Source organism: Leifsonia sp. Root112D2, from assembly GCF_001424905.1.
Classification (GTDB): Bacteria; Actinomycetota; Actinomycetes; order Actinomycetales; family Microbacteriaceae; genus Root112D2.
Window position 1 is genome coordinate 171,705 of the sequence record NZ_LMCU01000001.1, and the last position, 230,686, is coordinate 402,390.

201 protein-coding genes, 3 tRNA genes, 1 other RNA gene and 1 riboswitch (2 of these 206 only partly in view) are annotated in these 230,686 nt (G+C 66.0%); of the genes, 61 read left to right on the top strand and 144 right to left on the bottom strand.

The window, feature by feature from the left end:
• The 9 genes from ASC63_RS00765 to ASC63_RS00805 form a co-directional block, all read right to left on the bottom strand.
• Positions 1-352, bottom strand: partial view of a PTS sugar transporter subunit IIA gene (locus tag ASC63_RS00765; protein ID WP_055808805.1) — the 5' portion only. The gene continues 107 nt to the left of window position 1, outside the view; the window shows 352 of its 459 coding nt (coding positions 1-352); its start codon is at positions 350-352; its stop codon lies beyond the left edge, outside the window.
• A gap of 36 nt (positions 353-388) precedes the next feature.
• Entirely contained in the window at positions 389-1,510 is a 1,122-nt protein-coding gene (locus tag ASC63_RS00770; RefSeq protein ID WP_055808806.1) for an adenosine deaminase, read from the bottom strand.
• Positions 1,511-1,561: 51 nt separating this feature from the next.
• On the bottom strand, positions 1,562-2,878 hold the full coding sequence (locus ASC63_RS00775; RefSeq protein WP_055808808.1) for a thymidine phosphorylase: 1,317 nt from the start codon (positions 2,876-2,878) through the stop codon (positions 1,562-1,564).
• Positions 2,875-3,312: a cytidine deaminase gene (locus ASC63_RS00780; RefSeq protein WP_055808811.1), complete on the bottom strand. Its 438-nt coding sequence runs from the start codon at positions 3,310-3,312 to the stop codon at positions 2,875-2,877. The genes ASC63_RS00775 and ASC63_RS00780 overlap by 4 nt, the downstream gene beginning before the upstream one ends.
• Positions 3,309-4,598 (bottom strand): ABC transporter permease, encoded by a 1,290-nt coding sequence (locus tag ASC63_RS00785; protein ID WP_055808813.1) that lies wholly within the window; start codon positions 4,596-4,598, stop codon positions 3,309-3,311. Before ASC63_RS00785 ends, ASC63_RS00780 begins: the two co-directional genes overlap by 4 nt.
• On the bottom strand, positions 4,595-5,857 hold the full coding sequence (locus ASC63_RS00790; protein WP_055808815.1) for an ABC transporter permease: 1,263 nt from the start codon (positions 5,855-5,857) through the stop codon (positions 4,595-4,597). Before ASC63_RS00790 ends, ASC63_RS00785 begins: the two co-directional genes overlap by 4 nt.
• Entirely contained in the window at positions 5,854-7,374 is a 1,521-nt protein-coding gene (locus tag ASC63_RS00795; protein WP_055808817.1) for an ABC transporter ATP-binding protein, read from the bottom strand. Before ASC63_RS00795 ends, ASC63_RS00790 begins: the two co-directional genes overlap by 4 nt.
• A gap of 215 nt (positions 7,375-7,589) precedes the next feature.
• The gene (locus ASC63_RS00800; RefSeq protein WP_082487632.1) at positions 7,590-8,675 is read right to left on the bottom strand and encodes a BMP family lipoprotein; all 1,086 of its coding nucleotides are present in this window, start codon (positions 8,673-8,675) and stop codon (positions 7,590-7,592) included.
• Between the two features lie 239 nt (positions 8,676-8,914).
• Positions 8,915-10,033, bottom strand: a complete 1,119-nt coding sequence (locus ASC63_RS00805) for a mannose-1-phosphate guanylyltransferase (protein ID WP_055808820.1) — start codon at positions 10,031-10,033, stop codon at positions 8,915-8,917.
• A 75-nt stretch (positions 10,034-10,108) separates the two neighbouring features.
• Between ASC63_RS00805 and ASC63_RS00810 the strand changes: the two genes are divergently transcribed.
• The 6 genes from ASC63_RS00810 to ASC63_RS00835 all read left to right on the top strand — a co-directional run bounded on the left by ASC63_RS00810 (position 10,109) and on the right by ASC63_RS00835 (position 16,000).
• On the top strand, positions 10,109-11,251 hold the full coding sequence (locus ASC63_RS00810) for a glycosyltransferase family 4 protein (RefSeq protein WP_055808822.1): 1,143 nt from the start codon (positions 10,109-10,111) through the stop codon (positions 11,249-11,251).
• A gap of 5 nt (positions 11,252-11,256) precedes the next feature.
• Positions 11,257-12,384 carry a magnesium/cobalt transporter CorA gene (corA, locus tag ASC63_RS00815; protein ID WP_055808824.1) on the top strand — a complete coding sequence of 376 codons (1,128 nt, stop codon included), beginning with the start codon at positions 11,257-11,259 and terminating at the stop codon, positions 12,382-12,384.
• A gap of 147 nt (positions 12,385-12,531) precedes the next feature.
• Complete coding sequence (gene sdhC / locus ASC63_RS00820) at positions 12,532-12,954, top strand: succinate dehydrogenase, cytochrome b556 subunit (RefSeq protein ID WP_082487634.1); 423 nt, start codon at positions 12,532-12,534, stop codon at positions 12,952-12,954.
• Positions 12,951-13,397, top strand: a complete 447-nt coding sequence (locus ASC63_RS00825) for a succinate dehydrogenase hydrophobic membrane anchor subunit (protein WP_055808827.1) — start codon at positions 12,951-12,953, stop codon at positions 13,395-13,397. Before sdhC ends, ASC63_RS00825 begins: the two co-directional genes overlap by 4 nt.
• Before the next feature lie 39 nt (positions 13,398-13,436).
• Positions 13,437-15,239, top strand: coding sequence for a succinate dehydrogenase flavoprotein subunit (gene sdhA / locus ASC63_RS00830; protein ID WP_442915048.1), 1,803 nt, complete (start codon positions 13,437-13,439; stop codon positions 15,237-15,239).
• A complete protein-coding gene (locus ASC63_RS00835; protein WP_055808831.1) occupies positions 15,239-16,000 on the top strand; it encodes a succinate dehydrogenase iron-sulfur subunit in 762 nt (253 codons plus the stop codon). Before sdhA ends, ASC63_RS00835 begins: the two co-directional genes overlap by 1 nt.
• 42 nt (positions 16,001-16,042) lie before the next feature.
• Here the strand turns inward: ASC63_RS00835 and ASC63_RS00840 are convergent, their stop codons facing one another.
• From ASC63_RS00840 to ASC63_RS00855, 4 genes are all read right to left on the bottom strand, one after another.
• On the bottom strand, positions 16,043-16,993 hold the full coding sequence (locus ASC63_RS00840; protein ID WP_055808833.1) for a VOC family protein: 951 nt from the start codon (positions 16,991-16,993) through the stop codon (positions 16,043-16,045).
• Between the two features lie 72 nt (positions 16,994-17,065).
• A complete protein-coding gene (locus ASC63_RS00845; protein WP_055808838.1) occupies positions 17,066-18,145 on the bottom strand; it encodes a 4-oxalomesaconate tautomerase in 1,080 nt (359 codons plus the stop codon).
• Complete coding sequence (locus ASC63_RS00850) at positions 18,132-18,842, bottom strand: 4-carboxy-4-hydroxy-2-oxoadipate aldolase/oxaloacetate decarboxylase (RefSeq protein ID WP_055808840.1); 711 nt, start codon at positions 18,840-18,842, stop codon at positions 18,132-18,134. The genes ASC63_RS00845 and ASC63_RS00850 overlap by 14 nt, the downstream gene beginning before the upstream one ends.
• Complete coding sequence (locus ASC63_RS00855; protein WP_055808842.1) at positions 18,839-19,573, bottom strand: PIG-L deacetylase family protein; 735 nt, start codon at positions 19,571-19,573, stop codon at positions 18,839-18,841. The genes ASC63_RS00850 and ASC63_RS00855 overlap by 4 nt, the downstream gene beginning before the upstream one ends.
• 149 nt (positions 19,574-19,722) lie before the next feature.
• On the opposite strand from ASC63_RS00855, the gene ligM reads away from it, so the two are divergent.
• Positions 19,723-21,129: a vanillate/3-O-methylgallate O-demethylase gene (gene ligM, locus ASC63_RS00860; protein ID WP_200936705.1), complete on the top strand. Its 1,407-nt coding sequence runs from the start codon at positions 19,723-19,725 to the stop codon at positions 21,127-21,129.
• Positions 21,130-21,222: 93 nt separating this feature from the next.
• On the opposite strand, the gene ASC63_RS00865 is transcribed toward ligM, so the two are convergent.
• From ASC63_RS00865 to ASC63_RS00875, 3 genes are read right to left on the bottom strand one after another with little or no spacing between them, the layout of a single operon-like run.
• On the bottom strand, positions 21,223-22,833 hold the full coding sequence (locus ASC63_RS00865; RefSeq protein WP_055808844.1) for an AMP-binding protein: 1,611 nt from the start codon (positions 22,831-22,833) through the stop codon (positions 21,223-21,225).
• A gap of 8 nt (positions 22,834-22,841) precedes the next feature.
• Complete coding sequence (locus tag ASC63_RS00870) at positions 22,842-23,774, bottom strand: SDR family oxidoreductase (protein ID WP_055808846.1); 933 nt, start codon at positions 23,772-23,774, stop codon at positions 22,842-22,844.
• Entirely contained in the window at positions 23,771-24,235 is a 465-nt protein-coding gene (locus ASC63_RS00875; protein WP_055808847.1) for a MaoC family dehydratase, read from the bottom strand. The genes ASC63_RS00870 and ASC63_RS00875 overlap by 4 nt, the downstream gene beginning before the upstream one ends.
• Positions 24,236-24,359: 124 nt before the next feature.
• Between ASC63_RS00875 and ASC63_RS00880 the strand changes: the two genes are divergently transcribed.
• The 5 genes from ASC63_RS00880 to ASC63_RS00900 all read left to right on the top strand — a co-directional run bounded on the left by ASC63_RS00880 (position 24,360) and on the right by ASC63_RS00900 (position 28,520).
• Entirely contained in the window at positions 24,360-24,812 is a 453-nt protein-coding gene (locus ASC63_RS00880) for a MarR family winged helix-turn-helix transcriptional regulator (protein WP_055808850.1), read from the top strand.
• A gap of 73 nt (positions 24,813-24,885) precedes the next feature.
• Positions 24,886-26,040 (top strand): YihY/virulence factor BrkB family protein, encoded by a 1,155-nt coding sequence (locus ASC63_RS00885; protein ID WP_157487529.1) that lies wholly within the window; start codon positions 24,886-24,888, stop codon positions 26,038-26,040.
• A 9-nt stretch (positions 26,041-26,049) separates the two neighbouring features.
• A complete protein-coding gene (locus tag ASC63_RS00890; RefSeq protein WP_055808853.1) occupies positions 26,050-26,889 on the top strand; it encodes an exodeoxyribonuclease III in 840 nt (279 codons plus the stop codon).
• Positions 26,890-26,901: 12 nt separating this feature from the next.
• Positions 26,902-27,918: a tryptophan--tRNA ligase gene (trpS, locus tag ASC63_RS00895; RefSeq protein WP_082486970.1), complete on the top strand. Its 1,017-nt coding sequence runs from the start codon at positions 26,902-26,904 to the stop codon at positions 27,916-27,918.
• An 8-nt stretch (positions 27,919-27,926) separates the two neighbouring features.
• Complete coding sequence (locus ASC63_RS00900; RefSeq protein WP_157487530.1) at positions 27,927-28,520, top strand: GNAT family N-acetyltransferase; 594 nt, start codon at positions 27,927-27,929, stop codon at positions 28,518-28,520.
• A gap of 223 nt (positions 28,521-28,743) precedes the next feature.
• Here the strand turns inward: ASC63_RS00900 and ASC63_RS00905 are convergent, their stop codons facing one another.
• The 4 genes from ASC63_RS00905 to ASC63_RS00920 all read right to left on the bottom strand — a co-directional run bounded on the left by ASC63_RS00905 (position 28,744) and on the right by ASC63_RS00920 (position 34,263).
• Positions 28,744-29,664 carry a hypothetical protein gene (locus ASC63_RS00905; RefSeq protein ID WP_157487531.1) on the bottom strand — a complete coding sequence of 307 codons (921 nt, stop codon included), beginning with the start codon at positions 29,662-29,664 and terminating at the stop codon, positions 28,744-28,746.
• Between the two features lie 351 nt (positions 29,665-30,015).
• On the bottom strand, positions 30,016-31,530 hold the full coding sequence (gene glpK, locus ASC63_RS00910) for a glycerol kinase GlpK (protein WP_055808859.1): 1,515 nt from the start codon (positions 31,528-31,530) through the stop codon (positions 30,016-30,018).
• A gap of 44 nt (positions 31,531-31,574) precedes the next feature.
• A complete protein-coding gene (locus ASC63_RS00915) occupies positions 31,575-32,303 on the bottom strand; it encodes an MIP/aquaporin family protein (RefSeq protein ID WP_055814557.1) in 729 nt (242 codons plus the stop codon).
• Positions 32,304-32,484: 181 nt separating this feature from the next.
• The gene (locus ASC63_RS00920) at positions 32,485-34,263 is read right to left on the bottom strand and encodes a glycerol-3-phosphate dehydrogenase/oxidase (RefSeq protein ID WP_055814560.1); all 1,779 of its coding nucleotides are present in this window, start codon (positions 34,261-34,263) and stop codon (positions 32,485-32,487) included.
• 154 nt (positions 34,264-34,417) lie between these two features.
• Between ASC63_RS00920 and ASC63_RS00925 the strand changes: the two genes are divergently transcribed.
• The 7 genes from ASC63_RS00925 to ribH all read left to right on the top strand — a co-directional run bounded on the left by ASC63_RS00925 (position 34,418) and on the right by ribH (position 40,700).
• Positions 34,418-35,404: a sugar-binding transcriptional regulator gene (locus tag ASC63_RS00925; RefSeq protein ID WP_055808860.1), complete on the top strand. Its 987-nt coding sequence runs from the start codon at positions 34,418-34,420 to the stop codon at positions 35,402-35,404.
• Positions 35,405-35,512: 108 nt separating this feature from the next.
• The gene (locus ASC63_RS00930) at positions 35,513-35,770 is read left to right on the top strand and encodes a hypothetical protein (RefSeq protein WP_157487532.1); all 258 of its coding nucleotides are present in this window, start codon (positions 35,513-35,515) and stop codon (positions 35,768-35,770) included.
• 105 nt (positions 35,771-35,875) lie between these two features.
• The gene (locus ASC63_RS00935) at positions 35,876-36,877 is read left to right on the top strand and encodes an MIP/aquaporin family protein (RefSeq protein ID WP_235491692.1); all 1,002 of its coding nucleotides are present in this window, start codon (positions 35,876-35,878) and stop codon (positions 36,875-36,877) included.
• A 75-nt stretch (positions 36,878-36,952) separates the two neighbouring features.
• A riboswitch (FMN riboswitch) is annotated at positions 36,953-37,123 on the top strand.
• Between the two features lie 85 nt (positions 37,124-37,208).
• On the top strand, positions 37,209-38,267 hold the full coding sequence (gene ribD / locus ASC63_RS00940) for a bifunctional diaminohydroxyphosphoribosylaminopyrimidine deaminase/5-amino-6-(5-phosphoribosylamino)uracil reductase RibD (protein ID WP_055808864.1): 1,059 nt from the start codon (positions 37,209-37,211) through the stop codon (positions 38,265-38,267).
• Positions 38,267-38,959 (top strand): riboflavin synthase, encoded by a 693-nt coding sequence (locus ASC63_RS00945; protein WP_055808866.1) that lies wholly within the window; start codon positions 38,267-38,269, stop codon positions 38,957-38,959. Before ribD ends, ASC63_RS00945 begins: the two co-directional genes overlap by 1 nt.
• Entirely contained in the window at positions 38,956-40,227 is a 1,272-nt protein-coding gene (locus tag ASC63_RS00950; protein ID WP_055808868.1) for a bifunctional 3,4-dihydroxy-2-butanone-4-phosphate synthase/GTP cyclohydrolase II, read from the top strand. The genes ASC63_RS00945 and ASC63_RS00950 overlap by 4 nt, the downstream gene beginning before the upstream one ends.
• On the top strand, positions 40,224-40,700 hold the full coding sequence (ribH, locus tag ASC63_RS00955) for a 6,7-dimethyl-8-ribityllumazine synthase (protein WP_055808869.1): 477 nt from the start codon (positions 40,224-40,226) through the stop codon (positions 40,698-40,700). The genes ASC63_RS00950 and ribH overlap by 4 nt, the downstream gene beginning before the upstream one ends.
• 12 nt (positions 40,701-40,712) lie before the next feature.
• Here the strand turns inward: ribH and ASC63_RS00960 are convergent, their stop codons facing one another.
• Complete coding sequence (locus ASC63_RS00960) at positions 40,713-41,147, bottom strand: DUF2269 family protein (RefSeq protein ID WP_055808871.1); 435 nt, start codon at positions 41,145-41,147, stop codon at positions 40,713-40,715.
• 78 nt (positions 41,148-41,225) lie between these two features.
• Between ASC63_RS00960 and ASC63_RS00965 the strand changes: the two genes are divergently transcribed.
• Positions 41,226-43,133: an ABC transporter ATP-binding protein gene (locus tag ASC63_RS00965; protein ID WP_055808873.1), complete on the top strand. Its 1,908-nt coding sequence runs from the start codon at positions 41,226-41,228 to the stop codon at positions 43,131-43,133.
• Between the two features lie 115 nt (positions 43,134-43,248).
• On the opposite strand, the gene ASC63_RS00970 is transcribed toward ASC63_RS00965, so the two are convergent.
• On the bottom strand, positions 43,249-45,090 hold the full coding sequence (locus tag ASC63_RS00970; protein ID WP_235492260.1) for a phosphoenolpyruvate carboxykinase (GTP): 1,842 nt from the start codon (positions 45,088-45,090) through the stop codon (positions 43,249-43,251).
• A gap of 128 nt (positions 45,091-45,218) precedes the next feature.
• On the opposite strand from ASC63_RS00970, the gene ASC63_RS00975 reads away from it, so the two are divergent.
• Complete coding sequence (locus ASC63_RS00975; protein ID WP_055808875.1) at positions 45,219-46,661, top strand: helix-turn-helix transcriptional regulator; 1,443 nt, start codon at positions 45,219-45,221, stop codon at positions 46,659-46,661.
• Positions 46,662-46,688: 27 nt separating this feature from the next.
• On the opposite strand, the gene ASC63_RS00980 is transcribed toward ASC63_RS00975, so the two are convergent.
• From ASC63_RS00980 to topA, 14 genes are all read right to left on the bottom strand, one after another.
• A complete protein-coding gene (locus ASC63_RS00980; protein ID WP_055808876.1) occupies positions 46,689-47,471 on the bottom strand; it encodes an SDR family NAD(P)-dependent oxidoreductase in 783 nt (260 codons plus the stop codon).
• Between the two features lie 9 nt (positions 47,472-47,480).
• The gene (locus ASC63_RS00985; protein WP_055808878.1) at positions 47,481-48,662 is read right to left on the bottom strand and encodes a thiolase family protein; all 1,182 of its coding nucleotides are present in this window, start codon (positions 48,660-48,662) and stop codon (positions 47,481-47,483) included.
• Positions 48,663-48,689: 27 nt separating this feature from the next.
• Entirely contained in the window at positions 48,690-49,418 is a 729-nt protein-coding gene (locus ASC63_RS00990; RefSeq protein ID WP_055808880.1) for an amino acid ABC transporter ATP-binding protein, read from the bottom strand.
• Positions 49,415-50,911 carry an amino acid ABC transporter substrate-binding protein/permease gene (locus tag ASC63_RS00995; RefSeq protein ID WP_235491693.1) on the bottom strand — a complete coding sequence of 499 codons (1,497 nt, stop codon included), beginning with the start codon at positions 50,909-50,911 and terminating at the stop codon, positions 49,415-49,417. Before ASC63_RS00995 ends, ASC63_RS00990 begins: the two co-directional genes overlap by 4 nt.
• A gap of 178 nt (positions 50,912-51,089) precedes the next feature.
• The gene (locus ASC63_RS01000; protein WP_055808882.1) at positions 51,090-51,755 is read right to left on the bottom strand and encodes a pentapeptide repeat-containing protein; all 666 of its coding nucleotides are present in this window, start codon (positions 51,753-51,755) and stop codon (positions 51,090-51,092) included.
• A 158-nt stretch (positions 51,756-51,913) separates the two neighbouring features.
• Complete coding sequence (locus ASC63_RS01005; RefSeq protein WP_055808884.1) at positions 51,914-52,498, bottom strand: isochorismatase family protein; 585 nt, start codon at positions 52,496-52,498, stop codon at positions 51,914-51,916.
• 86 nt (positions 52,499-52,584) lie between these two features.
• Complete coding sequence (locus ASC63_RS01010; RefSeq protein WP_082486982.1) at positions 52,585-54,078, bottom strand: D-alanyl-D-alanine carboxypeptidase/D-alanyl-D-alanine-endopeptidase; 1,494 nt, start codon at positions 54,076-54,078, stop codon at positions 52,585-52,587.
• A 15-nt stretch (positions 54,079-54,093) separates the two neighbouring features.
• Positions 54,094-55,089 (bottom strand): Gfo/Idh/MocA family protein, encoded by a 996-nt coding sequence (locus tag ASC63_RS01015; protein ID WP_055808886.1) that lies wholly within the window; start codon positions 55,087-55,089, stop codon positions 54,094-54,096.
• A gap of 44 nt (positions 55,090-55,133) precedes the next feature.
• Positions 55,134-55,209, bottom strand: a tRNA-Thr gene (locus ASC63_RS01020).
• A gap of 53 nt (positions 55,210-55,262) precedes the next feature.
• Positions 55,263-55,985, bottom strand: a complete 723-nt coding sequence (locus ASC63_RS01025) for a TetR family transcriptional regulator (protein ID WP_055808887.1) — start codon at positions 55,983-55,985, stop codon at positions 55,263-55,265.
• Positions 55,986-56,051: 66 nt separating this feature from the next.
• Positions 56,052-57,590, bottom strand: coding sequence for an alpha/beta hydrolase (locus tag ASC63_RS01030; protein ID WP_055808889.1), 1,539 nt, complete (start codon positions 57,588-57,590; stop codon positions 56,052-56,054).
• Positions 57,587-58,777, bottom strand: a complete 1,191-nt coding sequence (locus ASC63_RS01035) for a DNA polymerase III subunit delta' (RefSeq protein ID WP_055808891.1) — start codon at positions 58,775-58,777, stop codon at positions 57,587-57,589. The genes ASC63_RS01030 and ASC63_RS01035 overlap by 4 nt, the downstream gene beginning before the upstream one ends.
• Before the next feature lie 148 nt (positions 58,778-58,925).
• Positions 58,926-59,591: a dTMP kinase gene (gene tmk / locus ASC63_RS01040; RefSeq protein ID WP_235491695.1), complete on the bottom strand. Its 666-nt coding sequence runs from the start codon at positions 59,589-59,591 to the stop codon at positions 58,926-58,928.
• Entirely contained in the window at positions 59,588-62,527 is a 2,940-nt protein-coding gene (topA, locus tag ASC63_RS01045; protein ID WP_055808893.1) for a type I DNA topoisomerase, read from the bottom strand. Before topA ends, tmk begins: the two co-directional genes overlap by 4 nt.
• Before the next feature lie 222 nt (positions 62,528-62,749).
• Here topA and ASC63_RS01050 point away from each other — a divergent pair, with 222 nt between their 5' ends.
• Complete coding sequence (locus ASC63_RS01050) at positions 62,750-62,992, top strand: hypothetical protein (protein ID WP_055808895.1); 243 nt, start codon at positions 62,750-62,752, stop codon at positions 62,990-62,992.
• Positions 62,993-63,098: 106 nt separating this feature from the next.
• On the opposite strand, the gene ASC63_RS15945 is transcribed toward ASC63_RS01050, so the two are convergent.
• The 7 genes from ASC63_RS15945 to ASC63_RS16425 form a co-directional block, all read right to left on the bottom strand.
• Positions 63,099-63,536 carry an Rv3654c family TadE-like protein gene (locus ASC63_RS15945; RefSeq protein WP_082486984.1) on the bottom strand — a complete coding sequence of 146 codons (438 nt, stop codon included), beginning with the start codon at positions 63,534-63,536 and terminating at the stop codon, positions 63,099-63,101.
• Positions 63,536-63,988, bottom strand: coding sequence for a TadE family type IV pilus minor pilin (locus ASC63_RS01060; protein WP_235491698.1), 453 nt, complete (start codon positions 63,986-63,988; stop codon positions 63,536-63,538). The genes ASC63_RS15945 and ASC63_RS01060 overlap by 1 nt, the downstream gene beginning before the upstream one ends.
• On the bottom strand, positions 63,966-64,154 hold the full coding sequence (locus ASC63_RS01065) for a DUF4244 domain-containing protein (RefSeq protein WP_055808897.1): 189 nt from the start codon (positions 64,152-64,154) through the stop codon (positions 63,966-63,968). Before ASC63_RS01065 ends, ASC63_RS01060 begins: the two co-directional genes overlap by 23 nt.
• Positions 64,155-64,505: 351 nt before the next feature.
• A complete protein-coding gene (locus ASC63_RS01070; RefSeq protein ID WP_055808899.1) occupies positions 64,506-65,441 on the bottom strand; it encodes a type II secretion system F family protein in 936 nt (311 codons plus the stop codon).
• Complete coding sequence (locus ASC63_RS01075) at positions 65,438-66,688, bottom strand: CpaF family protein (RefSeq protein WP_055808901.1); 1,251 nt, start codon at positions 66,686-66,688, stop codon at positions 65,438-65,440. The genes ASC63_RS01070 and ASC63_RS01075 overlap by 4 nt, the downstream gene beginning before the upstream one ends.
• Before the next feature lie 571 nt (positions 66,689-67,259).
• A complete protein-coding gene (locus tag ASC63_RS01080; protein WP_055808903.1) occupies positions 67,260-67,763 on the bottom strand; it encodes a RidA family protein in 504 nt (167 codons plus the stop codon).
• Positions 67,763-67,930, bottom strand: a complete 168-nt coding sequence (locus tag ASC63_RS16425; RefSeq protein ID WP_200936711.1) for a hypothetical protein — start codon at positions 67,928-67,930, stop codon at positions 67,763-67,765. The genes ASC63_RS01080 and ASC63_RS16425 overlap by 1 nt, the downstream gene beginning before the upstream one ends.
• Positions 67,931-68,027: 97 nt before the next feature.
• On the opposite strand from ASC63_RS16425, the gene ASC63_RS01085 reads away from it, so the two are divergent.
• From ASC63_RS01085 to ASC63_RS01100, 4 genes are all read left to right on the top strand, one after another.
• Positions 68,028-70,658 (top strand): transglycosylase domain-containing protein, encoded by a 2,631-nt coding sequence (locus tag ASC63_RS01085; protein ID WP_055808905.1) that lies wholly within the window; start codon positions 68,028-68,030, stop codon positions 70,656-70,658.
• A 1-nt stretch (position 70,659) separates the two neighbouring features.
• Positions 70,660-71,670, top strand: a complete 1,011-nt coding sequence (locus ASC63_RS01090; RefSeq protein ID WP_200936933.1) for a metallophosphoesterase — start codon at positions 70,660-70,662, stop codon at positions 71,668-71,670.
• Positions 71,671-71,727: 57 nt separating this feature from the next.
• The gene (locus tag ASC63_RS01095) at positions 71,728-74,052 is read left to right on the top strand and encodes a transglycosylase domain-containing protein (protein WP_055808907.1); all 2,325 of its coding nucleotides are present in this window, start codon (positions 71,728-71,730) and stop codon (positions 74,050-74,052) included.
• A gap of 65 nt (positions 74,053-74,117) precedes the next feature.
• Positions 74,118-74,191, top strand: a tRNA-Pro gene (locus ASC63_RS01100).
• Positions 74,192-74,492: 301 nt separating this feature from the next.
• Here ASC63_RS01100 and ASC63_RS01105 read toward each other — a convergent pair.
• The 8 genes from ASC63_RS01105 to ASC63_RS01140 all read right to left on the bottom strand — a co-directional run bounded on the left by ASC63_RS01105 (position 74,493) and on the right by ASC63_RS01140 (position 85,989).
• Positions 74,493-77,150, bottom strand: a complete 2,658-nt coding sequence (locus tag ASC63_RS01105) for a LamG-like jellyroll fold domain-containing protein (RefSeq protein WP_235491699.1) — start codon at positions 77,148-77,150, stop codon at positions 74,493-74,495.
• A gap of 274 nt (positions 77,151-77,424) precedes the next feature.
• Positions 77,425-78,429: an LLM class flavin-dependent oxidoreductase gene (locus ASC63_RS01110; RefSeq protein WP_055808911.1), complete on the bottom strand. Its 1,005-nt coding sequence runs from the start codon at positions 78,427-78,429 to the stop codon at positions 77,425-77,427.
• 220 nt (positions 78,430-78,649) lie between these two features.
• Complete coding sequence (locus ASC63_RS01115) at positions 78,650-79,249, bottom strand: LPXTG cell wall anchor domain-containing protein (RefSeq protein ID WP_055808913.1); 600 nt, start codon at positions 79,247-79,249, stop codon at positions 78,650-78,652.
• A gap of 78 nt (positions 79,250-79,327) precedes the next feature.
• A complete protein-coding gene (locus ASC63_RS01120) occupies positions 79,328-81,214 on the bottom strand; it encodes a DUF4012 domain-containing protein (protein WP_055808914.1) in 1,887 nt (628 codons plus the stop codon).
• A gap of 345 nt (positions 81,215-81,559) precedes the next feature.
• On the bottom strand, positions 81,560-81,907 hold the full coding sequence (locus ASC63_RS01125) for a GIY-YIG nuclease family protein (RefSeq protein ID WP_235491700.1): 348 nt from the start codon (positions 81,905-81,907) through the stop codon (positions 81,560-81,562).
• Positions 81,908-82,156: 249 nt separating this feature from the next.
• A complete protein-coding gene (locus ASC63_RS01130) occupies positions 82,157-83,584 on the bottom strand; it encodes a UDP-glucose dehydrogenase family protein (RefSeq protein WP_055808916.1) in 1,428 nt (475 codons plus the stop codon).
• 24 nt (positions 83,585-83,608) lie between these two features.
• A complete protein-coding gene (locus ASC63_RS01135; RefSeq protein ID WP_055808919.1) occupies positions 83,609-85,216 on the bottom strand; it encodes a glycosyltransferase 87 family protein in 1,608 nt (535 codons plus the stop codon).
• Positions 85,213-85,989, bottom strand: a complete 777-nt coding sequence (locus ASC63_RS01140) for a glycosyltransferase family 2 protein (protein ID WP_055808921.1) — start codon at positions 85,987-85,989, stop codon at positions 85,213-85,215. Before ASC63_RS01140 ends, ASC63_RS01135 begins: the two co-directional genes overlap by 4 nt.
• Positions 85,990-86,067: 78 nt before the next feature.
• Here ASC63_RS01140 and ASC63_RS01145 point away from each other — a divergent pair, with 78 nt between their 5' ends.
• Positions 86,068-86,499, top strand: a complete 432-nt coding sequence (locus ASC63_RS01145) for a GtrA family protein (RefSeq protein WP_055808922.1) — start codon at positions 86,068-86,070, stop codon at positions 86,497-86,499.
• A gap of 46 nt (positions 86,500-86,545) precedes the next feature.
• Here the strand turns inward: ASC63_RS01145 and ASC63_RS01150 are convergent, their stop codons facing one another.
• The gene (locus ASC63_RS01150; protein WP_055808924.1) at positions 86,546-88,390 is read right to left on the bottom strand and encodes a DUF4012 domain-containing protein; all 1,845 of its coding nucleotides are present in this window, start codon (positions 88,388-88,390) and stop codon (positions 86,546-86,548) included.
• Positions 88,391-88,495: 105 nt separating this feature from the next.
• On the bottom strand, positions 88,496-89,701 hold the full coding sequence (locus ASC63_RS01155) for an acyltransferase family protein (RefSeq protein WP_055808926.1): 1,206 nt from the start codon (positions 89,699-89,701) through the stop codon (positions 88,496-88,498).
• A gap of 188 nt (positions 89,702-89,889) precedes the next feature.
• Between ASC63_RS01155 and ASC63_RS01160 the strand changes: the two genes are divergently transcribed.
• Positions 89,890-91,179 (top strand): right-handed parallel beta-helix repeat-containing protein, encoded by a 1,290-nt coding sequence (locus tag ASC63_RS01160; protein WP_157487534.1) that lies wholly within the window; start codon positions 89,890-89,892, stop codon positions 91,177-91,179.
• A 142-nt stretch (positions 91,180-91,321) separates the two neighbouring features.
• On the opposite strand, the gene ASC63_RS01165 is transcribed toward ASC63_RS01160, so the two are convergent.
• A complete protein-coding gene (locus tag ASC63_RS01165) occupies positions 91,322-92,644 on the bottom strand; it encodes a hypothetical protein (RefSeq protein ID WP_157487535.1) in 1,323 nt (440 codons plus the stop codon).
• Between the two features lie 174 nt (positions 92,645-92,818).
• Between ASC63_RS01165 and ASC63_RS01170 the strand changes: the two genes are divergently transcribed.
• A complete protein-coding gene (locus ASC63_RS01170) occupies positions 92,819-94,087 on the top strand; it encodes a nucleotide sugar dehydrogenase (protein WP_055808932.1) in 1,269 nt (422 codons plus the stop codon).
• Complete coding sequence (locus ASC63_RS01175) at positions 94,071-95,276, top strand: hypothetical protein (RefSeq protein WP_055808934.1); 1,206 nt, start codon at positions 94,071-94,073, stop codon at positions 95,274-95,276. Before ASC63_RS01170 ends, ASC63_RS01175 begins: the two co-directional genes overlap by 17 nt.
• Here ASC63_RS01175 and ASC63_RS01180 read toward each other — a convergent pair.
• The 8 genes from ASC63_RS01180 to ASC63_RS01215 are packed head-to-tail and all read right to left on the bottom strand — an operon-like array spanning position 95,245 to position 104,205.
• Positions 95,245-96,318 carry a glycosyltransferase gene (locus ASC63_RS01180; RefSeq protein ID WP_055808935.1) on the bottom strand — a complete coding sequence of 358 codons (1,074 nt, stop codon included), beginning with the start codon at positions 96,316-96,318 and terminating at the stop codon, positions 95,245-95,247. The two genes, ASC63_RS01175 and ASC63_RS01180, sit on opposite strands and share 32 nt — an antisense overlap.
• Positions 96,311-97,795 (bottom strand): O-antigen polymerase, encoded by a 1,485-nt coding sequence (locus tag ASC63_RS01185; RefSeq protein ID WP_055808937.1) that lies wholly within the window; start codon positions 97,793-97,795, stop codon positions 96,311-96,313. The genes ASC63_RS01180 and ASC63_RS01185 overlap by 8 nt, the downstream gene beginning before the upstream one ends.
• Positions 97,796-97,797: 2 nt before the next feature.
• A complete protein-coding gene (locus ASC63_RS01190) occupies positions 97,798-98,982 on the bottom strand; it encodes a glycosyltransferase family 4 protein (RefSeq protein WP_055808939.1) in 1,185 nt (394 codons plus the stop codon).
• Complete coding sequence (locus tag ASC63_RS01195; protein WP_055808941.1) at positions 98,982-99,920, bottom strand: NAD-dependent epimerase/dehydratase family protein; 939 nt, start codon at positions 99,918-99,920, stop codon at positions 98,982-98,984. The genes ASC63_RS01190 and ASC63_RS01195 overlap by 1 nt, the downstream gene beginning before the upstream one ends.
• Before the next feature lie 13 nt (positions 99,921-99,933).
• The gene (locus ASC63_RS01200) at positions 99,934-100,578 is read right to left on the bottom strand and encodes an acetyltransferase (RefSeq protein ID WP_055808943.1); all 645 of its coding nucleotides are present in this window, start codon (positions 100,576-100,578) and stop codon (positions 99,934-99,936) included.
• Positions 100,575-101,216, bottom strand: coding sequence for a sugar transferase (locus tag ASC63_RS01205; protein ID WP_055808945.1), 642 nt, complete (start codon positions 101,214-101,216; stop codon positions 100,575-100,577). The genes ASC63_RS01200 and ASC63_RS01205 overlap by 4 nt, the downstream gene beginning before the upstream one ends.
• Positions 101,213-102,349 carry a DegT/DnrJ/EryC1/StrS family aminotransferase gene (locus tag ASC63_RS01210; RefSeq protein WP_055808947.1) on the bottom strand — a complete coding sequence of 379 codons (1,137 nt, stop codon included), beginning with the start codon at positions 102,347-102,349 and terminating at the stop codon, positions 101,213-101,215. Before ASC63_RS01210 ends, ASC63_RS01205 begins: the two co-directional genes overlap by 4 nt.
• Positions 102,346-104,205, bottom strand: a complete 1,860-nt coding sequence (locus ASC63_RS01215; protein WP_082487000.1) for a polysaccharide biosynthesis protein — start codon at positions 104,203-104,205, stop codon at positions 102,346-102,348. The genes ASC63_RS01210 and ASC63_RS01215 overlap by 4 nt, the downstream gene beginning before the upstream one ends.
• A 530-nt stretch (positions 104,206-104,735) precedes the next feature.
• On the opposite strand from ASC63_RS01215, the gene ASC63_RS01220 reads away from it, so the two are divergent.
• A complete protein-coding gene (locus ASC63_RS01220) occupies positions 104,736-106,196 on the top strand; it encodes an HNH endonuclease signature motif containing protein (RefSeq protein ID WP_055808949.1) in 1,461 nt (486 codons plus the stop codon).
• 129 nt (positions 106,197-106,325) lie between these two features.
• Here the strand turns inward: ASC63_RS01220 and ASC63_RS01225 are convergent, their stop codons facing one another.
• The 13 genes from ASC63_RS01225 to ASC63_RS01285 all read right to left on the bottom strand — a co-directional run bounded on the left by ASC63_RS01225 (position 106,326) and on the right by ASC63_RS01285 (position 123,994).
• On the bottom strand, positions 106,326-107,036 hold the full coding sequence (locus ASC63_RS01225) for a thymidine kinase (RefSeq protein WP_055808951.1): 711 nt from the start codon (positions 107,034-107,036) through the stop codon (positions 106,326-106,328).
• A 77-nt stretch (positions 107,037-107,113) separates the two neighbouring features.
• Positions 107,114-107,785, bottom strand: a complete 672-nt coding sequence (locus ASC63_RS01230; protein WP_055808953.1) for a response regulator transcription factor — start codon at positions 107,783-107,785, stop codon at positions 107,114-107,116.
• Entirely contained in the window at positions 107,772-108,980 is a 1,209-nt protein-coding gene (locus ASC63_RS01235; protein ID WP_055808955.1) for a hypothetical protein, read from the bottom strand. The genes ASC63_RS01230 and ASC63_RS01235 overlap by 14 nt, the downstream gene beginning before the upstream one ends.
• Positions 108,977-110,218 (bottom strand): sensor histidine kinase, encoded by a 1,242-nt coding sequence (locus tag ASC63_RS01240; protein WP_055808957.1) that lies wholly within the window; start codon positions 110,216-110,218, stop codon positions 108,977-108,979. The genes ASC63_RS01235 and ASC63_RS01240 overlap by 4 nt, the downstream gene beginning before the upstream one ends.
• 182 nt (positions 110,219-110,400) lie before the next feature.
• Positions 110,401-112,536, bottom strand: a complete 2,136-nt coding sequence (locus tag ASC63_RS16430; RefSeq protein ID WP_055808959.1) for an intein-containing Rv2578c family radical SAM protein — start codon at positions 112,534-112,536, stop codon at positions 110,401-110,403.
• A 105-nt stretch (positions 112,537-112,641) separates the two neighbouring features.
• Entirely contained in the window at positions 112,642-114,741 is a 2,100-nt protein-coding gene (locus tag ASC63_RS16570) for an ABC-F family ATP-binding cassette domain-containing protein (RefSeq protein WP_082487002.1), read from the bottom strand.
• Positions 114,742-115,261: 520 nt separating this feature from the next.
• The gene (locus ASC63_RS01255; protein WP_055808961.1) at positions 115,262-116,017 is read right to left on the bottom strand and encodes a L,D-transpeptidase; all 756 of its coding nucleotides are present in this window, start codon (positions 116,015-116,017) and stop codon (positions 115,262-115,264) included.
• A 14-nt stretch (positions 116,018-116,031) separates the two neighbouring features.
• The gene (locus tag ASC63_RS01260; RefSeq protein WP_055808963.1) at positions 116,032-116,865 is read right to left on the bottom strand and encodes a hypothetical protein; all 834 of its coding nucleotides are present in this window, start codon (positions 116,863-116,865) and stop codon (positions 116,032-116,034) included.
• Between the two features lie 178 nt (positions 116,866-117,043).
• Positions 117,044-118,519 carry a malate:quinone oxidoreductase gene (locus ASC63_RS01265; protein ID WP_082487005.1) on the bottom strand — a complete coding sequence of 492 codons (1,476 nt, stop codon included), beginning with the start codon at positions 118,517-118,519 and terminating at the stop codon, positions 117,044-117,046.
• 231 nt (positions 118,520-118,750) lie between these two features.
• Entirely contained in the window at positions 118,751-119,812 is a 1,062-nt protein-coding gene (locus tag ASC63_RS01270) for an aspartate-semialdehyde dehydrogenase (protein ID WP_055808965.1), read from the bottom strand.
• A 30-nt stretch (positions 119,813-119,842) separates the two neighbouring features.
• Positions 119,843-121,132 (bottom strand): aspartate kinase, encoded by a 1,290-nt coding sequence (locus tag ASC63_RS01275; protein ID WP_055808967.1) that lies wholly within the window; start codon positions 121,130-121,132, stop codon positions 119,843-119,845.
• 121 nt (positions 121,133-121,253) lie between these two features.
• Positions 121,254-121,847, bottom strand: a complete 594-nt coding sequence (recR, locus tag ASC63_RS01280) for a recombination mediator RecR (protein ID WP_055808969.1) — start codon at positions 121,845-121,847, stop codon at positions 121,254-121,256.
• 5 nt (positions 121,848-121,852) lie between these two features.
• Entirely contained in the window at positions 121,853-123,994 is a 2,142-nt protein-coding gene (locus ASC63_RS01285) for a DNA polymerase III subunit gamma and tau (protein WP_055808971.1), read from the bottom strand.
• Positions 123,995-124,275: 281 nt separating this feature from the next.
• Between ASC63_RS01285 and ASC63_RS01290 the strand changes: the two genes are divergently transcribed.
• A complete protein-coding gene (locus ASC63_RS01290; RefSeq protein WP_157487536.1) occupies positions 124,276-125,262 on the top strand; it encodes a hypothetical protein in 987 nt (328 codons plus the stop codon).
• A gap of 271 nt (positions 125,263-125,533) precedes the next feature.
• Here the strand turns inward: ASC63_RS01290 and ASC63_RS01295 are convergent, their stop codons facing one another.
• The 4 genes from ASC63_RS01295 to ffs all read right to left on the bottom strand — a co-directional run bounded on the left by ASC63_RS01295 (position 125,534) and on the right by ffs (position 131,713).
• Entirely contained in the window at positions 125,534-126,727 is a 1,194-nt protein-coding gene (locus ASC63_RS01295) for an acetate/propionate family kinase (RefSeq protein WP_055808975.1), read from the bottom strand.
• Positions 126,724-128,928: a phosphate acetyltransferase gene (pta, locus tag ASC63_RS01300; protein ID WP_055808977.1), complete on the bottom strand. Its 2,205-nt coding sequence runs from the start codon at positions 128,926-128,928 to the stop codon at positions 126,724-126,726. Before pta ends, ASC63_RS01295 begins: the two co-directional genes overlap by 4 nt.
• An 80-nt stretch (positions 128,929-129,008) precedes the next feature.
• Positions 129,009-131,465, bottom strand: a complete 2,457-nt coding sequence (locus ASC63_RS01305) for a phosphoketolase family protein (protein ID WP_055814598.1) — start codon at positions 131,463-131,465, stop codon at positions 129,009-129,011.
• A gap of 151 nt (positions 131,466-131,616) precedes the next feature.
• An RNA gene (gene ffs, locus ASC63_RS15955) (signal recognition particle sRNA small type) lies at positions 131,617-131,713 on the bottom strand.
• A gap of 84 nt (positions 131,714-131,797) precedes the next feature.
• On the opposite strand from ffs, the gene mobA reads away from it, so the two are divergent.
• The gene (gene mobA / locus ASC63_RS01310; protein WP_082487011.1) at positions 131,798-132,490 is read left to right on the top strand and encodes a molybdenum cofactor guanylyltransferase; all 693 of its coding nucleotides are present in this window, start codon (positions 131,798-131,800) and stop codon (positions 132,488-132,490) included.
• Positions 132,487-132,783: a DUF6457 domain-containing protein gene (locus tag ASC63_RS01315; RefSeq protein WP_055808979.1), complete on the top strand. Its 297-nt coding sequence runs from the start codon at positions 132,487-132,489 to the stop codon at positions 132,781-132,783. Before mobA ends, ASC63_RS01315 begins: the two co-directional genes overlap by 4 nt.
• Positions 132,784-132,864: 81 nt before the next feature.
• Here the strand turns inward: ASC63_RS01315 and ASC63_RS01320 are convergent, their stop codons facing one another.
• Both ASC63_RS01320 and fdhD read right to left on the bottom strand, forming a co-directional pair.
• A complete protein-coding gene (locus ASC63_RS01320; protein ID WP_055808981.1) occupies positions 132,865-135,165 on the bottom strand; it encodes an FdhF/YdeP family oxidoreductase in 2,301 nt (766 codons plus the stop codon).
• Entirely contained in the window at positions 135,162-136,061 is a 900-nt protein-coding gene (fdhD, locus tag ASC63_RS01325; RefSeq protein ID WP_055808983.1) for a formate dehydrogenase accessory sulfurtransferase FdhD, read from the bottom strand. Before fdhD ends, ASC63_RS01320 begins: the two co-directional genes overlap by 4 nt.
• Before the next feature lie 100 nt (positions 136,062-136,161).
• On the opposite strand from fdhD, the gene ASC63_RS01330 reads away from it, so the two are divergent.
• Positions 136,162-137,364 carry a ThiF family adenylyltransferase gene (locus tag ASC63_RS01330; RefSeq protein ID WP_055808985.1) on the top strand — a complete coding sequence of 401 codons (1,203 nt, stop codon included), beginning with the start codon at positions 136,162-136,164 and terminating at the stop codon, positions 137,362-137,364.
• Between the two features lie 47 nt (positions 137,365-137,411).
• The gene (locus ASC63_RS01335; protein ID WP_055808987.1) at positions 137,412-137,825 is read left to right on the top strand and encodes a molybdenum cofactor biosynthesis protein MoaE; all 414 of its coding nucleotides are present in this window, start codon (positions 137,412-137,414) and stop codon (positions 137,823-137,825) included.
• Positions 137,826-137,942: 117 nt separating this feature from the next.
• Here ASC63_RS01335 and crcB read toward each other — a convergent pair whose 3' ends face one another.
• The 9 genes from crcB to ASC63_RS01380 all read right to left on the bottom strand — a co-directional run bounded on the left by crcB (position 137,943) and on the right by ASC63_RS01380 (position 143,876).
• Complete coding sequence (crcB, locus tag ASC63_RS01340) at positions 137,943-138,323, bottom strand: fluoride efflux transporter CrcB (protein WP_055808989.1); 381 nt, start codon at positions 138,321-138,323, stop codon at positions 137,943-137,945.
• Positions 138,320-138,763: a fluoride efflux transporter FluC gene (locus ASC63_RS01345; RefSeq protein ID WP_235491703.1), complete on the bottom strand. Its 444-nt coding sequence runs from the start codon at positions 138,761-138,763 to the stop codon at positions 138,320-138,322. The genes crcB and ASC63_RS01345 overlap by 4 nt, the downstream gene beginning before the upstream one ends.
• Positions 138,760-139,353, bottom strand: a complete 594-nt coding sequence (locus tag ASC63_RS01350) for a universal stress protein (protein WP_055808993.1) — start codon at positions 139,351-139,353, stop codon at positions 138,760-138,762. The genes ASC63_RS01345 and ASC63_RS01350 overlap by 4 nt, the downstream gene beginning before the upstream one ends.
• A 130-nt stretch (positions 139,354-139,483) precedes the next feature.
• The gene (locus ASC63_RS01355; RefSeq protein ID WP_327063319.1) at positions 139,484-139,747 is read right to left on the bottom strand and encodes a MoaD/ThiS family protein; all 264 of its coding nucleotides are present in this window, start codon (positions 139,745-139,747) and stop codon (positions 139,484-139,486) included.
• 9 nt (positions 139,748-139,756) lie between these two features.
• Positions 139,757-140,914, bottom strand: a complete 1,158-nt coding sequence (gene moaA, locus ASC63_RS01360; RefSeq protein ID WP_082487014.1) for a GTP 3',8-cyclase MoaA — start codon at positions 140,912-140,914, stop codon at positions 139,757-139,759.
• 46 nt (positions 140,915-140,960) lie between these two features.
• The gene (locus tag ASC63_RS01365) at positions 140,961-141,854 is read right to left on the bottom strand and encodes an ABC transporter ATP-binding protein (protein WP_055808995.1); all 894 of its coding nucleotides are present in this window, start codon (positions 141,852-141,854) and stop codon (positions 140,961-140,963) included.
• A complete protein-coding gene (locus tag ASC63_RS16180) occupies positions 141,851-142,642 on the bottom strand; it encodes an ABC transporter permease (protein ID WP_235491705.1) in 792 nt (263 codons plus the stop codon). The genes ASC63_RS01365 and ASC63_RS16180 overlap by 4 nt, the downstream gene beginning before the upstream one ends.
• Positions 142,639-143,445, bottom strand: coding sequence for a molybdate ABC transporter substrate-binding protein (gene modA / locus ASC63_RS16185; RefSeq protein WP_055808997.1), 807 nt, complete (start codon positions 143,443-143,445; stop codon positions 142,639-142,641). The genes ASC63_RS16180 and modA overlap by 4 nt, the downstream gene beginning before the upstream one ends.
• 26 nt (positions 143,446-143,471) lie before the next feature.
• Positions 143,472-143,876 carry a TOBE domain-containing protein gene (locus tag ASC63_RS01380; RefSeq protein WP_055808999.1) on the bottom strand — a complete coding sequence of 135 codons (405 nt, stop codon included), beginning with the start codon at positions 143,874-143,876 and terminating at the stop codon, positions 143,472-143,474.
• 150 nt (positions 143,877-144,026) lie between these two features.
• Between ASC63_RS01380 and ASC63_RS01385 the strand changes: the two genes are divergently transcribed.
• Both ASC63_RS01385 and moaC read left to right on the top strand, forming a co-directional pair.
• Positions 144,027-145,268 carry a molybdopterin molybdotransferase MoeA gene (locus tag ASC63_RS01385; protein ID WP_055809001.1) on the top strand — a complete coding sequence of 414 codons (1,242 nt, stop codon included), beginning with the start codon at positions 144,027-144,029 and terminating at the stop codon, positions 145,266-145,268.
• Complete coding sequence (gene moaC / locus ASC63_RS01390; protein WP_055809003.1) at positions 145,265-145,759, top strand: cyclic pyranopterin monophosphate synthase MoaC; 495 nt, start codon at positions 145,265-145,267, stop codon at positions 145,757-145,759. The genes ASC63_RS01385 and moaC overlap by 4 nt, the downstream gene beginning before the upstream one ends.
• A gap of 94 nt (positions 145,760-145,853) precedes the next feature.
• Here moaC and ASC63_RS01395 read toward each other — a convergent pair whose 3' ends face one another.
• Positions 145,854-146,396, bottom strand: a complete 543-nt coding sequence (locus ASC63_RS01395) for a MogA/MoaB family molybdenum cofactor biosynthesis protein (RefSeq protein ID WP_235491706.1) — start codon at positions 146,394-146,396, stop codon at positions 145,854-145,856.
• A gap of 96 nt (positions 146,397-146,492) precedes the next feature.
• On the opposite strand from ASC63_RS01395, the gene ASC63_RS01400 reads away from it, so the two are divergent.
• A tRNA-Ser gene (locus tag ASC63_RS01400) sits at positions 146,493-146,580 on the top strand.
• 124 nt (positions 146,581-146,704) lie between these two features.
• Here ASC63_RS01400 and ASC63_RS01405 read toward each other — a convergent pair.
• Entirely contained in the window at positions 146,705-147,649 is a 945-nt protein-coding gene (locus ASC63_RS01405) for a LysR family transcriptional regulator (RefSeq protein ID WP_055809005.1), read from the bottom strand.
• A gap of 148 nt (positions 147,650-147,797) precedes the next feature.
• Between ASC63_RS01405 and ASC63_RS01410 the strand changes: the two genes are divergently transcribed.
• The gene (locus ASC63_RS01410) at positions 147,798-149,162 is read left to right on the top strand and encodes an aminomethyltransferase family protein (protein WP_055814613.1); all 1,365 of its coding nucleotides are present in this window, start codon (positions 147,798-147,800) and stop codon (positions 149,160-149,162) included.
• Positions 149,163-149,199: 37 nt separating this feature from the next.
• Here the strand turns inward: ASC63_RS01410 and ASC63_RS16445 are convergent, their stop codons facing one another.
• Positions 149,200-149,487 (bottom strand): hypothetical protein, encoded by a 288-nt coding sequence (locus tag ASC63_RS16445; RefSeq protein ID WP_055809007.1) that lies wholly within the window; start codon positions 149,485-149,487, stop codon positions 149,200-149,202.
• Here ASC63_RS16445 and ASC63_RS01420 point away from each other — a divergent pair.
• From ASC63_RS01420 to ASC63_RS01430, 3 genes are read left to right on the top strand one after another with little or no spacing between them, the layout of a single operon-like run.
• Positions 149,486-150,088 (top strand): dihydrofolate reductase family protein, encoded by a 603-nt coding sequence (locus ASC63_RS01420; RefSeq protein WP_055809008.1) that lies wholly within the window; start codon positions 149,486-149,488, stop codon positions 150,086-150,088. The two genes, ASC63_RS16445 and ASC63_RS01420, sit on opposite strands and share 2 nt — an antisense overlap.
• A gap of 2 nt (positions 150,089-150,090) precedes the next feature.
• Complete coding sequence (locus ASC63_RS01425) at positions 150,091-150,429, top strand: YciI family protein (RefSeq protein WP_055809010.1); 339 nt, start codon at positions 150,091-150,093, stop codon at positions 150,427-150,429.
• Entirely contained in the window at positions 150,378-151,634 is a 1,257-nt protein-coding gene (locus ASC63_RS01430) for an RNA polymerase sigma factor (RefSeq protein ID WP_442915049.1), read from the top strand. Before ASC63_RS01425 ends, ASC63_RS01430 begins: the two co-directional genes overlap by 52 nt.
• Position 151,635: 1 nt before the next feature.
• Here the strand turns inward: ASC63_RS01430 and ASC63_RS01435 are convergent, their stop codons facing one another.
• On the bottom strand, positions 151,636-151,932 hold the full coding sequence (locus ASC63_RS01435; RefSeq protein ID WP_055809012.1) for a DUF2277 domain-containing protein: 297 nt from the start codon (positions 151,930-151,932) through the stop codon (positions 151,636-151,638).
• Positions 151,933-151,936: 4 nt separating this feature from the next.
• Positions 151,937-152,560: a TetR/AcrR family transcriptional regulator gene (locus ASC63_RS01440; RefSeq protein WP_055814618.1), complete on the bottom strand. Its 624-nt coding sequence runs from the start codon at positions 152,558-152,560 to the stop codon at positions 151,937-151,939.
• 91 nt (positions 152,561-152,651) lie between these two features.
• Between ASC63_RS01440 and ASC63_RS01445 the strand changes: the two genes are divergently transcribed.
• Together ASC63_RS01445 and ASC63_RS01450 are read left to right on the top strand one after the other, a co-directional pair.
• On the top strand, positions 152,652-154,199 hold the full coding sequence (locus ASC63_RS01445) for an FAD-dependent oxidoreductase (protein WP_055809014.1): 1,548 nt from the start codon (positions 152,652-152,654) through the stop codon (positions 154,197-154,199).
• Positions 154,200-154,393: 194 nt separating this feature from the next.
• Positions 154,394-154,978: a hypothetical protein gene (locus ASC63_RS01450; RefSeq protein ID WP_055809017.1), complete on the top strand. Its 585-nt coding sequence runs from the start codon at positions 154,394-154,396 to the stop codon at positions 154,976-154,978.
• Between the two features lie 51 nt (positions 154,979-155,029).
• Here ASC63_RS01450 and ASC63_RS01455 read toward each other — a convergent pair whose 3' ends face one another.
• The gene (locus ASC63_RS01455) at positions 155,030-155,638 is read right to left on the bottom strand and encodes a GNAT family N-acetyltransferase (RefSeq protein WP_055814621.1); all 609 of its coding nucleotides are present in this window, start codon (positions 155,636-155,638) and stop codon (positions 155,030-155,032) included.
• Between the two features lie 85 nt (positions 155,639-155,723).
• Here ASC63_RS01455 and ASC63_RS01460 point away from each other — a divergent pair, with 85 nt between their 5' ends.
• Positions 155,724-156,554, top strand: a complete 831-nt coding sequence (locus tag ASC63_RS01460; RefSeq protein ID WP_055809019.1) for an aminoglycoside phosphotransferase family protein — start codon at positions 155,724-155,726, stop codon at positions 156,552-156,554.
• Positions 156,555-156,569: 15 nt separating this feature from the next.
• Here the strand turns inward: ASC63_RS01460 and ASC63_RS01465 are convergent, their stop codons facing one another.
• The 8 genes from ASC63_RS01465 to ASC63_RS01505 form a co-directional block, all read right to left on the bottom strand.
• Positions 156,570-158,318, bottom strand: coding sequence for a helicase HerA-like domain-containing protein (locus tag ASC63_RS01465; protein WP_055809020.1), 1,749 nt, complete (start codon positions 158,316-158,318; stop codon positions 156,570-156,572).
• A 124-nt stretch (positions 158,319-158,442) separates the two neighbouring features.
• Positions 158,443-158,943 (bottom strand): HtaA domain-containing protein, encoded by a 501-nt coding sequence (locus ASC63_RS01470; protein WP_055809022.1) that lies wholly within the window; start codon positions 158,941-158,943, stop codon positions 158,443-158,445.
• A gap of 15 nt (positions 158,944-158,958) precedes the next feature.
• Positions 158,959-159,840, bottom strand: coding sequence for an ABC transporter ATP-binding protein (locus ASC63_RS01475; protein WP_055809024.1), 882 nt, complete (start codon positions 159,838-159,840; stop codon positions 158,959-158,961).
• Positions 159,837-160,634 (bottom strand): ABC transporter ATP-binding protein, encoded by a 798-nt coding sequence (locus ASC63_RS01480; protein WP_055809026.1) that lies wholly within the window; start codon positions 160,632-160,634, stop codon positions 159,837-159,839. The genes ASC63_RS01475 and ASC63_RS01480 overlap by 4 nt, the downstream gene beginning before the upstream one ends.
• Positions 160,631-161,488: an ABC transporter permease gene (locus ASC63_RS01485; protein WP_082487025.1), complete on the bottom strand. Its 858-nt coding sequence runs from the start codon at positions 161,486-161,488 to the stop codon at positions 160,631-160,633. The genes ASC63_RS01480 and ASC63_RS01485 overlap by 4 nt, the downstream gene beginning before the upstream one ends.
• On the bottom strand, positions 161,485-162,429 hold the full coding sequence (locus ASC63_RS01490) for an ABC transporter permease (protein ID WP_055809028.1): 945 nt from the start codon (positions 162,427-162,429) through the stop codon (positions 161,485-161,487). The genes ASC63_RS01485 and ASC63_RS01490 overlap by 4 nt, the downstream gene beginning before the upstream one ends.
• A gap of 37 nt (positions 162,430-162,466) precedes the next feature.
• Positions 162,467-164,092 (bottom strand): ABC transporter substrate-binding protein, encoded by a 1,626-nt coding sequence (locus ASC63_RS01495; protein WP_162242860.1) that lies wholly within the window; start codon positions 164,090-164,092, stop codon positions 162,467-162,469.
• Positions 164,093-164,195: 103 nt separating this feature from the next.
• Positions 164,196-165,134 carry a PaaX family transcriptional regulator gene (locus tag ASC63_RS01505; protein ID WP_162242861.1) on the bottom strand — a complete coding sequence of 313 codons (939 nt, stop codon included), beginning with the start codon at positions 165,132-165,134 and terminating at the stop codon, positions 164,196-164,198.
• Positions 165,135-165,254: 120 nt separating this feature from the next.
• Between ASC63_RS01505 and ASC63_RS01510 the strand changes: the two genes are divergently transcribed.
• The 3 genes from ASC63_RS01510 to ASC63_RS01520 are packed head-to-tail and all read left to right on the top strand — an operon-like array spanning position 165,255 to position 169,122.
• Entirely contained in the window at positions 165,255-166,466 is a 1,212-nt protein-coding gene (locus ASC63_RS01510; RefSeq protein ID WP_055809036.1) for a cytochrome P450, read from the top strand.
• 17 nt (positions 166,467-166,483) lie between these two features.
• The gene (locus tag ASC63_RS01515; protein WP_055809038.1) at positions 166,484-167,818 is read left to right on the top strand and encodes a hypothetical protein; all 1,335 of its coding nucleotides are present in this window, start codon (positions 166,484-166,486) and stop codon (positions 167,816-167,818) included.
• Positions 167,819-167,826: 8 nt separating this feature from the next.
• The gene (locus ASC63_RS01520; protein WP_055809039.1) at positions 167,827-169,122 is read left to right on the top strand and encodes a hypothetical protein; all 1,296 of its coding nucleotides are present in this window, start codon (positions 167,827-167,829) and stop codon (positions 169,120-169,122) included.
• 18 nt (positions 169,123-169,140) lie between these two features.
• Here the strand turns inward: ASC63_RS01520 and arfA are convergent, their stop codons facing one another.
• The 15 genes from arfA to ASC63_RS01595 form a co-directional block, all read right to left on the bottom strand.
• Complete coding sequence (gene arfA / locus ASC63_RS01525) at positions 169,141-170,652, bottom strand: arabinosylfuranosidase ArfA (protein WP_055809041.1); 1,512 nt, start codon at positions 170,650-170,652, stop codon at positions 169,141-169,143.
• Positions 170,653-170,752: 100 nt separating this feature from the next.
• Positions 170,753-171,775: a LacI family DNA-binding transcriptional regulator gene (locus ASC63_RS01530; protein ID WP_055809043.1), complete on the bottom strand. Its 1,023-nt coding sequence runs from the start codon at positions 171,773-171,775 to the stop codon at positions 170,753-170,755.
• A gap of 109 nt (positions 171,776-171,884) precedes the next feature.
• Positions 171,885-173,114 (bottom strand): multidrug effflux MFS transporter, encoded by a 1,230-nt coding sequence (locus ASC63_RS01535; RefSeq protein WP_055809044.1) that lies wholly within the window; start codon positions 173,112-173,114, stop codon positions 171,885-171,887.
• Positions 173,115-173,272: 158 nt separating this feature from the next.
• A complete protein-coding gene (locus ASC63_RS01540) occupies positions 173,273-174,508 on the bottom strand; it encodes an ROK family transcriptional regulator (protein WP_055809046.1) in 1,236 nt (411 codons plus the stop codon).
• Between the two features lies 1 nt (position 174,509).
• Positions 174,510-175,979, bottom strand: coding sequence for a GH1 family beta-glucosidase (locus ASC63_RS01545; protein ID WP_055809047.1), 1,470 nt, complete (start codon positions 175,977-175,979; stop codon positions 174,510-174,512).
• Positions 175,976-178,333, bottom strand: coding sequence for an alpha-xylosidase (yicI, locus tag ASC63_RS01550; protein WP_055809049.1), 2,358 nt, complete (start codon positions 178,331-178,333; stop codon positions 175,976-175,978). The genes ASC63_RS01545 and yicI overlap by 4 nt, the downstream gene beginning before the upstream one ends.
• A gap of 48 nt (positions 178,334-178,381) precedes the next feature.
• On the bottom strand, positions 178,382-179,311 hold the full coding sequence (locus ASC63_RS01555; protein WP_082487034.1) for a carbohydrate ABC transporter permease: 930 nt from the start codon (positions 179,309-179,311) through the stop codon (positions 178,382-178,384).
• Entirely contained in the window at positions 179,311-180,216 is a 906-nt protein-coding gene (locus ASC63_RS01560) for a carbohydrate ABC transporter permease (RefSeq protein WP_442915060.1), read from the bottom strand. Before ASC63_RS01560 ends, ASC63_RS01555 begins: the two co-directional genes overlap by 1 nt.
• A gap of 163 nt (positions 180,217-180,379) precedes the next feature.
• Positions 180,380-181,711, bottom strand: a complete 1,332-nt coding sequence (locus ASC63_RS01565; protein WP_055809053.1) for an ABC transporter substrate-binding protein — start codon at positions 181,709-181,711, stop codon at positions 180,380-180,382.
• A gap of 297 nt (positions 181,712-182,008) precedes the next feature.
• Positions 182,009-183,214, bottom strand: coding sequence for an ROK family transcriptional regulator (locus ASC63_RS01570; protein WP_055809055.1), 1,206 nt, complete (start codon positions 183,212-183,214; stop codon positions 182,009-182,011).
• 69 nt (positions 183,215-183,283) lie between these two features.
• Positions 183,284-184,381, bottom strand: coding sequence for a Gfo/Idh/MocA family protein (locus tag ASC63_RS01575; RefSeq protein WP_055809057.1), 1,098 nt, complete (start codon positions 184,379-184,381; stop codon positions 183,284-183,286).
• Positions 184,366-185,073 carry a ThuA domain-containing protein gene (locus ASC63_RS01580; RefSeq protein WP_055809060.1) on the bottom strand — a complete coding sequence of 236 codons (708 nt, stop codon included), beginning with the start codon at positions 185,071-185,073 and terminating at the stop codon, positions 184,366-184,368. Before ASC63_RS01580 ends, ASC63_RS01575 begins: the two co-directional genes overlap by 16 nt.
• Before the next feature lie 40 nt (positions 185,074-185,113).
• The gene (locus tag ASC63_RS01585) at positions 185,114-186,115 is read right to left on the bottom strand and encodes a sugar phosphate isomerase/epimerase family protein (RefSeq protein ID WP_055809062.1); all 1,002 of its coding nucleotides are present in this window, start codon (positions 186,113-186,115) and stop codon (positions 185,114-185,116) included.
• A 10-nt stretch (positions 186,116-186,125) separates the two neighbouring features.
• Positions 186,126-187,283 carry a Gfo/Idh/MocA family protein gene (locus ASC63_RS01590; protein WP_055814628.1) on the bottom strand — a complete coding sequence of 386 codons (1,158 nt, stop codon included), beginning with the start codon at positions 187,281-187,283 and terminating at the stop codon, positions 186,126-186,128.
• A 142-nt stretch (positions 187,284-187,425) separates the two neighbouring features.
• The gene (locus tag ASC63_RS01595) at positions 187,426-188,463 is read right to left on the bottom strand and encodes a LacI family DNA-binding transcriptional regulator (RefSeq protein WP_055809063.1); all 1,038 of its coding nucleotides are present in this window, start codon (positions 188,461-188,463) and stop codon (positions 187,426-187,428) included.
• A gap of 256 nt (positions 188,464-188,719) precedes the next feature.
• On the opposite strand from ASC63_RS01595, the gene ASC63_RS01600 reads away from it, so the two are divergent.
• The 4 genes from ASC63_RS01600 (at position 188,720) to ASC63_RS01615 (ending at position 194,070) form a co-directional block, all read left to right on the top strand.
• Complete coding sequence (locus tag ASC63_RS01600; RefSeq protein ID WP_055809065.1) at positions 188,720-190,045, top strand: ABC transporter substrate-binding protein; 1,326 nt, start codon at positions 188,720-188,722, stop codon at positions 190,043-190,045.
• An 80-nt stretch (positions 190,046-190,125) separates the two neighbouring features.
• The gene (locus ASC63_RS01605) at positions 190,126-191,088 is read left to right on the top strand and encodes a carbohydrate ABC transporter permease (RefSeq protein WP_055809067.1); all 963 of its coding nucleotides are present in this window, start codon (positions 190,126-190,128) and stop codon (positions 191,086-191,088) included.
• Positions 191,085-191,975, top strand: coding sequence for a carbohydrate ABC transporter permease (locus tag ASC63_RS01610; protein ID WP_055809069.1), 891 nt, complete (start codon positions 191,085-191,087; stop codon positions 191,973-191,975). Before ASC63_RS01605 ends, ASC63_RS01610 begins: the two co-directional genes overlap by 4 nt.
• Complete coding sequence (locus ASC63_RS01615; protein ID WP_082487036.1) at positions 191,962-194,070, top strand: GMC oxidoreductase; 2,109 nt, start codon at positions 191,962-191,964, stop codon at positions 194,068-194,070. Before ASC63_RS01610 ends, ASC63_RS01615 begins: the two co-directional genes overlap by 14 nt.
• 37 nt (positions 194,071-194,107) lie before the next feature.
• Here ASC63_RS01615 and ASC63_RS01620 read toward each other — a convergent pair whose 3' ends face one another.
• The 6 genes from ASC63_RS01620 to ASC63_RS01645 form a co-directional block, all read right to left on the bottom strand.
• On the bottom strand, positions 194,108-194,743 hold the full coding sequence (locus ASC63_RS01620) for a hypothetical protein (protein WP_157487537.1): 636 nt from the start codon (positions 194,741-194,743) through the stop codon (positions 194,108-194,110).
• A complete protein-coding gene (locus ASC63_RS01625) occupies positions 194,743-195,810 on the bottom strand; it encodes an OmpA family protein (protein WP_157487538.1) in 1,068 nt (355 codons plus the stop codon). The genes ASC63_RS01620 and ASC63_RS01625 overlap by 1 nt, the downstream gene beginning before the upstream one ends.
• Positions 195,811-195,925: 115 nt before the next feature.
• Complete coding sequence (locus ASC63_RS01630) at positions 195,926-198,343, bottom strand: beta-glucosidase family protein (protein WP_055814631.1); 2,418 nt, start codon at positions 198,341-198,343, stop codon at positions 195,926-195,928.
• A gap of 109 nt (positions 198,344-198,452) precedes the next feature.
• Positions 198,453-199,331: a carbohydrate ABC transporter permease gene (locus ASC63_RS01635; protein ID WP_055809075.1), complete on the bottom strand. Its 879-nt coding sequence runs from the start codon at positions 199,329-199,331 to the stop codon at positions 198,453-198,455.
• Complete coding sequence (locus ASC63_RS01640; RefSeq protein ID WP_055809077.1) at positions 199,331-200,356, bottom strand: carbohydrate ABC transporter permease; 1,026 nt, start codon at positions 200,354-200,356, stop codon at positions 199,331-199,333. Before ASC63_RS01640 ends, ASC63_RS01635 begins: the two co-directional genes overlap by 1 nt.
• Positions 200,357-200,365: 9 nt before the next feature.
• Positions 200,366-201,670 (bottom strand): ABC transporter substrate-binding protein, encoded by a 1,305-nt coding sequence (locus ASC63_RS01645; RefSeq protein WP_055809084.1) that lies wholly within the window; start codon positions 201,668-201,670, stop codon positions 200,366-200,368.
• 164 nt (positions 201,671-201,834) lie between these two features.
• On the opposite strand from ASC63_RS01645, the gene ASC63_RS01650 reads away from it, so the two are divergent.
• From ASC63_RS01650 to xylB, 4 genes are all read left to right on the top strand, one after another.
• Positions 201,835-202,866 carry a LacI family DNA-binding transcriptional regulator gene (locus ASC63_RS01650; RefSeq protein WP_055809085.1) on the top strand — a complete coding sequence of 344 codons (1,032 nt, stop codon included), beginning with the start codon at positions 201,835-201,837 and terminating at the stop codon, positions 202,864-202,866.
• Positions 202,867-202,958: 92 nt separating this feature from the next.
• Complete coding sequence (locus ASC63_RS01655; protein ID WP_235491709.1) at positions 202,959-204,218, top strand: endo-1,4-beta-xylanase; 1,260 nt, start codon at positions 202,959-202,961, stop codon at positions 204,216-204,218.
• Positions 204,215-205,408, top strand: a complete 1,194-nt coding sequence (gene xylA / locus ASC63_RS01660) for a xylose isomerase (RefSeq protein WP_055809089.1) — start codon at positions 204,215-204,217, stop codon at positions 205,406-205,408. The genes ASC63_RS01655 and xylA overlap by 4 nt, the downstream gene beginning before the upstream one ends.
• 136 nt (positions 205,409-205,544) lie before the next feature.
• Entirely contained in the window at positions 205,545-206,951 is a 1,407-nt protein-coding gene (gene xylB / locus ASC63_RS01665) for a xylulokinase (protein ID WP_055809091.1), read from the top strand.
• Here the strand turns inward: xylB and ASC63_RS01670 are convergent.
• The 15 genes from ASC63_RS01670 to ASC63_RS01740 all read right to left on the bottom strand — a co-directional run bounded on the left by ASC63_RS01670 (position 206,908) and on the right by ASC63_RS01740 (position 222,627).
• Positions 206,908-208,038: a glycerate kinase gene (locus tag ASC63_RS01670; RefSeq protein ID WP_055809097.1), complete on the bottom strand. Its 1,131-nt coding sequence runs from the start codon at positions 208,036-208,038 to the stop codon at positions 206,908-206,910. The two genes, xylB and ASC63_RS01670, sit on opposite strands and share 44 nt — an antisense overlap.
• Before the next feature lie 91 nt (positions 208,039-208,129).
• Complete coding sequence (locus tag ASC63_RS01675) at positions 208,130-208,648, bottom strand: mycothiol transferase (RefSeq protein WP_055809099.1); 519 nt, start codon at positions 208,646-208,648, stop codon at positions 208,130-208,132.
• Between the two features lie 252 nt (positions 208,649-208,900).
• Positions 208,901-210,088: a multiple monosaccharide ABC transporter permease gene (mmsB, locus tag ASC63_RS01680; protein ID WP_055809101.1), complete on the bottom strand. Its 1,188-nt coding sequence runs from the start codon at positions 210,086-210,088 to the stop codon at positions 208,901-208,903.
• Complete coding sequence (gene mmsA / locus ASC63_RS01685) at positions 210,085-211,605, bottom strand: multiple monosaccharide ABC transporter ATP-binding protein (RefSeq protein ID WP_442915061.1); 1,521 nt, start codon at positions 211,603-211,605, stop codon at positions 210,085-210,087. Before mmsA ends, mmsB begins: the two co-directional genes overlap by 4 nt.
• A gap of 111 nt (positions 211,606-211,716) precedes the next feature.
• Positions 211,717-212,850: a multiple monosaccharide ABC transporter substrate-binding protein gene (chvE, locus tag ASC63_RS01690; RefSeq protein WP_055809104.1), complete on the bottom strand. Its 1,134-nt coding sequence runs from the start codon at positions 212,848-212,850 to the stop codon at positions 211,717-211,719.
• A gap of 127 nt (positions 212,851-212,977) precedes the next feature.
• Positions 212,978-214,495, bottom strand: coding sequence for an L-arabinose isomerase (gene araA, locus ASC63_RS01695; RefSeq protein ID WP_055809108.1), 1,518 nt, complete (start codon positions 214,493-214,495; stop codon positions 212,978-212,980).
• Positions 214,492-215,211, bottom strand: a complete 720-nt coding sequence (locus ASC63_RS01700; RefSeq protein WP_055809110.1) for an L-ribulose-5-phosphate 4-epimerase — start codon at positions 215,209-215,211, stop codon at positions 214,492-214,494. The genes araA and ASC63_RS01700 overlap by 4 nt, the downstream gene beginning before the upstream one ends.
• A complete protein-coding gene (gene araB / locus ASC63_RS01705; protein WP_235491711.1) occupies positions 215,208-217,061 on the bottom strand; it encodes a ribulokinase in 1,854 nt (617 codons plus the stop codon). The genes ASC63_RS01700 and araB overlap by 4 nt, the downstream gene beginning before the upstream one ends.
• 84 nt (positions 217,062-217,145) lie before the next feature.
• Positions 217,146-218,171 (bottom strand): LacI family DNA-binding transcriptional regulator, encoded by a 1,026-nt coding sequence (locus tag ASC63_RS01710; RefSeq protein ID WP_055809112.1) that lies wholly within the window; start codon positions 218,169-218,171, stop codon positions 217,146-217,148.
• Positions 218,172-218,317: 146 nt separating this feature from the next.
• The gene (locus tag ASC63_RS01715) at positions 218,318-219,694 is read right to left on the bottom strand and encodes an MFS transporter (RefSeq protein WP_055809113.1); all 1,377 of its coding nucleotides are present in this window, start codon (positions 219,692-219,694) and stop codon (positions 218,318-218,320) included.
• Between the two features lie 103 nt (positions 219,695-219,797).
• Entirely contained in the window at positions 219,798-220,145 is a 348-nt protein-coding gene (locus ASC63_RS01720; protein ID WP_055809115.1) for a J domain-containing protein, read from the bottom strand.
• Between the two features lie 14 nt (positions 220,146-220,159).
• Positions 220,160-220,861, bottom strand: coding sequence for an alpha/beta hydrolase (locus tag ASC63_RS01725; RefSeq protein WP_055814638.1), 702 nt, complete (start codon positions 220,859-220,861; stop codon positions 220,160-220,162).
• Positions 220,862-221,076: 215 nt separating this feature from the next.
• Complete coding sequence (locus ASC63_RS01730) at positions 221,077-221,703, bottom strand: HAAS signaling domain-containing protein (RefSeq protein ID WP_157487539.1); 627 nt, start codon at positions 221,701-221,703, stop codon at positions 221,077-221,079.
• The gene (locus ASC63_RS01735; protein ID WP_055809119.1) at positions 221,696-222,034 is read right to left on the bottom strand and encodes a PadR family transcriptional regulator; all 339 of its coding nucleotides are present in this window, start codon (positions 222,032-222,034) and stop codon (positions 221,696-221,698) included. Before ASC63_RS01735 ends, ASC63_RS01730 begins: the two co-directional genes overlap by 8 nt.
• Positions 222,035-222,141: 107 nt before the next feature.
• Positions 222,142-222,627 (bottom strand): MarR family winged helix-turn-helix transcriptional regulator, encoded by a 486-nt coding sequence (locus ASC63_RS01740; RefSeq protein WP_055809121.1) that lies wholly within the window; start codon positions 222,625-222,627, stop codon positions 222,142-222,144.
• A gap of 112 nt (positions 222,628-222,739) precedes the next feature.
• Between ASC63_RS01740 and ASC63_RS01745 the strand changes: the two genes are divergently transcribed.
• Genes ASC63_RS01745 through ASC63_RS16720 form a run of 3 tightly spaced genes read left to right on the top strand, consistent with a single transcriptional unit; the run spans position 222,740 to position 223,946 of the window.
• Positions 222,740-223,378 carry an NAD(P)-dependent oxidoreductase gene (locus ASC63_RS01745; RefSeq protein ID WP_055809123.1) on the top strand — a complete coding sequence of 213 codons (639 nt, stop codon included), beginning with the start codon at positions 222,740-222,742 and terminating at the stop codon, positions 223,376-223,378.
• A gap of 2 nt (positions 223,379-223,380) precedes the next feature.
• Positions 223,381-223,740: a DoxX family protein gene (locus ASC63_RS01750; protein ID WP_055809125.1), complete on the top strand. Its 360-nt coding sequence runs from the start codon at positions 223,381-223,383 to the stop codon at positions 223,738-223,740.
• A complete protein-coding gene (locus tag ASC63_RS16720; protein ID WP_082487039.1) occupies positions 223,683-223,946 on the top strand; it encodes a GNAT family N-acetyltransferase in 264 nt (87 codons plus the stop codon). Before ASC63_RS01750 ends, ASC63_RS16720 begins: the two co-directional genes overlap by 58 nt.
• 102 nt (positions 223,947-224,048) lie before the next feature.
• On the opposite strand, the gene ASC63_RS01755 is transcribed toward ASC63_RS16720, so the two are convergent.
• The 3 genes from ASC63_RS01755 to ASC63_RS01765 form a co-directional block, all read right to left on the bottom strand.
• Positions 224,049-225,215, bottom strand: coding sequence for a cystathionine gamma-synthase (locus tag ASC63_RS01755; RefSeq protein WP_055809127.1), 1,167 nt, complete (start codon positions 225,213-225,215; stop codon positions 224,049-224,051).
• Between the two features lie 46 nt (positions 225,216-225,261).
• Positions 225,262-226,626, bottom strand: coding sequence for a cystathionine beta-synthase (locus tag ASC63_RS01760; protein WP_055809128.1), 1,365 nt, complete (start codon positions 226,624-226,626; stop codon positions 225,262-225,264).
• A 146-nt stretch (positions 226,627-226,772) separates the two neighbouring features.
• Positions 226,773-228,683 (bottom strand): FUSC family protein, encoded by a 1,911-nt coding sequence (locus ASC63_RS01765; protein ID WP_082487042.1) that lies wholly within the window; start codon positions 228,681-228,683, stop codon positions 226,773-226,775.
• 69 nt (positions 228,684-228,752) lie between these two features.
• On the opposite strand from ASC63_RS01765, the gene ASC63_RS01770 reads away from it, so the two are divergent.
• The gene (locus tag ASC63_RS01770) at positions 228,753-229,433 is read left to right on the top strand and encodes a metal-dependent transcriptional regulator (protein WP_055809132.1); all 681 of its coding nucleotides are present in this window, start codon (positions 228,753-228,755) and stop codon (positions 229,431-229,433) included.
• 108 nt (positions 229,434-229,541) lie between these two features.
• Here ASC63_RS01770 and ASC63_RS01775 read toward each other — a convergent pair whose 3' ends face one another.
• A protein-coding gene (locus ASC63_RS01775) for an Nramp family divalent metal transporter (RefSeq protein WP_268765127.1) crosses the window boundary here: on the bottom strand, positions 229,542-230,686 show its 3' portion. It continues 142 nt past the right edge of the window; only the last 1,145 of its 1,287 coding nucleotides appear in the window; its start codon lies off the right edge, out of view — the gene reads right to left on this strand; its stop codon occupies positions 229,542-229,544.

Genomic DNA, 230,686 nt, shown 5'->3' on the forward strand with positions numbered 1-230,686 from the left:
GACCGGCCACGCTCGTGACGTGTGCATCCGGATCGCTGACGGCGAGCCCTATCACCACGCCGACCGGGTCGTTGTGCGGATGCCCGAAGGTCACCGCATTCGCGAGCGTCACGACCGCGAGACCATCGGCGAGCACATCGGGGCCGGGCCGCGCGTGCACGAGCGCGAGCCCCGGGGCGATGACGACATAGGCACCGAACTCGTCAATGACCTCGGCCATGCGGTTGCTGTATTCGGGTGTCGTCGCACCCGAACGCTCAAGCGCCTGCCCGGCCAGGGCCACGGCGGCGCGCCAATCGGAAGCGGTTGCCCCGAGCGTGACGGCCGTGTCGGGCAGAGGCGGCAAGTGCATGTTTTTCAGCGTAGTGCGACTGGCTGGGAATCCGGCTCAGACGTCGGCGAATCCCGCCGAGATGTCCTCGGCCAATTCCTCGCGATCTTCCAGTGGCAGGAACGCGGCCGCCGCGGCGTTCAACTGGAAGACCTCGAGATCGGTGAGGTCGTAGTCGAAGGCCTCAGCCAGGAGCGCGAGTTCCTTCGTGAGGGAGGTGCCGCTCATGAGCCGGTTGTCGGTGTTGACCGTCACCCGGAAGCCGAGCTGGTAGAGCAGATCGAAGGGATGGTCGACGAGCTCGGTGCCCCACTGGGCGATGGCGCCCGTCTGCAGATTGGACGACGGGCTCGTCTCGAGCGCTATCTCACGATCCTTCACCCACTGCGAGAGTTCACCGAGCGAAACATAGGTGTTCTCGTCGTCCTGGCGCTCGATCGTGAGGTCTTCTGCCAGTCGCACGCCATGGCCGAGACGCAGCGCACGCCCGTCGAGAATGGCCCCGCGGATGCTCTCCAGCCCGTCCGCCTCGCCCGCGTGCACCGTCGCCGGAAAGAAGTTGGCTGCGAGGTAGTCGAATGCCGCGCGCAGATTGCCTGCCGGGAAACCCGCCTCGGGGCCGGCGATATCGAAGCCGACGACGCCACGATCGCGGTGCCGCACCGCCAGCTTGGCGATCTCGAGACCGTCTCCCGTGTGCCGCATGGCCGAGACGAGCTGGCCGACGCGAATGTCACGGCCCGTGTGCCGCACATCGTCGATGCCCTCCTCGATTCCTTCCTGCACGGCCTCGACCACCTGATCGAGGGTGAGACCGCGACCGAGGTGCTGCTCGGGAGCCCAGCGCACCTCACCGCAGATCACGCCGTCGGCGCCGAGATCCTGCACGAACTCGCGCGCCACGCGCGCCAAACCCTCGTGGGTCTGCATGACGGCGGTGGTCACGTCGAACGTCTTGAGGTACTCGACCAGGCTGCCCGAATTTGACTGGCTCGCGAACCAGGCGCCCAACTCGTGGGCGTCGGTTTCGGGAACGTCGAGGCCTATGGCATCCGCCAGTTCGATGATGGTCTGCGGGCGCAACCCGCCGTCGAGATGGTCATGCAGCGACACCTTCGGCAGTGCACGGATGTCGACGCCACCGTCGGCGAGCAGGAATTCCTCGTGGGGGGTGTTCATCCCTCTAATCTACCGGGCGGATGCCCCGACACGCCCGGCGCGCACGCCGCGCTACGCGCTTGTGATGCGGTCGGCGATGAGGGGGCCGCCGTCGAGCACGGGTTCGTCGGCTGAACCGATGCGCCAGGCGCCCTCGAGGGCCGCGAGCGCGCGCTCGAAGCGAGCCGGCTCATCCGCCGACAGGGTGAACAGCGGCTCGCCGGCACGCACCGTATCGCCCGGTTTGGCGTGCAGGTCGATGCCCGCCGCGTGCTGCACCGGATCCTGCTTGCGGGCGCGACCCGCGCCCAGCCTCCACGCACCGATCCCGAACGGCAGCGCCTGCTGCTCGACGAGCACGCCGTCGCGGTCCGCGAGAACCGTGTGCGTCTCCCGGGCCACCGGCAGCGCCCCGTCGGGATCGCCGCCCTGCGCCGAGATCATGGCGCGCCAGGTGTCCATGGCACGGCCGTCGGCCAGCGCGGCCTCGACATCCGCATCGGGCTGCCCGGCCAGGGCGAGCATCTCGCGAGCCAGCGCGATGGTGAGCTCCACGACATCCGCGGGTCCACCCCCGGCGAGAACCTCAACAGACTCACGCACCTCGTTGGCGTTGCCAATTGCACGGCCCAACGGCACATTCATGTTGGTGAGCAGGGCGGATGTCGCGACACCGGCATCCGTGCCCAGCTCCACCATCGTGCGTGCCAACTCCCGCGAGCGCTCGATGTCTTTGAGGAAGGCTCCCGAGCCGAACTTCACGTCGAGCACAAGAGCCCCGGTGCCCTCGGCGATCTTCTTGGACATGATCGAGGAGGCAATGAGCGGGATCGCCTCGACGGTTCCCGTGATGTCGCGCAGGGCATAGAGCTTCTTGTCGGCGGGAGCGAGACCGCTGCCGGCCGCGCAGATGACGGCGCCGACGTCGCCGAGCTGGGCGAACATCTCCTCGTTGCTGATCTCGGCTCGCCAGCCGGGAATCGACTCGAGCTTGTCGAGGGTGCCGCCGGTGTGGCCGAGGCCGCGCCCGGAGAGTTGCGGCACGGCAACCCCGAATACCGCAACGAGCGGCGCCAGCGGCAGGGTGATCTTGTCGCCGACCCCGCCGGTGGAGTGCTTGTCGCTCGTGGGCTTGCCGAGCGCGCCGAAGCTCATGCGTTCACCGCTGGCGATCATGGCCATCGTGAGGTCTTTGATCTCGCGACGGCCCATGCCGTTGAGGAATATCGCCATGGTCATGGCGGCCATCTGCTCGTCACCGACGTAGCCGCGCGTGTACGCGTCGACGAGCCAGTTGATCTCCTCGGTGGAGAGCTCGCCGCTGTCACGCTTGGCGTGAATCAGGTCGACGGCGTCGAACGCCTCGATCGCGGGCGTCGGCTGAGTCATGCGCGTTCCGTTCCGTATTCGTTGAGTTGACGAGGGCCGAACGCATCCGGCAACACCTCGTCGATGGTGCGGATGCCCGACACCGTTTCCAGCAGCATTCCCGGCAGCGCGTGCTCGAAGAGCAACTGCCGACAGCGGCCGCACGGCATCAGCACGTTGCCGTTGCCATCCACACAGGTGAAGGCCACGAGGTGACCGCCGCCGGTGGCATGCAGCGTGGAGACGAGGCCGCACTCGGCACACAGGGTGAGCCCGTAGCTGGCATTCTCCACGTTGCATCCGGAGATCACTCGACCGTCGCTGACCAGCGCAGCCGCCCCGACAGGAAACGTCGAGTACGGCACGTAGGCGTGAGACATGGCCTCGGCCGCGGCCGAGCGCAACGCCCCCCAGTCGATATCGCCGTTGGAGGGAACGCTGTCGAATGAACTCATGATTTGATGTACGGCTTTCCGTCTGCGGCAGGCGCCCTGGAGAGGCCGACGAGCCCGGCCACGGCGAAGATCGTGACCACGTAGGGCAGCATCAGCATGAACTCGCTCGGCACGGGCGATCCGATGACGCCGAGCGTGGTCTGCAGGTACGAGGCGAAGCCGAACAACAGCGCGGCGAGCGTGGCCCTCACCGGATGCCATCGACCGAATATCACGGCCGCCAGGGCGATGAACCCCGCGCCCGCCGTCATCTCCTTGCCGAAGGCCGGCGCCGAGACCAGGGTGAAGTACGCACCGCCGAGACCCGCGACAGCGCCGGCAAGCGCCACGTTCCAGAATCGAGTCCCGGTCACGTTGATGCCGACGGTATCGGCCGCGGTCGGATGCTCACCAACGGCTCGCATCCGCAGCCCCCAGCGGGTGCGAAACAGGCCGAACCACACCAGGAAAACGGCGAGGTACATGAGATAGACGATCAATGACTGGTTGAAGAGCACCTGCCCGACAACAGGAATGTCGCTGAGCAGCGGGATCGGCAGCCGGCTGAGTCGGGGCGGGTCGTTCAGCAGCGGCGTATTCGCCGACAGCACCTGCGAGAACAGGAAGCTGGTGAGTCCCGTCACGAGCACGTTCAACACGACGCCGACAATCACCTGGTCCACGAGGTACTTGATGGCGAACGCACCCAGCACGAAGGAGACGAGCACGCCCGCCACCATGGCGCCGACAAGTCCGGCGAACACGTTGTGGGTGACGGATGCGACAACGGCCGAGACAAAAGCCCCCGCGAGCAACTGGCCCTCGATGGCAATGTTGACGACACCGGCCCGTTCGGAGATGACACCGCCGAGCGCGCCGAAGACGAGTGGCACCGACAGGCTCACACTGCCCAGCAGCAACCCGGTGAATGGCACGGTGTGGTTGGCCGCAGCCCAACTCAGGAACCCGAACATGAACACCACGGCGAACACGATCACGAGCCAGAGGCTCGAGGCGCCGCGCTTCCAGATCAGCCAGACGCTGAGCGCCGCCAGAATCACGAGCAGGATGGCGACGATGACGCCGGTGGCGTGCGTCGGCACGACGAGGTTGGGCAGCGCTATGGCGTCACCGGGTTCGGTGAAACGAAAGCTGCTCTGTCCCTCGCGTGGGATGCCGATGAAGAGCACCACGGCGATGACCGCGAACACCCCCAGCGCGATGGGAGCCTTCCAGCTCTTGATCTGGGTTCTCTCGAGAGCGATCGGCCCGGCGTTCTGCTCCGAGGTGGATGCTGCTGTGCTCATTTGGCCACCACCTCCTTCGTCACGATGGGTCGTTGTCTCTTCGGTGCGGCTCCCGGCGTGGGCAGCCTGAAGATCGCACGGATGAGTGGTGGGGCGGCAATGAACAGCACAATCAGTGACTGCACAACGAGCACGATGTCGATCGGAATGTTGTTCGCCGCCTGCATCGTGAAACTTCCGGCCTTGAGGGCGCCGAAAAGCAACCCGGCCACGAACGTGCCCCACGGGCGCGATCGCCCGAGCAGAGCTACCGTGATGGCATCGAAGCCAATGCTTGCATCCAGGTCGGCGGTGATGCCCTGCGGGAACGTGCCCAGGGCCTGGTTCACTCCGGCGAAACCGAGAAGCGCACCAGAGATCAGCATGGCCACGAAATACACGTTCTTGACGTCAATGCCCGCGACTCGCGCCGCATTCGGGTTCTCACCGACCGCGCGAAAACGAAAGCCGAGCGACGAACGGTTGAGTAGCCACCAGACGAACACGGTGGCAGCTATGACTATGACGAACGCCCAGGTGAGGTTGTACTGACTGCCGAACAGCGACGGCATGATCGCGTTGGAGTGCATGGCTGGCGACTTGGGGTTGTTCGAACCCGGCGCCTGAAACAGGCCGGGGGTGCGCAGAAAGAACGAGAGCAGGTAGAAGGCAACGTAGTTGAGCATGATGGTCACGATGACCTCGTGTGCTCCGGTGCGCGCCTTGAGCAGTCCGGCGATGCCGCCCCAGAGCGCGCCGCCGATGAGACCGGCCGCTATCGCGACCACCAGGTGCAGAACCGGAGGAAGCGAGAATGACCAGCCGACCCAGCCCGCGCATCCGGCGGCGATGAGAATCTGGCCGCGACCGCCGATGTTGAACATGCCCACGCGGAACGCGAGGCCCACGCCGAGGCCGCCGGCGATGAGCGGCGTCGCGAAGGTGAGGGTCTCCATGAGAGGCCGGATGCCCGCGGCGAATCCCGGACGCCGGAAGTTGTAGATCGAGCCCTGGAAGAGCGAGATATACGCGCTCGAGACCGAGTTCCAGATGGCCTGGAAGGTGTCAGACGGCCGTGAGGTGAAGTATCCTGCCGCCTTCTGCACGGTCGGGTCGGTGAACGCAATGAGGATCGCGCCTATCACCAGGGCGATGACCACGGCGAGTATCGAGATGATCACGCTGCCGCCAAGGATGTCGCGCATTGCCGTGTTCCAGCGCGACGGCGCTTCGGGGGTGGGTGTGGCGCCGGTCTTCAGCGCCGTTTCGCTCTGGCTCATGCCGCGACTCCTGCGTTCATCGGACGTTCTCCGGCCATCATGAGACCGAGCACGTCACGGGGGGTGTCTCCCGGCACGATTCCGACGATGCCGCCGCGATACATGACGGCGATGCGATCGGCCAGCGCTGCAACCTCGTCGAGTTCCGTCGAGACCACTATCACCGGCAGCCCGGCATCCCGCGTCGCGACAATGCGCTTGTGCACGAATTCGATCGAACCGACATCGAGGCCGCGCGTCGGCTGCGCGGCCACGAAGAGGCGCAGATCGCGGCTCAGCTCGCGGGCAAGCACCACCTTTTGCGCGTTGCCACCGGAGAGGCGACCGACCTTGGTCTCGATTCCCTGGGCGCGCACATCGAACTCGCGAACCTTCGCTTCGGCGAACTCGGCCAGGTAGCCGAGCTGCAGGTTTCCGGCCTTGACGAACGGCTCTCCCGTGGACCGGTCCAGCATGAGATTCTCAGAGATGGTGAACTCCTCGACGAGCCCGTCTTCGTTGCGGTCCTCGGGAATGAACCCGACCCCCGCATCGAGCACACGTCGCACGCTGAGCCCCACCAAGGGCTTTCCATCAAGCGAAATGCTGCCGGTGACGCGCGGCTGCAGGCCGAGCAGCGCCTCGGTGAGCTCGGTCTGGCCGTTGCCCTGCACCCCCGCGATCGCGAGTATCTCGCCGGCTTTCACGTCGAACGAGACGCGATTGACGACCAGCTGACCGAGCGGGTCGATAACAGAAAGGTTCTCGACCACGAGTGCGGCTGCGCCCGGATGCGCCGGCTCTTTGTGCACGGTCAGCTCGACCGCGCGACCGACCATCATGGAGGCCATCTCGGTGTTCGTCGCGGTCGGCTCGACCTCTCCGACGACCTTTCCGAGCCGGATGACCGTGATGCGGTCGGCAACCTCACGCACCTCCCGCAATTTGTGCGTGATGAAGACAATGGCTGTGCCCGACTCCTTGAGCTGGCGCATGATCTCCATGAGCTCGTCGGTCTCCTTCGGCGTGAGCACGGCCGTGGGTTCGTCGAACACGAGTACTTTCGCGTCACGCGAGAGCGCCTTGATGATCTCGACGCGCTGCTGCACGCCGACGGGAAGATCTTCGACGAGAGCATCCGGATCGACATCGAAACCGAAGCGGGCGGAAATCTCGCGCACCCTCTCTCGCGCTGCATTGAGATCGAGGCGACCGCCGAACGTGGTCTGCTCGTTGCCCAGCATCACGTTCTCGGCCACCGTGAATACGGGGATCAGCATGAAGTGCTGGTGCACCATGCCGATGCCGGCCGCCATCGCGTCACCGGGGCCGCTGAAGTGCTGCACCGCATCATCCAGCAGGATCTCGCCGTCATCGGCCTGGTACAGGCCGTACAACACGTTCATGAGGGTGGACTTGCCTGCACCGTTCTCGCCGAGCAGACAATGGATCTCTCCCGGTTCGACCGTCAGGTCAATGTGGTCGTTGGCGACCAGGGCACCGAATCTCTTCGTGATGCCGCGAAGCTCGAGCTTCATGCTGTTTCCTTCTCTGCTGCCCGTGCGGGTGGGCGTTGGAGGGGCCGCACAGGGCGGTCGTGGCGCGGCGTTGCGCCTACTCACCCTACCTTCGTGCGCATATGTCAGTGTGTGCTCAGATGAGCACGATGGCCATCACGTCCGCGCCAAATGGTGCGGGGAGGCCAGCATTCGCTGGCCTCCCCGCATGAGCAGTGCCGTGATCGACGCGCCCGCTACTGCTTGGGCGACGACGGCGAGGTGACCGTGATCGACCCGTCGATGATGCCGGCCTTGATCTTGTCGAGTTCGCCCTGCAGGCCGGGGTCAACCTTCGACGCGAAGTCGTGGAACGAGGCGAGCCCCACGCCGTCGTTCTTCAGCGTGCCGACGTACGGCGTGTTGCTGAACTTGCCGTTGGCGGCATCCTTGACGACGGCTGCTGTCGCGGAGTTCAGACCCTTCATGACCGAGGTGAGCAGGAGCGCCTTCACCGTGGGGTCGGAGACGTAGACGTCGGAGTCGACGCCCATGAGCGCGATGTCCTTGCCGGAGTCCTTGATGGCCTGGGCTGCGCTCTGGTAGATCGGGCCGCCGACGGGCATCAGCACATCGACGTTCTGGTCGATGATCGCCTTGGCCGCCTGCTTGGCCGTGTCGTTGGCGTCGAAGCCACCGGTGAAGGAACCGGTCTGCTTGTCGACGTTCCAGCCGATGACCTTGACGTCCTTCTTCTTCTGTTCGTTGAAGTACTTCACACCATCGGCGAAGCCGTCCATGAAGATGGTGACGGTCGGGAACTGCATGCCGCCGAAGGTTCCGACGACGCCGGTCTTCGAGTAGCTCGCCGCCGCATAGCCGCCGAGGAACGCCGCCTGGGCGGTGTCGAAGATAATCGGGCGAACGTTGTCTGCCTTGATCTCGTTGTCATCCACGGTGGCGAAATCGATGTCGGGGTTGGCCTTCGCCGCCTTCTCAGTCGCATCCTTCAGGTTGAAGCCGACGGAGATGATCAGGCTGCAGTTCTGGTCGACCATGCTCTGAATGTTGGGGCCGTAGTCGTTGGCGTTCTTCGACTCGGCCTTCTTGAAGCTGATGCCGAGGTCCTTAGCCGCGCTGGTCAGTCCTTCGTAGCTGGACTGGTTGAACGAGTGGTCGTCGAACCCACCGGCGTCCGAAACCATGCAGGGAAGAAAGTCGCTCTTCTTCGGGCCGCTCGACTCGTTGTTCGACGTCGGTGCGGGTGCGCAGGCCGCGAACAGCGCGATAACGCCGGCAGCGGCCAGGCCGGCGAGGCCGACCTTTCGGGCTGTGATTGTCAAGGTGTCCTCCAGGGTGCTGGCGCGCATCCACGCGCCGATGTGTGCATAACGTTACCGAGTGTTACGCAATGTTCAGGCGAGTCACTCGGCATCTTCACGTAAGCGTTACAAACGCGACGCCCTTTTGCACTGCTCATTTGAGCACGGCGCGCTCTCGCTGTTTGACTGGCATCCGCGGGCCACCCGCGAATGGGGGATGCTCAAAAGTCGGATGCGACGGGGCTCGACGCGAGGTCGCCTCAGAGCACGTCGCTGGAGCCCGAGAGCCGCAGCGCGTCGACAACGGCCTTGACCCGTTGTGCATTCTCGCTTGTTGTGACGAGCAGCGCGTCGGGCGTATCGACGACGACGATGTCTCGCACGCCGATGAGACTGATCACCCGCTTGGTCTGGCTGACCACGATGCCGCTGGAGGCATCCGCCAGCACGCGCGCATCGGCGCCGAGAATGGCCAGGTCACTCTTGCGACCGCCCGAGTTGAGACGAGAGAGCGAGGCGAAGTCGCCCACGTCGTCCCAGTCGAAGTGACCGGGAACCACCACGAGTCGGCCCGCCGCCGCCGCGGGTTCTGCGACGGCGTAGTCGATGGCGATCTTCTTCAGGGCGGGCCAGACCCGGTCGACGACGGGGCCTCGTGCGGCGGGGTCGTCCCAGACTTCCGCGAGCTCCAGCAGACCCGCGAGCATCTCCGGCTCGGAGCGGCCGATCTCTTCGAGCAGCCGATCGGCCCGGCTGATGAACATGCTGGCGTTCCAGAGGTAGTCGCCGCCTGCGACGTAGCGCACGGCGGTCTTCAGGTCGGGCTTCTCCACAAAGGAGTCCACGGCGAGCGCGCTCGGCGCCCCCGCGATGTCGGTGGCGCCACCGGTGTGGATGTAGCCGAAGCCGATGGCCGGTTCGGTGGGCTGGATGCCGACCAGGGCGATGTAGCCGGCGTCAGCCGCCGCAGCGGCCTCCACCACCGCCTGACGGAACAGCCGCTGGTTGTTGATCACGTGGTCCGCCGCGAATGAGCCGATGATCACACCGGGCTCGCGGCGCTCGAGGATCGCCGCGGCCAGCCCGATGGCGGCGGTCGAATCCCGAGGCTCGCTCTCGAGTACGACATTGGGGTCGGCGAGCGTCGGCAACTGCTCCTCGACGGCCGCGCGGTGCGCGCGCCCGGTGACCACCATGATGCGCTGCTCGCCGGCAAGCGGGGCAAGCCGATCCCAGGTGTCGCGCAAGATGGTCTGGCCGCTGCCGGTGAGGTCGTGCAGAAACTTGGGCGCATCCGCCCGGGAGAGAGGCCACAGGCGCGAGCCGATGCCGCCGGCCGGAATCACACTGTAGAAGCGGTCCATCGCGGTGTGGGTCATGCCGTATACGATACCCGTGCCCCCGGTTCATTCGGCGTTCACGGGGGCGCAACCGGCGGCCCATAGCCTCGCATCATGCGGGTAGCCGTGATGAGCGAAAGTTTCCTTCCCACCGTCAACGGAGTGACCACGAGCGTCGTCAAGGTGCTCGATCACCTGGCCGCCACGGGGCATGATGCCATGGTCATCTGCCCCCATGCGGGCGCGCCGCGCGAATACGCCGGCTTCCCGGTGCATTCCGTGCCCGCCGTGGCCTACCGCCAGTTTCCCGTCGGCCTGCCCAGCCCGCAGGTCTCGCAACTGCTCGCCCGGTTCCGCCCCGACGTGCTGCACGCCGCCTCGCCGTTTCTGCTCGGGGCGCAGGGCATCGCCGCCGCCAATCGCCTGGGCGTGCCCTCCGTCGCCATTTTCCAGACGGATGTCGCCGGTTACGCCAGGCGCAACCGGCTCGGCATCGCCACCACCATGGCCAGGCGGCTGGTGCGCTGGATACATGAGGGTGCGGATCTCACGCTCGCACCGTCATCCGCCTCGATGGCCGATCTCGCCGCGAACGGCATACACAACACCGCGCTCTGGGGGCGCGGCGTCGATCTCGAGCGCTACCACCCCAACAACCGTCGGCTGCCCGCCACCCGCGAGTTGCGCGAGCTGCTCTCCCCCGATGGTGAGGTCGTCGTCGGCTATGTGGGGCGGCTGGCGCCCGAGAAGCAGGTGGAACGGTTCCGCGCGCTGCGCGGCGTGCGCGGCATCCGCGTCGCAATCGTGGGTGACGGTCCCTCCTACCCGATGCTGCAGAAGGAACTGCGCGGCGTACCGGTGAGCTGGCTCGGTCGCCTGAGCGGCACCGAGCTTGCCACGGCATATTCCGCATTCGACATATTTACGCACACCGGCACCGAGGAGACGTTCGGGCAGACCGTGCAGGAGGCTCACGCGAGCGGCATTGCCGTGATAGCGCCGCGGGCGGGCGGGCCCATCGACCTGGTGCGCCACGGCGAGACCGGCTACCTCTTTGCACCCGACGACGAGGCCGATCTACGCCGTCACGTGCACACACTTGTGACGGATGCCCCGCTGCGTCGACGCATGGGCGAGGCGGGCCGACGGGCGGTGCTCGGTCGATCGTGGAACACGATCTGCGACGAACTGCTGGGGCACTACCGGCACGTGGTCGAGGCGCGGTCTAAGGTGGGGGTGCTTGACGCAGGGAGGTGAGTCGAATGGCCACACGCAGACGCGGCATTTCGCTGCCCACCTTCGGGCAGCGTTCCAAGCGCACCGGGCAGGCGGATGCTCCCGAGCCGGTCATCGCAACCACCTCGTCACGCCCCAGCATGGTCGACAGTGCCATCTACGCAGACGGCCAGCGAGTCGCCTCACCGCTCACCCTCGCCGAGACCTATCGCGCCCTCGATGAGACGCCGGGCGGCGTGGCCTGGATCGGCTTGTACCGGCCAACCGAGACCGAACTGCTTTCCCTCGCCGACGAGTTCGGGCTGCACGAACTCGCCATCGAAGACGCGATCATCGCCCACCAGCGGCCCAAGTTCGAGCGCTACGACGACGTGCTCTTCGTGGTGTTGCGCGCCGCCAGCTACCTCGACGCCACCGAGGAGGTGGACTTCGGCGAGCTGCACCTCTTCATCGGGCACAACTTCGTGATCACGGTGCGCCACAGCGAGTCGCCCGACCTCTCCCGGGTGCGCCGACGCATGGAAAGCGACCCCGAGTTGCTCGCGCTCGGTCCCCAGGCGATTCTCTACGCGATCATCGACACCGTCGTCGATGACTACGGCCCGGTCGTCGCCGGTCTCGCCAACGACGTCGACGAGATCGAGAGCGAGGTCTTCGCCAGCGACGCGCTCGTTTCACGCCGCATCTACAAGCTCTCCCGCGAGGTCATCGATTTTCAGCGTGCGCTGCACCCGTTGATGCGAATCATGGATGCGCTGGAGCACGGCTCCGAAAAATACGGCGTCACCCAGGAACTGCAGCGCAATCTGCGCGATGTGGCCGACCACCTCATCCAGTTCACCGAGCGCGTCGACGGCTTCAGGCAGCTGTTGCGCGACATCCTCACCGTGAATTCGACGCTCGTTGCCGAGCGCCAGAACGAGGACATGACCAGACTGGCGCACTCGAGCAACAGGCAGGGCGAGGAGGTCAAGAAGATCTCATCGTGGGCCGCGATTCTCTTCGCCCCGTCGCTCATCGCCGGCATCTACGGAATGAACTTTCACGGCATGCCTGAGCTCAAGTGGCCGCTCGGGTATCCCATGGCGATAGCTCTCATGCTGGCGCTGAGCGGCACCCTCTACCTCATCTTCAAGAAGCGCAATTGGCTCTGACGCCGAGCGGTGATTATCTTGACGTCGAGACAGTTAGGCTGGCCTTAGAAGCAGGTGCGCGGCCTGAGGCCATACAATCGAGGTGCGCATCTCGCGTGTCTGCGTGCCTCGTGACGGGGCCGCGATCACAGCCAGGGAGGGTTGTTCGTGCCAAATCAAGCGGCAGGGACCCTGCAGCCGACGAAACATCGGCCAGGGGGAACGCTGTATCGAGGTCGCGAGGGTATGTGGTCGTGGGTTCTGCACCGCATCACGGGTGTGGCCATCTTCTTCTTCCTTCTCGTACACGTGCTCGATACCTCGCTGGTGAGAATCAGCCCCGAGGCGTACAACGCCGTGATCGGCACCTACAAGAACCCCATCATGGGTCTGGGCGAGCTTGCCCTTGTGGGAGCTATCACGTTCCACGCCTTCAACGGCCTGCGCATCATCCTCATCGACTTCTGGAGCAAAGGCCCCAAGTACCAGAAGGTCATGTTCTGGATAGTCATCGTGCTCTGGGTCGTGGTCATGGCCGGTTTCACTCCCACGCAGCTGATCCACGTCTTCAGCGAGGGGAGCGGCGCATGACCACTATCGAGGCACCCCGCAGCCCGATTCGCCCCGCTCGCAAGCGTGGCGTGAACTGGGAGAAGATCGGCTGGATCTACATGCGCGCGTCGGGCCTGCTGCTCGTCGTGCTCATCTTCGGACACTTGATCGTCAACCTGGTGCTCGGCGACGGGGTCAAGCAGATCGACTTCGCCTTCATCGCCGGCAAGTACGCCACGCCGTTCTGGCAGATCTGGGATCTGCTGATGCTGTGGCTGGCGCTCATCCACGGCGGCAACGGCATGCGCACGCTCGTGAACGACTACGCCGGCAACCGCATGGTGAACCGCGTTCTGAAGCTGGCGATCCTCGCGGCCGTCGTTGTGCTCATCGTGCTCGGCACGCTCGTCATCTTCACCTTCGACCCGTGCCCGGCGGGCGCCCCGGCCGACCTGGTCGGCTCCTTCTGCCCGGTCAAGTAAGTAACCCCAAGTAACGGCAAGAAAGCTACGGATATCTCAGTGACTGAAACAGCCGAATCCACCATCATCGACGGCGTTCATTACCACCAGCACGATGTCGTCATCGTGGGGGCAGGCGGCGCCGGCATGCGCGCGGCCATCGAGGCCGGGCCGCAGGCGAATGTCGCCGTGATCTCCAAGCTGTACCCCACCCGTTCGCACACCGGTGCGGCGCAGGGAGGCATGGCGGCCGCCCTGGCCAATGTCGAGGAAGACAACTGGGAGTGGCACACCTTCGACACCGTCAAGGGAGGCGACTACCTGGTAGACCAGGATGCCGCCGAGATTCTGGCGAAGGAGGCCATCGACGCGGTCATCGACCTCGAGAACATGGGCCTGCCGTTCAACCGCACGCCCGAGGGCAAGATCGACCAGCGCCGATTCGGCGGGCACACCCGCGATCACGGCAAGGCTGCGGTTCGCCGCTCCTGTTACGCCGCCGACCGCACGGGCCACATGATTCTGCAGACGCTGTTCCAGAATTGCGTGCGGCTCGGCATCAACTTTTTCAACGAGTTCTACGTGCTCGACCTGATCATGGTCGAAGAAGACGGTGAGAAGAAGCCCGCGGGCGTTGTCGCCTACGAGCTCGCCACCGGCGAGCTGCACGTTTTCCATGGCAAGGCCTTCATCTTCGCCACCGGCGGATTCGGCAAGATGTTCAAGACCACCTCGAACGCCCACACGCTCACGGGCGACGGGGTCGGCATCATCTGGCGCAAGGGGCTGCCACTGGAGGACATGGAGTTCTTCCAGTTCCACCCGACCGGACTGGCCGGGCTCGGCATCCTGCTCACCGAAGGGGCCCGCGGCGAGGGCGCCATTCTGCGCAACGGCAACGGCGAGCGCTTCATGGAGCGCTACGCCCCCACCATCAAAGACCTGGCCCCGCGTGACATCGTGGCCCGCTGCATGGTCAAGGAGGTGCAGGAGGGCCGCGGCGCCGGACCACACAAGGACTACGTCTACCTCGACTGCACCCACCTCGGCGCCGAGGTGCTCGAGACCAAGCTGCCCGACATCACCGAGTTCGCGCGCACCTACCTGGGCGTCGACCCGGTGACCGAGCCCGTTCCCGTGATGCCGACCGCGCACTACGCCATGGGCGGCATTCCCACGAACAACGACGCCCAGGTGCTCTCGTCGAACACCCACACCGTGCCCGGCCTCTACGCCGCCGGCGAGTGCGCGTGCGTCTCGGTGCACGGCTCCAACCGCCTCGGCACCAACTCGCTGCTCGACATCAACGTGTTCGGTAAGCGTGCGGGCAATAACGCCGTCGCGTATGTGCAGACCGTTGCCGAGTTCCCCGCGCTTCCCGAGGATCCGGCCGCGGGCGTGCGAGACATGCTGGCCGGTCTGCGTGCCGGTACCGGAACGGAGCGCATCGCCGCGCTGCGCAAGGAACTGCAGGAACAAATGGACATGAACGCGCAGGTGTTCCGCACCGATGAGACGCTGGCGAACGTCACCACGACCATCCACACCCTGCGTGAGCGCTTCAAGAACATCGCCGTGCAAGACAAGGGCAAGCGGTTCAACACCGACCTGCTCGAGGCCGTCGAGCTGGGCTTTCTGCTCGACCTGGCCGAGGTGGTCGTGTTCTCCGCCCGCAACCGCAAGGAGAGCCGTGGCGGCCACATGCGCGACGACTACCCGAACCGTGACGACGAGAACTACATGAAACACACGATGGCGTATCTCACCGGCGACCCGCACTCCGCGGATGCCGGCGACCACATCGCACTGGAATGGAAGCCGGTCGTCATCACGCGTTACCAGCCCATGGAGAGGAAGTACTGATGTCTGCAGCCGTGCTCGAGGAACCTCCCGTGGCGGAAACGCCCATCCTCCCGTTCACCGTCACGGTGATTGTGCGACGCTTTGATCCGGATGTGGACGCAGAGCCGCACTGGCAGGACTTCGACGTCGAGATGTACTCGACCGACCGCGTGCTCGACGCGCTGCACAAGATCAAGTGGGAGCAGGACGGCTCGCTGACCTTCCGCCGTTCGTGTGCGCACGGCGTGTGCGGATCGGATGCGATGCGTATCAACGGCCGCAACCGGCTTGCCTGCAAGACCCTCATCAAGGATCTCGACATCTCGAAGCCCATCTACGTGGAGGCCATCAAGGGCCTGCCGCTGGAGAAGGATCTCGTTGTCGACATGGAGCCGTTCTTCGCCTCGTACCGCGAGGTGCAGCCGTTCCTTCAGTCGAATGTTGCGCCGGTCAAGGGCAAGGAGCGCCTGCAGTCCGCCGAGGAGCGTGCGCGCTTCGACGACACGACCAAGTGCATCCTCTGCGCCGCGTGCACCTCGTCGTGCCCCGTGTTCTGGACCGACGGGCAGTACTTCGGCCCGGCCGCGATAGTGAACGCGCACCGCTTCATCTTCGACTCGCGCGACGACGCATCCGACGTGCGCCTCGACATCCTGAACGACAAGGAGGGCGTGTGGCGCTGCCGCACGACCTTCAACTGCACCGAGGCGTGCCCCCGTGGCATCCAGGTGACCCAGGCGATAGCCGAGGTCAAGCAGGCCATTATGCGCGGTAAACGCTAAAGACCAAGCGCTGCGCGCTTCGTCTTTAGCGTTTACGTTTGACTACTCCACCAGCGGCGTGCCGTGGGTGTGAAACGACTCGATCGTCTTCATGCCCCAGGCCTGGCCCTTCTTGCGCTCTTCCTCGCTCCACTCCACAACGGGCTGGTCCGGGTCGAGCAGCAGGCGTGAACCGGCGTTCGCGAACTCGATGCGGTTGCCGCCGGGCTCCCAGACGTACAGGAAGAATGTCTGGTTGATCGTGTGCTTGTGCGGGCCTGACTCGATGTAGATGCCGTTCTCGAGAAAGATGTCGGCGGCCTTGAGAATGTCCTCACGGGTGTCGGGCGCGAACGCGATGTGGTGCAGGCGCTTCGAGTGGCCTGTCCAGTCATCCGAGTAGACGATGTCGTATGACTTGTTCTGGAAGTGGAACCACCAGGCGGCGTACTTGCCGGTGTCCTGGCGGATGCGCTCGCTCTCGCGCCCGACCAGCACGTCGCGCACGAACTCGCCGTTGTCCTCGACGCTGGTGGCAAGGTAGTTGATGTGGTCCAGGCGCCGGGCGTTGACCCCGCGACCCGGAAACGCCGAGGCCTGGTTCTTCAGCGCCGGCTTGTCGTCGGTGGCGACGTAGCGCTCGGTCTCGTAGTAGATCTCCATCGGGTGACCGTCGGGGTCGGTGAACGCGAAGCTCGGGCCGACGCCCTGCTCGCCGTCGCGCCATCCGAGACCCCGACCACTTGCCTCGATCGCCGCGACCCGGCGCTCGAGCGCCTCCTGGCTCGAGGCGCGGAACGTGACGCGCCCGACCCCGGCCTGATCTGAGGCGGTGAGCTTGATGGTGTAGCGCTGGTACTCGTCCCAGCAGCGCAGAAACACCGAGTCGCCGTCTTCGGCTACAACGCGCATCGCGAGCAGGTCGCGGAAGAACCAGAGGCTCTCGTCGAACTTCGGGGTGAAGAGCTCGACGTTGCCCAGGTGGGCGATGTCGAACGAGGTGTAGTCGGTCATTGTGCTGTCCTCTCTGACGGGCGAATGCGTGGCGGTCGTGCCCGGGTGTGGGCGTCGACTCGCTCGCGGGTACTACAGTCGGGGTCGCGGGTAGACGCGGCCATCGAAGATCTTGCGGGCGGTGCGCAACGCGGCGGACCGTGTCACGGTGAAGTCATGTGCGGATGCCTCGACCGCCACGTCGACGTCGAAGTGACCGGTCGGATGCTCCAGCCGGAACGGCTGCCCCGGCTCGGGCAGAACGGCAAGCTCGTGCCCCACCGTTCCTGCCGTGATCACGCCGGCCGCAACGGTGAGCGCACCGAGTACGCCGATCGAAGTGTGCGCACGCACCGGGAGAAAGCTGCGCGTCGAGATCGCACCGCCGGAACGCGGCGCAGACAGCAGCACCAGCTTGGGAACGGTTGCCGTTATCACGTCTCCCATTCCCATCAGTTCGGCCGCGATGAGGCGCAGCTGCGCGAGCCGGGCCGCGAGGGCTTCGTTCGCCTCGAGCTCTTCGGGTGATTCGGTTCCCGCGACCCCGAGATCGGCAGCGGCCATGAGCACGCTCGGCATGCCGTTGTCGATGCACGTTGCGGCTATGCCGTCGAGGTCATCGACGAGCCGACCGCTGGGAAAGAGAGAGCCTGTCGATGATCCGGCCGTGCCCTCGAAGTCAAGCGAGATAGCACCCGCCGTGCCAGGCACGCCGTCGATGGCGAGTTCTCCGTCGTAGTCGACGCCTCCATCGACGGTGGCGAATGTCGCGGTGGCGAAGCTGTCGGAGTTCACCATGCGAATGCGCACGCTGGTGCGCCCGGCGCCGGCTGAGACCATTCCGCGCTCGACGGCGAACGGCCCGACCCCCGCGAGCAAGTTGCCGCAGTTCTGCCTGTCAGTCACGAACGCCTCGTCGACGCCGAGCTGCAGAAAGAGATAGTCCACATCGGCGTCATCATCGGCAGAGGGCGAAATGACGGCAACCTTGCTGGTGAGCGGATGCGCCCCACCGAGCCCGTCGATCTGACGCGGGTCGGGCGTGCCCATGATGCGCAACAACAACTCGTCGCGCTCGTCCGTGTCGGCGGGCAGATCGGCGGCGAGAAAATACGCGCCCTTCGATGTGCCGCCCCGCATGAGCATGCAGGCAATGCCGTCAGCTTTGGCCATGCCCCGCCTCGTACTCATCGGCACGAACGTAGCGTACGCCGAGGTCGGCGAGCACATCGCGCAGTTTGTTGCGATCCAGGCTCAACTCTCCGCCCTGGTACGCCGCGCGCGATCCGGCCTCTTTGGCGACGCGTTCATCGGATGCCACAAGAGCGGCCTCTGCCGCCTCCCGTGGAACGCACAGCACGCCGTCGTCGTCTGCGACTATCACGTCGCCCGGGTGCACGATGGCGCCGCCCACGACGATCGGCACGTTCACCGATCCTGCGGTGGCCTTCACGGTGCCCTGGGCATTGACCGCTGCAGACCAGACCGAGAAGCCCATGGCCCGCAGGTCTACGACGTCGCGCACACCGCCGGTCGTGACCAGCGCCTGCACGCCTCGATGCTGCAGCGCCGTGGCGAAAAGCTCACCGAAGGCGCCGTCAAGCGACGGCGACGTCGTGGTGACCACCAGCACGTCACCGGCCTGGCACTGCTCGACCGCGGCATGGATCATGAGATTGTCACCCGGCCACGACAACACGGTGACAGCCGAGCCCGCCAGGCGCGAGCCGTCCTGAATCGGGCGGATCCCCGCGCCCACGAGACCCGTGCGACCCATGGCCTCGTGCACGGTCGCCGTGCCGTGCTCTCCGAGCCGGGCGATGGTTGCGGCATCCGCTCGCGTGATGTCGGTGACGATGACCTTGCTCATTCGAGTACGTCCGTCACCTGCGGGTAGTACCGCATATACGCCTCGCCCTTGGTGTCGACGGGCAGGCCGAGGTTGGGGCCCGCGTTGCGCTTGACCTGCACGCCGCGGCGCACGGCGAGGTCGGTGTAGTACTCCCACATGTGCTTCTGTGCGGGCAGGCATTGCATCGCCTTCTGCTTCAGCTCGAATGCCGCGGTGATGTCCAGCAGCACATTCGGCTTGAAGTCGCACTGCTCAGGCTGGTGCGGCTCGAAGAAGAACACGGGCGGGGCGCCGAGCACCTCACCGGGCGCCTCGTAGCCGATGGCCTGCGCAAGAATGCGCGCCTCGATGGCCAGGCGCGCCGCGGCCGGGTGATCGCCGTTGTACGGGTCGATGAGCGGATGCGTGAGCACGACCGTGGGCTGCACGCGACGGTAAACGTGCACGAGCTTATTGAGCAGCTCTGGAGTCTCGACCAGCGGGTAGTCGCCGCCGTCGAGAAACTCGATCTCGGCTCCCAGGGCGGATGCCGCGGCCTCGGCCTCGGCACGACGGATCGCCTTGATCTCATCCAGCGACTTGCCTGCCAGCCACTGGCTGGCCGATTCACCGCGCTCCCCATAGGAGAGGCAGACGACAACGGCACGTTCTCCGCGCAGGGTGGCCGCCGCAATCGCGCCGGCGGCACGCCACACGAAGTCTCCAGCGTGGGCGCTGACAACCAAAAGGGTGGGGGCGGACTCGGCCATAGAACTCCTGTCGTTGCCCTCAGCGAACCACATCAATGGTTTTTGGTCAAGATTCTGGTTACAATCTTGTTGACGAACATCACAACTCGTCGCATGCGCCCGTATCGCTCGTCGCATACGCCTACTGGACGAAGGAGTCACAAAGAATCATGGCCAACAATCTGCAAGAGCTCTTGGACGAGAAAGGCAACATCGTCGAGATGCTGCGCGACTCACAGTTGGGCGCGTACATCTACCCGGTGGTTCCCGCCGAATTCACCAACTGGCGCCGAGAGCAGATCGCATGGCGTGAAGCCGCGGTGCTCTTCGACCAGACCCACCACATGAACAATGTGTTCATCACCGGCAAGGACGCGCTGCGTCTCATCTCCGAGGTCGGCATCAACTCGGTCGCGAACTTCGCCGTCAACACCGCCAAGCAGTTCGTTCCTGTCACCCCTGCCGGCTACGTGATCGGTGACGGCATCATCTTCCGCGAGGCCGAGGAGAAGTTCGTCTTCGTCGGCCGTGCCCCTGTGGCCAACTGGTTGGTGTACCAGGCCGAGATCAGCGGCTATGACGTGGAGGTCGTCAACGACGACCGCTCTCCCTCGCGCCCCTACGGCAAGGCCGTCTCGCGCAAATACTGGCGCTTCCAGATTCAGGGTCCCAACGCCTGGCCGATCATCGAGAAGCTCAACGGCGGCGCCCTGGAGAAGGTCAAGTTCTTCCACATGGGCGAGATGAAGATCGGTGGCGAGACCGTCAGCACCCTCCGCCACGGCATGGCCGGTGCTCCCGGCCTGGAGATCTGGGGTCCGTACGACTCCTACGAGAGGGTGCGCACCATCATCCTCGAGGCGGGGCGCGAGTTCGGCCTCGAGCCCGTCGGTTCACGCGCATACTCGTCGAACACCCTCGAATCCGGCTGGATCCCCTCGCCTCTTCCCGCGATCTACACGGGCGAGGAGCTGCGCGGCTACCGTGAGTGGCTCGGCGTCGACAGCTACGAGGCGGTCAACGCCGTCGCGGGCTCCTTCGTCTCCGACAACATCGAGGACTACTACCTCACGCCGTGGGACCTCGGCTACGGCTCGTTCGTGAAGTTCGACCGTGACCACTTCATCGGCAAGGAAGCCTTGCAGGCGATGGATGCCGAGCAGCAGCGCAAGAAGGTCACGCTGGCGTGGAACGATGAGGACCTCGCCAAACTGCTCACCTCGCCCATCGACCGCGACGGCGTCGGCTACCAGTTCTTCGACCTGCCGAACGCCAACTACGGTTCGTCAAACTACGACTCCGTGATCGATGCGGATGGCAAAGTCGTCGGCCTCTCGATGTTCACCGGCGTCACGGCCAACGAGAAGCGCGGCCTGTCCCTGGCCACCGTCGATCGTGACGTTCCGCTGGGCTCCGAGGTGCGCGTCGTGTGGGGCGAGCCCAACGGCGGCTCCAAAAAGACCACGGTTCAGCCGCACAAGCAGCTCGAGGTGCGCGCCATCGTGAGCCCCGTGCCGTATGCCGAGACGGCACGCGGCGAGTACCACGGCGGCTGGCGCTCGACGGGTGCGCTCTGATCTCGCACTGATCGCATAAAGAAGGGACCGGATGCCTTGGGCATCCGGTCCCTTCTTTCGTGTCACATCTTTCGTGTCACATCGCCGATGTGCCTATCCGGAGGCCCCGGCCGCCAACTCGTCGGCGACATCGTTCTTCAGTCGCGTCATGTCGACCTTGCCATGCGGGCTGCGATCGAGCGAGGGGCGCACCAGAATGTGCTTCGGCTTCTTGTAGCCGGCCAGCAGGGCGTCGAGGTGCGCGCGCAACTCGGACTCGACCACCCTCTGCCCTTCTGCAGCAACCACCACAGCCGTGACGAGCTCGCCGTATCGGGGCTCCGGCATGCCAAACACGACGGCGTCCGCCACAGCGGGGTGCGAGAGCAGGGCCTCCTCGACCTCCATCGGGTAGACCTTCTCGCCGCCGGTGTTGACGACGGAGCTTCCGCGCCCGAGCAGCTCGACGCATCCGTCATCGAGAACGCGCGCCCAGTCTCCTGGCACGACGTGACGAACCCCGCCGATCTCGGGGAATGTCGCACGAGTCTTCTCTTCGTCGCCGTAGTAGCCCTTCGGCAGCGTCCCGCGAAAGCCGAGAATTCCGCTGGCGCCCACGGTGCCCTGCACCTCCTGCTCGTTCTCATCGAGCACGACCGCCCCGGGCAGCAGGTGCAGACGACCGGGCAGATCGGCGACGCTCGTGGTCACGTTGACCGCGAAAGGGCCGCCCTCGGTCGACGCCAGAAGATCCATGATCGCGATGTCGCCGAGGGCGTGCAGCCGCGCCTTCGTGGTGTCGCTGAAGCGCATGCCGGAACTGATGATCGAGTTCACGATGCCGAGCCGGTCGATTCCGGCTCGCTCGGCAGCCTCCGCGATCGGCAGCGCAACCGCGTCGCCCGCCACTATCACCCGCGTCGCGCGTTCGTCGATGGCGAGGCGCACCGCTTCGTCGGCGTCGAGACGGGGCGAGGCGTGAATAATCACGGTTCCGCCGAGCACCAGGGTGTTCAGTGAGGTGAACAGCGCCGTGCCGTGCATGAAGGGAGCCAGCGGCAGCGTCGCGGTACGCGGCGTCTCGGGGTCGGCGGCGATACGCACGGCGTCGGCCATCGTCTCGGGATACGCCAGCCCGGCCGAACCGTAGATCGAATACATCTGCACGTCGAGAATGTCTTCGGCACCCCACACGACCGCCTTGGGCCGCCCGGTGGTGCCGCCGGTATACAGGCGCAGCTCCCCTCCTTCCGGCGGGGTCTGCGGCAGCACCCCGCCGCCGGCGATGATGTCGGCGTAGTTCGTAGCCGCCGCAAGCGGCACTCCCCCGTCGTCAACCTGAACGAGGGCCGGATGCGTCTGCGCCTGTTCCACAGCCGCGGTGGCCACCTCGCTCAGCGACGTCGGGAACAGCAGCACCGCGGCATCCGAATCGCACAGCAGCTCGGCAACCTCGCCCGCACGGTAGCGGTAGTTGATGGGCACGGGCGCGATGCCGGTGGCCAGACACGCGAAGAGGGCGACGAGGTACTCGGGGCGGTTGTACAGCAGGATCGCCACGGCGTCACCGGGGCGCACGCCCGATTGCTGCAGGTGCCGGGCGAACGCGCCGGCCTCCTTCGCAAAGCGGCGGTAGCTGATGGTCTCGTCGCGGGTGACTATTGCCGGCCGATCCGGGAGCGATGCAGCGACCGCCTGCCACACGTCGCTGTAGTGACCCTTCATCGCCGGCCTCAGTGCCGCTTGGTCGGACCGGAGGGCTGCGCGAGCTCGGCGAGTTCGCTGTGCCACGCCGCATCGATTCCTTCTGCGCTCCAGCCACCGTCGTGATCCACGGTGCGCAGCGCGCTCGGGTGCGAATACAGCGTCACGCGGTCCCCGCCGATTCCGATCGCCTGCCCCGTCACATCGGCGGCGCGCTCGGAGGCGAGCCAGACGATGAGAGGCGCCACATCGTCGGGAGTGCCCAGCGCATGATCGCGGCGGAACTCGGTGGGAATCTCGCCGCCCGCCACGTAATCCTCGTACACCTGCGTGTATGCGGGGATCGTCGCGGTCATCGGTGAGAGCGCCGTGGGAATGACCGCGTTGGCGGTGATGCCGGCCCGTGCGAGCTCGAGCGACCAGGTGCGCGCCATCGCAACGAGGCCCGCCTTCACGGCGGCGTAGTTCGTCTGGCCGAAGCTGCCGAACTGGCCGGCGGGAGAGCCGATGACGATGATGCGTCCGCCTTCGCCCTGCTCACGCATCGCTATGGCCGCCGCGCGTCCGCACGTGAACGTGCCGCGCAGATGCGTGTCAACGACGGCGTCGAAATCATCATCGCCCATCTTCCACAACACGCGATCACGCAGCACACCGGCGTTCGCGACCAGAATGTCGAGCCGACCGAACTGGGTCATCGCGGCCTCGACGAGCTTGTCGGCGGTGGATGCCGGGCCTACCGGAGCCACCACCGCCACGGCGCGGCCGCCCGCTTCGGTGATGGATGCCACGGTGTCGGCCGCGGTGGCCGGATCGACATCGTTCACGACGACCGCGGCCCCTGCCGCGGCGAGAGCCAGCGCATAGGCGCGGCCGAGGCTACGACCGCTTCCTGTGACTATCGCAACGCGTCCATCGAGGCGAACATCCGCAGGCGCACCGGCCTGGGCCTCGGCGCTCATCGGTAGTACCTCAGAACGAACTCGGCGACGCACGCAGGCTTGACGCCACCCTCGATTTCGAACGTGACGGCGACCTCGAGCTGCCACCCTCCGGTCACCTCGGTGACACTCGCGACCTCGCCGTGCACACGGATGCGCGATCCCACCGGCACAGGCGCCGGAAAGCGCACCTTGTTGAGGCCGTAGTTGATGCCCATCCCCACCTCGGTGACCTCGAAGACCTCCGCCATGAGCGGAACCACAAGGCTCAGCGTCAGCAGTCCATGGGCTATCCGTGTTCCGAACGGGGTGGCCGCCGCGAAGTCCGCATCGACGTGAATCGGGTTGCCGTCGCCGGTCACACGGGCGAACAGGTCAACGTCGTCCTGGCTAATCTCGCGCCACGATGAGGGGCCGAATTGAGCCCCCTGCAGTGTGGCGAGATCCTCGACTGCGGTCGAGAGCGCGACGGCCTCGGGCATAGTGGTTCTCCTTTGAGCACATGGACAGATCATGCGATCTGCTTGATTCAGGCTAACTGAAATAGGATGTCTTGTCACGTCAGCGCACGCCTGCGCTAGCCTGAACCGCAGAGATGGAGAGAGCATGGAGCCCTACGGCAGTTTTGTGTACGTGGTCAAGCAGCTTGAGCTGGGCCTGCGTCCGCGTTTTTTCGAGGCCTGTGCGGCCGCAGGAATGACCGCGGCGCAGTACACCGCTCTCACGGTGCTGCAGCGCCGGCCGGGAATCACCAGCTCTGAACTGGCACGCCGCTCGTTCGTGCGCGCCCAGACGATGGCCGCGACCGTCGATCCGCTCGTGGAGGCCGGACACGTGCGACGCGAGCGCGATCCGGAACACGGCAGGCGCATCCTTCTGTACCTCACCGAGAGCGGTTCGAATGCGATCTCCACGCTCAACCCGCAGATCGATGCGCTCGAAGAGCTGCTGGTCTCGGAGTTGTCAGCGAAGGAACGCGCCCAGTTCGCCGACTATCTGCGCCGCTGCCGCCATGCGCTCGGCCAGGCCGGGCATCGGGTGCCGACACGTTCCTCCTGAGCCGCGGCACGGCGTTCCGGTACGAGGACCCATGCCCCTCCCCGCTCTGTGACGCCCCGGTTACGCTGGACGAGTGAGCAGGGGGAAGAACGAGCAAGTGAGGGCTGCGGCATCCACCGATGAGCAGAGCCCGATCAAGCGGGTGGGCGCGTTGGTGGCCTGGGTGCAGGGCCTGCGACCGGTGCGCGTTCTCACGCATCTCTCCGACCGTGACGGCAATCTGCTCGCCGCCGGAATGTCGTATCTCTCGGTCTTCGCTGTGTTCGCCGCGATCTGGGTGTTCTTCTCCGTCGCCGGGCTGCTGCTGAAATCGAATCCGCAGCTTACCGATTCGCTGATCGGCACCATCAACCAGGCGGTTCCCGGCCTCATCGGCGCGGGCGGCGCCATCGACCCCACCCTGCTGCTGAACGGCACCACGCTCTCCTGGACTGGAGCGATAGCCCTGGCAGGGCTGCTCTGGACCGCGATCGGCTGGATGGCCTCGATTCGCCAGGCCGTGCGCGCCATCTTCGACCTGACGCGCGACAACCGCGGATTCATCGTGCAGAAATCGATGGATCTGGCCCTGGCGCTCGGTTTCGGTGTGCTGCTGATCCTCGCATCCGTTCTCACCATGGCCGCGGGTACAGCGCTCGACTTCGTGTTCTCCCTGGTGGGGTTCGGTGGCCACTCCTTCGTCTCGGATGCCACGGCGCGGCTCGTCGGGTTCGCCCTCGCGGTCGCGCTCAACGCGGTAGTTCTCGGCTCCATGTATCGCGTGCTCTCGCGCGTGCGCATTCCGGTGCGCAATCTCGCGGTCGGCTCGCTGCTTGGGGCCGTGGCCCTCGTGGTCATGAGCGGCCTCAGCGGGCTGCTGCTCGGCGGCGCGGGCAAGAACCCGTTGTTGGCTTCCTTCGTGGTCTTCATCGGCCTGATGATCTGGTTCAACCTGGTCTGCCAGGTGATCCTGCTCGCGGCATCGTGGATCGCGGTAGGCATGGCCGACCGCGGCATCTCGCCGCGAGCGCCCGAGGAGGCGCAGGCGTATCGCCAGTCGCAGCAGCGCGAGGCGCGCATCATCGTCGCCGAGGCGAACATCGCGGATGCCCGCCAGGCGCTGGCCAGGGCGCGTTGGCCTCGCACGGGCGCGGCCCGGCGACGGCTGCGGGAGGCGATCGAGGCGCGCGCAGCGCTGGATGCACCTGCGCACGAGGCGACAGATTCCCATGTCGGTGCCGCTCACTAAGCTGGTCGCATGCCTTCGTCGAAACCGCTCCGCGTCGCCACCGTCAACACCAATGGCATTCGCGCCGCCTACCGTAACGGCATGGCCGATTGGCTCGACAACCGCGACGTCGACATCCTCGCCATTCAGGAGGTGCGCGCGGCCACGGAAGACGTGGAGCGCCTGCTCGGACCGGAGTGGAGCATCCTGCATGACGCGGCGACGGCCAAGGGTCGCGCCGGGGTCGCGCTCGCGAGCCGCAACGCGGCATCCATTCATCGCGTCACGCTCGGAGACGACGACTTCGACAGCGCGGGGCGCTGGCTCGAGGCCGACTTCGAGGTCGACGGCACCGTCATCACGGTGGTCAGCACCTATGTGAACTCGGGCGAGGCCGACACCCCGAAACAGGTGGAGAAGTACAAGTTTCTCGATGCCATGGTGAAGCGCCTGCCCGAGCTTGTCGAGCACAACCCACTCACGCTCATCGTGGGCGACCTTAATGTGGGGCACCGCAAGCTCGACATCAAGAACTGGCGCGGCAACGTGAAACGAGCCGGATTCCTGCCCGAGGAACGCGCATACTTCGACCGCTTCTTCGGTGCAGAAGACGACCCCCAGTACAACGCCGGAGCAGGGATGGGCTGGATCGATATCGGCCGCAAGTGGGCCGGCGAGGTAGAGGGGCCGTACACCTGGTGGTCGCAGCGCGGCCAGGCCTTCGACAATGACACCGGATGGCGCCTCGACTACCACATGGCCACTCCCGCGCTGGCACAGAAGGTCACGAGCTATGCCATCGATCGGGCGGCATCGTACGCAGAGCGATGGTCGGACCACGCTCCCGTCGTTGTCGAATACTCCATCTAAAGGACTCACCCCATGAACAACCCCGAGCGACCGCGCCTGTATTCAGGCATGCAGCCCTCCGCCGAATCTCTTCAGGCGGGCAACTACATCGGCGCGCTGCTGCAGTGGAAACACCTGCAGAAAGACCACGACGCCTTCTTCTCGGTCGTGGACATGCATGCCATCACCGCCGAGCAGGACCCGGCGGCCCTGCGAGCACAGACGCGCCGCACCGCCGCGCAGTACATTGCCGCGGGCATCGACCCCTCGCAGTCGACGCTGTATGTGCAGTCGCACGTGCCCGCGCACGCGCAGCTGGCCTGGGTGATGAACACCATCACGGGCTTCGGCGAGGCCAGCCGCATGACGCAGTTCAAAGACAAGTCGCAGCGCTTCGGCGCCGAGGGCACCACGGTAGGCCTGTTCGCGTACCCGATGCTCATGGCCGCCGACATTCTGCTCTACGACACCGATGTGGTGCCGGTCGGCGACGACCAGCGCCAGCATGTCGAGCTCACCCGCGACCTCGCCGCCCGGTTCAACACACGCTTCGGTGAGACATTCGTGGTGCCCGAGGCGATCATCCTCACAGAGACCGCGCGCATCTACGACCTGCAGAACCCCACGTCCAAGATGTCGAAGTCGGCCGAGTCGCACGCCGGCGTGCTGTGGGTGCTCGACGAACCAGCGGTAACGGCTAAAAAGGTCATCCGCGCGGTGACGGATGCCGACGGCCGGGTCGCGTACGACCGGGAGAACAAGCCGGGCGTCTCCAATCTGCTCACGATCTTCTCGGTACTCGCCGAGCGCTCGATCGACTCGCTCGAGAACGACTACGCGGGTAAGGGCTACGGCGACTTCAAGAAAGATCTCGCCGAGGTCGTCACCGGCACGTTCGGCCCGATCCGCGAGCGGGTGCTCGAGTTGCTCGACGACCCGGCCGAGCTCGACCGCATCCTGGCGCGCAACGCCGACCACGCCAGCGAGGTCGCCGAGGTCACCCTCGCCAAGGTCTACGACCGCATCGGCTTCCTGCCGCGGGGCCGCTGAGGCACGCTGTGGTCGCGACCGTTTCTCTCGAGGGCGAACGGGTGCTGCTCAGTGCGCCGACGATCGACGACGCGGACGTCGATGCCATCACGTCCTGCTGCCAACAGCATTCGGTGCAGCGCTGGACGACCGTGCCGAGCCCGTACAGCCGGGCGGATGCTCTCGGCTTCGTCTCCGCGTTCGTGCCGGCCGGCTGGGAGGCGGGCACAACTCGCACCTGGGCCATCCGGGTGGGAGAGCCTCGCACCCTGGTGGGCATGATCGGGCTTGACCGCATTGCCGGCGGGTGCGCGGAGATCGGCTTCTGGCTCTCGGAGCAGCATCGGGGTCTCGGCCTCATGACCGAGGCGGTTCGTCTCGTCTGTGACCACTCCTTCTCGGTCGACGGTCTCGGCCTGCAGCGGGTCGAATGGCGGGGGTTCGTCGGCAACACCGCCTCGGCATCCGTCGCTCGTCGTGCGGGGTTCCGCTTCGAGGGCACGCAGCGCCTGGGCGCCGTGCAGCGCGGCACCCGTCTCGACGTCTGGTCGGCGGCACTCCTTTCCACCGACACCCGCAACCCGGCCGCCGACTGGCCGCCGCAGACCGCCACCCCGGCCTGACCCGCGCTGGCGCACCCTGCACTCGCGCCCTATGCGCACAACTCATGCAGAATTTGTGCGCCGTCAAGCCGATCCCCGTCGTTACGGGGGTGTTACGGGGGTTTAGCCTGAGCGCCGGCCATTCTGCATGAGTTATGCGCACGAAATGGGGCCCATGGGGCGACGCGCTTGCGCGGCTGAGCGCGCGGTGATGGCCTACCCCGCCACGGCCCCGTCGCCCGTCTCAGGTGCGAATGGGCTCCAGCCGACCAACGAGACCCAGCATTGCGTCACGCACCAGGTCCGCATGGTGCATCGTGTGCTGGTACGCGGGCCGCAGGGAGGGATAGCCTAGCTTTGCAAATTCAAGGTCACGCCCGCGATCGCGCACGTGGGCCTCCCAGCCATTGTGATGGGCGCGGCTGTCGGCTTCAAGGATGGCGCAACCCTCGACAACTATGTCAACCCTGCCAACGGTAGCGAACCACAGCTGCAACTCGCATTCCAGCCCGGCCTCACGAGCGATCATTCGCAGCACCGTCTCCTGACCCGCCTCGGCTCGCCCGTCCACAGACTCCTGAAGGGGCAGATATCGCTGGGGAACACGACCAAAGATCTCGGCGACATCCGCTTCACCGATCAACCCCTGAAACAGCGCGTTGTCAATCGAAGCGATGGCGTGCCACGGATGCTGGCACCTTATTGACTGAGCCAGAGCATCGATCAGGCCAACTCGATATTCATCGCCGGCCGTCGTGTCGCCCAGTGGCCACCAGTGCAGTTGCGCGCCTGAGCGATTCTGCAGCGTCAGCCGATGCAACCCAGCCTGCGGCGATCTCAGCCGGGTGGCCGCGCGATCGAGATGCACGTGTATACACGATGCGTCATAGACGAAGACCCCGTAACTCTTGAGCGCCGCGATGCAGCCGAGCCGCCCACCCACGCGTACCGCCTGAACAACGTCCTGACTCACGTCGGCCAGGCAGTAGTGATCTCGACGCGAACGGACGAGATAGCCGTATCGCACGGCGGCCGTGAGCTCGCGGGCAGTAGCCCCGCACGCCAGCAGGTCCGCGCGCGACATCACGATCTGCCCGTTCGCTTCAAACAACTCACGCCATGGATGCACATGCTCACGCTGCTCTATCCGAGCGGCGGGGATCACCGAACGACGCCAATTGTGGACAGTGCCGAGTCGGGCATGAATGTGCAGGAGCAGGCGTGCCCGCCATGTGCGCAGGGCCCGAGCCGACCATCTCGTGTGCATAACTCATGCAGAACGTGTGCGCCGGTACAGCGATCCCCGGTGCGGCGGGGTGTGGCGGGGATCGAGCGTGAACACCCGCCGTTCTGCATGAGTTATGCGCACCGGACGGGTTCGAGGTCGGACAATTGCCCGGTGCCGAGATCTCCGTCGTTGTGGACGGGATGCTCGGCAGTGGGACAGCGGCGAGACGAAGAGGGCGGGGTGGCCCGGCATGCGCCCGGTCTCCCCGCCCTGTGCGGATGCGTTGAGTTACTGCACGTCGTCGTCGACCCAGTCGAAGGTCTTCGTGACGGCCTTCTTCCAGTTGCGCAGCAGGCGCTCACTCTCGGCGTCGTCCATCGACGGCGTCCAGCGGCTGTCTTCCTGCCAGTTCTTGCGCAGGTCGTCGAGGTCGCTCCAGAAGCCGACCGCGAGGCCGGCAGCGTAAGCGGCACCGAGCGCCGTGGTCTCCGCGACCACCGGGCGAACCACCGGCACGCCGAGGATGTCCGCCTGGAACTGCATGAGCAGGTTGTTGGCGATCATGCCGCCGTCCACCTTCAGCTCCGTGAGCGGCACGCCCGAGTCGGCGTTGACGGCATCCAGCACCTCGCGGGTCTGGAATGCCGTCGCCTCGAGCACGGCGCGGGCGATGTGGCCCTTGTTCACGTAGCGGGTGAGACCCACCAGCGCACCGCGGGCATCCGAGCGCCAGTACGGCGCGAACAGTCCCGAGAACGCCGGGACGAAGTACGCCCCGCCGTTGTCGTCGACGGATGCCGCGAGCGCCTCGATCTCCTCGGCCGACTTGATGAGCCCCAGGTTGTCACGCAACCACTGCACGAGTGAACCCGTGACGGCGATCGAGCCTTCCAGCGCATAGTGCGGCTTGGCGTCGCCCAGCTTGTAGCCGAGCGTGGTCAGCAGACCGTTCTTCGAGTGGATGATCTCCTCGCCCGTGTTGAAGATGAGGAAGTTACCTGTGCCGTAGGTGTTCTTCGCCTCCCCCTGGTCGAACGCCGCCTGGCCGAAGGTGGCGGCCTGCTGGTCGCCGAGGATGCCGGCGATCGGCACCTCGCGCAGCAGGCTGTTGTCTTCGGCGACGCCGTAGACCTCGGACGAACTGCGAATCTCGGGCAGCATTGAGGCGGGAACACCGAAGACCTCGAGAATGTCCTCACGCCACGACAGCGTCTCCAGGTCCATGAACAGCGTGCGGCTGGCGTTGGTGACGTCGGTGGCGTGCACGCCGCCATTGACCCCGCCGGTCAGGTTCCACAGCACCCAGGTGTCTGTGGTGCCGAAGAGCAGGTCTCCGGCATCCGCCTTCTCGCGTGCACCCTCCACATTCTCGAGGATCCACATGATCTTGGTTCCGGCGAAATAGGTGGCCAGCGGCAGGCCGACGATCGACTTGAATCGCTCGACACCGCCGTCAGCCGCGAGCTTGTCGACGATGCTCTGCGTGCGAGTGTCCTGCCAGACGATGGCGTTGTACACCGGCTCGCCCGTGTTCTTGTCCCAGACCACGGCAGTCTCGCGCTGGTTCGTGATGCCTATCGCGGCGATGTCGTGACGGGTCAGGTTGGCCTTGGAGAGCGCCTGGCCTATCACCTCACGGGTGTTGTTCCAGATCTCCTTCGGGTTGTGTTCGACCCAGCCGGCCTTCGGGAAGATCTGCTCGTGCTCAAGCTGACCGCTGGAGACGATGGATCCCGACTTGTCGAAAATGATGGCACGGCTCGAGGTCGTACCCTGATCGATGGCGATGACGTAATCATTCATTTCGTTTCGAACTCCGTTGTTTCTTTACTGCCTGAACGTCCCGGCTACGCGCCGGTGGCGACTTTGATGACGGGGAGCAGAATAAGCGATGCCCATCCCGCGAGAACCCCGCCCACGATGGGTCCGGCCACGGGAACCCATGAATATGCCCAGTCGCTTGAGCCCTTGCCCTTGATGGGCAGGAAAGCGTGAGCGATGCGTGGCCCGAGGTCACGAGCGGGGTTGATGGCGTACCCCGTCGGACCACCGAGTGATGTGCCGATAACGATAACGAGCAGGGCAACAGGAAGCGCACCGAGCGCCGCGAGACCCCCGTCTCCCTGACGTCCGCCGCCGAACCCGATCACCACGAAAACGAGAACAAAGGTACCGATGACCTCGGTGATGAAGTTCCACGCGTAGCTGCGGATCGCCGGCCCGGTCGAGAAGACGCCCAGCTTGTTGGCCGGGTCAGGCTCCTCATCGAAGTGCTGCTTGTACGCCAGCCAGCAGAAGACCGCGCCGATGATGGCCCCGATCAGCTCGGCCGCGATGTACACGACGATCGAGATGAAGTTGACGGGAACGCCGGAGCCGAACTCCTTTGCACCACTGGCAACGAGACCGAGCGTCACGGCCGGGTTCAGATGTGCACCCGAGTTATACGCGACGATCACACCGCAGAAGACCGCGAGGCCCCAGCCGATGTTCACCATCAGGAATCCGCCATTGAAGCCCTTGTTCTTGGCAAGGGCGACGTTGGCCACGACTCCGGTTCCGAGCAGAACCAGCATTGCTGTTCCCACTACCTCCGAGAGAAATACCACACCGAGATTGTCCACATTGACCTTCCAATATTGCGTCTTCGGATGCCCGTGAGAGCGACCGGATCGTTGCATTGATTTGCGTAATCGTGAAGAAAACTATCGGCAATCATGCGATGCCGACAAGAGAGTCGGCGTGCACGTTCGTGCATTATCCGCCGTGTTTGACGCTCCTCTCCTCGACCGATTCGAACAGGATGCCGTGCGACTGCGCGAGCACCGCGCGCGCCTGTATGACCTCATCCTGCCTCGTTTGCTCGCTCCAGCCGAGGGGGGAGGCCAAAACTCGGCTCACCTCTTCCACGACCGCCGCGGTCACGTTGCCGTCGAAAGCGACGCTCGTGCGCCTCAGCAGCACATCCGCGACGTGCACCACGAACTCGTTCTCCGCGATGAACACGAGCTCGCCCGTGCTGAATTCGTTCGTGCTGGCGAGGGGCTCATCGTCGTACTCCTCGAGAAAATCGATCACGGCGCGTGCCCGCGTTCCATAACGCGCGAGCAGTTGATCGGCGCGCTCACGCCCCACGGAACCACCGTACGCGGCGATCCAGCTCGCACGCGCAGCATCCGTCATGGGATAGTTTCGGCCGCCGCCGATGGCGAGGCCGCGCGTCGACACGGTACGACGCCGCCCCAGCAGTTCCATCGCCTCGCCCGAGAGGTGCTCGGCGACCGCGCGGAAGGTTGTCCACTTTCCGCCCACGAGGCTGAGCACGGTTCCTCCACCGAGACCGGCCGGCTTGGTCGGCACGATGCGATAGTCGCGCGAGACGAATCCGGGTTGGGTGTCGTCGTGCTTCGGCAGCGGGCGGATGCCCGAGAACCGGAACACGATCTGCGAACGATCGATCGTCACAGTCGGGAAAACGTGCGCGACGAGATCGATGAAGTAGTCGATCTCCTCATCGGTGCACACCGCCGGCTCATGAATGTTGGCATCGAGATCGGTCGTGCCGACCATGACGCGCCCCCTCAGCGGGTAGATGAGCACGATGCGACCGTCGCCATTCTCGAAGAACATCTCGCGCCCTGCGCAGGCGGCAAGCAGCTGCGGGTTATCGAGAACGATATGAGAGCCCTTGGTGCCCCCCATGTAGGCGGTCTCGCTTGCGAGCGCCGCATTCGTCAGGTCGGTCCAGGGCCCCGAGGCGTTGATGACGACGTCTGCCGTGATGGTGAACTCGCCGCCGCCGACCAGGTCGCGCACGCGCACTCCCCCGTCGGTCACGCCGATGGCCTCGACATAGTTGGCGGCACGCGCGCTGCCACCGGCGTCGCCACCCGTAGCCGCACTCGTGCCCGCACCGGTGGCACCTGCGGCCAGGCCGTCGAGCAGCACATCGAGGGCGAGGCGCTCCGGCTCGTGTACGGAGGCGTCGAAATAGGTTGCAGTGTATTTGGCATCCCGATTCAGCAACGGCAGCTCCTGCCTGGATCGCGCACGACCGTGGAACACGTGCCGTGGAACGGTGCCGCCGTCGCGTGAGAACGAGTCGTAGAGCGAGAGCCCCAACTTGATGAGAAAGGCGCCACGCTCGACGATCCTGCCCTGCTTGTGGGTGAGAAAGCGCAGGGGTGCGGCCAGAATGCCCGAGAAGGTGGAGAAGATCGGGATCGTCGTGCGCAACGGCTTCACGTAGTGCGGCGCGGTCGTCAGCAGCCCGTTGCGTTCGGCGACCGACTCGCGCACGAGGCGGAATTCGCCGTTCTCCAGGTACCGGATGCCCCCGTGGATCATGTGCGATGACGCCGATGACGCCCCGGAGGCATAGTCGCCCCGCTCAACCAGGACCACGTCGACGCCCTGCAGCGCCAGGTCTCGGAACGTGCCGAGTCCGTTGATGCCGCCCCCGATGATCACCACCTGGGCGCGGGGCTTCTGCTGTATGGCCCGCACCTCGGCCCGAACCTCCCTGGCCGATGCCACTGCCTGCTTCGACTGCTTCGTCACGTTGATCTCGCCTCGCGTCTTTCGTCTTCGCGCACCGTCGGCGGCGCACGCGTGTGTGCGCCCTTCCTCATTGTGGGAAGCTGAGAGAATATCGGTCAAGTAGTATGCACATACGTGCAAGGAGGATTTGATGCCGCAGACAGAGGAGGCCACGCACCCCGAAAAGGTTCGGGACGCGCTGACAGCCGCACATTTGTACTATCTGCAAGACCTGACGATGGATGCGATAGCTCACGAGATGCACACCTCGCGTTCCTCGGTCTCCCGGCTCCTGAGCTTTGCCCGCACGACCGGGCTGGTCGACATCCAGATTCGCTCACCGCTGGATCGCACCTCCCGGCTGCAACGCGACATCGAGGAGAGATTCGGCGTCGCCGTGAACATCGTTCCCATTCCCGACCACACGAGCGACATCGATCGACTGGAACGCGTCTGCCTGTCCGCTGCACGAATTCTCGACGGCTTCTTCGACTCGAACATGGTCATCGGGCTGGCCTGGGGGTCGACGCTCACCGCCATCAGCCGACACCTCGTTCCCAAGCAGCTGCACGATGTCGAATTCGTGCAGCTCAATGGCGCCGGCAACAACCACACCACGGGAATCGTCTACGCGAGCGAACTCCTGCGTCGCTTCGGTGACGCGTATGCGGCCACCGGCCAGCAGTTTCCCGTGCCCGCCTTCTTCGACGACCCGAAGACCAAGGAAGCGCTGTGGCGCGAGCGCAGCACGAAACGGGTTCTCGACATCCAGAGCCGCATGGACATCGCGCTCTTCGGGCTCGGTTCGCCCTTTGCAGATGTGCCGAGCCACGTATACATCGGCGGCTACCTCGACCCCGAAGACTACGATTCGCTGGGCACCGCCGGAGTGGTTGGCGACGTCGCCACCGTCTTCTATCGGGCGGATGGCAGCTACCAGGATGTGCCCCTCAACGCGAGGGCCAGCGGCCCCGATCTGGATCAGCTGCGGCGCACCGCGCGGCGCATCTGCGTGGTGGCCGGTGTCTCCAAGGTGCCGAGCCTGCGCGGCGCCCTCGCGGCGCGGCTCATCACCGACCTGATTCTCGACGAGGGCACGGCCCGCGCGCTCATGGACGATGAAGCGGCAAAACCGTAGCGCCGGAGACACGCCCGGGAGTAGCATCACAATCGTCGGCCGCAGTACACGGCCCCACTCCGCAAGCCCGCGATGCGAATCGCCGGCGGAGCGATGGAGGGAGCGATTATGACAGCAGGAAACGACAGCGACTCCGGTCGCCGCCCGGGTGGCGAGAGTGCCCCAAGCGACGATCTCGAGGGCAGATATACCGAGGTAGACGGCCAGTCACCGTCACCGCACGCCGTTCACGGCCGCTACACCGCTGAAGACGACGACCCCCGTGAGCAGTCCGATCTTGAGGGCGGCTACACCAACACCGAGGATGATCCTCACGCGCACGACCGCAACGGTCACGCCGGCCACTACACCGACTCAAACGAGTAGCCCGGAGCTCCCTCACGTGGCTGCAGCACCACTGCCGCTCACGAGAGGGACGCACACACAAACATCAACAGGATGCGTCAAACACCGGATCGAAGGAGATTCACCGTGAGCGACATCACACCGCTTCGAAATGCACTGCGTAACGGAAGCCCACTCAAGCGCCTCGGAGGAACCTGGGGCGAGGTACTGGCCGAGTTTCTCGGCACCTTCGTTCTGATCGCCTTCGGCGATGGCGTCGTAGCCATGGCGGTCGCCGCCCTCCCCGGATCGGGTCGCACCGCCGGGCCCACCATCTTCTTCCAGGGCGTCGGCGACTGGCTGCTCATCGCCTGGGGCTGGGCCTTCGCCGTCGCCTTCGGCGTGTACATTGCCGGCGGCGTGAGCGGCGCTCATCTCAACCCCGCTGTCACTCTGGCCCTCGCTGTGCGGCGCAGATTCGCCTGGCGCAAGGTGCTTCCGTACTGGGCCGCCCAGGTCGTTGGCGCTTTCGCGGGCGCCGCGCTCGTCTACCTCGTCTACCACGATGCGATCGACGCTTTCAACAAGGCCTCTAAGACGACACGGGATGCCGCGGGCGGGCTCGCGACGTATTCCATCTTCGCCACATTCCCCGCCCCGTATTACCACGGAAACAATCTCGGCCCGCTGATCGACCAGATTGTCGGAACGATGTTCCTGGTCATGATCATCGTGGCAGTGATCGACCTGCGCAATACCGCGGTGAAGGCCAACCTGGGGCCCCTGGTGATCGGCTTCGCGGTGGCAGCGATAGGCCTGTCGTTCGGTGCGAACGCCGGATACGCCATCAACCCCGCCCGTGACTTCGGCCCGCGCCTCTTCGCGTGGATGGCAGGCTGGGGCCAGACCGCATTACCCGGCACCATCGACGGCTCATTCAGTTGGTACTTCTGGGTGCCGATCATCGGGCCTCTCATCGGTGGCATCATCGGCGTCATCCTGTACGACCTGTTCATCGGCGACATCCTGCATTCACGCGGGGCCGACATGGAGCCGGTCGGACGCACTCGTGAGAGTGCGACGGAGATCCCCGCCGGCGAATACCGCGCGCCCGCCGCTCGGCCCGCCAGCACCGCAGACGAGGAATAGACGCGTAACGACTCGTCACACCGTTCGCGGGAATATTCCGCCGGTTCGGACACTTGCCATACACTGAAGACACGTAACGTGCTCCGGGGTCGGTGAAAGTCCGAACCGGCGGTGATAGTCCGCGAGCGGTGCATGCGCCTTGACGGGTGCGTGTTCTGCTGAACCGGTGGAATTCCGGTACCGACGGTAATGGGTAGAAGCGCCAGTGGCGCATCCGCCCTCAGTCCGGATGGGAGGCAGCACGCGGATTCGGCGGCTCACGTCGCCGTCATCCGAGTCGGCGCCAGCCGTCAGAGCCCCGGGTACGTCTTGAGAGAGACGGAACAACCGGATGGCACAGGCAGCAGCGCACGAGGCGTTGATGCGCCGTGCGCTCGAGCTCGCCGCGAACGGGCCGGCCACCGGGGTGAACCCGCGGGTCGGGTGCGTGATTCTGGATGCCACAGGCACGATTGTCGCGGAAGGCTGGCATCGCGGGGCAGGTACGTCCCATGCCGAGGTCGACGCCCTCTCCCAGCTCCCGGTCGGTGCCGCCCGCGGCGCGACCGTCGTGGTCACCCTTGAGCCGTGCAATCACACGGGCCGCACTCCCCCGTGCGCCGAGGCACTCATCGAGGCCGGCGTTGCGCACGTCGTGTACGGGGTCGATGACCCCGGGCCGGTCTCGGGCGGCGGCGCCGAGCGACTGCGTGCCGCCGGCATCGTGGTGAGCGCCGGCGTGCTCGTCGATGAGGTGAGCGCATTCCTCGGCGACTGGCTCGTTGCGGCCAGGCTCGGCCGTCCCTTCGTGACGCTCAAGTGGGCCAGCAGTCTCGACGGGCGGGTCACGGCAGCCGACGGCACCAGCCAGTGGATCACCGGAGCCGCGGCACGCCAGCGCGTGCATGAGCAGCGTGAGGCATCCGACGCCATCATCGTGGGCACCGGCACGGTGCTCGCCGACGACCCCAGCCTGACCGCTCGTGGTGACGCGGGCGAGCTGATGCCGCGCCAGCCGATCCCCGTCGTGATAGGAACCCGGTCGATACCGCAGGATGCTGCCGTGTACCGGCATCCGCATGCCCCCTTCATCGCCGCGACCCACGACTTGCCCGCCGTGCTCGACCAGCTCTCCCGGCTCGGGGTGCGCCGCGCGTACGTCGAGGGCGGGCCTACTCTGGCGAGCGCCTTCGTGGCCGCCGGACTCGTCGACGAGTACCTCGTGTACCTCGCTCCGACCCTTCTGGGCGGGCCGCGCCCCGCGGTCGGCGACATCGGCGTCGGCACCATCGGCGAGCAGCGCAGGCTCGAATTCACGGCCGTCGAGGCGCTGGGCAACGACATTCTTCTCGTGGCCCGGCCGCTGAACGACGAGGCCGACCACACGCATCCGAACAGGGGAAAGTACTGATGTTCACAGGAATCATCGAGCAGATCGGCGAGATCACCGCCGTCGAGCGGGGCGAAGACGCGGCGCGCATCACGGTGCGCGGGCCGCTCGTCGTAGCCGACGCCTCTCACGGCGACTCGATCTCGGTCAGCGGGGTCTGCCTCACCATCGTCGAGCAGACGAGCGATTCGTTCACGGCCGACGTGATGGCGCAGACGCTGGCCATGAGCACCCTCGACGGCGTGCAGAGCGGCCGACTCGTCAACCTGGAGCGTGCCGCGCAGGTGGGCGACCGCCTCGGCGGCCACATCGTGCAGGGGCACATCGACGGCACCGCGCGGCTGACTGCCGTGACAGAAGGCAGCGCCTGGCGAGTGCTGCGCTTCGCGCTCTCGGCCGAACTCGCTCCTCTCGTCGCCCGCAAGGGGTCGATAGCCGTCGACGGCGTCTCGCTGACGGTCAGCGAGGTGGGCGGCGGGCTTCACGACGGCTGGTTCGAGGTGTCGCTGATTCCCGAAACCCTCGTCGCCACCACGCTCGGCGCCCGGGAGGTGGGAGATCTCGTGAACATCGAGACCGACATCCTGGCCCGTCATGTCGAGCGGATGCTGTCACTCGGCATCCGATCCGAACCGGGCCAGACCGCGGCGCAGACAGCCGCCCACACACTCGCACCGAACGCAGCAACAGAATCCGCAAGGAGTAAGTCATGAGTCTCGCCAGCATCCCGGATGCCCTCGCCGCCCTGCGCGAGGGGCGCCCCATCATCGTCGCCGACAACGAGAGTCGCGAGAACGAGGGCGACGTCATCATCGCCGCGGAACTCGCCTCACAGGAGTGGATCGCGTGGACGGTGAAACACTCCTCGGGCTTCATCTGCGCGCCCATGACGAACGAGATCGCCGACAGGCTCGAACTGCCCGTGATGGTGGCCAACAACGAAGATGATCGCGGCACCAACTACACGGTGAGCGTGGACGCAGCAGACCGGCTGAGCACCGGCATCAGCGCCGCCGACCGTGCTCATACCCTGCGCGTGCTGGCAAACCCCGACTCTGTGCCGTCGAGCGTGCACCGACCCGGCCACATCATGCCGCTGCGGGCCGTTGACGGCGGCGTTCGCGAACGCGATGGCCACACGGAGGCCGCCGTGGACCTGCTGAAGCTCGCCGGCCTCACCCCCGTCGGGGCGATCTCCGAGATCGTCGCCGACGACGGCGAGATGATGCGGTTGCCCGGACTGATCGAACTCGGCGAACGCGAGGGCGTGCTCGTCACCACCATCGAGGCACTCATCGCCTACCTGCAGCAATTTCATTCCGACGCACCGCTGGCTGCGGTTGCCCCCGTCGCCGAGACATCCCGGGTGATCTTCGAGGTCGAGACCGTCGTGCCCACCTCACACGGGCCCTTCACAATGCGCGCCTACCGCGACCGCATGACGGGCGCAGACCATGTCGCCGTCATCGCCGGCGCCCCCGGCGCGACCGGCGCCCTCGTGCGCGTGCACTCGGAGTGCCTCACGGGCGAGGCGTTCGGCTCCCTCAAGTGCGAGTGCGGGCCGCAGCTGGATGCCGCCCTCGACACCATCCAGCGCGACGGCGGCGTCGTCGTCTATCTGCGCGGTCACGAGGGGCGCGGCATCGGGCTCATCAACAAGCTGCGTGCGTACAAGCTGCAGGAAGAGGGGCTCGACACCCTCGACGCCAATCTGGCCCTCGGCCTGCCCGTCGACGCCCGCGACTACGGGGCGGCCTCGGCGATTCTCGAGGACCTGGGGGTGACATCCATTCGGTTGCTCACCAACAACCCTGAGAAGGAACGCCAGCTCGAGCAGCACGGCATTCGCGTGACGGAGCGCGTGCCGCTCGTGGTGGGCGCGGGCCCGTACAACGCGGCATATCTGGACACCAAGCGGGAGAGGATGGGGCACAGCCTGCCCGGTTCCGCCGCCCTGATCGAAGAAGAGGAAAGCGCATGAGCGGAGCGGGAGCACCCCAGAGCCCGGAGTTCGTCGACGGAAAAGGACTGAGGGTCGTGATCATCGCTGGCACGTGGCACGAGCAGATCTCGAACGGGCTGATCGCGGGCGCCGAGCGCACGCTGGCGGCCTCGGGCGCCGACTACTCGCTCGTGCGCGTGCCGGGCAGCTTCGAGCTGCCTGTGGCGAGCAAGGTCGCGCTTGAGAGCGGGGCGGATGCCGTGGTCGCGCTTGGCGTGATCATTCGCGGGGGCACGCCCCACTTCGAATATGTCTCGGCCGCAGCCACGGACGGGCTCACGCGTGTCGCGCTCGACACGGGCAAGCCGGTCGGCTTCGGCGTGCTCACCCTTGACGACGAGCAGCAGGGTCTGGACCGCGCCGGGCTGCCCGGCTCCAAAGAAGACAAGGGTGCCGAGGCAGCGCACGCGGCGCTCGCCACCGCGCGCGTGCTGCAGTCGCTACGACAGTAAGGGTTGTGGCGGCTACGGCTTCCAGACCATAAGCACGACGACCGCGATGAGCAGCAGTGTCGCGATGCCGGCACCCCCGGAGATGGCGCCGACGCTGAACTTCGCGGAAGCATCCGCTTCGACCGCCCGGCCGGCACGAGTCATGCCCGGCGTGACAAGTACTCGAATGAGCACCAGGGCAATGACGTAGAGCACGACCGACAGCCAGATCCAGGTGTCGGTGAACGACACGTGATACTTGGGGTCGCTCATGCCCATGACGCCGAACCCGAAGATGATCACGAGCAGCGACAGCCAGCTGAACAGGTTGACGGTCTTCGCCAGCTTCACGACCGATGCGCCGTTGCCCGAGCGCAGCAGCGCCGGTGCCGAGTGCGGCAGAATCGCCAGCGGCCCAACGATGAAGACAGCGGCGGCCACGTGCAAAATGCTGAACAGGGTATCCATGCCCTCAGCCTAGCCTCGCCCCGTACTGCCCACTTCTCTGCGGCATTTGCACAGCACGAACAAGGCGAGAATAGAACAATGAGCACTACCAGCACCGCCCCCCGAAGCCGCTTCGGTCGCCCGGCCAAAGACGACGGCCCGCGCGCGAAGTTCAGCCAACTGCTGCCGTACATCTTCGAGCACAAACCCGTCATGAGCCTCGTGGTGGTGCTCAGCGTGCTCGGCGCCCTCGCCAGCCTCGCCCAGCCGCTGCTGGTGAGCCAGGTGATCTCCGTCGTGCAAAAATCGCAGCCGCTCGGCGGCCTGGTCTGGGCTCTCGTGGCACTCGTCGTGGTATCCGGCCTCATCACGGGCTACCAGCACTATCTGCTGCAGCGCACCGGTGAGGGCGTTGTGCTTTCCTCGCGGCGCCGCCTCGTTCAGCGGATGCTGCGCCTGCCGATCAGCGAATACGACACGCGCCGCACCGGCGACCTCGTCTCCCGCGTCGGCAGCGACACGACGCTGCTGCGCGCGGTGCTCACCCAGGGACTCGTCGAGGCAATCGGTGGAACTCTCACCTTCATCGGCGCGCTCATCGCCATGCTCATCATCGACCCGGTGCTGTTGGCTCTGACGGTGCTCGTGATTGCCGTGTCGGTCGTGGCCGTCACGCTGCTGTCCGGGCGCATCCGCGTGGCGAGCCGCAAGGCACAGGAACGCGTGGGTGACCTGGCGGCATCCGTGGAGCGCGCGATCAGCTCGATTCGCACGATTCGGGCATCGAATGCGACAGATCGCGAGATTGCCGCCGTCGAAGAAGATGCGCAGCACGCCTGGAGGATGGGCATCTCCGTCGCCAAGATCTCGGCCCTCGTCGTGCCCATCGCCGGCATCGCCATGCAGGTGTCGTTCCTGGTCGTGCTCGGCGTCGGCGGGTTTCGCGTGGCGAGCGGGGCCATCACCGTGGCGAGCCTCGTGGCGTTCATCCTGTTCCTGTTTCTCATGATCATGCCGCTCGGCCAGGCGTTCGGCGCCGTCACCTCGGTGAACGCCGCGCTCGGCGCGCTCGGGCGCATCGAAGAGATCATCGCGCTGCCGGCCGAGGGCCAGTTCGACCGCGACATCGCTCCGCTGGCCACGACGGTGGGTGCGGCGAACGCCTCGGCGAATCCGGATGCCGCCGCCGTGACCTTCGAGAACGTGCGGTTCGCATACCCGGACACCTCCGTTGGCCGAGTAGCGCGGTGGAGCTCAGAGGATCGCGCCAGCGATCCTGCGACCCCAGCGCCGAGCGAGCTTGCGAGCGAGGGAAACCTCCGAAACTCCGGCGTCCTCCACGGCATCTCGTTCTCCGCGCCGCGCGGCAAGCGCACGGCGTTGGTGGGGCCATCCGGTGCGGGTAAGAGCACGATTCTCGCGCTCATCGAGCGCTTCTACGACCCGACAGCCGGCATTGTGCGGTTGGGCGGCATCGACATTCGCGCGATGGAACGCCACGCGTTACGCGCGCAGATCGGCTACGTCGAGCAGGATGCGCCCGTGCTCGCCGGTTCGCTGCGCGACAACCTGAAGCTGGCCGCACCGGATGCCACCGACACGCAGTGCATCGACGTGCTGCACGCGGTGAACCTCACCGAGGTGCTCGAGCGCAACCCGCTTGGGCTGGCTGCACCGGTCGGCGAAGACGGCATCATGCTCTCCGGCGGCGAGCGTCAGCGGCTCGCCATCGCGCGGGCCCTACTGGCAGCGCCGCCCATTCTGCTGCTGGACGAATCGACCTCGAGTCTCGACGGGCGCAACGAGCAGCTCATGCGCGAGGCCATCGACGCCGTCGCAGAGAACCGCACCATGATTGTGATAGCGCACCGGCTGTCGACGGTGGTCGACAGCGACCAGATCGTCGTGGTCGACCACGGCGGGGTGGTGGGCGTCGGTACGCACTCCGAACTGGTCGTCTCCACCCCGCTCTACCGCGACCTCGCGAAGCACCAGCTGCTGGTGTAACTCTTCCGCTGGTTGAGGAAAGGCCGAGGAACGAGGCCTTGTCTCGAAACCAGTGCCGCGCGGGCAGGTTTCGAGACGCTCGTTCCTCGCTCCTCAACCAGCGTATGGGTGAGCGTCAGTGGGTGAGGTGGTAACGCAGGCTTGCGAGTTCGGCGTGGAGCGCCGCGGGCACGCGGGCGCCGAACTGCTCGAAGTACTCTTCCGTGAGGTCGCACTCGGCCAGCCATGACTCGGGATCGACCGCGAAGAGCGCGTCGAGCTGGTGCTCGGACATCTCCAGCCCGTCGGTCTCGAGTGCGCCGTCAACCGGAACCTGCCCGACCGGCGTCGACATCGCATCCGCCGTGCCCTCAAGCCGTGCCACCATCCAGGCGAGCACCCGCGAGTTCTCGCCGAAGCCGGGCCACAGGTAGCTTCCGTCTTCGTCCTTGCGGAACCAGTTGACGCGGAACATCGCCGGCGCGTTGGCGCCGAGCTTCTCTCCCATCTTCAGCCAGTGGCTCCAGTAGTCGGCCATGTTGTAGCCGCAGAACGGCAGCATTGCGAAGGGGTCGCGGCGCAGTTCGCCGACCGGACCCTCGGCCGCCGCGGTCTGCTCCGACGCGATGGTCGCCCCCATGAACACACCCTGCGCCCATGACGCGGCCTGCGTCACGAGCGGCACATTCGTGGCCCGACGGCCGCCGAAGACGATGGCGTCGAGCGGCACGCCCTCGGGGGCGTCCCAGTCGTCGGCGATCTGCGGGCACTGTGCGGCGGCCACGGTGAACCGCGAGTTCGGATGCGCCGCCGGGCGCCCCGATTCCGGCGTCCAGTCTTCGCCGCGCCAGTCGATCAGATGCGCCGGCGGGGTGTCCGTCAGCCCTTCCCACCACACGTCGCCGTCGTCGCGCAGGGCGACGTTGGTGAAGATCGTGTTGCCCCACAACGTCTCGACCGCCGTCGGATTCGTCGTGATTCCGGTGCCGGGGGCCACTCCGAAGAAGCCGTTCTCGGGATTGATCGCCCAGAGTCGGCCGTCGGGGCCGGGGCGCAGCCAGGCGATGTCGTCTCCGATGGTCTCCACGTGCCATCCGGGAAGCGTCGGGCGCATCATGGCCAGGTTGGTCTTGCCGCATGCCGACGGGAATGCCGCAGCCACATGGTAGGCATTGCCCTCGGGTGAGGTGATGCGAATGAGCAGCATGTGCTCGGCGAGCCAACCCTCATCGCGTGCCATCACGCTGGCGATGCGCAGCGCGAAGGCCTTCTTGGCCAGCAGCGAGTTGCCGCCGTAGCCCGATCCGTAGGAGAAGATCTCGCGCGTCTCGGGAAAGTGCACGATGTACTTCGTGTCGTTGCACGGCCACACCACGTCGTCGGTGCGGGCGCCGTCGTGCTCGAGGAGCGGCATGCCCACGCTGTGCACGGCGGGCACCCATTCGGCTCCCGCCTCGATGAGTTCGAGTGCGGCGCGGCCCATGCGGGTCATGGCCTGCATGCTCACGACGACATAGGCGGAGTCGGTGAGCTGCACGCCGAGCTGGGAGATGGAGCCGCCGAGCGGCCCCATGGAGAAGGGCACGACGTACATCGTGCGACCGCGCATCGAGCCTTCGAATACCCGGTCGAGTTCGGCACGCATGGCCGCGGGCTCACTCCAGTTGTTCGTGGGGCCCGCGTCATCCGGATCGGTGCTGCAGATGAAGGTGCGATCCTCGACCCGGGCGACGTCGCGCGGATCGGTGCGGGCAAGAAAGCTGTTGGGGCGCCATTCCGGGTTGAGGCGGATGAGCTTGCCCTCGGCCACGAGCTGGCGGGTGAGGCCGTCGTGTTCGGCGAGCGAGCCGTCGCACCAGACGATGGAATCGGGCTGGGTGAGCGCGGCGACCTGGTCCACCCAGGCCAGCAGCCGAGCGCTACTCGTGGTGCGTTCGGACTCGTCTCCCCCGGTGGCTCCGCTGCGCGTCGACTGCATGATAGTCATCCCGATGCCTCGTTCCCTTGCGTAATTTCTTTCGGTAGTTCCAGTGTTTACCTCCAACGGACGAGTTTCACGGGTGAAGTCTTGTCAAAAAATGCGATTCTTTCGGTATTGTGAAACGCATGACCTCAGCAAGCGGCGATCTGACCACCCTGGGCCATCGCATCCGGCACTTCCGAACGCGCAGCGGCCTCACCCTCGATCAGTTGGGTGAGACCGTGGATGCCGCAGCGAGCCTGCTCTCGCTCATCGAGAACGGAAAACGGGAACCGCGTCTCTCGATGCTGCAACGCATCGCGGATGCGCTGGGTGTGCAACTCGCCGAGCTGCTGAGCGCCGAGCCGCCGAACTCGCGCGCGGCCATCGAGATCGAGCTGGCGCGCACGCAGCGGGGCAGCCTTTACCGCAGCCTCGGACTGCCCGAGGTGAAGCCCACGCGGGCAACGCCAACGGCGACGCTGGAAGTGCTGGTGGGTTTGCACCGGGAACTCGCGCGACGCGCATCCGAGGCCATTGCCACCCCCGAGGAGGCTCGCCGCGCCAACACCGAGCTGCGCGAGCACATGCGCACCCTCGACAACTACCGGCCCGACATCGAAGAGCTCGCCGAGGAACGCGTGAAGGCGGCCGGACACGAGGTGGGCGCGCTGACACACCGCGAGGTGAGCGTGATGGCCGAGCAGCTCGGCTTCAAGCTGATCTACGTGAGCGATCTGCCGCACTCGGCACGCTCGGTGACCGACCTGGAGAACAGGCGCATCTACCTCCCGCCCGCGTCCATTCCCGGCGGTCATGGGCTGCGTTCCATGGCGCTGCAGGCGATGGCGCACCGACTGCTCGGCCACGAGCGGCCGGCCAGCTACGCCGAATTTCTCCAGCAGCGACTGGAGATCAACTACTTTGCCGCGTCGTGCCTGATGCCGCGCAATGCTGCCGTCACCTTTCTCCAGGGCGCCAAACGCGATCGCGACCTGGCCGTTGAGGACTTTCGCGACGCCTTCGGCACCACGCACGAGTCGGCGGCGCTGCGCCTGACGAACCTGGCGACCTCACACCTCGACATGCCGCTGCACTTTCTGCGCGTCGGCGGCGACGGAGCGCTGCACAAGGGCTACGAGAACGACGGACTCACGCTGCCGACGGATGTGACGGGTGCCATCGAGGGACAGTACGTGTGTCGACACTGGCTGGCCCGCAGCGCCTTCACGCACACGAATCGCACGACCGAGCTGTATCAGTACACCGATACCCCGGCAGGCACATACTGGTGCGCGACGCAGACCGGCACCATGGCCGACGGCGAGTTCTCCATCACGGTCGGCGTTCCCTTCGCCCAGGCCAAGTGGTTTCGCGGGCGGGAGACGACGACGCGCGCGGTGTCGACCTGCCCCGACGAGTCATGCTGCCGCCGGCCGGTGTCATCGCTCGCGGAGCGCTGGTCGGCGAAGGCATGGCCTAGCGCGCGGCTGCACGCGCACATCCTCTCCCCGCTCCCGTCGGGCACCTTCCCCGGCGTCGACGACTCCGAGGTCTACGAGTTCCTGGAGGAACACGCCGCCGAGTGACGTTCCGGTGGTCGAGTAGCGAAGGCGCTATTTGGGCCCCATGCGAATGGCGCCGTCGAGGCGGATCGTCTCGCCGTTGAGCATCGGGTTCTCGACGATGTGCCTCACGAGCGCCGCGTACTCCTCCGGCCTGCCCAGGCGAGACGGATGCGGCACCTGGGCGCCCAGCGAGGCTCGCGCCTCCTCGGGCAGCGATGCCATCATGGGCGTGTCGAAGATGCCCGGGGCGATGGTCATGACACGAACGAGGCTCCGTGCCAGCTCGCGCGCGATGGGCAGGGTCATCGCGGCGACCGCTCCCTTGGAGGCGGCATAGGCGGGCTGCCCGATCTGGCCGTCGAACGCTGCAACGGATGCCGTGTTCACCACCACGCCACGCTCCGGCGTGCGCTCGTCTTCTTCGCCGCCGAGCGGCTCCGCCGCGACGATGGCCGCCGCGGCAAGCCGCAACACGTTGAAGGTGCCGATCAGGTTGATGCGCACGACGCGTTCGAACTCGGCAAGCGGCAGCACGCCGTCGCGTCCGAGCACCTTGCCCGGGGTGCCGACCCCGGCGCAGTTGACGGTGATGCGAAACGGGCCGCGCGCAACAGCCGCGTCGACAGCAGCCTGAACCTCTGGCTCGTTTGTGACGTCGGCGGCGACGAAGTGCGCGTTCTCGCCGAGCCGCGCCGCGGCATCCGCCCCCTTCGAGGAGGGCAGATCGACGAGCACGACGCGCGCGCCCGCCTGTGTGAGCATGGAGGCGGTGGCGAATCCGAGGCCCGAGGCCGCGCCGGTAACCAGGGCTGAGCATCCGTGAATCTGCATGAGAAGCCCCTACAGCCGTTCGATGATCGTGGCGTTGGCCATGCCGCCGCCCTCGCACATGGTCTGCAGGCCGTAGCGGCCGCCGGTGGCCTCCAGCGTGTTCAGCAGGGTGCCGAGCAGGCGCGTTCCGGAAGAACCGAGCGCGTGGCCGAGCGCGATGGCTCCCCCACGCGGGTTGAGTCTGGCGGGGTCGGCGTCGAACTCCCGCTGCCAGATGATCGGCACGGGCGCGAATGCCTCGTTCACCTCGTAGCTGTCGATGTCGCCGATCGAGAGCCCCGAACGATCCAGGATGCGCCGGGTCGCGGGAATCACGCCGGTGAGCATGAGCAGGGGGTCGCTGCCTGTCACGACAAAACTGTGAAAGCGCGCGCGCGGCGTGAGCCCGAGCTGTGCCGCGCGCTCGGCGCTCATGATGAGGGCGGCGGATGCGCCATCCGTGAGCGGGGAGGAGTTGCCGGGCGTGATCTGCCAGGTGGCCTCGGGAAAACGCGCCGCGCGCTCCTCACTGTAGAAGGCGGGCTTGAGACCGGCCAGCGCCTCGACGCTCGTACCAGCGCGGATGGTCTCGTCGACGGTGACGGGGCCGTTTTCGGTGTCAACCGCGACGATCTCGTTCGCGAAGTCACCGGCTGCCGCCGTGGCCGCGGCACGCTCGTGCGAGAGCGCCGAGAACGCGTCGAGCTCCTCGCGATTCAGGCCCCAGCGCGCGATGATGAGTTCGGCGGAGATGCCCTGGTCGACGAGGCCGTCAGGGTAACGCTCGTCGAGCATGCGACCGCCCGTCTTCTTGCCGGCCGCGTTGGAGAGAATCGGAACCCGGCTCATCGATTCGACACCACCGGCAATCACGATGTCATATGCGCCGGCCATCACGCCCTGCGCGGCGAAGGAGGCGGCCTGCTGGCTGGAGCCGCACTGCCGGTCGATCGTGACGGCGGGCACCGAGTCGGGGAATCCGGCGGAGAGCAGGGCCGTGCGCGTGATGTTGGTGGACTGCTCACCGATCTGGGTGACGCATCCGCCTATCACGTCGTCAACCTGGCCCGGGTCGATGCCGTTGCGCTCGACGAGCTGCTTCAGCACGCCCGCGAACAGGTCGGCCGGATGCACGCCCGAGAGCGCACCGCCCTGCTTGCCGCGCCCGCTCGGGGTGCGCACGATGTCGACGATGACAGCTTCGGTGCTCATACCTCCACGCTACCTCGCTGCGTCGATTCAGAGCACCTTGGCCAGGAAGTCCTGCAGGCGGGGCTGCTGCGAGTGGTTGAATATCTCGTCGGGCGTGCCTTGCTCGCAGATCACCCCGTCGGCCATGAAGATCACTCGGTCGGAGACCTCGCGCGCGAAACCCATCTCGTGCGTGACCACCACCATGGTCATGCCCTCCTGCGCCAGATCCTTGATGACCTGCAGAACCTCGCCGACCATCTCCGGGTCGAGTGCGCTGGTGGCCTCGTCGAAGAGCATGATGCTGGGGTTCATCGCCAGGGAGCGCGCGATGGCGACCCGCTGTTTCTGGCCGCCGGAGAGCGACGCGGGTCGCGCATCCGCCTTCTCCTCCAGGCCCACGCGCTTGAGCAGATCCATAGCCGTCTGGCGGGCCTGCGCCTTGCTCTGCTTCTTCGACTCGACCGGCGCGAGCATGATGTTCTCGATGGCGGTCATGTGCGGAAACAGGTTGAAGTGCTGAAAGACCATGCCGATGTGCTGCCGCACCTGGTTGAGGTCTACCTTGGGGTCGGTCAGGTCGAAGCCGTCGATCGTGACCTGGCCCTCGGTGATGTCTTCGAGCTTATTGAGACAGCGCAGAAAGGTTGACTTGCCCGATCCGGATGGCCCGATGACGCACACCACCTCACCCTCGGCAACCTCAACGTCGATGCCCTTCAGCACCTCATTGCCCGCGAAGGACTTCTTCAGGCCCGTGACGGCGATCTTGCTCATTTGTTGAACTTCCTGTCGAGAAGATTGGACAGCTGGGTCAGCAGCATGATGACGATGAAGTACAGCGCGGCCACGATCAGCAACGTCTCACCGGTACGGAAGTTGGATGCGTAGATCTGCTGGCCCTGATAGGTGAGCTCCGCGAAGCCGATGACGGCCAAAAGCGAGGTGTCCTTGAGGGTGATCACGAACTGGTTGATGAAGGTCGGCGTCATGATCTTGACGGCCTGCGGTATGACCACCCGCCGCATCGAGGTGGCGTAGCTGAGCCCCAGACTGCGGCTCGCCTCCAACTGGCCGGGGTCGACCGACTGGATGCCGCCGCGAATGATCTCGGTCATGTATGCGCCGGCGTTCAGGCTCAGCGTGAGCACGCCGGCCGTGAGCACATCGATGGGGATGCCGGTCATCTGCGGCAGGCCGAAGTAGAAGAAGAAGGCCTGCACCAGCAGCGGCGTTCCGCGGAAGATCGCCACGTAGGTGGTGGCGATGCCGCGCAGCACGATGTTCTTGCTGATCTTGAAGAAGGCGAAGATCACACCCAGAATCAGGGCGAAGATCAGCGAGAGCACCGTGGCGAACAGGGTGAGCCCGAGGCCCTTCATGAGGGCGGGGAAGCTGTTGGCCAGCAGCGTGAAGAAGCTGGAGTTGGCGGTGGTCTCGCCAGGAGCCTTGAGGTACTTGTCGAGAATCTTCTGGTACTGGCCGTTGCTCTTCAGGTCGGAGAGGCCGGTGTTGAATGCGGCGAGCAGCTCGGCGTTCTGCCCCTTATTCACGGCGAAGCCGTACGAGCTGCCTTGCTCCTTCTTGGTGACGATCTTCAGCCCGTTGTTCTGGCTGACTCCGTAGGCGAGCACGGGATAATCGTCGAAGACCGCCACCGAGTTGCCGGCCTTCACGTCGTCGTACATGGTGGCCGAGTCTGCGAGCGCCTTCACGGTGAAGCCGTATTTGCCCTTGATCGAGTTGGCGAAGGTTTCGCCCTCGGTGCCGCGCTTGACCGCGACGGTCTTACCCTTGAGGTCGGCATAGCTCTTGACGTCGTTGTTGCTCTTGGCCACCGCCATTTGCACGCCGGAGTCGAAGTACGGGTCGCTGAAGTCGAAGATCTTCTTGCGCTCGTCGGTGATGGACATGCCGGCTATCACACCGTCGACCTGGTTCGACTGCAGCGCCTGCAGGGCCGCATCGAATCCGAGCGACTTGATCGACACCGAGAAGCCCTGTTCTTTGGCGATGGCACGAATGAGATCCATGTCGATGCCGACCAGGTTGCCGCTGCCGTCGTGGAATTCGAAGGGCGCGAACGTCGTGTCGGTGCCGATCGTGAACGTCTTGCCCTTGACATCCGCTGCAGCCAGTTGCTGCGCACCGGATGCCTGCTGCGTTCCGGATGCCGCTGCCGCCCCCGCCGGCGCGACGGCCGCCGAAGCTGCGCTGACGCCGCCGAACAACGAGAGTGCGGTCATCAGGGCGATGGCTGCGGGAACCATCCTTCGTCTTCTCGAACGATGATTCGTATGCACGGTGAAAACCATTCCTGTTGGGACGGCAGCTATGCCGGCCGGTGCCTTGCGACCTGTTGGACCTGTTGGACCTATTGCGATAAACATCTACACGGTACACACCCCTCGCCGATCGTGTCTGCTTTTGCCCCGGCAGGTTTGCAGCTCACGGCTGCACCTCGATGCCGAGCTGGGCGGCGAGCAGGGTGGCGAGCTCGGCCAGTTGCAGCTCGGTGACGGTGGCCCCGCGCAGGCTGTCCACGCCGCGCACGCCGCGCAGATCTGCCCCGCGCAGGTCGGCATGCTCGAGGGTCGCACGGGTGACGTCGAGCATGCGCACGCTCGTGTCGGCGAAGGCGAGCCGGGTGATCGTGGCGCCGCCGACATCCAGCTCGTCGATGGCGCAATCGGTGAACAGGATGTCGCTCAGCACGGCCCCGCGCAGATTGAGGTAGCCGATCTTGCAGTGGCTGAAGTGCACCGACTGCAGGCTGGCGTCGTAGAGTTCGCCCGAGCCGATGCGGGAGCGTTCGATGACGACATCGCGCCAGCTGGAGCGTGAGGCGCGCAGCACGGGCGCGTTCATGCCGCTCAGCGTTGAGTCGAAGAAGCGCGCGCCGCGCAGACTCGCATCGTCAAGACTGACGTCCACGAACTCGCATTCGCCGAACTTGGCGCCGGAGAGATCGCGGTCGCTCGCGTCAATGCCGGTGAAGCGCTCGCCGACGACATCCGCATCGACGGCGAGTGCTGCCGCATCACCGTCGCCCAGACCTGCGAGCCGCGGTCGTTCGATGCGAGGTGCCTGGAGCCTTGTTGTCTTCGATGCCACACCCCATCCTCGCAGCCCCCACCGACACCGCCACGTGTGAACCCACAACGACGGAGAATGTGCCCCTGCGGTGAGATTTCAGTACCGGATGCGACGCTCAGCCCGATTTCTCCGTCGTTGTGGGTCAAACCGAGGGGTGTCTGGGGTGGCGGAGCGGATCAGCGGGGCGCTGTGAGAAGGGTGGCGCCCGCGTGGCCGAGTTCCAGAAGCGCGGCCGCGCTCGATTCCGGCGCAACACCGGCGACGAGATCGGTGAGCACACGCACACGCAGCCCGTGGTTGAGCGCATCGAGAGCGGATGCCCGCACACAGTAATCCGTGGCGATACCGACCACGTCGACGTCGGTCACGCCGTGCTCGTCGAGCAGATTGTGTAGCGAGGAACCCGACGGGGTGTGCCCCTCGAAAATGGAATACGCCGGAACGCCCTGGCCCTTACGCAGGTGGAAGCCGACCGCGGAGGTGTCGAAGGCCGGATGGTATTCGGCGCCGTGGGTGCCGGCCACGCAGTGAACCGGCCAGGTGCTGACGAAGTCGGGGGCGGCATCCGTCGCGAAGTGACCGCCGTTGTCGGTGTCGGCGTCATGCCAGTCCCGCGAGGCGAAGATCGTGTCGTAGTCGCTGCGGTGCTGGCGCAGAAGATGCGTGATGCCCTCGGCGACGGATGCTCCGCCCTGCACCCCGAGAGCACCGCCCTCGGTGAAGTCGTTCTGCACGTCGATGATGAACAGTGCCCGTGTCATGCATCCATCATCGCGCGATTGCGTCGTTGCCGCTGGTGCCGATCGCGCTAGAGCCGTCGGGCCATCACCAAGGCGCTGCGCGGGCGTCAGTTGTTGGAGAGGTTGTCACCGCAGCTGTAGATGCCCGTCGTCAGCGTGTCTATCGCGGTTCTGGCGCTGTCGTTGACCGGGCCGAAGGCATAGATGGCGAAGGTGAGCGGCGTGCCGTCCTTGGCGTGCACGATGCCGGCCAGCGAGTATCCGGTGTCGACGGACCCGGTCTTGGCATGAACCGCACCGCGCGCTATCGCGTTCGCCCCCGTGAACCGGCCGTATCCGGATGCGAGAGTGCCCGTCTCGCCCGAGATCGGCAGCCCGTCGTAGACGACACCGAGCCCGCTCTCGCCGTTGAGTACCTTGATGAACAACTGCGTGAGGAAGGAGGGCGGCACCATGTTCTGGTCGCTGAGGCCGGAGCCATCGGCGACGTGCAGGCCGGTGGTGGGGATGCCGTACCCGGCCAGCGCCGTCAGCACCCCCTGATTCTCGGCCGCGAAGGTGTTGCCTGCACCCTCCTTGATGGCCACGAGACGCGTGAGCATCTCCATGATCGTGTTGTCTGAGTCGGTGACCGCCAGCTTGACCAGCGAGGAGACCGGCTGCGATTGCACGGCCGCAAGTTGCGTGGCACCCGCCGGCGTCTTCAACTCGCCCTCGTACGTGGCGCCCCCCAGCGCATCCACGAAGGCATTGGCCGCCACCTTCACCGGGTCGCTGCCGCGCTCGGAGTCCATCGCCCGCGGGTTCGCTCGGTCGCCATCGACCTGCAGCGCCGTCACGTACGAGCTGCTGCCGTCGACGAAGCGCTCCTCGTTCTCGTTCCAGGTGGGGTGCCAGTACGGCGCACCGAAGAGCGAGGTGTCGACATACACCTTCGTGATCGGCGTGTCCGGGTAGAGCGACTTCCACTTGGCCGCGGCTGCGTTCGCCAGCGTGCCGATGTGCGCCGCGCCCCTGTAGAACGGTTCCTGCCCCTCGGGCAGCCGTGACAGGGTCGAGTCGCCACCGCCGACGAGGATGACCGCGCTCGGGTCGGCGGGATCCGTCACCACCGTCGTCGACACACGATAATCGGGGCCGAGCGCCTTCAGCGCCGCCGCCGAGGTGACCACCTTCATGACGCTGGCCGTCGTGTTGGGCTTGCTGCCGTTGCGGTCGAAGAGCACCTCGCCGGTCTTGGCGTTGCGCACCTGCGCCTCCATGTTGCCCAGACGCGAGTCCGCGGCGAGCGAGGCGACCGAGCAGGTGCGCAGTCGACTCGCGGCGGCGACAGGCGCCGGCGTCGGGCGCGGCGTGGCGGTCGGGGTCGGCGTTGCACTCGGCGTCGGCGATGTCGTGCCACGCGTCACGGCGGATGCCTCGGCCGGCCCGCCGACGGACGCCCCCACCGCAACCGCTCCCGAGCCGAGAATCACAAAGCCTGCACATGCCGCGGCGATCAGCCACGCGGTCTTGTGTCGACGCAGCGAAACGAGAACACCGGGCGCGGCGGCGCGTGAACGCGCAGCGCGCCTGCTCTCGGGCTCGTCGGGGGTGTGCATCAGGGCATTTTAGCCTCAGGAAGCTGAAGGTTCCCCGGGGTAGACCAGCCCGATCTGGCGCCGTACCTCATCGAGCGTCTCCATGATGGAGACCGATTCGGCCGGGGAGAGGATCTCGCTGGCAGTGCTTCCCGCCGCTATGAGACGCTCCGCCTCCTCGGCCTGAAACTGCATTCCGCGGCCCGTGATCTGGCTTTCGAAGCTCTCGGTCACCTCGCCGGCGCTGTTCAGCACGCGAAAACTCGTCGGCGAATACCAGACGGCGTCGATGTCGATGCGGCCCTCGGTGCCCAGGATGCTGGCCACGTTCGGCCCCTTGGTGTTGCTGGCGCTGAGGGTCGTCGCGAGCTGCCCATCGGCGTAGCGGAAGAGCGTGGCAACCTGCGCATCCGCCCCGGTTTCGCGAAACGTCGCCGAGGCCTGCACCGATTGCGGCGTGCCGAAGAGATGCGCCGCGAACGACACGGGATAGATGCCCAGGTCGAGCAGGGCTCCCCCGCCGAGCTCGAGCGCGTTCAGGCGGTGCGTGGGGTCATCGGTGATCTTCTGGGTGTGGTCGGCCATGAAGGAACGCACCTGGCCGAGCGTGCCCGCCTCGATGATCTCCCGGATGCGCACAACATGCGGCAGAAAGCGGGTCCACATCGCCTCGAGCAGAAGAAGATTCTTCTCGGCGGCGAGTTCGACAATGCGGCGAGCCTCATCGGCGTTCAGCGTGATCGGCTTCTCGATGAGCACGTGCTTGCCGGCGTTCAGGGCGAGTTCGGCATTCTCCGCGTGGAAGGGGTGCGGAGTGGAGATGTAGACGATGTCGACATCGTCGTCGGCGACAAGACCCTCGTAGCTGGAATGGGCCGTGGGGATGCCGAATTCGGCCGCGAAGGCATCCGCGCTCTGCTGTGAGCGCGAGCCGACGGCCTGCACCGTGTGGCCGTGCTGCACGAGGTCTTTGGTGAAGGCGTGGGCGATGCCCCCTGTTGCGAGAATTCCCCAGCGAATCGTCTCGGACATGCGTCTCTCCTGACATCGTCGTGGTCGCGAATCATGGAAATTTGTGGAGCCGCCTGTCAGAATCGAACTGACGACCTTCTCATTACGAGTGAGATGCTCTACCAACTGAGCTAAGGCGGCGTGGGCCGTTCTCGAACGAATCGAGTCGACGCACAGCTAGATAGCTTAGCCGATCATTTGCGCGCGGCCGAGCGCACGAAGGATTGCAGCTGGTCGAAGGATTCGTGCAGGCGCGCGACGAGGGAGTCGCGGCCACCGTGGTCGGCCCAGCACGACCAGGCGTGGCGCATTCCGGCGAACGCGACGAAGGTGACCAGACGGGCGCGCTGATACAGGGCATCCGCATCATCGGCCAGCGCGGGGTCGTCGATTGCGAGCCGCCGCTGCAGCACCCCGGAAAGCTGCTCCTCGAACTCGCGCATGCTCGCCATCTTGAGGGCGACGAGTTGCGGGTGATTCTTGAGCAGGGCACGACGACGATCATGAATGTCGGAATCGAGCGCAGGGCCATGCGCGGCAGCATCGCCGTCGGCCGGGCCATCCGCGTCGAAGCCGCCGACCTCGTCTGCGCCTCCCACTTCGTCGGCCAGCAGGCTCGAGGCGAGAAGTTCAGCCACTCCGTCGAGAACGCTCTGCCGATCGCCGGCATTCACGAACCGTTCCACGGCGTCGTCGTCGGGCAGTTGCGGCATCTCTCCGACAATCGCCGCGTCTTTGGTGGGGAAGTAATTGAAGAAGGTGCGAGGCGACACGTTCGCCGCGTGGCTGATCTCCTCGATCGTGACGCCCTCGATGCCACGTTCGGTGGCCAGATCGATCGCGGCCTTCTGAATGGCCATACGGGTGGCACGGCGCTTGCGCTCGCGCAGTCCCAGTTCCTGGTCGATCACGGTCATGATTCAATTATTGCGGAGACTGCACAAAGCTGCACTCTCACTTCGATGAGTGGCAGCCCAGCGGCCTCAACACATCGGGTCGGATGCCGGAACCGTGCCCGAGACCAGATAGTGATCGACCGCGTCGTTCACACAGGAGTTCGACTTGTTGTATGCCGTGTGGCCCTCACCCTTGTAGGTGACCAGGTGACCCTTGGAGAGCTCCTTCGCCAGGTTCTTCGCCCACACATACGGGGTGGCTGGGTCGTTCGTGGTGCCGACCACCAGAATCGGGGGCGTTCCGGGCGCCGTGATGGGGCCGCGCGTTGCAGTGGTCTTGTCGGGCCAGTTCGCGCATCCGATGTCGCCGTAGCCCATGTACGGGCCGATCACGGGCGCGTCCTTCGACAGTTCGGCGGCCTGGGCGCGCATGGTCGCGGGGTTGGCATCGTATGCGTAGTCGAGGCAGTTGATGGCCATGAACGCCTCGGTCGAGTTGTCGCCATAGGTTCCGCTGCTGTCGCGGTTGTTGTATGCGTCGGCGAGGGTGAACGCAAACGCCGCCTTGCCCTTCATCACGTCGCCGAACATCTGGCTCAGGTACGACCAGGCGGTCGAGTCATAGAGGGGATAGATGATGGCCGTGACCAGGGTGTTGGCCCCGAGCTCGCGACCGTCGGCGTTGCGGATGGGGCTGGCGTCGACGGTCTTCAGCAGCCGACCGATCGTCGCCATGCCTTGATCGACAGAACCGCTGAAGGGGCAGTCCTTGCCCGCCAGGCAGGCTTTCATATAGGCGCGCAGCGCACTTTCGAAGCCCTCGGACTGCACCTTCGTCACGTCGAAGTTGCTCGCGGCCGGGTCTATCGCGCCGTCGAGCACCATGCGACCGACCTTGCCCGGATACAGCGAGGCGTACGTCGCCCCGAGGTAGGTACCGTAGGAATAACCGAGGTAGCTCAGCTTCGTGTCGCCGAGAACGGCGCGCAGCAGGTCGAGGTCACGTGCGGCGCTCACGGTGTCCACGTGCTTCAGCAGGGCGCCGGTGTTCTTCTCGCACGCCAGGCCGAAATCGACGGATGCCTGCTTCTGCTCGGCGATCCAGGCATCCGACCCCCGATCCCCCGGCGTGATCGCGTACAGGTAGGTGTCCATCTGCGCCGGCGAGTAACACTTCACCGCCGTCGACGCTCCGACGCCGCGGGGGTCGAAGCCGACGATGTCGTAGCTGGACTGCAGGGTCTTGTCTGTGGCGTAATCGAGATTGTTCTTGACGAACTCGACGCCCGACCCGCCCGGGCCACCCGGATTCACCAGCAGGGAGCCGAGCCGCTTGCCCGTCGCCACGTGACGCACGAGTGCGAGGGAGATCTCGCCGCCGCTGGGGTTCTTCCAGTCCAGTGGCGCCTTCGCCTTCGTGCACTGCATGCCGCTGCCGCAGGAGGTCCAGCTGAGGATCTGGCCGTAGTACGGCTTCAGGTCGGCCGTCACAGTCTCACCGGTCGGAGCGGAGGTGGCGGAGGTCTTGGGCGGCATGAACCAGGTGACGCAACCGCTGAGAGTGACGCTGAGTGCGGCGACGAGGGCAACGGCTGCGAGGCGGCCGGCACGGCGACGGCGGCTCACGCAATCTCCCGTCGCGCGAGAGGCTGGCTCACGCCGCCACGCCCGGCGCTGCCGGCACGAACGACACCCACGAGCATCGCCTCGAGGGCGAGGGCCGGGGCCACATTCGAGCCGATGCGGGCGCGGGCTGTGGCGATGGCATCCATGACCGCAAGCGTAGAAGCGGCACTGGTGTGCCGGCTGAGAGCCTCGAGTTGCTCTGCGAGTTCGAGGTTGACCAGTTCGCTGCCGCTGCCAAGCTGCAGCATGACGACGTCGCGATAGAGCGAGAGCAGGTCGACGAGAATACGGTCGATGCCGTCGCGCAGGCTGCGGGTGGCTCGCCGTTTCTGGTCTTCCTCGAGCTGGCGCAGCTGGGAGCGCAGGGCCGGCGGCAGTGTCGCGCCGGGCTCCACGCCGAGGGATCGCAGCGTGCTCTCGCGCTCCTCGGCATCGAGCTGTTCTGTGATGGCCTTGCCGTCTGCTCCGGCGATCTCCACGAGCCGCGCCGCTCCCATGACGGCGCCCGAGACCCCGCGGATGTCGAGGGCCAGTTGCAGCGTCTCCTGCCGTCGTTCACGTGCCTCGGCGTTCGTGGCCAGTCGGCGGGCCATGCCCACGTGGCTCTGCGCGTGCCTGGCCGCCCGCTCGGCGAGCGCGGCATCCACCCCGTCGCGGCGCTCGATGAGGCCGGCGACCTCGGCGACGCTGGGCACGCGCAGGCGCACGGTGCGCACGCGCGAACGGATGGTGGGCAGCATGTCGGCCTCGCTGGGAGCGCACAGGATCCAGACGGTGCGCTCGGGCGGTTCTTCGAGCTCTTTCAATAGAAAGTTGGATGTCTGCTCGGTCATGCGATCGGCGTCTTCGACGACAATCACCCGGTAGCGGCCGACGGAGGGCGAATAGTGCGAGCGCTGCACCATCTGGCGCACGTCGTCGCGCTTGATGATCACGCCGGTGGTGGTGAGAACGTTGAGATCGGGGTGGGTGCGCGCCTCGACCTGGCGGTAGGCGGCCTCGTCGCCTTGCGGAGTGCCGGGGGCCAGCAGCGCCGTCGCGAAGGCGAAGGCGAGATTGGAGCGGCCCGAGCCCGGCGGGCCGGTGATGAGCCAGGAATGCGTCATGGCACCCGGGTGGTCTGCGGCGGCCGACTGGAACAGCGCAATCGCCTCAGACTGGCCGGTGAGGTCGTCCCAGATCGCCATGAGATAAGGGTACCGTGCGGTGGAGACAGCGGATGCCGTCGTACGCAGGTTGAGGAGCCTCGCGAAGCCGGCGTCTCGAAACCAGCCGCGCGACGCTGGGTTCGAGACGAGGCCTCCTTCGTTGACCTCTCCTCAACCAGCGGGAGGGCTAGAGCAGGGGCTCGATGCGGGCGCGGATGGCCGCGGCGATCTCGGCGACCGGCGCCGCGGCATCCAGCACGAGAAAGCGCTCGGGCTCGGCCGCGGCCAGGTCGAGATACGCGGCTCGAACACGTGCGTGAAACTCGCTCTTCTCGGCCTCGAGCCGGTCGTATCGGGTGCGCGCGGCATCCAGTCGGGCGCGCGCGACGGTCTCGTCGAGGTCGAGCAGAATCGTCACATCGGGCAGCAGCCCTTCGGCGGCCCACAATGACAGATTGCGAATCTCGTCGGCGTCAAGCACACGGCCGACGCCCTGATACGCCACAGACGAGTCGAGGTAGCGATCCTGGATCACGACCTCGCCGCGCTCGAGGGCCGGTCGCACCGCCGTGGCGATGTGGTGCGCGCGATCGGCGGCGTAGAGCAGCGCCTCGGCACGCGGTGCGATGTGCCCGCGGTGGTGCAGCACTATCTCGCGAACCGCGTCGCCGACATCGGTGCCACCGGGTTCGCGGGTACGCATCACGGTGCGTGCACGTTCGCGCAACCACTCGGCGAGCAGCTCGGCCTGGGTCGACTTGCCCGACCCGTCGCCGCCCTCGAGCGTGATGAAGATGCCGGATGTCGCGGCGCGAGCCCCCGGGGCGCTCACCACGCCCGTGCTCTCGCTCACTTCTTCGGTGCTGCCGTGCGCGCCGTGGCCTTCGCCGCGGGCTTCTTCGCTGCCGGTTTCTTTGCTGCCGGTTTCTTCGCGGCGGCCTTCTTGGCCGGGGCCTTCTTCGCTGGGGCCTTCTTCTTGGGCGCAGGGCCCTTGGCGCGCTTGTCGGCCAGCAGCTGCACGGCGCGATCGAAGTCGACTTCCTCCACCGATTCGCTCTTGGGGATCGTCGCGTTCGTGACACCATCGGTCACGTACGGGCCGAATCGGCCGTCTTTGACCCGAATCGGCTTGCCGCTTTCCGGATCCTCCGCGAATTCCTTGAGGGCACTCGAGGCACGGCGTGCACCGTATTTCGGCTGCGCATACAGCTCGAGTGCGCCGGCGAGATCGATGCCGAAGATGTCATCTTCGCTCGTGAGCGAACGCGTGTCCGCACCCTTCTTCAGGTACGGCCCGTAACGCCCGTTCTGCGCGAGAATCTCCTCACCGGACTCGGGGTCGGCCCCGACCACGCGGGGCAGGTCGAGCAGCCTGAGCGCGGTGTCGAGATCGATGGCGGCGAGATCCATCGACTTGAAGAGCGACGCGGTGCGCGGCTTGACCGCGGCGGCCTTTTTGGCGGCGGTCTTCTTCGCGGGTTTCTTCGCCGTCGTCGGGGCGGATGCCTCGGCGGCGGTTTCGAGGAGCTCGCCGGTTTTCGGGTCGGCGGGTGGAGTGTCGTCTGCTGGTTTCGAGACGGCGGCTCCGCGCGCCTCCTCAACCAGCGGTTCGGGCTCGGGGTCGAGCTCGGTCACGTAGGGGCCGAAGCGGCCGTCTTTGGCGACGATGTTCTTGCCGTTCGCCGGGTTCACCCCGATGATGCGGTCGGTGACCACAGGAGCATCGATGAGCTCGTGTGCCTTCGCGGCGGTGAGCTCATCGGGGGCGAGTCCCTCGGGAATGTTGACGCGGCGAGGCGTCGCATCCGGATTCTCGGCGCCGGGGTCTGCCGAAGCGGCAACCTCGAGGTAGGGCCCGTATTTGCCGATGCGCAGGGTGATCTCGTCGTCGATGCGAATGGAGTTGATGATGCGCGCGTCGATGTCGCCGAGATTGTCGACCACCTGGCGCAGCCCGCGATGCTTGTCGCTGCCGAAGTAGAAGCTGTTCAGCCAGTCGATGCGGGCGGCCTCACCGCCGGCGATGCGGTCGAGGTCGTTCTCCATCTCTGCCGTGAAGTCGTATTCGACGAGGTCGCCGAAGTAGTCCTCGAGCAGGCGTACCACCGAGAAGGCGATCCAGTTCGGTACGAGGGCCTGACCACGAGGCGTCACGTAACCGCGGTCGACGATGGTGGAAAGAATGGAGGCATAGGTCGACGGGCGGCCGACCCCCAGCTCTTCGAGCGTCTTGACGAGGCTGGCCTCCGTGTAGCGCGGCGGCGGCGTGGTCTCGTGGCCCTTGGCCTCGATCTCGTCGACGGCGAGCGCCTGCCCTTCCTTCAGCGGCGGCAGCTTGGCCTCGCTCGGCTCGGCCTGACCGTTGCGCTCCTCGTCGCGGCCCTCTTCATAGGCGTGCAGAAAGCCGCGGAACGTGATGACCGTGCCGCTGGCGGAGAATTCGGCGACCCGGCCGGCCACCTCGCCCTCGGTCACGCGGGCTTCGATGGTGACGGATGCCGTCTGCCCCTTCGCGTCCGCCATCTGCGAGGCGACGGTGCGCTTCCAGATCAGTTCGTACAGCTTGAAGTCGTTGCCGTGCAGGCGGGATGCCAGCTCAGCAGGGGTGCGGAACGTCTCACCGGACGGGCGGATTGCCTCGTGCGCCTCCTGCGCGCTCTTGCTCTTGCCGGTGTAGACACGCGGCTTCTCGGGCACCGTGTCTGCGCCGTAGAGAGTGGCGGCCTGCGAACGCGCCGCGTTCGTGGCCTGCTGCGACAGCGACGGCGAGTCGGTACGCATATAGGTGATGTAGCCGTTTTCATACAGCGACTGCGCAACGCTCATGGTCTGCCTGGCTGAGAAACGCAGCTTGCGCGCGGCCTCCTGCTGCAGCGTGGATGTCGTGAACGGCGCCGCCGGACGGCGGGAATACGGCTTCGACTCCACCTTGGAGACGGCGATCGTCGAACTCGACTGCTCGATGCCGGCGGCGAGTGCCCGCACGGTGGGCTCGTCGAGGGTGACGGCGTCGCTCTTGAGCGCGCCGCGGTCGTCGAAGTCACGCCCGCTGGCGACGCGCTTGCCGTCGAGACGCACGAGGCGGGACTCGAAGACGGATGCGTCGGCGCTGGCCGCGGAGGCGGCATCCGGCGCGGTGGTGTCGCTTCGCGTGGCGAGTCGGGCGGTCAGGTCCCAGTACCCGGCCGCGATGAAGGCGAGCCGCTCGCGTTCACGGTCGACGACGAGTCGGGTGGCGGCGGACTGCACGCGGCCGGCGGAGAGGCCGGGGCCGACCTTGCGCCACAGCACGGGCGAGACCTCGAAGCCGTAAAGGCGGTCGAGGATGCGACGCGTCTCCTGCGCGTCGACGAGTGCGGTGTCGATGTCGCGGGTGCTCTCGCGGGCCGCCTGGATGGCCTCGCGGGTGATCTCGTGGAAGACCATGCGCTTGACGGGAACGGTGGGCTTGAGAACCTCGATGAGGTGCCAGGCGATGGCCTCGCCTTCGCGGTCCTCATCAGTGGCGAGCAGGAGTTCGTCGGCGTTCTTGAGCGCCCTCTTGAGGTCGGCGACCGTCTTCTTTTTCTGGTCGGAGACGACGTAGTAGGGCTCGAAGTCATTGTCGACGTCGACAGAGAACTTGCCCAGGCCGCCCTTTTTGAGCTCGGGCGGCAGGTTTTTGGGTTCGATGAGGTCACGAATGTGTCCAACGGAGGCCATGACTTCATAGCCGTCGCCGAGATACTGCGCGATGGATTTGACCTTCGTCGGCGACTCGACGATGACCAGTTTTTTCGTGTCTGGCACCTGACTCCTTGACTCGTACAGATTTGCGGATGCCGCCGCCTATGGATTCCGGCGTGCCCCCGACGCCTCATCCCGACTCTGCGGATAGGGCGACGCCGCCCATCAGGCACACCATACACACCAATACCGGCACTGTGCCTAATTAAGGAGTCGAGCCGTTCGTCGCCAATGCTTCGCGCGACACCCCTTGAACTCTCGGCCGCGATGAGGAGAATGAGCCTTATGGACACTTCAACTGCGAGCTACACGGCGAAACTGACCGACGGACCGCTGGAGGGCAAGACGATCAGAACAGAGTTCCTGGATTCCGGCGACCCCCGCCCACGTATTGAGATTCCTGCGGAGGGCGGCGGCAAGCGCTATCTCTATGCCCGTGCCGGTGGGGTGGAGTACGCGTCGGAGGATTCCCGCAGCGACCGGCCGAGCGCCGTCGACTACCGGTACCTCGAGGCGCTGTTCGACTGAGTCAACCTCCGGCCGTTCCATTCAGCGCTGGGCTCCGTTCAGTGCTGGGCTCCGTTCAGTGCTGGGCTCCCGTGGGCCCTGTACTCCGTTCAGCTCTGGGCTCCTTTCAGCCTTGGGCGCTGCCCGGCGGCCCCGCTCGCGCGAAGACGACGATGTCGAAGCCGAGATAGCGGGCGCCCGCCGAGACCGTCGCCACAGAACCGTCGAGCTCGCAGCGCCGCAGGGCTGCGCCGTTGAGTTGTGCGGCGACATCCGCTGATTCGCAGGGAAACCCGGCGATCGCCCCGGACACCGTGTTCGCGGCCGCGAGCGCCGCCGCGTCGGCCGCGCCCGTCACCCGTTGCTTCACCGTGAGCGCCTGCGAAAGGGGCACAAGCATCATCGTCAGTGCGAAGACGGATGCGATGACCCCGACCGCGAGCAACGACCCGGAGCCCGATTCCCCGGCCCGAGCCTGCGCTTCCCAGGCCTGCGTTCCCCGGCGACGCGATCCCCGAGCCTCCGCTCCCTGAGCGTGCCAAAGGGAGCGCCGCCACCTCGCCATCACCGACCTCCCTCGAGTGCGCATCCGCGAGCCGCCACCGTGAACCCCACAGAGGCCGCGGGGCCGAACGCCGCGGCTGATGTCAGCCGCACGCACACGAATTCCCCACTGTTCTCGGTGCTCATGCGCGCCGTGCCCACGCCCTGATGCACCCGGGCGGCGGCCACCACCGTACTGTCTCCGCGCGCAAGGGACCGGGCGGCGTCCGCGGCGGCATCCGTCAGTCGCAGCTGCTGCCCCACGATCTGCACGCCGCCGAGGCACACGGCGAGCACGAGAAGCACGGCCGGCACGACCGCGGCGAACTCCGCCGTGACGCTGCCGTGGTCCGCCGAATTGCCCGGCCGCCATCGTGCCGACGATCGGCCGTGCCGCAGTCGCTGCTGCGGTCGCGGCTGCGACTGCAGCAGCGACTGCGGCACGGGCAGCTCAGCCTGCCGTCGTGAGCGCACGGCGGATCAGATCGGTCAGGATGCCGCGCACCTCGTCGCCGCGCAGGATGACGACGAGCAGGCCAGCAAAGCCGACGGCGGCCATGGTGGCCACCGCATATTCGGCGGTTGCCGCTCCCTCCTCATCGCCCAGGCGCGATCGGGTGCGCTCCGCAAGCGCCGTCACGGAGCGTCGCCACCGCGGTGTGCCGTGTGGAGCAGCGGCCGAGCAAGCACCTGAAGTGTGCGTGCCGCCAGAATTCGTGAGTGTGTGCATGACCTGCCTTCTCTCGGGAAGCCCTCGGCGGGATCCCTGTCTGTGTGTCTTTCGAGCCCGACATCCGGGTTTCGGTTTGTGGTTCAATCGTGGGCGGTGGAGAGCACGGGTGGGCGGCCATTACCCTGATCGGTGGACTTCTTCGACGTCGGGCCGTCGGTGCAGGAGTGGCGCCTCGCCGAGCGGCTATTGACTGACACCCCTCACCCGCAGCCCGCCTCCCGCAGCCCGCAGCGCGTCTCCCGCAGCCCGGCGCCGCGCTCAGGTCAGCGTCGAGAACGTGGAGGTGACGATGGCCAGCAGCAAGGGGGCCACGCCGACGAGCATGAACGCGGGCAGCACGCAGATGCCCAGCGGGATCATGAGGCGCACGGCGAGCGACGCAGCACTGCGCTGGCCCTCGGAGCGGGCGTTCCTGCGTCGTGCCGCTGCCTCGCTGCGCAGCAGTTGCGCCGCCGGCACGCCCGCTCGCTGAGCGAGCCGCAGCACGTCGTCGACCATGCGCGACTCCGCCGCGGTGCCGGTGAGAAAACGCCCACGCGCCTTCGCGAGCAGCATTCTGGCTCGTTCGATGGATCCCCCGCCCGACATCGCCACAGCCATGAGGTCGATCGCGAGTCCTGGCGTGCGATCCTTCGGTGTCGCGGCGCGAATCATGCGTCGATTCCAGCGGATGCCTGCCACCATCAGCAGCGCACCCGCTCCCAGGCACGCCAGCCCGGGCAACGTCGTGAAGAGCGTTCGCAGGGTGTTGAAGCCCAGGCCCATGCCGAACAGCACCCCCACGACGGGCAGCGCCATCACCATGCGAGCGGTCGCGGCCGGCCCCGCGAGCGCGACGGCCAGATCGCGTTGTGTCTGGCCCAGCGACCGGAAGGAACCGGCGAGAGCCCGCAGGCTCTGCGCCAGCGGCGCACCCGACTCCGTTGCGACGAACCAGGCTGCAGCCAGGCCGCGCCACGCGTCGGCAACATCGGGAGGGCTGGCCGCCGCGGCCGCCGCGAGTGCGCGAGGCACAGCCTCGCCACGGGCGGCAGCATCCGCCACCTGCCTGACGACGCCGGAACTCGCCGTCTCGCCCAGGTAACCCCACGCCGAGACCGGCGGCACGCCCGCAGCCAGCAGCACGGCCAGCCGCTCGGTCACGGCTGCAACAGCCTCGATCTCAGGAGGGGCCTTGCCTTTCGATGCCTTCATTCGTCGATCACCTGCAGGCGACCGCGCGCATCGAGGGCGAAGCCTCCGATCCCGGCCAGGCGGCGGATGCCCGCAGTGCGTTCCAGGTGCACAATCACGCCGATCGCGCTCACGGTCTGTCGCGCCACCGCCTCCTGGCTCATCTGCGCCAATGCGCCGAGCGCTTCCACGCGCGCAGGAACATCCGCAAGAGAATTGGCGTGCAGGGTTCCGGCTCCCCCGTCGTGCCCGGTATTGAGCGCGGCAAGCAGCTCGCGAATCTCGGCGCCGCGGCATTCGCCGAGCACCAGCCGGTCGGGTCGCATGCGCAACGCCTCGCGCACGAGTCGTTCCATGCCTATCGCGCCGGCGCCCTCCAGATTGGCCTGCCGCGACTCCAGCGACACGAAATGAGGATGATCCACCCGCAGCTCCGCGACATCTTCGATGGCCACAATGCGCTCGCCGGGCGGCGCCTCGGCGAGCAGCGCGGCCAGAAGAGTGGTCTTACCGGTGCCAGCCGCGCCCGTCACGAGAATGTTCTCGCGCCGACGTATGGCCAGCCGCAGGCGGTCGGCCTGGGCCGTGCTCACCATTCCGGATGCCGCGAGATCACCCAACCGAAACCGCTCACGGCGCGGAATGCGAATGGACAGCAGCGTTCCGGTCGTGGAGATCGGCGGCAGCACCGCGTGAACCCGGATGCCGTCGCGCAGCCGCACGTCGACGCAGGGGGAGGTCTCATCGATGTGCCGCCCGCCGAGAGCAATCAGACGCACCGCGAGCGCACGCAGTGCGCGCTCGTCGCCGAGCTCGTCACCGCCGGCCTCATCGTCGATGCCATCGCTGTCAGCCTCGAAACCGCCAGCGCCCGGCACGCTGACGCCGGTGCCGGTGCCAGTGCCAGCGCCAGCGCCAGCGCCAGTGCCAGCGCCAGCAGCGATCGGAGAGAGAACCGCATCGAACCCGTACTCGTCCTCGAACACCTCAGCGAGATTGCCGTCGACCTCTTCGTCGACGTGCCTCTCCGGATCGCGGGCGCGCCTCAGTCCGGTGCCGTCGTCGATCCACAAGCCGTCGACCCCGTTCACAAAGAGATCCGTCACCGCGGGGTCGGCGAGGTACGGCGCGAGCACTCCGAAGTCGCGCCAGTCCGCGGGGTCACCGGCAGTGCTGGCCTCATCCTGAGCGGCGTTGAACGGCGAATCTTCATCGTCGCCCACGACGAGTTGCGTGCGACGCTGTGGCACGAAGGGGGTGGAAGCCATACATCTGACGCTATGCGCCAGGCCAGGCCGGGCGCGGCCGAGGAGCGGCATCCGTGGAGAACGGACATTCCGTGCGGTCTGTGCAGGAAGCGGGCCGACCGCGAGCGAAGCCGCGCCTTAAAGAAAGGGGGGCGGCATCCATTGGGGGGAACGGATGCCGCCTCGGCGACGTAAGGATTGGGGGGAATCCCGAAAACATCGCAGTCAAAGTATGATTCGACCGAGATCAGTGTATGCCATTTCACCCCCTAAGCAAGCAATATGTCATAGCTCACTCAGCAAACGGTGCAAGTTCCACTTGTGATGACAGCTGACGTCGCGAACGCTACGCACAGACGCCACCAATGATGTGCGCGAGCGTGTCTTCGACAGGCTCAAGCGCGAGCGTCGCATCCGGCCTGGTTGGCGACCTGTTCCAATGAACGACCACCTTGCGTGAGCCTTCGCCGAGATGCAATCGACTTGCGGTGGGCGCGAAACCTCCTGCAAAGAGGCAAATCTCCTGTAACCATCCAGAGACGGCCAGGGGGAACGCCTTACCTTCCTGACGTTCCCCTCGCTCGCATGCTCGCTACGCGAACTCGAGAATAAGCTCCACCTCGACGGGCGAATCCAGCGGCAGAACGGCCACACCCACGGCCGAGCGCGCGTGGGCGCCCGCCTCGCCGAAGATCTCCCCGAGCACATTCGAGGCGCCGTTGATCACCCCGGGCTGCCCCGTGAAATCGGGGGCGGATGCGACGAAGCCGGTCACCTTGACCACGCGCGTCACCCGATCGAGCGATCCGATCACGCTGCGCGCTGCCGCGAGCGCGTTGAGCGCCGCCGTGCGCGCGTAGTCCTGTGCGTCGGCTGCGGGAACGAGCCCGTGGCCCTCGCCCACCTTGCCAGAAGCGGGCAGCGCACCGGAGACAAACGGCAGCTGGCCGGAGGTGTACACGAAGGAACCGCTGACGACGGCCGGAACGTAGGCGGCGACGGGAGCCGCGACATCCGGCAACACGATGCCCAGCTCGGCCAGGCGACCCTCGACACCACCGGCAGCAGATCCACCAGACCCACCAACTCCAGCCATCAGTTCTCGCCCTCCGCCTCGACGGGCCGCTTCAGGTACGCGACGAGGCCGCCCTCGGGGCCCGTCACGACCTGCACCAGCTCCCATCCTTCCGAGCCCCAATTGTTCAGAATCGCTGCCGTGTTGTGCACGATCAGCGGCGTTGTCAGGTATTCCCAGCGGCGCATTTCACTCTCTATTCTTTGGTTACGACTCGGCAACAGCGCGAACTCATACGCGCCGCGTTGAGGTGGTTTGCCAGCTTTCTCACCTAACCTTTAGTCTATGTCTGCCCAAAAACGATCCGCCAAGCGGTCTGCCCACGGCGCGCTCGGTGCATTCGCCGGCTTCGTCGGCATGAGCGTCGTCGCCGGCCTGCTGGTGACCGCCGCCGTGACTCCCGCCATCGCCGTGACAGGCATCGCCGCATCCGATTCGCTCGGCATGTTCGAGAATCTTCCCGAGTACCTCAAGCTCGACCAGCTGCCGCAGGTCTCCACGGTGTATGCCAAGAAGGGCAACGCCGAGGTTCAGATCGCGTCGTTCTGGGCGCAGAACCGCGTGGTGGCCAAGTGGGGCGACATCTCGCAGTTCGCGAAGGATGCCGCGACCTCCGGTGAAGATCCGCGCTTCTACGAACACGGCGGCATCGACATCAAGGGCACCGTTCGCGGCGCCCTCTCCACGTGGCTGAAGAAGGACACGCAGGGCGGCTCGACCATCACCCAGCAGTACGTGAAGAACGTCAAGATTCAGATGTGCGAGAAGTACAACGTGAACAATGGCGATGAGAAGCTTCACCAGAAGTGGATCGCCTGCTACAACGACGCCACCGAGACCACGCCCGACCGCAAGCTCAAGGAGATGAAGCAGGCCATCGGCCTGGAGAAGAAGTACGGCAAGAACACCATTCTGCTGAACTACCTCAACATCGCCGGTTTCGGCGGCCAGGTCTACGGCATCCAGTCGGCTTCGCTCTACTACTACGGCGTCTCTGCCAAAGACCTCACCGTGGCTCAGGCCGCCAGCCTGCTGGCCATCGTGAACAACCCCGACAACCTCCGGCTCGACGTGCCGGACAGCAAGACCAACGGCGCCAAGAACGGCTACGCGGCCAACAAAAGCCGCCGCGACTACATCATCGACAAGATGCTGCAGTACAAGAAGATCACCCAGAAGCAGCGCGACGAGGCCATCGCCACCAAGATCACACCCAAGATCACGCCGCAGTCCAACGGATGCATGACCGCCGCAGCCTACGACGCCGACATCTTCTGTTCCTACGTTCAGAACTCGATCCTGAACGATCCGGCGTTCGGTGCGACAGCAGACGATCGCTGGGCCGCCCTGACCGGCGGCGGTTTCAAGATCTACACGACGCTCGACCTCGACCTGCAGAAGACCACGCAGGATTCGCTGCGCGACTACGTTCCGGCCACCGCAGAGGGCATGGACATCGGCGGTGCCACCGTTGCCCTGCAGCAGAACACCGGTCGCATCCTCACGATGGCGCAGAACAGACCGTACAACAACACGGCGAAGGCGCCGGCGGGAACGACGTCTCTCAACTACACCGCAGACGCCGCCTATGGCGATTCGGGCGGCTTCGCCGTCGGTTCGACGTACAAGGCCTTCTCGCTTGTGGCCTGGCTGCAGGAGGGCCACGCGCTGCGTGACATCATCAACGCCGACAGGCACACCTACCCCACCTCCCTGTTCCACAACAGTTGCGCCGGACCCGACGCGACGTGGAACGTCTCCAACGACGAGGGCGGCGAGGGCGGCAACATGAGCGTTCTCGATGCCACCAAGTACTCGGTGAACACGGCCTTCGCCACGATGGGCACCAAGGTCGATCTCTGCACCATCCAGAAAGCTGCAACGGCTCTCGGTATGCACGAGAGCAATGGCGACCCGATGCCTTCGAACGCCTCCTCCATCCTCGGCAGTGGCATGGATATCTCACCGCTCACGCTCGCGACCGCCTATGCCGGCTTCGCGAATGGCGGCAAGATCTGCACGCCCGTTGCCATCGACAAGGTCACGAATGCGGATGGCACGGACCGCCCCGTTACCCCCACCAGCTGCAAGCAGGCGATCGACCCCAAGATCGCGGCCGGCGTCGCCTATGCGCTGCAGACGCCGTTCCAGGGCGGTGGCACGGCCCAGAGCGCCAACCCTCGTGATGGTGTGCCGCTGCTGGGCAAGACGGGTACGACAGACGGCGCCTACGACAACTGGCTCGCCACGGCCACCACCAAGGTCGCCACCGCCACCTGGATCGGCAACGTGCAAGGTGTCAAGCAGGCCAACGGCAAGTACGAGAAGACTGATATGCACTACAAGTACTTCCAGCCGAAGAGCGGTGGCTACTACCGCCAGGGCAACAACCTGAAATTCCCGGTGGTGAAGACGATTCTCGAGGCCACCAACGCCAAATTCGGCGGCTCCGCGTTCCCGACCGTCGACAGTCTCGTGCTCAACGGCATCCAGGTCGACGTGCCCGACGTCGCAGGCAAGTCGCTGAGCGACGCCAAGAGCCTGCTCACCGGAGTCGGTTTCAACGTGCAGGAGGGCGGCCGCATTGCCGGCAGCCAGCCGAGCGGCACGATGGAACGCAGCGACCCGGCCGGCGGCACGAAGGCCAGCAAGGGTGCCACGATCCTGCTCTACGCGAGCGACGGAACGCTGGTGACCGTGCCGGGGCTCTCGGGCACGAAGGCCGACATTCAGGCCACACTGAATGGCGCGGGCTTCAACAGTGTGAAGTTCACGGGCTCGAATGATCCGGATGCAACGTTCAAGTCGAGCAGTCCGGCTCCCGGTTCGCAAGCCTCCACGAAGTCGACCATCACGGTCACGCTCCAGGCACCGGCGAAGACGGGGCCGAATCCGCCCAATCCAGGGAACGGCTAGCGTGCCGCGCGGCGGCAGCAACGTGGGAACCGGCTCCGGAGCCGGCGCGGTCGGCGTGACGCTGGCCGCGCTGGGCGCCGCGGCCGCGGCATCCTTTGCGTGGGGCTCGCTCGTGGAGCGCAAGCTCTACACGCTGCGACGCGTGAGCGTTCCGGTGCTCGCGCCGGGCGCCGCCCCGATTCGTGTGCTGCACCTCTCCGATTTGCACATGGCACCGTGGCAGCACGACAAGCAGCGCTGGGTGAGCGAGCTCGCGCGGCTGAAGCCCGACCTCATTGTCAATACCGGGGACAATCTCGGTCATGCCGACGGCCTCGAGGGCATCAGGCGCGCCTTCGACGCGTTCGCGGGCATCCCGGGCGTGTACGTGCACGGTTCCAACGACTATTTCGGGCCGACCCCGAAGAACCCGCTGCGGTATTTCACCGGGCCCTCACAGCATCACACCGGTGTGGCCTCGAACCGGCTCGACACCGAGGCCCTGGAAGCTTACTTCGCCGAGCTCGGCTGGCTCGGGCTCAACAACGCGGCCGGCGCCCTCGACATCAATGGCACCCACCTCGAGTTCTTCGGTGTAAACGACCCGCATCGCAACTTCGACAAGCTCGAGCTGATCGCCGGCGCGCTCGACGAGCTGCGCGAGAACGATCCGTTCGCCGAGGATGCCACGTGGCCCGAGGGTGCGCCCGCTGCAGCCCGCTCCACGGTCACCATCGGGGTGGCGCACGCGCCCTACCAGCGCGTGCTGAACTCGTTCGTCACGCACGGGGCATCCGTGATCTTCGCCGGCCACACGCATGGCGGCCAGGTGTGCGTGCCGGGCTTCGGGGCGCTTGTGACGAACTGTGACATTCCTCGGCGCCAGGTGAAGGGGCTGAGCCTGTGGCGGCACGCGCTGCGCTCGGCGTGGCTGAACGTCTCGGCGGGGATCGGCACCTCGATCTACGCGCCCGTGCGCTTCGCGTGCCGCCCCGAGGCGACGCTGCTCACGCTGACGCCCTCGGCCGGTTGAAGCATCCTGCAATCGAGCTCCAAGGCGACGTGAAGTTTTGCGGGGTACGGTGACACCGTGCCTGTCTCTTACGAAAAAGCCAGACGTGTTCTCGGGGGGTTCCTGGGTTTCGTCGCGCTGAGCGTCGTCGCGGCCGTGGTTCTCACGGTCGGCGTGATGCCCGCGATAGCAGTGACGGCGAAGGCCGCTGACACCGGCGTTTCCGCGTTCAATGGGCTGCCCGAGTTTCTCAAGATTCCCGAACTCGATCAGACCAGTACCTTCTACGCGACACAGGGCAGCACCGAGGTACCCATTGCCACCTTCTACGCACAGAATCGCGTCGACGTGGCATGGGGCGACGTTGCACCGGTCGTGAAGGATGCCGCGGTGGCCACCGAAGATCCGCGCTTTTACGAGGAGGGCGGCATCGACATCCTCGGCACGATTCGCGGTGCGCTTTCCAGCGCGAGCGGTTCGGTGCAGGGCGGGTCGTCCATCACCCAGCAGTATGTGAAGAACGTGCTGCTGCAGCAGTGCAACAACGACATCGTGAACGCGGATGCATCCCAGACCGTGCAAGACGCCCAGGAGCAGAAGTATCAACAGTGCGTTCAGGATGCGGCGGGCATCACGGTCTCGCGCAAGTTGCGCGAGATGCGTTATGCGGTAGGGCTCGAGAAGAAGTACAGCAAAGACCAGATCTTGATGGGCTACCTGAATATCGCCGGCTTCGGCGGGCGAATCTACGGCATCCAGGCCGCAGCCGAATACTACTTCGGTGTCTCCGCGAAGCAGCTCTCACTGCCCCAGGCAGCCACCCTGGTCGGCATGCTCAACAATCCGTCCAATCTGCGCATCGATCAGGACGAGAAGACCAACCCGGGCAGTAATGCGAAGAACAAATACCAGGCGACGCTCGATCGTCGCAACTACGTGCTGAGCCGCATGCTCGCCAACGGCAAGATCACGCACGCCCAGTATTCCGAGGCGCAGAAGACCCCTATCACGCCGAAGATCACTCCCGTGGAGTCGGGGTGTATGAGCGCAACGGCCTACGACGCCGGCTTCTTCTGTAACTACGTGCAGACAATCATGCTCAGCGACAAAGCGTTCGGCGCGACATCCGCCGATCGGGCCGCACTGTTTCATCGAGGCGGCCTGAAGGTTTACACGACGCTCAATCTCGGTCTGCAGAAGACCGCGCAGGCCTCACTCAGTTCCTACATTCCTCCGACCAGGCAGGGCATGGATCTGGGCGGCACGAACGTGTCGATGCAGGTGGGCACCGGACGCATCGTGAATATGGTGGAGAATCGCAAATACAACGACTCCGGTACTCCCCCGGCCGGCACATCGGCCGTGAACTTTGCAACCGATCTCGGCTACGGCGGTTCTGCCGGCTTCCAAACGGGATCATCGTTCAAGGCCTTCGACCTGGTGGCCTGGCTGGAGAGTGGGCACACGCTCTATGAGCGGGTGAACGCGAACCAGCACAACTTCAACGAATCGGAATTTCCGCAGTCGGGCTGCACCCCCGGTTACGACGGCATCCCCTGGCAGGTCTTCAACGACGAGTCGTCCGAGGGCGGCTACCTCTCCGTGATGCAGGCCACAGAGGATTCGGTGAACACCGCGTTCGCGCAGATGGGCACCGAGATGGATCTCTGCTCGGTCTCGAACGCGGCCAAGGCCCTCGGCGTGCACTCCGCCTCGCCGGGCACCAACCCGTGGACCATCAACCCGACGATGCTCATTGGCACCAACTACATCTCGCCGCTGACCATGGCCACGGCCTACGCGGCGTTCGCCAACAAGGGCGTGGTGTGCACGCCCATCGCCATCGACAAGGTGATCGGCAACGATGGAACCGAGCTGCCGGTACCGAAGACCACGTGTTCGCAGGCGATTCCTGCGAACATCGCGGCGACGGTCGGATTCGCGCTGCAGCACGTCATGACGAACGGAACCGCATACACGGCAAACCCGTTCGACGGGGTGCCGATTCTCGGCAAGACCGGCACGACCGACGGCGCATACGACAACTGGCTGGTCACGTCGACCACGAAGGTGGCGAGCGCAATCTGGATCGGCAATATCCAGGGTGTTCGGGATGCGAATGGCGTGCCTCAGAAGACGGATATGCACTACCAATATTTCCAGCCCAAGGGCGGCGGTTACGCCGTGCAGGGCAACGATGTGAAGTTCAGCGTGATGAAGCCCATCATCGCCGCCCTCGATCAGGCCTATCCCGGTGGCGCCCTGGCCCAGCCGGATAATTCGCTGCTGTACCCCAAGTACTACTTCCAGCCGTCGCCGCCCAAGGCAAGCACTCCGCCGAAGGCACCGCCGAGCACGCCCGGAAAGCCGGGTAAGGGCAAACCCGGCAAGGGCAACGGCTAGCCCCGGTCTGTCAGCAACCACCTCGGGCAGCGTGTATCCTGATGGAGGCCTTTTTACAGGCCGTTCGGGGTGTGGCGCAGCTTGGTAGCGCGCGTCGTTCGGGACGACGAGGTCGCAGGTTCAAATCCTGTCACCCCGACATATACGCCAAATGCCCGGTCCGATGGACCGGGCATTTGGCGTATTCGCTTCGGGCCTGACGCGCAACCCGACGCCGAGCAGCCCTGCACAAGATCTCCGCCGCAGCACGAGCAACAAGCGCGTGCGTGGCGTCAGACACGCCGCAAGATCACCCCGACATGAGCCGCGCGCTCTAACCAGCCACGGGTGTGGCGCCGTGGTTTCGAGGCGCTCGTACCTCGCTCCTCAACCAGCGGAAGTGTTCGCTGGTTGAGGAGCAGTCGAGGTACGAGGCTGCGTCTCGAAACCTCCCCGCGCCCTTACCCCTGCGGCCCTGCCGCGTACAACGCCGCCACCTCGTCGGCCGAGAGCGCTCGGTCGAAGACGCGCGCGCCGTCGACCGTGCCCGCCAGGTAATCCACCGGGTTGCCGCCGAACTTGCCACGGCCCACCACGAGGCTGCCCGTGCCGGTGTCTCCGTTGCCGAGCACGCTGACCGATCCCGAGAGTTTGCCGTCCACGTAGATCTTCAGCGTGGATGCGCCGAGGTCGCGCACTCCCACCATGTGGTACCACTGGCCGGCCTTGGGCGATCCGACAGTGTTCGCGAGCGCCCGGGCGTTGGCAAAGCTGAACGCCAGCCGGTCATCCGCTCCCGAGTACTGCAGGAAGAAGGCGCTGTTCGCGTCGCCATCCTCACTCATGACCGTCTGGAACACCTTTCCGGTCTTATCGAATTTCACCCACGCCGAGACGCTGTAGTTCACGCCGTCGGTCTTCAGCACGGTTTTCGCGGCATCCGCTGACTGGTTGGTGCCGTTCAGCTTCAGCGCCGTGCCCGAGTCGCCGTTGGCGCCCGGGGCGAAGCTCGCCCCGTTCTTCAGCGTCAGATCGTTTTTACCGACGGCGTCGTGCGCGAGCGTTCCGGATGCTTCGTCGAAGTTCCATGCACCAACACCCTTCGGCCCCGGCGTGCCAGCCGGCGGCGTCGGCGCCGGCTTGGTGCCCGCCGCGATGACCGCCAGGTTGATGGCCCGCACTCGCTTTTCGTTCACCTTCTCGACCTGCCGGTCGTAGGTGAAGAAGCCGTTGAGCTCGTTCTCCACGTCGGTGATCTGCGTGTAGACGGCGCCGGAGAGACCATACGGTGCTCCCTGGTCACGCAGCACGGCCGTGTTGGCCACGTACTTGTCGTTCAGCTCTGCCTCGTCTTTGACGGCGCCATACGGGTCGAGCGATGCGCCGGGCCACGTGTGTCCCTCGATGGGCAGCGTGAGCCCACCGTGTTCGCCGTCGATGGATGCCCGTTTGGCATCCGGAGCGGGAAGCGCGGGCCCCTGATATTGGTGCCAGTCGATGATGTCGCCCGTTCCCGGATCCCCGGGGGTGTCGCAGCAGTTGAAGCCGCTGCGGTCATTGACCAGACGGGTCGGGTCGAGCGCCTTCACCTGTGCACCGACGTCGCTGGCCGCCTGCACGCTCCACTGGCCCCAGCCTTCGTTGAACGGAATCCAGCCGATGATCGATGTCACGTCCTTCAGCTGGGTGACCATGCTGGAGACCTCGCTGCGAAAGTTGGCCTTGTCGCCAACGCTGAGGCTGCCGTTGCGCCCGGTGGGCAGCGCCGGAGCATCCTGCCACACCATCAGCCCGAGCTTGTCGGCCCAGTAATACCAGCGCGCCGGCTCCACCTTGATGTGCTTGCGAATCGTGTTGAAGCCCAGGTCTTTGGTCTTCTGAATGTCGAACTTGAGCGCATCATCCGTCGGCGCCGTGTAGATGCCGTCTGGCCAGTAGCCCTGGTCGAGCGTGGAGAGCAGGAAGGTGGGCTTACCGTTCAGCACGATGCGCTGCTTGCCCTCGACGTTCGCAATCGCTATCGAACGCAGGCCCGCGTAGCTCTCCACCGTGTCGGTGCTGCCGTGGGCCTTCAGCTCGGCCTTGAACGTGTAGAGAAACGGGTCACTCGGGCTCCACAGCCGCGGCTTCGGAATGTTCAGCTTCATGCTTCCGGATGCAGCGCCGCTGGCACTGGCGACCTTCTTGTTGCCCGCGTATGCGGTCACCTCGAGCCGGGCATTGCTCGGGTCACCATTGAGCGTGGTGCTGATAGTGAAGGAGGAATTCTTCACATCGGGGGTGGCCGTCAGCGTGGCGATGCTCGTGGCAGCGACGGGCTCGAGCCAGACGGTCTGCCAGATTCCGGATGCAGCGGTGTAGAAGATGCCGCTGGGATCCAGTCGCTGCTTGCCGACAGGGATGGTTGCGCTGTCGACCGGCGAGTGCACGGCGACGACGATCTCCTGGCTGCCCTTGCTGTGCAGTGCCGAGGTGATGTCGACGCTGAACGCGTCGTATCCGCCGGTGTGGCGCGCCACCTGCTGGCCGTTGACGTACACCGTCGCGTCGTAGTTGACGGCGCCGAAGTTGAGGCGCACGTGCTGGCCGGCGTTGGTATACGACTTGGGCACATCAACGGTGCGCCGGTAGAACATGTAGTCGGAGTGCTTCTGCACGCCGGAGAGCGCGGACTCGGCCGGGTATGGCACGAGTATCTTGCCCTCGAGGTTGGTGCCGAATGGCGGCGGACTGTATCCGTCGGTCTCGGCGTATTGCCAGAGGCCGTTGAGGTTCATCCAGGTGGACTTCTTGACGGATGGCCGGGCCAGCTGCGGCCGCGGGTAGTCGGGCAGCGCGTTGCTCGGGGACACCTTGGCCGTCCAGGGCGTCGAGAGCGGTGCAACCTTGCCGCTCCAGGTGGAGGTCTTCGTCGTCGCCTTCTTCACCGTGGCCATATTAGCCGGGGCGATGCCGGCCGCTGTGCCTGCCGCTGTGCCTGCCGCGGCAGCGGTCGTCGCGGCCGTGGTCGCTCCTGTAGCCGCCGCTGTAGCCGCCGTCGCCGGGGCCGACGTGAGCCCCACCGTGCACAGTACGGCGAGGGCCGCACAGAGCATCTGAACCATTGTCTTTCGTTTCACGAACAGACCAACTTCCTTGTTGATGATGATCGAGCGCGGGCGTCGGGTACTGAAACGCTCAAAACACGGCAAGAAACGCCAAAAGACAAACCGTGCTGAATCGATTGTTCCTAAAACGTGTTCAAAAGTCCAGAGAATACACACATGTCACCCAAATGGGTTCCACTCCACGCCGGTTGAGGAGCGAGGAACGAGCGTCTCGAAACCCGGTTGGCGCCACGCAGGTTTCGAGACGTGCTCGTACCTCGCACTCCTCAACCAGCGGAGCTCGGGGCTACGCGAGAATGTCGGCGACGATCTGCAGGGAGCGGATGCGGGCATCCGGTGTGGCGGCGGCGGATGCGATCATGAGCTCATCGACGCCGGTCGACTTCAGCAGCGACTCGAGCCGCTCGGCAACGTGTTCGGGCGAGCCGACCGCCTGTCGCGCATTGCGGGCGGCGATGAACTCTTCCTCCACCGGGGAGAACTCGTAGGCGAGAGCCTCCTCGATCGAGACCGGCTGCGGCTTCTGCCCCTGGCGCATGCGCAGAAAGGAAAGCAGCCCGGGAAGCGATTCGGCGCGCACGACGGCGGGGTCGGCATCCGCTATGACGTTGACCGCGATCATGCTGTGCGGGGCGTCCAGCTGCTCACTGGGCTGGAACTTATCGCGATACAGGTCGAGCGCTGCCTCGGTGTTCTCGCCCGCGAAATGGTGGGCGAAGGTGAACGGCAGGCCGAGGGCCGCCGCAACCTGAGCGCTGTATCCGCTGGATCCAAGCAGCCAGACCTGCGGGGCGTCTCCGAGACCCGGCACGGCCGTGATGCTGTGCAACGGGTTGTTCTCGCTCATGGTGCCGTAGAAGAAGCCGAACAGGTCGAACAGCTGCTGCGGAAAGTCCTCGACGCCGAGCCCCTCGGCGCTGCGGCGCAGGGCCATGGCCGTGGCACCGTCGGTGCCGGGCGCGCGGCCGATGCCCAGATCGATGCGGTCGCCGTAGAGGGCGCGCAGCGTGCCGAATTGTTCGGCGACGACAAGCGGGGCGTGGTTGGGCAGCATGACGCCCCCACTTCCCACACGGATGCGCGTGGTCGCCCCCGCGATTCCGGCGATCAGCACCGCGGGCGCGCTCGAGGCGATGCCCGGCATGCCGTGATGCTCGGCGACCCAGAAGCGGTCGTAGCCGAGGCGCTCCGCGGCCTGCGCGAGGCGGATGCTGCCGGCCACCGCATCCGCGTTGCTTGCGCCGTGTGGGCGGCTGGCCAGGTCGAGCACGTTCAGGGGAATACGGGGCATGTCAGGGGCAACGCCGCGCGGTCACCACGCATTCCGCGCGGCAACCTCTGCTGGTTGAGGAGGCCGCCCGCGGCCGTCTCGAAACCTGCGTGGTGCGGCCCTGGTTTCGAGACGCTCGTTCCTCGCTCCTCAACCAGCGGGGCCGCGGCAGCACACAAAAGGGCCCGGCGACGGGGCGGCAGTGCCGCTCGATCGCCGGGCCGTAGTCGCCCGAACGCGACTAGCTGTGTGCCTGGTGGCGGCGGCGATAGAGCAGGAAGAACAGCAGCGCCAGACCGAGCAGCACGATGAGTCCGCCGATCCATGCAACGGTGAACACGAAGTCAGAACCCGTCTTGGCCAGCCCTGAATCGCCATTCGCCGTGGTCGACGTGTCGCCCTTGGTGGTGGTCGTCGTCGCGGTGTCGGTCGGAATGACCGAGATGCTCGAGCTGACCGTGCGCGTGGCGCTGACGGCGGTGAGCGTGTAGGTACCCGAAGCATTCGCTGGCACCTGAATCGTGAGAACCGAGCCACCATTGGCTGCCGCGGCTTTCACCGTCTTCGCACTGCTCACGCTGGAGTGCGCTACCCCGGAGGTGCGGTACGAGGCCAGCGAAGCGGTTGAGCCGCTCTCACCGGAGATCGTGTACGTCACCGGCGTGTTGCCGACCCAGGTGGTGGCGCTGCACGTGAACGTGCCGCTCTGCCCCGCCTCGACCGTCGACGGCGACATGGTGCAGCCACCGGTCGGCACATAGTTTTCGGCGTTTGCCGCTGCCGGTGCGGCGAACGCAACCAGAACGGCGAGTACAACGCCTGCGAGAAGGTTCTTGCGCATGATTGACCTCTGAGATTCGGGTTTGACTGAGGTTACTTATTAGTGACTGAGCAGCAGTTACCGCTTAGTGATTATTCCTCAGTTTACGCTGCCGGAGCACTTGGGGGCAACCATCTGTTTGACGGAGGTCGACAGCGCCGGGGTGACCACGGCATCCGCTCGTGTGGCCGTCGACTTCGTCTCGAGAAGGTTCATGGTGACGGTCTTCGACGCGCCGGGCGCAAGTTCCACCTCGAACTGGCCAACGGTGTGCCCCTCGTCGACGGCGGCATTAGCGGGGAATTCCGCTCCCCCGCTGGTGGTGGACAGTACGAGTGAGCCGGCCGGCGCATAGATCGCCACCTTGTTTCGAATGTGCCCGGGCGTCACGGTGTCGGGAACCGGGCCCGCGACATACGCCGGCAACGCGGTGCCGGCATCCGTCGGTGCGGTGTTCGTGAGCGTGACGCTGACCCTCGTATTGGGGTGGCCGTCGGCGCGGCAGACGCGCGAGGCGACGCCCACCGACACCTTCAGGTAGTAGTCCATCTTGGAGCCAGTGCTGTCGTTCAGGTACACGCCGTACTGCGAGGTGCTCGACGTGGAGACCGGCAGCCCGCCCGCCAGCGTGGTGCCAGCCAGCACCTTCTGCTCAGCCGGATGCCCGCTCCACAGCAGAATGCGCCCCTCACCGCCCGCCTTCGCCAGCGCCGCGACCAGGGCGGAGGCATCCGCATGGCCTGCGGTGATCTTCTGGAAGACCGTGGAGGCGACCGAGGCGAAGAAGGCGTCTTGCATGCGCGGATCCGGATAGCGCTGGTAGACCTCGCTGAGCAGCAGCGGCACGGCGTTGTCGGAGCTCAGCGTGTCACCGGTGGCAAGCTTGACCGGGCCGGTGGCCTTGAGCAGGTAGCTCAGCGCAACGGGGTCGATCTTGAAGACGCCGTCGATGGTGATGCCGAACTTCTTCTTCCACATCGTGGCGGCGAGCTCGCCGGAGAGCGAATACCGCGGCGTGAGGTTGATGTTCTGAATGAACTGCGCCACGCGCGGCCCGTAGAGCGCGGCCGTGTCGGTGGGCAGCGGCATCACCTCGCTGGGGAACTTGCGAAAGTCCATGGTGGAGGCCTGCTTGCCGAGCGCGATGTGCCCCTTGTCGGTGTGCAGCACCGCCATGGCGCCCGAGACGCCGCCGGTGGACCGCAGTTCGGACGGGTTCTGAATGAGCAGCAGGTAGTTGCGCGGCCCGTCGGCGCCGAGCATGCTCGGCAGCAGTTGGGTGGCGTTGGCGGCGGCATCAACCACGTCGGATGCCGTGTCGACCCCCTTCACCAGCTGCGAAACGGCGGATGCGACGGCGCCGATTGTTCCGCCCGTCTTGATGGCGTGTGCCTGCGTCTTCGCGTCGGCGAGGGCCAGCTGCGCGGCGTGCAGGGTGGGGGCGGCTTCGGCGAGCGGGCCGAGGTCGACGGTGCCGTTCTTCGGCTTGAGCGAGGCTACGGTGAAGTTGCCGGCCACGCCGGTGAGCGGGGCGACCGCGTGCTCGGCGACGGCATCCGTCACAGCGGCAGCCTGACGCACGGCGGTGAGATTGCCGCCCAGCCAGGGCACGATCTCGGCTACGCGCCAGATGGGGTCGCTCGTGAGTTCGGCCGCCTTGCCGGCATGTTTCGTGAGAGCCGCGGATGCCCGCTTCGCGGCAGCCGAATCGCCGCTGGCAAGGTTCTGTTCGACCTTCGTGGCCAGCGGGATGGCCTTCTCCAGTTCGCCCTTGGCCAGCAGCGCGCGGATGCCGACCCAGGCGACGGCCGCGACCAGTAGCACGACAACGCCGAGCACGCTGAAGAGCACGATGCGTTTGCGGCGTCGAGGGTGGCGGGGTTGGCTCCCGCCAGGCTCGCGCGGGACGAGGCCGGCGTTGGGCTCGTATGGCGCGGCAGGTTCGTCGGCGGGCGTGGCGGAGTCTGCGCCGGGTCGGGTGGGCATGAAGCCAATCTAAGCATTTCTCACTTTATTTTGCTGGTCTTCTGCACCCCGCATACGGGGGGCTTCGCTGGTTGAGGAGGTTCTGCCGGTTGAGGAGCGAGGAACGAGCGTCTCGAAACCAGAGCCGCGCCACGCAGGTTTCGAGACGGCCGCGGGCGGCCTCCTCAACCAGCGAAAAGGTTCCGCTGGTTGAGGAGAGGTCGAGGAACGAGGCCTCGTCTCGAAACCAGAACCGCGCCACGCAGGTTTCGAGACGGCCGCGGGCGGCCTCCTCAACCAGCGAAAAGGTTCTGCCGGTTGAGGGCGAGGAACGAGCGTCTCGAAACCAGCCACGCAGCCTCCCCGTCAGCCGCCCTCTTCTCGGGGCTTGGCCCCGCGCGCGCTCATCCCGGGCAACCCCTCGTACTCGCCGCGGATCAGCGCCTCACGCTTTCGCCTCGACCAACCCTGAATCTGTTTCTCGCGCGCGTATGCCTCATCGACACGCTCATACTCCTGCGCGAAGACCAACTCGATGGGAAGACGGCTACTCGTGTATTTCGCCCCCTCGCCGGACGCGTGCTCGGCGATACGACGTTCGAGCTGACGGGTGCTTCCGACGTAGTAGCTTCCGTCAGCGCAATGCAAGATGTAGACGTGTGCCATGCCAGCCAGTGTGTCGGATGCCACGGCTTCGGCGCTGCAGTTATCCACAGGGTGCGAGTCTGCGCGGGTTTCGAGACGGCCGCGGGCGGCCTCCTCAACCAGCGGAGAGGTTCAACTGGTTGAGGAGAGGTCGAGGAACGAGGCCTCGTCTCGAAACCAGCGGAGAGGTTCAGCTGGTTGAGGAGCTGCGCGGGTTTCGAGACGGCCGCGGGCGGCCTCCTCAACCAGCGGAGAGGTTCAGCTGGTTGAGGAGAGGTCGAGGAACGAGGCCTCGTCTCGAAACCAGCGGGGCGAGCACTACGGCCGCCCGAGCCCCTTATACGTCCAGCCGGCAGCGCGCCATGCCACCGCGTCGAGCCGGTTGCGGCCGTCTATCACCACGCGGCCACGCACGATCGACGCTGCCCACACCGGGTCTATCGCGGCGAACTCGGGCCACTCGGTGACCAGCACCACGGCATCCGCCCCCTCGAGCGCCGCCTCGAGCGACGAGGTATACGTCAGCTGCGGATGCCTCCCCCGCGCATTCGCAATGGCCTGCGGGTCGGTCGCCACCACGTTCACACCCAGCCCGCGCAACTGCACCGCCACATCGAGCGCCGGCGAGTCTCGCACGTCGTCGGAGTGCGGCTTGAACGCGAGCCCGAGCACCGCCACCTTCTTGTCCCACACCGTGTCGCCGAGCGCCTCCACGGTGAGGTCGACGACACGCTGGCGGCGGCGCAGGTTGATCGCATCCACCTCTTTGAGAAACGCGACAGACTGTCCGCGGCCGAGCTCTTCTGCACGCGCCGTGAATGCGCGGATGTCCTTGGGAAGGCATCCGCCCCCGAAGCCCACGCCGGCGTTCAGGAACCGCCGGCCGATGCGTGTGTCGAAGCCGATCGCATCCGCCAGCTGCGTCACATCCGCCCCGGTCACCTCGGCGATCTCGGCCATCGCATTGATGAACGAGATCTTGGTGGCGAGAAACGCGTTGGCCGACACCTTCACCAGCTCGGCGGTGGCGTAGTCGGTGATCACGAGCGGGGTTCCGGATGCGACGGCCGCCGCGTACACCTCGTTCAGCGTGTCGACGTCTGGGTGGTTGCCGCTGGTTGAGGAGGCGCGCGAAGCCGCCGTCTCGAAACCGGCCGCGCCGAGCTGGTTTCGAGACGGGGCCTCCTTCGTCGACCCCTCCTCAACCAGCGGAACCTCCTCAGCCAGCGGAAGCGCACGCACGCCGTAGACGAGCCGATCGGGCTTCACCGTGTCTTGCACCGCGAAGCCCTCCCGCAGAAACTCGGGGTTCCAGGCCAGCGACGCCCCGCTGCCGCTCGCGTCGATCAGCGCGGCCAGCCGCCCCGCCGTTCCCACGGGAACCGTGCTCTTGCCTACGACAAGATCCCCCGCCGACAGGTGCGGCGCGAGCGCGGTGACCGCGGCATCCACATAGCTCACGTCTGCCGCATTGCTGCCCTGCTGCTGGGGCGTGCCGACGGCGACGAAGTGCACCCGCGAGCCGCGCGCATCCGCCATATCGGTGCTGAAGCGCAGCCGTCCGCTGCCTATTGCCGAGGCGAGAATCTCGGGCAACCCGGGCTCATAGAACGGCGGATGCCCCTGCGAGAGCTGCTCGATCTTGGCCGCGTCAACGTCGATTCCCACCACGTCGTGCCCGAGTTCTGCCATGGCAGCCGCATGCACCGCGCCCAGGTATCCGCAGCCGATGACCGAAATCTTCATGAGAGCCTCTCGATGTGCCGAACTTCAACCTACCGGCTGGCACACCACGTATGGGCCGGTGCGCACGAGAACACGTGAACATGCGGTGTCTATTGTGCGGTCGAACGCCGCCTGCTGGGCAGCGGTGAGCTGGTAGGTGAAATACACCATCGGCAGCCCTGCGGCACTCGGCGCATCCCTCAGCACGCTGCGCGACCCGGCCAGCACCACCAGGCTCACCCCGGGCCCCCAGTAGCTCTGCAGCGCGGGCTCGCCCAACTCCGAAACCGCGGATGCCGCTGCCCGCTGCTGCGTCAGCGTCTCGTTCCAGAACGGCGTCCACCCCCAGAAGCCGTGCAGCACCGCCTGCGCGCCGATGAGCACCACGAGCAGACCCGTTGTCACCCCGGCCAGAACGCGGCCGCCTGTGCGCGCACGGTCGGATGCGGGGCTGCGCCACAGCATCCGGATGCCCGCCACAAGCCCCGCTGCCAACACCGGCACGAAGGCGATGAGCGCCGGGCCCGGGTAGCGAATCCACGCGGGAGTGTGCGCGGAGGCCAGCCACCACGCCATCCACACGAGGAGGGTGATTACCGCGATGCCAAGCGTGAACACCGCTTCTGCCGCCGCGGGTTTCGAGACGCGCTCGTTCCTCGCGCTCCTCAACCAGCGAAGAGGTTCCGCTGGTTGAGGAGTGAGGAACGAGCGTCTCGAAACCCGCCCGCGCCACACCACGACCACGACGGCAACGGCGAGCACCACGAGCGCCAGCACGGCCCACGCGGGCACGAACCACGAATTGGCCAGGTACCCCACCTTGGCACCGGGCGAGGTCACCACGTCGGCCTGCCCGCCCGTGCGCACAAAGCGCACGAACTCGTGCGTCTCGGCGAGGTAGCCGCCCCAACCGAGAGTGATCAGCTTCCACAGCTCCACGAGCACCGTGGGCACGGCCACCGCCACTCCGAACCACACCGCCCGCAGCACGCGCGCACCCCAGTTCCAGCGACCATCAACCCGGGGCTCGCTGAGCAGCACCGCAACCAGCAGCGCCGGCACCGCCAGCAGTGCGATGAACTTGGTCTGCACGGCCAGGCCGGCCATCAGCCCCGCCCACAGCGGATGCCGCCGCCACAGATACAACGCGAACACCAGGAACATGGCCGCCGGCAGCTCTCCGAGTATGTCGGTGGGACCTTGCACGGGCGAGGGCATCTGCTTGAGGTTGAGCGCCAGCGGCAGCGTCATGGCGACCAGCCCGCCCCAGCGCCCCGCGGATGCTCCCGCCAGACCACCCGCAACGCGCCGCCCGAGCAACCACAACCCCACGAGCAGCGCCGCGTAGAAGAGCAGCATCACGATGCGCCCACCCAGCACCAGGTCGATTCCCGTGGAAAGCATCGCGGTCACCGGCAGCAGCACCGTGGGCCCGGTGGAGATGCGCGGGTCGAAGAGCAGCTTGTGCCCGCCCGAGAGTATGCCGTCACTGGCATATCCGTGCCCGGCGAGCAGGTTGAGGGCCACCGTGAGGTTGTACGCCTCGTCTTCCCACAGCCGCGTGTGGAACAGCCCGGGCACCACTATCACCAGCTGGGCTATCACGATCAGCGCCAGTGCGGTGGGAAACAGGGCGCGGCGCACGAACGTCATGTCGATCGGTTGTGCCGCGCATGCCCCGGGCGAAGGCTGTATGTCCACACCTCGGCGGCGGCACGCTTCGAGAAGTCGCGCAGCTTCTTGGGGGGCAGCCGCGGCGTGCGCGGCGTCTCGCCCCACATGGTTCCGGTGGCGCTGCCACCGCGCCGTTCGATGCTCTCCACCGCCACGTAGCGCACCCGCAGCCCGAGCCGGCGTTCGGCGAGCGAGAAGTGCACATGCGGCACGAGCGCGTCGGCCGGGCACACCGTGAGCAGCTCGGTGAGCGCCGAGGGCCGGTACGCGCGCAGCGGCGTGTTCACATCGGGTATTCGGTGGCCGAGTGCCACGGCAACCCCTGCCCCGACGGTGGCGGTGAGCGCCTTGCGAAACCAGGGGTCCGTACGATGCTGGCGCACCCCGTGCACCACGTCTGCCACCTCGAGCGCACGCACCATGCGCACAAAGTCGCGCCCCAGAAATTGGCCGTCGCCGTCGACGTGCACGATGGCATCCGGCGCCAGCTCAAGGCCGGCGCGATAGGCGGCGAGCGCTGTGGGCCCGTGGCTGCGATTCACGGCGCTGTTCACGACGTGAAGCTGGGGCATTGATGTCTGCAGCTCGGCGAGCACCGCCGCCGTGGCATCCGTGGATTTGTCGTTCACGACCACAATGCTGACCCGATCCGCGAGCGGAGCGACGTACTCAAGAATCTCGCGCAGAAAGGAGGGAAGCCCTTCGGCTTCGTTGTAGGCAGGCATCACCACGGCAAGGTGCTGCAACTGCAAAGTCTCTCCTGAGGGTTGGCCACGGGTGGGCAGGGTTCCGTTGTATCGTAATGCAGTTACCCCTTGAGAAGGCCGCACGTGAAAAAACTGCTGACAGTGGGTGCGAGATTCCTCGTCGTCGGGGGGCTCAGCACGCTCATCGAGATCGGCGTCTTCAACCTCTGCTACCTCGTCTTCGGCTGGGACGTCGTTGTGGCCAAGGTCGTGGCCTCGCTGGTGGCCCTCGTGAACGCCTACTTCGGCAACCGCGAGTGGGCCTTTCGCGATCGCAACCGCCACCGCCGCTGGCTCGAGTTGCTGCTGTTCCTGGCCGTGAACGGGGTGTGCACCGTGCTCGGCGCCCTCATTCTGTGGGGCGGCACTGAGCTGCTCGGCGAGCCGGGCCCCTTCGTGGTGAACATCATCAACCTCTTCAGCATCGGCGTCGTGGTGCTGGTGCGCTTCGTCTTCTACCACTTCGTCGTATTCCGGATGCCCCGCGCCACTCCCGACGCCCCGCCCGTCGAGTAGCGAGGAACGAGGAACGAGCGTATCGAGACCTCGAAACCCGCAGCCCCTACTTCTTCGCCACCGCACATCCCGGCGAACTCACCGTCGTCGGCGTCGGCCACACCATCGGCGTCGTGCGCATCTCGAGCGGCCCGAACTTACCCTTGGGCGCGGTCATCGTGTAGGTGAGGGTAATGTTCTCCCCCGGCTTCAACGTGGTCAGAATGCGATACACCGGCCGGCCGTTGATTGCCCCGCTCGTCTTGAACGTGGCCTCCCCGCCCGTCGACTTCCAGCCCGTGATGGTGCCGCCGTAAGGTCCATAGACAACGACGTCGGTCGCCACCGTTCCCGGCGTGTAATACGGCCCGGTGATGTAGAGCGGCAGCGTGGGGATGATCTTCGGATCGATCACATTCGAGAGGGTGACCGTCTCGGTGAACGCCGGCTTGTCCGGGGCCGAACATTGGGTCGAGGTCGCCGACGCCTTGCCCTTGATGTAATAGTCCATCTTCGACCCGGTCACATCATTCACGTAGGCGCCGATCACTGTGGCATCGGCATTGCTGGTCGGCAAGGTACCCGCCAGGCGCGTATCTTTCAGCACCCTCGCTTGACCCGGATCGGGACTCCAGTACAGCAGGCGCCCCTCGTTCGTCGAACGAACCAGGGCCTTGAGCAACTCGGCCGGGTCGCCCTTGCCCGAGGTCAGCACCTTAAAGGCGGAGACCGCAGCCTCGGCGAAGAACACATTGGAGTCGGCCCCGACCGGGTATTTGAAGTACGCCTCATTAAGCAAAAGCGACACTGCGTTGTCAGCCGTGAGGGTGTCACCGGTCGCCATCTTCGCTGGCCCCGTCACCTTCAGCAGGTAGCTCAGCGCTACCGGGTCCATAGAGATAACCCCGTCGAGTTTGGTGCTGTCTTCTTCGGCGAAATACGCACGCATCAGGCTCACTGCCGTCGGGTAGTCGGGCGTGGAGGTGATGTTCGGAATCCAGCGCCCGATGATGTCGCTGTAGATGTGCTCGACGGCCGGGTTCAGCGGCTCCACGGGGTACGGGCGCGCATTGTAGAAATTCGAGCTGCTGTACTGCTTCGTGATCGTGATGACCCCGTCGTTCATCTCAATCACCGCCATGGCGGCGGGGTTACCCCCGAGCGCGCGTACCTCTGAGTTGCCTTGAAACAACATCAGGTAGTGGCGCGGACCAGCGGCGCCCAGTGCCGGCGCCACGAGCGGCAGAATCTTGGCTGCCTCCTGCACCGGCGGGTCAGCCTTGGCGAGCAGCTGACGCAATTCCGTCACCTTGCTGGAAAGGATGCCGATGGTCGAGCTTGTGTCGATCGCTTTGGCGGCTTTGTTCGCCTGGCTTACCGCGACCGCAGCCTTCACGACGGCGGGGCTCAGCTTCTCGATCGGCTTCAGGTCGATCTTTCCGTTGACGGGCTTCAGCGAGGCAATGCTCACGCCCGTCGCGGCCTTGGCCACCGGCTGCAGCCCGTCTTCAACTAGGTTGTTCACCACCACCGCAGTCTGCCGAAAGGCCAACAGGTTGGGGCCGATGCCGGGTATCTTCTCTGCGGCACCCCACACCCAGTCGGAGGTCATGTCTTCGGCCTTCGACGTGTTCTTGTGCAGCCCGTCGTAGGTCTTGCCCAGAGTGCTGGTATCGAAGGAACTCAGGCTGCCCGAAACCGTCTTCACCTGCGCGACCGCATCTTCGAGCGCGGACTTCGCGATCAGGGCACGTGCGCCGATCCACACCCCGGCGACGACAACAATGATGAGAACGCCAAGCAGCGAGAAGAGAATCGATCGACGCAGCGTGTGCTTCTTCTTTGGCGTCGAGTGTCGGCTATCGCGCCTGGAATGCGCGCGCGGCCGCTCTTCAGCGCGTTTTGAGGCCATAGGGGCGAACTCCCGAACAAGATCAACTGCCGCGAGCGCTCGCCCCGGCACGCGCTCATCTTAGGATGACGCCCTGAGCGCTCCCCGCAAGCGCCTCGGGATGGCTCAAGACAGCATTAGTTCTTCTCGCTTCTCGTGATATGAATTCCAGCGCTCTGTGGCGAATGCACCGACCCGACGGGCTAAAAGATGACAACGCGACTCGACCAGCCAGTAATACGCTGACCCGACCGTGAGAGCCAAACAAGCTCCCACCGCCATCGTAACGAAGAGCGAGCTTCCTTTGAGTAGATAACTCGTGAAGATCAGCACGGGCACGTGCGTTAGATAGAGACTGAACGATATCTTCCCAGCGAATTGTAGAGGTCGGATCGTCAGCACACGCTCGAAGACCCTCCACCCAATTGCAGCGAGCACAATCATGCCGGCCGCAACTGGACAGAGCGCATTGAGGAGCTGCGTCACGAGTGCATATTCTCGCGAGAGCGGACCCGTTAGCCATGAGGCGATGAGTAACAGCGCGGCGATGATCGTGAACGTCAGCCAAACCACATGGCGCAGCCTTCGCGCGTTCACCACCGCGACAAACCGGCGGAGGTCGGCGAACTTCACGGCCATCACTGAACCGACGAAGAACGAGGGAAGAAAATCCCAGGGTTCCGAGCCTTGCCAACGCCCGAACGCAGTAAGAAGCGTGGCTGCGACAAGTGCGAGAATCCACCAACGCTTCGCGACAATGGCGAGGAGAATAAATACCGGCAGCGCCAGAGAGAACGCCAACTCCCAACTCAGGGACCACAAGGGATTGTTAACATGAAACGCCTCCGCACCGTGGGCGAACATGTTCGCCGCAGCAACGAACTGCGAGAGATGGGGTTGCGGCGTGCTGTACGAGGTCAACCAGGTGACCGCTGGCTGGAACGGCCTTTGCGGAATGAGCAGGATGAGAACGGCCGCGAGCAGTACAGAACCCAGCACTGGCAGCGCCAACCTGAGCACGCGTTGTGGGTAGTAGCCGATCCAGTTGAAATTTCTTCGCCGTAGCACCGGAAGGGTGAGGACGAGCCCGCTGAGCACGAAGAAGACGATGACGGCTTCGCCCCCTGCCGTCAACAACTTCAGTGGCGTATAGCTGATCCACCAGACTCCAGATCCGACAGCCGGTGGCATTCCCCCTCGATATGTCGCAGAAAATGCCGGCACCAGAAGGAACGTGTGGTGCACCAGCACGATGAGGGCAGCCACACCCCTCAGGCCATCAAGGGAACGGAGCCGGTTGGCGGGTTGAGGTAGCGCTTCGGAGTCTGCCATCGCGCGATTATCGTATCGCTGCCGAGCGGATCGCCCCGCGAAGGCCAAGGCTAATGTCGTAGGATCCGACACGTGCCCCGTTCTGAATTCAAGCCACGCCGCGCGCGTTAGCCGCCGTGACCCCCTCCGAAAACGGGTCGCCAATTCCTCGTCGAAGTGTGTTGTTGGTCGGCATAGGCGGAATCGCCGTGACTCTGCTCTCCGCATGCGCACCGGAAAAGAATCGCGGCAGCAAGGCAACGGTCACACCGACACCTCGCCCTTCTGCCACACCTACACCGGACTCGGCGCCAGTCATGCTCGCGTCGCAACACGGAGTTATCGGAAATGGGATCGTTGACGACTCCCATGCACTCCAGTCGGTGCTCAATACTGCGGCAAAGCTCGGCGCGACGGTCGTGATCGACGGGGGGCTAAGGGTACGCATCGGCAAGACGATCGCAGTGCCCTCGAACACAAAACTTAACGGTGGCGGATCAACCCTTCTGAACGCCACTCCGGGAACCGGTGGGCGAATTCTCACCCTCACCAAGGTTCACGACGTCACCATCGATTACATTAATTTCGACGGTGAGAAGGACACACACGTCACTGCCACCGAACAGCGGCACAACCTTGTTGTGGCGGGCTCTCGAAACATCACCCTCGACCGAATGCATTCATACAACGCTAAAGGTGATGGTCTCTACATCGGGGATCAAATCAGCGGCGCGAGCGTGAACGTGAACGTAAGCAATTCTCTCTTTGACGAGAACCATCGTCAGGGCATGTCTGTGACCGGCGTCTCCGGTCTCAGCGTCACCGACTGCCACTTCGGAACCACAGCTGGAACCGCACCTCAGTCGGGAGCCGACATAGAACCTAATTCTGATGACTCGGTCATGGAAGACATCGTCTTCCGGAATTGCTCCTTTATGGGCAACCTCGGGTCTGGACTTTTGATCAGCCTTCGCAAGACCCCAACAGCAAAACAAAGCGCCGGTACGTACATCGGCTGCCAGTTTTCCCAAAACAAGGGTTCGAGCGGCATTGTTTTGGTGAACTCCCGCGATCTGAAGATCCTTGGTGGAGAGATACGGCGCAATGATCGTGACGGAGTGGCGATTTTCTCGGCGGAGAACACCAGTCTTTCTGACGTTTCGGTAGCTGGAAACGGTCGAGCCGGGGTCTCGACAACCTGGACTTTCTCTGATCTCACGCTGAAGGGCTGCTCATTCGACGGGAATGGCACTGCTGAGAAGAAGACCTACTTCGCTATCGACTGCGCCCCCGTGAAGGGTAATAAAGCGTCGGGGTTGCTTGTACAGAATTGCAAATTCAAGGACATGTATGGGGGAATTAGGACCAACGCGGTCACTTCACGCGTGACGCTGACAAACAACGGGTTCTCAGATCTCAAGATCAACAAGCAACTCGGGGATGACAAGGCCACTCGCGTAGACGTCGGCGGGACTGCCATTCCCGAGCCGAGAGGCTAACGATATTGTCGGGGCCAGCGCATTCCGCCAACCACTCAGTGGCGCGCGATATCTGAACCTGCCAGATCTGGGCGTTTGGTTTCGCAAGCAATTCTTGATCGCTCGCTAAGGCTGCCCGACCGCCCGAGCACGCGGTTGAAGCCTAGTCAGACTGTTCGTGGGAGCCCACGACTTCGACATCGCTATGAGTTTGTTCGTACTTGCGCACGAGCCCGACGTTGATGGCCATGAGGGCAAGGTAAACGGGCCACATGTTCCCTGGGGCTTGAAGATAGGGATTAATAGAATTCGCAATGAGGAGCGCGGCTGCACCTGAAGCTGTCACGAGAAGAACCGGGAGCAGATCAGGTCTCCGCCGGATAACTCGAGTGAGGCCGTAAACAGCTATACCGAGCGCCGCAACCATCAAGAGTGCACCGATGAGCCCCGTCTGAAAGAGAATCAGATGATACTGAAGCTCAAAGTTCCACGGGCGCTCATGGTTTCGTGAATAGCCCGGGATCGTGGCCCCGAGACCATGGCCGAAGATCGGTGAATTGGTCCAGGCTCCGAGAAGTTTGACTGCCTCGATGCTTCGAATTCGATCGTCAAGCGACTGGCCTTGGCCGCTGAAGACGGTGATGACACGATCAATTGACCTCTGAATACTCGTGTTCCCGGCTAGGTCCAAGAGCACAACCGCGGCAACCGCGGCAACCGCGGCAACCAACGGGGCCCATGCTCTCCACAAAGAACGCCTTTCTCGCCTGGTGACGATTCGCCAGATAATCCACGTGACGAGCGGTACTGATATCAGCAGGATCGTGATTGCGGCCCGCCCTGCGAGAAGTGTCGCGCCGGCAGCGAACACGGCCGCTATCACTGACAATGCTTTGTGAGGGAGTAGGGGTGAATGAGGAAGGATCGCCGCCGTCAACCACAGAGGTGCGGCAGCCACCAACGTTGAGAGTCCGTAGAAAGTGATATTTGTGGTGCCGCCCGCGTCGCTGTCGAAGCCAGCGCCGACCTGTTGCTGGACAAAATGTGGAATTAGCTGGGGCGTGAATCCCACGGCTCCCGCTACATAGAGAATGATTCCGGCCGAGACCACAATCGTCACGTAGACGGATACTCGAAGGATCAGTTGTACGAGGCGCTCGTCACCCGCGAGCACCAAAAGCCCATAAATGATTGGCGCAATGATCCAGACAAGCATCCCGTTGAACAGTCCCGGATTTCCGATGCCAATCACCGTGCCGTACAAGCCCGTAATAAGAGTCAAGGCCAGCACGAGAAGCACGGTTTTTGAGAACCGGCCCCGTACCGACCAAGCCAAGAGTCCCGACGTGATCGCGAGCACGCCGATCACGGGAATCAGGATCGAATTAAATCCGACCGGACGAATCATGATGTATGCAAGGCAGACACAGATGATCGCTCGACCAATGGCTTTCCACGAAAGGCCCCAGGGCAGAGAGATACGCACTCACTGATGATACGGGGCGATGGCACGTTATCGTCGGTGGCACAGCGCACGCTCGCGAGTAATGACGATTCGCTTCGTGCAGACCGATGGTTTTGTCTGAGTCTGATAATTTTGCAGAGGCTTCGACCAATTGCGTCGAGCAAACTGGTAGCGAAATGAAATAGTCGAGGACTGATGATATCCCAGCAGCGAACCGCAGTAATCGTCGGACAGGGTTACGTCGGCTTGCCTGTGGCCATGCGCGCAGTCGAGGTCGGATACAACGTGGTCGGTATCGACCTCGATGAACGGCGCACGCAGAGCCTTCGCGATGGAGAGTCCTATGTCGACGACATCCCCGTGGAGAGGCTGCGTTCGGCCCTCTCCAGCGGGCGCTACCTGCCGACAACCGACTACGACGACACTGTCGGATTCGACATTGCAGTGATCACCGTTCCGACGCCGCTGCGCGAAAGTCTGCCCGACTTGTCGTTCATTGAAGAGTCATCAAAATCGCTTTCGACCCGGCTGAAGGCCGGAGCAACGGTCATTCTGGAATCCACGACCTACCCGGGCACCACCGAAGAGCTTGTCGTGCCAATTCTTGAAGCCGGATCTGGCCTCACCGCCGGCGTGGACTTCTTCGTGGGTTACAGCCCGGAACGGATCGACCCGGGCAACAAGACGTGGGGCTTTGTTGAGACGCCCAAAGTAGTGTCGGGCCTCAACCCCGCGTCGCTTGATCGGGTGCAAGGCTTCTATAACGAACTTGTCAACACGACCGTGCCGGTCAGTTCGCCTAAAGAGGCAGAGCTGACGAAACTGCTTGAGAACACGTTCCGACACGTGAATATCGCTTTGGTCAACGAGTTGGCCATCTTCGGAAACCAACTCGGCGTCAATGTATGGGAGTCGATCGAAGCGGCCAGCACCAAACCGTTCGGCTTCATGAAATTCACGCCTGGCCCTGGCGTGGGTGGCCACTGCCTGCCCGTCGACCCGAGCTACCTTTCCTGGCAGGTTCGCCGCAAATTGGGTCAGAACTTCCGCTTCGTGGAACTGGCGAACGACATCAATGACCACATGCCCGACTACGTCATTCAGCGGCTGATGTTACTGCTCAACAACGACGGCAAGGCCATCAAGGGATCTCGTGTCGCACTCGTGGGACTCTCCTACAAGAAGAACACCGGAGACATTCGGGAATCTCCTTCGCTTCGCTTGATCGAGTTGCTCACCGAATACGGCGCGAACGTAGTCGGAATCGACGAGCACGTCGAGGATCACCGCTGGCCGAGAGGCCTTGAGCGGGCATCGTTGACTGCCGAGACCGTCGAGAACGCGGACGCGATGATCCTCGTCACTGACCATGACGACTTCGAGCTCTCCATTTTGGAGGCTGGCACCACCCCGATTCTGGACGCAAAGAACCGACTCGTCGGCGCGCATGTCGAGCGACTCTAACGACGAACTCGCTGATCCCTCTCCCGAGAGGGCCAGCCGCTACACGATTGTTGGGGCAACGGCGATCAACGCGGTCTTCGTGCTCTCGGTGCAATTGCTCGGCCTCGTCGCGCTGGCACCGGTAGAGTTCGGCTTCTTCTCGATCCAATACTTGTTCTTTGCCCTCGCCAGCTCCGTCTGCCTTTCCGTCGTCTGCGAGCCGTGGCTGCGTACCGACCTGCACGAGAAGCACCGATCGTCGTGGCGCGATTACTCAAGCGCGCTGTTCTACCTCTCTCTGTTAGCCGGCATTGTGACTGCCATCGTCTCCATCGCAATTGTCGACCTGCGGGTCGTGGCCGCGACCGGCGCAGTCGCTGTTATTGCGGCTACGTATCGTTCAGGTGCGCGGTATCACGAGGTCAGAATGGGCAGGTGGCGGCGAGTTCTCCGTGCCGACACGGCCGGGCTCGTCGTGACAGTTGCTGTGTGGGCAGTGCTCTACGGTCTCGGTGAACGCGGACTTCTGGGACTCTCCCTCGCCTGGGCTGTTGGCGCCCTCGTCTCCGCCGTGCTCTCGCCCTTGCCTTTCCCGCAGAGACCTCTCTCAATTCGAACTTGGGTCGCAACGCACAAACGACAGATAGCACCGCTGCTCCGAGATTCCACATTGATGGATTTGGGCGCGATCGGCACCCCCTTCGCCGTGGCTCCGCTCATGGGAATCGCCAATTTTGGTGTATACCGAGCGGTTTCGAACGTCGCTGCCCCTGTTCGCCTTGTTCTCAACCCGCTGCGACCGACGCTCGCCGGAGCGCCCCTTACGACGCATCGCCATGCAAAGCGGGTGTGGGCCTCAGCCGTTGTCAGCGTGGCGTTCGGTCTTGCCGCTTATGGGGCCCTGCTCGTCATTGGCAGCACCGGCCTTAACCTCGGCTCACTTTCGGCGGTCGTGACGTACGCCGCGCCCACTGCCCTCTTCGTTACAGCCAACTTCTTAGGGCACTACTACTACATCATTGCGCGCACCCACATGCGGGGCGGCCCGCTTCTTGTTGGCCGCGTTGTGCAGACCGTTCTCGCGATCGTTTTTCCGCTGGCCGGCGCGGCATTCTTTGGGCTCTCAGTGGCGATCTGGGCGTATGCCATAGCCACCCTGACATCCGGGCTGACGTGGTTCATTCTGGTCGCGAGGCCTGCACGCCGTTAGGTGTCGGCAGGCCTACCGTTTCGCGCCAAGTATCGGCCCACGCGGAGAAGCTGTAGTGCTGGATAATAGCCGCTCGAGAAGATCGTGCGCGTTCAGCACGACGCGTCGCTGGCTCGTCTATTAATGTCTCCAAGCCATCTCTCCACTCGGCAGATGTGGACGCAGCCAGACCATCTGCCAGTTGGAGAACCTTGCGGTTGGTGCCGACGTCGCTGCCAATCATGGGCAATGCGCTCGCGCCATATTGCAACAGTTTGTATGCACATTTGCCACGGCTCCAAGCCGAATCCTGCAATGGCATGATCCCGAAATCGGCGCGCGCAAGGTGCTCCTGATATCCGTCAAGCGTCCACTGCACTCGATCAACCATGCGATCGAGTTCTGCCAGTGACGCATCGCCTGCGCTGATCACGGTGAGTCTGAGCCCACGCGATTCGTGAAGCGCGAGGAGAGGCTCGGCGATCTCAGAGAGATATTGCTCGGTGCTCGGAGAACCAAGCCACACAGCGGAAGGCACGTCTGAAATCTCAAAGGCCTGCTTAGCGACGTAATCGTTCGGCTCAACGCAACTGGGGATCACCACGACGTTCTCGTGCTGGCGCCCGGCGGCTTCGGCGAGATAGTCATTGCCCGCGATCACGACATCGGCGGCCTGCACCGACTGACGCCAGATTCGTCGCTTCGACCAGACGCGCTCGACCGCGCTCGAGGGGGTGTACATGAGGGCGTCATCGAAGTCATAAACTCCATGGTTCGCGCGGCTCAAGATCTTTCGTTCTATCGTGCCATTACTGAACGGGCTCGCCTGGCGAGAGATGAATGCGGTGGCTTCGCCGACGCTGCGGGCGCGCTGACGGAGTTGCCGCTCCGCCTTGACCACCTTGAGCGGTTGACGTGCGACCGTGCTGATCGAATTCGATGATTGCCCCAAATAGGACGAGACATTGTCTCCTGCCCCAAGGTGCTCAAGCCACTCAAACACGCGCACTCGCGCGCTTCCAGCTTGCCGTCCGTAGCTGGTGAAGAATGCCGCTTCAGTCATCTGTGCCCTTCGATGGTTGGCTCGAAGCGACCACATCCCTCGAAGCTTTGTTGTCGGTGCGCCGTCGCCCCCAGCGTTCAGAAAGATGGTTGCCCGGCCGCACGAATGCCAGAAAGAATACGAAGATCAGCTCGCTGAGGAACAGCGTGTTGTTAATCTTGGTGAGAAACGTTGCCAAAAAAATTGTCGAGATGAAGGCACTCTGCATCCAAAAGAGACGAGCAGACTCGAATCGTCGCGAGTACATCCGAGCGACGAGGAGTCCCATCAGAAACATCGCCAGAATCACTCCTGGAGTCCTGAAGTCTCGGTAATAGGGCTCAAGCCAGGTGTACACATTCGTCAGTACGGCTGTGTCGATGAACGGTTGGATGGTGTTCAATGCCGAAGCACCAGGGATGGCCTTGAGGATCGGACCGAAGGTACTCGCTCCCCACGTCTGTGGGTTGTAGTTTCCGATCACCATCGAACCTTGGGCCCGGGGTGGAGGCCAATCGTAATTCGGCGAATCGACCAGTTGCAAGAACGCGACAGTGCCCGCCGTGTAGTACGTGAAGGGCGATGTCAGCCCAGAAGACTCAAGGGGGGCGGAGACGGCACCCGTCGAGAGAGCCTGCTGCCCGTTCTTGTGTAGTGCACCACCGATCACTTGGAATGCGACGAAGGCGACGACGACGAAAGCCACGATCGCGATCGCGATGCGCCCACGACCTCCCAGCAGCCTGAACCTGCCTGCGCCTCGCTTCTCGCGGCCGGTTGCCGTCTCCGAAATAGTCTCTGATTTACTCGACGGTTGAGTTATCAGAACGGCGATAAGCCAGAGCACAGCCATGAAAAGGTTCGTTCGCTGGAGGAGCGCGAGCATGCTGCCCGTCAATAGCACCAACGCTGCTAAGCGAATCCAGATTGAAAATGGACGATCAACCGATGCCTTGTACCCGAACGCCACGAACAGCAACGGGCCGAGATAAAGAAATACCCTGATCAGGAATGGCACCGATTCGAGATACGACTCACCTCGATATCCACGGATGGTTGCCGGGCTCGTAAGAAGCGTTACAAGCCCGAATCTCGACGCGATATTCACTAGATAGAACCCGAAAGCAACGGCATATATCGCGCATGCCACAATCACGCTGAACCGCGTGAATAGCGCAGTACTGGCTCCCGAATTCAAGGGCTCCAGAGCCGTCTTCGTTCGCCTCAGGCGATTGAACGGCCACCACGAACGCACCGGCCATTTGGCTACCCAGGCACCCACATTGAAGAAGAGGATGCCGCTGCCAAGCGTGAGCCATGCGATTGCGCTGGATTCCTTATATGCAATCAGGTTGGTACCAATAAGGATGAGTGCGCCAGCCCACACTGCGTTGTGGCACGCGACGACGAGAAATCGAGGCCGATTGCCGCGCCAGGCAAAATAGGTGAGGCCCGCCAACACGACGACGAGAATCGCCACCCATGCGGTATTCGACATAGTTACACAACTCCCCGCGAGTGCTGGTCAGGCCGGGCGATCAGGCTCGAATAGTACGCCTCGGTGTGAGCCCATACTGTGCCGCGACTATAGCTTTCGCGCGTGCGAGTCTGAGCTGCGTTACCCATGCTCGACCGCTTAGCAACGTCGAGCACCAACGTTGAGAGCGCTTCAGCAAGCGTCTTGGCCGAACCTACATCGACAAGCAAGCCGGTCTCCCCATCGACCACCGAATCAATCGCTCCCGTGGCGGTTGTCGTCACGGTGGGAATGCCGGATGCTCCTGCTTCGAGCACAACATTCGGGAAGCCCTCGCGGTAGGTCGGCAAACACAGCAGGTCCATGACCTGATAGTAAGTTTCGGGGTCAGAAACGTGGCCCGTGATCACGGCAGGTCGCAACGATTCGTCATCGCCGTCGAGTGCCACTCGACCACTTTCATCGTCAAGCCCTCCGACGACGAGAAGCTGATGGTCGACATCCGCTCGCGCCAGAATCTCACGGGCCTCGGCCAGTACTCTCAAGCCCTTGTCTTCGGTGAGGCGACCCACGAACCCCACGACAGGAACGCCGTCGACGAGGCCGAGCCTGCGTCTGAGTGCCACGCGATCGGCCTCGGCAAAGTTGGCGCGATCGAACATGTCGACATCAACCCCGTTCGAACTCCCTGCTCCAAGCACTGAAATCTTCTGAGCCGTGACCAGGCCGAGCTCTATCGCGCGGGTACGCAGGCTCGGGCTGACCGCCACGACGTGGTGCGCCGATGCGATGGCAATGCGCTCCACGGCAGAGAAGATCTTGCGTCGCACTCCCGTCGATGTCTCCAGTCGAAGTCCGCGCAGAAGGTAGATTCGCTGCGGAACCGATGCGAGGCGAGCGGCAAGACCACCGAGTAATCCGGCCTTCGGTGTGCCGACCGAAATTACATCTGGTCGCACGTGCCGGAGCAGCTTTGTCCATTGCGCTAGCGAAACGAGATCACGAAACGGCGAGGGCTCGCGAGCCATCATGATCGCATGGGTCGTGATGCCCGTGCTCCCTTTCAAGGCGTCGATCCCCGCACCAGCTGAACTCACGACATGCACGTCCCAGCCGTGCTCGACGAGGTACTCGGGAAAGCCCTGCATGAGCCGAAGGGACATGTCTGCGGTGACGCCGAGCAGGATGCTCGGCTTACCGTTGCCCACTATCCAGGCTGCTTCGACTGGAACCAGGAGATGGTCTGAGCGAGACCTTCCTCCAATGGCACGGGCTGCAGCTCGGGGAACAGTTCGCGAATGCGCACGCCGTCGCTCTGCGAAGCGCGAACGTCGCCGACGCGCGGGTCGACGTGCTCGACGGCGATGTCTTTGTTCAGCTGCTGCTTCATCAGCTCGACGAGTTCCATGAGCGTGGTGTTGGTGCCGAAGGCGAGGTTCACCGGGTCGGCCGAGTGAATCTTCTTGGTGGCCGCCTCGAAGATGGCCGTGCAGACGGTCTGCACGAAGGTAAAGTCGCGCGACTGCAGGCCATCGCCATGCACGGTGAGGGCACGATCGTTGAGCGCGGCATCCAGGAATTTCGGAATGACGGCGGCGTAGTCGTGATCGGCCGGCTGGCCCGGGCCGAACACGTTGAAAAAACGGCACGCGAGCGTCTTCATGCCGTAGGAGAAGCCGTAGGCGATGGCGTAGCCCTCCGTGGCCTGCTTGCTGACGGCGTACGGGCTCATCGGGCGGGTCCAGTCGAACTCCGACTTGGGCAGTGACGGGTTGCTGCCGTAGACGGAGCTGGAGGATGCCACCACAACATGGTCGACGCCGAGCTCACGGGCCGCCTCGAGCACGTTCAGCGTGCCGGTGCTGTTCGCATCGTGGGTCGGTCGCGGGGCGGCGACGGAACGGGGAACGCTGCCGATTGCGGCGAGATGCACGACAGAATCTACACCGGCCGTCACTGTCTTCAGCAGCTCGTAATCGAGGATCGAGCCGACCACCAGTTGCGCGTCGACACCGTCGAGGTTCTCACGTCGCCCGGTGCTGAGGTCGTCGATGATGCGCACCTCGCCCTGAGGATCGTGCTGCTTGAAAAAACGGGCCAGATTGGAGCCGATGAAGCCTGCTCCGCCGGTGATCAATACCTTCATGTGTGCCTCACATCTATCGGGCGGGAACGCCCATGACCGTTCGGTTCTCCTCGACATCGCGGGTCACGCAGGCGCTGGCGCCCACGATGCAGCGCGCGCCGACGGCGAGCCCCTGCAGAATGACCGCACCAGCACCGACGAGTGTCTCGGTGCCGATCGAAACGTCTCCCGACACGATTGCCCCCGGGTTGATGGAGACGTAGTCAGCCAGGATCGTGTCGTGGCCGATGGTCGCGTTGGGGTTCACGTGTGCATGACGCCCCAGGGTGACATTCGTTGAGATCTCGCCACCGGAGCACACCACTGTGCCCGGGCCGATGGTTGCCATGGAACCGATTGTGGCGTGAGGATGCACAACGGTTGCGGCCTCAAGCCCCGCCGCGCGAAACCGCTGGTCTATTGCTGCGCGACGCTGGGGGTTGCCAACGCAAATGAGGTAATGAGCCTGCGGCTTCTGTGACAGCCACGGCTCGATGGCCCCGAGGCAGCTGACCCCTCGCGCCGCGAGCCGCTCGAGCGCTTGAGCTGACGGGGCGTCGTCGAGAACACCGATAACGTCGATCGACGGCTCCCCGGCGAGTTCATTGATCGCCGCGATCACATCAAGCGTTTCGCGGCAGAAGCCACCCGCCCCCACGATGACCAGCTTGAAAGTCATATCTGACCGCCGTCGTCGGTACTTCCGCCGAATTCGCGCATCGTCGCGTGTCCCTCGGCCGAAATTCCCTCACGTTTGAACACTGACGTAATGGTACGTACAAGAATCTTCGCGTCGAGCGAGAAACTCCGCGAATCGACGTACTGCACGTCGAGGGCGAAGCGGTCATCCCAGTCGACGGCATTTCGACCGCTCACCTGCGCGAGACCCGTGATGCCGGGTCGCACCTCGTGTCGGCGTGCCTGCTCTGGTGTGTAGCGGTCGAGGTAGGAGACCAGAAGGGGCCTCGGGCCCACAACACTCATATTGCCCTTGATCACATTCGCGAGGGTGGGCAACTCGTCGAGACTGGTGGAGCGGAGAATGGCGCCGAAGCGGGTGAGACGCTGGGCATCCGTCACCAGACCGCGCTCAGGGTCGAGGTCTTTCATGGAGCGGAACTTCACCAGAGTGAAGACGGTGCCGTTGCGACCCGGGCGCTGCTGACGGAACAACACCGGGCGACCGAGCTTGGCCGCGACCATGACGGCGACGACCGCCTGAATCGGCAGGGAGACAACGAAGCCTACCGATGCCCCGACCAGGTCAAGGCCTCGTTTGACGCGGTCATAACCGGTTGTTCGAGGCGATGCGCTCAACGGACCGCCCCGAGGAACGTCGTGATCGCGTGCGTGACGCGTTCGACCTGTGGCGCGGTGAGCGCCGAACCGCTGGGCAGGGTGATTCCGGTCTCGAAGAGCTCCTGCGCGTTGCCATTGACGGCGGCGGGAGCGGCCGCGAAGACGGGCTGCAGGTGCATCGGCTTCCACAGCGGGCGGCTCTCGATGTCATCACGCGCGAGGGCCTCGCTGAGCTGCACCGCGCGCCACCCGGCGACGGCGGGGTCGACAAGAATCGAGGTGAGCCACATGTTGTCGCTCTCGTCATCGGCGCCGCCGAAAAGCGTGACCCCATCGATATCGGCGAAGAGTTCGCGATACCGCTGCCGTACTGCACGCCGGCGGCCGATCATCTCGTCAAGACGCGACAGCTGGGCACGCCCGAGCGCGGCGAGCAGATTACTCATGCGGTAGTTGTAGCCGATCTCGGTGTGCTCGTAGTGCGCCGCCGGCTGCCTGGCCTGGGTGGCCAGATAGCGCGCGCGAGCCGCGAGGTCTCCGTCGTCGGTGAGTAGCATGCCGCCACCCGAGGTTGTCATGATCTTGTTGCCGTTGAAGGAGACGGCGGATGCGCGACCGAACGACCCGGCCGCCTTGCCCCGGTGCGTGGCGCCGAGCGATTCGGCTGCATCCGAGAGAACCGGGATGCCGAACTCGTCGGCAATCTCAAGAATGCGCGTGTAGTTCACGGCCTTGCCGAGCAGATCGACCGGAACAATTGCGGAGGCGGGAGTGCCGGCATCCGCGAGCTCACGCAGGGTCTGCGCCAGCAGTTCAGGATCGATGTTGCCCGTCTCGAGTTCGCAGTCGATGAAGTAGGGCTGGGCACCCACATAAGTGATGGCGTTCGCCGTGGCGGCGAAGGTCATGGAGGAGGTGACCACGATGTCGCCGGCCTGCACGCCGAGACTCAGCAGGCCCAGGTGCAGTGCGGCCGTGCCCGAACTCAGTGCGGCAGCGTGTGCGACCCCGACACGGGCTGCCAGCTCGTTTTCGAATGCGTCGACGTCAGGGCCCAGCGGGGCGATCCAGCCTGAACGCATTGCCGCGACGACGTACTGCTCTTCGAGCTCGCCCACATCGGGCGACGACATGTAGATCTTCTGCGTCACTGGGCGGATCTCTGCTTGGTCAGCGGAATGATCACGGCGGTCTCGTTCTGGTTCTCGCTCCAGCGCTTCGTCCACTCTGAGCGGTCGAGACGCGATGGCTCGATCGGGGGAATGAGGGCGTGGGAGATCTTGGGATGCAGGGGGCGATCGTCCGTCTCGCCGATGCCGATGAGTTCTTCGTTGAGCTTCTCGCCCTCGCGCAGACCCGTGAAGACGATCTCGATCTTCTTGCCCGACTGCGCGATCATGCGCTCGGCCACATCCAGAATGCGCACCGGCTCGCCCATGTCGAGAATAAGCACCTCGCCGACGCGGCCGATGCCGCCGGCCTGCACGACCAGCTGGCAGGCCTCGGGGATGGTCATGAAGAACCGCGTCACATCCGGATGCGTCACCGTGACCGGGCCGCCCGAGGCAATCAGCGAGGCAAACGTGGGAAGCATCGATCCACGACTGCCGATGACGTTGCCGAAGCGCACCGAAAGATAGGTGGCGCCCGTCTGCTGCGCGGCCCATGCAGTGATGCGCTCACCGGCGCGCTTGGAGTGACCCAGAATGCTCGTGGGGTTGGCCGCCTTGTCGGTGGAGATGTTCACAAAGGTGCTCACCCCCACATTCATGGCGGCCTGCAGCACATTGAGCGTGCCGAGCACGTTGGTCTTCCACGCTTCGTCGGGGTATTGCTCCAGCATGGGCAGGTGCTTGAGCGCTGCGGCGTGGAAGACGACCTCGGGACGGCGCTCAGTGAAGATCTTCTGCAGGGCCTCAGCGTCGCGGATGTCTGCCAGCACCACGTCTTTGGTGTCCAGCAAGCCGCGGCCCAGAATCGAGATCTGCGCCTGCTGCAGTCCCGTCTCGTCGCGGTCGAGCATCATCAGTTCGGCGGGGCCGAACTTGACGATCTGGCGGCACAGCTCGCTGCCAATGGAGCCGCCGGCACCCGTGACGAGCACGCGCTTGCCCGCCAGGTATCCCGCAATCGACTCAATCTGGGTGTCCACGGGGTGCCGACCGATGAGGTCCTCGATGGAGAGGTCACGCACATCCGAGAGACGCGTCTTGCCCTCCAGTATTTCGTCGAGCACAGGCAGAACCTTCACGGCGAGACCGACGCGATCAGCGGCATCCGAAATCTCACGCAACAGCTCGGCATCGGCACGGGCGATGCTGATGATGAGCGTGGTGGCGCCGGTCTTCTGCGCGGCACGCCCCAGATCGGCCATGCCGCCGAGAACCGGAACACCCATCATCTGCAGGTTGCGCTTGGAGCGGTCATCGTCGATGAGACCAACGGGGAGGTACATGGAGAATCGGTCGGTCATCATGCGCCGCACAAGCACGCTGCCCATGTAGCCGGCGCCGTAGACGAGCACGCGTACTGAATCGTTACCGGGGCGCGATGCGCGGGCCACGTAGATGCGCTTGATGTAACGGGCGGCCCCCATGAGAATGAACGCGATAGGCGCGGCGATGAGCACGGCGCTGCGGGGAATGCTCAAGGCCGGGCCGAAGATGAGGAGCGGCACAGAGAGCACGAGCGCGCTCACCAGCACCGTGTACAGAAGGGAACGGGCCTCTTCGAAGCTGCCGTAATCGTGACGGCCGCGATACAGCCAGAACGTCCAGCCCAACGCCAGCTGCAGAATGATGGCCGCAATGCACACCGCCACGAGAGGCCACCACGTTATGCGGTCTTCGATGAAGTCGTAGCGAAAGAACACGGCGACCACCAGGGCGAAGGCCCAGGCGACGGCGTCGAGCACGAACTGGGTGCCAAAGCGAAGGTAAAGGGACTCGTGTCGTCGGTTGGCCTCAACCTGCAGCCGCGCGCCCCAGAGCTTTGCTTTAACCGTCATGCCGTGACACTTCCCAAAACAGCTTCGATAAATGCCACGAATCGGGGCGGATGCTCTCTGCCGTGATCGTGGCGCTGGACCTCACGCTTCGAGATGCTTCAGGCTGATACCGGGTGTTCACGGCATCCCCTCATTCACTCTCAAAGCTCGTGTGCTAGTAGATTCTGCGTTCTGTCCCCGATCCATAATGACACACGGGCGGTGCTGGGCGGTCGCAAACATGGCACCCCATTGGGGGGTTAGCAGAAGTGATACATGGGTGACGGGCGGCGGCGCGACCGGCAGGCTACTCGCTCGAGTTCGCAATTCTTGCGGGTGTTCATCGCGGTGAAGCCGTATATATCCCGAACTCGGCGACAGAGGAGGGGGCAGGGCTGGGGCAGGGCTGGGGCAGGGCTGGGGCGGGGCTGGGGCGGCCTCGCGCCTCTTCCTCCACAGGCTGCACCTCTTGGAAGTTATACACAGAAAAATAGCCTTTGATCTGGGTTTTTAACCTTTCAGAATGGTTGGTTTTGTGGGATAATTGACTCATGAACGCCCCTTCTGCGCTGACGGAGATCACCGGCATGGTCGGTGGCTCGCATGGTGGTGCAGACGTGCGCGGCATGGCCGATGATGAACTGTTGGTGCACGCCGCCGAGGTCGAACACCAGGGCCGCCTGATCGATGCCCAACGAGTGGCCATCGCAGCAGAGATCGCCGAACGTTCACGCAGTCAGCTGGGCGTCGAGAGTCTGGCCACCCGCAAAGGGTGCCGCAATCCGGTAGAACTGTTGGAGCGAGTCACCCGGGTCTCGGCGGCAACGGCCGGGCGACGCATGCGACTCGGCGCCGCGGTGCGCTGCCACCCAACCTTGTGCGGCTTCGATCTGCCGGCGAGGTACCCCGAGGTCGCTTCTGCACTGGCCGCGGGCGAGCTGGGAGTAGATGCCGCGTCGGCCATCGTCGACGGGCTCAACCCGGCGCTGGGGCACTCGAGTCTCGACGTCTTTGCTGCGGCCGAGGCGTCGCTGGTTGCCGGCGCCGTGGGTGGAACGGCGGGAGCTGACGACGCGGATGACGGCGCCGCAGAAGACAATGTCGCCGAAGACAGCGCGGCAGAAGCCAGTGACGCGACCGGCGGTGCGCTGGCACTGTCGGCGGACGAGGTGCGCGTTCAGGCGCACGTGTGGCGCGCCTGGCTCGACCCCGACGGCGTGCGACCAGACGAAGACCGGGCCATGCACGCGCGAGGCTTGAGGCTGGGTGCGGCACGAGGCGGCATCATCCCCATCAGTGGAAGCCTGCTGCCCGAAGTCGCCGGCAAGCTGCGGCGCCTCTTCGACGCCTATCTCTCTCCGAAGACCGCGCCGGTCGCATTCCTCGACGCTGAGCTCGCCGCTGAGAGTTCAGAGAGTTCCACGGATGACCGCACCACAGATCAGAAGCGTCACGACATTCTCGGCGCCGTGCTCGACACCGCCGCGCGCGTGGCCGAGACTCCGACCATTGGCGGTGCGGCGCCGACCGTGCTCGTCACGGTGCGGGAGCAGGACCTCGCCCAGCGCAGCGGCGCCGGATTCATCGACGGGCTCGCCGAACCCGTCTCCATCGAAAGCGTGGAGCAGTTCGCCTGCACCGGCGGTATTCAGAAGGTAACTGTCGATGAGCACGGGGCCATTACCGCTCTGGGTTCAAAGGAGCGGTGCTTCACGCCGAAGCAGCGCCGAGCAATCATGGCCAGGGACGGCGGATGTCTGATACCCGGGTGCAGCATTCCGGCCGGGTGGACGGAGATTCACCATGTGATTCCCGACCGCCACGGAGGGCCTACCCATACGGATAATGGGGTTTGTCTGTGCTGGTTCCATCATCGAACGATTGAGACGTCGGGGTGGCTGATTCGAATGATCGAGGGAGCGCCACAAGTCAAGGCACCACCCTGGGTCAGTCTGGCCGCGAACTGGAGACCGGCGAGTAAGGCGCGCACTCGCATCCCGGCGGCAGCATGACGTGGGGCGGGCGGGGTCTCGATACGCTCGCTGCGCGAGCTACTCGACCAGCAGAAGTTGGCGACCGGGCGGTTTCGAGACGGCCGCGGGCGGCCTCCTCAACCAGCGGAAGTTGGCGGGCGACCGGTGTTAGGTGAAGTCGGGGTCGGGGCCGTCGGTGTAGGCGGGGGTCGAGTCGACCGGCCAGCGGCGGCGGCCGTTGTTGAGCACGCCGTGGCTCTCCTGTAAGTAGCAGGCGCCGCACAGCGACTCGTAGCTCACCTCGCGGTATCCGCCCAGGCCGGCCTCGTCTTCTTCACTCGAGGCGTCGATGGCCACCTGGTCGCCGTCGAACACGAACTCGCCGTCGATCTTGCGCGCGTTGAACACGGCCTTGCGACCGCAGCGGCAGATGGTCTTCAGCTCCTCGAGGCTGTGCGCCGTCTCGAGCAGTCGGCGGCTGCCGGGAAAGGCCACCGTCTGAAAATCGGTGCGGATGCCGTAAGCCAGCACCGGGATGTTCTCCAGAATCGCAATGCGCAGCAGGTCGTCGACCTGCGCCTCGGTGAGAAACTGCGCCTCGTCGACGAGCAACGCGCTTACGTCGCGTGAATGCCGCTTGATGGTGCGCTCGCGGTGCTTCTGGAACGCGCCGTAGGCATCCGAATCGGGGGTGAGCAGAAAGTCGACCGCGCGGGTGACGCCGAGCCGCGAGAGGATGCCCATGTCGCCCTTGGTGTCGACGGCCGGCTTGGTGAGCAAGACACGGTGACCGCGTTCCTCATAGTTGTACGCCGCCTGCAGCATCGCCGTGCTCTTGCCACTGTTCATCGCGCCATAGCGAAAATAGAGTTTTGCCACGGGTGTAATCCTATGCGGTGGGGCGGTTTCGAGATGTCGCCTCGTTCCTCGACGACTCCTCAACCTGCGTAGTGAGGCTAGACGAGGTAGCCGTCTTCGGCGGCGCGGCGGGTGAGGTCGGATCGACTGCTGGTGGGGCGGCCCGCCTTGCCGTACTTCTCGCGCACGCGGCGCAGATACGTCTTCGCCGTCTCGTACTTCACGTTCATCATGGCGGCAACCTCGGCGGTGGTCCAACCATCGGCATAGAGTTTGAGCGCGTCGCGCTCCCCCTCGCTCAGCGACGGGCGAGTCACCGCGGTGGCACCCGTGGGCAGGGGCCGCCAATCCGTCGATGGCTCCGCTCCCCCGTCGATTCCACTCACCGAGCGCACCACGGCGAACACCTCGTGCATGGGTTGCGACTTCGTGAGATAGGCGGATGCGCCCGCGTCGATTGCGCGCTGCCGGTCAAGGCGGGTGTCCATCGCGCTCAGCACAATCACCTTCGCGCCGGCCGCCCGGCACGTGCGCACGCGTGCCTCGATCGAGACGTGCTCGGCCAGCTGCAGATCCATGATCACCAGATCGGTGGGAAACGCCGGGCTGTGCACGAGTTGCAGCCATGAACTGGCGCGCAGCACCAGGTCGAATTCGGGGGCATTCCCGGCAATCCAACTGCCGAGGCTGTCAAGCAGAAGCTCGTGATCGTCGAGCAGGGCCAGCCTCACACGCTCCCCCTCGTACGACGACGAATCAGGAACGGTCATGGGAGAACTTTAGCGTGAGCGCGCCGGGCGCACAGCGGAGAACGGAATCGTCGGTGAGCATGCGCACCGCCGCCAGATACGGCACAAACGTCGAGCGCAGCTGCAGTGCTGGAGCATCGATGCGCGCGTCGAAGCGCATCTTCCAGCCGGGCCCTGCACGTCTCAATGCCACATTCAACGACGCGCCATCGAAACCCGGATGCCGCGCGACGGCCGTGATGAACGCAGACAGCACCGCGCGCAGCTGGTCTCCGACAAGCTCGGCCACGCGGCCGGGATCGTCGACTCCCGGGGGGCTGCCGGCAGGCATCCGGCTGTATTCGCGCGCCGAAATGCGTGCGGCCACGCTGGAAACCTTCGCGGGTGCCGCCAGCGCGATGAACACCACCTCGTCGAGCCAGCTGCGTTCGACCGCGGCAACCGCTCGCACGCGCAGCCCCGCACCGATTTCACGCGCGCGCTCGATGTCGTCTGCGGTGAGCTCGTCACGCTCGAGAATGCTCGTGAACAGCGGAACCGCTACGGCGTTCAACTGCGTCACCTGCTCCTGGTAGACCACGCGGGCCGTCACCTCGCGCACCGCCGGTTCCATGCGCGCGATGGCGGCACGCGCAGACTGCTGCCACACCCGAATGCTGCGGGTCATGGTGTGCGAATAGCCCGCGGATGCGCACGTGAATGCCGCCACCGGGGTGAGCGCGACCACCACATAGATGCTCGTGGGCACGGTGATGTAGAGAAAGCTCGCCTGCGCCGCAGCGAGCGCGCCGATCACGACGGATGCGACGAGACCCGTCGCGATAATCTCCACGGCCGGTCGGGTGAGGGCGATGGCGGTGATCAGAAGCGCCACCGCGTACTGGCCCCAGTCATCCTGAATCAGGAGGTTCGCGCCCCACGTGGAGACGGTCGAAAGCGCGCTGGCAGACAGTGCGAGCGCGATCACGGCGAGAGAGACCATGCGCGTCACCGGCGCGTGGGCCACCGCGGAGGCGACCATGATGATGCCGCACGCGCACCCGAGCATGATGAGGGCGGCCGCCGCGAACATCGGATTCGTCAACTGGTTCGCGTGCTGCATCGTGGAGATGACGGCGTAGACCATGATGAGCGCGCAGAGGATCACGACGGCGCGACCGACGGCGAGAGTGCCGAGCGGGTCGAGCTGCTGGGGGGTCTGCTCGGCCGTTCTCATGCGGCGGGCCCGTCGGATTGCGTCGGTGCGGCGACGGGCACAGGGATCGGGAGCGTGAGCATCACGGTGGTGCCGACCTCCCTGCTCGACCAGATCGTGACCGTGCCTCCCACATGCTCGATGCGCTCGTGCACCGAGGTTCGCAGGCCCATGCGGTCGGCGGCGGTCTCGGCCGGCACGAAACCGCGACCTGCGTCTATCACCATCACCGACAGTTCATCATCGGAGGCCGAGATCGCCACATCGGCCTCGGCCGTTCCCGCGTGCCGCAGCACGTTCACCAGACACTGGCGCACGGCGAGGCCGAGGGCCCTGTCTTGCGCGGGTGAGAGCGTTGCGACCAGTTCACGATCGCCCGAGACCGCTATCACCAGGCCGTCGTCGCGGCTCTGCTCGATGGCCTTGACGAGCCCGCTTTCGTGCCAGGCGCTGGCATCCGGATCGTCGACGGTGCCGTGCCGCTCGCTGAGCGTGGCGGCATCGCGCCCGAGCTCGACAAGGTCTCGCTCGATGAGGGTTCGCAGTCGCGGTGACAACTCACCGGGCACGGATGCCGCCACCGTCACCAACTCGCTCAGCACGGCGTCGTGCAGCTCGGCGGCGAACTCGACCGCGAGCTCGTGACGCACACTGGATGCGTGCACATCGCGCACCGCCCGGTGGATCAGCGTTTGGGGGGTATGTCGGCCGACGCTCACATAGGCGTCGAGAATCATGACGCTCACGAGCACGAGGTAGGCGAGCAGCGAGGTGACGTCGGGAAGAAACGCGCGGTCGGCAAGGTGTGCGGCGATCAATACCGCCACCTCGGCGAGCGCATAGCCGAGCGTGCTCCACAACACCCCGACAAGCGCGCCGGAGCCCGCACCGCCTATCGCGAGCATGGCGATCACCGGCAGGGCGAAGACGAACAGGCTGGTCTCGCGATAGCTGGGCGTCTGCGTGAGCAGGGTGAGCGCGTAGAGAAAGGTGCCGAAGGTGCCGACGACGAGGTAGGCGATGGTCATGATGACGGTGCGCACGCGGCGCAGCACGGCAAGCATGCCGATCATGGGTACGAGCGCGATGACGGTGGGCCACACTCCGGCGCCGCCCTGGGAGGCCATGCCGTTGGCTGCAGTCAGCAGCACGGTGGCGAGCGCCGCGGCCAGACAGGCGATCCCGCCCCATTGGGACGCGTTGGCGAGGGCGCGACTGTGAACGGTGCGCACCAGATGGTTGGGCAGGCCGAACGACATGTCGACGCCTCCTCCCCGATGAGTGCGTGGCGTTGCGCTTCGCAGTTGCGCAGTCGACTACGCGGTCGGCTACGCAGAGAATTTCTTATCCCCCGCTTGGATTATCGCACCAAGATGGGCGTCTTTGTACCCCGGCGCTGTACCCCATTCGGTGGGGGGCGGGGCGGCTTGCGGGTGCGCGACTAGAACAGGGTCGGGGCGATCTCGAGGGTGCCCGCGGAGTCGGGTACGGGCGCCGTGAAGCGGGGTCGACCGGCACGCACGGTGCGCACACCGCCCGTGACCGGGTCCTCCTGTCCACGGGTCAGCCCGTGCCGGGCTATCAGAGGCCGGATGCGCGCCGACAGCCACGCGCGGTACTCCTTCGGCGGGTAGGCGCCGGCCCCGTACATCTCGCTGTATCGCGCGACCAGCTCCGGGTGCTCGCGCTCGAGCCAGAGCATGAACCACTCCTTCACGCCGGGCCGCAGGTGCATCGCCGTGTACAGCACGGATGTCGCGCCCGCCTCCTCGATGCGACGCAGCGCCTCATCGAGGTGCGCCTTCGAGTCGGTGAGATACGGGATGATCGGCATCAGAAAGACGGAGCAGTTGAGCCCGTGCTCGCGCACCGCTGTCACGGTGGCCAGTCGCGCCGAGGTGGACGGCGTGCCCGGCTCGATCGAGTGCTGCAGCTCGTCGTCGTAAATGGCGATGGACATGGCGAGGTCGACGGGAACGCGCGTGGCGGCATCCGCTATTCGATCGAGGTCGCGGCGCAGCAGCGAACCCTTGGTGAGAATGCTGAACGGTGTGCCCGAGTCGGCGAGCGCATCGATGATGCCGGGCATGAGCGCGTAGCGGCCCTCGGCGCGCTGGTACGGGTCGGTGTTGGTGCCCAGCGCCACCGGATGCCTGCCCCAGCTCGGCTTCGCCAGCTCGCGTTGCAGCACCTCGGCGACGTTCACCTTGACGATGATCTCGTTGTCGAAATCTTTGCCGGCGTCGAGATCGAGGTAGGTGTGGGTGGGGCGGGCGAAGCAATTGTGGCTGATGACGCCGTTGGCGATGAAGTCACCGGTGCCCGTGGTGATGTCCATCATGTCGATGGTCTCGCCGAGATCTTCAATCGAGACGATCTGCAGCTTCGCCTCCGACTTGACGGCGGCGCCCTCGATATCGAGCTTGCGGGTGATGGCCGGGCCAACGAGCGTGAAAAAGCGGGTGCGCATAGGGAGACCGCCAGAAACACGCACATTGCGCACGCCATTCGGATGCGCTGGCTCAAGAACGTGGTCGATTCCCAAGGCCGTCATGGCGGATTGAATCTGCTCGAGCACATCCGCAGCCTTGTTCGAAATGCGGAGAACTCCTCGGGAACAGCTGCCTTCGGCATCGAATATGCCAGCAAGATATCCGGCGTTCCAATCATCCGATCGCTGCGCAGGCCATCGGATCAGTTCGCTGATGCGGTCGTAGTGAGCGCGCTTCGCCGTATGAATCGCTTGCATCGGTCTGCGTGTGGCAGACGCCACCGCAAACGGACGGGTTGTCGTTCTGATCCCTTCCGCCTCGAGATACACACGGGAACGGTTGAGCGCCTCGACGTCGGCCAACGCCAGCCGGAAGCTACTCAGATGGTTGACTCCGCCGTTGGCGCGTCGATAGTCCTTGCGAAAGAGCATGCCATCACCACGGATCATGCCCGTCAGGTAGCCGCGACGGTAGTCGGCGTTGAATTGAGCGTGCTGGATGTTCGTGAGCCCGTTGAGGCCGAAGCCCATGAGTTTGTTGTTCGGTGTCAGGTACGGTCGCTGATGCGCTCCGGACATCGTGCCCTGCACGTGCTTCCAGCCACGCTCGGTGAGAAGACGGTGATCGCCGCTGGTGATGAGTTCCGTGCCGTCGGCAAGCGTTGTTCGATACGCGCGCTTGCGGGTGTTCCACGAGGCGAGAACCGTGGTCTTCACATAGCGGCGATAGTTGCCGCGCACTTCTGTGCCGTAAATCTCCTCGCCGACCTCGACCATCCACAGGGGCTTCTGTCGACCGTCACCCATGAGAACCAGCGTCTCGGGGTCTGCGCAGTAGGCACAGGCATGGGAGCAGCCACGGTAGGGGTTGATGGTCCAGCCGAAGGGGAGGGCGCTGGCCTTGCTCTTGTTTGCGTTCTTGCCCGTGCCCGGAACCTTGTTCAGTGCCGACTTGGCGAGTACCTCGTGAAAGGTGATCCCGGCGAATTCGGGGGTGCGCACGCTGCGCACCAGGTTGTTGAGGCGCGCGAGCCCGGGCAGCGCGTTCTGCTGCTCCTCCCCCAGCTCTTGCCCGCTCCATCTCACTCATACATTCGAACACATGTTCGAGTGTTGCGCAAGCGCCGGGTTCGGAGCCGGGCCCTGTGCGGGTGCCGAGTTCTGGTTCTGTGGCGGGGCGAGATTCGCAATTCAGGAGTGGAGGCGTGGCGCGCCGACGATGCGGCCCGCGCGCATCTCGGCGCGCTCGCCCTTCCAGCGCCGACGCAGCCAGCGGTCGTGACTCGCCACCACCACCGCGCCGGGGTAGCCGCCCAGGGCATCCTCGAGTTCGGTGGCGAGCGAGAGCGACAGGTGGTTCGTTGGCTCGTCGAGCAGAAACACGTGCGGCGGCTTCGCGATGATCAGCGCGAGCGCAAGCCGGCGCTGCTGGCCTATCGAGAGAGTGCCGACGGGACGGTCGACATCGCGGGGCGCGATCAGCCCGAGTGAGCTGAGTGTGGTCGTCTCGGCGCGCCGTTCGCCCAGCGCGCGCTCGTAGATTCGGCGGGGCGTGGCATCCGGATTCTCGAAGCGCACATCCTGTTCGAGCAGGCCGACGCGCAGGCCCTTGCGCCGGTTGACGGTGCCGGCGGCGAGCGCGAGTGTGCCCGCGAGAGCCGCCAGCAGCGTCGATTTGCCGGCGCCATTGTGACCGGTGATCAGGATGCGTGATGTCGGCTCGATCGCGAACCGTGCGACATCGAGGCGGCCGGGGATGCGCGCATCCGTGGCCTGGATGAGCAGGCCGCCCGCCTGCGACCCGGCTCGCCCATCCGTGCGCGGCGTCGACGAAAACGACGGAGATTCGGGCTGATTCGAGCCGGATGCCCCCCTTGGTGCGCCCTTTCGGCGCATTTCTCCGTCGTTTTCGACGGCGGGCGCGCGGTCGGCCAGCGCGGTGAACCCGCCGGGGATGCCCGCGAAGCTGAGCACCGCAGGCGGCTTGCGCACCTGGTTCTGCTCGAGCTCGGCCAGGCGGCCCTGCGCGTTCTTGACCCGACGGCTGACCTGTTTATCGACCCGCCCACCCAGATTGCCGTAGGACATCTTGTTCCTGTCGGTCATGGCGCGGGCGTGGCTGATGGAGCGCGACGTGACATCCGCCGCGAACTTCAACTCCTTCAGCTCGTGCTGCTCGTCGGCGAAGCGGCGCTCCCAGCGGGCGCGCTCGTCGGCCTTCGCCGCGAGGTATTCGGTGTAACTGCCACCGAAGCGGATGCCGTCGCCGCTCGCATCCGCCCCTCGCGTGCCGCGATTGCCGGTGTTGCTGCCTGCGCTGCTCGCTGCGAGCCTGCGGGCCGAGGGGTCGAGGTCGAAGAGTCCGGTCGCGACCGCGTCGAGGAACGCGCGGTCGTGGCTGGCGAAGATCACCGGACCGCGCCAGGCGATCAGCTGTCGCTCGAGGAAGGCGGCGGCCGCGTCGTCGAGATGGTTGGTGGGCTCGTCGAGGAGCAGCGCATCCGGACGCTGGAGCAGCAGGGCGGCGAGCGCGAAGCGGCTGCGCTGGCCGCCGGAGACCTCATCGAGACGACGCTGCCGCGGAATGCCGGCGAGGCCCAGCCCGTCGAGAATCTCGTCGCGTCGCGCCTCGGCACCCCAGACATCCGCGCGCTCGGCGGCCGCCAGAGCCGCGTCGTACCGATCGGCGGGACTCTCAGTGGGACTGCCGGCGGGACTCCCGGCGGGACTGCCGGCGCGCTTCGTCGAAAACGACGGAGAAAGACGCGTTTGGGCGCATTTTTGCCGGCCCGGGGCATCCATTTGGGCGCTTTCTCCGTCGTTTTGGTGGGGGTCGGCGGCGAGGGCAGTCGCGGCATCCGTGAGCTCGCGCTCGATGGCGCGCACCTCGGAGAGGGCCGCTTCGAGCATCTCGTCAAGGGTCGCCGACGGCTCGAACTGCACCTCCTGCCAGAGCATGCCAGTGCGCGGCGGTCGAGCGAGCGAGCCGCCATCCGCCTCTTCGATGCCGGCCAGCAGCCGCAGCAGCGTGGACTTGCCGACGCCGTTCTCGCCGATCAACCCGAGCCGCTGGCCGGGCGCGACGGTGACGCTCACATCCGTGAGCACGCGCCGCTCGCCGTACAGGCGCGAGACGCCCGTGACGCGCAGGTGATCGGATGCCGCGGCCGGCACCAGCGGTGCGGATGCAAGCGGCGCGGATGCAGCGGGCGTAGCGCTCACCAAAGCTGAGGCTGCTGCTGGCGCCGCTGTCGCTACCGCGGCCGTCGAGGGATATGTCTGCGCAGTCATGGAGAACCGCCCTTCGCGAGAGTGTGCTCCGGGCGCGCGCGGCGCCTCGTGGAGCGGTGGTTCCCACCGGGCGTGGGCAGCCGACACGACACGAGGCCCAACCGCACCGCAGCAACGCGAGCGCAGAACGCGCGGCGCGCCGTGCGGTGCACGAGAGCGAAGAGTCTTCCTGTCGACTGCGCCACGACACCGGCCGGATCGGCCAGGTCACCGCCGGGCGAATGCCTCGGGCGCGGGACGAAAGGAGTTATCTCTTCATAGCGGAGACGACACTAACAGCGGATGCCGCGGATGTCCAGCGATCGACGGCCGCCGTGCCCGCTCAGTCGTGCGCATAACTCATGCACATTGGCGGCGCCCGACGAGAGATCCGCAGGATGGCGCGGGTTGCGCCTCCGCCCGGGCAAAACTGCATGAGTTATGCGCACGGCGGCGCTTGCCGTGCGGCCGAGGCGTCTCGATACGCCGGCTCGCTTCGCTCGCGCGGCTACTCGACCAGCGGAACTCGTGGGAAGAGCGTTCAGCCGATGGTGATCGGGGTGCCGAGCGGGAGCAATTTCGCCAGCTCGGTGATGTCGGGGTTCGCCAGCCGGATGCATCCGTGGCTCGCCGCCTTGCCGATGCTCGCCGCATCGTCGGTGCCGTGCAGCCCGATCTGGCCGGGGCCGCCGCCGAAGCTGGTCAGAGCATCCGAGAACGCGGAGAGGCCGAACGCATAGGGGCCATAACCGGCGTTGGTCGGCGCCAGCAGCTCGGTGATGTAGAAGGATCCGTGCGGGGTGGGCGTGCCGCCGGTACCCGTGGCGACCGTGAACGTCTTCACCAGCGCGCCGTGCTTGTAGAGCGCGAGGGTGCGGTTCTCCGTCGACGCCTTCAGGCTGTACGCGAGCGTGTGCAGGGTGACGGCAGCAGCCTTGATCCAGCCCGTACTGCCATTGGGGCGCTGCGCAAGGTGCACCTGCAGCCACGACCCCTTCGTGGCCGCGACGAGCAGAACGAGCGGCGCGCCCGAGGGCTGCGGATTGCTGAGCGTCTCGGTAGCCGTGCCATCCGGCGCCGAGTAGACGGCAAGCTGCGCCGCGTTCGCGGTCGCCGACATTCCCGCCGACGGCGGGGACGGTGCGACGGTCGGTGTCGACGCGAGAGACGGTGAATGAGACACCGGATGCTGTGCAGCCGTGCTCGCAGGAGCGGCGGCGGTCGTGCATCCGGTCAGGAATGCGACAACGAGCAGAGCGCCGATGCCGAGGGCAGCGCTGAGACGACGCGTTGTCATGCGGCTTGCCTCGGCTAGCCGGTGAAGGTGGCCGGGCTTCTGACCGGGGTGGCCGGAGCGGCGGGTGTCGCGGGAGCGGCCGGCTTGGCGACAATCGGGTCGCCGACTGTGACGGTCATCTCCGCGGAGTAGATGCTGTACGTCGCATTGTTCGCACCGAGACCGTAGACGCCGGGGCCGGGCGCAGTTCCGTTGCCCAACTTGAAGTGCGTCACATACGCCGCGTTCCAGTTGCAGATCGCGGTCGCGACACCACCCACATCGGCCGTCACGGTGGCGCAGGTGCCACCGAAACCGGAGTCGCGGTTGTACATGCCGACATCCACGCTGTCACCCGGGGTAAAGCCGCTGAAAGTCACCTTCAGGCCAGGGCCAGTGATCTGCGAAACGGTCAGACGAGCCTGTGTCGGAGCCGGAGTCGGGGTCGCGACAACGGTGATGTCAGCGGAGGCCGACAGGTGCGTGACACCGTCGGTGACGAGGAGCGTGTGCTTTCCCAGCGAGCCGCCACCGGGCGTGGTGAAGTGCAGCCAGCCGAACGGCGCCGAGAAGGACCCGGTGGCATCCGCCTGCAGGGGGCCGACCAACTGGTTCGAAACATTCGTGCCATCGAGCAGGAAGGTCAGCGGGGCGCCCGCGCTGAAGCCTGTACCGGAGGTCGCGGTGAACTGCCCATACGGGCTGGCCGTGGTCGCGCTCAGCGTGATCGTGGGCGCCGGCGCGGCGTTGGCCGCGAGCGGACCTCCGACGGAAAGCACCGCGGCGACAAGGCCGGCGGTGACGAACAGTAGCGGGCGCCTACGCCGGCGGCTGACGGATGGACGGACGGCGATCTGGTCAATCGACACAGGGAATCCTTCGGGAGGGCTGACGAGAAAGAAATCGAGGTATGGAAGCCACGAACGATGCTGTGACTCACAGGATTTCCTGCTGAGGGTGCAATCGGTAGCACGAGCGTACAGCACCGTGCGCGCCCCACATTGCCGCATCCCGCGCGCGTGCCATCTATTGGGGGTGCGCGGTGGGCTACGCGGGCAGCTGCAGGGTCTTGGCCGTGGCGGCCATGACCTTCTTCGCCTTGGCGGGCGAGCCGTTCAGGGTGGTGCCGAGCGTCGGGATGAGCTCCTTCAGCCGCGGCTCCCACGCCGGGTACTCGGCCGGGAAGCACTTTTCGAGCAGGCCGAGCATGATCGGCACCGCCGTCGAGGCCCCCGGTGACGCGCCGAGCAGGCCGGCGATGGTGCCGTCTGCCCCGGTGATGACCTCGGTGCCGAACTGCAGCACGCCGCCGCGCGAGGCATCCTTCTTCATCACCTGAACGCGCTGGCCGGCCGTGATCAGCTGCCAGTCGTCACCGTTCACCGTGGGCATGAACGCTCGCAGCGCGGCGACCTTCTTGGCGCGCGAGGCGAGCACTTCACCCACGAGATACTTCATGAGATCGAGATTGTCGCGGGCGACGGCCAGCATGGCGCCGAGGTTGCCGGCGCGAATCGATCCGGGAAGATCGAACCACGATCCGGTCTTCAGAAACTTGGGGCTGAAACCCGCATACGGCCCGAACAGCAGCGAAGCCTCGCCGTCGACAACACGCGTGTCGAGGTGCGGCACCGACATGGGCGGCGCGCCGACGGCCGCCTTGCCGTAGACCTTCGCCTGGTGCTGGGCCACGATCTTCGGGTCGGATGTGCGCAAAAACTGCCCGCTGATCGGGAACCCGCCGAAGCCCTTGATCTCGGGGATGCCCGACTTCTGCAGCAGGTGCAGGGCACCGCCGCCAGCCCCCACGAACACGAAGCGCGCGGTCGCCGTGTGCGGCGTGCCGCCCACATCGTGCCGCACCCTGATTTTCCAGAGCCCGTCTGGCGTGCGCCGGATGCCTTTCACACGGTGATTCAGCGCCAGTTGCGCCCCGCGGTCGGTCAGGTTGTCGAACAGCGCGCGGGTGAGCGCGCCGAAGTCCACATCGGTTCCGGCGACGGTGCGGGTGGCAGCGATGCGCTGTTTCGGGTTGCGATTCTTGATGAGAAGGGGAGCCCACTCGGCGATGACGGCCGGGTCATCCGAGAACTCGATGCCGGCGAACAGCGGCTCGTCCTTGAGCGCCTCGTAGCGGCGGCGCAGGTAATCCACGTTGTCGCGGCCGCGCACGAAGGTCATGTGTGGGGTGGCGTTGATGAAATTCGTGGGGTCGGGCAGCTCGCCCGCGCTCACCAGACTGGCCCAGAACTGGCGGCTCAGCTGAAACTGCTCGTTGATGCTGATGGCCTTGGCCGCATCGACGCTGCCGTCCGGGCCTTCCGGCATGTAGTTGAGCTCGCACAGCGCCGAGTGCCCGGTGCCCGCGTTATTCCACGGGTTCGAGCTCTCCTGCGCCACCTCGCCGAGGCTCTCGTAGATGCGGATGGACCAATCGGGCTGCAGGCGCTGGATCATGGCACCGAGCGTGGCACTCATGATGCCGCCACCGATGAGAACGACGTCAAGGGGGGAATTACTCACCAGAAGAGTCTACCGGCGGGCGGCGGTGTGCATCCGTTGGCCTGCTCTGCTCCCGTCTCTCGGCGCGGCACTGCGCACGATTCAGGCTGCACTCGTGGCGCTCCGGCCGAATCAGCCTCGCGCGCGGCGTGCCGCCGCATCCAGCCTGAATTATGCGTGCGGCGCGGGTTTTGGGGAGCGCCGAAACCCGCGTCTCGAAACCCGCGGAGCTCTCGACCAGCGGGATCGGGGCTACAGCGCGGCGGCGACGAGCTCGGCGATCTGCACGGCGTTGAGCGCCGCTCCCTTGCGCAGGTTGTCGTTCGAGACGAACAGCGCGATGCCACGCCCCTCGGGAGCGCCCTCGTCGGCACGGATGCGACCCACGTAACTCGGGTCGGTTCCGGCCGCTTCGAGCGGGGTCGGAACATCCGTGAGCGCGACGCCGGGGGCGTTCGCCAGCAGCTCTTCAGCGCGCTTCGGCGAGAGGGGGCGGGCGAACTCGGCATTGACCGACAGGGAGTGGCCGGTGAAGACGGGCACGCGCACGCAGGTTCCGCTGACGAGCAGGCCCGGCAGATCGAGAATCTTGCGGCTCTCGTTGCGCAGCTTCTTCTCCTCGTCCGTTTCGTTCAGGCCGTCGTCGACCAGGTTGCCGGCGAACGGCAGCACGTTGAACGCGATGGGCCGCACGTACTTCACCGGCTCGGGCATGGAAACGGCCGAGCCGTCGTGCACGAGTTGCAGCAGGTTCTCGTCTTCGACAGCGGTGCGCACCTGGCTGGCGAGCTCCTGCGCGCCAGCGAGACCCGAGCCGGAGACCGCTTGGTAGGTCGAGACGATGAGGCGCTGAAGCCCGGCCTCGGCGTCGAGCACCTTGAGCACGGGCATGATCGCCATGGTGGTGCAATTCGGGTTGGCGATGATGCGGGCGCCGCCCGGGCCGGTCGCCTGCGCGATGGCCTCGGGGTTGACCTCGCTGACCACGAGCGGAACGTCGGGATCCATGCGCCAGGCGCTGGAGTTGTCGATGACCACCACGCCGGCCTCGGCGAAGCGCGGAGCCTGCACGCGGCTACTGCTGGCACCGGCCGAGAAGATCGCGATGTCGAGACCTGTCGGGTCGGCCGTCGCGGCATCCTCAACAACGATCTGCTCGCCGTTGAACGGCAGGGTCGTACCGGCCGACCGCGACGATGCAAAGAAGCGGATGCTCGCGATCGGCACCGCGCGCTCCTCAAGCAGACGACGCACCACGCCGCCCACCTGGCCGGTGGCGCCGACGACGCCGATGTTCACGGGGGTGCTGCTCATGGGTTCTCTCCTCGTTGGTCGATGGGCGCGTCAGCGGCCGGTGCCGGCGTGCACTATTGCCGTGGAATCGCCGTCGAGGCCGAACGCGGTGTGGACGACGCGCGCGGCCTCGGCCACGCTGTCGGCGCGGGTGACGACGGAGATGCGAATCTCGCTCGTGGAGATCATCTCGATGTTGATGCCCGCCTCGAACAGCGACGAGAACAGCTTGGCCGAGACCCCCGTGTTGGTGCGCATGCCGGCGCCCACAAGCGCGAGTTTGCCGATCTGATCGTCGTACTGCAGGCTCTGGTATCCGACATCCGGCTGATCATTGGTGAGGGCCGTGAGCACGCTCTGCGCCTCGGACTTCGGCAGCGTGAACGAGATGTCGGTGAGACCGGTGTCTGCGGCCGAGACGTTCTGCACGATCATGTCGACGTTGGCGTTGGTCTTGGCGACGATCGTGAAGATCTGCGCGGCCTTGCCGGGCACGTCCGGCACGCCGACGACGGTGATCTTCGCCTCGCTGAGGTCGGTGGCGACGCCGGCGATGATGGGCTCTTCCACGGTGGATCCGTCTTTCTTCTTGAGGGTCTCGGCGGCCGCCTCGTTCAGAACGAGCGTGCCTTCGTTGTTGTTGAACGACGAGCGCACGTGCAGAGTGACGCCGTGCCGCCGTGCATATTCCACCGCGCGTATATAGAGCACCTTGGCTCCGGCCGCGGCGAGCTCCAGCATCTCCTCGCTGGAGATGCGGTCGATCTTGCGGGCCAGCGGCACGACCCGGGGGTCGGAAGTGAAGATGCCGTCGACATCCGTATAGATCTCGCACACTTCGGCGCCGAGCGCCGCGGCCAGGGCCACCGCCGTCGTGTCCGAGCCGCCTCGTCCCAGCGTGGTGATGTCTCTGGTGTCGCGGTTGAAGCCCTGGAACCCGGCCACAATGGCGATGGCACCCTCGTCGAGGGCATCGCGGATGCGACCGGGCGTGACGTCGACGATGCGCGCGGAACCGTGGTGGGCATCCGTGATCATGCCGGCCTGGCTGCCGGTGAACGAGCGAGCGTCGTAGCCCATGCTCTTGATGGCCATGGCCAGCAGTGCCATGGAGACGCGCTCGCCGGCGGTAAGCAGCATGTCCAGCTCACGCGGGGCGGGGATCGGGGTGACGGCGTGCGCCAGATCGAGCAGTTCGTCGGTGGAGTCGCCCATGGCGGAGACCGTGACGACGACCTCGTTGCCTGCCTTGCGCGTCTCGACGATGCGCTTGGCGACGCGTTTGATGCTCTCGGCGTCGGCGACGGAGGATCCGCCGAACTTCTGCACGATCAATGCCACGAATATTCTCCAGGGGGAAAGGGGGCAATCATTGCCGGACAGTTCATTGTATGACGCGAGTTATGCGCACCAGTTTCGAGACGGCGGCTTCGCGCGCCTCCTCAACCAGCGATATCTCGGGTCAGACCGGGCGGCGGCCCTCGAAGGCGCGGCCGAGCGTGACCTCGTCGGCGTACTCGAGGTCGCCGCCGACGGGCAGGCCCGACGCCAGGCGCGTCACGCGAATCTCAAGGGTCGTGAGCAGGCGGCTCAGGTAGGTGGCCGTCGCCTCGCCCTCGAGGTTGGGGTCGGTGGCGATGATGACCTCCTGCACCGTGCCATCCGCGAGCCGCTGCATCAGCTGGCGGATGCGCAGATCGTCGGGCCCGATGCCGTCGATGGGGCTGATCGCGCCGCCGAGCACGTGGTAGAGCCCGCGGAACTCCCGCGTGCGCTCGATGGCGACGACGTCTTTCGCCTCCTCGACCACGCAGATGGATGCCGGGCTACGCCGGGGATCCCGACAGATCGCGCAGGTCTCCTGCTCGGTGACGTTGCCGCAGATCGCGCAAAAACGCACCTTGTCACGCACCTCGGTGAGCACCTCGGCGAGCCGGGTCACGTCAAACGTCTCGGTCTGCACGATGTGGAATGCGATGCGCTGCGCCGACTTCGGACCGATGCCGGGCAGACGACCGAGTTCGTCGATCAGTTCCTGAACGATGCCTTCGTACACTTCAGCTACCTGCCGCCGTTGCCGGGAGCGGGCTGCTCCTCGATGAAGCTCGCGCCGAGAATCTCACGCACGACGGCCTCGCCGTAGCGCTGCGGTTCCTGGAACGCGACATTACGACCGGGACCGGATGCCGCCGGTGCCGTTTTCGCACGTTCGGGCGCCGCACCGGCCGGTGTGCTGTGCGGCGCCTCCGCGACGTTCTCATACGGTGGCTCTTCCTCGAAAGGAGGCTCCTCGTCAGCGGGAGGCGCATCCGCGTCGTCCGGCTCGATAGCTGCAGAGACGACGTCGGCAACAGGCGACTCTTCGGCAGCGTCGACAATGGCAGGCACCGTGGGTTCCGGCTCCGACGACGGGATCTTCGCCACGGCCCAATCGGTGGTCGAGACAGGCGTGAATGACGATGCGGATTGTTCCGGCCGGCCCGCGGAGGTTGCGGGGCGCGCGGGGGCCGCGGGGGCGTCATCCGTCTTGGCGATGAGTGCGGGGCGGATGCCGAGAATGTCTGAGACCGCCTGCTTGAGCAGGTCGCCCACGCCCTGGCCAGCCGGCGCCTGCTGCTTGAGCGCGTCGACATCTTTGCGGCTGGGGAACGAGAGCACGAGCACATCGCCGGTGCGCAGTTCGCGCACCTGGGCGGTGGCGAGCACCATCCACGCGCTCATCTTGGTGTTCTTGACGACCTCGAGCACCTCGGGCCACGCGTCGCGCACCTGCTGCACGGTGACGGCGCCGATGGCGGATGGCACGGGGGCAGCGGATGCCGTCGGTGCGGCGGATGCTGCGGGTGCAGGCGCTTCGGCAGGCTCAGCGACCGAGGCTTCCGCTGGTTGAGGAGCAGCCGACGAAGGAGGCTGCGTCTCGAAACCAGACGTTGGCGCCGCAGGTTTCGAGACGCCGGCTTCGCGCGGCTCCTCAACCAGCGGGGTTGGCGGAGTCGGAGTGGCAACCGGAGTCGGAGTGGCCGGCACAGCACCGTCGGCGACGCCGACGCGGCGCTCGAGGCGTTCCACGCGGGCGAGGGCGCCCCGATCCGTCTCGTCGCTGGAGGGGATGAGCACGCGCGCGATCATGAGCTCGAGGTGCAGCCGCGGGGATGTAGCCCCCGTCATCTCGGTGAGCGCGGCATTGGCGATATCCGCGGTTCGTGACAGCTCGGCGTCGCCGAACTTGGACGCCTGCAGCGCCATGTGGTCGAGCTCGTCTTGCGGCACGCCGCGCAGCACGGCCGCGGCACCCTCCGCGCTCGTGGCCGAGACGACGATGAGGTCGCGCATGCGCTCGAGCAGGTCTTCGACGAAGCGCCGCGGATCTTGCCCCGTCTGGATGACGCGGTCGGCCCCGGCGAACGCACCGGCGGCATCCCGCGCGGCAATCGCGTCGATGACCTCGTCGAGCAGCGAGGCGTGCGTGTAGCCGAGCAGGGCTACAGCGCGCTCGTATTCGATCGAGTCGCTCTCGGAACCGGCCATGAGCTGGTCAAGCAGCGAGAGGGTGTCGCGCGGCGAGCCTCCCCCGGCCCGCACGACGAGCGGCAGCACGCCGGGCGCCACCGTGACGCCCTCGCTGTCGCACATCTGCTGCACATAATCGAGCATCTGCGCGGGCGGCACCAACCGGAACGGGTAATGGTGCGTGCGCGAGCGGATGGTGCCGATGACCTTCTCGGGCTCGGTCGTGGCGAAGATGAACTTGACGTGCTCGGGCGGCTCCTCCACGATCTTCAGCAGCGCGTTGAAGCCCTGCGGCGTGACCATGTGCGCCTCGTCGAGGATGAAGATCTTGTAGCGGTCGCGGGCTGGCGCGAAGATCGCCCGTTCGCGGATGTCTCGGGCATCGTCGACGCCGTTGTGGCTGGCCGCGTCGATCTCGACAACGTCGAGCGAGCCGCCGCCGTCACGGCCCAGCTCGATGCAGCTGGAGCACTTTCCGCACGGGGTGTCGGTGGGGCCCTCGGCACAGTTGAGGCAGCGGGCCAGAATGCGCGCGCTCGTGGTTTTGCCGCAACCGCGCGGACCGCTGAACAGGTACGCGTGGTTGACGCGGTCGCTGCGCAGCGCCGTCATGAGCGGCTCGGTCACCTGGGACTGGCCGATCATCTCGGCAAAGTTCTCTGGCCGATAACGGCGATACAGGGCTGTGACCACGCGTCAATCGTAGTCGGCGCCGCTGACACGCGTGGGCGCCGTTCGCCACCCGCGGATGCCGCCCGCCGGGCCCGCGCGCGGCATCCGCGCGCCTTGCTCGCACTATTCAGGCCGGATGCCGCGACACGCGGTCCAGAGACCGCTCGCGCCCGGCGGGTCGCGGCATCCGCCCTGAATTATGCACAGACTCCGGTTCCTCCCCAGGCTCGCCCCGGAGACGACTGTGCACAAAACAGAGCCGCAGGCACGCGGATGCCACGTGGAGCAGGCAGAGTGCCGGAATGGCGCAAATACTCCCGCTGATGACCTCTCTCGGCCACGTTGCCCAGGCGCGCACCCTCGCTCACTTCGGAATCTCCCGTGGTGAGTTGCTTCGTGCTCTGGGCGACGGCAGTCTCATGCGGGTGCGACGGGGCTGGTTCGCGACAACGCACGCGGATTCCGATCAACTCCGTACGGTCTCGCTCGGTGGACGGATCGGATGTGTAAGCGCTTTGCGCCGTTGGGGCGTTTGGTCTGGTTCCGGCGACGCGCTGCACGTTCAGCTCGCCCCGAACGCATCCCGGCTGAGGCATTCAAGCGGGGCGGCCATCCGCACGGACCGGCCGGGTGTCTGGCATCCGCTCGCACGAGAGAAGCTCAAGCAGGGACGCGCCTTACGCCTCGCAGCGGCCGGAACTCCGGTGCTGCATTGGAGTGGACTGCGCAATGTGGCATCGGGTCACGCCCTGGAGATCGGCTCGGTGCGCAGCCCCGATTGGATCGTGCCGCCCGCGCTCGCGCTGGCACAAGCTCTGCTCTGTCAGAACGAGGAACACGCTCTCGCCTGTCTCGATTCGTCGATCCAGACGCATCTGCTCGAACTGCCCGCCGTGCAGGAACTGATCGCCGCCCTACCACAACGGTTGCACGGTCTTGTCGAGGAGATCACACCCCAGGCGGAGTCTGGATGGGAGACCATTGCCATTCGCCGGGTGCGACGCGGCGGCTACCGAGTGCGGCCCCAGGTTGAGATCCCCGGCGTCGGCCGCTATGACGGGCTGATCGAGGAATGCGTTGGCCTGGAAGTGAACGGCCTCGAGTTTCACAGCGGCAGGGATGAGGTTCTGCGCGATACCGGGCGCGTCCTCGGGGCGCAAATCTGGGGTCTTCCCACAATCAGCATCACTCCGTTCCACATACAGAACGACTGGCCGGCGACGTGGCAGGCCATTGTGCGCACCGTCGAGAGGGAGCGAGCGCTCATCAGCGCGCGCGTGCCCGCGTAGCAGTTGCCAACATGGTCGCCGGTTGCGAATGCGCGGACCGGCGCCGGCCCGCCGCCTTGTGTCTGGGCAGGGCGCGCAGTATTCAGGGCCAAATCGCGACACGCGGATGCCCCAGCTCACGCAAGCGGCGCGGCGCGGCATCCGGCCTGAATAATGCCGGAGCTACGGACAGCGAGTCCGTACGGCGAGCGCTGTCGCTGGTTTCCGGGACCGGAGCCGGCCAGCTCCCGGCGGCCCAGCTTCAGGCAGCCCAGCATCCCGGCGGCTCAGCTCAGGCTGCGCGCACCACGGCCAGGGTCTGGCGGGCGATCTCGAGTTCCTCGTCGGTGGGCACGACGAGCACCGCCACCGGTGAGTCATCGGTGGAGATGCGCCGCGCCTCGCGGGAACGCGCCTCGTTGCGCTCGGTATCCAGCCGGATGCCGAGCGCCTCCAGCCCCGAGAGCGCCCCGGCCCGCACGAACGCCGCGTTCTCGCCGACGCCCGCCGTGAACGAGATGACATCGACACGACCGAGCTCGGCCAGGTACGCGCCAATGTAGTGCTTCAGACGGTGGCTGTACACGTCGAGTGCGAGTTGCGCGGCCTCATCGCCGGCTTCTGCCGCGGAGTGCACGTCGCGCATGTCCAGGTGCCCGGTCATGCCGAGCATGCCGCTGTGCTTGTTGAGCAGCTCGTCGAGGTCATCGGTGGTGGCCCCGGTGCGCCGGTGCAGGTGGAACAACACCGCCGGGTCGATATCGCCCGATCGCGTGCCCATCACGAGACCCTCCAGCGGGGTCATGCCCATGCTCGTGTCCACGGAGCGGCCGCCCGAAATCGCGCAGACGGATGCCCCATTGCCGAGATGCAGCACGATCTGATTGAGCTCCCCCAGCGGCCTCCCGAGAAAGTGCGCCGCCTGCTCGGAAACGTATTTGTGCGAGGTGCCGTGAAAGCCGTAGCGGCGGATGCGGTACTTCTCGGCAAGCGCCGGGTCTATCGCGTAGGTGTAGGCATCCGGGGCCAGCGTTTGGTGAAAGGCGGTGTCGAAGATCGCGACGTGCGGCACGTGCGCGAAGGCCTCGCCAGCCGCGCGGATGCCCTGCAGCGCACCCGGATTGTGCAACGGCGCCAGCTCGGAGAGATCCTCGATGTTGATCTCGACCAGCGGGGTGATGAGCGTCGGCTCGAAGAAGCGCTTGCCGCCGTGCACCACGCGGTGGCCAACCGCGACGGGCGGGTTCGTCTCGAGCGAGGGTCCATGCTCGGCGAAGGCGTCGAGCATCACCCGGAACCCGGCGGTGTGGTCGGGGATCGGCAGTTCCCGGGCGAACGACTCGTCGCCGGCCCGATGGCTCGAGTGGCCGGATGCTTCGCCGATGCGTTCCACAAGTCCGCTCGCGAGAGTGTGCTCCTCCTCCACGTCGATGAGCTGGTACTTGAACGAGGAGGAGCCGCTGTTGACGACGAGGATGGTGGTCATGAGCGGGCCTCCGATGTGGCGGACGCGGCCTGGATGGCGGTGATCGCCACCGTGTTGACGATGTCTTCGATGAGCGCCCCGCGGGAGAGGTCGTTGATGGGCTTGTTCAGGCCCTGCAGCACGGGGCCGATCGCCACCGCCCCGGCGCTGCGCTGCACCGCTTTGTACGTGTTGTTGCCCGTGTTCAGATCGGGGAAGATGAACACGGTCGCCCGGCCGGCCACCTGCGATTCGGGCATCTTCGCCTTCGCGACAGCAGCATCCGCCGCCGCATCGTATTGGATCGGACCCTCGACCGGCAGATCAGGCCTGCGCGAACGCACGAGGGCCGTCGCGGCGCGCACCTTCTCGACATCCGCGCCGGTGCCCGACTCCCCGGTGGAGTAGGAGAGCATCGCCACGCGCGGTTCGATGCCGAACTGCACAGCCGTCTCGGATGCCGAGATGGCGATGTCTGCAAGCTGCTCGGCGGTCGGGTCGGGAATGACCGCGCAGTCGCCGTAGACGAGCACACGGTCGGCGAGCGCCATGAGGAACACGCTCGAGACGACGGAGACCTCGGGCCGGGTCTTGATGATCTCGAACGCGGGGCGAATCGTGTGCGCCGTGGTGTGCGCCGCGCCCGAGACCATGCCGTCGGCCAGTCCCATGTGCACCATCATCGTGCCGAAATACGAGGGGTCCGTTACCGTGTCGGCGGCCTGGTCGAGCGTGATTCCCTTGTGCGCCCGCAGCTTGGCGTACTCGGCGGCGAAGCGATTGCGCAGCACCGGATCGAAGGGGCTAAGCACCTCGGCACGGGAGATGTCGAGGCCGAGCTCGATGGCGCGAGAGCGCACCTCGAACATCTCGCCGAGAATCGTCAGATCGGCGACCTCGCGCGCCAGCAGCGTCGCCGCGGCGCGCAGGATGCGGTCGTCCTCTCCCTCGGGCAGCACGATGTGCTTGCGGTCGGCGCGCGCCCTCTCCAGCAGGCCGTACTCGAACATGAGCGGCGTGACGACGTGCGCGCTCGACAGGTTGAGCCTGTCGAGCAGGGCCGCGGCATCCACGTGCTTGATGAAGAGGGCGAGGGCACTGTCGTACTTGCGTTGCGAGTCGGCGGCGAGCCGGCCGCGGGTGTGGGTGATGCGCACGGCCGTGTCGTAGCTGCCGAGTTCGGTGCCGATGATCGGCAGTGTCGAGCGCACACCGGTGATGAGGCGGTCGATCGGCTCAGGCAGCTCGAAACCGCCGTTGAGCACGATGCCGGCCAGCGACGGGAAGGTGCCCGAGGCGTTGGCCATGAGCACGGCGAGCAGTACCTCGGTTCTGTCGGCGGGAACTATCACGACCGAGCCCTCGATAAGCCTGGGCAGCACATTGTTCATCGACATGGCCGCGACCACCACGCCGAGCGCCTCGCGGCCCAGCAGTTCGGGGTCACCGCGCAGCAGCGTTCCGTCGATGGCCCGCATGATGCTGCGGATGCTCGGCGCGACCAGCAGCGGATCCTCCGGAATTGCCCACGCCGGCACCCCGCTGCCGGTCGTTGAGCCGCCGGTCGCTGAGCGCTGTCCTGAGGAGGCCGCTTGCGGCCGTCTCGAAGGGCCTGCCGACGCGCCCGTCGCCGCCGACACCGCGGCGACGATGTCGTCGAGACGTTGCGGGTCCGCCCGATTCGTGACGACGGCGAGAACGGATGCGTGCTCGTCGCGCAGCTCCGCCAGCGCGATTTCGGTGATCTGCCGCATGTCTTCAGGGGTGCGGGCATCCGCGTTGCCGAGTCGCTCGGCGGCCCCCGGCGAGACGCGCCCGCCGAGCACGAGCAACACGGGTGAGCCGAGGTTCGCGGCGACGCGCGCGTTGTAGCGCAACTCGGTGGGGCTGCCGACATCGGTGAAGTCGGAACCGACAATCACCACCGCGTCGCACTGCGCCTCGACCGCCTTGTAGCGCCCGACAATGAGCGAGAGCGCGGCATCCGGGTCGCTGTGCACGGCCTCATAAGTGGTGCCGACGCACTGCTCGTAGTCAAGATCGACCCCGTCGTGATCGAGCAGCAACTCCAGCACATAGTCGCGCTCCGCCGTGGAGCGGGCGATGGGGCGAAAGACGCCGACGCGGGCCACCGAGCGCACGAGGGTGTCGAGCACCCCGAGAGCCACCGTGGATTTGCCGGTGTGGCCCTCTGCCGACGTGATGTAAATGCTTTTCGCCACGGTGCTCCGTTCCGGCTCGTTGTGCTGATTCCATCTAAGCCGTGCCGGCCGCGGCACGCCAAAGGCTCAGCGCGCAGGACTCATGCGTTGTCGCCACCTGTGGAGTCGGCGCGGACCGGGGCACCGACGGCTTCGTCGGCGGAGCCTTGCGCCACGCCGGTTGCCTCGCCCCACGCCCAGTCGACGACCTCCGGGATGTCCTCGCCGTGCTCCCGCGTCCAGGCCCGGGCACGCAGCCGCGCGTCGATCATCTCCTGGTGCAGGCCGGCGTAGCGCTCGGCGAGACCGGGAACGCGATCGATCACGTCGATCACCAGGTGGTAGCGGTCGATGTCATTGAGCATCGCCATGTCAAACGGCGTGGTCGTTGTGCCCTGCTCCTTGAAACCGCGCACGTGGATGTTCGCGTGCCCGTGCCTGCGGTACGTGAGCCGATGGATCATCCACGGGTAGCCGTGGTAGGCGAAGATCACGGGCTTGTCGTCGGTGAAGATCGCGTCGAAGTCGCGATCGCTCAGCCCGTGCGGGTGCTCGCCCTCCGATTGCAGGCGCATGAGATCGACGACGTTGACGACGCGCACGCGCAGCTCGGGCATCCGCTCACGAAGAATGGATGCCGCGGCGAGCGCCTCGAGAGTCGGCACGTCGCCAGCGGCCGCGAGTACGACATCCGGCTGCTCCCCCGCCTTCTCGGTGCCTGCCCACGGCAGGATGCCGAGACCGCGCGTGCAGTGCGCGATGGCCTCCTCCATGCTGAGCCAGTTGGGCGCCGGCTGTTTGCCCGCCACGACAACGTTCACGTAGTCGACCGAGCGCAGGCAGTGGTCGTAGGTGGAGAGCAGCGTGTTCGCATCGAACGGCAGGTACACGCGCACAATGCTCGCGCTCTTGTTGACGACGAGGTCGATGAAGCCGGGATCCTGGTGCGAGAAGCCGTTGTGGTCCTGCCGCCAGACGTGCGAGCTCAGCAGGTAGTTCAGCGAGGAGATGGGTCGGCGCCAGGCGATTTCAGCGGCGCTCTCCAGCCACTTGGCGTGTTGGTTGAACATGGAGTCGACGATGTGGATGAACGCCTCGTACGAGTTGAAGATGCCGTGCCGCCCGGTGAGCAGATAGCCCTCGAGCCAGCCCTGGCACTGGTGCTCGCTCAGCACCTCCATGACGCGGCCGGCCCGCGCCAGGTGATCGTCGCTCGGCAGAATCTCGGCGTTCCACTGCTTCTCGGTGTATTCGTACACCGCGGGAGCCAGGCGGTTGGATGCCGTTTCATCCGGCCCGAAGATGCGAAAGTTGTGCGGGTTGTCTCGAATCACATCGGCCAGCCAGGCGCCGAGCACCTTCGTCGCCTCGGCGGTCGTCGCGCCCGGTGACGGAACATCTACCGCGTAGTCGCGGAAGTCGGGCAGCTTCAGCTCCCGGCGCAGCAGACCTCCGTTGGCCACCGGCGTCGCGCTCATGCGCCGCTCACCGTCAGGAGCGAGGGCCGTGACTTCTTTCACGGGCGCGCCGGACTCATCGAAGAGTTCCTCGGGCCGGTACGACCTCATCCACGACTCGAGCAGGCGTGTGTGTGCCTCGGTGTCGCGGGCGTTGGCGAGCGGCACCTGGTGCGCGCGGTAGGTGCCCTCGACGCGAACCCCGTCGATGACGGTCGGGCAGGTCCAGCCCTTCGGGGTGCGCAGGATGATCATCGGCCACTTGGGGCGCTCGGGGCTGCCTTGTGTGGCATGCGCCTTGATGGCCGCGATCTCGTTGAGCACGACATCGAGAGTCTCAGCCATGCGCTGGTGCACGAGCAGCGGATCCTCACCGTCGAAGCCGCCGGAGACGATGTGCGGCTCATGGCCGTAGCCGCGCATGAGGTCGAGCAGCTCCTCCTCGGGGATGCGCGCGAGAATCGTCGGGTTGGCGATCTTGTAGCCGTTGAGGTGCAGGATCGGCAGCACCACGCCATCCTGAAGCGGGTTGATGAACTTGTTCGAGTGCCAACTGGTGGCGAGCGGCCCCGTCTCGGCCTCGCCGTCGCCGACGACCGCGGCCACGAGCAGATCGGGATTGTCGAACGCGGCGCCATACGCATGGCTGAGCGCGTAGCCGAGCTCGCCGCCCTCGTGGATGGATCCGGGCGTCTCGGGGGCCGCGTGGCTCGGGATTCCGCCGGGGAAGGAGAACTGGCGAAAGAGCTTGCGCATGCCGTCCACGGACTGGTCGATGTGTGAGTAGATCTCCGAATAGGTGCCGTCGAGGTAGGCGTTGGCGACCATGCCAGGGCCGCCGTGTCCCGGTCCGGTGATGTACAGCGTGTTCAGTGCCCGCTCGCGGATGGCGCGATTGAGGTGCGCATAGATGAAATTGAGCCCGGGGGTCGTGCCCCAGTGCCCCAGCAACCGGGGCTTGATGTGCTCGGCGCTGAGCGGCTCGCGTAGCAGCGGATTGTCGAGCAGGTAGATCTGGCCGACGCTCAGGTAGTTGGCGGCGCGCCACCACGCATCCACCTGGGCGAGCACCTCCGCGCTGAGCGGCGACGGCTCCCTCATTGCCCACGCGCCGGCTCCGCCTTCGGTCGCGCCACTGGATTCTGTCGTGCTCAGCGATTCGGCCATTGCTGCCTCCTCCGCACACACGCTGTGTGCGCTCCTCTTTCATCCTAGGAAGCGCGCAGATGCCGCGTAAGTGCCTGCGGGCAAAAGAAAAGACCCCTCACGCACCCGCCAGAGCCCGGTTACCCTTGCTGCGTTTCCGCCCTGGGGGAGTTGGCCTGGATGGCGCCACGTGAGGAGCCTGAAACAGTCTACGCGAGAACCGCCGCGGTCTCGATCGGCATGGGCGCGACCGGCATGCAGAGCGCGAGCGGCCGTAGGGTGAGTGCATGCTCTTCGACGCGATAGTGCTGGCCGGCGGGCGGTCGTCTCGGCTGGGAACCGCCGCCAAGAGCGAGCTCATCGTGCGCGAGAGCACGCTGCTGCAGCTCACGCTCGATGCAGTGTCGGATGCGCGGCAGATCGTCGTGGTCGGACCGCAGCCAAGCGAGCAGCTGTCGCCCGGCGTGCGTATCGTGCGCGAGCATCCACCGTTCGGCGGGCCAGCCGCCGGAATCGCGGCAGGACTCGCAGAGATGAGCGCCGCGCAGAACAGCGACCAAGCCGCCGACAGGCAGGCGAGCCCGTTCACCCTCGTGCTCGCCTGCGACATGCCCGGCATCGGCGCGGCCGTGGCCCCGCTGCTCTCGGCAGCCGCTCGCGCACCGGCCGGTGACGGCGCGATGGCCGTCGACGGCGAGCGCGAGCAGCCGCTCGCCGCCGTCTACTCGACCGCGAGACTGACGGATGCCGTGGGCCGGCACGAGCGCGACGGCACGCTGACGGGGCTGGGCGTCTTTCGTCTCATCGCCGCGCTCGAGCTTGAGCGCGTTGCCGTGCCCCCCGGCTCGACAGACGACGTGGACACCTGGGCGGACGCCGCCCGGCTCGGCGCGACCGTACCCCAAGCCGCGCCAACGCCCGCACCCGCACCCGCACCGACGAAAACAACGGAGATATCCGGAGAAAAGGAGACATCATGACCGATCGCGATGAAGAGAACGCGCTGCTCGAAGAGTGGGCGGCGAGGGTCGTCGAGGCGCTCGACATCGAGGGTCTCGAGCTGGACATCAACGCGGTGCTGGGGCTTGCCGGCAGGGCGGCGCACGCGGTGGTGCGGCCCGCCGCGCCGCTCACGACGTTCCTGGTGGGATACGCCGCCGGGCAGGCCGCCGCAGGCGGCGCCGGCGGCTCCGTCGTTTCAGCGGATGCCGTGCGCGCCGCGACCGACACCGCACTGCGGCTGTGCGCGGAGCGCGCTAACAACGCTGGTTGAGGAGCGCGAGGAACGAGCGCGTCTCGAAACCAGAGCCGTGCGTGGGGGTTTCGAGACGAGGCCTCGTTCCTCGGCCTCTCCTCAACCAGCCGTAACGACCTCGAGGCGCACCACAATCGACTTGGAGACAGGGGTGTTGCTGGTCTCGGCCACGTGATCCAGCGGCACCAGCGCGTTGGCCTCTGGAAAATACGCCGCGGCGCAGCCCCGGGCGGTCGGGTACGAGACCACCCTGAACCTCGGCGCGACCCGGTCAACGCCGTCCTTCCACTCGCTGTGCAGGTCGACCATCGCGCCGTCTGCCACACCGAGTGCAGCGAGGTCATCCGGGTTCACGAACACCACCCGGCGCCCGCCCTTCACCCCGCGATAGCGGTCGTTGAGGCTGTAGATGGTGGTGTTGAACTGGTCGTGCGAGCGCAGGGTCTGCAGCAGCAGCCGCCCCTCGGGAAGCTCCACGGCCTCCAACTCGTTGACCGTGATCATGGCTTTGCCCGACGGTGTCGGGAAGGTGCGCGAGTCGCGCGGCGGGTGCGGCAGGTCGAATCCGCCCTTCTGGCGCACCCTCGTGTTGAAGTTCTCGAACCCCGGCACCACGCGGGAGATGTGCTCGCGAATGCTGTCGTAATTGCGCTCGAAGTGCTCCCAGTCCACCTGCACCTTGGTGCCCAGCACCGCCCGCGCCATGCGCGTGACGATCGAGACCTCCGACAGCAGCGTCGGCGAAACCGGCGAGAGATTGCCGGTCGAGGCGTGCACCGCGGCCACCGTGTCTTCCACCGTCAGGAACTGTTGGCCGGATGCCTGCATGTCCACTTCGCTGCGCCCCAGGGTGGGCAGAATCAGTGCGGTCTCACCGATCACCGCATGCGAACGGTTCGGTTTCGTGGAGATCTGTACCGTGAGCCGCGTGCTCTGCATCGCCTTCTCGGCCACCGCCGTGTCGGAGATCGCCGAGACGAGGTTGCCACCGAGCGCGATCCACACCTTGATTTTGCCGTCGCGCATTCCACGGATCGCCGCGACAGCGTCGTCACCATCTTTGCGCGGCGGATCGAAGCCGAACTCGCTCTGAATCGCGTCGAGGAAGGTGGGCGGCATCTTCTCCCAGATGCCCATGGTGCGGTCGCCCTGCACATTGCTGTGGCCGCGGATCGGCGACGCCCCCGCGCCCGGCTTGCCGATGTTGCCGCGTAAGAGCAGCAGGTTGATGATCTCCTTGATGGCCGGCACGGCCTTCTTGTGCTGCGTGAGCCCCATCGCCCAGGTGATGATCACGCGATCGGCGGCGATGTAGCGCTCGGCGAGCTCGTCAATCTCGGCGCTCGTGAGCCCCGTGGCGCGCAGCACCTCCTCCTCGTCGAGGTGCTCGAGGTGCTCACGGAACGCCTCGAGGCCCTCGCAGCGTTCGTCGAGGAATTGCTGGTCGAGAACGGTTCCCGGATGCGCCGCCTCGGCATCCAGCACCCGCTTGGAGACGGCCTGCATGAGCGCCATGTCGCCCGCCATGCGAATCTGCAGAAACTGGTCGGCCAGGTCGGTGCCCCGGCCCACGACGCCCTTGACGGTCTGCGGGTTCTTGTAGCGCCGCAACCCGGCCTCGAGCAGCGGGTTGACCGCCACGATGCTGGCACCGGCCTGCTTGGCCTCCTCGAGCGCGGTGAGCATGCGCGGGTGGTTGGTGCCCGGGTTCTGACCCATGATGATGATCAGATCGGCCTTAGCGAAGTCGTCGTAACGAATGGTGGCTTTGCCCACGCCTATCGTCTCGCCCATGGCCGCGCCCGTGGATTCGTGACACATGTTCGAACAGTCGGGCATGTTGTTGGTGCCGAAGGCGCGCACGAAGAGCTGGTAGACGAAGGCCGTCTCGTTCGCGGCGCGGCCGCTCGTGTAGAACGCGGCCTGATCGGGGCTGTCGAGTGCGTTGAGCTCCTCGGCCACGATCTCGAATGCCCGCTCCCAACTGACCGGCTCGTAGTGATTTTTGCCTGCGGGCTTGTAGACAGGGGTGGTGAGTCGGCCCTGCAGCCCCAGCCAGTAGTCGCTCTTCTCCAGCAGGTCGTCGATGGAGTTCTCGGCCCAGAACGTGTCGGGCACCAGCAGAGGAGTCGCCTCCCAGGTGAGCGCCTTCGCGCCGTTCTCGCAGAACTCGAAGGTCTTGCGCTTGCCCTGGGGATCTTCCCAGGCGCAGCTCATGCAGTCGAAGCCGTCCTTCTGGTTCATCGCCAGAAGGCCCTTCATGGCGCGACCGACGCCCATCTCTTCCATGGCAGGCCCCATGGCATGCAGTACGCCGGGAACACCGGCGGCCCAGCTTTTCGGCTCGGTGATTGTGAGGTTCTCGTCGGTGAAATCCTCGACCGGGGGCTTCTTGGTCATGCCACGCTCACTTCTTGTTGCTGATGTGCGGATGCCGCGGCAGCGGCATCCGCTTCGGTCACGTTCGCAATGCGCTCGGCCCCCGCGTAGACCACCATCGAGCTGCCGCGCAGGAAGCCGACGAGCGTCATGCCGGCCTCGACGGCGAGCTCGGCGGCGAGGGAGGAGGGCGCGGAGACGGCAGCGAGCACCGGAATGCCCGCCATCGACGCCTTCTGGGTGAGCTCGAAGCTGGCGCGACCCGAGACCATCAGCACGGTGCCGCGCAGGGGCAGCCGGCCATTCGTGAGGGCCCAGCCGACCACCTTATCGACGGCGTTGTGGCGGCCGACATCCTCACGCAGCACCAGCATCTCGCCGGTCTCGCCGTTGAAGAGAGCCGCGGCATGCAGCCCGCCGGTCTTGTCGAAGACATCCTGGCCGGCACGCAGGGCATCGGGAAACGTCGCGAGCAGCGCGGCATCGAGGCGCAATGTGTCCGCGCCCACCTCGTATGCCGACTTCGTGCGCACCGCCTCGATGCTGGCCTTGCCGCAGAGACCGCACGAGCTCGTCGTATAGAAGGCGCGTTCCAGGCTGGGGTCGGGCGCAGGCACACCGGCGGCGAGAGTGACGTCAAGAATGTTGTAGGTGTTGAGGTTGTCGTCAGTGCCCTCGGCACCGGCACAGTAGCGAGCCGTGCTGAACTGCTCGCCCCGGCTGATCACGCCCTCAGAGACGAGAAAGCCCGCGGCCAGTTCGATGTCGTGGCCGGGGGTGCGCATGGTGATCGCGAGCGATTGGCCGCCCACGCGAATCTCCAGTGGCTCCTCGACGGCGAGCACGTCTTCGCGCACGCTCGTGCGTTGCCCCACGGAGATTCTGGTTACTCGACGACGAGCGGTGATGCGACCCATATTCTCATGTGTAACACTGCCCGATGCAAGGTACAAGCCGGTCACCGGCTGCTGGAAGGTAAAAGCGAAAGCGGCCGCCCGGCAAAGCTACGCTGAAGTCATGCTTCCCCTCGTTGAACCCGGGCCTGCGCTCTCGCCCGAACGGCTTGCCCGCTACAGCCGCCAGTTGATACTGCCCGGATTCGACGAGCTGGCCCAGCGTCGACTGGCCAACACACGCGTGCTCGTGGTCGGGGCCGGCGGGCTCGGCAGCGCAAGCATCCCGTACCTCGCCTCGGCAGGAATCGGCACGATCGGCGTGGTCGACAACGACAGCGTTGCCCTCTCCAACCTGCACCGGCAGATCGCACACGGCATGGGCGACATCGGTCGCCGCAAGGTCGAATCCATCGCCGACACGGTTGCCGCCATCGACCCGGATGTGACGGTGCACGCCCACGACGTGTGGCTCGATTCCGAGAACATCACGGGGATCCTGGCCGACTACGATCTCGTTCTCGACGGCAGCGACAATTTTGAGACGCGCTACCTCACCAACGACGCCGCCGAGCGCGCCGGCAAGCCGCTCGTGTGGGGCGCGATCCTGCGCTACAACGGCCAGGCCGGCGTGGCGTGGGCCGCGCACGGGCCGACGTATCGCGACCTGTTTCCCGAGCCGCCCGCGCCCGGCGAGATACTCTCCTGCGCCGACGGCGGCGTGCTGCCCGGTGTCGCCGCCATCATCGGGGCGATCATGGCCACCGAGGCGGTGAAGCTGATCACGGGCGTCGGCGAGGCCCTGCTCGGCCGCGTCACCACCTACGACGCGCTCACCGGCCGCTACCGCGAGCTCGAGTACGAGCGCGCGGAACCTCTCGAAATACGTACGCAGGTTGAGGAGCCGCGCGAAGCCGGCGTCTCGAAACCCGCGGCGCGACGTACGGTTTCGAGACGAGGCCTCGTTCCTCGACCTCTCCTCAACCAGCGGGGCGAGGGGAACCCCGCGTCAGGCAATATCTCCGCCACCGACCTCTCCCACCGCCTGCAGTCAGGCGAGCCACTGCAGCTCATCGACGTGCGTGAACCGTTCGAGGCGGCCATCGCCACCCTCGACGGTTCCGAGTTGATTCCGCTCGGCTCTCTCGCGAGCTCGCTCGACCGGGTGCGCCACGACGTGCCAGTAGTCGTGTACTGCCACCATGGCATGCGCTCGATGCAGGCCGCCTCGATACTGAGGCAGGCGGGCTTCGACAACGTCGAGAACCTGACCGGCGGCATCGAAGCCTATGCCCGCGAGGTGGACCCCTCGCTGGCCCGCTACTGAAACACTCCCCTACTGCAACGCCGAGACTGCAACCCCGAGGAGGGCGCATGCCCGCACCCTATGCCGTGATCACCGACCGGCCCATCGACGAATCCGCCGTGCGCGGCGCCGTCGACGACCCGGCCAGCGGCGCCGTCGTGATCTTCGCCGGCGTCGTGCGCAACCACGACGGCGGGCAGGGCGTGCTCTCGCTCGACTACCAGGCACATCCGGATGCGGAGCGCATCCTGTCGGAGTGCTGTGCCGCCGTCAGCGCCGAGACCGGGCTGAGCGTCGCGGCGGTGCACCGGGTGGGCCACCTGGTCGTCGGGGACGTGGCGCTCTATGCCGCGGCAGCCGCCGCGCACCGGGCCGAGGCCTTCGCCGCCTGCGAGCTGCTCGTCGAGCGCATCAAGCACACCGTGCCCATCTGGAAGAAGCAACACCTGACGGATGGCGCCACCGAGTGGGTGGGGCTGTAGCGCGGTGGAGCTTGGAGGATCGCGCCAGCGATCCCGCGACCCCAGCGGCGAGCGAGCCTGCGAGCGAGGGGAACCCTGAGCGGGTTTCGAGACGCAGCCTCGTTCCTCGACTGCTCCTCAACCTGCGATAGTGCCGAGCCAGAGGCCGAGGGCGGCCGCGGCCACCGAGGCCACGAGCATGCCGAGGCCGTTGGCGAGGGCCGCGGCATAGCGACGGTCCTGCAGCAGGCGCACCGTCTCGAAGCTCGCGGTGCTGAAGGTGGTGTACCCGCCGAGAAAGCCGGTGCCTGCAACGAGATGCCACGGTTCGCTCAACACGTGGGCAAGGGCGAGCCCCGTGATGAAGCCGAGCAGCAGTGAACCCGTCACGTTGATCACGGTCGTTCCGAGCGGGTACGAGGTGCGCACACGTGCCTTGATGAGCCCATCGAGCATGAACCGGCACGCGGCCCCCGCGCCCCCCGCGCAGGCCAAGGCAAGAAAGACGAGCGGCGTCATTCGCTCTCCCCCGCCCGCCGTTGTCGGCGGCGGTGAGCGGATGTCGCCACCACGATTCCGAGCGCGGTAGCCGCCGCCCCCCCCAGCACGGTGGCGAGCGAATAGGTGACGGCAAGGCCTGCCGCGCCGTCACGGAACAGCAGCGCCGTATCGGTGGCCAGTGTGCTGTACGTGGTGAATCCGCCCATCGCTCCCGTGCCCAGCAGCAGACGCATCGCGCGCCGGCCACCGGCATCCGGCCCCTGTCGCACCAGGGCATCGAGCAGCACTCCCAGCAGAAACGCGCCGACGACATTGACGGCGAAGATGGTGGACGGATACGCGCCGATATTCGGAACGGCCAGGCTGAGGCCCTCGCGCGCCGCCGTGCCGACGGCACCGCCGAGCGCGACCAGGCCGATGTAGCGCCAGTGCAGGTGCACCGGTCGCGCTGGGCTCACAGCTGGTCTTCCCAGGGCAGCGCGCCCTCGCCGTCGACGGGGGTGAGCGGAATGACGATGACGGGCCGGTGCTGGCGGTGGGCGAGGTGCACGGCCACCGATCCGGAGAAGAATTCCTGGATGCCTGCACGGATGCCCGTGTCGCGGGTGCCGACCACGATGGCCTCCGCATCGAGTGCGTCGGCCAGTCGGCCGAGCGCGTGGGCCGGGTCGCCGACGAGGGCGCGCGTGCTCCAGGAGACGCGGGGCGGCGTGCCGTCCTCCGTGGAGTCGGCGGTTCCGGTGTCGTCTGCGGGCCTGCCGAGCAGTTCGCGCAGCCGCGCCTCGAACTCGGGGTCGAAGACGGCCTCCCCGAACTCGGGCAGATCGGGGTCGACGGGCGCTGAGGTGACCGTGCCGTCAGGGTGTTCCTGCACGATGTAGCGACCCACGTCGACGCTCGCGCAGACGAGATCCGCTCCGAGCCGTGCCGCAAAACGCGCGGCCTCGAGCACCACCGCATCAGGCTGGTGCCGCACGACGCCGACCACAAGTCTGCGCCGCGCGCTATTCGACGACGGATGCGACGGTGCGGCGTCAGAGGGAGCCATATGTCGAGTATCCCAGCCCTACGCCGATGAGACGTCACGAATCGACGTTAAAACGCGGGCGAGAGGTCTATTCACGTCGTCTCACGGGAGTAGGCATGGGCCCGGCCGACGATGGCCAGCCAGCCGCAGCTCAGCCGCCGGCGAAGGGCGGCAGCACGTCCACGGTGGCGGCGAGCGGATGCGCGGGATCGCGACGCACCACGCGGTCGAGCAGGAACGATCCCGTGCGCAGCACCGCCAGCATCCGCTCGCCGTAGCGCTGCTCGAGCAGCGCCTTCAGCTCGCCGAGCGTGGCGCCCTGCTCGAACGCGATGGTCTCTTCTTCCACGCCGGATGCCTCCGCCGCGGCCGCGAAATACCGCACCGTCACCTGCATCGTCGCCTCCTCAGACACCCAGCCTCCTCAGCCGCCAATGTACGACATCTCGATTCTGCGGGCGCCGCCGGTGGGCGACGGCGTGAGCCCGGCCGTGCGCGTCGAGCGCAGCTCGGAATACCTGTCGGTGCGGGCCCGCCAGATGCCGGCGAGACGCGCGGAGAGTTCGTCGTCCGAGCATCCGCCTCTCATGAGAGCGCGCAGATCATGCCCGGCCGTCGCGAACAGACAGGTGAAAAGCGTGCCCTCCACCGACACCCGCGCACGCGTGCAGTCGCCACAGAACGCGTGAGTGACGCTCGAGATCACGCCGATCTCGCCCCCGCCGTCTCGATAACGCCAGCGAGCGGATGTCTCCCCCGGGTAATTCGCACCCATCGGTTCCAGGGGCAGTTCGGCGTCAATGCGTTCGATGATCTCGGCGGAGGGCACCACCTCGTCGAGCTTCCAGCCGTTCGTCGCCCCGACATCCATGTATTCGATGAACCGCAGAATGAATGGGGTCCCTTTGAAATACCGGGCCATGGCCACGACATCAGCATCGTTCTGGCCGCGCTTGACGACCATGTTGATCTTGATCGGGCCGAGCCCTGCATCGTGCGCCGCCTGGATGCCGTCGAGCACTTTCTGCACGGGAAAACGCACGTCGTTCATGGTGCGGAATGTCTCGTCGTCGAGCGAATCGAGCGAGACGGTGACACGGTGCAGCCCCGCCGCCTTGAGCGCGGGGGCGAGATGTTTCAGGGCCGAACCGTTGGTAGTGAGGGCGATGTCGAGAGGGCGGCCCTCGGGCGTCTTGAGAACGCTGAGCATGCCGATCAGCGTCTCGATGCCCTTGCGCAGCAGCGGTTCGCCGCCCGTCAGCCGGATCTTCTCCACGCCGTTGGCCACGGCGACGCGGGCCAGCCGGGTGATCTCCTCGAAGCTGAGCAGTTCTTCGCGGGGAAGGAAAGCGTAGTCGCGCCCGAAGATCTCCTTCGGCATGCAGTAGACGCAGCGGAAATTGCAGCGGTCAGTGACCGAGATGCGCAGATCGCGAAGCGGGCGGTGCAGCGCATCAAAAGCGGGTGTGTCGAGCGCGGGGGCGTCGGGGGCAGGGCGAGCCGTGCTGCGGGGCTCGCCCGAAGCATCCGTCTCGCCGATGAAGCTGCGAACCTCGGGCCCGCGGCCGGCCACGCCACTCATGTGTCAAGCCTAAGCCGGTTGCACTGAAGGCCAACACCGAGTGTCGCTATTCGGAAGTCTCTGTGTCGTCGACGGTGACCCAGACGCGGCGGCCGGGCTGCAGGCTCTGCTCGACGCGCAGCGAGCCGTCGGCCTGCACGATGCCCGGCACCAGCCGAGCACCGCCGAGCGAGGCCGCAAAGTGGTTGGTGGGCGCGCCCAACACCCGCCCGGTCGGGCCGATGTCGATGATGCGCCCCTCCTCAAGGATGGCGACGCGGTCGGCAAGCACGAGCGCATCCGTCGCATCGTGCGTGACGAGCACCGTCGTGGTGCCCGCGTCGGCGAGGCGTTCGGCAAGCAACTCACGCGTAGCGGCGGCGGTCTGCACGTCGAGGGCCGCCATGGGTTCGTCGAGCAGCAGCACGTCGGGCCGGGCGGCGAGCGCCCGGGCTATCGCCACGCGCTGCTGCTGCCCTCCCGAGAGCATGGCGGGCCGGCGGTGTTCGAGGCCGGCCAGTCCCACCGCCGCGAGCCACTCGCGGGCGTCGGCACGCGCATCCGCGTTCCGGATGCCGCGCGAGCGGCCCCCGAAGGCTACATTCTGTTCCGCGCTGAGGTGTGGAAACAGTAGCGGGTCCTGCCCGAGCAGACCCACGCGACGATGCTCGGGAGAAACCAGAACGGGGCGGATGCTGTCGGCCGCTCCCTCAACCCTGGCCGGCCCCCCAACCTCGGTCAGCACCCGCTCGCCGACGCTCACGCTGCCCCGTTCGGGCCGTAACAGGCCGGCGAGCGCGGCCAGCAGCGTGGACTTGCCCGAGCCGTTTGGGCCGAGCAGCGCGAGCACCTCCCCCGGCGCGACCGACAGGGCGACATCCAACACGAAGGAGCCCCGCCTCACCACGAGCGAGGCATCCAGCGCGGCGCCACCTGTCAAAGCGCTCGTCTCGGCGCTCATCGCGCTACATCCGCTCGCCAGCTGCGCATGAGCAGCAGAATAACCACGGCAACCACCACGAGCAGCAGCGACAGCGCGAGAGCGGAATCCTGGCTCACGCCGGCGCCGTTGAACGCGGTGTAGATGGCCAGCGGCATCGTGCGCGTGACGCCCTCGGCGTTGCCGGCGAACAGGGCGGTCGCCCCGAATTCGCCGAGCGCGCGGGCAAGGCACAGCACCGTTCCGGCAATGAGACCGGGGCCGATCAGCGGCAGGGTGACCCGCCGAAACGTGGTCCATCGCCCCGCGCCGAGCGTCGCGGCAACCGCCTCATACCGGGTTCCCGCCGTGCGCAGCGCGCCCTCCACCGAGATCACGAGAAACGGCAGGGCCACGAACGATTGCGCAATCACCACCGCGGCCGTCGTGAAGGGCACCCGGATGCCGAAGCCCTCGAGCGACGCCCCGATCAGCCCCGTGCGCCCCAGCAAATAGAGCAGTGCGATGCCGCCGACCAGCGGCGGCAACACGAGCGGCAGCGTCGTGATGGCCCGCAACGCCCCCGCAACGCGCGGACCGCTGCGGGCTATGACGAGAGCGAGCGGCACCCCGATGATCACGCAGATCACGGTGGCGATGGTCGCCGTGCGCAGCGAGAGCCCCAGCGCATCCAGCGCACTCGGCGAGGTGATCGCCTGCGGCACGGTGGCCCAGTCCAGCCGGAACAGCAGGCCGACGATGGGCAGCACGAGCAGGGCGAGCCCGATGACCGCGGGAATGAAGAGAAGGCGGGGAACCCTGCCGGTCACGGCGAACCGAATCCGTATTTCGCAAGCACCTTCTGGCCCGCGTCGGAGAGCACGAAGGCCACGAATGCCTTGGCCGCGGCGGGGTTGGGCGCATGCTTCAACGCCGCGATCGGGTAGGTGTTGACCGCCTTGTCGGCATCCGGAATCGTGACGCCGTCGACCGCGCCGGCGGATGCCTTCACGTCTGTTACGTAGACAAGCCCGGCATCCGCGTCGCCCGATTTCACCTTGGTGACGACGGCGGTGACGTTCTGCTCCTCGCTCGCGGGCTTCACGGTGATGCCGTCGGCGTCGAGCAATGTGTGCGAGGCCGCTCCGCACGGAACCTGGGGTGCGCAGAGCACCACGGCGAGGCCTGGCTTGGCCAGGTCGGAGAGGCCGGTGATGTGCTTTGGATTGCCCGGCTGCACCGCGATCTGCAGCGTGTTGCTGGCGAATGCCGTGCCGGTGCCGTCGATGAGGCCAGGCGTCGCGACCGTGTTCATGTTGGCCTGGTCTGCCGAGGCGAAGACATCGGCGGGCGCGCCCTGAATCAGCTGGGTCGCCAGCGTGGAGGATCCGTCGTAGTCGATGGGTTTGACGGTGACGCTGGGGTTGGCTTTCTCGAACTCGGAGGCGAGGTCGTTGAAGGAGGCGGTGAGGGATGCTGCCGCGTAAATGGTGAGGTCGCCGCTGGGGCCGGTACTTGCGCTCGGGGAGGGGCTCGACGGGCTGGATGCGCATCCGGCGAGCAGCAGTGCCGCTGCGGCAACGACGACGAGCCCGCGCATCCGTTTCGAGGCGGTCGTGGGGCGTGTGCTCATGCGGTCCTCCCGGACGTGTTCGGCGGTCAGTGGTCGGATGCGGGCGTCTCGACTATCACGGTGGTCGCCTTCACGATCGCCACGGCGAGCGATCCGATCTCGAGTCCGAGGTCGCGCACCGCCTCGGTCGACATGAGCGAGACCACGCGATGCGGGCCGCACTGCAGCTCCACCTGCGACATGACCGTGTCGCTCGTGATGGCCGTGACCAGGCCGACGAAACGGTTGCGGGCGCTGCTTGCCGCGCCGAGCGGGTTCTCGGGCGTGACAGCGATTTCGGTGGCGCGGGCGGCGAGCGCCGCGCCGTCGATAATCTGGCGGCCGGCGGCATCCAGCGTGGTCGACAGCGCACCGGATGCCACCCACCGGCGCACCGTGTCGTCGCTGACCCCGAGCAACGAGGCGGCCTCACTGATCCGATAATGCGTCATGTTTACAACATTACTCCCGCATTTGCGGCATTGTGCCGGTTGAGGAGGACTCGACGAAGGAGGGTCCGTCTCGAAACCGAGGCCGCACGGGCAGGTTTCGAGACGCTCGTTCCTCGCTCCTCAACCAGCGACCTCAGTAGGCTTGGCGCCATGGTGGATTCCCCGCAGAGCATCTCGGTCGAGCAGCATCTGGCGGGCATCCTCGCCGAGATCGGGCCGCTCGCACCGGGCGAGGTACCGCTCGCCGACGCTCTCGGGCTCACCCTGGCCGCCGACGTCACGGCGCTCGTCGATGTGCCGGGTTTCGACAACTCGGCGATGGACGGCTACGCGCTGCGCCGCGCCGACGTTGCCGCAGCCTCGGCGGATGCCCCCGTGCGCCTCACCGTCATCGCCGACCTTCCGGCGGGGACGGCCGAGAACCCGCGACTCGAGCCGGGCACCGCCGCGCGCATCATGACCGGCGCCCCGATTCCAGACGACGCCGACTGCGTCGTGCCCATCGAGAACACCGATGAGGGCACCGATACCGTCACGGTCTTCACCGCGGAGCCCGGCCGCAGCCACATTCGTCATGCCGGCGACGATGTGCGCGTCGGTGACCCGGTTCTGGCCGCCGGGCGCACCCTGAGCTCGCGCGATCTGGCCGCCGCGGCGGCCGTGGGGTGTCGGGCCCTCGCGGCGCATCCGGCCCCCCGCGTTGCCGTGCTCTCCACCGGCAGTGAACTCGTCGCCCCCGGCGAACCGCTCTCGCACGGTCAGATCCACGACTCCAATTCGTACCTGCTCGCCGCCGCCGTCACCGAGGCGGGCGGCATCCCCATTCGTCTCGGCGCTGTTCCCGACGACGCGGATGCCCTGCGCGCCGTGTTCGAGACGTACGCCGGGCAGGTCGACGCCTTCGTGACATCCGGTGGGGTGAGCGTGGGCGCGTATGACGTGGTGAAGGCCGTGCTCGCGCCGCTCGGCAGCGTGCGCTTCGGACCGGTACGCATGCAGCCGGGCAAGCCGCAGGGCTTCGGCCGCTGGATCGACGGCACGCCGATCTTCGCGCTGCCCGGCAATCCGGTGAGCGTGTTCGTCTCCTTCGAGACCTTCGTGCGGCCCGCTCTGCGACGGATGCGGGGGCTCACCGAGCTGCAGCGCCCGCTTCTCACGGCGGTAGCCGAGACCGGATGGCGTAGCCCGGCCGGCCGGGCGCAGTACATTCCGATTACGGTCGCTGAGCCAGCGGGCCGCGAGCCCATGAGCATCCGCCCCGCCTCCGTCGGTGGCTCCGGCTCGCACCTCGTCGCCAGCCTCGCCGCGGCCGACGGTATCGCCATCGTTGCCGAAGACGTCACCGAGGTGCGCGCGGGCGACACCGTGGCTGTCAGACTGGTCACATCATGAGCGATCAGCCCTTCACCCATCTCGATTCCTCCGGCCAGGCCCGCATGGTCGACGTCACTGCCAAGACGCCGACAGTGCGCCAGGCGAGCGCGACAGGCTTTGTTCGCTGCGGCGCGAACGTCATCGCGGCGTTGCGTGACGGAACGGCGCCGAAGGGTGACGTCTTCGCGGTTGCCCGCATCGCCGGCATCCAGGGCGCCAAACGCACCGCGGAACTGCTGCCGCTCGCACACGTGATAGGCGTGCACGGCGCCAGCGTGGACCTCGAGGTGACCGACGACGGCGTGCGCATCGCCGCCACCGTGCGCACCGCCGACCGCACCGGCGTCGAAATGGAGGCGCTCACCGCCGTGACGGTTGCAGCGCTCGCCGTCGTCGACATGGTCAAGGGCATTGACCGCACCGTGGAGATCACCGATGTGCGCCTCGTCGCCAAGTCCGGCGGCCGCTCCGGCGATTGGGTGCGCCCGCAACCGTCCTCTGCTGGTTGAGGAGAGGTCGACGAAGGAGGCCTCGTCTCGAAACCATCGCCGCGCAAGCAGGTTTCGAGACGGTGGCTTCGCGCGCCTCCTCAATCAGCGTGAATCAGTGATCGCCGCCGTCGAGCTGGTCGAGAATGTGCGGCACGAGCGGTAGCAGCACGGCGAGCCCGTCCTCGACCCCGCCGACCGATCCGGGCAGGTTCACCACGAGCGCCTGCTGGAGCGCGTGCCCGGCGATTCCGGCGAGCCCCCGGCTCAGCACGGCGGTCGGATGCTCGCGGGCGCCCTCCCTGCGCAGCGCCTCGGCGATGCCCGGCAGTTCCTTCACGATGAGCGGATGCGTGCCCTCCGGAGTCTGATCCCGCGGCCCCACCCCCGTGCCGCCGCTCGTCACAATGAAGCGCGCCCCCTCGGCGATGACAGCCTGCAGCGCATCTCGCACGCTGTGCTCGCCGTCGGCGATGATTCGCGTGGAAACCGCGTAGCCGGCATCCGTCAGCATACGTGCGGCCCGCGGGCCGGAGACATCCGCCCGCTCACCGCGCGCGCTGCGATCGGAGACCGTGATGACGACCGCGGCAACGGGAGCGCCATGAGCGGGGTCGGGTACGGTGTCGTCGTCTGGCGTGTGGTGACCGTGGGGCATGCGACCCACCATAAACCGTCGGGGCGACGAGACCCCCTCCGAGTCGGATAGGATGCTCTCTGGCCGTCATCCTTTTCAGGGGTTGCGGTCCGCCCAGGAGAATTCGCCTAGTGGCCTATGGCGCACGCTTGGAAAGCGTGTTGGGTGCAAGCCCTCGGGGGTTCGAATCCCCCATTCTCCGCCAATTTTCCCTCTCAACGTGTGATGTCTCAGGACATCGTTCAGCCGCTCCGCGGACTCTGCGCCGCTGCGCGGGAGGCACGCGCCGCGCGGTATGGCGCAATCCCCGCGCGCCACACTGCGGGCTGTCAGCTTCTCGCGGGCCGCTGCTCGATCGAGTCGCCGTGGATGACGAAGAACTGCCCGGAGGACCCCTGGATGGCGCGCGCCACCGTCGCGTAGAGCCAGTCGAGAGCCGCCGTCTGCTGCGTTGTCGCCCGGCGGTAGAGCCGCACCTCGACGGCGGGCATGTCGAAGGGCAGCTCCCGCACGACGAGCGGCCAGGTCAGCGCCCAACCCGCGGCGATGGTATCGGGCGCCGTTGCGATGAGACTCGGATCGCCTGCCAGGAGCAGCGGAAGCGAGGTGAAGTGGTTCACCTTCACCTGCGGCTCGATGATCGAGCCGAGACGCCCGAGCGCTGCCGCCAGGTTGGGCAGGCCCGAATCGCCCGCAACGGAGACATGAGCGGCGGCGAGATATGCCTCGAGGGTGAGCGGAGCACTCGCCAGGGGGTTGAGCTTCGACATGACCACGCCGTAGCCCTGCGACTTCAGCAGCGTCTGCTCGAAGCGACCGGGCACGGGCGACGGCGTCACGGCGAGATCGACCACACCACGGGCAAGCCACTCCGGCAGCGCGTCGACATCCATCGGCACGACCTCGATCTCCGCTGCGGGTGCCTGCGCTCGCACAGCCTTGAGGATGGCTGGTATCCAGCCGATCTCGCCGAGTTCGGACAACGCGATACGAAAGCGCCGGTGCGAGGCGGCCGGATCGAAGACGTGCGTCGCATCGAGCGTGCGATCGATGCCGGCGATCGCCTCCCGCAGCCCGGGGAAGACACTCACCGCCAGCGCTGTCGGCTCCATCGAGCGACCCTGCCGTTGGAAGAGCGGGTCGTCGAGTTCGCGGCGCAGCCGCCCGAGCGCCTGACTCACTGCGGGCTGCGTCACATACAGCCTCGCTGCCGCCGAGGTCAGGCTGCGCGTCTCGTAGATCGCCACGAAGACGCGGATGAGATTCAAGTCCATGACGGCATCAACCGACTTTTCGGAAGGCTAAGACATCCTTTACGCACCATAAGCAAAGGTTATGCCCAGTCGCATCCGGAATATGCAGAGGTAACTAGTGTGGGTCATGAATGCCACAGCATCTCACCTCGTAACAAAGGAGTTCACGATGCCCGAGTCCGTCTCTGAAGCCATCGCCCGCGTCGGAAGCCCCGTGGAGTTGCTGCGCAACTCGCAGGCGCGGCCCACCATCTTTCCGGTGACGCCGGAGTTCAGCAACTGGCGCTCCGAGCAACTCGCGTGGCGTGATTCCGTTGCCCTGCTCGACCAGTCGCACCACATGACCGACCTGTTCATCTCCGGGCCTGATGCGCTGAGACTGCTGTCGGACACCGGGGTCAACAGCTTCGCGAACTTTCGGGTGGACAACGCCAAGCAGTTCGTCGCCGTCAATCACGAGGGTTACCTCATCGGCGATGCGATCCTCTTCAACCTTGCCGAGAATTCCTTCGATCTGGTCGGCTGGTTCATGGTGCTCGACTGGGTGCAGTTCATCGGCGAGAGCGGCGACTACGACGTGACCTTCGAGCGCGATGCGAACTCGCTCATGCGGCAGCCGGGCGAGAATCCGAAGCTCTACCGCTATGAGCTGCAGGGGCCGAACGCGCTCGCCCTGATGGAGAAGGTCACGGGGGCTCCGGTTCCCCCGACGAAATTTTTTCACATGGCCAGCTTCACCATCGACGGCATCGAGGTTCGCTCGCTGCGGCATGGCATGGCAGGGCAGCCGGGCTTCGAACTGTTCGGACCGTGGAAGGATGGCGAGAGCGTGCGGTCGGCGATCATCTCCGCCGGCGAGGAGTTCGACCTCGTGCTTGTCGGCTCCAAGGCATACTCCTCAGCCAACCTCGAATCGGCCTGGGTACCGTCACCCCTGCCCGCAATCTTCAGCGGTGAAGGCACCGACGAGTACCTGGAGTGGCTGCCCGCGGGCCGCGCGGGGTCGTTGGCCGGCAGCTTCACCTCAGACAACATCGAGGACTACTACCTCACGCCCTACGATCTCGGTTACGACCGCAACATCTCCTTCGACCACGACTTCATCGGGCGTGCGGCGCTCGAGCGGCACGCATCCGCCCGCCGTCGCACCAAGGTGACCCTCGTGTGGAACGCCGACGACGTCGACGCGGCGCAGCGCACGCTCCTCGAGCCGGGCCTGCCCGCGAAGTACATCGATTTTCCCAAGGCTCGCTACGGCGTGTACCAGGTGGACCGTGTTCTCTCCGGCGGCGAGGACGTCGGCATCTCGCACGACGCCGGCTACATCACCGGCGAGCAGGTCTTCGCCTCCCTCGCCAGTGTCGACGCCGAACACGCCGAGCCGGGCACCGAGGTCACCGTGGTCTGGGGCGAGCATCCGAACTCGACGAAGCCCGTCGTCGAAGCGCATCGGCAGGTCGAGATCCGCGCGACGGTGTATCCCGCTCCGTACTCCTCATTCGCCCGCGAGAACTATCGCACCAACCAGGTGTGACTCCAGGAGGTCGTGCGCGCCCCATCGGCACCACGCGTCAGCGCCAGAACACCGACAGACGCTCGGCGAGAGTCCTGCCCTGCTCGTAGCCGCTTCGGGCGGCAGGCTGGCGCGTTGACGGATCCAGCGCATTCTCGTTGAACACGTCGCCCGCTCCTGCATCAGGAAAAACGGTCTCGACAACGCTGCTCCTGATACTACGTTCCTGGGTTTCACCTCCTGCCAATGGATGACGATCGCGGGCGATCAAAAAGAAGTTCGGGACGACTGTCGAATCGCGTCGCTGCCGTTCGTGGTACCGGTATGAGCAAAGGAGCACGACCATGAGCACAACATTGACCGTCGATTTCTTCAGCAGCCTCGATGGCTACGGCTCGGCCGAAGGCTGGCCAGGATACTGGGGCAAGGAGGGACCGGAGCTGATCGATGACCGGGTGCAGACCTTCCGTCAGGATCAGGTGCTGGTATTCGGCGCGACGACCTTCCGTCAGTTCAGCAAATTCGTCACCATGTTCGACGAGCCCTATTACGACAGTTTGAACGCGCTGCCGAAGATCGTGTTCTCCAGCACGCTCGACGCGGATGCACCCGGCTGGCAGAACTCGACGGTGATCGCCGAGGATGCCGTGACGGCAATGGAGCGCCTCAAGCGCACCACCGACGTGCCGATGCGGTCGCACGGCAGCATCTCGCTCAACCGCGCGCTGCTTGCCGCGGGCCTCGTCGACCGGCTCGAGGTAATGGTCTTTCCCGCGATCACGGGCAAGAGCGGCTACGCCTCGCTGCTGCAGGATGGTGCGGAGTTCGACCTGGATCTCATCGAGTCGACGGTGCTCGACGGCCGTACGGTGAAGCTGGTGTACGCCCCGCACGTGCACGGCGAGATTCCCGAAGGCGTCGGGCCGCAGCCGAGAGAGAAGATGTAACCATGCAGTATCTGATCAACGTCATCGACAGCCGCAGCAACTCGGGCACCGCCGAGGAGGCGGTCGCGATCGACGCCTTCAACGACAAGCTCCGCGCCGGCGGCCACTGGGTGTTCGCCGGCGGCCTGGCCGACCCGACCGTCTCGACGGTCATCGACGGCCGACACGGGGAGCCGATCTTCACCGACGGCCCGTTCGTGGAGGCCAAGGAGTGGGCCGCCGGCCTCTGGATCATCGAGGCGCCCGACCTCGACGTTGCCCTGAAGCTGATGGCCGAAGGCTCGAAGGCGTGCAATCGCCGGCTCGAGGTGCGGCCCCTGCTGGCGGAGCCGACATCCTGATCGACGCCGGCAACGCCCTCAGCCGCGCCCACCGAGACGAGTGGGCGCGGGTCGTGGCGACGCTCACCAAGCGGTTCGGAAACTTCGACACCGCGGAAGACGCGGCCGCGGAAGCCTTCGCGACCGCCGCCGCGCGCTGGCCGACGGATGGCATCCCGCCGAACCCCGGCGCCTGGCTCACCACGACGGCGACCCGTAAGGCGATCGACAGGATTCGGCGTGAAAGCGGCCGGGACGCGAAACACCGGGAGGCGATGCTCGTGTACGACACAGAGACCGAACCGCTCGGTGCGATCGACGACGACCGGCTGCGCCTGATCTTCACCTGCTGCCATCCGGCGCTCGCGATGGAGGCGCGCGTCGCGCTCACCCTGCGCATGGTCGGAGGGCTGGAGGTACCCGAGATTGCTCGCGCCTTCCTCGTTCACGACACCACGATGGGCGCCCGCATCACCCGAGCCAAGGCCAAGATCGCCGCCGCCCGCATCCCATACCGCCTGCCCACCGCCGACGATCTGCCCGGCCGGGTATCGGGGGTGCTGGCGGTGCTGTTCCTGATCTTCAACGAGGGGTATCTCGCGTCTGGCCCCGACACCGAGCCGGTGCGTGAGGAACTCACCGGCGAGGCGATCCGGCTGGCACGGCTGCTGCACCAGCTGCTGCCCGCCGACGGCGAGACGACCGGGATGCTGGCGCTGATGCTGCTCACCGACGCGCGGCGGTCGGCCCGGGTGTCAGCGGCGGGCGAGCTGGTCACTCTCGCCGAGCAGGACAGAGGCCAGTGGGATGCCGCGCTGAGCTCCGAGGGGCATGCGCTGGTTCGTGAGCGGCTGGCATCCGGGCTGGCCCCCGGTCGCTACCAGGTGCTTGCAGCCATCAACGCCGTGCACACCGACGGGGATGCGCCCGACTGGGCGCAGATCGTCGCGCTCTACGACCAGCTGGTGAGGCTCGACGGCTCACCGATCGTGCGGCTCAACCGCGCGGTCGCGGTCGCCGAGCGCGACGGGCCGCAGGCGGGGCTCGCGCTCATCGACGACCTCGCATCCGAGCTGTCGGGATACCACGCCTTCCACGCCGCGCGCGCGAGCCTGTTGCGCAGGCTCGGCCGCATCACGGCATCCCGCGACGCCTTTGACGCCGCGATCGGTCTGACGGCCAACACGGCCGAGATCGCGTACCTCACGCGCCAGCGGAATCTCTGACTCAGGCCGTCGCCGTGCGGATGCGGACCTCGCGCTCCATTCGCTTCTCGTGGCGGGCGCGGCCTTTCAGCGCTTCGGCTTCACGGCTCTTGGGCGGGGCGTTGGTGACCAAGCCGTCGAGCAGCAGACGTGTGGCATGCGCAATCTCGTCGATCGCCTGGTCAAACGCGGCGGTGTTCGCACGCGATGGATGCGTCGATCCGCTGACCTTGCGAACGAACTGCAGCGCGGCTTCGCGCACCTCGTCGTCGGTGGTCGGCGGCTCGAAATTGTGGAGAACCCGGATGTTGCGGCACATGCGCCTAGGGTAGCCCGTGTCTCGCTTGATAAGCCTGTACCAAGGGCAGAAAGAGGTCGTCGACGATCGACTGGATGCGCGCGGGCTTCAGAGGTCTGAGATCCATGAACATGTCGTGTCGCACCAGGTCGAACGGCATGGCGAGCACCGCGGCGGGAATGCGCTTGAGGTCGATTTCGCCGCGGTCGTGCGCGCGCTGGTAGAGCGGGCGCACCGGCACAAACCGCTGCTCACCCAGAACCGTGTCGCGAGCCTCGGCGGGAGTGAGGCCGGTGTCGGCCAGCAGTCCGGAGAAGGCGGCGGCTGCGGCTATCGCAAAGAAGCCGGAGAGAGCCTCGCTCACGGCCCTCAGCTGGGCAAGCAGATCGTCGCGCAGCGCACCGGTGTCGGGCAGCATCACCGGGTTGGCTGCGCGGTAATGCTCGATAGCGGCAAGCACGAGCCGATCCTTATTGGCCCAGCGGCGGTAGAGCACGGCCTCACTGGTACGCGCACGCACGGCGATGGATGCCATGGTGAGGCGGGCGTATCCCACCTCCACCAGCTCATTCCACCCCGCATCGAGCAGCGCGGACTCGAGTTGCTCGCCGTGTCGGCGTCGGCGAGCGGGTTCGGGAGCTGCGTTCATCACCATCACAGCTTAGAAAGGTTTGCCTTTCTTAGCAACCAGGTCTACTGTTACAAGAAAGTAATTCCTTTCTTGAAATGGAGATGGGTCCATGACCGCGACAACAGAACAAACACAGCCGCAGAGCGCGCCGACGGTTCTGATCGTGGGTGCCGGTCCGACCGGGCTGACGCTGGCCTACGAGCTCGCTCGCCGCGACGTCTCGTTCCGACTCATCGAGGCCTCCCCCGGCCCACAGCGCGGCTCACGCGGCAAGGGCATCCAGCCGCGCACCCTCGAGGTGTTCGAGGATCTCGGCATCGTCGATCGCGTTCTGGCCAACGGCCGCATGGCCATGCCGATTCGCTCGACCGATCCCGACGGCCAGGTGACCCTGGGCGGCGGCGCACCCGAGGCCTTGAGCAACCGCCCCGACATTCCGTATACGGCGAGCCTGATCACACCGGAATGGCGCATCGAAGAGACCTTGCGCCTGCGATTGGCAGAGCTGGGGGGTGCAGTCGAATTCGGCACCGCCCTCGAACGCTTCGAGCAATCTGACGAGGCGGTCACGGCGTACGTCATCGCAAACGGCACGGCTGAAACCATCACCGCTCGCTGGCTGGTCGGCAGCGACGGCGGCCACAGCATCGTGCGCAAGCAGTCGGGCATCACCTTCGAGGGCGAGACCCTCGACGAGGTGCGGATGCTCGTCGCCGACGTCGAGGTCGACGGCCTCGATCGTGACGCCTGGCACATGTGGCGGCATCATGATGGCTCCGCCAGCCTCGCCCCGCTGCCCTCGACCGACGTCTTCCAGTTTCAGGCCAGCATCACAGCGGGGCAGAATGCCGAACTCAGCCTCGAGAACATGCAGGCGATACTGAACCAACGCAGCGGTCGCACGGACATCCGACTGCACGAACCGGAATGGTCGACGTTGTGGCGCGCCAACATCCGCCTCGTCGACCGCTACCGCGAGGGTCGCGTCTTCCTCGCTGGCGACGCGGCACACATCCACTCGCCCGCTGGCGGCCAGGGCATGAACACGGGCATTCAAGACGCGCACAATCTCGGCTGGAAGCTCGCAGCCGTCGCGAATGGCACGGCCTCGCCGACGCTGCTCGACAGCTACGGCGCGGAGCGGCGCCCCGTCGCATCCGGAGTGCTCGAACTCTCCAACGCACGACTCACCCAGGCGATGCAGCAGAAGGGCATCTCCACCCGCCGCGACGCGAGCACGATACAGCTCAATGTCGGCTATCGAGGCTCCGTTCTGGCGCGTGACGACCGCGACGACACCGCCTCGCTGCGCGCGGGTGATCGCGCCCCGGATGCGACAGGTCTTACGACACCGCACGGCGAGCGCCGGCTCTTCGAGCTCACGCGCGGCGGGCTCTTCACGCTACTGGCCTTCGGCAACGCCCCCGCGCTCGAGGCCTCTCCGCTCGACGCACCCCTGGTCGAATTCAGAACGCTCCGTGTCGTCAGCCACCTGACGGGTCCCGATGACATCATCGACACCGAAGGCTATCTCGCCAGCGCCTACGGCGCATCCGACAGCACTCTCGTACTGATCCGCCCCGACGGCTACGTCGGACTCATCTCAGACGCCGGCGACATTTCGGACGTATCGCGCTACCTCAGCGCGCTCGGCTGAACGACTGAAGCGACGACGGCGCGCCGGGTAGAATTGGCGCTGTCCAGAACCAGCCGTCGATCAGGCGGTTGCGAACGGGGCCGCGCTTCTGTGAAACCGCGAACCCGTGTCCCCCAAAATGCCGCTACCGGCCGGGCGCAGAACGCGACAGACTAGCACGTCAGACTAAGTGGGGAAACGGCCGTGGGGGATGAATGACGACAAGGGATGTCGCGCTGGTGACGGCTGAGGTGCTGCGCCCGCACCGCCACCTTTTTTCACGGGGAGTCCTGGCAATTTTTGCGCTCACCACCCCGGTCTTCGCCGTGGTCTACTGGCTGACCATCCCCTCGGGGCCGTGGCCGATCGTGCTCATCGTGCACTGCCTCGTGGTGCTCGCCACCCTGCTCGGTCTTATCGCCTTCTTCGATACCCTCATCAAGGTCGGCCCCCGCAGCGTGACCGAACGAGGCTTCTTCGGCCGCGTTCGCACCGTGGAGTCGGCCGAGGTCGGCACCGTGATCCTGCTGGACCTCTACGAAAGCAATGCGCTCGACACGAACCCGCAACTCTTCGTTTGCGATGAGAACGGCAAACGGATGCTGCGCATGCGCGGCCAGTTCTGGTCACGCGAGAGCATGGAGACGGTGATCGACGCGCTCGATCGCCCCGTGACGGTTCCGCCGGAAGCGATGACCATGTCCGAGTTGCGCCGTTCCTCCCCCGGATTGCTGTACTGGTTCGAACGCCGACCGCGCCTCGGTGGAAGAGACGCCCCCGGTGGGAGCACTCTCGCCTGAGCCAGGTCGGCTTCGGCGACGCCGGCTTCGGTGGCCCAGCCAGTCTCGCTGCTACACCGCAGCATCCGTTGCAATGCCGAGCACCGGGCTCTCGGGCGTGCTCGAGCGCAACTCGTGAAAGCCCACGCGATCGTAGAAAGCGCGCGCCGCGGTGTTCTCTGCCGCCAGTCCGAGATGCAGCGCCGGCACTCCACGCTCGCGCAGTGCCTCGAGCAGCGTGCGAATCAGGGTGCGGCCCAGCCCCTGCCCCTGCAGTTCGGGCAGCAGGTCGATGTGCAGATGAGCGGGGTACTCGTCTAGACCGGCGAAGATCATCCGCTCGGGCTCGTAGCCGGCATCGACCAGCCACTGCTCCCCCGGCCTCGGCGCCTGACGCGGGTACCGGGCGGCGAAGACCGGAAGCCACTCGGCCCGGTACGCGTCCACGAATCGACGCGTGTCGGCCACCCCGATGACGTACCCGGCCACGCGGTCACCCACGTCGACCATGAACGCGAGTTCCGGCTCCAGCGCGAGATAAGGGCCGGCGAAGACATCGGCAATGAGCTCGTCGCTCGAATAGAGACCCGTCGCATCCGTGCCCGCCGCCCCCGTGCGCAGGCACACCTCGTAGACGTCGTCGCGGTCGCTCGCACGGTAGGGGCGGATGCGCGTCGTCATCGTTCCATCATGGTGCACGCCGGCCTCCCGCACCCGGACTTCATGCACACCCGCCTGGTGCAGCGGGCTCGTGCATACTGGCTTCGTGCCCACCGCTGACGTCGCCCGCTATCTGCGCCGGTGGGCGCTCGAGCCCGACGGCGACCTCTTCGCGACCCCGAGCAGCGTGCTCGCACCCGTGCGTTATCGTGGCGCCGCGGCCATGCTGAAGATCGCGACAGAGGCCGAGGAGACGGCCGGCGGGCGGCTCATGGTGTGGTGGGCCGGGCGCGGTGCCGCGCGCGTCTTCGAGCACAAGGGCGAGGCGATTCTGCTGGAGCGGGCCACCGGCATCCGCTCGCTGGCTGAGATGGCCCGCGCGAGCGACGATGCCGATGCCGCGGGCATGCGCATCCTGTGCGAGGCGGCCGGGAGGCTGCACGGCATCACGGACGAACCGCCGGCGGGGCTCACCCCGTTGACCGTCTGGTTTCGCGCGCTGCTCGACGGCCCCGCGGGTGCAGACCCGTTCATCGACCGGGCGCGCACGATAGCGCGCGAGTTGCTGACGGCGCAGACCGAGCAGGTGGTGTTGCACGGCGATCTGCATCACGACAACGTGCTCGATTTCGGCGGCGCCGAGACTGGGCAGCCGGGCGGCGAATGGCGCGCCATCGACCCGAAGGCGCTCATCGGCGACCGCGCATTCGACTACGCCAATATGCTCTGCAATCCGGATGCCGCAAGCGCGCTCGCCCCCGGTCGCCTCGAGCGCCGCGTGCGCGTGATCGGCGAGACCGCTGGCATCGAACGCGAGCGGATGCTGCGCTGGTGCATCGCGTGGAGCGCGCTGAGTTCGATCTGGCGCATCCAGGACGGCGTCGACCCCGGGCACACACTCGAGGTGGGCCGCGCCGCCGAGCGCCTGCTCGCGTAACCCGCCGGGTGGGCGCTACCGGCGGCGGCGGGTACCGAAGATGCCTGCCACCACTCCGCTGATGATCGTCTTGGTGAGCGGCGACTTCAGCACCCCGGCAATCACGTCGCCGGCCCCGCCCGACGGCGCCGAGCCGTGCGTGGGGCGTGACGCCTTCTGCTGCGCCTTGGCCTCGGCCGCTGCGGCATCCGCCTGAGCCGCGGCCGCCTGCTCCGCCTTCGCCGTCTCGGTGGCCGCGGCCATCTTGCGGCCGAGCATCTCGCGAGCGGAGTCACGATCGATGGCGGTGCCATACTTCGCCAGCAGCGGCGACGCGGCGACGGTGGCGTCGATCTGAGCATCCGGTGTCGGCGACATGAGGCCCTGCGGCGCGCGCAGCCGCGTCCAGGCCACCGGGCTGGGGGCACCCTTCTCGTTCATGACCGTCACGACCGCCTCACCGGTGCCCAGCGATTGCAGCACGCTGGCAAGGTCATAGCCCGAGTTCGGGTAGGTGGAAACCGTGGCCTTGAGCGCCTTCGCGTCGTCGGGGGTGAAGGCGCGCAGGGCGTGCTGCACGCGTGACCCCAGCTGCCCGAGCACGTCGCTGGGCACATCCTTCGGCGTCTGCGTGACGAAGAAGATGCCGACACCCTTCGAGCGGATCAGCCGCACCGTCTGCGTGATGGATGCCAGAAAGTCCTTCGATGCATCCTTGAACAGCAGGTGCGCCTCGTCGAAGAAGAACACGAGCTTGGGCTTGTCGAGGTCACCCACCTCGGGCAGGTCGTTGAAGAGGTCGGCGAGCAGCCACATGAGAAAGGTGGAGAACAGCGCCGGCTTGTTTTGCACGCCGGGCACCTCGAGCAGGCTGATGACGCCCTTGCCGTCTGCCGTCGTCTTGAGGAATTCGGCGGTGTCGATCTCGGGCTCACCGAAGAAGACATCTGCCCCGTCATCGGCGAAGGTGATCAGCTCGCGCAGGATCACGCCGACCGTGGCGCTGGAGAGGCCGCCGAGGCTGACGAGTTCGCCCTTGCCCTCGTCGCTCGTGAGGTAGTTGAGCACGCTGCGCAGGTCTTCGAGATCGAGCAGGGGCAGGCTCGCCTTGTCGGCGTAGTGGAACACCAGACCGAGGCTCGATTCCTGGGTCTCGTTGAGCCCGAGCACCTTCGAGAGCAGGGTGGGTCCGAAGCCGGCGATGGTGGCACGAATGGGCACGCCCTTTCCCACGCCGCCGAGGCTGTAGTACTCGGTTGCGGTGGCGGCCGGCTGCCAGTCCTGGCCGATGCCCTTGGTGCGGGCCAGCAGCTTGTCACTGGATACACCCGGGCTCGCGACACCGGAGAGGTCGCCCTTGATATCGGCCGCGAAGACGGGAACGCCCTGGGCCGCGAGTTGCTCGGCCAGGCCCTGCAGCGTGCGCGTCTTGCCGGTGCCGGTGGCCCCGGCCACGAGGCCGTGCCGGTTCACCATGCCGAGGGGGATGCGTATCTGCACATCGGCGCGCGGGTCACCGTTGACGAGCGCCCCCATCTCCAGGGCGGGTCCGTCGAACGCGTACCCGGCCTTGATGGCCTCCACTTGGGGCTCGCTGAGCGGGCCTGCGGCTCCTGAGCCTGCGGTCCCTGAGCTTGCCGAAGGGGCCGCCGCAGCATCGGCAGCCGGCTCAGCGGCCGGCGCCGCGGCATCCGCCTGCGCCTCGTCCTGCGCCGCCTTCAGCGCAGCCTGCGCGTCTTCCAAAGCCTTCTTGGCGGCCTCAACCGCAGCTGTCGCATCCGTCATGTTCACAGAGTACCCAGCCCGCGCCGCACAGCGACCAAAACGACGGAGATTCGATGCGGATGCGCCGATTCCGGCCGCATCCGCACGTCACCACCCATAAACTCCGTCGTTTTCGCGCGCTCGGTCAGGGTGCCGGGATTCGCACCGTGAGCGGGTCCATCGGCTCGCCGGCCGGGTACGCGCCGCCGAAGGTCATCACGGAGTCACCGGCGAGAACGGTGGGGAGCGAGCGCCACATCAGTACCGACCCGTCGGCTATGGCGTCGCCCACAGCGACGTCGGCAATTCGAAAGGGGCGCGGCGATGCCATAGAGGCCACATCGTTCACGCGCAGCGATGCAGTCTGCTCCTCGATCACCAGAGAAAGATCGGCGAGCCGAAGGCTCAGCGCCCCGAAGTGTGCGTCGATCTGAACCGAACCGCCGAAGCGGATGGTCCCCCGCCGCGTGGCCGCATCGAATTCGTTCGTGCTTTCCAGCGGAAAATAGAACTCGCCATCTCTCGTCATGGCCGCGCCTGAAGAGACCGCGACCGTCGCGTCACCGGTCGAGCGCAGATACGCGAGAAAGCTCTGCTTGACTCCCCACGCCAGGCCCACATCGGCTCGAGCCGCCACATCATTCATCCGGTTCTCCACGGTTCAGGACTCCCCAAGTGCGGCCGCGAACTCCTGCCGGAGCCGCACGGCATCGGCAGGCACCCACCCCGGGCGCGGGGTGCTCGCCATGAGCAACTTCGTATATGGATGCTGGGGCGCCGACATCACCTCCTGCGTGACGCCGGATTCGACGACCTTTCCCCTGTGCATCACGAGGATGCGATCAGAGATCTCGTTCACCACCGCCAAATCGTGGGAGATAAAGATGAAGCTGACCTGGCGCTCTGCCCTGATTCGCGCGAGCAGACGCAAAACCTGGGCCTGTACCGTCACATCGAGCGCGGAAACCGCCTCGTCGAGCACAATCACGCTCGGGTCTGCCGCGAGCGCCCGGGCGATCGCAACCCGTTGACGCTGACCACCGGAAAGCGGCCGCGGATACGCGGTGAGAAACTCGGCGGGCAGGCCCACCGCATCCAGCAGTTCCTTCGCGCGAGCCGCACGAGCATCGGGCTGCAGCTCGGTGTGCAGCGTGAGAACCTCCTCGAGGGCGGCGCCCACGGTCTGCCGAGGATCCAGCGAGAGATAGGGGTCCTGAAAGACGAGCTGGATATACCCCGATCGAACCCGTCGCTCGTGGGCGCGCCGAATGCCGGGCGTGGAGCCGAGACCGGTGAGTTCCACGGTTCCGGACGTCGGCTGAATGAGGCCCATCACCATGTTGGCAACGGTGGTCTTGCCCGATCCCGACTCACCGACGATGGCGAGGGATTCCCCACGTCCAACCGTGAATGACACGCCGTCGACGGCCAGCGTTTGGCTGCCCCTGCCCCGCACCCGATAGGCCTTGCGCAACTCGGTCGCGCGCACGACGAGATCGTCGGCCGAGCGGTCATCAGTGGGGTGATCGCTTTCAGCGTTCATCGGTTCACCACCTCGGGCGGAAGGGAGGGTCTGTCCTGCACGAGCCTGCGGGTGTACTCCTCCCGTGGCGCGTTCTGAATCTGGGAGGACAGCCCGTGCTCGATGATGCGTCCCGCCGACATGACGGCTGTCCTGTGGCAGATCGCTGCCGCAAGATCGAGGTCGTGGGTGATCAGCACCATGGCAAGTCCGTATTCTCGCCGAAGCTCATCGAGTATGGCGAGCACCTCCGCCTGACTGGTGACGTCCAGCGCGGTGGTGGGCTCGTCGGCGAGGATGACCGCAGGCTGCGCAAGAACGACGGATGCGATCATCACCCGCTGCAACATCCCACCCGAGAGCTCGTGCGGAAAGGCCTTCAGCTGTTCCGACGCACGCGGAATTCTCACGGCGTCCAGCCCCGCCAGCGCCGCTTTGCGGGCGTCGGACCGGCCGACGCCGCGCAGCCGAAGCCCCTCGATGAGAAAGTCGCCGACCGTGCGTACGGGGTCGATGTGCGCACGCGGATCCTGAAAGATCATGCCAATCTTGTCGCGCCGGATCTGGCGCATGCCCGGTGCCTCGAGTCGTGTGAGCTCGGTGCCGGAGAACGTGATGGACCCACCGATCGTCGAGCCTCGCGGCAACAATCGCAGGATGCTCCGCGCCGTCATTGATTTTCCCGACCCGGATTCACCGACGAGGGCAAGCGTCTCAGACTCGTCGAGCTCGAGGCTGACACCGTTCAGGATCTGCTTGTCTCCGTGCGGCGTCGGCACCCTGAGTGTGAGGTCGTTCACGTCGAGAAGGCTCATTGGGATCGCCTGCCGAACCGTGCGGTGAGCGCGTCGGCGAAGACCGTGAAGGCCATCACCGCAATGATGATCATGATTCCCGCCCAGAGTGACTCGGCCGGGTGACCCTGCAGCACGGAGGCCTTTCCGTCGGAGATCATCACGCCCCAGTCCGCTGCGGGCGGTCGAATGCCCAGCCCCAGGAAGGACAGGGTGGCTATGCCGAGCATGGCGTAACCGAAGATTGTCGCGAGCTGCGCCACGATGATCGGCGCAACGTTCGGTAGCAGGTGACGGGTGCTGACGCGCCAGCCCGACAGCCCCTGCAGCCAGGCCGTGCTGATGTACGGCATCGAGCGCTGTCGAAGCGTCTCGCTGCGCACCACGCGCGCTATAGCCGGCGTCATCGGAATGGCCGTTGTCACGATGGCCGTCCACAGGCTGGGACCGAACAGCGTCGCTGCAAGGATCGCCATGATTGCCCCGGGAAATGCGAAGAGCACGGCGAGCGCCGCCATCATGCCGGAATCGAACCATCCGCCCTTCCACGCCATGACCACGGCGAGCCCGGAGCCGAGCACGCCGGCGATCAGCGTCACGAGGGCTGCTCCCAACAGCGATGACTGCGAACCCGCGATGAGGCGGGAGAGCATGTCGCGTCCCGCGGAGTCCGTGCCCAACCAATGCTCGGGGCTGGGCGGCGCGAAGCCCGTGAGAATGTCGCCCGCCTCCGGATCGTATGGGGTGATCCATGGCGCGAGCACCGCCACGATGACCAGCAGCACGATGACTGCGCCTGATCCGTACAGCAACACATCGTGACGATGGCGAAAGGAGCCCCCACGAACGGATGCCGGCTGGAAGGTGAACGTCATGAGGTCACCACCGCCGCCATCCGGGGATCGAGGTATCGATAGAGCACATCCACGAGAAGGCTGGTGAGCAGAAAGATCGCCACGATGCTGAGACTGAGCACCTGAACCACGGCAAGGTCCTTGCTCTCGGCCGAGGTGATGAGCAGGCTGCCGATGCCCTGGATGCCGAAGACCGTCTCGATCACGGCCGTTCCTCCGACCAGGGCCGCAACGCTCAGCCCGGCGATGGTCACGGCAGGCACGAGCGAGTTGCGAAGAACGTGGCGCCGAATGATGCTTCCCTCTCGCATTCCTCGCGCCCGGGCGGTATCGACGAACTCCTTGCGAGACTCTTCCTGGGCGCTGTTGCGCACGATGCGCGTCAGGAGCGCGCAGTCGGCGAGCGCCAGGGCAATTGCCGGCAGTGTCAGATGCCAGATCATATCCAGGCCGGGGTCGCCGCCACCGAACACCGGAAACCAGCGCAGACCGACGCCGAACACGCTGATGAACACTATCGCGTAGAAGAACGGCGGGGTCGCCAGGGCGATGGTCGTGGCCCAGGAGATGCTCTGCCCGACCCAGCCCGGCGCGAAAGCAGCGAGGAGACCCAGCGAGACTCCCACGACTATCAGCAGCACGCTGGCCATGATCACGAGCGTTGCCGAGACTCCCACGCGTGAGCCGATGATGTGGGCGACCGTGTCATTCTGCACGATCGAGAGCCCCAGGTCCCCATGCAGAAGATCGCCCCACCAGGAGAAGAAACGCGCAAAGAACGGTTCATCGAGGTGATACCGGGCGGTGAGCGCCGCGGCCTGCTCCGCGGTGAGGGCGCGCCCTCCGCTCAGTGCCACCAGCGGTGAGCCCGGGGCGAGCTGCATGCCCGCGAAGATCAGGAAGGACGCAACGAGGAGGGTGCCGACGGTGTATGCCAGTCGACCGGCAATGAATCTCACCACGCTCGGGCGCCCTCCCCCATCTCGTTGTTCGCCGTCGTCACTTGCCGCCGAGAGCGGCAGCCCAGGGGTAGCCCATGAACGTTGCGTCGGAGAGCACAACGCCGCCGATCTTACTGTTGACGAAGACCTGTCGGGGAACATACGCCACAGGAATCACGGGAAGATCGGTGAGAGCGCGCGCTTCGATCTTTCCCGCGATCTCGGCCCGCTGCCCCTTGTCGAGCGTGGCGCGCCCCTCGGCGACGAGATCCGTGATGCTGCTGTGGTCGTAACCGGAGTAGTTCGCGGTGGAGCTGGGAATCAGGAAGTTCGCGAACGCTACATACGGATCGTTCATATTCAGGCCTGCGTAGTTGAACGTCAGGTCGAAAGTGGGATTCTTGGTGGCGCTCATGACCGCCCCGACCCAGTCGCGCGGAGCCTTATCGTCGAGCTTGATCGTCAATCCGATCTTCTTGGCGACCTGCTGCAGATACAGGGCCATGTCGCCCACCTCCGCGCCGACGCCCGAGGTGTATAGCAGTGAAATCGGGCGCGGTTCACCCTTTTCTTTGACGACCTTCTCGACGAGCTTCTTGGCCTCATCGAGCCTGGCCGTGACGTTGAGGGCCTTGGTGCTCTTCACCTGCTCGGCCGCAGCCGCGCCGACAAAGCTTGTCGCGGGCGCCCCGCCGTTCGGGAAAACACGCTGGGCGACAGCGGTTCTGTCAATGGCCAGCGAAAGGGCCTCGCGCAGACGAACATCGTCAAGCGGATTGCCGTCAAGCTTGCCGACGACAAAGGAGAACACGGAGTTGGTCAGCCCGGCGTATGCGTCTCCCATGCCACTCGATTTGAGTTTGTCGATCGTGACAGAGGGAAAACTGTACATGCCCTGCACGTCGCCGCTCTGCAGGGCGGCCGAGGCGATCGAACCGTCTTGCAGGTAGTTGATGGTGACGGTCTTGGCGTGCGCCCGAAGCTTGGTGTTCCAGTAGCTGTCGTTGCGCTTCAGAACAATCTTCGACGACGGGTCAGACGAGGCGATGCTGAATGGCCCCGAGCACATGAGGTCACCCTGCAAGGATCCCAGCTTGCTTCCGGCCGCAACCGAATATGCCTTCTCCATCACTGCGCCGGCCATGGTGCCCAGGGCCTTGAGCAGCAGGATGTCGGGCTTCTTCATGGTGATCTCGACGGTCGTGTCGTTCGTTGCAGTGATGCTGGCGACATTGGCGAAATACGGTGCGAAGTCACTGCCCACCGCCGGATCGAGGTTGCGGCTCAGGCTGTAGACAACGTCGCTTGCCGTCACGGGCTTGCCATCCCAGAACTTCGCACCGTCCACCAGGGTCAGCACGTAGTGCGTGTCGTCGACCTGCTTCAGTTTCGTCAGGTTGTCGCCCACGCTCAGGTCGGGGGCCGCCTGAAGAACCGTGTCGCAGAGGTTGCCGATGATCAGGCCAGCCTCCCTGCTCTGGGAGTGCGCAGGATCGAGGGTCGGGAGCACGGCGTAGTACGCCCACGAGACGTTGTCGAGCTCTGAGGTTGCCGCGGGAAGCTGGGTGAGCATCTTCGGCTTCGCCGCCGAGGAGCTGGGCGATGGTGCGGATGCAGCGGTGCATCCGGAAAGGGCGAGGGCTCCTGCGATAACGACCGCAGTTACAGGGAACACTTTTCTCATGCGACACATCCTTGGGTCTGAAGCAATTGAGGTGATGCTAGGGGTAGAGCAGAGTCTGCCTCAATAGACGGCAGCAATGCAACAGTTGCACACAAATAGTGCACTATATTTTTGCGCGAGTCGGTTCCGCGCTTCGAGTTCGAGCACTGCGCGAGTCATATACGCGCGGCAACGCATCCGTCTCGAGGTCGAATTCGGCAAGCAGATCCCGCGCCCTCAGTTCGGCGATGGGGCCGAGCCGGTCGTAGAGCTCCGTGAACACTCGCCCGGCGTGCTCAAGCGGCCAGTCCTCGGGCAGCAGCTGCATGGGCATGCGCGGGTCCCGCCGGTAGAGCCCCCGCCATTCGTCCATCATCGTGGTGCGTGTGATGAACGCTTCGGCCGGCGAGACGGTCGAGCTTCGAGCGGCATCCAGCATCGGGGTGTACGTGTCGAGAAACGAGCGATACGCCTCGCCGAGGCCCGAGAGATCGCTTTGTGCGGACTGAACACGGGATCCGAGCGCAGACGGGTATGCGAGGTCGGCATCCAGCGCTATGACCGACGGCTCCTGGAACTCTTCGAGCGCGCTCAGGAGCGCGGGCGTGAACTGATAGGCGGAGAACCAGACCCCGTCCTGCACGGCGGCAAAGCCATGAGAACGCAGGGTGGATCGCAGCGCGCTGCGCACCTGACGGCGCTCCTCGGAGATCGTGAAACAGACGACCCTCCAGCGCCCGTCCCAATTGCTCAATTTCTCCGAAGCGAAAGAGAACTGGTTGGAAAAGTTGCGGTACCCCACCCGCTCTACGGATTCGCTGAGCCGGTACAGCGTGTTTCGTCCGCTCTTGGTGGCGATGAGCACCCCGCGCGATCTCAGACGCAGCACCGCGGACCGCGCGCTCGCGGCGCTGATGCCCAACTCGCCCAGCATGCGCACCAGTCCGGCGGAGGGGATCGGCACGGAATTGCCTGACCAGTAGTCGCCGAAGATCGTCACAAGAAGGTGCTGAGGATTCGGTCCGGCCTGCGAACGAGGCAGCGGCAACGGCAATTCATTCATGAGGCCCATTGTGCCGTCTAATTCCTTCGTTCTGAATAAGCGGCATTAATTTGGAGATAAATCAGTTTTCCGATGTATGTTGAAGGTGCGCAAATACACCGGAGTTGAGCGGAGTCGACGATGATTGCCCCAGAGAAGACCGTGCCATCGGATTTCGATCCGCTCGGTTCCGACGATCCCGAAATCGTGCGCCGGGAGTTCGCGCGCCTTCGCGAGACGATGCCGCTCGCACATACCGATGCATACAACGGCTATTGGGCGCTCACGCGATACGAGGATGTCAAGAACGCGGCTTCCGATTCGAAGACGTTCATCTCGTCGGTTCGCGCCGTGGTTCCCAGCGATCCGCGCGGACTGCGACGCCCGCCACTGAACTACGACGCGCCTGCACACACACCCTTTCGGCGCGCTCTCGACAAGACGCTGCAGAAGCGACGGCTCGACCGGCTGGAGCCCGTGCTGCGCGAGCACGCCCGCGAATGCCTCTCACCGATGCTGGATGCCGGCGGCGGCGACATCGCGCAGGATTTCGGCGTCATGTTTCCTGCCTGGCTGACCACGGAGTGGCTGAATCTCGATCCAGAGGTGGCGCCCGACCTCGCCGCAACTTCGTTCAAGTGGGTCACGGCCTGGCGTGAGCGCGACCTCGCCACCGTAAACGAGACCAGTGAGCACATGTACGCTCTCGCGCGGGATCTCGTCTCGCGTCGCCTGGCCGACCCTATGGATCCTGAGGTTGATCCCGCCAGCTCACTTCTTGCGGAGATCTACGAGGGGCAACACCTCGACCAGGAACAGATCGTCGGTGCCCTGCGCCAATGCCTCGTTGTCGGCATGGTCGCGCCGCCCATCGTTTTCGGCTCGATCGCGAACCATCTCGCCGCAGACACCGAGCTGCAGGACCAGCTGCGAAACAATCCGGAGATACTGCCGGATGCCGTGGAAGAGTTCATCCGCCTCTACTCCCCGTACCGAGGCTTCGCGCGCACGGTCAGCGCACCCGTCGTGCTGCACGGTCGACGGATCGAGCCGGGAGAACCCGTCACGCTGGCCTACCACTCCGCCAACCGTGACCCCTCGATGTTCGATGACCCTGACATCTTCCGCCTGAGCAGGTCGAATATCGCGGAGCATCTTGGATTCGGCCGGGGTCGGCACCACTGCGTTGGGGTGCCACTTGCCCGTCTGGGCCTGCGCATTGAACTGGAGGAGCTCCTCTCCCGCACCGAATCCTTCCACGTCAATGGTGACGTCGAGTTCGCACGCATGCCTGAGGCCGGCCTGACATCCGTTCCGGTCACGCTCGTGGCGTCGTCTCGCCGATCTGGCTGACGAGAGACACGCCGGCCATGCGCTCGAGACGCCTCGTGGGGCAACTGCCCACTGGAGCCAACTGGATCATCGAGACTCCGCAGGACTGGAACGGCACGCTCTGCCTCTTCAGCAACGGCTACGGCGCACTGCGCCCCGGCGAGGAGCCCGATTCGGCGGGAGACCCGGTGACGCGGGAGACCCTGTTGCGGCTGGGCTATGCGCTGGTCGCCTCGGTATCTTCGACCCCGGGCTGGGCCGTCGCCGATGCGTTGAATGATCAGGTGGCCACGCTCGACGTCTTCCGGCGTGAGATCGGCAGCCACGATCTCGTGATCGCGTGGGGCCGCTCGATGGGTGGCCTGATCACCGCGGCGCTCGCCCAGAACGCCTCATCACACATCGACGCTGCCGTTCCGATGTGCGCATCCGTTGCCGGACCGATTCCCATGCTCAACCAGGGACTCGACGCGGCCTTCGCCTTGGTTTCGCTGTGCTTTCCAGAGCGCTCGATCGAGTTGGTCAACGTTGGCGGTGACGACATGAAGCGCCTGCGCGAAGGTCGCGAGCTCGTCGTCGAGGCGAGCGCATCCGCTGCAGGTCGCGCCCGGCTCGCACTCGCGTCGGCGCTCGCGCAGTTGCCCACGTGGACATCCGACAACCTCCAGCGAGCCCGCGCTGACCCACCGCGGCCCGGGGCCACTGACTATCTCGGCCAACTCGAGAACCAGGCTCGAATCTTTCACTACACGGCTTTTTCTCCGCGAGCCGATCTCGAAGCGAGAGCGGCAGGAAACTTCTCCTGGAATGTCGGCGTCGACTACGCGGCCCAGCTCGAGCGATCCGGCTTCATGGAGCTGGTGTCGTGGGCATATTCGTCGGCGGGCCTGCGACTCGACGACGACCTCGCCCGACTGGCGCAGGCGCCCCGCATCGCCGCCGATCCCCCGGCGATCGAGTACATGGAACGCAATCTCACGCCAGACGGCTTCATCGGGGTTCCGGTGCTGACGATGTCGCTCACCGGTGATTTCGCCCCGACGGTGACCCAGACCAGTGCGTATGCCGACGTTGTCAAGGAGGCGGGCTGCTCCGAACTGCTGCGCCAGACATACGTGCACGCGCCGGGGCACTGCGCCTCCTTCTCCACGGCGGAGGTCGCCGCGGCGATTCAGACCGCGGATGAGCGGGTGCGTGACGGGAGTTGGGGCGCGCTCACGGCGGATGCACTCAACGAGCGAGCGGCACGCGTCGCCGCAGCACGCTGGCCCGCTCTCAAGCGCCCACGGTTCGTCGAATTCACCGCGCATCCACACACGCGTCCGTATCCCCGAACGCACCGAATCACCCCCTTGACCACCGGCCAGATCTGAGGCTCATCATGGCTCCGCAGCCCATCCGCACAACGCTCGCCGACGGTTCCGACTGCGAGTTGGCACGCCCCGACGACTGGAACGGCTACCTCGTCACCCAGCCCGACCTGTGGTTCGACGAGGTGAATGACGGCATCCAGCTCTGGTTGTGGAATAACGGTTTCGCTTCCATTCGCCACAGCCGCGACGTGCGCGGCTGGAACATCGGACAGGCGCTGCTCAATGAGGCAGAGTCGATCGCGCTGTTTCGCGACCGGTTCGGCGCACCCGAGAGGGGGACCGTGGTCTGGGGCGGTTCCATGGGCGGCCTCATCACCCGGCTGTTGATCGAGAAAACGCCCGACACATACATCGGCGCGATTGCCATGGATGGCGGTGGCGCTGGAACGCTCGCGACCTTCAACCGGGGCTTCGACATGGCGTATGTCATCGCGACGCTCCTCGCCGAGCAGCCCGTGGCTCTCGTGCAGGCCGCCGATGCCGACCACGAGATCCAGGCTCTCACCGGGCTGGTGAAGAACGCCATGTCCTCCCCCGCCGGACGTGCTCGAATCGCTCTCGCCGCGGCGGTCGGCGGCACTCCCGCGTGGTCCGACCCCTCCCAGCCCCGGCCCGATCCTCGCTCTCCCGAGGAGGAGGCCGAACAGCTCGCGTTTGGCGTGCTCAGCACCCTTCCCCAGGCCTATTTCTTTCGGCTCAGCCTCGAACAGTTCGTAGCCGGCACCTTCGTGTCGAACGACGCAGTGGATTACTCTCGGCTCCTGGCCGATTCCGGGGTGCGCCAGCGGGTTCAGCACCTCTACGACATCGCTGGGCTGTCACTCGGGAACGACCTCACCGAGCTCGCGCAAGCACCCCGTATCTCGGCGGATCCCCACGCGATAGACAGGGTGACCCAGCAGCTCGCGGTGACCGGAGACATCCGCTGTCCCGTGCTCGTGCTCAAGTCGATTGGCGATCCGGATGCCATTACAGCCGAAGAACATGCGTACGCCGAGGCGGTGTCGCGCTCCGGAGCATCCGAACTGGTGCGCTGGGCATGGGTGGACACCCCCGGCCATCTCAATTTCACTCTCGCCGAGCGCATAACCGCACTGACAACGCTCGTCGAGCGAATCGAATCCGGCGCCTGGACGGGGACGACGACGCCCGCGGCATTGAACGCACGCGCCGAGGCTCTCTCGGCCGATGACGGCTACGACTTCACTGTCTATGGTGCGCTCGAGAAGGCACCGGGCGTCGACTTCGGTCTCTCGCGATTCGTCAGCTTCTCGCCGCGACCGTTCGGGCGGGCAAACGGATAGACCAGACCGGCTGTCGGCTTAGGCGAGCGTCAGTGCCGTCCACGAAACGGGCGGCAGCGTCACGGTGATAGTGCCGTCGCCGATGACGACGCTCTCGTTCGGCTTCAGACCGACACGCTCCTGGTCTTCGAGGGTGTTCTTCGCCTGGATGTCCTCATCCCAGAGGCTCTGCGCGTCGAGCAGGCTGGCCCCGTTGAGGGTGCTCAGGTCGATGGTGACGACCGCGTCCTCATTCTGGCTGCGGTTGACGAGAAAGACCGAGGTGCGCGAGCTGTGCGCATCGTGCGTCGCAACGGCATCGACGAGATCGACCCGGCCGTAGGCATCCGTCTCGTAGCTGTCGCTTTCGAGCTTCACCTCGAGAGCGCTGCCGGCGGCAAGGTGCGAGGTGAGCGCGAAGGGAAAGAAGGTGGTCTGCCGCCACGCGTCGCCACCGGGCTCGGTCATGATGGGAGCTATCACGTTCACCAGCTGTGCCAGCGAGGCCGAGGTCACGCGGTCGGCGTGCTTCAGCAACGAGATCAGCAGATTTCCGAACACCACGGCGTCGAGAATGGAATAGGCGTCTTCGAGCAGCCGCGGCGCCACCGGCCAGTTGTCGATCCCCGCGATCTTGTCGACGTTCTCATAGCGGTCGAGGTACCACACGTTCCACTCGTCGAACGAGATGTTGATGGTCTTCTCGCTGCGGTTCACGGCCTTCACGTGGTCCGCCGTGGTCACGACCGACTCGATGAAGCGGTCCATGTCGACGGCGGATGCGAGGAAGCTGCCGAGATCGCCGTTCTTCTCCTGGTAGTAGGCATGGCAGGAGATGTAGTCGACGTCGTCGTATGCGTGGGTGAGCACCACGCGCTCCCACTCGCCGAAGGTCGGCATTTGCGCACCGGAGGACCCGCAGACCACGAGCTCTACAGACGGGTCAAGCTGTCGCATAGCCTTCGCGGTCTGCGAGGCGAGCTTGCCGTAGTCCTCGGCCGAGCGGTGCCCGAGCTGCCACGGACCGTCCATCTCGTTGCCGAGGCACCACATCTTCACGCCGAAGGCATCCGTCTTGCCGTTGGTGACCCGTTGGTCGGAGAGCGCGGTGCCCGAGCCGACGTTCGTGTACTCGAGTAGGTCGAGTGCCTCCTGCACCCCGCGCGTTCCGAGGTTCACGGCCAGCATCAGTTCGCTGCCCACCTTGTCGAGCCAGGAGGAGAACTCGTGCAGCCCCACCTCGTTGGTCTCGGTCGAATGCCAGGCCAGATCGAGCCGGCGCGGGCGCTCAGCCCGCGGCCCCACGCTGTCTTCCCAGCGAAAGCCCGAGACGAAGTTGCCGCCCGGGTATCGAACGGTGGAGACGCCCAGCTCCTTCACGAGGTCAATCACATCGGTGCGAAAGCCCTCATCGTCGGCCAGCGGATGTGACGGCTCGTAGATGCCGTCGTACACACACCGCCCGAGATGTTCCACGAACGAGCCGAACAGTCGCGGGTTGACGGGGCCGACCGCGGAGCGCGGGTCGATGGTGAGTCGTGCGGTAACCATGGGCTTCTTTCGTGGGGCTCTTTACAACGTTGTACATAAATCATGCAGACCGGATGCCGCCCTGTCAAGCCTGCACGCGCGTCCCCTCCGCGGCACCGGGCTACGGGGCGCTGACGGCCGTCGATTCGCGTGCGACGATACGGAATGCGCTCTCGAATTCGCGCGGCTCGATGCGCTCGCCACCGGTGGCGGCAATGCGTTCCCGCAGGAGGCGCACCGCCGTCTGCGCAATCTCCTCGCGCCCTGCGTCCACCGTTGACAGCGATGGCAGGCTGTAGCGCGTCTCGTCAATGTCGTCGAAACCGATCACCGCAACGTCCGCCGGAATGCGCAGCCCGGCATCCTGCAGAACGCGCATGGCGCCGAGCGCTATCAGGTCGTTGAAGGCGACCACGCCGTCGAACGCGACACCGGATGCGAGCACCCGGCGCATCGCATCCGCCCCGTCGGCACGGTGCCAGTGGCGCACGTCGACCACGAGCTCCTGGCGGTAGGCAAGCCCGGCAGCCTCAAGGCCCTGTCGATAGCCGGCCAGGCGTAGTCCGGCCGAACCGGTGAGCTGGCTCGCATCGGCGCCGAACGCGAGGATGCGACGGCGGCCGGTGGCGACCATGTGCTCGGTCGCTGCCCTCGATGCCTCGATGTTCGCCATCGTGACGTGGTCGGTGGGGCCGTTGAAGATGCGCTCGCCCAGCAGAACCATCGGGGTCGGGATGTCGACGAGCGCCGCATCCTCCTGGCCAAGGGCGAGCACGCTGTAGAGAATGCCGTCGACCATGCGCATACGCGGCCCGCGCAGAAGCTCGAGCTCACGCTCGCGGTCACCGTCGGACTGCTGAATCAGCACAAAGAGATCGTGCGCGGCTGCGGCGCGCATCACGGCATCTGCGAGCTCGGCGAAGTAGGCGTTCTTCAGGTCGGGAATGATAAGGCTTATGGCGCCCGTGCGCCCGGAACGCAGGCCGCGCGCGGAGAGATTCGGCTGGTAGCCCAGCGCCTCTATCGCGTCGACGACGCGCTGGCGCGTCTCGGCCTTGATGTGCGGGTAGTCGTTGATCACGTTGGAGACGGTCTTGATCGACACTCCTGCCGCCCGCGCGACATCGTGCATCGTGATGGCCACGGTGCCCCCTCTCACGCTTGCGTCATGGCATCGAGCGCACGACGCGCGCCCAGACTACAACGATGAAGAGCGCGGTCTCGACCACGGCGGCCACGACCGACCGGCCGCCTCAGTTGGTCAGGGCGGGCACCGAGCGCGGCCGCACGATGAACCAGAGTGCCAGAACCGAGACCGTGGCGGTGCCGGCCATCACGGCTCCCATCGGCACCGCGTTGCTCACACCGAGCAGACCGATGATCGGCGAGATCACGCCGGCCATGCCGAAGTTGACCGCACCCAACAGTGACGCCGCGGTGCCCGCCTCGTGCCCATGCGAGTTGAGACCGAGCACCTGGATGCACGGAAAGCTGAAGCCACAGCATGCGATGAAGAACCAGAGGGGTATCAGGATGCCCCACAAACCGGCCCCGGCAGCATCCAGCACCACAATCAGCAGGCCGAGCGCCAGCATCGCGGCGGTGGTCACGGCGAGAATCCATTGCGGCCCCACGTACTTGGTGAGCCGCGACGACGCCTGCACGCCGAACACCACGCCCAGCGAGTTGACCGCGAACAGCAGCCCGTATTGCTGCGCGTCGAAGGCGTAGATCTGCTGAAAGAGGAACGGCGAAGCAGAGAGATAGCCAAACAGCCCGCTGAACGTCATGCCGCCCACGAGGGCGATACCCACGAAGACGCGGTCGGTGAGAACGGCGCGATAACGCTGGCGCAGGGTCGAGTGGCCCGCATCCTGCCGCCGCTGAACCGGCAGCGTCTCGACGATGAAGAACCACACCGCCACGACGACGACTGCGCCATAACAGGCGAGCACCCAGAAGATGCCGCGCCACGGCATGATCACCAGCAGCTGCGAGCCGATCACCGGGGCGAGCACGGGTGCGAGCCCGCTCACGAGCGCAAGCCGCGAGAGCATGCGCACGAGCGGCCGGCCGCCGAAGAGATCGCGCACCATCGCCATGGCCACGACACCGCCGGCAGCGGCACCGAAGCCCTGCATCACGCGAAAGATCGACAGCCAGGCGATGTCGGGCGAGAGCGCGGCGCCCATCGAGGCGATGATGTGCACACCCGTCGCCAGCAGCAGCGGAAGGCGCCGACCGACCTTGTCGCTCCACGGCCCTACCAGCAGCTGGCCGATGGCGAAGCCGACCGTGGTGCCGGTGAGTGTGAGCTGAATGGCGGCGGCCGAGACGTGCATGTCACTCTCGAGCACCGGGAACGCCGGCAGATACAGGTCGATCGTGAACGGGCCGAGCGCGGTGAGCGCGCCGAGCACGATGATGTAGACGAGACGCTCACGGCCGGAGAGTGAGTCTCCGGGGTGGACAACGGTAGTCACGAGATGGGGATCCTTGAGAGAACGGGTGCGGCGCCGCGTACGAGACCGACGCGGTGGGTGAATTCGTACCGGGCACCGTCGTCCGGATCGAGGGCCGTCTGCGTTTCACACCGCGGCGTGAGCGGCGATCGAATCGATTCGAGACGGCCCGAACCAGCCTAGTGGACGGTGCCGCCGACCCGCACGTCCCCCGACGCGGGGTCGGCCAGCAGCGGGGCGAAGGCCAGCTCGGCGGCCCCCACCATGAGCAGTCTCGAGCCGAGTTCGGCGCGCGCGATGCGCAGCGATTCTCCGGATGCCTTCAGCGCGGTTCCCGACACCAGTTCCTGCAGTCTCCCCGGCGCCGCGGTGATCAGCGCGCCGAGAAACCCGCCGAGCACGATGAGCTGCGGGTTGAAGACATTGGTCGCGTTGCGCACGGCGACCGCCAGGAACCCCAGTTGGCGCTCGATCTCCGCCGCGACAGCGCCAGAAGCGGAGCCGGCACCGCCGGCGGAGCCGCCAGCCGCGCCCGCCGCCGCGAGCGCGCGGTCCAGCTCGTCGGCATCCGCGCTGTCGAGGCCGAGCACCTTCAACAGTGAACGCTGGTTGACCTCGGTCTCGAGGCATCCGATCGCCCCGCAGTGACAACGCACGCCCGCGCTGTTCACGAGGGTGTGGCCGAATTCGCCGGCGTACCCGGAGAAACCGGCAAGCGGGGTGCCACCGACGATGACGCCCGCGCCGATGCCGCTCGCGCCACCGTTGAGGTAAACAAGGTCAGTGACCTCTCGCCCGGCTCCGAAGATGCGCTCGGCGTTGGCGCCCAGATTGGCGTCGTTCGCCGCGCTCACCGGCAGGCCTATCGCCTCGTGCAACTGCTGGGCAAAGGGCTCATCGAGCCAGGCCAGGTGCGGGGCAAGACGCACGACGCCGTCTGCCTCCCGCACGAGACCGGGTACGGCGACCCCCACACCTATCACCCGCGAGCTGGCCTTCAGCTGCGGTCGCAGGCCATCGATCACCGCCTTCGAGATGGCAACCGCCTCCAGCGCCGTGGGAATCTCCGCCGCGTAACGCACCCGGTGCTGCACCACGCCGTCCAGGCCGACAACACCGACGGTCACCGCATCGATCTCCGGGTTGATGGCCAACGCCACCACGCCCGGATGCGCGCCAACGACCGGGCTGGGACGCCCCACCCGATTGTTCGCACCCGGCTCGCTCTCGAGCACGAGGCCGAGCTCGACGAGCTCGCCCACGAGCGCGGCGATGGTGGAACGGTTGAGGCCCGTCTCGCGGGTCAGTTGCGAGCGCGAGAGCGGACCGGTTCGGTGCACGAGCCCGAGCACGGCAGACAGGTTGTGCTGCCTGACCGTGTCAAGATTGTTGCCCCGGGCCGACCGGCCGGTCACGCTACGCCGGAATCCGGTTCGTTGCCGCGAGTTCGGCGTACCAGTGCGCGCTGTCCTTGGGCAGCCGCTCGAGCGTGTCGTAGTCGACGCGCACAATGCCGAAACGCTTGCTGTAGCCGTAGCCCCACTCAAAGTTGTCCATCAGCGACCACACGAAGTAGCCACGCAGATCGACGCCGGCCTCCAGCACGCGGTGCGCCGCGGTGAGGTGACGGCGCAGGTAGTCGATGCGGTCGTCGTCATGCACGGCAGGAGCGCCGTCGGCGGCGCCGCCGGCATCCGTCGTCACCACGTCGTCGAAGGCCACACCGTTCTCGGTGACCATGAGCGGCTGGTCGGGAAACTCGGCGTGCACAGCCAGCAGCAACTCTTCGAGTCCACTCGGTTCGATGTTCCAGCCCATCTCGGTGTACGGCCCCGGCTGCGGCAGAAACTCGATGTCATCCGCGCACGGCCACGGTGAGGCACCCACGGCCTTGTGCCCGTCCGCGCTCTCGCGCTCGCCCTCGCCGCTCCACACGCGCACCAGCGTGGTGGAGTAGTAGTTGACGCCGAGAATGTCGATCTTCTGGTGGATGTTCTCCAGGTCGCCCTCGTGCACGAACGACCAGTCGGTGAGCGTCTTCGTGTCCTCGAGCAGATCTGCCGGGTACGCGCCGTGCAGCATCGGCCCGGTGAAGGCGCGGTTGGCGAGCGCGTCGATGCGACGTACCGCCTCGGGGCCGGTGGGGCCCTCGCCGCGCAGCGCGTGCAGGTTGAGCGTCACCGAGAACTGCGGGTCGTTGCTCACGACCGCGCGCAGCGCCTGAAGCGCCAGCCCATGAGCCAGGTTGAGGTGGTGCACTGCCTTGAGCGAGGCGAGCGGCTCGGTGCGCCCGGGGGCGTGGGCACCGGATGCGTAGCCCAGGTACGCGGAGCACCACGGCTCGTTCAGCGTGGTCCAGACCGCGATGCGGTCACCGAACGCCTCCCCCACGATGCGGGCGTACTCCTCGAACGCCAGCGCGGTCTCACGGTTCGTCCAGCCGCCCTCGTCTTCGAGCGCCTGCGGCAGATCCCAGTGGTAGAGCGTGGCAACCGGCGTGATGCCGCGGGCGATGAGACCGTCGATGAGCTTCGAATAGAAGTCGAGGCCGGCCTGGTTCGCGGGACCGCGCCCCGTCGGCTGGATGCGTGGCCAGGCAATGGAGAATCGGTACGCCTGAAGATTCAGGCTCTTCATCAGATCGAGATCCTGCTCGAGACGGTGATAGTGGTCGTCGGCCACGTCGCCCGTGTCGCCGTTGACCACGCGACCCGGCGTGTGGCTGAAGGTGTCCCAGATGCTCGGGCCACGGCCGTCTTCGTTGGCCGCCCCCTCGATCTGGTAGGAGGCCGTCGCCGAACCGAAAACGAACGATTCAGGAAACTGCAGCCCCGCGTCGCGGTAATCCTCGTTGCCGACACTCTGCGTGTCTGTTGTTGCGCTCACAGCTGCACTTCGACCTCTCCGTCACGCGCGGAGACCGTGTGCCCCGCCCCAATGACTTTAACGCTCCACGGGGTCTCTGCGGCACTCGTGACACGCACACGAGTGCCGTCACGCTGCACGGTGAAGACCGCGGATGCACCGTCGGGCGTCGTGACGGTGACCGTCTCGGATGCGTGCTGCGCGGCATCCGTCGTCGGATACACGGTGACAACCAGCTCGCTGAGGTAGTCGTAATCGGGCCGATCGTCGCGGGCGCCGACCGGCAGCACCGCGCCGTCGCGCACGTAGAGCGGCAGACTGTCGAAGCCGTGCCTCTCGCGCCGCCAGACGCCGCCTGTCACCTGCTCACCGGTGAAGTAGTTGGTCCAGGTGCCGGCGGGCAGGTAGAACTCGACCTCGCCGTCGGCCGAGAACACGGGAGCCACGAGCAGATCGGCGCCGAGCATGTACTGGCGATCCAGATAGCCGGTCGCGGCGTCGTCAGGGAACTCGAGCTGCATGGGCCGCATGACCGGGGTGCCGGCGCGGTGCGCCTCGAGACCGGCTGCATAGAGGTACGGCATGAGCGAGAGCTTGAGCTTCGTGAACTTTCGCGTCACGCTCACGGCACTCTCGGCATCCGCCTCGGCCGCCTCATCGGCATCGAAGGCCCACGGCACTCGATACGAGCTGCTGCCGTGCAGGCGCGAGTGGCTGGAGAGCAGGCCGAAGGCCGTCCAGCGCTTGAACACGCCGGGGTCGGGCGTGCCCTCGAAGCCGCCGATGTCGTGGCTCCAGAAGCCGAAGCCGCTGAGCGCGAGCGACAGCCCGCCGCGCAGCGTCTCGGCCATCGACACGTAGCTCGAGGTGTTGTCGCCGCCCCAGTGCACGGGCAGCTGCTGGCCACCGGTGGTCGCCGAGCGGGCGAACAGCACCGCCTCGCCCTCGCCGCGCTGCTCTTTCAGCACGTCGAAGACGGCCTGGTTGTAGAGCTGCGTGTAGTAGTTGTGCATGCGCTCGGGGCTCGAGCCGTCGAAGTAGTCGACCTCGAGCGGAATGCGCTCACCGAAGTCGGTCTTGAACGCGTCGACGCCCTGCTCCATGAGGTGCCGCAGCTTGTCCTGGTACCAGCGGGTCGCATCCGGGTTGGTGAAGTCGACCAAGCCCATGCCGGCCTGCCACAGGTCCCATTGCCATACCTCGCCGTTCGGCCGCTTCACCAGGTAGCCGGATGCCGCCGCCTCGGCGAAAAGCGGCGAGCGCTGGCCGATGTACGGGTTGATCCACACGCACACGCGCAGGTCCTTCTGGTGCAGGCGCGTGAGCATGCCTTCGGGGTCGGGAAAGGTACGCGGATCCCATTCGAAGTCGCACCAGTTGAATTCGCGCATCCAGAAGCAGTCGAAATGGAACACCGACAGCGGCAGGTCGCGCTCGGCCATCGCGTCGATGAATCCCGTCACCGTCTTCTCGTCGTAATCGGTGGTGAAGCTCGTTGAGAGCCAGAGCCCGTATGACCAGGCCGGAACCTTCGCCGGCCTGCCCGTGAGTGCGGTGTAGCGTTCCAGGATCTGCTTCGGGGTTGGCCCGTAAATGATGAAGTACTCGAGGCTCTCCCCCGCCACGGAGAACTGCACCCGCTCCACGGTCTCGCTGCCGATCTCGTACGAGACGTGGCCGGGGTGATTCACCAGCACGCCGTAGCCGCGGTTCGTCAGGTAGAAGGGCACGTTCTTGTAGGCCTGCTCACTCGAGGTGCCGCCGTCGGCGTTCCACACGTCGACGACCTGGCCGTTCTTCACGAGCGGGCCGAAGCGTTCACCGAGGCCGTAGACGAGCTCGCCGACGCCGAGTTCGAGCTGTTCATGCACGTAATGCTGCGGGCGCGCCGGATGCTGCGTCTCGGCGACGCGCGCGTTGCCCACGATTCCGCTGGTCACCTCGGCATCCGGCGCGACCTGCACGTATCCGAGCGACTTGTGACCGCTGGAGGTGAGCACGCGGCCGGCGGCCGAGAACTCGAGGTTCCACGGTGCGCCGTGAGCGACGGTGGCGGTGAGCTCGCCCGCGGTCAGGGCGCAGCCGGCATCCGTGGTCTCGATGCTCACGTGACCGGTCTCGGATGCCAGCTCGAAGCCGATCTCGTCGCGTACGCCCTGGAAGTGCTCGATCTTCACCCCGACGACATTCGGCAACGGCGAGCTCAGCGTCACCGTCAGCGTGGGCCGATTGAGCGTGTCGCCGCGGCTCGCGATGACACGCGTCGGTGCCGTGACGACGAGGGAGTCGTCGGTCGCAACGATGTCATACGCCTCCTGCGCGTAGAGCGCATCGACGCCCGGTCGCATCTGCCAGAAACCGTCGGTGAACTTCACTGTTATTGCCTTTCGGTGGAGCTTTGTGCGTTGCTGAGAGTTGCTGTGCTACTTGACCGCGCCCGCGGTGATGCCGCGCGTCAGCGTGCGCTGGAAGATGAGGAAGAAGATGAGCGTCGGAATCAGTCCCAGCAGGGCGGATGCGCTCGTGGTCGTCACATCCATCAGCCGCTGGCCCTGCAGCGCGGTGATAGCCACCGGCACGGTCTGGTTGTCGTTGCTGATCAGGAATGTCAGCGGGATGAGGAATTCGTTCCACGTCCAGATGAAGAAGAAGATCAGCAGAACGGAGAGCGTCGGCCGGCTGATCGGCACGATGACCCGCCACAGGATCTTCCAGCGGTTCGCGCCGTCGAGCGAGGCAGCCTCCAGAATCTCCTTGGGGAAGGTGCCGTACACGCTCGAGAGCAGATAGGTGCCGAACGCGCTCTGGATCACCGTGAAGATGATGATGATCGACCACACGTTGTCGTAGAGGCCCACCTGCTTGAACATGATGTACAGCGGGTAAAGCAGCGCCTCCTGCGGAATCATGTTGGCCAGCAGGAACAGCACGATGATCCAGGTGCGGGCCTTGACCCGGCCGATGCCGAGTGCGAAGGCGTTGAGCACCGAGATGACGACGGCGAAGATCGAGACAAGACCGCTGATGAAGATGCTGTTCCACAGCTTCAGCGGAAAGTCGACGCGGGTCCAGAAGTTCACGATGCTGTCGAAGTCGAGCGCCTTCGGCAGCGTCAGCGGACCGCCCGCGCTGTAGTCGGCGGGCGACTTGAAGGAGTTGACCAGGATCAAGAGGAACGGCGCCGCGATCAGAATGGCGATGATGATGGCCACGATCAGGATCACGTAGTCGGTGACGGTGCGCCTGGGCTTCTGCTTGTGCAGAACGCGGGCCGCCGGATCGGGAGCGCGGCGGTCGGAACGGCGCGCATCCGTCGTCGTCGTGCCGGCTTTCAGGGTGTTCGAGGTGGACATCAGATTCCTCGCTCGGCTTTCTCCGCGCGGTTCTGCGCGAGGATGAACAGGATGGAGACGATGATGATGATCACCGTGAGGGCCGTAGCGATGGTGGCGCCGTAGCCCACCTGCTGGGTCTGGAAGAACTCGCTGTACGAGTAGTAGCTCGGCACGATGGTCGAGGTGCCGGGGCCGCCTCGGGTCAGGGCGTAGATGGGGCCGAAGACCTTGAGTGCGGCGATGGTGCAGGTGAGGGTCACCACGAAGATCTCCGGGCGAATGATCGACACCGTGATCGCTCGAAAGCGCTGGAACCAGTTGGCGCCGTCGAGTTCGGCGGCCTCGTAGAGCTCGGGATCCACGCGTTGCAGCGCAGCCATGAAGATCACTACCGGGTAGCCGAGCTGCACCCAGACCATCACAACCATGATGCTGGCCAGCGCCGTATCCGGGCTGCCGAGCCAGTTGTGCGAGAGACCGCCGAGGCCTATCGCGTGCAGGATGTTGTTCAGCGCGCCGTCGCTCGGCCGCAGGATCCAGCCGATCACGATGGCGGCGATCACCACGGGAAGAATCTGCGGCAGGTAGTACGTGGCGCGCAGAAAGCTGGCGAGTTTGCCGCCGAATTTGCGACCGATCAGGTCGAAGAGCATCGCGGCGAGCACGAGGCCGAGCAGGGTCGGCAGCACCACCATCGCCACGATCATGGCGATGCTGTTGAGGAACGAGGTCCAGAAGACACTGTCGCCGAACAGCTGCACCCAGTTGTCTCCGCCGATCCAGATGGGCGGGCGGATGCCGCGGTAGGAGGTGAAGCTCAGGTAGATGTTCCAGACCAGCGGCACCAGGATGACCACGGTCAGCAGTACGAAACCGGGAACCAGATACCACCAGAACCCACCACGCCCGCTCGCCGGCAGCAGGCTGTCGCTTGGACGCGACTTCTTCGCCGGGCGCGTGCGCGGCGCGGAGAGAGTTGTCACGGTGTCATGCCTTTCATGTGAAGGTGTGCACGGGTGCCCGGTCTGATGACCGGGCACCCGTGCGACGACGGCTGTACGAGAACGACAGCGCGGCGTCTGGCGCCTACTTGACGCCCTTGATGCCGGCTTCGTACTCGGTGCCGAGCTCGGTGTTGACGTCCTTCGCCGACTTGGTGCCGTTCAACAGCTCCTGCAGGCCCGCGTTCAGCTGGTCGTAGAAGGTGGGGGTGGGCCAGTCGGGGTAGAAGGCGATGCCATCCTGCTTGGAGAGCGTGTTGAAGTTGTCGATCAACTCCTTGCTCTTGGGGTCCGTGATGTCGGCCGAGTTTGCCGCCACCGGGATGCCGCCGTTGTTGCCCATGAGTGCCTGGATCTTGGGGCTCATCGTGATGTCGATGAACTTGTATGCCAGATCCTTGTTCTTGGCGTTCTCGGGAACGACCCACATGTTGCCGGCGGAACCGGGCGACATCGTGGTGCCGGGGAACAGGAAGGTTCCCCAGTCGTAGTTCTTGATCTCATTCGTGAAGCGGCCGTACCACCAGCTGCCCGAGAAGAAGATCGGGTATTTGCCCGCCTCGAACGCGGTTCCCGCGTCTTCCGCCTTCAGCCCCGTGGCATCCTTCGAGATGTAGCCCTTGGTCTGCCAGTCCTTGATGGTCTGAGTGGCATAGCTGATCTCCTTGCCCTGCCAGTCGACCGGGTCGGTGTAGGTCTGGTACGCATTGACCCAGTTGCGATCCGCCTTGGTCAGCGCGAGCTGGTACCAGAGCTGGCCGAGCGGGTACTCCGCAGCAGATTCGGCGAGCGGCGTGATGCCGTTGTCCTTGAACTTCGCCAGCGCTGCCTCGAACTCCGCGAACGTCTTCGGCACGGCGATGCCGTACTTCGCAAACATGGCCTTGTTGTAGTAGACCTCGACGTACTCGCCATAGGTGGGCACGCCGTACCAGTTGCCCGAGCCCATGATGCCCTTGTCGTTGTACTTGGCCGTGGTCTGCAGGCTCGGCGCGAGCTTCTTGTCCCAGCCGTATGCCTTGACGGCCGAGTTCAGGTTGCTGAGCAGGCCCTGGCTGGAGATGAGACCGGCCGTGGCGTTGCCCTTGTTGTACTCGAGAATGTCGGGTGCCTTGTCGGAGTTGAGCACCTGGCTCGCCGTGGTGCGAATCTGCTCGAAGGCCTTCGCCTCGAACTTCACTTTGGCGCCGGTCTCGGATTCGAACTGCTTGATCGCCGCGTTCCAGGCGATGCCCATGGCGCTGGTGTCGTCTTCGTAGTCCCACAGGGTGAGAGTCTTACCCTTGCCGTCGGGGCTGGTGTTGACCTTGTCCCCGCCGCCGTCACTGCCGTTGCCGCCGGAACCGCTGGTGCAGCCGGCGAGGAGCATGGCCCCCACGACCACCATGGTCCCGAATGCGAGATGCCTCTTACGCATCGAATACCTCCTTGTAGTGGAGCGGATGCGCGATGCAGGCTGGCAGCCACTCCGATGCAATTTGTTGATGACGACAACATAAGCACAACGGATGCCGCCGCGCAAGTCATTTCACGAGTGCCAGCACCCATTTGGCCATGACCGAACAGGATTCTCGCCATATTGTGTGACCCACCAACAAACCCCGTGCCCTTACCTCGGGCGCGCGGCGTCGTGACTCCTCGAGTTCGGGATCTGTGTGAGTTGCGCAGCACGCATCCCGCACAGATCCCAAACTCGGCGGACGGAGTCGGAGTCCTAGCTCCAGCGTGCCGGGTCGGCCAGCAACTCGGCAAAGGCGAGCTCGCCCGCGCCGATCATGAGCTGGTCGACGCCGAGCGCCGCGCTTTCGATGCGCACGCTCTCCCGCGCCGAGCGAATCGCTGCCCGCGAGAGGTCCCAGCCGTCATCCTGCTCCCTGCGCGAACGGTACAGCGCATCAAGGTATCCGCCGAGCACCACGACGCTCGGGTTGAACACGTTGATCGCGTTGCGCACCGCTATGCCGAGCAACTCGACATCCTCGCTCACCACCGCCCGCACCGCGGTATCCGTGCTGGAGCCCAGTCGCTCTTCGAGTCGTTCCGCCTCGGTGGATGCCAGACCGACCGCCTCAAGAAGCCGTTGCTGTGTCACCTCGGCCTCGAGGCATCCGCGCGCGCCGCAGTGGCAGACCGTGCCGTGGCTGCGCACGAAGGTGTGGCCGAACTCGCCCGCGTACCCTGCCGCTCCGGTGACCCATTGCCCGCCCGTGACGGCGCCGCCACCCACGCCACTCGCGCCGCCGATGAAATAGACCAGGTCGTCGATGCCGCGGCCTGCACCGAACACGCTCTCGGCGCGCATGCCGAGAATGGCGGCGTTGGCGGCCCAGGTACGAAAGCCCGTGCGCTGCTGGAGCATCTCGGCAAGCGGCTCCTCGACCCAGTCCATGTGCGTGGCCTCACGCACCTGGCCGTCAGAGAGCCGAACCTGGCCGGGAACGGCCACCCCGATTCCCACAACGTGCTGCGAGCTCTCGTACCCCGAAACCAATCCCGCGATGGCAGCGGATGCGCGCGTGACGACGTCCGCGACCGAGAGCACGGCATCCGCATCGAGCCGAATGCGCCGCAGCACGTGCCCGCCCAGCGACACGACGCCGATGTGAATCGCGTCGACCTCGGGGTTGACGGCGATCGTCACGACCGAGCTGCTCGCCTGCACGATAGGGCTCGGGCGCCCCGCCCGAGCGCCGGACTCCGGCATGCTTTCAGAGACGAGCCCGAGCGCGCTGAGGTCGGCAACGCACGCCCCGACGGTCGACCGGTTCAGACCGGTGCGCCGGGTGATCTCGGCACGCGAGAGCGCACCCTCGCGATGCACGAGCGTGAGAATGCTGGAGAGATTGTTGCGCCGCAACTGATCCGTCGTTCCACCGGATGCGACGGGCCGCGGCGCCGTCAGATCACGATCGGAGGACATGTACAGACCATAACGCCCTGCGGCGTTCGCCCTCGCGCGGGCACTCTCGCGTGCCCGCCCTTCACTGCATCACCAGGATTCCGGCAGGCTTCCGAGAGCGACCGGCTCGGGGCGCTCCACCGTGCTCGTCAGGTCGATCACGGTGTGCTCGTGGCCGGCGCGGATGACGGCCTCCATGATCTCGAGCACGTGGAAGGCGAGCTCACCGGATGCGCGGTGCGGGCGGTCGGTCTCGATCGCGCGCGCCATGTCGGCAAGGCCGAAGCCGCGCCCGGCATCCGCGTAGCCGGCTTCGGTGTCAACCTCATGCCACTCGCGGTCTTCGGCGGTCGCCACAGAGACGACGTCCGAGAATCGGTTGGGGTCGGGAACGGCTATCGTGCCGGCCGTGCCATAGATCTCGAAAAGCGGCGCCCGCGTCGCCCACACCTCGAAGCTGACGGTGACGGTAGAGATGACCCCGTTCGCGTGTTCGAGAATCGCCGTGACATGCGTGTCGATGTCGACCGGAATGGGCGTGCCCGCGTTCGGACCCGTGGCTACAGTGCGTTCCCGTGACGAACGAGCGACGCTGCCCGATACCCGCACGACGGGTCCGAAGAAGGTCACCAGACTCGTCAGGTAGTACGGCCCCATGTCGAACAGTGGACCGCCGCCGTTCTGGTAGTAGAACGCGGGGGCCGGATGCCACAGTTCGTGTCCCGGCGCACTCCAATGCACCGAGGCGCCCACCGGCGTGCCGATGCGACCCGAGTCGAGCACCGCGCGTGCCGTCTGGATTCCGGTGCCGAGAACCGTGTCGGGCGCACTGCCGACGCGCAGGCCGGCCGTGGCCGCGTACTCGATCATCGGGGCGGCCTCCGCCGTGGTGAGCGCGAGTGGCTTCTCGCCGTAGACGTGCTTGCCTGCGGCCAGCGCCCGCAGCGCAATCTGCACGTGGGCGGCCGGAATGGTCAGGTTGAGCACCACGTCCACGCGTGGATCGATGAGGAGGTCGTCAACGCTCAGCGCATCGACGCCGTGCTCCGCGGCGACGGATGCGGCCCGCTCGGTGTCGAGGTCGGCGACCGCCACGAGGTTCAGATTGGGCAGCTTCGGCAGCTCAGCGAAGTACTGCGCGCTGATGTTGCCGACGCCGATGATGCCGATGTTCAACGGGCCGCCCACAGCAGTCCCCTTTCGATGATCGTGCGCACATTCGGATTCTCAATGATCTCCAGCCGGTGCCCGGGCGCCGAGACGAAGATGCGCCCCTTGCCCCACTGTCTGGTCCAGATCGCGGGAGCCGTCACCGGACGGTTCCACGCGTCCCACGGCCGCACCGACTGGGTGGTGGTGGCCAGCACGTCGTTGTACTCATCGCTCAGCACCCAGTACTGCTCGGTCACGAGATCGAAGTCATCGATACCCTGAGTGATCGGATGCGTTTTGCCGAGTTCCGAGATATGTACCGTGTACGGAATATAGTTGTCCGACTGCTCACCCGTGCGTTCCGCCGGGTCCTTCCCGGCGTGATGGGCGAACTGTCCGCCGATCATGTGCAGGTAGTCGGCGTTGTTGCGGTATGAGTCCGCGATGCCGCCGTGCCAGCCCGCCATGCCGGTACCGTTCAGCACCGCGGCCTGCAGGCCGGCGAACTCGTCCTTCTCGATCGTCGACATCGTGTTGACCTGCAAAATCAGGTCCACCGTCGCCAGGTAATCGGCGTCGGCGTAGATCGCCGTCGATTCCTCGACGCGAACGGCAAAGCCGTTGCGCTCGAGAAAGGGAATCATCGAGTCCGTCGTTTCGACGGGCTGGTGTCCGTCCCATCCGCCGCGCACTATCAGCGCCTGACGTGTTGCGTCATTCGAGGTCATGATTGCTCTCTGCTGCTCTGAGCCGCGGTGCGGCCGATTCCTATTTGGTGCTGAACGCGCTGTCGAACGCGGCATCCGGAGCCTCGAACGCCAGTCGCTTCACGAACTCCAGTGCCTCGGGCGCACCGACGAGGCGATCCATGCCGGCGTCTTCCCACTCGACAGACAACGGCCCCTGGTAGTCGATGGCATTCAGCATCCTGAAGGCGTTCTCCCACGGCACGTCACCGTGACCGGTCGAGATGAAGTCCCAGCCACGCCGCGGATCCGCCCAGGCCAGGTGCGAGCCCAGGCGGCCATTGCGGCCGTTGCTCATGCGCTTCTTGGTGTCCTTCACGTGCACGTTGTAGATGCGGTCCTTGAAGTCCCACAGAAAGCTCACCGGATCAATGTCCTGCCACACCATGTGACTCGGATCCCAATTCAGGCCGAACGCTTCACGATGACCGATGGCCTCCAACGCGCGCACCGTCGTCCAGTAGTCGTACGCGATTTCGCTCGGGTGCACCTCGTGCGCGAACCGCACCCCCACCTCGTCGAACACGTCGAGGATGGGGTTCCAGCGATCGGCGAAATCCTGATAGCCCGCGTCGACCATCGCCTGCGAGGCCGGCGGAAACATTGCCACATACTTCCAGATCGAGGATCCGGTGAAGCCCGTGACGGTCTTCACACCCAGTTTGGCCGCCAGCCGCGCCGTGTTCTTCAGTTCCTCGGCCGCACGCTGCCGCACGCCCTCGGGATCGCCGTCGCCCCAGACCCTGTCACTGAGAATCTCCCGGTGCCGCTGATCGATCGGGTCGTCACACACCGCCTGGCCCTTGAGGTGGTTGGAGATCGCCCATACGCCCAGGCCGTTCTTCTCCAAAACCGCTTTTTTGCCCTGCACGTATTCGTCGTCGTCCCAACGCCACGGGTCCAGGTGGTCGCCCCAACAGGCGATCTCCAAACCGTCGTAGCCCCACTGGCCGGCGAGCCGCGCCACCTCCTCAAAAGGCAGGTCGGCCCATTGTCCGGTGAAAAGCGTGATAGGTCGTGTCATCAGTGGTTCCTTACTTTCGTGTTGAGGGGACGGTCGACGTCCAGGCGCTTCCGTCGGCAGCGCTGCGCTCAACCGCCGCGAGCACCCGCTGCACCTGCAGGCCGTCCGCGAACGACGGGGAAGGCTCGCGACCAGCAGCGATATCGAGCACGAAGTCTCGCACCTCGTGGGAGAACGCATGCTCGTAACCGAGCGCGTGGCCGGTCGGCCACCACGAATCCATGTACGGATGTTCCGGCTCGGTGACAATGATGCGCTTGAATCCCTGCTGCCCGGCCGGCTCGGTTGCGTCGTAGAACTGCAGTTCGTTCATGGACTCGAGGTCGAACGCGAGAGCGCCAGCCGATCCGCTGATTTCGACCCGAAGCGCGTTCTTGCGCCCTGTCGCGAAGCGTGTCGCCTCGAACGACCCAATGGCGCCGCCTGAGAGGCGGGCCGTGAACCAGGCCGCATCGTCAACGGTCACCCGGCCACGCTCATCCGATGCGGTGCCGCTGAGCCCGACGGACTCGCCCAGGAGCGGCCGCTCGGTGACAAAGGTGTGCATGGTGCCGCTGACCGAATCGAGAACTGTGCCGGTCAGATACTGCACCATGTCTATCGCGTGGGCGCCGATGTCGCCGAGCGATCCCGATCCGGCACGGTCTTTGTCGAGGCGCCAGGTCATCGGGCCATCCTCGTCGACCAGCCAGTCCTGCAGGTACTGCGCGCGCACCTGGCGGATCGTGCCCAGCCGGCCGTCGCCGATGAGCTGGCGGGCGAAGGCGACCGCGGGCACGCGCCGATAGCTGAACCCGACCATCGCGCGCACGCCGTGCTCTGCCGCCTTCTCGGCGGCCAGGGTCATGCGTTCTGCCTCCTCGACGGTGTTGGCCAGCGGCTTCTCGCACAGCACATGCTTACCCGCCTCGAGCGCGGCGAGGGCGATCTCGACGTGTGAGTCGCCGGGCGTGCAGATGTCTATGACGTCAATGTCTTCGCGGGCGACGACCTCGCGCCAGTCGGTTGCGGCGCTCTCCCAGCCGAACTTCTCACGAGCCGCCTCGACGCGAGCCGCGTCGCGGCCCACAATCACCGACATGCGAGGCTCGAATGGAAGGTCGAAGAATCGCGGTGCAACTCGCCACCCCTGCGAGTGAGCCGCTCCCATGAAGCCGTAACCGATCATGGCCACCCGCAACACCGGTCGATTCATGGTGGATACCCCTTCGTTTCACGGTGATCGGCGCCGCGCGGCGCGTGAACGCTCGCCCGGCCACGCTAATGCCGCGAGAGCGAATTACGCAAGCTTTTGCGATGACGTCCGAAATCTATCGTAGAGGCTTCTGAGCGGCCGGTGGCGCCGTGCTTCCCCGCACCACGAGGCTCGTCGCGAGGTCGAGCCGAGCCGCCCCGCGGCCGGGATCGTCGCGAAGGGCAAGTACCAGTCGGGTGGCCTGTTCCGCCATCTCCGCGAGAGGCTGACGCACGGTTGTCAGTGCCGGCCCGACCCACCGCGCAGACGGGATGTCGTCATAACCGACGATCGAAACGTCGTCTGGCACCGAGAGCCCCAGGTTTCGCGCAGCCTCGTATACCCCGAACGCCTGCAGGTCGTTTCCCGCGAAGATGGCCGTCGGGCGGTCAGCGGCGCGCAAGAGGCGTTCGCCGCCCTCCACTCCGTCGGAATAGTGGAACGTTCCCGGCACCACCAGCGCCGGGTCGATCGGGATGCCGACCTCGTCGAGTGCCGCGCGATATCCGGAGACACGGGCTCGCGAGCACATCATGTCCTCGGGACCGGTGATGACACCTATCCTGCGATGACCCAGTTCCAGAAGGTGGCGGGTGGCCATCAAGCCACCTGCCCAGTTCGCGGAACCGATCGACGGAACATCCGGAGCGGGGTCTCCCGCCGGATCGACCACGACGAAAGGGATGTCGCGGGTTCGCAGCCGTCGTTTGTGGTCGGCAGACAGATCGGAGAAGACAAGAATGACGCCGAGCGGTCGGCGCTTCAAGACGCCTTCGATCCAGTCGGCGGCAGGCGAATGACGATCGCCGCTTTCGGTCAGCACGACGCTCATGCCGTGCTCCCTGGCGACCCGGTCGACACCGCGGATGATCGCGAGCGACCACTCACTGTCGATATTCTGGAACACCAGCTCGAGCAGTCGCGCCTGCGACTGCTCTGCACCCCGCCTGCTGTAACCAGAGGAATGCAACAGGCCCTCGATCCGCGCCCTCACCGGGTCGGAAACGCCTGAGCGCCCGTTCAACACCTTCGAAACCGTGGACATTGAGACGGATGCGTCGAGTGCGATTTCGGCAAGCGTCGCGCGACGCGACGAAACCTTTTGTTCACTCATGCGCTCATGTTAGCGGCGTTTCAGGGTTCCTCACCACGTTGTGACCTCTTCAGCGCTACCGTGAAAGCGCTCTCTTCCAGAAGGTTGGCCGCCTCATGGCGACGCCCCGGCCATCAAAAACAGTTGACTTCTCTACCTGGTCGCGGAATACTAATCCCGTCGAGCACGAAACCTTTAGTACCATCGGCACACCGCTTGCATTCAAAGACGAATAGGGTCGCGCGAGTTGATATCGGCGATTCGGAAGGAAACTGTCATGGCTCCCCAATCCACAGGCGCTGCATTTACTCGGCGCAGTTTCATCGGCGTTTCGGCGGGCGCGGTAGCGACCGCTGTTCTGGCCGCATGCTCCACCGGCGGTGGAGGAGGCGGCGGTGGCGGCGGCAAGCCGCTCAAGTTCTGGAACATGCCGTGGGGCGGAACAGAGTTCAACCCTCTCGACAAGAAGATCACGGTGGCATACAAGCCGAAGAGCGGGCTGCCCTCGGCGACATACCAGGAGATCCAGTGGGCGAACTTCACCCAGACGTTCTCCTCGGCCGTCGCATCCAACACCGGCCCGGCCGTGAGCTCGGGCGGTGGAACCCAGGCGTTCCAGTTTGCCAACCAGGGCAAGATCGCCTACGCGGACGACGTGCTGGAGAGCTGGAAGAAAGATGGTCTATACGACGACTTCCTCCCCGGCCTGATCGATGCGATGAAGACCGACAACGGTTATGCGGCGGTGCCGTACAACCTCGACGTGCGCATTTCGTGGTACAACAAGACGCTCATGCAGCAGGCAGGCGTTGAATCGCCGAAGAGCTGGGATGACTACCAGAATGTCTGCGCTGCGCTCAAGAAGAATGGCGTCTACGGGTTCGGTCTCGGCTCCGGTGCTGGCAGCTTCACCGGAAGCCACATCCTCACGGCGTTCATGATCAACAACGGCGGCGGTCTGTTCAACGCCGACAAGAAGCCGGATTGTGTCACCCCGGAGAACATCGAGGCCATGGAGTTCGTCCTCGGCCTGGTGAAGGCCGGATACAGCGACCCGGCATCAGCCACCTACACAAGCGACAACGTGCAGGCGCAGTGGAAGGCGAAGAAGTTCGGCTTCGGCTGGGACGGCGCAGGCCTGCCCGCCGGCGCCGTTGGCGATGTCTCCGGCGACCTGGTCGTCGGTGACCCGCTCACCAGCCCGAGCGGCAAGAAGGGCGGCCTGTACTTCCCGAACAACATCATGATGTACAAGAACACCCCGAGCCAGAAGGGTTCCGAGGCGTTTCTCACGTACTACTACAAGAACATGGCCCCGCTGTGGACCAAGAACACCGGCATCGGCCTTCCTCCGCTGAAGTCCATCGCTGACACCAGCGAGTTCAAGGCCAACGCGAACAACGTGAAGATCCTGAGCGACTGGCAGCCCATCCTGAAGACCTGGGCGGCTCCCGGCGGAGACGGGCTGTTCTACAACATCGCCAACACGGTGGACGGAACCGCTCCGATGCTCACATTCACACAGTCGATCCTCGGCGGCAAGACCGACGCGAAGTCGGCCCTGACCAAGTTGCAGACCTCGATCGAAGGCTTGATGAAGTAACGAGCAGGATCGGGTGGGCCCCCAGCGAAAGCGGGGCCCACCCGATTTTCTCACCGCTTGACCCTTCGAAGGAGAAGTACATGTCGTCAGAGTCCGTGGCCGGAGCGCTGAACAAGGCACGAAGAGGCGTCGGTGTCGCCGGGTCGGGTCGGCCGCCCAGTGCGCGCAGCCGCAAACGCACCACGTCGCACGCGCGGGTGTTGCTTCTCTTTGCGCTCCCCTCGCTTATTCTGCTGGTGCTGCTCAACCTCTACCCGGTCATCTACGCCGGCCTGCAGTCGCTGCGCAACGGGGATCTGCTCAGCGCCGGCAACTTCGTCGGGCTCATGAACTACGTGAACGTGCTGCAGTCGCCGGCATTCTGGCACTCAGCCCTGTTCACCCTCATCTTCACCGTCACCGGCGTCTTCGGCAGCTGGGCCGTCGGCCTCGCGCTGTCGCTGCTGCTGCGCACCCGCATCCCGGCGAACGGCGTCTTCAAAGTGCTGCTGCTGCTGCCATGGGTCGTTCCGGTCGTCGTCTCCGCCACCTCGTGGAACTGGCTGGTGGCCACACCGCAGTCCCCGTTGCCGATCCTCTTCCACGCACTCGGCTTCGGAAACGTGTTGTTCCTGGCCGACCCGGTTCTGGCCCAGGTAACCGTCTGCGTCTTCAAGGTGTGGATCAGCTTTCCCTTCATGATGATGATGATGTCCTCGGCGCTCGCCTCCGTCGACACCAACGTCTATGAGGCGTCCAAGGTGGACGGCGCGTCGAGCTGGCAGACCTTCCGGCAGATTACGCTTCCGATCATCTCGCGGTCGACGTACATCAGCTGGATCCTGATGACCATCTTCTGCGTCAACGACTTCCCGACCATCTTCCTTCTCACCGGAGGAGGGCCCGTGAACGCCACCCAGTCGCTCGTCGTGCTGGCGTACACCACCGTGTTCCAGAACTTCCAGACCGGCCCCGGTGTCGCCATCGCCTTCCTCATGACCCTCGTACTCGTGGTCATCGCGACGGCGTTGTACCGCCAGATTCGAAAGGTGAGCGTCGAATGAGCGCCGACACAACCAATGTGCCGATCACGGGAACACTCCAGGTCGGGGTCATCTCGGGCAAGCGCCGCACGCTGACGCAGGCACAGGAACGCGGCAAATGGTGGCGGTTCTTAGGCATCCTGGTCATCACGGCCGTCGTGCTCACGCCGATCCTCGCCGTCTTTCTGCTCTCGCTCGAACCGTCGCTGGGCAGCACTACCACCGGCCTCACCTTCGAGAACTTCGGCAAAGTCTTCAGTGCGACCTCGGTGGGAACCTGGCTGGGCAACAGCCTCACCGTCACCCTCGTGACGGTGGTGGTTGCCGTCGCCGTGGCGGCGCCCGCCGGGTACGTGCTCTCCCGGGGACGCAGCAAGCTGGTCTCCGGGTATTCGCTGGTGCTCTTCATCGTGCAGTCGCTGCCGATCGTCACCGCCGTGATCCCGCTGTTCATCCTGTTCGCCCAGCTCGGGCTGGTCGACAACCTGGCGGGTATCACCATCATCTACGTGGGCTCAACGATGTCGGTGGCGGTGTGGATGATGGCCGCCTACTTCGACTCGATTCCCATCACGCTGGAAGAGGCGGCGTGGATGGACGGGTGCTCCGTGTTCGGCAGCTTCACGCGCGTGGTGCTGCGCAACTCGCTGCCGGGAGTTCTCTCCACGGCGATCTTCTCGTTCCTGCTCGCCTGGAACGACTATCTGGTCGCCGTCGTGTTCCTGCGTTCCGATGAGAACTACACGCTCCCGATAGGCCTGCAGACCTTCTTCCAGCAGAACCAGGCCAACTGGGGTCTGGTGATGGCCGTCGCGGTGATCATGATGCTGCCGCCGATCATCATCTTCTCCGTGCTCAACAAGTACTTCAGCGTCGGCGGAATCGGGGGATCGCTTGCAGGGAAGTGACCCCTGTAACGATTCCACAACCTCCGGCAACCCGGCCGTCTCCCCGACAATCCGTGCCGCTATTGACCGGGTGATCCCGGCCGATGCTTGGCCAGGTGGATGGGAGGGCGGAGTCGGCGCGTACCTGGTGAGCGCTCGCCACGAGCTGCGGTGGGCAACGACGCTGCTGTCGGCACTGGCCTCCCGACTGGACACGATGGCCACGGCGCACGACGCGACGTTCGCCGAACTCGACGACGCACAGCAGGATGCCATTCTCGGCTCGCTCGAGCACTCGCCCGAGAGCGCCGCCGAGTTCGCCGCGCTGCGCAGGATTTGCTGGGAGGGCTATTACGCGTCGTCCTCGTCAGCAGCAATGTCGTCCGCAGTTGAACAGCGCACGCCGATCGGGCTGCCGATGGTGGGGTTCCGGGCCGTGCCCGAGGGAGTCGTGCCCATTGAACCCGAGGCGATTGCGGGCATCCGCTCCGATCGCGTCAAGCGCGAGTACGACGCCGTCATCGTGGGCAGCGGACCGGGCGGCGGCGTTGCCGCCCAGGTGCTCACGCAGGCGGGCAAGCACGTTCTGCTCGTGGAGCGTGCGCGGCAGTTGCCGAATGCCGCGCTGCGCGGCGACCACCTGCACGGCAAGCGCAACGCCGTGTACGCCTCGTCCGTGGGGCCGGGGCCGGGGCATCCGCGCGTCGCGCTGCTGCCCGACGAAGAGCTCGTCGTCGACGGCGACGGGGATGCTAACGTCTACGGATTGAACGCGGATGCGCTCGGTGGCGGCACACGCGTGTGGCAGGGAATGGCGTGGCGTTTCATGCCCGACGACTTTCGCATGGCGAGCGTCTACGGCAACCCCGACGGCGCCTCGCTGGCCGACTGGCCGGTCGACTACGACGAGATGGAACCGTACTACTCACGCGCGGAGCAGGAACTCGGGGTCTCGGGCGCCGAGGGCGGACTCACCCGCCGCACGCCGCGCTCGGCCGGCTATCCGATGCCGCCGATGGGCACAGAGCCCGCCCGCGAACTGCTGGGCGCGGCCGCCGATGCGCTCGGCTGGGGCTGGGGTCCGATTCCGCTGGCGATCAACAGCGTGCCACACGACGGCAGGCCCGCGTGCGTGCGCTGCCCGCAGTGCGTCGGACACGCGTGCCCGGTGAACGCCAAGAACGGCTCGAACAACACTTTCATTCCGCGCGCTGTCGCTACGGGGCGGTGCGACGTGCTGTACGACTCCGAGGTCGTCGAGGTGCGCGACAAAGCCGACATCGCCGGGGTCACGATCATGGCGGATGCCTCGACTCACCCGATCGAGGTGACCGTGCGCGCCGCCGTCATTGTGGTGTCGGCCGGCGCCGTCGAGACGCCGCGGCTGCTGCTGGCCAGCGGCATCGGCAACGACGTGATGGGTCGCAATCTTCACGATCACCGTTTCGTGACGATGCTCGGAACGGTTCAGAATCCTGTGAAGCAGTTCATCGGTCCTGGGCACTCGGTGGCGACCCTCGATCATGTGCACGCCGACAGCATCCCGTGGGGCGGCGGTGTGATCGTCGACCTGATGAGCCTGTTGCCGCTGACATCCGCCGCATCGCCCTCGATGCCGGACGTGCCGGCGTGGGGCGCCGCACACAAGGAGTGGATGCGCGGCGATCGCGCGCGCGCATTCGGTGTGTTCGGCATGGGGCAGGAGATTCCACTGGCCACCTCACGTGTCACGCTCGCCGACGGGGTGCGCGACCGCTGGGGGCGCCCGGGAGCTGCCTTGCGCAAGAACGTGCACTGGGCATCCGTTCAGGTCGAGGAGGGCATGGCTGCGGCCGGCGCGCAGTGGCTCGAAGCAGCGGGAGCTCGCGATGTGCGACGCTCGGTCGGCACCGCCACGGCCTCGGCCGCGGGAGAGCACTCCTGCGGCACGGCGCGCATGGGTGTTGACCCGGCTGCCTCGGCCACCGACCCGTGGGGTCGGGTGCACGGAGCGCGGCGCGTTGTCGTGTGTGACTCGTCGCTGCATCCCACGAACGGCAGCGTCAACCCCACGCTGACGATCGTGGCGAACGCCTTCCGCGTCGCCGAGCACCTCGTGGCGGACTGGCCGGCCTAGAGCCTCTCTGCCATCCGCGCGGTGAGGTTGGCGCGACTCAGCCGCGTGTCACCGTCACCCCGGTGATCGCCTCGAACCCGGGGATCGTGACGTCGACCGTGGTGAGCGATGACGGCAGTGGTGGCATCACGGAGTGCAGCACAGTGCCCGGGGTGCCGACCTCGTCTGGAATACCCGAGCACAGGCATCCGTTGTCGGCGCCGTCCGCGGCGTTGGCGGGCGCGTACGTATACGCGTAGTAGATCTTCTTCGTTGAGCCGTCGACGAGTCCGATGTACCGGGTATCGAGGAACGGGGGCTTCGACACCTGGAACGAGTTCGTCGCGGCCGCCTCACCGTTCGCGCTTTTCAGCCGCCAGGTCAGCACCGTCGAGTCTGGCAGCGCCTCGATCTCGAGGATGTCGGCGACGACGGCAGAAGGGGTTTCCTTGCCGCCCGCGGCGATGGTGCCGTTCGCAGATGCGATGGCTTTCGCGGTGTCGTCGGCCGCCATGATCTTTGCGATCGCCTCCTTTGCCGACAGGCCGTGGCCGTGCGTCGGCGTCGGCGTGGAGTGCGAGCTGGGCGCGCTCGTGCATGCGGTCAGAGCCAGAGCAGCAATGCACGCGGCGGCGATACTCGCGACGACGCGCATCCGGACGCTCTGGGGATGAGCCAAGGTTGCCGGCCGCATCAGTTTCCTTCCGTCGACATCGTCACCGTTACTCGCCTGTTGAGTTGCCTGCCGACATCCGTGCCGTTGTCGGCGACCGGGTTCTGTTCGCCCAGGCCAGACACCTTCAGCGTGACGCCGGTGTTCGTCACGAGCGGTTGCAGCGCACTCAGCACGGACTGAGCGCGGGCCTCCGAGAGGGTCTGGTTATGCGCGGTTGTTCCGGTGTCGTCCGTGTAACCGACGATCGAAACGACGCCTGTCGCATTCTTGTTGATCTTCGCGGCGGTGTCCTTGAGGGTCTGCCGCGCCCGGGGTGTCAGGACCGACTGGTCGACGGCGAAGAGCACATCGGAGTTCAGCGCGACGGAGACCTTCTTTTCACTCGTGCTGACGGTGGCCTCCGGGTCCGCGATATTGCTGGTGAGTTCTCGTGTGGACAATGCCGCATCTGCGGATGCGATGGTGTTTGAACTCGGGAGCTTCGGCCAGCCGCGGTCGAGCGTCACCGCCCGCGAGTCGACGATCGGCTTCGGCAGTTCGGTGGTCACGGGAACATTCGTGATCTGCGCGCGGAAGCCGATGGAGACGGTCACGTGAGTGAGTCCCTTGGGCAAGGGGGGCAGCACCGCCCACCCGACATTGGGTTTCGCATGAGTGACGGAAATCTCCGACACACTGCTGCACAGGCACTCGCCCGATTTCGCCACCATGGGCATGTAGTACGTCATGTCCTTCGCGTCGACGATGCCGACCGCCCAGGCATCCAGAGGCCGAAACTGACTCGCGAGGCCGATCCTTGGCATGGCGGCCCCCGAGTCTGCCCCCGCACCGCCCATCGAGTAGAACACAGCGGTCCCGCCCGGTATTCGCACGACCGCATGAATGGCGCCGTGAATCAGCTTTCCGTCAGGCAGGTCAAAGGCCCGGTACGCGAAGGTGCCCGCGAGCGGCACGTCGTGAGGCTTCGCCTGGGGCGTACCGGCCGCCGCCGGTGCGACGCCGGTCGCAAGCGTTGTCGCCCCGGCCAGCATCGCGGCGCAGCAGAGAGCAACGATGAGTCTTGTGTGCCACGACCGAGTACTCACGAATCATCTCCCCACGCACCGGTCTCACCTCGACGCGATGCGGTTGCCATGTTCGTCGAAATCGTGCGAAGGCGCGATGGGCACCTCTACCCATGCTGAGCCGAACCGTGGCGGCCTACTGCGGAACGGCGACCGCCCCCGCGTGAGCGCGCACGCTCACCGCGCGCAGATCCGCCGTCGTCACTTCGTGCACGTGCCCGGTGATCGAGAGAGTCGCGCGGGGGGTCGCAGACCCGGCAATCGTTCTGGCCGTCGCTGGTCGCTCACTGACAATCGCGCCGGCGGATGCGTCTGCCGCGTCCGCGCGCGCAGATGCCTCGGCGTGCGACGCGACCCACACCTGAACGTCTCCCGGCTCCACGATCTTGACCATGCGACGATCGCTGAAGGCGAATCGAGTCGTCGGCACCGAGAACTCCAGGCGCACGGACGCGCCAGCGTCGAGCTGCACACGTGCATAACCGAGCAGTTGCGCCACCGGCCGCGTGATGCTGCCCTGCACATCGTGACCGTAGAGCTGCACGGTGTCCGAACCGCGCGTATGACCCGTGTTGGTCACCGTCACGCACGCGCTGAAGACGCCGCCCGCGGGGGTGGATGCCTGCACCTCAAGCTCCGAGTAGCCGAAAGAGGTGTACGAGAGCCCGAAGCCGAACGGGCGCAGCGGCGTCGAATCGGTGGCGGTGACATCGGAAGGGCCGCCCAGAATCGGGTGCAGATACGAGTACGGCTGCGCGCCGGTCGAGCGAGGCATCGAAACCGGCAGGCGCCCGGAGGGGTTGACCCGGCCGGTGATGATGTCCGCTATAGCGAGACCGCCACCCTCCCCCGGGAAGAACGCCTGCAGCACGGCGCTCGGCCTGGCGCCAGCACCGTCAAGCGCCCAGCCCACGGCGTAGGGGCGCCCCGTCAGCATCACCATGACCACGGGCGTCCCTGTCGCGACGACCGCCTCGACGAGTCGGCGCTGCACGCCGGGCAGTTCGAGCGAATCGGAGTCGTTGCCCTCGCCCACGGTGCCGCGACCAAAAAGTCCGGCTTGGTCGCCGACGACGACTATCGCGAGCTCGGCAGCGGCAGCAGCCTGCACGGCCGCGGCGAATCCGGATTCATCGTCGTCCTCGACGGTGCAGCCCTCCGCGTAAACAATCTCCGGCATGGCGAGAGAAGCCGCACCGAACGCATCCGGAAGCGCCTCGAGCACGGTGGGAATCGTGAAGCCGAGCGGCAGGTCCGGATGCCCTGCGAGCACGTGGTTGGCGAAGGAATAGCAGCCTTGCAGCGCCTCGGCGCGATGCGCGTTGGGACCGATGACGGCAAGCTTCGTCAGAGGGCTCTCGCGTGCCCCGAGCGGCAGCACACCGTCATTCGACAACAGCACAACAGACTCCTCGGCGAGACGGCGCGCCAATTCGCGGTGACGCGGCGAATCAAGATCTATCTCGCTCGGCGGGTCGTCTTCGTAAGCATCGGCGTCGAGAAGGCCCAGCTGCTCCTTCTGCGTGAGTGCACGCAACACGGCCCGGTCGACGTATGCCTCGTCGAAATCACCGGCACGAATGCGATCGGCGAGCGGTTGCAGGTAGGCGTCTCCCGTCGGCAGCTCGATGTCGATGCCGGCCTCGAGCGCGAGCGCCGCGGCCTCGCCACGGTTGGCCGCGACAGCGTGCATCACCTCAAGAAAGGACACGGCGAAATAGTCCGCGACCACGACGCCATCGAACCCCAGCCGTTCACGCAACAGCTCGGTGAAGTACTCGCCGTTGGCGGCCATCGGCACGCCGTCGATGTCGGTGTACGAGTTCATCACCGACCTGGCCCCGCCATCGAGTATGGCCATCTCGAAGGGCGGCAGAAAGACATCCGCGATCTCCCGCGATCCGGCCCGCACCGGCGCGTGGTTGCGCCCGGAAGTCGACGCCGAGTAGCCGAGAAAGTGCTTGAGCGTCGCGTGAACGCCCGCATCCTGCAGCCCGCGCACGTACGCGGTGCCGACGGTGCCCACCAGATAGGGATCTTCGCCGATGCACTCGTCGACCCTGCCCCATCGCGGGTCGCGCACGACATCGAGCACCGGCGCCAGACCCTGGTGAATGCCGAGCTGCTTCATGGAATCGCCGATGGCACGCGCCATCTCGCCGACCAGCTCGGGGTCGAATGCGGCGCCCCAGGCCAGCGGCGTCGGGAAGGTCGCCGCCTTCCACGCGGCAAGACCGGTCAGGCATTCCTCGTGCACGAGGGCGGGGATGCCCAGCCTCGTCTCGCGTTTGAGACGCCGCTGCTCACCCCACAACCACTCCGCGCGCTCCGCGGGCTCGACCGGGCGCGTGCCGTAGACCCGCGTGTACTGCCCGAGCCCGTGGCGGGTCACCTCGGCGAGGTCGCCCGACGGCCTCTGGCCCGCCGCCATCTCGCGCTGCATTGGCGCCGCCACACCGTTCTGGTCGAGCCAGTAGCCCACGATCTGGGCCAGCTTCTCCTCGAGGGTCATCTGCGCAAGCAGCGCGCGCACGCGCTGAGACGCATCCGGCATCGCCGGCACTGCAACCGTCACTTCACTCTTCGCTTTCGCTGGTTTCTCTGGCGGGTACGAGAATTATTCCTCGGCGTGCTGACATGCGTTCGGTCTCGAAGGTGACTGCTCACCCCTTGACCGCGCCGGTCAATCCGCCGACGATGCGACGTTGGAATATCGCGAAGAAGATCAGGGCCGGAATCATCGACAGTGACGTGAATGCCAGAACTTTTGCCGTATCGACAGAATACTGCGATGCAAAGGCCTGCACGCCGAGCGGCAGGGTGAACGTCGCCTGATCATTCAGGATGAACAGCGGAAGCAGGTAGCTGTTCCAGCTGCCGATGAACGCGAGGATGCCGGTGGTCACGACGCCGGGAACCGACAGCGGAAGAACCATGCGAAAGAAGAAACCGAGGCGGCTCGCGCCGTCGATCGACGCCGCCTCCTCAATTTCATCGGGAATGGCCCTGAGGAACGGTACGAGAATGATCACCGTGGTGGGCAGCCCGAAGGCGATCTGCGGCAGGATGACACCGCCCAGGTTGTTCATCAGCCCAAGATTCTTCACGAGGATATAGAGCGGCGTGATGGCAACCGTCAGCGGGAACATCAGCCCGGCAGCGAACAGGGAGTACATCGCGCCGCGCCCGCGGAACCTGTAGCGCGCAAGCACAAAACTCACCATCAACCCCAGAGCGACAACACCGAAGGTCGTCGCGAGACCGACTATCGCGGAGTTGCCGATCTCCTGCCAGAACGTCGAGCCCGTCAGCACGTTCAGGTAGTTGTCGATGCGCCAGGGGCTCGGCAATCCGGCGGGCGATGAGGTGATCTGCGAATTGTCGCGGAATCCGCCCAACACGATGTAGAGCACCGGACCGAGGCAACCCGCGATGAACACCAGCGAGATGAAGTAGACGACCGGGCTTCCCCACTCGTCACGCTTGCGAGCTCGCACGCGCGGCGCCCGGAGGGGGGCAGGGGTGAGCGTCGTGACGGCCATCACTTCTTCCTCTCTGTGAGTGCGCCCGCGGTGTCACGTCGCAATACAAACCGTTGATAGATCAGCGCAATGATGAGCGAGATCACGAACATGACAACGGCCACGGCGTTGCCGTACCCGTAGTTGCCCGAGGTGCGTCCGTTGGCGACCATGTATGTCGCCATGGTCGAGACGCCAGCCGTCGAGGCGATGTACTGGCCCCAGATGATGTAGACGAGGTCGAACAGCTGGAGAGAACCGATGATCGACAGGAACGCCCAGATGCGGATCGTCGGTCCGAGCAGCGGGAGGGTGATACGGCGCTGGATCTGCCAATAGCTCGCGCCGTCGATCGCTGCCGCCTCGAACAGTTCCTCGGGGATGCTTTGCAGGCCGGCGAGAAACAGGATGACGGCGAATCCGATGTATTTCCACGAGATGATGATCATCAGGGACCAGATGGCGATGTCGGGGTTCGATAGCCAATCGGCTCTGAACGCGCCGAGTCCGATGCCCTGCAGCAGGTCGTTCACGGCGCCGGATGTCTGGAGCATCAGGCTCCAGCCGGTGCCGACGATGACCTCGGAGATCACGTACGGCACGAAGATCAGAACGCGCACGATGGACCGTCCGCGGAACTTGCGATTGAGCAGGAGCGCCAGCACTATCGCCACCGGTCCCTGGAGGATCAGCGACAGCACCACAATGGCGCCGTTGTGTATCAGCACATTGTGAAAGTCGGGGTCGCTGAGAATGACCCGGTAGTTCTCAAGGCCGACGAAGTCGACTGGCGCCCCGAAGCCCTTCCACCGATAGAAGCCGTAGTACGCAGCGAGCACGACCGGGAAGATGACGAAGCCGACGAACATGATGATCGCCGGGCCGGAGAGCAGCGCGATCTCGAGTCGCTTGCGCCGATCCGTAGCTCGTCGTTTGGGCCGCCGGGGGGCCGGGGATGACACGCGAAGCGCGCCATCCCCGACCGACTGCGACCCCTGAGGCGGCCCCGGCTCGAACACCGAGGCCGCGCGGAGGGAATCACTCATGGTTGCGGGCTAACCCTTTGCCGCGGCCTGGTCGACGGTCTTGATGATGTCGGCGGGCGAACCCTTGCCGGCAAGCATGTTCACGACGCCGACGTTGAGCGCGTTGCCGACGTTCTGGCCGTAGAGCGTGTCGAGGAACTGCGACGCGTATGGGGCATCGTTGAAGGACTTGATCGAGTCCTTCAGATAGGACTCGGTGATGACGCCCTGGGCAGCCTTGTTGACCGGAATCGCGTTGAAGGCCTTGTAGTAACCCTCCTGCACGCTCTGAGTGGTGGCGTAGTTGAGGAACTCAGCGCACTCCTTCGGTGCCTTCACCGAGCAGGAGTCGCCGCCGACGCTGCCCATGATGGCTCCAGCTTCGCCCTCACCACCGTTGATCGAGGGGAACGGGAACCAGCCGAGGTCGGGCAGAGGCTTCTGGTCCGGGGTGAGGGATGCGATGACACCCGGGTCCCACGAGCCCATGAGCTCCATGGCCGCCTTGTGGTTCGCCACCAGGCCGGCAGAGCTGCCGGCGCCCTGCTGTGCCGGTGTGGTGAGGAAGCCAGCGTTGAAGGGCTTGGTGTCGCTGAACGCCTTCAGGTCGTCGCCGGCCTTCGTCCAGCAGGAGTTGTCGAACTTGAATGTCGTCGCCGCCTTGTCCAGGGTCGACTTGCTGCACTCGCGCAGCGCGAAGTTGTAGTACCAGTGCGCAGCAGGCCAGGCATCCTTCGCCCCGACGGCGATCGGTGCGATGCCCGCTGCCTTGAGCTTGGTGACGGCGGCGTTGAGTTCGTCGATCGTCGTCGGCGGTGCGGTGATGCCCGCCCTCGTGAAGAGATCCTTGCTGTAGTAAATGCCTTCGGGGGCAACGCTGATGGGCATCGCGTAGAGCTTGCCGTCAATGGACTGGCTCTTGAACGCGCCATCGCCGACAGCCTTCTTCGTGGCTGCGTCGACCGAATTCGTCAGGTCCTGCAGCTGACCGGCAGCTGCCATCGCCGCCATCTTGCCGCCACCGCGCTGCAGGAAGATGTCGGGTGCATCCCCTGAGTTCAAGGCTGTCTGCAGCTTGCCGTCGAGGTCTTCGTTCTGAATGGTCTGGATCTTGATGGTGACGTTCGGGTGGCTCGCCTCGAAGTCCTTGACCGTCTTCTGCCAGAAGGCCTTGCCGGGGCCCGTGGTCGAGTTGTCCCAGAAGCTCATGGTGACCTTCGCGCCGTCTTTGCCAGAGCTGCCGTTGTCGCCGCCGCTGCTGGAACAGCCGGAGGCGATCAGTGCCGTGGTCGCGGCGAGTGCGAGTATTCCCGCGACTCGAATTTTCTTCTTCATTGAAAGAAACTCCTTGGTAGTCATTCGTTGACATACGGCAGCTGTCTGCCGCGTACCAGATCATGACATCCGGATGCGTGTCGTGTCAATCGATATCGATAACGTTTTCGAAACCGTTATCTACGACCCGCCTCCCACAGCCCGCGCGCTGTACTGTGAGCGTTATGGATTTCGATGACGATCCGCCCCGCTCATTTGGACGCGTGACGATCAACGATGTTGCGCGCGCGGCAGGCGTCTCGGTTTCGACGGTCTCCAAGGTCGTCAACCAGCGGTATGACGTCGCGCCGGCGACATCGAAGCGGGTGATGAGCGTCGTTGCGGAGCTCGGCTACGAGACCTCGCTGGTCGCCAGCAGCCTGCGTAGGCAGCGCACCAACGTCATCGGGGTGCTCGTTGCCGAATTCGAATCGTTCTCGACGGAACTGCTCAAAGGCATCTCCACAGCAGCCGCGCAGACCGGGTATGAATTGCTGGCATATTCCGGCCGCGTGGCGGGCGAGAGCCGCACCGGCTGGGAGCGCCGCTCGCTGTCGCGCCTGGCCGGTACCCTCATCGACGGCGCCATCATCGTCACGCCGACGATGCTCATGCCGACGACATCGATTCCGGTCGTCGCCATCGACCCGCACACCGGGCCGGGCGGCCCGTCGACGATCGACTCGGACAACGTGGGCGGCGCGCGTGTCGCCACCCAGCACCTCATCGATCTCGGACACCGTCGCATCGCTCACATCGGCGGACGCAGCGATCTCGCATCCGCTCAACTGCGCGAGTCGGGCTACCGCGAGTCGCTCGCGAAGGCCGGCATAGCCTTCGACCCGACGCTCGTGCGCGACGGAGGATACGAGGCAGCGCTGACGGCCGAGGTCGCACGCGAGCTGCTGACGCGTCCCGACCGGCCGACGGCCGTGTTCGCCGCTAACGACAGGTCGGCGCTCGGCGTCATGAAGGTAGCCGAGGAGCTCGGTCTGCGGGTTCCCGAAGACCTGTCCGTGATCGGATTCGACGACATTCCCGAGGCGGCAAGCGCGACGCCGCCGCTGACCACCATGGCCCAGCCCCTGCACGACCTGGGCGCGCAGGCCCTGCAGATGCTGGTCGAGCTGCTCGGCGGCCTTGAGGTGCCCGAGCACGTTCAACTACCCGCCACGCTCGTCGTGCGGGCAAGCACGGGGCCGGCGCCCCGTCGCTGACGCGAGCCCTGCGGGCATCCGGGCACCCGGGCTGATAAGTTGGCAGGAACAACAATTTGGTTCTCGAAAGTGATGCTGCAACGATGCACTCCGTGACTCTCGCGTCACACTCGGCGCCCGCCCACCGGCTCGGCGAAGCCGAGATCACGGTGACGGATGCCGCGGGCACGCCCCTCGCGGGCGTGGAACTCGAGATTGCCCAGGCGCGGCACGCCTTCGGCTTCGGCAACATCGGCTTCGACTTCATCTCGCTGGCGAACGACCGGCCCGAGGACGATGAGACCGCGAACCTCGCCGCGCTGTACACGGATGTCTTCAACACGGCGACCCTGCCGTTCTACTGGGGCCGTTTCGAGCCCGAGCGGGGAAAGACCGACACCGTCCGGCTGCAGAAGACGGCCCGCTTCCTGCGTGAGCGGGGGGTGGCGCTGAAGGGGCATCCGCTGGTGTGGCACACCGTTCAGCCGGACTGGCTGCTGGGGTTGCCGCTGAATGAGGTCGAGCGGCTGCAGCGGGAGCGCATCCGCCGCGAGGTGTCCGCTTTCGAGGGCCTCATCGACACCTGGGATGCCATCAATGAAGTGGTGATCATGCCCGTGTTCGCCAACGGCGACAACGCCATCACTCCCCTTGCGCGCGCCCGAGGTCGCATCGCGATGATTCGCATGGCGTTCGAGGAGGCCCGCGCGGCGAACCCGCACGTGACACTGCTGCTCAACGACTTCGATCTCTCCAGCGCTTACGAGTGCCTCATCGAGGGCGTGCTGGAGGCCGGCATCCAGATCGATGCGATAGGCCTGCAGACGCACATGCACCAGGGCTACCGCGGCGAGGATGCAATGCTTGCCACCGTCGAGCGCTTCGCCCGCTATGGGCTGCCGCTGCACATGACGGAGACCTCGCTCGTCTCGGGCCAGCTCATGCCGGCCGACATCGAAGATCTCAACGACTACCAGATACCCGAGTGGCCGTCGACGCCCGAGGGTGAGGCGCGCCAGGCGGACGAGATCGAGCGGCACTATCGCTCGCTCGTCTCGCACCCGGCCATCGAGTCGATCACGTATTGGGGCGTCTCGGATGCCGGCGCCTGGCTCGGCGCACCCATCGGTCTGCTGCGCAAGGACGCGACTCCGAAGCCGGCGTATCACGCGCTGCGTAGGCTGGTGAAGGACGAGTGGTGGCTTGCGCCCACGAGCGTCGTCACCGATGCCGAGGGCCGCGTGTCTGCCATGGGATTCCGCGGCGACTATGAGCTTCGCAGCGGTGGAAAATCCACTCGATTTGCTATATGTTCTGAGAAACAACAAACTCGAATCATTCACCCTCGAGAACCTGAAGGACTGATCACATGACTGCAACTCCCACCAAGGCCGACAAATTCTCGTTCGGGCTCTGGACAATCGGCTATAACGGCACCGACCCGTTCGGCGGGCCCACCCGGCCCCAGCTCGACGTCGTCGAGGCCGTCACGAGGCTCAACGAGCTCGGCGCATACGGGCTGACGTTCCACGACGACGACCTCTTTGCCTTCGGCTCGACGGATGCCGAGCGTCAGAAGCAGATCGACCGGCTCAAGCAGGTGCTCGCCGACACCGGCGTGATCATTCCCATGGTCACCACCAACCTGTTCAGCGCGCCCGTGTTCAAAGACGGCGGCTTCACCTCGAATGACCGCAGCGTGCGCCGTTTCGCCCTGCGCAAGGTGCTGCGTCAGCTCGACCTCGGCGCCGAGCTCGGCGCAAAGACGTTCGTGATGTGGGGCGGCCGCGAGGGCGCCGAGTACGACGCAGCCAAAGACATCCGTCAGGCTCTCGAGCGCTACCGCGAGGCCGTGAACTTCCTTGGTGACTACGTGACCGAGAAGGGCTACGACATCCGCTTCGCGATCGAGCCGAAGCCGAACGAGCCGCGTGGCGACATCCTGCTGCCGACGGTCGGGCACGCCATGGCGTTCATCGAGACGCTCGAGCGCCCCGAGCTCGTCGGAGTGAACCCCGAGGTCGGCCACGAGCAGATGGCGGGCCTGAACTACGCCGCGGGCATCGCTCAGGCGCTGTATCAGGGCAAGCTGTTCCACCTCGACCTGAACGGCCAGCGTGGCATCAAGTATGACCAGGACCTCGTGTTCGGTCACGGCGACCTGCAGAACGCGTTCGCGCTCGTCGACCTGCTTGAGAACGGCGGCGCCAACGGTGGCCCGACGTACGAAGGACCGCGCCACTTCGACTACAAGCCGTCGCGCACCGAGGACATCAGCGGCGTGTGGGATTCGGCTGCGGCGAACATGCGCACCTACCTGCTGCTCAAGGATCGGGCAGCGGCGTTCCGCGCCGACCCCGAGGTGCAGGAGGCGCTGGCCGCTTCGCGCGTGCCGGAGCTGTCGACGCCGACGCTGAGCGAGGGCGAGTCGTACGACGACTTCGTTGCCGACCGCAGCGCCTACGAGGACTTCGACACGGATGCCTACTTCGGCGGCAAGGGCTTCGGCTTCGTGCGCCTGCAGCAGCTGGCCCTCGAGCACCTGCTCGGCGCCCGCGGCTAGTTCACTATCCTCGACGCTGGTTGAGGAGAGGTCGAGGCACGAGGCCTCGTCTCGAAACCCGCGGTCGCGCGCTGGTTTCGAGACGCCGGCTTCGCGCGGCTCCTCAACCAGCTGAGTCTTTCGGAAGGTAAGAGATATGGCGCTGGTTGCCGGAGTCGACTCGTCGACGCAGAGCTGCAAGATAGTGATTCGAGACGCCGAGACGGGCGCGGTGGTGCGCTCGGGGCGCGCGTCGCATCCGGATGGTACCGAGGTCGACCCGACAGCGTGGTGGGGCGCCCTGCTCACGGCCGTCGCGGATGCCGGCGGGCTCGACGGCGTCGAGGCGATCTCGGTGGCCGGGCAGCAGCACGGCATGGTGGTGCTGGATGCCGACGGCCACGTGATCCGCGATGCACTGCTCTGGAACGACACCCGCAGCGCCCCGGCCGCGCGTGACCTGATCGAAGAGGTCGGCGCGGAGGAATTCGCACGCCGCACCGGAAGCGTGCCCGTCGCATCGTTCACCCTCACCAAGCTGCGCTGGCTGCGCGATGCCGAGCCCGAGAACGCGGCGCGCGTCGCCGCTGTTGCACTCCCCCACGACTGGCTCACCTGGCGGCTGCGCGGCTACGGCCCGGTCGGCGAGAGCCCGCTCGGCCCCGTGCTCGAGGAGCTCACGACCGATCGTTCGGATGCCAGCGGCACCAGCTACTGGAGCCCGGCCACCGGAGAATACGACCGCGACTTTCTCGTACGCGCGCTCGGCCACGATGCGCTGCTGCCGCGCGTGCTCGGGCCCGGGGAGCGGGCCGGCACGACGCCCGACGGCATCGTTGTGGGGGTCGGCGCCGGCGATAACGCGGGGGCGGCGCTCGGCCTGGGCGCGGCATCCGGTGACGTCGTCGTCTCGATCGGCACGAGCGGCACCGTGTTCGCAGTGACCGACGAACCTGCGCTCGACACGACCGGTGCCGTCGCCGGCTTCGCGGATGCCTCGGGCGAGTTTCTGCCCCTCATCGCGACGCTCAACGCCGCGCGGGTGCTCAGTTCGGTTGCGGGCCTGCTCGGCGTTGACCACGACGGGCTCGCCTCGCTCGCGCTGTCGGCGGAGCCCGGCGCCGGCGGCGTGGTGCTCGTGCCGTATTTCGAGGGCGAGCGCACCCCCAATCTTCCGGATGCCACGGCCAGCTTTCACGGCCTGAGCCTGGCCTCGAACACGCGGGCGAACGTCGCGCGCGCCGCGATCGAGGGCATGCTGTGCGGGCTCGCGGCCGGGCTGGACGCTGTTCGCGCGGTGGGTGTGCGCGAGAAGCGGCTGCTCTTCATCGGCGGTGCCGCCCAGAATGTTGCCGTCGCGCAGATCGCCGCCCAGGTGTTCGACGCACCCGTTGTCGTGCCGGCCCCCGGTGAGTACGTGGCCGACGGCGCGGCCGTGCAAGCCGCATGGGCGCTCACGGGCGCCCGCCCGGCCTGGCCGCTCACCATTGCGGCGGAGCCCGCGCCGGACTTTCGCCCGGTCATTCGCGAGCAGTACGCCCGCTACGCTCCGGTGGTCGAGTAGCCGCCAGGGACGCGCCCGCCTCGCGCAGCCAGCGGAGGGGCTCGGCAAGCGCGGCATCCAGGCCGCCGGCCAGATCGATGAGCGCGCGGGCCTCGGCGAATCCATCGCTCGGGGCTTCGATGCCACCGGCCACGAGCATGGCCGCTCCTCCCGCGCGACGGGTCAGCCCAGCCACGTAGGCCGGCACCTTGCCTGCCGCCGACTGCGCGTCGAAACGTCCTTCGCCGGTGACCACGACATCCGCGGTTGCCACAGCGCCTGGCAGCCCGAGCGCCTCGCCGACCGCCGCCGATCCCGGCGCCATCTCGGCTCCCCACGCGAGCAGCCCAAAACCTGTTCCGCCCGCCGCGCCGGCACCCGACGCAGAAACATCGGCCGGCAACAGCGCCGCGAGCCTCGCAAGCCCGGCCTCGAGAACGGCGAGCTGCGCGGCATCCGCGCCCTTCTGAGCACCGAAGACGGATGCCGCCCCCAGCGCCCCGAGCAGCGGGTTCGTCACGTCGCTGAGCACGAGCGCGCCGCCCTGGGGCACCGCGCGCAGCCCAGTGAGATCCACCGATGACAGCTGCCGAAGCCCGCCGCCGCCGAGCGGCACCGCGTGCCCCGAGGCGTCGAGAAGGCGCGCGCCGAGGGCCGTGAGCGCGCCGGCTCCCCCATCGGTCGACGAGCTGCCGCCGAGCGCGAGCAGCAGCCGCGAGACGCCGTGATCGAGCGCCGCGGCGATGGCCTGGCCGAAGCCGAGGGTGTGCGCTTCGAGCGGGCGCAGCGGGTCGAGAAGGGTGATGCCGCTCGTGCTCGCGAGCTCGATGACGCCGATACCGCCGGGAGCGGCATTCGTCGCGGGCAGCAGCAGCCAGCTCGTCTCGACCGGCCGGTCATCGGGGCCGGTGACCGTGACCGGCATGCGACGCGCGCCGGCGACCGCGACCTCGAAGGCATCGAGCGTGCCCTCGCCACCGTCGGCCATCGGCATGAGCCGAACCTCGTCGCCCGGGCGCACGGATGCCCACCCCTCGGCGAGTGCACCGGCCACCTGCGCGGCGGTCGCAGAGCCTTTGAACGAGTCGGGGGCGAAGATAACGCGCATCCGTTCATTCTCTCGTGCTTACACTCCCACCGTTACGTGAGGGGGAACCCTGGCTCCTCAGATCGCGAGATCAGGGTCCGAAGTTCGCCCCTCACGCGGTCGCGGCGCGCGTGGCCAATCCGCGCACATACGACGCCTGGCCGGCGTGCTGCAGGTCGTCGGAGAGCACGCTGGCGAGCCGCACGCCGAGCGTGACCGGCGGATCCCACGCCTCGTCGACGACACGGTCGAGATCGGCATCCGTCAGCCCGCCCAGAAAGCCGAGCGTTCGCTCGTGCACGGCGTCGTAATAGCCGCCCAACGTCTCAGCCTCGACGCGCACGGCTGCCACGTCGTCGGCGCTCTGACCGTAGCCAGTGGCGCTCTCCTCGAACGGCAGCCCGAAGCGCTCTGACCAACCGTTCGTCGTCCACAACTGCGCGCCGTCGATGAGGTCGGCGATGTGATCGTCCTGCACGCGCGTCAGATGCCACACGAGCCACGCGATGGTGTTCGCCTGCGGGTCCGCTCGATAGGTGAGCGTCTCGAGATCGGCTCCCTTCAGCGCCGAATGCACGACGCCGCGGATGCGCCCGAAGGCCTCGGTCAACAGCTCGGCAGAGTTCGTCATAGTGTTCCTCCCGTTCGCCTCACACGCTAGTCGCCGTGAGCCATCGAGCCAGACCGGTGCGCATAACTCATGCAGGTTCTTCAGGCTACAGCCGAGATCCGCAGAATTCCGGGGCCGCTCCTCGGCCCCGCAGAATGCTGCATGAGTTATGCGCGGGGCGCGCTGGCGCCGTGAACAGAACGACGGATGCCCCGGCGCGCGTCACGCGCCGGGGCATCCGTTCTGCAGATCGACACCATCCGCTGGTGCGGGCTACTTCGTCGAGCTCGAGGCCCTGCGCTTGTTGAATACGTCGAAGGCGACGGCGGCCAGGAGCACGAGGCCCTTGATGAGCTGCTGGTACTCCGTGCCCACTCCCATGATCGACATGCCGTTGTTCAGGATTCCGATGATCAGACCACCGATGATGGCGCCGGCGACCGTACCGATTCCGCCCGTGATGGCCGCGCCACCAACGAAGGCCGCGGCGATGGCGTCGAGCTCGAAGCCGTCACCGGCCTTCGGGTTGGCCAGGTTGAGCTGCGCGGTGAACACCAGACCGGCCAGTGCCGAGAGCACACCCATGTTGATGAACAGCAGGAAGGTGACGCGCTTGGTCTTGACACCCGAGAGCGCCGCCGCGTTGAGGTTGCCACCAATCGCGTAGATGTGACGGCCCCAGACGGTGCGCGCCATCACGGCCGAGTACACCACGGCGAGCACGCCGAGCACGACGAGCACGATAGGCGTTCCGCGGTAGCCGGCGAGCAGGTAGGCAATGAGCAGAATCAGCACCGAGGTGAAGACGAGCTTCAGCAGGAACCAGAGGAAGGGCTCGTCCTCGACGTTGAACTTCTTGCGGGCAATACGCTGCCGGATACCCTGGCCGATGAGCGCCACCGTCGCGACGACACCGATGATGACCGTGAGCGGCTCCAGCGGGCTGGTTCCACCGCCGAGGTCGGGCAGGAAGCCGGAACCGAGGGCACGGAAGGAGTCGGGGAACGGAGAGATCTGCTGGTTCTGCAGCGTAATCTGCGTGAGACCACGGAAGATGAGCATGCCGGCAAGGGTGACGATGAAGGCCGGTATCTCAAAATAGGCCACCCAGAAACCCTGGAACATGCCGACGAGCACGCCGACCAGGAGGCAGAGCGGGATGGTGATGAACCAGGGGATGTTCCACTGCGTCATCATCACACCCGACATGGCGCCCACGAACGCCACGACGCTGCCGACGGAAAGGTCGATGTGGCCGGCGATGATGATCATCACCATGCCCACCGCCAGAATCAGGATGTAGCTGTTCTGGATGACCAGGTTCGAGACGTTGATCGGCTTGAGGGTGATGCCGCCGGTCGCCACCTGGAAGAAGATGATGATCGCTATCAGCGCGATGAACAGGCCGATTTGCCGAAGCTGGCCGGCCAGGTAATTGAGTGAGGACTTGAACGCGCTCATCGGTGGTCCTGTTCCCTTTCTTTGGTCATAAATTTCATGAGGTGTTCGGCCGTGGCCTGCTCACGCGGGACATCCGCGGTGATGGTGCCCTCGGAGAGTGTGTAGATGCGGTCGCAGATGCCGAGCAGTTCGGGCAGTTCGGACGAAATGACAATGACGCCCTTGCCCTCATCGGCGAGCCTGTTGATGATGCCGTAGATCTCATATTTCGCGCCCACGTCGATGCCGCGGGTCGGCTCATCGAGAATGAGCACGTCGGGGCTGGCGTACATCCATTTGGAGAGCACGACCTTCTGCTGGTTGCCACCCGAGAGCTTGCCCGCGAGCGCCGCGACGCTCGGTGCCTTGATGTTCATGCTCTTGCGATAGCTCTCAGCGACCTGATGTTCTGCGTTGCCGTCGACCCAGCCACGGCGCGTGAGCTTGCCGAGCGAGGCAATGGAGATGTTGCGCTGGATGTCTTCGATCAGGTTGAGACCGTAACGCTTGCGATCCTCGGTGGCATACGCCAAGCCGTTGGCGATCGCCGCAGCCACCGTGTCTGTCTTGATCTCGACACCGTTCTTGTACACCTTGCCGGTGATGTTGTGCCCGTAGCTGTGCCCGAAGACGCTCATCGCGAGTTCGGTGCGGCCGGCGCCCATGAGGCCGGCGATGCCGACGATCTCGCCGGAGCGCACCATGATGTTGGCGTCCTTGACGACCTGGCGCGAACGGTCGAGGGGGTGGTACACCGACCAGTTCTCGATGCGCAGCAGTTCGTCGCCGATCTGCGGAGTGTGATCCGGGTAGCGGTTCTCGAGGTCGCGACCGACCATGCCCTTGATGATGCGGTCTTCGGAGATCTCGTCGGCGACCATGTCGAGCGTCTCGATCGGCTTGCCGTCACGAATGATCGTCACCTCGTCGGCTATCGCCTTGATCTCGTTCAGCTTGTGACTGATGATGATCGAGGTGATGCCCTGCTCCTGAAGGTGCTTGAGGAGGTCGAGCAGGTGCGCCGAGTCCTCATCGTTCAGCGCAGCTGTCGGCTCATCGAGAATCAGCAGCTTCACCTCTTTCGAGAGTGCCTTCGCAATCTCGACGAGCTGCTGCTTGCCGACGCCGATGTCCATGATCTTCGTGATGGGATTGTCGTGCAGCCCCACGCGGGCCAGCAGCTTCGCGGCCTCGAGGTTGGTGGTGTTCCAGTCGATCCAGCCCCTGCGCTGCTGCTCGTTGCCGAGGAAGATGTTCTCGGCGATCGAGAGGTACGGGCTCAGGGCGAGCTCCTGGTGAATGATGACGATTCCCGCTGCCTCGGAGTCGTTGATGTTCCTGAACGTGACGGGCTCGCCCTCAAAGAGGATCTCGCCCTCGTAGGTTCCGGCGGGGTACACGCCGGAGAGCACCTTCATGAGTGTCGACTTGCCAGCGCCGTTCTCGCCACAGATGGCGTGCACGTGCCCGCGCTTGACCTCGATGGAGACGTCCTGCAGGGCTTTGACCCCGGGGAACGTCTTCGTGATGTTGCGCATCTCGAGAATGGTTGATGTCACCGTGATACTTCTTCCGTCGCGATGTGATGCAGGGGTGGTTGTGGCGGTGAGAATCTCTCCCCACCGCCACAACCGTAAATGAAGCGAACTCTACTTAAGGTCTGCTTCTGTGTAGTAACCGGAGTCGATCAGAACGGACTTGTAGTTGTCCTTGGTGACGACCGTCGGCTGGAACAGGAAGGTCGGAACAACCTTGACCTTGTTGTCGTAGCTCTTCGTGTCGTTGACCTCGGGCGTCTTGCCATTCAGGATGTCGTCGGCCATCTTGACGGCCTCGGTACCCAGCTTGCGGGTGTCCTTGTAGATCGTCGAGTACTGCTGTCCGGCGATGATCGACTTGACGGATGCCGCCTCCGCGTCCTGACCGGTGATGACCGGCAGTGCGGTGGTGGCGTATCCGGCGCCGGTCAGCGCTGAGATGATGCCGATCGACAGGCCGTCATACGGCGAGAGGATGCCCTGAACCTTGGTGCCATCGGAGTACGTGCTGGCGATCAGGTTCTGCATGCGCTTCTGCGCGGTTGCCGGGTCCCAGCGCAGCGTTGCGATCTGCGTGAAACCGGTCTGGCCGCTCTTGACGACGAGCGTGCCGTCGTCAATGTACTTCTTGAGCGTAGCCATCGCGCCGTTGTAGAAGAACGTGGCGTTGTTGTCGTCGGGGCTGCCGGCGAAGAGCTCGACGTTGAACGGGCCCTTCTTGCCGGTTTCCTTGCCGTCCTTGTCGACGATGCCGAGACCGGTGAGCAGGCTGGTGGCCTGGTCGACGCCGACCTTGTAGTTGTCGAAGGTCGTGTAGTAGTCCACGTTCTTCGAGCCGTTGATGAGCCGGTCGTACGCGATCACCTTGATGCCGGCCTTGGCCGCGTCGTCGAGCTGGTCGCTCAGCGCCGTGCCGTCGATCGACGCGATGATCAGCACCTTGGCGCCCTTGGTGATCATGTTGCTGACCTGCTGCACCTGCTGGGGGATCTTGTCGTCGCCGTACTCGAGGTCGACCTTGTAGCCGAGCTTCTCGAGGTCAGCCTTGACGGCGTCGCCGTCCTTGATCCAGCGCTCGGATGTCTTGGTCGGCATCGCGACGCCGACGAGGGCGCCCTTGTTGGATCCGGCCTTGGCCGCGCCACTGTCATTGCCTGTGCCACCGCGACCGCCGCCCGAGCAGGCAGCGAGCGAAAAGGCGAGTCCGACGGCAGCAATGCCGATGAGGACCTTGCGTGTCTTCACTGTGTTTCCTTCCGTGTTTGGACGTGATTGTTCAGCATGGTGCTAGTAAAAGATCCGTCCGCGTCCATGTCGAGCGGATCCCGTGATCGTGAACAGGCGGCGCCTGCGCACGGGGTTCGTGTGAGTTTTAGAAGCCCTGAGCCAGGCGGTAATAGGCCTGGTTCCAGCGCACCTCCTTCGCAAAGTCGCGAAGCGTGGTGTCGCCGTCGATCATCAGCAACTCGGTGCGTGCGATCTCGGCGAAATCTTCGAAGACCTCGGCGCCGACCTGGGTCGACATGACGGTGTGGTGTGCGGCGCCGGCCGTGAGCCAGGCTGCGGCGGAGGTCTGAAAATCGGGCGCGGGCTTCCACACCGCGCGTCCGACGGGAAGCTTCGGCAGCGGAGCGCTCGGCTCAACGACCTCGACGACATTGGCCACGAGGCGGAAACGCTCGCGCATGTCGCTGAGGGCTACCACGATGCCGGCGCCGGCATCCGCCGTGAAGACCAGACGAACGGGGTCTTCGCGCCCGCCGATGCCCAGCGGGTGGATCTCGAGGGTGGGCTTGGATGTGGTGAGGCTCGGGCAGACCTCGAGCATGTGCGCGCCGAGAATGCGCTCGTCGCCGGGGGTCATGTCGTAGGTGTAGTCCTCCATGAGGGAGGCGCCACCGGGCAGTCCCGCACCCATGACCTTGGCCGCGCGCACCAGAACGGCGGTCTTCCAGTCGCCCTCGGCGCCGAAGCCGTAGCCGTCGGCCATGAGCCGCTGCACGGCGAGGCCGGGCAGCTGGCGCAGGCCGCCGAGGTCTTCGAAGCTCGTGGTGAACGCGCCGAAGCCGCCCTCCTCGAGGAAGGAGCGCAGGCCGAGCTCGATGCGGGCACCGTAGCGCAGCGAGTCATGGCGGTCGCCGCCGGCGCGCAGTTCGGCTGCCACCTCGTACAGGTCCTCGTACTCGGAAACGAGAGCGGAGACATCCGCGTCGCTGGCCGCGTCGACGGCCTCGACCAGCTCGTTGACGCCCCAGGTATTCACCTGCACGCCGAAGCGCAGCTCGGCCTCGGTCTTGTCACCCTCGGTGACGGCAACGTAGCGCATGTTGTCGCCGAAGCGGGCGAGCTTGAGCTCGTGCGTGGCGGCCCAGCCGGCGGCGGCGCGGCTCCAGGCGCCGATCTTCGCGGTCACGGTGGGGTCGGATGCGTGACCCACGACGGTCTTGCGGGAGACGCCCAGCCGACTCTGGATGTAGCCGAACTCGCGGTCACCGTGCGCGGCCTGATTGAGGTTCATGAAGTCGAAGTCGATGTCGGCCCACGGCAGTTGAACGTTGGCCTGCGTGTGCAGGTGCAGCAGCGGCGTACGCAGGGCGTCCAGGCCGGCGATCCACATCTTTGCGGGGCTGAAGGTGTGCATCCAGGCAATGACGCCAATCACGTTCTCGGCGCTGTTCGCCTCGAGCGCGGCGCGACGGATCGACTCGGAGTCCTTGAGCACCGGCTTCCACACGATCTTCACGGGGATGTCGGATGCCTTCTCCAGCGTGCGCACGATCTGCTGGGACTGCTCGGCCACCTGGCGCAGCGTCTCCTCGCCGTAGAGCCCCTGGCTGCCGGTGAGGAACCACAGCTCGTACTGCTCGAGAGAGGTCGTGAGGGCGATCATGCGTTGTCTCCTAGTGAGCCGATCGGCGCCTGGCCGTAGACGTTCTGGTAGCGGTTGAAGAGCGAGTCGATGGCATCCTGCGGGATGGGCACGAGAGGCCCACCCTGGCGTGCGATGTGCACGGTGCGGGCGACATCCTCCACCATGACGGCGGCCTTGACGGCGTCGCGGGCATCCTTGCCGATGGTGAACGGGCCGTGATTCTGCATCAGCACGGCGCGGCTGCGGTGGCCGGTGAGGGTCGCAACGATGCCGCGGCCTATCGAATCGTCACCGATGATGGCGAATGGGCCGACGGGGATCTCTCCGCCGAACTCGTCGGCCATCGCCGTGATCACACACGGGATCGCCTCGGCACGCGCTGCCCACGCGGTGGCGTAGGTGGAGTGCGTGTGCACGACGCCGCCGACATCTGGCATGGAGCGGTACACGTAGGCGTGGGCGGCGGTGTCGCTCGACGGTGAACGTTCACATCCGGGTGTGCCGGGAACGACCTGGCCGTCAAGGGTGCAGAGAATCATGTTCTCGGGCGCGAGATCGTCGTAGTCGACGCCGCTCGGCTTGATCACGAAGAGATCGGCGCCGGGCACGCGGCCCGAGACGTTGCCGCCGGTCCACACGACCAGACCGTTGCGCATGAGCTCGGCGTGCAGCCGCGAGACATCCGCGCGAACACGGGCGATGCCGACCTCGATCTCGGGTTCGAAAGTGCTCATGCCTGCGCCCCGCTCTCGGCGGACTCGGCCTTTTCCGCAGCGAAGGCGTCACGCCGGATGGCGCGCAGACGGTGCATCACGTCGTTTGTGCCGCGACCGAAGTAGTCGTGCAGGGCGGAGTACTCGGCGTAGAGGCGGTCGTAGGCGAGGGCCGACTGCTCGTTGGGCGTGTAGACGTTCTTGTTCACGCTGCCCATCGCCTGGCCGGCGGCGCGCACATCCGCGTATGCTCCCGCGGCGACGGCAGCATGAATGGCCGAGCCGAGTGCCGGACCCTGCTCACTGGCGATCGTCGAGATCGGCAGGCGCAGCACGTCGGAGTAGGTCTGCATGAGCTGCGGGTTCTTCAGCAGCCCACCCGCCACGATGAACTCGGTTACCGGCACGCCGCTGGCGTTGAAGGTCTCCACAATGGTGCGGGTGCCGAAGGCCGTGGCCTCGAGCAGCGCGCGGTAGATCTCCTCGGGCCGCGTGGTGAGGGTCGTGCCGAGCACAACGCCGGAGAGTTCGTGATCGACGAGCACCGAACGGTTGCCGCTCTGCCAGTCGAGTGCGATGAGCCCGTGCGCGCCGACGGGCTCGCGGTAGGCGAGATCGGTGAGGTACTGGTGGATGCTCGTGCCGGCCGCATCCGCCGCCTCGACGTAGCGGGCGGGCACCTGGTTCTTGACGTACCAGGCGAAGATGTCGCCGACCCCGGACTGGCCGGCCTCGTAACCGTAGAGCCCCGAAACGATGCCGCCATCGACGACGCCGCACATGCCGGGAACCTCGGTGAGGGTGTCGGAGTTCATGACATGGCAGGTGGAGGTGCCCATGATGGCCACCATCTGGCCCGGCAGCACGGCCTGTGCGGCCGGCGCCGTCACGTGCGCGTCGACGTTGCCGACGGCCACGGCGATGCCCTCGGGCAGTCCGGTCCACGCAGCGGCCTCGGCGGTCAGCGTGCCGGCGGATGCCCCGAGCTGGCCGATCTCGTGCGCCACCTTGGTCTCGGCGAAATCCGCGAAAGCGGGGTTGAGCGCGGCCAGGAAGTCGGCGCTCGGGTACTCGCCATCCTGCAGGATGCCCTTGTAGCCGGCGGTGCAGGCGTTGCGCACGTAGCGCCCGGTGAGCTGCCAGACGATCCAGTCTGCGGCCTCCACCCAGTGCTCCATGCGGTTGTAGAGCTCGGGGTCCTCCTCGAGCAGTTGCAGGCCCTTGGCGAACTCCCACTCGCTCGAGATGAGCCCGCCGTAGCGTGGCAGCCAGCTTTCGCCGCGCTCGGCCGCGAGAGTGTTGATGCGGTCGGCCTGGGGCTGTGCCGCGTGATGTTTCCACAGCTTCACGTAGGCGTGCGGGCGGTCGGCATATTCGGGCAGCTCGTTGAGCGGGGTGCCGTCTGCGAGCGTGGGAACCATGGTGCAGGCGGTGAAGTCGGTGCCGATGCCGATGACATCCGCCGGGTCGATGCCGGCGTCGGCGATGGCCGCGGGAACGGCGGATTTCAGCACGGCGACGTAGTCGGCGGGCACCTGCAGCGCCCAGTCGGGCGCGAGCGCGGCGCCGGTGGCTGCCAGGGTGGAGTCCATGACGGCGTGCGGATAGTCGAGCACGGCCGAGCCGAGCTCGCGGCCGTCAGAGACGCGTACAACAACGGCGCGACCGGAAAGCGTTCCGTAATCGACGCCGATGACGTAGCGTGCCTCGCCCGCAGCGTTCGCCGCTGTCTGGGGCTGGGCGTGCTGCCCGTGCTGCGCATCCGGCACTGCTGGACCCACGCCGACTCCCTTGTCCAAAAACTGGCTTGTCTCGAAACCCTGACCCGATGAAGGCATCCGCTCGATGCCCACTTCAATGTGAACGGTCACATTTGCGACCTCATGTTACCCGCATGACGGCTCATCCTGTCAAGTCGCGAATATCTCGGTTCGGTAACGCAGGCCGTTCGGGGCTCAGAACGCGGGCGGGGCCGTCGATGCGCGCACGATCAGCTCGGGGGCCAGCGTGCCACCGGGGTACGACTCGCGGGTGCCGTCGATATCGCTCAGCAGCAGCCGCATGCAGCGCTTGCCCAACTCGGCGAAATCCTGGCGCACCGTGGTGAGCGGCGGCCAGAAGTGTGCCGCCTCGGGAATGTTGTCGAATCCGACCACGCTCACGTCACCCGGCACGTCGAGGCCCGCGTCTCGAAAGGCGTGGATCAGCCCGAGCGCCATCTGGTCGTTGGAGGAGAAGATCGCCGTGAAGTCACGCACCCGCACCAGCTCACGCCCGGCCCGGTAACCGAAATCCGCCGTCCAGTCGCCCAGGATCGGCGCCGTGGTGGGCACATCCTGCGCGGACATCTCGTCGAGGAAGCCGCGCATGCGCGCCTCGGCCTCGATCCAGTCCTGCGGTCCGGCCAGGTGGTAGATGTTGCGGTGACCGAGCTCGATCAGGTGCCGCGTGGCCAGGCGTGCGCCCGCGATCTGGTCTACCCACAGCGCGTGGTCGGCCAGCCGGCCCGTGGCCTGCATGGTGACGAACGGCACCGAGATGGAGAGCTGCGCGATGGCGTCGAAGACCCGCACCTGCGGCGCGATCACCACGATGCCCTCCACCGCCTGCGACATCAGGTGGTCGAGCGCGGCCTCGATCGAGTCGCGATCGGTGGCGGCCAGATTCGAGGTGGTGACGTAGTAGCCGGCGTCGCGCGCGGCATCCTCGATCGCCTGAATACTGCTCGACGGCCCGTAGTACGAGCCGGATGCCGCGGCCAGGATGCCTATGGTGCGCGAACGACTCGTCACGAGTGCCCGGGCGGCACGATTCGGCCGATACTGCAGCTCCTCCATGACCTGCAGCACGCGTTGTTTCGTGGTCTCGCGAATGCTCGGGTGCTGGTTGAGCACGCGCGAAACGGTCTGGTGCGAGACGCCCGCAAGGCGCGCGACATCCCGAATGCTGGGCGCTCGCGTCTTGTGTGTCTCCGCTGTCACAGCGCGGACCCCATCTCACTGACGATGTGTACGTTCACTTTCTGTGAATCCAGCTCAATTATGCACGCGATTGCGCACCTGTGGCGCCAGCAATGTGACAGTCACATGACCCCACGCGCGATCGCCCAGCATCGCCAGCACCGCGCTCAACGTGCCGCGGGCACCGTCGCCACGTCGACGCGGGAGCCGAGCACCGCTGCAATTGCGGCGAAGGCGGCGGTCAGCGCGAAGCATCCGGCGAACGCCCAGGCGCTGCCCAGCGGGGACAGCGCCGCGAAGACAACGGCCGTCGCCGCCAACGACACGGAGGCGCCGATGGAGTCGGCGATGACGAGCGCCGAACTGTTGAAACCCTGATTCTGCGCCGTCGAGTACCCCAGGGTCATGACACTTGTGCGCGGAAACATGAAGCCCATGCCGGCGCCGGCGAACGCCCAGCCCACTATCGCCGTGCCGGGTACGAGCGCGAATATGGCCGTGACCAGAACCGTGGCGATGGAAAGCGCGAGCAGGCTCGATCCGAGCTGAAAGCTCGCCCCGCCACTCACCCGGGTCTCGAGCCGACTCTGCAGCCACGACGCCCCCGCCCAGGTGAGACCGGCCGCGGTCAACGCCAGTCCGGCGCCGGATGCCGTGAAGGCGAAGTCCTTCGTCAACAGATATGGCACATACACCTCGGCACCGAAGAAGGCGCCGCCGATGAGGTCACGCACGAGAATCACGCTCGGCAGGCCCCTGGCGGCCAGAAGTGTACGCGACGGCAGCAGCGGGCGCAGTGCGTAGACCGCGACCGCGACGGCCAGAACAGGAAGAATCCAGCGCGCTGGACCCTCGGCCTCAGCGGAGATGTTGACCACGAGCACCGCGACGGAGGCCAGCACGGCCCAGCCGAGACGGCGCAGATTCCATGGCGGGGGTTCGGCCTCTCCCCCGGCCAGCGAACGCATGGCTGGCACCACCATTCCCATCGCGAGCACGACCAGCACTATCACGCCAAGGAACACCCACCGCCAGCCGAAATGCTCCGTGACGAGGCCCGCTATGAGCGGGCCGATGAGCGAGGGCACGACCCAGGCCGCAGAGAATGCCGCGAAGATGCGCGCGTGCAGAACAGGCGGATACACCCGGGCGACTATCACGTAGAGCGCCACGGTCAGCCCGCCAGCGCCGAGCCCTTGCACGATGCGCCCCACGACCAGAACCTCCATGGTGGATGCGACACCCACGATGGCAAGACCGACCACGAAGAGAACCACGCAGAGAAAAAGCGGCGCGCGCGGCCCGTGCCGATCCGACCAGTTGCCCGCCGCAACCATGCCGACGATGCCCATGGCCAGCGGCGCGGAAAAGGCCAGGGCATAGAGATGAGCGCCGTGCAGTTCGGCACTCACCGTGGGCATCACCGTCGTGACGGCGAGCGCCTCGAACGCGGCCAGCAGAATCAGCGCACACATGCCGACGGTCACCCAGAGATAGCGCCGACCGAAGATGCCACCGACCTCGGTGGTGGTTGCGGTCTGCACTGCGCGGCTCGTCTCGTCTCGTCTCGTCGATGGCGCCCACGTGCGCGAGCGCGATCTCTCGACTCTATTGCCTCAGCGTGCGCCCACCGGCACGCGTTGACGTCTATGCGATCCAGACTCGGGTCTCTGGCAGCGGTAGTGCGTTATCGAATCTGGCGCGCACTCGCGAGCGGCCCAGAACGGGAGCCGGGGCGCTCGACGCACGCGTCGCATCCGCTCGCTCTATTGCCCCCGTTGCGCACAGCAGGTCACGCGCCGCGCTGACCCGCACGAACTCTCGCGATGCTGCGGCGATGTCACCCGCGGGCGCACCCGCGAAGCGATCCGGATGCGTCAACCGCGCCCGCAACAGAAACGCCGCCATGATCTCGGCTCGGCTCGCGAACGCGCTGACGCCCAGGATGGCCGCGGCGGCCTCCCGAGTCATCGGCGTGCACCGAACAACGAACATGACATATTCTCATATTACCGCACCATGGCCTGTATCTGTTCGACGACCAGCTCGGGGCGCGAGATAAACGGGTGGTGTCCGGTCGGCAGCTCGACGAAGCGCGTGGCCCTGGCCGCGTGGAAGCGCTGCAACTCGAGCGAGGTGCTGCGATCCTGCCCGCAGACGATGTACGTCGAGTCGACGCCGTGCCAGCCGGCGGCGCTCGTCGGCGTCATGAAAGCCCCGGCGGCCTGCGCGGTCACCCGCTGCCACGCCTGGCGCTGGGTCGCCTCGTCGACATCCTGAAGGAATCGGGCCCCGAACGAGTTCGCGTCGTAGCCGGTCACGCTGAGCGTGCCGTCCCCGTTGTCACCGATCGAAACCGGGTCGCTCTCCCCGCTCATGACCGCACCCTGCGACTGGCCGACATCGGGCAGGTAAGACGACACGTAGAGCAGGTGCTCGACCGCGGGATGCTGACCGGCCTCGGCGATGACGGTGCCGCCATAGGAATGACCGACGACTATCGCGGACTCAACATCGTCGAGTTCGCGGCGTAGCGCCTCCGCGTCGGCATTCAGGCCGCCTGCACGCTGCTCGGGCGTTGTCTCTCCGCACGACGGCAGGGCAACGGCGCGGCTCCGAATGCCCGTGCGTTCCCGTAGCAGGTCCGCAGCGCGCTGCCACCACCATGCGCCGTCACGCACCAAAGCACCGTGTACAAAGATCAGTTCCAAGGCCTGTTCCTTCCGGCGAAGTGCCGCCGAGGCCGCCCCGGCCACGCACGGCATCCCGAGTCATGTCACGTCGACTGTATGGCCCCACGGAGCCGGCGGTGACGGGTTCCGCTCACAGCGGCACGATCTCGAGTCTCAGAGCCGCAATGGAGCGGCTTGCCTCGGTTGCCGTCAAGGTGCGCACGAGGTCGGATTATCAGATTCGCGTCAGGCACTCAAGGTCGAACACTGTTCACCGCCCGCCGTCTCGTGCGCCAGAGCAACCAGATGCCGACGACGACATTAGTGGGAATCAGGATCACGATCGTCGCCCACCACGTGTCCACAGCACTAGGCACAAGAGGGTTGCGCGCGTCTCCCGCAGAACCTCCCGCAAACAACCACGTCAGCAAAATCGGCACAGCCACGGCGACCGGCCCGACGAGCGTCGCGATCCACTTTTCGCCCCTGCGCCACGACGACGACATCCACACCATCGCGATGCCCACGACCCAGCCGAGCACGGGGATCACCACGCCCCCGAGAGCAACGAGCAGCGCGGCCACCACGGCAAAGCCGCGAGAGTCGCTGATCGGCGTGGCCGCCCGGGAGGCATCCGTGCCCGTCGTGACCTGCGCTGCGGAGCCTGCCCCAACGCCTGCACCGGCCCGCGCCTCGGCCGCGATGAAGACCGGGTCACCCAGCCGCTCGATGCGCGCGGCGGCCGTCGCGGCATCCAGCCCTGCCAGTTCCTCTTCGACACCGTTGCGGATGTCGCGGGCGAGCTCCACAGGAACCCCGCCCAGGGCGGTATCCAGTTCGGCCAGATAGCTCCGCACGACCTGCGGTGTGCGCTCAGTCACGCTCATCATCCCCTCCAATGAGGTGTTCGACCTCACGGGTGAACACCGTCCACTGCTCGCGAAAGTGGTCGAGCTGCTGCGCGCCGGCCGGTGCGAGCCGATAGTACTTGCGCACCGGGCCGGCATCCGAGGCGCCGTCGAACGAGACGACGAGCCCCTGCTCACGCAGGCGGCCGAGCACCGGGTAAAGCGTTCCGATGCTGGCGATCATGCCCTGCGCCGTCAGGATCTCCGACAGTTGCCAGCCGTACATCGGCTCGCGGCCGAGCAGGCCGAGCACGCAGTACTCGACCACGCCCTTGCGCAGTTGCGCGCCGACATCCGCTGTCATGCATCACAAGGTACTCTGCATTGCACGATACCGCAATGCGGATGCGCGTCGGGAGGATCGAGGCGAAACATCGCCGCCGAGGTCAGCCGGTCGCACCCTGCGGAGCGCTAGTCGTGGCGCATCCCCGGATGCACGTCGGGGCGGCCCCCGCCGCGACTCGCCAGCCGCTGCAGCAGCGCGAGCAGGGATGCCCGATCGTCGTCACCGAATCCGGCGAGCAATTCCGCCTCCTGCTGATCGGCGAGCTGGTGCGCTCGCGGCAGAAGCTCCCGCGCGGTCGTCGTGAGCCGGATCGCATGGGCCCGCCGGTCATCGGGGTGGCGGCTTCGCTCGACAAGCCCGCGCTCCTCAAGCTCATCGATCAAGCCGACCATCATGTTGCGGTGAATACCGAGGGCATTCGCCAGCTGTTGCTGGGACTGCCCGTCTTCGTGGGCCAGGTGCACAAGCAGGCCGAAATGGTTGGGCTGGATACCCAATGGCGCCAGACGGTTGGCAAAGCTCCGCGCGCTCTGAGTGCCCAGTACGGAGAGCAGGTAACTCACTCGGGCATCGAGAGGAAGAGGGGGCGCAGCGCTCGCCTGATCAGTCATTCTTCATATGGTACCCACTAAAGATTGCCATATTATGTTATTGTCACTTATCGTGACGATCTAAAGAACCTCGGCTGTGCGGCTGGGATCGCGTTCAGGAAAGGAACACACCATGCGACTCACCGTTTTCGGCGCGACCGGCGGCATCGGAGGTCATCTCGTACGACAGGCACTGGATTCCGGACATGCGGTAACCGCGGTGGTGCGCGATCCCGCGCGACTGGAGCTGCGGCATCCGTCGCTCATCGTGGTGACCGCACCCGACGTCACCGACCTCGATGCGGTACTGCCCGCCGTCAGTGGCAGTGACGCGGCACTCTCCGCCATCGGCCCGCGCAGCAACAAAGACGGAGCCGTGGCCTCCACTGCCACCCGAGGCATCCTGAACGCCCTCGAAGCCGGCGGTGTAGGACGGTTCATCGCCGTGAGCGCAGCCCCGGTCGGCCCGGCGCCCGAAGACGACAGCTTTCTCAACCGCCGTGTGCTCATGCCGCTCATCGGGCGCATACTGCGCGGCGTATATACCGATCTCGCGACCATGGAGGACGACATGAACCACAGCGCCATCGACTGCACGGCGGTGCGACCACCCAAGCTCAGCAACAAACCCCTGACCGGCGTCTACCGCACGGCGATCGGCGGTAGCGTGCCGCGCGGCTACTCCATCTCACGAGCGGATGCGGCCCATGCGATGCTCGCCGCCGTCGATAACCCGGCGACCTTCGGCCGGCCGCTCGGAATCGCGTACTGACCGTGTACACCGCATCCGTCATCGTGACGATCGTTGCGATCGTGCTCAACGGCTTCTCCGGCGTCGCCGCACTATTCCACTTCAAGCCGATTCTGCCGGGCATGGTTGCTGCGGGCGTTCCTGTCTCGTGGCTGCGGTTCCCCATCGGCACCCTCAAGACGCTGGGCGCCGTCGGGCTCCTGATCGGCCTGCTGCGATGCCCGCCCCTCACGGTCGCGGCGGCGGCGGGACTCGTGATCTTCTTCATCTGCGCGCTGTACACGCACGTCTTCCACAAGAACTACTCGTTCCAGTTCGGCCTGGCATGGTTCCTGCTGGCGCTCAACGCTGTCACGCTGGCGCTGGCGATCCTGTCGCTCTGACGGATGCGACAAGGAACGTAAACGGGCACGGTCGGGGTGCGGCACTGATGGCCGAGGTTGAGAAGCGGCTCATCGCTCTCGGATGCCCCAAAGTGCAACTCCAGGTGCGTCCCGGAAACGAGGAAGCCCTGCGGTTCTACGACGCGCTCGGGTACACCCCGTTCAGCGCCAGCAGCACCGGGAAACGTCTCATCCTCGACGATTAGGCGCATATCGCCCCGTTCTCGCAGCGCACCCTCTCCGAGGGCTGGGCGCGCTGCGAAACCGGGGTGATGTAGTGCCGCGAACGACCTACACCCGCTACACCATTACCGCGCGAGCGCCTGCTCCACGTCGGCGAGCAGGTCGGCTACGTCTTCGATGCCCACCGAGAGGCGCACCACGTTGTCGGGAACCTCCAGCGCCGTGCCCTTCACCGAGGCGTGCGTCATCTCGGAGGGGTAGCCGATGAGCGACTCCACGCCGCCGAGCGACTCAGCCAGCTGGAAGACGGTGGTCGACTCCGCGAAGTGGCGCGCGGCATCCGCCCCACCGGCGAGCGCGACAGAGAGCATGCCGCCGAAGCCGCTCATCTGCCGAGCCGCCAGCTCGTGGCCAGGGTGAGAGGGCAACCCCGGGTAGTAGACGGCCTCGATCGCCGGATGCTGCGCCAGCTTCTCCGCGATCGCCTGCGCGTTCTCGCTGTGGCGCTGCATCCGCACGCCCAGCGTCTTGATGCCGCGCACGGTCAGCCACGCGTCGAGCGGAGCCGAGACCGCGCCGGCCGCGAACTGCAGGAACGCGACCTTGTCGGCCAGCTCCTCGTCACTCGTGACGATTGCGCCGCCGATCACGTCGGAGTGCCCGCCCAGGTACTTGGTGGTCGAGTGCACCACCACGTCGGCGCCGAGCGAAAGCGGCTGCTGCAGGGCGGGCGAGGCAAAAGTGTTGTCGACGACAACGATCGCCCCGGCCGCGTGGCCGAGTACGGCGAGCGCCGCGATGTCGCTGATCTTCATGAGCGGGTTGCTCGGCGTCTCGATCCATAGGATACGTGTGCGCTCGATTCCGAGTGCCGAACGAACCGCGTCGTGGTCGCCCAGGTCGACCGTCGTGTTGCGCACGCCCCATGCTCCGTGCACGCGATTGATGAGCCGGTGAGTGCCGCCGTAGACATCGTTGCCGAGAACGACATGATCGCCGGGCGCGAGCACCGCGCGCAGCAGCGCGTCTTCGGCCGCAAGGCCCGACGCGAAGGAGATGGCGCGCGAGCCGCCCTCGAGGGAGGCGAGCAGCGTCTGCAGCGAGGTGCGCGTCGGGTTGCCGCTTCGACCGTATTCGTAGCCGCCGCGCAGTCCGCCGATGCCGTCCTGCACGAACGTGGAGGTCTGGTAGATCGGCGGAATGATCGCGCCTGTGGTCGGGTCGAACCCCTGGCCCTCGTGAATGACGCGGGTGTTGAAGTGCTGCTGGGCGTCGTGCGGTGTTTCAGTCATGCTGTTGCCTCGGTATTCCTTGAAGAACGGTATTTGCTGAAGAACGTTATTCGCTGAGGAAGGTGAGCAGGTCGTGGCGGGTCAGCACGGCCACGGGCTTGCCGCCGTCGGTGACAAGCAGCGCTCCGGAACCGGCGAGCGCCGCTCGCGCGGCCGAGACCGTCTCGTTGACGCCGATGAGCGGCAGCGGAGCACCGGCGAACGACTCCACCTTGTCGGCCATTCCCGCCTGCCCGCTGAAGACCTGTTCCAGCAGCGCGCTCTCCTCGAGCGCGCCCACCACCTCGCCGATGACGACCGGCGGTTCCGCGCTCAGCACGGGCATCTGCGAGACGCCGAACTCGGTCATGATGCGAATGGCATCGTGCACCGTGTCACTCGGATGCGCGTGCACCAGATCGGGCAGCTCGCCGCTCTTGGTCTTGATGATGTCGCGCACCGTCGCCTCGTCGGAGACGTCGCTGAAGCCGTAGGAACGCATCCACTTGTCGTTGAAAATCTTGCCGAGGTAGCCGCGGCCGCCGTCGGGCAGCAGCACGACGACGACGTCGTCGGCGGTGAGTGAGGCGGCGGCTTCGAGCGCCGCAACCACGGCCATGCCGCTCGATCCGCCGACCAGCAGGCCCTCCTCGCGGGCGAGCCTGCGCGTCATGGCGAAGGCGTCGGCATCGCTGACGGCAATCACCTCGTCAACGACGCTGGGGTCGTATGCGCCCGGCCAGAAATCCTCGCCGACGCCCTCGACCAGATACGGCCGACCGGTACCGCCCGAGTAGACCGAGCCCTCAGGGTCGGCGCCGACGATGCGCACGCGACCCTCGGAAGCCTCCTTGAGAAAGCGACCGGTGCCGCTGATGGTGCCGCCCGTGCCCACGCCCGCAACGAAGTGCGTGATCTTCTGCTCGGTGTCGCGCCAGATCTCGGGGCCGGTGGTCTCGTAGTGACTCAGCGGCCCGTTCGGGTTGAAGTACTGGTTGGGCTTAAACGCGCCATCGATCTCGGCGGTCAGCCGATCCGAGACGCTGTAATACGACTCGGGGCTGTCGGGGGCGACGGATGTCGGGGTCACCACGATCTCGGCGCCGTACGCCGTGAGCACATTGCGCTTGTCTTCGCCCACCTTGTCGGGCAGCACGAAGACACAGCGGTAGCCGCGCTGCTGGGCCACGAGCGCAAGCCCGACGCCGGTGTTGCCACTGGTCGGCTCCACGATGGTGCCGCCGGGCTTGAGCAGGCCCTCGCGCTCGGCCGCGTCAATGATGCGGGTGGCGATGCGGTCCTTCGATGATCCACCGGGGTTGAGGTACTCAACCTTCACCAGCACGGTGGCGGCAATGCCATCGGTCACGGTGTTGAGCTTGACGAGCGGGGTGTCGCCGATGAGATCGAGAATCGTGTTGGCGTACTTCATGTCGGTGTATTTGTCCTTCTTTATCTGAGTCGACCGCCCGGTGCGGGGTGGTGCCCGGGCGCGCGACGAGTCGTGTTGGTCGGCTGGGTCAGCGACAACAACAGGACGGGGAAACACGCATGAGGCCAGCTTATCGCCCGGTGCGGTCAGTCGTCAGACGGGCCGGAGAACACCGCGTGCGCGACGCGAAGTTCCGAGGCGACCCCGTCCAGCGGGCCGCCCTCGGGCAACGTCAGAGTTCTCGGCCGCCGCTGCTCATGCACGGCCGCCGAAAGCTCCTGCATCGTATCTATCACCTGCTGCGCCTCGCCCGGCGCGGGCTGCTGCCCGCCGATCTCGACGCGCGTCACGACCGCGGTGACGGCATCCGTGAGCCGTTCGAGCACCACGACGGCCGGCCACCACGCGGATGCCTGCCGACTGACCGGAGGAGGCTCGGCGAGCGCCTGCTGCAGCACCGTGCGCAGATCGGAGAGGCCCCGGTACGTTTGGCGGCGCAGGCGGGTGCGCTGGCCGTCGGCGCCGAGTGCAACGCGCAGGTATTCGAGCAGATCGTCGGTCACCGAGGCGACCCTGTCACTGATGCGTGAACTCGACCGCCAGACATTCGGCCACGGAAGGTAGCCGACGAGAAGCACGATGGCGCAGCCGAGCGCCGTATCCAGCAGCCGTGACACCACGAGATCCTCGTTGCCGTTGCGCGACAGGTCGAGCAGCAGCACTATCACAGGGGTGAGAAAGGTGGCGAACATGCCGTAGTTGCGCTTCAGCGTGATGGGCAGCATTGCCGCGAAGACACCCAGGGCGATGAGAATCGGCACGCCGAACGGCACGTAGGCCAGCAGCAGCGTTCCGATGAGCACCCCGACCACGGTGCCGACACCGCGTTGCACGGCGCGCGCGAACACCGAGCCGAAGTCGGGCTTGAGGGTGACGGCAACGGTGAGGGCTATCCAGTACGGCCTCTCCACGGGAATCAGCGCGCCGACGAGTTCGGCGACCGCCAGGCAGAGCACCAGGCGCAGAATGGGCTTCCACGTGGCCGGGCCGCTGGCGACGGCGTCGCGCAGCGCGAGCATCCGCTCCCTGAAGGTCGGATGCCTGGGCTGTTCGGAGTCGGCGCCCTCCGCCTTCGCAAACAGGGACGCCACCGATCCCAACCGGGACTCGAGGGCCGCGAGTTCGCGCGAGGGCGCGGCATCGGGCGTCAGCTCGGCGGCGATCTCGACCGGCCCGGTGCTGCGCAGCACGGCGCCAGCCATGGCCCGGGTGGCCGCCGTCAACCGCAGCGGAATCGTCTCCCCCGAGCGCACGAGCGTGGTGGTGGCCTCCACGACCGGCGTCGCGGCGTTCAGCAGCGCGCCGAGCCGGCGCACGCGGGCATCGCGGCCGCCGCTGGTGGCGCGAAACGACACCACGGTGTCGTAGGCCTCGTTCATGGCCGTCGTCAGATTGACACGCGCGCTGTCGACGCCCTCACGGCCCGAGACATCCATGAGCATCGCCAGGCTGCGGTACACCTCGGAGACGGCAAGGCGCTCCGGCGCCGTGGCCCGCCCGATGCCGCCGGCCATCGACAACAGCAGCGCCCAGGCCGCGCCAGACAGGTAGAACAGGGTCGGCAGCCACCACGGTCCGTGTCCGAAATTGACCCCGGATGCGACGATCGTGAAGATCAGAAACTGCAGGCTCGCCACGGAGGCCACGTTGCCGAGCACGCTCACCAGCCCCGAGACGAGCCCGGCCACCAGCACGAACAGGGCCGTCATGAGGCCGTCACCGAAGATCAGCCCGCCCAGCAGAAACCCGACCGCACCCGAGGCCGCCACGACGCTGAGCCGATACAGCCTGGCCCGATAGCGACCACCGAGATCTGCCCCGGATGCCGACAGCGCCCCAATCGCACACAGCATGCCCGGCCCGAGCTGGCCGATCGACATGCCGACCGCGACGGGCGTGACGATCGCCACGGCAGAACGGACCGCCCGCGCCCACGGGATCGGTGCGGGTTGCGGACGCAACAGCTGGCCCACCCACCCGACCGCCGGAGTCCTCATGCCGACAGCCTAGGCAGGGAGCTGCCCCGCCGCCCACGCGCCCTGCCGTCGCCTGCCTAGGATGGGTTCATGTCCGTCTCCCAGCTGACGAACGCCGCGCAGGACTACCTCAAGGCCATCTGGAGCGCGACGGAATGGTCGCCGACGCCCATCACCGTCACGCAGCTGGCCGAGCGCATGGGTGTGCGTACCGCGACGGTCTCCGATGGCATCCGGCGTCTGGCCGAGCAGGGGCTGCTCGAACACGCGCCGTACGGCAGCATCGAGCTCACCGAGACGGGGCGCACGCACGCCGTCGCGATGGTGCGCCGGCACCGGCTGCTCGAGACGTTTCTCGTCGAGGTGCTCGACTATGCGTGGGACGAGGTGCACGACGAGGCCGAGGTGCTCGAGCACGCGGTCAGCGACGAGCTTGTCGAGCGCATCGACGCCCGCCTGGGGCATCCCTCGCGTGATCCGCACGGTGACCCGATTCCCACCGCCGATGGGCGACCCCATCTTCCGGATGCGACGCAGCTGTCACGCGCGCCGCTCGCGACCGCGCTCATCGTCACCCGCATCTCGGATGCCGACCCGGCGGTGCTGCGGGCTCTCGCCCGGCGCGGCATCCGGCCGGACACGCGCCTGACGGTGCTCGGGCACGACGATGAGGCCGGCGGCCCCACCGTAGCGCTCACGCCGACTGCGGCCCCCATGCCGCTCGACGGCAACATCGCCGACGCCGTCTGGGTCACGCCGGCAGCGGAGTAGCGCGCGGTGGTTTCGAGACGCTCGTTCCTCGCTCCTCAACCAGCGGAACGTCCGCTGATTGAGGAGCAGTCGAGGAACGAGGCTGCGTCTCGAAACCAGCTCCGCGAACTACCCTCCCATCGGCGCAACCGTCAACACGATCAGTGCGATGTTGAGCGCCACGATGAGGGCGACGACGAGCCAGCCGAGCACGCGCATCCCGAGCCGGTTTGCGTGGGTGCCCATGAGCATCCGGTTGCCGGTGAGCCGCATCAGCGGCACCAGCGCGAACGGAATGCCCAGACTCAGGAAGACCTGGCTGAGCACGAGTGCCCAGGTGGGGTCGACCCCGACGGCGAGAATCACTATCGCCGGCACCAGCGTCACCACACGGCGCAGCAGCAGCGGCACCCGGATGCGCAGCAGGCCGGCCATGATGGTCGCGCCGGCGTAGCTGCCAACCGAGGTGGATGCCAGCCCCGAGGCGAGCAGGCCTATCGCGAAGATCACGCCGATGGCAGGCCCGAGGGCGGAGCTGAGCGCGGCATGCGCGCCCTCGATGGTGTCGGTGCCCTTAACCCCGCCGAGACTCGCGGCGGCCACCAGGAGCATGGCGATATTCACTGCGCCGGCGATGGCAAGCGCGCCGAGCACGTCCCACCGGGTGGCCGTGAGCAGGCGGCCGAGTAGCCGTGGGCTGCTCTGGTGGCCGTGCCTGTCGCGCGCGAGCGCCGAGTGCAGGTAGATGGCGTGGGGCATCACCGTGGCGCCGAGCATGCTCGCGGCCAGCAGTACGGAGCCGGAACCGTCGAAGCGGGGCAGGAGCCCGCCGACGGCATCCGGCCAGCTCACGGGGGAAACCACGAGTCCGGCCAGAAAGCCGATCGCGATGATCGCGAGAAGAGCCAGGATGACCGTCTCGAAGGGGCGCTGGCCGCGCCGCGATTGCACGGTGAGCAGCAGAATCGAGACGACGCCGACAATGACCCCACCCACGACCAGCGGCAGACCGAAGAGCAGGTTCAGGGCGATGGCGCCGCCGATGACCTCGGCAATGTCGGTGGCGGCCGCCACCAATTCGGCCTGTACCCAGAACGCGCGCCGGGCAGCCGGGCGCATACGTTCGCCGAGCAGTTCGGGCAGACTGCGGCCGGTCACGAGCCCGAGCTTGGCCGACTGGTACTGCACCAGCACGGCCATCGCGTTGGCCGCGACGAGAACCCAGACGAGCAGGTAGCCGAAGCGTGCGCCGGCGGTGAGGTTGGCGGCGACGT

Excerpts from the sequence above, each read along its gene's own strand:
- ASC63_RS00770 (WP_055808806.1), bottom strand. The coding sequence starts at position 1,510 with ATGAACACCCCCCACGAGGAATTCCTGCTCGCCGACGGTGGCGTCGAC.
- ASC63_RS00775 (WP_055808808.1), bottom strand. The coding sequence starts at position 2,878 with ATGACTCAGCCGACGCCCGCGATCGAGGCGTTCGACGCCGTCGACCTG.
- ASC63_RS00780 (WP_055808811.1), bottom strand. The coding sequence starts at position 3,312 with ATGAGTTCATTCGACAGCGTTCCCTCCAACGGCGATATCGACTGGGGG.
- ASC63_RS00785 (WP_055808813.1), bottom strand. The coding sequence starts at position 4,598 with ATGAGCACAGCAGCATCCACCTCGGAGCAGAACGCCGGGCCGATCGCT.
- ASC63_RS00790 (WP_055808815.1), bottom strand. The coding sequence starts at position 5,857 with ATGAGCCAGAGCGAAACGGCGCTGAAGACCGGCGCCACACCCACCCCC.
- ASC63_RS00795 (WP_055808817.1), bottom strand. The coding sequence starts at position 7,374 with ATGAAGCTCGAGCTTCGCGGCATCACGAAGAGATTCGGTGCCCTGGTC.
- ASC63_RS00805 (WP_055808820.1), bottom strand. The coding sequence starts at position 10,033 with ATGACCCACACCGCGATGGACCGCTTCTACAGTGTGATTCCGGCCGGC.
- ASC63_RS00810 (WP_055808822.1), top strand. The coding sequence starts at position 10,109 with ATGCGGGTAGCCGTGATGAGCGAAAGTTTCCTTCCCACCGTCAACGGA.
- corA (WP_055808824.1), top strand. The coding sequence starts at position 11,257 with ATGGCCACACGCAGACGCGGCATTTCGCTGCCCACCTTCGGGCAGCGT.
- ASC63_RS00825 (WP_055808827.1), top strand. The coding sequence starts at position 12,951 with ATGACCACTATCGAGGCACCCCGCAGCCCGATTCGCCCCGCTCGCAAG.
- ASC63_RS00835 (WP_055808831.1), top strand. The coding sequence starts at position 15,239 with ATGTCTGCAGCCGTGCTCGAGGAACCTCCCGTGGCGGAAACGCCCATC.
- ASC63_RS00840 (WP_055808833.1), bottom strand. The coding sequence starts at position 16,993 with ATGACCGACTACACCTCGTTCGACATCGCCCACCTGGGCAACGTCGAG.
- ASC63_RS00845 (WP_055808838.1), bottom strand. The coding sequence starts at position 18,145 with ATGGCCAAAGCTGACGGCATTGCCTGCATGCTCATGCGGGGCGGCACA.
- ASC63_RS00850 (WP_055808840.1), bottom strand. The coding sequence starts at position 18,842 with ATGAGCAAGGTCATCGTCACCGACATCACGCGAGCGGATGCCGCAACC.
- ASC63_RS00855 (WP_055808842.1), bottom strand. The coding sequence starts at position 19,573 with ATGGCCGAGTCCGCCCCCACCCTTTTGGTTGTCAGCGCCCACGCTGGA.
- ligM (WP_200936705.1), top strand. The coding sequence starts at position 19,723 with ATGGCCAACAATCTGCAAGAGCTCTTGGACGAGAAAGGCAACATCGTC.
- ASC63_RS00865 (WP_055808844.1), bottom strand. The coding sequence starts at position 22,833 with ATGAAGGGTCACTACAGCGACGTGTGGCAGGCGGTCGCTGCATCGCTC.
- ASC63_RS00870 (WP_055808846.1), bottom strand. The coding sequence starts at position 23,774 with ATGAGCGCCGAGGCCCAGGCCGGTGCGCCTGCGGATGTTCGCCTCGAT.
- ASC63_RS00875 (WP_055808847.1), bottom strand. The coding sequence starts at position 24,235 with ATGCCCGAGGCCGTCGCGCTCTCGACCGCAGTCGAGGATCTCGCCACA.
- ASC63_RS00880 (WP_055808850.1), top strand. The coding sequence starts at position 24,360 with ATGGAGCCCTACGGCAGTTTTGTGTACGTGGTCAAGCAGCTTGAGCTG.
- ASC63_RS00890 (WP_055808853.1), top strand. The coding sequence starts at position 26,050 with ATGCCTTCGTCGAAACCGCTCCGCGTCGCCACCGTCAACACCAATGGC.
- trpS (WP_082486970.1), top strand. The coding sequence starts at position 26,902 with ATGAACAACCCCGAGCGACCGCGCCTGTATTCAGGCATGCAGCCCTCC.
- glpK (WP_055808859.1), bottom strand. The coding sequence starts at position 31,530 with ATGAATGATTACGTCATCGCCATCGATCAGGGTACGACCTCGAGCCGT.
- ASC63_RS00915 (WP_055814557.1), bottom strand. The coding sequence starts at position 32,303 with ATGCTGGTTCTGCTCGGAACCGGAGTCGTGGCCAACGTCGCCCTTGCC.
- ASC63_RS00925 (WP_055808860.1), top strand. The coding sequence starts at position 34,418 with ATGCCGCAGACAGAGGAGGCCACGCACCCCGAAAAGGTTCGGGACGCG.
- ASC63_RS00930 (WP_157487532.1), top strand. The coding sequence starts at position 35,513 with ATGACAGCAGGAAACGACAGCGACTCCGGTCGCCGCCCGGGTGGCGAG.
- ribD (WP_055808864.1), top strand. The coding sequence starts at position 37,209 with ATGGCACAGGCAGCAGCGCACGAGGCGTTGATGCGCCGTGCGCTCGAG.
- ASC63_RS00945 (WP_055808866.1), top strand. The coding sequence starts at position 38,267 with ATGTTCACAGGAATCATCGAGCAGATCGGCGAGATCACCGCCGTCGAG.
- ASC63_RS00950 (WP_055808868.1), top strand. The coding sequence starts at position 38,956 with ATGAGTCTCGCCAGCATCCCGGATGCCCTCGCCGCCCTGCGCGAGGGG.
- ribH (WP_055808869.1), top strand. The coding sequence starts at position 40,224 with ATGAGCGGAGCGGGAGCACCCCAGAGCCCGGAGTTCGTCGACGGAAAA.
- ASC63_RS00960 (WP_055808871.1), bottom strand. The coding sequence starts at position 41,147 with ATGGATACCCTGTTCAGCATTTTGCACGTGGCCGCCGCTGTCTTCATC.
- ASC63_RS00965 (WP_055808873.1), top strand. The coding sequence starts at position 41,226 with ATGAGCACTACCAGCACCGCCCCCCGAAGCCGCTTCGGTCGCCCGGCC.
- ASC63_RS00970 (WP_235492260.1), bottom strand. The coding sequence starts at position 45,090 with ATGCAGTCGACGCGCAGCGGAGCCACCGGGGGAGACGAGTCCGAACGC.
- ASC63_RS00975 (WP_055808875.1), top strand. The coding sequence starts at position 45,219 with ATGACCTCAGCAAGCGGCGATCTGACCACCCTGGGCCATCGCATCCGG.
- ASC63_RS00980 (WP_055808876.1), bottom strand. The coding sequence starts at position 47,471 with ATGCAGATTCACGGATGCTCAGCCCTGGTTACCGGCGCGGCCTCGGGC.
- ASC63_RS00985 (WP_055808878.1), bottom strand. The coding sequence starts at position 48,662 with ATGAGCACCGAAGCTGTCATCGTCGACATCGTGCGCACCCCGAGCGGG.
- ASC63_RS00990 (WP_055808880.1), bottom strand. The coding sequence starts at position 49,418 with ATGAGCAAGATCGCCGTCACGGGCCTGAAGAAGTCCTTCGCGGGCAAT.
- ASC63_RS00995 (WP_235491693.1), bottom strand. The coding sequence starts at position 50,911 with ATGGTTCCCGCAGCCATCGCCCTGATGACCGCACTCTCGTTGTTCGGC.
- ASC63_RS01005 (WP_055808884.1), bottom strand. The coding sequence starts at position 52,498 with ATGACACGGGCACTGTTCATCATCGACGTGCAGAACGACTTCACCGAG.
- ASC63_RS01010 (WP_082486982.1), bottom strand. The coding sequence starts at position 54,078 with ATGCACACCCCCGACGAGCCCGAGAGCAGGCGCGCTGCGCGTTCACGC.
- ASC63_RS01015 (WP_055808886.1), bottom strand. The coding sequence starts at position 55,089 with ATGTCCGAGACGATTCGCTGGGGAATTCTCGCAACAGGGGGCATCGCC.
- ASC63_RS01025 (WP_055808887.1), bottom strand. The coding sequence starts at position 55,985 with ATGACCGTGATCGACCAGGAACTGGGACTGCGCGAGCGCAAGCGCCGT.
- ASC63_RS01035 (WP_055808891.1), bottom strand. The coding sequence starts at position 58,777 with ATGGCGATCTGGGACGACCTCACCGGCCAGTCTGAGGCGATTGCGCTG.
- ASC63_RS01050 (WP_055808895.1), top strand. The coding sequence starts at position 62,750 with ATGGACACTTCAACTGCGAGCTACACGGCGAAACTGACCGACGGACCG.
- ASC63_RS15945 (WP_082486984.1), bottom strand. The coding sequence starts at position 63,536 with ATGGCGAGGTGGCGGCGCTCCCTTTGGCACGCTCAGGGAGCGGAGGCT.
- ASC63_RS01070 (WP_055808899.1), bottom strand. The coding sequence starts at position 65,441 with ATGAAGGCATCGAAAGGCAAGGCCCCTCCTGAGATCGAGGCTGTTGCA.
- ASC63_RS01075 (WP_055808901.1), bottom strand. The coding sequence starts at position 66,688 with ATGGCTTCCACCCCCTTCGTGCCACAGCGTCGCACGCAACTCGTCGTG.
- ASC63_RS01080 (WP_055808903.1), bottom strand. The coding sequence starts at position 67,763 with ATGGCTGGAGTTGGTGGGTCTGGTGGATCTGCTGCCGGTGGTGTCGAG.
- ASC63_RS16425 (WP_200936711.1), bottom strand. The coding sequence starts at position 67,930 with ATGCGCCGCTGGGAATACCTGACAACGCCGCTGATCGTGCACAACACG.
- ASC63_RS01085 (WP_055808905.1), top strand. The coding sequence starts at position 68,028 with ATGTCTGCCCAAAAACGATCCGCCAAGCGGTCTGCCCACGGCGCGCTC.
- ASC63_RS01110 (WP_055808911.1), bottom strand. The coding sequence starts at position 78,429 with ATGCCCCGTATTCCCCTGAACGTGCTCGACCTGGCCAGCCGCCCACAC.
- ASC63_RS01115 (WP_055808913.1), bottom strand. The coding sequence starts at position 79,249 with ATGCGCAAGAACCTTCTCGCAGGCGTTGTACTCGCCGTTCTGGTTGCG.
- ASC63_RS01120 (WP_055808914.1), bottom strand. The coding sequence starts at position 81,214 with ATGCCCACCCGACCCGGCGCAGACTCCGCCACGCCCGCCGACGAACCT.
- ASC63_RS01130 (WP_055808916.1), bottom strand. The coding sequence starts at position 83,584 with ATGAAGATTTCGGTCATCGGCTGCGGATACCTGGGCGCGGTGCATGCG.
- ASC63_RS01135 (WP_055808919.1), bottom strand. The coding sequence starts at position 85,216 with ATGACGTTCGTGCGCCGCGCCCTGTTTCCCACCGCACTGGCGCTGATC.
- ASC63_RS01150 (WP_055808924.1), bottom strand. The coding sequence starts at position 88,390 with ATGGCCTCAAAACGCGCTGAAGAGCGGCCGCGCGCGCATTCCAGGCGC.
- ASC63_RS01155 (WP_055808926.1), bottom strand. The coding sequence starts at position 89,701 with ATGGCAGACTCCGAAGCGCTACCTCAACCCGCCAACCGGCTCCGTTCC.
- ASC63_RS01170 (WP_055808932.1), top strand. The coding sequence starts at position 92,819 with ATGATATCCCAGCAGCGAACCGCAGTAATCGTCGGACAGGGTTACGTC.
- ASC63_RS01175 (WP_055808934.1), top strand. The coding sequence starts at position 94,071 with ATGTCGAGCGACTCTAACGACGAACTCGCTGATCCCTCTCCCGAGAGG.
- ASC63_RS01180 (WP_055808935.1), bottom strand. The coding sequence starts at position 96,318 with ATGACTGAAGCGGCATTCTTCACCAGCTACGGACGGCAAGCTGGAAGC.
- ASC63_RS01185 (WP_055808937.1), bottom strand. The coding sequence starts at position 97,795 with ATGTCGAATACCGCATGGGTGGCGATTCTCGTCGTCGTGTTGGCGGGC.
- ASC63_RS01195 (WP_055808941.1), bottom strand. The coding sequence starts at position 99,920 with ATGAAGGTATTGATCACCGGCGGAGCAGGCTTCATCGGCTCCAATCTG.
- ASC63_RS01200 (WP_055808943.1), bottom strand. The coding sequence starts at position 100,578 with ATGACTTTCAAGCTGGTCATCGTGGGGGCGGGTGGCTTCTGCCGCGAA.
- ASC63_RS01215 (WP_082487000.1), bottom strand. The coding sequence starts at position 104,205 with ATGACGGTTAAAGCAAAGCTCTGGGGCGCGCGGCTGCAGGTTGAGGCC.
- ASC63_RS01220 (WP_055808949.1), top strand. The coding sequence starts at position 104,736 with ATGAACGCCCCTTCTGCGCTGACGGAGATCACCGGCATGGTCGGTGGC.
- ASC63_RS01230 (WP_055808953.1), bottom strand. The coding sequence starts at position 107,785 with ATGACCGTTCCTGATTCGTCGTCGTACGAGGGGGAGCGTGTGAGGCTG.
- ASC63_RS01235 (WP_055808955.1), bottom strand. The coding sequence starts at position 108,980 with ATGAGAACGGCCGAGCAGACCCCCCAGCAGCTCGACCCGCTCGGCACT.
- ASC63_RS01240 (WP_055808957.1), bottom strand. The coding sequence starts at position 110,218 with ATGTCGTTCGGCCTGCCCAACCATCTGGTGCGCACCGTTCACAGTCGC.
- ASC63_RS16570 (WP_082487002.1), bottom strand. The coding sequence starts at position 114,741 with ATGACTGCGCAGACATATCCCTCGACGGCCGCGGTAGCGACAGCGGCG.
- ASC63_RS01255 (WP_055808961.1), bottom strand. The coding sequence starts at position 116,017 with ATGACAACGCGTCGTCTCAGCGCTGCCCTCGGCATCGGCGCTCTGCTC.
- ASC63_RS01270 (WP_055808965.1), bottom strand. The coding sequence starts at position 119,812 with ATGAGCAGCACCCCCGTGAACATCGGCGTCGTCGGCGCCACCGGCCAG.
- ASC63_RS01290 (WP_157487536.1), top strand. The coding sequence starts at position 124,276 with ATGGCGCAAATACTCCCGCTGATGACCTCTCTCGGCCACGTTGCCCAG.
- ASC63_RS01295 (WP_055808975.1), bottom strand. The coding sequence starts at position 126,727 with ATGACCACCATCCTCGTCGTCAACAGCGGCTCCTCCTCGTTCAAGTAC.
- ASC63_RS01305 (WP_055814598.1), bottom strand. The coding sequence starts at position 131,465 with ATGAGGGAGCCGTCGCCGCTCAGCGCGGAGGTGCTCGCCCAGGTGGAT.
- mobA (WP_082487011.1), top strand. The coding sequence starts at position 131,798 with ATGCTCTTCGACGCGATAGTGCTGGCCGGCGGGCGGTCGTCTCGGCTG.
- ASC63_RS01315 (WP_055808979.1), top strand. The coding sequence starts at position 132,487 with ATGACCGATCGCGATGAAGAGAACGCGCTGCTCGAAGAGTGGGCGGCG.
- ASC63_RS01320 (WP_055808981.1), bottom strand. The coding sequence starts at position 135,165 with ATGACCAAGAAGCCCCCGGTCGAGGATTTCACCGACGAGAACCTCACA.
- fdhD (WP_055808983.1), bottom strand. The coding sequence starts at position 136,061 with ATGGGTCGCATCACCGCTCGTCGTCGAGTAACCAGAATCTCCGTGGGG.
- ASC63_RS01330 (WP_055808985.1), top strand. The coding sequence starts at position 136,162 with ATGCTTCCCCTCGTTGAACCCGGGCCTGCGCTCTCGCCCGAACGGCTT.
- ASC63_RS01335 (WP_055808987.1), top strand. The coding sequence starts at position 137,412 with ATGCCCGCACCCTATGCCGTGATCACCGACCGGCCCATCGACGAATCC.
- crcB (WP_055808989.1), bottom strand. The coding sequence starts at position 138,323 with ATGACGCCGCTCGTCTTTCTTGCCTTGGCCTGCGCGGGGGGCGCGGGG.
- ASC63_RS01350 (WP_055808993.1), bottom strand. The coding sequence starts at position 139,353 with ATGGCTCCCTCTGACGCCGCACCGTCGCATCCGTCGTCGAATAGCGCG.
- moaA (WP_082487014.1), bottom strand. The coding sequence starts at position 140,914 with ATGAGTGGCGTGGCCGGCCGCGGGCCCGAGGTTCGCAGCTTCATCGGC.
- ASC63_RS01365 (WP_055808995.1), bottom strand. The coding sequence starts at position 141,854 with ATGAGCGCCGAGACGAGCGCTTTGACAGGTGGCGCCGCGCTGGATGCC.
- modA (WP_055808997.1), bottom strand. The coding sequence starts at position 143,445 with ATGAGCACACGCCCCACGACCGCCTCGAAACGGATGCGCGGGCTCGTC.
- ASC63_RS01380 (WP_055808999.1), bottom strand. The coding sequence starts at position 143,876 with ATGACGCATTATCGGATCAGTGAGGCCGCCTCGTTGCTCGGGGTCAGC.
- ASC63_RS01385 (WP_055809001.1), top strand. The coding sequence starts at position 144,027 with ATGGTGGATTCCCCGCAGAGCATCTCGGTCGAGCAGCATCTGGCGGGC.
- moaC (WP_055809003.1), top strand. The coding sequence starts at position 145,265 with ATGAGCGATCAGCCCTTCACCCATCTCGATTCCTCCGGCCAGGCCCGC.
- ASC63_RS01395 (WP_235491706.1), bottom strand. The coding sequence starts at position 146,396 with ATGCCCCACGGTCACCACACGCCAGACGACGACACCGTACCCGACCCC.
- ASC63_RS01405 (WP_055809005.1), bottom strand. The coding sequence starts at position 147,649 with ATGGACTTGAATCTCATCCGCGTCTTCGTGGCGATCTACGAGACGCGC.
- ASC63_RS01410 (WP_055814613.1), top strand. The coding sequence starts at position 147,798 with ATGCCCGAGTCCGTCTCTGAAGCCATCGCCCGCGTCGGAAGCCCCGTG.
- ASC63_RS01420 (WP_055809008.1), top strand. The coding sequence starts at position 149,486 with ATGAGCACAACATTGACCGTCGATTTCTTCAGCAGCCTCGATGGCTAC.
- ASC63_RS16445 (WP_055809007.1), bottom strand. The coding sequence starts at position 149,487 with ATGGTCGTGCTCCTTTGCTCATACCGGTACCACGAACGGCAGCGACGC.
- ASC63_RS01425 (WP_055809010.1), top strand. The coding sequence starts at position 150,091 with ATGCAGTATCTGATCAACGTCATCGACAGCCGCAGCAACTCGGGCACC.
- ASC63_RS01435 (WP_055809012.1), bottom strand. The coding sequence starts at position 151,932 with ATGTGCCGCAACATCCGGGTTCTCCACAATTTCGAGCCGCCGACCACC.
- ASC63_RS01440 (WP_055814618.1), bottom strand. The coding sequence starts at position 152,560 with ATGAACGCAGCTCCCGAACCCGCTCGCCGACGCCGACACGGCGAGCAA.
- ASC63_RS01445 (WP_055809014.1), top strand. The coding sequence starts at position 152,652 with ATGACCGCGACAACAGAACAAACACAGCCGCAGAGCGCGCCGACGGTT.
- ASC63_RS01450 (WP_055809017.1), top strand. The coding sequence starts at position 154,394 with ATGACGACAAGGGATGTCGCGCTGGTGACGGCTGAGGTGCTGCGCCCG.
- ASC63_RS01455 (WP_055814621.1), bottom strand. The coding sequence starts at position 155,638 with ATGACGACGCGCATCCGCCCCTACCGTGCGAGCGACCGCGACGACGTC.
- ASC63_RS01465 (WP_055809020.1), bottom strand. The coding sequence starts at position 158,318 with ATGACGGATGCGACAGCTGCGGTTGAGGCCGCCAAGAAGGCTTTGGAA.
- ASC63_RS01470 (WP_055809022.1), bottom strand. The coding sequence starts at position 158,943 with ATGAATGATGTGGCGGCTCGAGCCGATGTGGGCCTGGCGTGGGGAGTC.
- ASC63_RS01475 (WP_055809024.1), bottom strand. The coding sequence starts at position 159,840 with ATGAACGCTGAAAGCGATCACCCCACTGATGACCGCTCGGCCGACGAT.
- ASC63_RS01480 (WP_055809026.1), bottom strand. The coding sequence starts at position 160,634 with ATGAGCCTTCTCGACGTGAACGACCTCACACTCAGGGTGCCGACGCCG.
- ASC63_RS01485 (WP_082487025.1), bottom strand. The coding sequence starts at position 161,488 with ATGACGTTCACCTTCCAGCCGGCATCCGTTCGTGGGGGCTCCTTTCGC.
- ASC63_RS01495 (WP_162242860.1), bottom strand. The coding sequence starts at position 164,092 with ATGAGAAAAGTGTTCCCTGTAACTGCGGTCGTTATCGCAGGAGCCCTC.
- ASC63_RS01505 (WP_162242861.1), bottom strand. The coding sequence starts at position 165,134 with ATGAATGAATTGCCGTTGCCGCTGCCTCGTTCGCAGGCCGGACCGAAT.
- ASC63_RS01510 (WP_055809036.1), top strand. The coding sequence starts at position 165,255 with ATGATTGCCCCAGAGAAGACCGTGCCATCGGATTTCGATCCGCTCGGT.
- ASC63_RS01515 (WP_055809038.1), top strand. The coding sequence starts at position 166,484 with ATGCGCTCGAGACGCCTCGTGGGGCAACTGCCCACTGGAGCCAACTGG.
- ASC63_RS01520 (WP_055809039.1), top strand. The coding sequence starts at position 167,827 with ATGGCTCCGCAGCCCATCCGCACAACGCTCGCCGACGGTTCCGACTGC.
- arfA (WP_055809041.1), bottom strand. The coding sequence starts at position 170,652 with ATGGTTACCGCACGACTCACCATCGACCCGCGCTCCGCGGTCGGCCCC.
- ASC63_RS01555 (WP_082487034.1), bottom strand. The coding sequence starts at position 179,311 with ATGTCCACCTCGAACACCCTGAAAGCCGGCACGACGACGACGGATGCG.
- ASC63_RS01565 (WP_055809053.1), bottom strand. The coding sequence starts at position 181,711 with ATGCGTAAGAGGCATCTCGCATTCGGGACCATGGTGGTCGTGGGGGCC.
- ASC63_RS01570 (WP_055809055.1), bottom strand. The coding sequence starts at position 183,214 with ATGTCCTCCGATCGTGATCTGACGGCGCCGCGGCCCGTCGCATCCGGT.
- ASC63_RS01580 (WP_055809060.1), bottom strand. The coding sequence starts at position 185,073 with ATGACCTCGAATGACGCAACACGTCAGGCGCTGATAGTGCGCGGCGGA.
- ASC63_RS01585 (WP_055809062.1), bottom strand. The coding sequence starts at position 186,115 with ATGACACGACCTATCACGCTTTTCACCGGACAATGGGCCGACCTGCCT.
- ASC63_RS01590 (WP_055814628.1), bottom strand. The coding sequence starts at position 187,283 with ATGATCGGTTACGGCTTCATGGGAGCGGCTCACTCGCAGGGGTGGCGA.
- ASC63_RS01595 (WP_055809063.1), bottom strand. The coding sequence starts at position 188,463 with ATGAGTGAACAAAAGGTTTCGTCGCGTCGCGCGACGCTTGCCGAAATC.
- ASC63_RS01600 (WP_055809065.1), top strand. The coding sequence starts at position 188,720 with ATGGCTCCCCAATCCACAGGCGCTGCATTTACTCGGCGCAGTTTCATC.
- ASC63_RS01605 (WP_055809067.1), top strand. The coding sequence starts at position 190,126 with ATGTCGTCAGAGTCCGTGGCCGGAGCGCTGAACAAGGCACGAAGAGGC.
- ASC63_RS01610 (WP_055809069.1), top strand. The coding sequence starts at position 191,085 with ATGAGCGCCGACACAACCAATGTGCCGATCACGGGAACACTCCAGGTC.
- ASC63_RS01620 (WP_157487537.1), bottom strand. The coding sequence starts at position 194,743 with ATGCGGCCGGCAACCTTGGCTCATCCCCAGAGCGTCCGGATGCGCGTC.
- ASC63_RS01630 (WP_055814631.1), bottom strand. The coding sequence starts at position 198,343 with ATGCCGGATGCGTCTCAGCGCGTGCGCGCGCTGCTTGCGCAGATGACC.
- ASC63_RS01635 (WP_055809075.1), bottom strand. The coding sequence starts at position 199,331 with ATGGCCGTCACGACGCTCACCCCTGCCCCCCTCCGGGCGCCGCGCGTG.
- ASC63_RS01640 (WP_055809077.1), bottom strand. The coding sequence starts at position 200,356 with ATGAGTGATTCCCTCCGCGCGGCCTCGGTGTTCGAGCCGGGGCCGCCT.
- ASC63_RS01645 (WP_055809084.1), bottom strand. The coding sequence starts at position 201,670 with ATGAAGAAGAAAATTCGAGTCGCGGGAATACTCGCACTCGCCGCGACC.
- ASC63_RS01650 (WP_055809085.1), top strand. The coding sequence starts at position 201,835 with ATGGATTTCGATGACGATCCGCCCCGCTCATTTGGACGCGTGACGATC.
- xylA (WP_055809089.1), top strand. The coding sequence starts at position 204,215 with ATGACTGCAACTCCCACCAAGGCCGACAAATTCTCGTTCGGGCTCTGG.
- xylB (WP_055809091.1), top strand. The coding sequence starts at position 205,545 with ATGGCGCTGGTTGCCGGAGTCGACTCGTCGACGCAGAGCTGCAAGATA.
- ASC63_RS01670 (WP_055809097.1), bottom strand. The coding sequence starts at position 208,038 with ATGCGCGTTATCTTCGCCCCCGACTCGTTCAAAGGCTCTGCGACCGCC.
- ASC63_RS01675 (WP_055809099.1), bottom strand. The coding sequence starts at position 208,648 with ATGACGAACTCTGCCGAGCTGTTGACCGAGGCCTTCGGGCGCATCCGC.
- mmsB (WP_055809101.1), bottom strand. The coding sequence starts at position 210,088 with ATGAGCGCGTTCAAGTCCTCACTCAATTACCTGGCCGGCCAGCTTCGG.
- mmsA (WP_442915061.1), bottom strand. The coding sequence starts at position 211,605 with ATGCGCAACATCACGAAGACGTTCCCCGGGGTCAAAGCCCTGCAGGAC.
- araA (WP_055809108.1), bottom strand. The coding sequence starts at position 214,495 with ATGATCGCCCTCACGACCTCTCTCGAGCAGTACGAGCTGTGGTTCCTC.
- ASC63_RS01700 (WP_055809110.1), bottom strand. The coding sequence starts at position 215,211 with ATGAGCACTTTCGAACCCGAGATCGAGGTCGGCATCGCCCGTGTTCGC.
- ASC63_RS01720 (WP_055809115.1), bottom strand. The coding sequence starts at position 220,145 with ATGTTCGTTGTTCGGTGCACGCCGATGACTCGGGAGGCCGCCGCGGCC.
- ASC63_RS01735 (WP_055809119.1), bottom strand. The coding sequence starts at position 222,034 with ATGACAGCGGATGTCGGCGCGCAACTGCGCAAGGGCGTGGTCGAGTAC.
- ASC63_RS01740 (WP_055809121.1), bottom strand. The coding sequence starts at position 222,627 with ATGACTGATCAGGCGAGCGCTGCGCCCCCTCTTCCTCTCGATGCCCGA.
- ASC63_RS01745 (WP_055809123.1), top strand. The coding sequence starts at position 222,740 with ATGCGACTCACCGTTTTCGGCGCGACCGGCGGCATCGGAGGTCATCTC.
- ASC63_RS16720 (WP_082487039.1), top strand. The coding sequence starts at position 223,683 with ATGGTTCCTGCTGGCGCTCAACGCTGTCACGCTGGCGCTGGCGATCCT.
- ASC63_RS01755 (WP_055809127.1), bottom strand. The coding sequence starts at position 225,215 with ATGACTGAAACACCGCACGACGCCCAGCAGCACTTCAACACCCGCGTC.
- ASC63_RS01760 (WP_055809128.1), bottom strand. The coding sequence starts at position 226,626 with ATGAAGTACGCCAACACGATTCTCGATCTCATCGGCGACACCCCGCTC.
- ASC63_RS01765 (WP_082487042.1), bottom strand. The coding sequence starts at position 228,683 with ATGAGGACTCCGGCGGTCGGGTGGGTGGGCCAGCTGTTGCGTCCGCAA.
- ASC63_RS01770 (WP_055809132.1), top strand. The coding sequence starts at position 228,753 with ATGTCCGTCTCCCAGCTGACGAACGCCGCGCAGGACTACCTCAAGGCC.